At 69.6% G+C, this 181,552-nt stretch carries 148 protein-coding genes, 1 tRNA gene and 3 rRNA genes; 82 read left to right on the forward strand and 70 right to left on the reverse strand.

From position 1 onward, the window contains the following. The 6 genes from QHF89_RS22485 to QHF89_RS22510 form a co-directional block, all read left to right on the forward strand. Positions 1-967: hypothetical protein (locus QHF89_RS22485; protein WP_284720803.1), on the forward strand; the 967-nt coding region annotated here is incomplete at its 5' end. Beyond that, positions 964-1,296 carry a hypothetical protein gene (locus tag QHF89_RS22490; RefSeq protein WP_136968233.1) on the forward strand — a complete coding sequence of 111 codons (333 nt, stop codon included), beginning with the start codon at positions 964-966 and terminating at the stop codon, positions 1,294-1,296. The genes QHF89_RS22485 and QHF89_RS22490, both read left to right, overlap by 4 nt. Further along, positions 1,293-4,331 carry a DUF4132 domain-containing protein gene (locus QHF89_RS22495; RefSeq protein WP_136968232.1) on the forward strand — a complete coding sequence of 1,013 codons (3,039 nt, stop codon included), beginning with the start codon at positions 1,293-1,295 and terminating at the stop codon, positions 4,329-4,331. Before QHF89_RS22490 ends, QHF89_RS22495 begins: the two co-directional genes overlap by 4 nt. A gap of 8 nt (positions 4,332-4,339) precedes the next feature. Next, the gene (locus tag QHF89_RS22500) at positions 4,340-7,369 is read left to right on the forward strand and encodes a PAS domain S-box protein (RefSeq protein WP_136968231.1); all 3,030 of its coding nucleotides are present in this window, start codon (positions 4,340-4,342) and stop codon (positions 7,367-7,369) included. An 87-nt stretch (positions 7,370-7,456) separates the two neighbouring features. Beyond that, entirely contained in the window at positions 7,457-9,430 is a 1,974-nt protein-coding gene (locus QHF89_RS22505) for an ATP-binding protein (protein ID WP_136968230.1), read from the forward strand. Positions 9,431-9,470: 40 nt separating this feature from the next. Further along, positions 9,471-10,445 (forward strand): lysylphosphatidylglycerol synthase domain-containing protein, encoded by a 975-nt coding sequence (locus QHF89_RS22510; RefSeq protein ID WP_136968229.1) that lies wholly within the window; start codon positions 9,471-9,473, stop codon positions 10,443-10,445. 1 nt (position 10,446) lies between these two features. Here the strand turns inward: QHF89_RS22510 and QHF89_RS22515 are convergent, their stop codons facing one another. Genes QHF89_RS22515 through QHF89_RS22530 form a run of 4 tightly spaced genes read right to left on the reverse strand, consistent with a single transcriptional unit; the run spans position 10,447 to position 15,874 of the window. Further along, the gene (locus tag QHF89_RS22515) at positions 10,447-11,835 is read right to left on the reverse strand and encodes a DUF362 domain-containing protein (RefSeq protein WP_136968228.1); all 1,389 of its coding nucleotides are present in this window, start codon (positions 11,833-11,835) and stop codon (positions 10,447-10,449) included. Then, the gene (locus QHF89_RS22520; protein WP_136968227.1) at positions 11,832-14,072 is read right to left on the reverse strand and encodes a glycosyltransferase; all 2,241 of its coding nucleotides are present in this window, start codon (positions 14,070-14,072) and stop codon (positions 11,832-11,834) included. The genes QHF89_RS22515 and QHF89_RS22520 overlap by 4 nt, the downstream gene beginning before the upstream one ends. 47 nt (positions 14,073-14,119) lie before the next feature. Continuing rightward, positions 14,120-15,169 carry an NAD-dependent epimerase/dehydratase family protein gene (locus QHF89_RS22525; protein WP_136968226.1) on the reverse strand — a complete coding sequence of 350 codons (1,050 nt, stop codon included), beginning with the start codon at positions 15,167-15,169 and terminating at the stop codon, positions 14,120-14,122. Between the two features lie 42 nt (positions 15,170-15,211). Further along, positions 15,212-15,874 carry a hypothetical protein gene (locus QHF89_RS22530; protein ID WP_136968225.1) on the reverse strand — a complete coding sequence of 221 codons (663 nt, stop codon included), beginning with the start codon at positions 15,872-15,874 and terminating at the stop codon, positions 15,212-15,214. 257 nt (positions 15,875-16,131) lie between these two features. Here QHF89_RS22530 and QHF89_RS22535 point away from each other — a divergent pair, with 257 nt between their 5' ends. Further along, positions 16,132-16,779, forward strand: coding sequence for a hypothetical protein (locus tag QHF89_RS22535; RefSeq protein ID WP_136968224.1), 648 nt, complete (start codon positions 16,132-16,134; stop codon positions 16,777-16,779). Positions 16,780-16,800: 21 nt separating this feature from the next. Here the strand turns inward: QHF89_RS22535 and QHF89_RS22540 are convergent, their stop codons facing one another. Beyond that, complete coding sequence (locus QHF89_RS22540; protein ID WP_136968223.1) at positions 16,801-17,433, reverse strand: hypothetical protein; 633 nt, start codon at positions 17,431-17,433, stop codon at positions 16,801-16,803. A gap of 119 nt (positions 17,434-17,552) precedes the next feature. Between QHF89_RS22540 and QHF89_RS22545 the strand changes: the two genes are divergently transcribed. From QHF89_RS22545 to QHF89_RS22555, 3 genes are read left to right on the forward strand one after another with little or no spacing between them, the layout of a single operon-like run. After that, positions 17,553-18,194, forward strand: a complete 642-nt coding sequence (locus QHF89_RS22545; protein ID WP_136930186.1) for an O-methyltransferase — start codon at positions 17,553-17,555, stop codon at positions 18,192-18,194. Positions 18,195-18,222: 28 nt separating this feature from the next. Further along, positions 18,223-19,023, forward strand: coding sequence for a type III pantothenate kinase (locus QHF89_RS22550; RefSeq protein ID WP_136968222.1), 801 nt, complete (start codon positions 18,223-18,225; stop codon positions 19,021-19,023). Further along, complete coding sequence (locus QHF89_RS22555; RefSeq protein WP_136930184.1) at positions 19,020-20,003, forward strand: FecCD family ABC transporter permease; 984 nt, start codon at positions 19,020-19,022, stop codon at positions 20,001-20,003. The genes QHF89_RS22550 and QHF89_RS22555 overlap by 4 nt, the downstream gene beginning before the upstream one ends. Here the strand turns inward: QHF89_RS22555 and QHF89_RS22560 are convergent. The 7 genes from QHF89_RS22560 to QHF89_RS22590 form a co-directional block, all read right to left on the reverse strand. Next, positions 20,000-20,677, reverse strand: coding sequence for a glutathione S-transferase family protein (locus tag QHF89_RS22560; RefSeq protein ID WP_136968221.1), 678 nt, complete (start codon positions 20,675-20,677; stop codon positions 20,000-20,002). The genes QHF89_RS22555 and QHF89_RS22560 overlap by 4 nt on opposite strands. A gap of 66 nt (positions 20,678-20,743) precedes the next feature. Continuing rightward, complete coding sequence (locus QHF89_RS22565; protein ID WP_136968220.1) at positions 20,744-21,643, reverse strand: hypothetical protein; 900 nt, start codon at positions 21,641-21,643, stop codon at positions 20,744-20,746. Then, positions 21,643-23,613: a cytochrome C peroxidase gene (locus QHF89_RS22570; protein WP_136968219.1), complete on the reverse strand. Its 1,971-nt coding sequence runs from the start codon at positions 23,611-23,613 to the stop codon at positions 21,643-21,645. The genes QHF89_RS22565 and QHF89_RS22570 overlap by 1 nt, the downstream gene beginning before the upstream one ends. A gap of 143 nt (positions 23,614-23,756) precedes the next feature. Next, positions 23,757-24,155, reverse strand: a complete 399-nt coding sequence (locus QHF89_RS22575) for a (deoxy)nucleoside triphosphate pyrophosphohydrolase (RefSeq protein WP_136930180.1) — start codon at positions 24,153-24,155, stop codon at positions 23,757-23,759. Positions 24,156-24,217: 62 nt separating this feature from the next. Continuing rightward, a complete protein-coding gene (locus QHF89_RS22580; RefSeq protein ID WP_136930179.1) occupies positions 24,218-25,255 on the reverse strand; it encodes a double zinc ribbon and FHA domain-containing protein in 1,038 nt (345 codons plus the stop codon). A 144-nt stretch (positions 25,256-25,399) separates the two neighbouring features. After that, positions 25,400-26,011, reverse strand: a complete 612-nt coding sequence (gene ruvA, locus QHF89_RS22585) for a Holliday junction branch migration protein RuvA (RefSeq protein WP_136968218.1) — start codon at positions 26,009-26,011, stop codon at positions 25,400-25,402. Next, on the reverse strand, positions 26,008-26,553 hold the full coding sequence (locus QHF89_RS22590) for a hypothetical protein (protein ID WP_136968217.1): 546 nt from the start codon (positions 26,551-26,553) through the stop codon (positions 26,008-26,010). The genes ruvA and QHF89_RS22590 overlap by 4 nt, the downstream gene beginning before the upstream one ends. Before the next feature lie 96 nt (positions 26,554-26,649). On the opposite strand from QHF89_RS22590, the gene QHF89_RS22595 reads away from it, so the two are divergent. Together QHF89_RS22595 and QHF89_RS22600 are read left to right on the forward strand one after the other, a co-directional pair. Continuing rightward, entirely contained in the window at positions 26,650-27,129 is a 480-nt protein-coding gene (locus QHF89_RS22595) for a hypothetical protein (RefSeq protein ID WP_284720804.1), read from the forward strand. After that, the gene (locus QHF89_RS22600; protein WP_136968216.1) at positions 27,126-28,442 is read left to right on the forward strand and encodes a LysM peptidoglycan-binding domain-containing protein; all 1,317 of its coding nucleotides are present in this window, start codon (positions 27,126-27,128) and stop codon (positions 28,440-28,442) included. Before QHF89_RS22595 ends, QHF89_RS22600 begins: the two co-directional genes overlap by 4 nt. A gap of 1 nt (position 28,443) precedes the next feature. Here QHF89_RS22600 and QHF89_RS22605 read toward each other — a convergent pair whose 3' ends face one another. Further along, positions 28,444-28,854 carry a hypothetical protein gene (locus tag QHF89_RS22605; protein ID WP_136968215.1) on the reverse strand — a complete coding sequence of 137 codons (411 nt, stop codon included), beginning with the start codon at positions 28,852-28,854 and terminating at the stop codon, positions 28,444-28,446. A 69-nt stretch (positions 28,855-28,923) separates the two neighbouring features. Between QHF89_RS22605 and QHF89_RS22610 the strand changes: the two genes are divergently transcribed. Then, entirely contained in the window at positions 28,924-29,355 is a 432-nt protein-coding gene (locus tag QHF89_RS22610; RefSeq protein ID WP_136968214.1) for a hypothetical protein, read from the forward strand. Positions 29,356-29,361: 6 nt separating this feature from the next. Here QHF89_RS22610 and QHF89_RS22615 read toward each other — a convergent pair whose 3' ends face one another. The 5 genes from QHF89_RS22615 to QHF89_RS22635 form a co-directional block, all read right to left on the reverse strand. Continuing rightward, a complete protein-coding gene (locus tag QHF89_RS22615) occupies positions 29,362-29,766 on the reverse strand; it encodes a hypothetical protein (RefSeq protein WP_136968213.1) in 405 nt (134 codons plus the stop codon). Further along, entirely contained in the window at positions 29,763-30,266 is a 504-nt protein-coding gene (locus tag QHF89_RS22620; RefSeq protein WP_136968212.1) for a hypothetical protein, read from the reverse strand. The genes QHF89_RS22615 and QHF89_RS22620 overlap by 4 nt, the downstream gene beginning before the upstream one ends. Next, on the reverse strand, positions 30,263-31,432 hold the full coding sequence (locus tag QHF89_RS22625; RefSeq protein ID WP_136968211.1) for a radical SAM protein: 1,170 nt from the start codon (positions 31,430-31,432) through the stop codon (positions 30,263-30,265). The genes QHF89_RS22620 and QHF89_RS22625 overlap by 4 nt, the downstream gene beginning before the upstream one ends. Positions 31,433-32,185: 753 nt before the next feature. Continuing rightward, positions 32,186-39,217: an RHS repeat-associated core domain-containing protein gene (locus QHF89_RS22630; RefSeq protein ID WP_284720805.1), complete on the reverse strand. Its 7,032-nt coding sequence runs from the start codon at positions 39,215-39,217 to the stop codon at positions 32,186-32,188. 307 nt (positions 39,218-39,524) lie between these two features. Beyond that, complete coding sequence (locus QHF89_RS22635) at positions 39,525-40,700, reverse strand: urate hydroxylase PuuD (RefSeq protein ID WP_136968209.1); 1,176 nt, start codon at positions 40,698-40,700, stop codon at positions 39,525-39,527. Positions 40,701-40,817: 117 nt separating this feature from the next. Between QHF89_RS22635 and QHF89_RS22640 the strand changes: the two genes are divergently transcribed. Next, positions 40,818-43,325, forward strand: coding sequence for a transglycosylase SLT domain-containing protein (locus QHF89_RS22640; RefSeq protein ID WP_284720806.1), 2,508 nt, complete (start codon positions 40,818-40,820; stop codon positions 43,323-43,325). 39 nt (positions 43,326-43,364) lie between these two features. On the opposite strand, the gene QHF89_RS22645 is transcribed toward QHF89_RS22640, so the two are convergent. Next, positions 43,365-44,108, reverse strand: coding sequence for a hypothetical protein (locus QHF89_RS22645; protein WP_136968207.1), 744 nt, complete (start codon positions 44,106-44,108; stop codon positions 43,365-43,367). A gap of 116 nt (positions 44,109-44,224) precedes the next feature. Here QHF89_RS22645 and QHF89_RS22650 point away from each other — a divergent pair, with 116 nt between their 5' ends. From QHF89_RS22650 to uraH, 7 genes are read left to right on the forward strand one after another with little or no spacing between them, the layout of a single operon-like run. Further along, a complete protein-coding gene (locus tag QHF89_RS22650) occupies positions 44,225-45,532 on the forward strand; it encodes a serine/threonine-protein kinase (protein WP_136968206.1) in 1,308 nt (435 codons plus the stop codon). A gap of 1 nt (position 45,533) precedes the next feature. Further along, on the forward strand, positions 45,534-46,616 hold the full coding sequence (locus tag QHF89_RS22655) for a dipeptidase (protein ID WP_284720807.1): 1,083 nt from the start codon (positions 45,534-45,536) through the stop codon (positions 46,614-46,616). A 23-nt stretch (positions 46,617-46,639) separates the two neighbouring features. Continuing rightward, the gene (locus QHF89_RS22660) at positions 46,640-47,188 is read left to right on the forward strand and encodes a DUF1232 domain-containing protein (RefSeq protein ID WP_136968205.1); all 549 of its coding nucleotides are present in this window, start codon (positions 46,640-46,642) and stop codon (positions 47,186-47,188) included. Then, positions 47,188-48,552 carry an allantoinase AllB gene (allB, locus tag QHF89_RS22665; RefSeq protein ID WP_136968204.1) on the forward strand — a complete coding sequence of 455 codons (1,365 nt, stop codon included), beginning with the start codon at positions 47,188-47,190 and terminating at the stop codon, positions 48,550-48,552. The genes QHF89_RS22660 and allB overlap by 1 nt, the downstream gene beginning before the upstream one ends. 14 nt (positions 48,553-48,566) lie before the next feature. Further along, complete coding sequence (alc, locus tag QHF89_RS22670; protein ID WP_136968203.1) at positions 48,567-49,562, forward strand: allantoicase; 996 nt, start codon at positions 48,567-48,569, stop codon at positions 49,560-49,562. A gap of 10 nt (positions 49,563-49,572) precedes the next feature. Continuing rightward, complete coding sequence (uraD, locus tag QHF89_RS22675) at positions 49,573-50,073, forward strand: 2-oxo-4-hydroxy-4-carboxy-5-ureidoimidazoline decarboxylase (protein ID WP_136968202.1); 501 nt, start codon at positions 49,573-49,575, stop codon at positions 50,071-50,073. Beyond that, complete coding sequence (gene uraH, locus QHF89_RS22680) at positions 50,070-50,420, forward strand: hydroxyisourate hydrolase (protein ID WP_136968201.1); 351 nt, start codon at positions 50,070-50,072, stop codon at positions 50,418-50,420. The genes uraD and uraH overlap by 4 nt, the downstream gene beginning before the upstream one ends. 50 nt (positions 50,421-50,470) lie before the next feature. Here the strand turns inward: uraH and QHF89_RS22685 are convergent, their stop codons facing one another. Together QHF89_RS22685 and QHF89_RS22690 are read right to left on the reverse strand one after the other, a co-directional pair. Next, on the reverse strand, positions 50,471-51,880 hold the full coding sequence (locus QHF89_RS22685) for a DUF6986 family protein (RefSeq protein WP_284720808.1): 1,410 nt from the start codon (positions 51,878-51,880) through the stop codon (positions 50,471-50,473). Between the two features lie 10 nt (positions 51,881-51,890). Beyond that, positions 51,891-54,443 carry a DEAD/DEAH box helicase gene (locus QHF89_RS22690; protein ID WP_136968199.1) on the reverse strand — a complete coding sequence of 851 codons (2,553 nt, stop codon included), beginning with the start codon at positions 54,441-54,443 and terminating at the stop codon, positions 51,891-51,893. Between the two features lie 294 nt (positions 54,444-54,737). Between QHF89_RS22690 and QHF89_RS22695 the strand changes: the two genes are divergently transcribed. The 3 genes from QHF89_RS22695 (at position 54,738) to QHF89_RS22705 (ending at position 58,218) form a co-directional block, all read left to right on the forward strand. Further along, complete coding sequence (locus tag QHF89_RS22695; protein WP_136968198.1) at positions 54,738-55,622, forward strand: hypothetical protein; 885 nt, start codon at positions 54,738-54,740, stop codon at positions 55,620-55,622. A gap of 17 nt (positions 55,623-55,639) precedes the next feature. Next, on the forward strand, positions 55,640-56,599 hold the full coding sequence (locus QHF89_RS22700; RefSeq protein WP_284720810.1) for a PEGA domain-containing protein: 960 nt from the start codon (positions 55,640-55,642) through the stop codon (positions 56,597-56,599). A gap of 80 nt (positions 56,600-56,679) precedes the next feature. Continuing rightward, positions 56,680-58,218 (forward strand): hypothetical protein, encoded by a 1,539-nt coding sequence (locus QHF89_RS22705; RefSeq protein WP_284720811.1) that lies wholly within the window; start codon positions 56,680-56,682, stop codon positions 58,216-58,218. 381 nt (positions 58,219-58,599) lie between these two features. On the opposite strand, the gene QHF89_RS22710 is transcribed toward QHF89_RS22705, so the two are convergent. The 3 genes from QHF89_RS22710 to QHF89_RS22720 form a co-directional block, all read right to left on the reverse strand. Further along, a complete protein-coding gene (locus tag QHF89_RS22710; protein WP_136968196.1) occupies positions 58,600-60,135 on the reverse strand; it encodes a hypothetical protein in 1,536 nt (511 codons plus the stop codon). Between the two features lie 81 nt (positions 60,136-60,216). Further along, the gene (locus QHF89_RS22715; protein ID WP_136968195.1) at positions 60,217-61,224 is read right to left on the reverse strand and encodes a tetratricopeptide repeat protein; all 1,008 of its coding nucleotides are present in this window, start codon (positions 61,222-61,224) and stop codon (positions 60,217-60,219) included. Positions 61,225-61,276: 52 nt separating this feature from the next. Further along, a complete protein-coding gene (locus QHF89_RS22720; RefSeq protein WP_284720812.1) occupies positions 61,277-62,764 on the reverse strand; it encodes a serine/threonine-protein kinase in 1,488 nt (495 codons plus the stop codon). Positions 62,765-63,077: 313 nt separating this feature from the next. Between QHF89_RS22720 and QHF89_RS22725 the strand changes: the two genes are divergently transcribed. The 4 genes from QHF89_RS22725 to QHF89_RS22740 are packed head-to-tail and all read left to right on the forward strand — an operon-like array spanning position 63,078 to position 65,904. Continuing rightward, entirely contained in the window at positions 63,078-63,584 is a 507-nt protein-coding gene (locus QHF89_RS22725) for a hypothetical protein (protein WP_232379614.1), read from the forward strand. Between the two features lie 13 nt (positions 63,585-63,597). Beyond that, entirely contained in the window at positions 63,598-63,900 is a 303-nt protein-coding gene (locus QHF89_RS22730) for an antibiotic biosynthesis monooxygenase (protein WP_284720813.1), read from the forward strand. Between the two features lie 18 nt (positions 63,901-63,918). Continuing rightward, positions 63,919-65,103: an iron-containing alcohol dehydrogenase gene (locus QHF89_RS22735; RefSeq protein WP_136968193.1), complete on the forward strand. Its 1,185-nt coding sequence runs from the start codon at positions 63,919-63,921 to the stop codon at positions 65,101-65,103. Between the two features lie 54 nt (positions 65,104-65,157). Next, positions 65,158-65,904: a hypothetical protein gene (locus tag QHF89_RS22740; protein ID WP_284720814.1), complete on the forward strand. Its 747-nt coding sequence runs from the start codon at positions 65,158-65,160 to the stop codon at positions 65,902-65,904. 6 nt (positions 65,905-65,910) lie between these two features. On the opposite strand, the gene QHF89_RS22745 is transcribed toward QHF89_RS22740, so the two are convergent. The 4 genes from QHF89_RS22745 to QHF89_RS22760 all read right to left on the reverse strand — a co-directional run bounded on the left by QHF89_RS22745 (position 65,911) and on the right by QHF89_RS22760 (position 69,991). After that, positions 65,911-66,957: an arginase family protein gene (locus tag QHF89_RS22745; RefSeq protein ID WP_136968192.1), complete on the reverse strand. Its 1,047-nt coding sequence runs from the start codon at positions 66,955-66,957 to the stop codon at positions 65,911-65,913. Positions 66,958-67,058: 101 nt separating this feature from the next. Next, positions 67,059-67,616, reverse strand: coding sequence for a hypothetical protein (locus tag QHF89_RS22750; RefSeq protein WP_136968191.1), 558 nt, complete (start codon positions 67,614-67,616; stop codon positions 67,059-67,061). 24 nt (positions 67,617-67,640) lie between these two features. Beyond that, positions 67,641-68,384: an SDR family NAD(P)-dependent oxidoreductase gene (locus QHF89_RS22755; protein ID WP_284720815.1), complete on the reverse strand. Its 744-nt coding sequence runs from the start codon at positions 68,382-68,384 to the stop codon at positions 67,641-67,643. Further along, positions 68,381-69,991: a radical SAM protein gene (locus QHF89_RS22760; RefSeq protein ID WP_284720816.1), complete on the reverse strand. Its 1,611-nt coding sequence runs from the start codon at positions 69,989-69,991 to the stop codon at positions 68,381-68,383. Before QHF89_RS22760 ends, QHF89_RS22755 begins: the two co-directional genes overlap by 4 nt. Before the next feature lie 199 nt (positions 69,992-70,190). On the opposite strand from QHF89_RS22760, the gene fabZ reads away from it, so the two are divergent. The 7 genes from fabZ to QHF89_RS22795 are packed head-to-tail and all read left to right on the forward strand — an operon-like array spanning position 70,191 to position 76,790. Next, positions 70,191-70,658, forward strand: coding sequence for a 3-hydroxyacyl-ACP dehydratase FabZ (gene fabZ / locus QHF89_RS22765; protein WP_284720817.1), 468 nt, complete (start codon positions 70,191-70,193; stop codon positions 70,656-70,658). Then, positions 70,655-71,857, forward strand: a complete 1,203-nt coding sequence (locus QHF89_RS22770) for a beta-ketoacyl-[acyl-carrier-protein] synthase family protein (RefSeq protein ID WP_284720818.1) — start codon at positions 70,655-70,657, stop codon at positions 71,855-71,857. The genes fabZ and QHF89_RS22770 overlap by 4 nt, the downstream gene beginning before the upstream one ends. Further along, a complete protein-coding gene (locus QHF89_RS22775; protein ID WP_136968186.1) occupies positions 71,848-72,912 on the forward strand; it encodes a beta-ketoacyl synthase N-terminal-like domain-containing protein in 1,065 nt (354 codons plus the stop codon). Before QHF89_RS22770 ends, QHF89_RS22775 begins: the two co-directional genes overlap by 10 nt. Next, positions 72,912-74,189, forward strand: coding sequence for a beta-ketoacyl-[acyl-carrier-protein] synthase family protein (locus QHF89_RS22780; RefSeq protein ID WP_136968185.1), 1,278 nt, complete (start codon positions 72,912-72,914; stop codon positions 74,187-74,189). The genes QHF89_RS22775 and QHF89_RS22780 overlap by 1 nt, the downstream gene beginning before the upstream one ends. Next, positions 74,186-75,376: a beta-ketoacyl synthase N-terminal-like domain-containing protein gene (locus tag QHF89_RS22785; protein ID WP_136968184.1), complete on the forward strand. Its 1,191-nt coding sequence runs from the start codon at positions 74,186-74,188 to the stop codon at positions 75,374-75,376. Before QHF89_RS22780 ends, QHF89_RS22785 begins: the two co-directional genes overlap by 4 nt. Continuing rightward, complete coding sequence (locus QHF89_RS22790) at positions 75,373-76,128, forward strand: SDR family NAD(P)-dependent oxidoreductase (protein ID WP_136968183.1); 756 nt, start codon at positions 75,373-75,375, stop codon at positions 76,126-76,128. The genes QHF89_RS22785 and QHF89_RS22790 overlap by 4 nt, the downstream gene beginning before the upstream one ends. Beyond that, positions 76,125-76,790, forward strand: a complete 666-nt coding sequence (locus tag QHF89_RS22795; protein WP_284720819.1) for a nitroreductase family protein — start codon at positions 76,125-76,127, stop codon at positions 76,788-76,790. Before QHF89_RS22790 ends, QHF89_RS22795 begins: the two co-directional genes overlap by 4 nt. Before the next feature lie 6 nt (positions 76,791-76,796). On the opposite strand, the gene QHF89_RS22800 is transcribed toward QHF89_RS22795, so the two are convergent. Both QHF89_RS22800 and QHF89_RS22805 read right to left on the reverse strand, forming a co-directional pair. Further along, positions 76,797-77,645 (reverse strand): response regulator, encoded by an 849-nt coding sequence (locus QHF89_RS22800; protein ID WP_284720820.1) that lies wholly within the window; start codon positions 77,643-77,645, stop codon positions 76,797-76,799. A 58-nt stretch (positions 77,646-77,703) separates the two neighbouring features. After that, positions 77,704-78,042, reverse strand: a complete 339-nt coding sequence (locus QHF89_RS22805; RefSeq protein WP_136930141.1) for a hypothetical protein — start codon at positions 78,040-78,042, stop codon at positions 77,704-77,706. A gap of 326 nt (positions 78,043-78,368) precedes the next feature. On the opposite strand from QHF89_RS22805, the gene QHF89_RS22810 reads away from it, so the two are divergent. After that, positions 78,369-80,507 carry a hybrid sensor histidine kinase/response regulator gene (locus QHF89_RS22810; RefSeq protein WP_136968181.1) on the forward strand — a complete coding sequence of 713 codons (2,139 nt, stop codon included), beginning with the start codon at positions 78,369-78,371 and terminating at the stop codon, positions 80,505-80,507. 15 nt (positions 80,508-80,522) lie between these two features. On the opposite strand, the gene QHF89_RS22815 is transcribed toward QHF89_RS22810, so the two are convergent. Genes QHF89_RS22815 through QHF89_RS22840 form a run of 6 tightly spaced genes read right to left on the reverse strand, consistent with a single transcriptional unit; the run spans position 80,523 to position 83,804 of the window. Further along, the gene (locus tag QHF89_RS22815) at positions 80,523-81,440 is read right to left on the reverse strand and encodes an STAS domain-containing protein (protein ID WP_136968180.1); all 918 of its coding nucleotides are present in this window, start codon (positions 81,438-81,440) and stop codon (positions 80,523-80,525) included. A gap of 10 nt (positions 81,441-81,450) precedes the next feature. Continuing rightward, positions 81,451-81,843, reverse strand: a complete 393-nt coding sequence (locus QHF89_RS22820; protein WP_136968179.1) for a hypothetical protein — start codon at positions 81,841-81,843, stop codon at positions 81,451-81,453. Next, the gene (locus QHF89_RS22825) at positions 81,840-82,493 is read right to left on the reverse strand and encodes a V4R domain-containing protein (protein WP_136968178.1); all 654 of its coding nucleotides are present in this window, start codon (positions 82,491-82,493) and stop codon (positions 81,840-81,842) included. Before QHF89_RS22825 ends, QHF89_RS22820 begins: the two co-directional genes overlap by 4 nt. Then, on the reverse strand, positions 82,493-83,011 hold the full coding sequence (locus QHF89_RS22830) for a V4R domain-containing protein (RefSeq protein ID WP_136968177.1): 519 nt from the start codon (positions 83,009-83,011) through the stop codon (positions 82,493-82,495). Before QHF89_RS22830 ends, QHF89_RS22825 begins: the two co-directional genes overlap by 1 nt. Continuing rightward, a complete protein-coding gene (locus QHF89_RS22835; protein WP_284720821.1) occupies positions 83,008-83,214 on the reverse strand; it encodes a hypothetical protein in 207 nt (68 codons plus the stop codon). The genes QHF89_RS22830 and QHF89_RS22835 overlap by 4 nt, the downstream gene beginning before the upstream one ends. 20 nt (positions 83,215-83,234) lie before the next feature. Next, positions 83,235-83,804, reverse strand: a complete 570-nt coding sequence (locus QHF89_RS22840; RefSeq protein WP_136968175.1) for a carboxypeptidase regulatory-like domain-containing protein — start codon at positions 83,802-83,804, stop codon at positions 83,235-83,237. 110 nt (positions 83,805-83,914) lie between these two features. On the opposite strand from QHF89_RS22840, the gene QHF89_RS22845 reads away from it, so the two are divergent. From QHF89_RS22845 to QHF89_RS22870, 6 genes are all read left to right on the forward strand, one after another. Beyond that, positions 83,915-85,279 carry a M20/M25/M40 family metallo-hydrolase gene (locus QHF89_RS22845; RefSeq protein ID WP_136968174.1) on the forward strand — a complete coding sequence of 455 codons (1,365 nt, stop codon included), beginning with the start codon at positions 83,915-83,917 and terminating at the stop codon, positions 85,277-85,279. A 199-nt stretch (positions 85,280-85,478) separates the two neighbouring features. Then, positions 85,479-86,477, forward strand: coding sequence for an aldo/keto reductase (locus tag QHF89_RS22850; RefSeq protein WP_136968173.1), 999 nt, complete (start codon positions 85,479-85,481; stop codon positions 86,475-86,477). Further along, positions 86,474-87,346 (forward strand): hypothetical protein, encoded by an 873-nt coding sequence (locus QHF89_RS22855; protein WP_136968172.1) that lies wholly within the window; start codon positions 86,474-86,476, stop codon positions 87,344-87,346. Before QHF89_RS22850 ends, QHF89_RS22855 begins: the two co-directional genes overlap by 4 nt. Positions 87,347-87,349: 3 nt before the next feature. Next, positions 87,350-87,721 (forward strand): divalent-cation tolerance protein CutA, encoded by a 372-nt coding sequence (gene cutA / locus QHF89_RS22860; protein WP_136968171.1) that lies wholly within the window; start codon positions 87,350-87,352, stop codon positions 87,719-87,721. Continuing rightward, complete coding sequence (locus tag QHF89_RS22865; RefSeq protein WP_136968170.1) at positions 87,687-88,643, forward strand: aldo/keto reductase; 957 nt, start codon at positions 87,687-87,689, stop codon at positions 88,641-88,643. The genes cutA and QHF89_RS22865 overlap by 35 nt, the downstream gene beginning before the upstream one ends. Positions 88,644-88,662: 19 nt before the next feature. Next, positions 88,663-89,067 carry a phosphopantetheine-binding protein gene (locus tag QHF89_RS22870; RefSeq protein WP_136930128.1) on the forward strand — a complete coding sequence of 135 codons (405 nt, stop codon included), beginning with the start codon at positions 88,663-88,665 and terminating at the stop codon, positions 89,065-89,067. 13 nt (positions 89,068-89,080) lie between these two features. Here QHF89_RS22870 and QHF89_RS22875 read toward each other — a convergent pair whose 3' ends face one another. From QHF89_RS22875 to QHF89_RS22905, 7 genes are all read right to left on the reverse strand, one after another. Continuing rightward, positions 89,081-89,824 (reverse strand): SDR family NAD(P)-dependent oxidoreductase, encoded by a 744-nt coding sequence (locus tag QHF89_RS22875; protein WP_136930127.1) that lies wholly within the window; start codon positions 89,822-89,824, stop codon positions 89,081-89,083. Continuing rightward, entirely contained in the window at positions 89,821-91,281 is a 1,461-nt protein-coding gene (locus tag QHF89_RS22880; protein ID WP_284720822.1) for a radical SAM protein, read from the reverse strand. Before QHF89_RS22880 ends, QHF89_RS22875 begins: the two co-directional genes overlap by 4 nt. Further along, on the reverse strand, positions 91,254-91,814 hold the full coding sequence (locus QHF89_RS22885; RefSeq protein WP_136968168.1) for a hypothetical protein: 561 nt from the start codon (positions 91,812-91,814) through the stop codon (positions 91,254-91,256). The genes QHF89_RS22880 and QHF89_RS22885 overlap by 28 nt, the downstream gene beginning before the upstream one ends. Continuing rightward, a complete protein-coding gene (locus tag QHF89_RS22890) occupies positions 91,811-92,524 on the reverse strand; it encodes an SDR family NAD(P)-dependent oxidoreductase (protein WP_284720823.1) in 714 nt (237 codons plus the stop codon). The genes QHF89_RS22885 and QHF89_RS22890 overlap by 4 nt, the downstream gene beginning before the upstream one ends. Then, entirely contained in the window at positions 92,521-93,618 is a 1,098-nt protein-coding gene (locus tag QHF89_RS22895) for a hypothetical protein (protein WP_284720824.1), read from the reverse strand. Before QHF89_RS22895 ends, QHF89_RS22890 begins: the two co-directional genes overlap by 4 nt. A 158-nt stretch (positions 93,619-93,776) precedes the next feature. Continuing rightward, the gene (locus QHF89_RS22900) at positions 93,777-94,688 is read right to left on the reverse strand and encodes a hypothetical protein (RefSeq protein ID WP_284720825.1); all 912 of its coding nucleotides are present in this window, start codon (positions 94,686-94,688) and stop codon (positions 93,777-93,779) included. A gap of 140 nt (positions 94,689-94,828) precedes the next feature. Further along, complete coding sequence (locus tag QHF89_RS22905) at positions 94,829-95,080, reverse strand: MYXO-CTERM sorting domain-containing protein (protein WP_284720826.1); 252 nt, start codon at positions 95,078-95,080, stop codon at positions 94,829-94,831. Between the two features lie 317 nt (positions 95,081-95,397). On the opposite strand from QHF89_RS22905, the gene QHF89_RS22910 reads away from it, so the two are divergent. Both QHF89_RS22910 and QHF89_RS22915 read left to right on the forward strand, forming a co-directional pair. After that, positions 95,398-97,305: a lipoxygenase family protein gene (locus tag QHF89_RS22910; protein ID WP_136968165.1), complete on the forward strand. Its 1,908-nt coding sequence runs from the start codon at positions 95,398-95,400 to the stop codon at positions 97,303-97,305. A gap of 102 nt (positions 97,306-97,407) precedes the next feature. Further along, the gene (locus QHF89_RS22915) at positions 97,408-99,450 is read left to right on the forward strand and encodes a serine hydrolase domain-containing protein (RefSeq protein WP_284720827.1); all 2,043 of its coding nucleotides are present in this window, start codon (positions 97,408-97,410) and stop codon (positions 99,448-99,450) included. A gap of 659 nt (positions 99,451-100,109) precedes the next feature. Here the strand turns inward: QHF89_RS22915 and QHF89_RS22920 are convergent. Beyond that, the gene (locus QHF89_RS22920; protein WP_284720828.1) at positions 100,110-100,439 is read right to left on the reverse strand and encodes a hypothetical protein; all 330 of its coding nucleotides are present in this window, start codon (positions 100,437-100,439) and stop codon (positions 100,110-100,112) included. Positions 100,440-100,548: 109 nt separating this feature from the next. On the opposite strand from QHF89_RS22920, the gene QHF89_RS22925 reads away from it, so the two are divergent. From QHF89_RS22925 to QHF89_RS22940, 4 genes are all read left to right on the forward strand, one after another. Next, the gene (locus tag QHF89_RS22925; RefSeq protein ID WP_284720829.1) at positions 100,549-101,673 is read left to right on the forward strand and encodes a glycosyltransferase; all 1,125 of its coding nucleotides are present in this window, start codon (positions 100,549-100,551) and stop codon (positions 101,671-101,673) included. Positions 101,674-101,721: 48 nt separating this feature from the next. Then, positions 101,722-104,430: an MYXO-CTERM sorting domain-containing protein gene (locus QHF89_RS22930; RefSeq protein WP_284720830.1), complete on the forward strand. Its 2,709-nt coding sequence runs from the start codon at positions 101,722-101,724 to the stop codon at positions 104,428-104,430. 87 nt (positions 104,431-104,517) lie between these two features. Then, the gene (locus QHF89_RS22935; protein ID WP_136930122.1) at positions 104,518-105,141 is read left to right on the forward strand and encodes a LemA family protein; all 624 of its coding nucleotides are present in this window, start codon (positions 104,518-104,520) and stop codon (positions 105,139-105,141) included. Between the two features lie 10 nt (positions 105,142-105,151). Continuing rightward, positions 105,152-105,892 carry a TPM domain-containing protein gene (locus tag QHF89_RS22940; protein WP_211365384.1) on the forward strand — a complete coding sequence of 247 codons (741 nt, stop codon included), beginning with the start codon at positions 105,152-105,154 and terminating at the stop codon, positions 105,890-105,892. An 11-nt stretch (positions 105,893-105,903) separates the two neighbouring features. Here the strand turns inward: QHF89_RS22940 and QHF89_RS22945 are convergent, their stop codons facing one another. Then, positions 105,904-106,752: a metallophosphoesterase gene (locus QHF89_RS22945; protein WP_284720831.1), complete on the reverse strand. Its 849-nt coding sequence runs from the start codon at positions 106,750-106,752 to the stop codon at positions 105,904-105,906. Between the two features lie 128 nt (positions 106,753-106,880). Between QHF89_RS22945 and QHF89_RS22950 the strand changes: the two genes are divergently transcribed. Then, positions 106,881-107,651, forward strand: a complete 771-nt coding sequence (locus QHF89_RS22950; RefSeq protein WP_284720832.1) for a hypothetical protein — start codon at positions 106,881-106,883, stop codon at positions 107,649-107,651. A 3-nt stretch (positions 107,652-107,654) separates the two neighbouring features. On the opposite strand, the gene QHF89_RS22955 is transcribed toward QHF89_RS22950, so the two are convergent. The 4 genes from QHF89_RS22955 to QHF89_RS22970 are packed head-to-tail and all read right to left on the reverse strand — an operon-like array spanning position 107,655 to position 111,885. After that, positions 107,655-108,548: a formylglycine-generating enzyme family protein gene (locus tag QHF89_RS22955; protein ID WP_136968162.1), complete on the reverse strand. Its 894-nt coding sequence runs from the start codon at positions 108,546-108,548 to the stop codon at positions 107,655-107,657. A gap of 50 nt (positions 108,549-108,598) precedes the next feature. Then, on the reverse strand, positions 108,599-110,143 hold the full coding sequence (locus QHF89_RS22960; RefSeq protein WP_136968161.1) for a benzoate-CoA ligase family protein: 1,545 nt from the start codon (positions 110,141-110,143) through the stop codon (positions 108,599-108,601). Between the two features lie 52 nt (positions 110,144-110,195). Then, the gene (locus QHF89_RS22965) at positions 110,196-111,290 is read right to left on the reverse strand and encodes an MBL fold metallo-hydrolase (RefSeq protein WP_284720833.1); all 1,095 of its coding nucleotides are present in this window, start codon (positions 111,288-111,290) and stop codon (positions 110,196-110,198) included. Positions 111,291-111,309: 19 nt separating this feature from the next. Next, entirely contained in the window at positions 111,310-111,885 is a 576-nt protein-coding gene (locus QHF89_RS22970; protein ID WP_136968160.1) for a Uma2 family endonuclease, read from the reverse strand. 164 nt (positions 111,886-112,049) lie between these two features. Here QHF89_RS22970 and QHF89_RS22975 point away from each other — a divergent pair, with 164 nt between their 5' ends. From QHF89_RS22975 to QHF89_RS23010, 8 genes are all read left to right on the forward strand, one after another. Continuing rightward, on the forward strand, positions 112,050-112,535 hold the full coding sequence (locus QHF89_RS22975; RefSeq protein ID WP_136930117.1) for a hypothetical protein: 486 nt from the start codon (positions 112,050-112,052) through the stop codon (positions 112,533-112,535). Positions 112,536-112,599: 64 nt separating this feature from the next. After that, positions 112,600-113,778 (forward strand): hypothetical protein, encoded by a 1,179-nt coding sequence (locus QHF89_RS22980; protein WP_284720834.1) that lies wholly within the window; start codon positions 112,600-112,602, stop codon positions 113,776-113,778. Beyond that, entirely contained in the window at positions 113,775-117,164 is a 3,390-nt protein-coding gene (locus QHF89_RS22985) for a beta propeller repeat protein (protein ID WP_136968159.1), read from the forward strand. The genes QHF89_RS22980 and QHF89_RS22985 overlap by 4 nt, the downstream gene beginning before the upstream one ends. A gap of 207 nt (positions 117,165-117,371) precedes the next feature. Then, positions 117,372-119,138, forward strand: a complete 1,767-nt coding sequence (locus QHF89_RS22990) for a fatty acyl-AMP ligase (RefSeq protein ID WP_136968158.1) — start codon at positions 117,372-117,374, stop codon at positions 119,136-119,138. Then, positions 119,138-120,022, forward strand: a complete 885-nt coding sequence (locus tag QHF89_RS22995; protein ID WP_136968157.1) for a class I SAM-dependent methyltransferase — start codon at positions 119,138-119,140, stop codon at positions 120,020-120,022. Before QHF89_RS22990 ends, QHF89_RS22995 begins: the two co-directional genes overlap by 1 nt. A gap of 4 nt (positions 120,023-120,026) precedes the next feature. Further along, the gene (locus tag QHF89_RS23000; protein WP_136968156.1) at positions 120,027-120,278 is read left to right on the forward strand and encodes an acyl carrier protein; all 252 of its coding nucleotides are present in this window, start codon (positions 120,027-120,029) and stop codon (positions 120,276-120,278) included. 10 nt (positions 120,279-120,288) lie between these two features. After that, positions 120,289-121,530 (forward strand): beta-ketoacyl-[acyl-carrier-protein] synthase family protein, encoded by a 1,242-nt coding sequence (locus QHF89_RS23005; protein WP_136968155.1) that lies wholly within the window; start codon positions 120,289-120,291, stop codon positions 121,528-121,530. A gap of 69 nt (positions 121,531-121,599) precedes the next feature. Continuing rightward, positions 121,600-123,684: a thioredoxin domain-containing protein gene (locus QHF89_RS23010; protein ID WP_136968154.1), complete on the forward strand. Its 2,085-nt coding sequence runs from the start codon at positions 121,600-121,602 to the stop codon at positions 123,682-123,684. Between the two features lie 3 nt (positions 123,685-123,687). On the opposite strand, the gene QHF89_RS23015 is transcribed toward QHF89_RS23010, so the two are convergent. Genes QHF89_RS23015 through QHF89_RS23025 form a run of 3 tightly spaced genes read right to left on the reverse strand, consistent with a single transcriptional unit; the run spans position 123,688 to position 126,499 of the window. Further along, on the reverse strand, positions 123,688-124,338 hold the full coding sequence (locus QHF89_RS23015) for a PEGA domain-containing protein (protein WP_284720835.1): 651 nt from the start codon (positions 124,336-124,338) through the stop codon (positions 123,688-123,690). Between the two features lie 54 nt (positions 124,339-124,392). Beyond that, the gene (locus tag QHF89_RS23020) at positions 124,393-124,704 is read right to left on the reverse strand and encodes a hypothetical protein (RefSeq protein ID WP_136968152.1); all 312 of its coding nucleotides are present in this window, start codon (positions 124,702-124,704) and stop codon (positions 124,393-124,395) included. Next, positions 124,682-126,499 (reverse strand): OmpA family protein, encoded by a 1,818-nt coding sequence (locus QHF89_RS23025; protein WP_136968151.1) that lies wholly within the window; start codon positions 126,497-126,499, stop codon positions 124,682-124,684. Before QHF89_RS23025 ends, QHF89_RS23020 begins: the two co-directional genes overlap by 23 nt. Before the next feature lie 354 nt (positions 126,500-126,853). On the opposite strand from QHF89_RS23025, the gene rpmH reads away from it, so the two are divergent. The 16 genes from rpmH (at position 126,854) to QHF89_RS23105 (ending at position 145,417) form a co-directional block, all read left to right on the forward strand. Continuing rightward, a complete protein-coding gene (rpmH, locus tag QHF89_RS23030) occupies positions 126,854-127,003 on the forward strand; it encodes a 50S ribosomal protein L34 (RefSeq protein WP_136930107.1) in 150 nt (49 codons plus the stop codon). Between the two features lie 4 nt (positions 127,004-127,007). Beyond that, the gene (rnpA, locus tag QHF89_RS23035; protein WP_284720836.1) at positions 127,008-127,445 is read left to right on the forward strand and encodes a ribonuclease P protein component; all 438 of its coding nucleotides are present in this window, start codon (positions 127,008-127,010) and stop codon (positions 127,443-127,445) included. Between the two features lie 176 nt (positions 127,446-127,621). Beyond that, the gene (gene yidD, locus QHF89_RS23040; RefSeq protein ID WP_136930105.1) at positions 127,622-127,984 is read left to right on the forward strand and encodes a membrane protein insertion efficiency factor YidD; all 363 of its coding nucleotides are present in this window, start codon (positions 127,622-127,624) and stop codon (positions 127,982-127,984) included. Between the two features lie 112 nt (positions 127,985-128,096). Next, positions 128,097-129,866 carry a membrane protein insertase YidC gene (gene yidC / locus QHF89_RS23045; RefSeq protein ID WP_136968149.1) on the forward strand — a complete coding sequence of 590 codons (1,770 nt, stop codon included), beginning with the start codon at positions 128,097-128,099 and terminating at the stop codon, positions 129,864-129,866. A gap of 22 nt (positions 129,867-129,888) precedes the next feature. Next, positions 129,889-130,434 (forward strand): Jag family protein, encoded by a 546-nt coding sequence (locus tag QHF89_RS23050; RefSeq protein ID WP_271917597.1) that lies wholly within the window; start codon positions 129,889-129,891, stop codon positions 130,432-130,434. A gap of 183 nt (positions 130,435-130,617) precedes the next feature. After that, positions 130,618-130,974, forward strand: a complete 357-nt coding sequence (gene rplS / locus QHF89_RS23055) for a 50S ribosomal protein L19 (RefSeq protein ID WP_136930103.1) — start codon at positions 130,618-130,620, stop codon at positions 130,972-130,974. A 368-nt stretch (positions 130,975-131,342) separates the two neighbouring features. After that, positions 131,343-132,605, forward strand: a complete 1,263-nt coding sequence (locus QHF89_RS23060) for an FHA domain-containing protein (protein ID WP_136968148.1) — start codon at positions 131,343-131,345, stop codon at positions 132,603-132,605. 256 nt (positions 132,606-132,861) lie between these two features. After that, positions 132,862-135,048, forward strand: coding sequence for an FHA domain-containing protein (locus QHF89_RS23065; RefSeq protein ID WP_136968147.1), 2,187 nt, complete (start codon positions 132,862-132,864; stop codon positions 135,046-135,048). A 51-nt stretch (positions 135,049-135,099) separates the two neighbouring features. Beyond that, positions 135,100-136,467 carry a PP2C family protein-serine/threonine phosphatase gene (locus QHF89_RS23070; protein ID WP_284720837.1) on the forward strand — a complete coding sequence of 456 codons (1,368 nt, stop codon included), beginning with the start codon at positions 135,100-135,102 and terminating at the stop codon, positions 136,465-136,467. A gap of 106 nt (positions 136,468-136,573) precedes the next feature. Then, the gene (locus tag QHF89_RS23075; protein WP_136968146.1) at positions 136,574-139,636 is read left to right on the forward strand and encodes an FHA domain-containing protein; all 3,063 of its coding nucleotides are present in this window, start codon (positions 136,574-136,576) and stop codon (positions 139,634-139,636) included. 4 nt (positions 139,637-139,640) lie between these two features. Continuing rightward, the gene (locus QHF89_RS23080; RefSeq protein WP_284720838.1) at positions 139,641-142,343 is read left to right on the forward strand and encodes a TonB-dependent receptor domain-containing protein; all 2,703 of its coding nucleotides are present in this window, start codon (positions 139,641-139,643) and stop codon (positions 142,341-142,343) included. Between the two features lie 24 nt (positions 142,344-142,367). Continuing rightward, positions 142,368-143,444 carry a hypothetical protein gene (locus tag QHF89_RS23085; RefSeq protein ID WP_136968145.1) on the forward strand — a complete coding sequence of 359 codons (1,077 nt, stop codon included), beginning with the start codon at positions 142,368-142,370 and terminating at the stop codon, positions 143,442-143,444. Between the two features lie 2 nt (positions 143,445-143,446). Continuing rightward, on the forward strand, positions 143,447-143,680 hold the full coding sequence (locus QHF89_RS23090) for a hypothetical protein (protein ID WP_136930097.1): 234 nt from the start codon (positions 143,447-143,449) through the stop codon (positions 143,678-143,680). Between the two features lie 63 nt (positions 143,681-143,743). Then, positions 143,744-144,313: a hypothetical protein gene (locus tag QHF89_RS23095; protein ID WP_136968144.1), complete on the forward strand. Its 570-nt coding sequence runs from the start codon at positions 143,744-143,746 to the stop codon at positions 144,311-144,313. A 10-nt stretch (positions 144,314-144,323) separates the two neighbouring features. Then, positions 144,324-145,010 carry an STAS domain-containing protein gene (locus QHF89_RS23100; RefSeq protein WP_136968143.1) on the forward strand — a complete coding sequence of 229 codons (687 nt, stop codon included), beginning with the start codon at positions 144,324-144,326 and terminating at the stop codon, positions 145,008-145,010. Positions 145,011-145,213: 203 nt separating this feature from the next. Continuing rightward, complete coding sequence (locus QHF89_RS23105) at positions 145,214-145,417, forward strand: KGG domain-containing protein (RefSeq protein ID WP_136968142.1); 204 nt, start codon at positions 145,214-145,216, stop codon at positions 145,415-145,417. Positions 145,418-145,498: 81 nt separating this feature from the next. On the opposite strand, the gene QHF89_RS23110 is transcribed toward QHF89_RS23105, so the two are convergent. The 5 genes from QHF89_RS23110 to QHF89_RS23130 all read right to left on the reverse strand — a co-directional run bounded on the left by QHF89_RS23110 (position 145,499) and on the right by QHF89_RS23130 (position 153,283). Further along, a complete protein-coding gene (locus tag QHF89_RS23110; protein ID WP_136968141.1) occupies positions 145,499-147,742 on the reverse strand; it encodes a c-type cytochrome in 2,244 nt (747 codons plus the stop codon). Then, positions 147,739-149,325: an Ig-like domain-containing protein gene (locus tag QHF89_RS23115; protein WP_136968140.1), complete on the reverse strand. Its 1,587-nt coding sequence runs from the start codon at positions 149,323-149,325 to the stop codon at positions 147,739-147,741. Before QHF89_RS23115 ends, QHF89_RS23110 begins: the two co-directional genes overlap by 4 nt. A 63-nt stretch (positions 149,326-149,388) precedes the next feature. Then, complete coding sequence (locus QHF89_RS23120; protein ID WP_136968139.1) at positions 149,389-150,975, reverse strand: PAS domain-containing protein; 1,587 nt, start codon at positions 150,973-150,975, stop codon at positions 149,389-149,391. A 170-nt stretch (positions 150,976-151,145) separates the two neighbouring features. Continuing rightward, positions 151,146-151,820, reverse strand: coding sequence for a YqiA/YcfP family alpha/beta fold hydrolase (locus QHF89_RS23125; protein WP_136968138.1), 675 nt, complete (start codon positions 151,818-151,820; stop codon positions 151,146-151,148). Further along, positions 151,817-153,283, reverse strand: a complete 1,467-nt coding sequence (locus QHF89_RS23130; RefSeq protein ID WP_284720839.1) for an amidase — start codon at positions 153,281-153,283, stop codon at positions 151,817-151,819. Before QHF89_RS23130 ends, QHF89_RS23125 begins: the two co-directional genes overlap by 4 nt. A gap of 138 nt (positions 153,284-153,421) precedes the next feature. Between QHF89_RS23130 and QHF89_RS23135 the strand changes: the two genes are divergently transcribed. Continuing rightward, positions 153,422-155,035 (forward strand): RecQ family ATP-dependent DNA helicase, encoded by a 1,614-nt coding sequence (locus QHF89_RS23135; RefSeq protein ID WP_284720840.1) that lies wholly within the window; start codon positions 153,422-153,424, stop codon positions 155,033-155,035. 20 nt (positions 155,036-155,055) lie between these two features. Here QHF89_RS23135 and QHF89_RS23140 read toward each other — a convergent pair whose 3' ends face one another. The 3 genes from QHF89_RS23140 to QHF89_RS23150 are packed head-to-tail and all read right to left on the reverse strand — an operon-like array spanning position 155,056 to position 160,653. Further along, on the reverse strand, positions 155,056-158,184 hold the full coding sequence (locus QHF89_RS23140; protein WP_136930088.1) for an efflux RND transporter permease subunit: 3,129 nt from the start codon (positions 158,182-158,184) through the stop codon (positions 155,056-155,058). A gap of 4 nt (positions 158,185-158,188) precedes the next feature. After that, on the reverse strand, positions 158,189-159,337 hold the full coding sequence (locus QHF89_RS23145; RefSeq protein ID WP_136968136.1) for an efflux RND transporter periplasmic adaptor subunit: 1,149 nt from the start codon (positions 159,335-159,337) through the stop codon (positions 158,189-158,191). Continuing rightward, positions 159,334-160,653: a TolC family protein gene (locus QHF89_RS23150; protein WP_284720841.1), complete on the reverse strand. Its 1,320-nt coding sequence runs from the start codon at positions 160,651-160,653 to the stop codon at positions 159,334-159,336. Before QHF89_RS23150 ends, QHF89_RS23145 begins: the two co-directional genes overlap by 4 nt. A 220-nt stretch (positions 160,654-160,873) precedes the next feature. Between QHF89_RS23150 and QHF89_RS23155 the strand changes: the two genes are divergently transcribed. From QHF89_RS23155 to QHF89_RS23170, 4 genes are all read left to right on the forward strand, one after another. Continuing rightward, positions 160,874-161,542: a response regulator transcription factor gene (locus QHF89_RS23155; RefSeq protein ID WP_136968134.1), complete on the forward strand. Its 669-nt coding sequence runs from the start codon at positions 160,874-160,876 to the stop codon at positions 161,540-161,542. Further along, a complete protein-coding gene (locus tag QHF89_RS23160; protein WP_136968133.1) occupies positions 161,539-162,945 on the forward strand; it encodes a sensor histidine kinase in 1,407 nt (468 codons plus the stop codon). Before QHF89_RS23155 ends, QHF89_RS23160 begins: the two co-directional genes overlap by 4 nt. 176 nt (positions 162,946-163,121) lie before the next feature. Then, positions 163,122-165,011, forward strand: a complete 1,890-nt coding sequence (locus QHF89_RS23165) for an acyl-CoA dehydrogenase (RefSeq protein ID WP_136930083.1) — start codon at positions 163,122-163,124, stop codon at positions 165,009-165,011. Between the two features lie 133 nt (positions 165,012-165,144). Then, the gene (locus tag QHF89_RS23170; protein WP_136968132.1) at positions 165,145-166,500 is read left to right on the forward strand and encodes an FHA and sigma-54 interaction domain-containing protein; all 1,356 of its coding nucleotides are present in this window, start codon (positions 165,145-165,147) and stop codon (positions 166,498-166,500) included. A 1-nt stretch (position 166,501) separates the two neighbouring features. Here QHF89_RS23170 and hutI read toward each other — a convergent pair whose 3' ends face one another. Both hutI and nagZ read right to left on the reverse strand, forming a co-directional pair. After that, positions 166,502-167,761, reverse strand: coding sequence for an imidazolonepropionase (gene hutI, locus QHF89_RS23175; protein ID WP_136968131.1), 1,260 nt, complete (start codon positions 167,759-167,761; stop codon positions 166,502-166,504). Continuing rightward, positions 167,758-168,867, reverse strand: a complete 1,110-nt coding sequence (nagZ, locus tag QHF89_RS23180; protein ID WP_136968130.1) for a beta-N-acetylhexosaminidase — start codon at positions 168,865-168,867, stop codon at positions 167,758-167,760. The genes hutI and nagZ overlap by 4 nt, the downstream gene beginning before the upstream one ends. Positions 168,868-168,953: 86 nt before the next feature. Here nagZ and QHF89_RS23185 point away from each other — a divergent pair, with 86 nt between their 5' ends. Continuing rightward, a complete protein-coding gene (locus QHF89_RS23185; protein ID WP_136968129.1) occupies positions 168,954-169,958 on the forward strand; it encodes a CAP domain-containing protein in 1,005 nt (334 codons plus the stop codon). A 5-nt stretch (positions 169,959-169,963) separates the two neighbouring features. Here the strand turns inward: QHF89_RS23185 and QHF89_RS23190 are convergent, their stop codons facing one another. Genes QHF89_RS23190 through QHF89_RS23205 form a run of 4 tightly spaced genes read right to left on the reverse strand, consistent with a single transcriptional unit; the run spans position 169,964 to position 176,243 of the window. Beyond that, positions 169,964-172,435: a S8 family serine peptidase gene (locus QHF89_RS23190; protein WP_136968128.1), complete on the reverse strand. Its 2,472-nt coding sequence runs from the start codon at positions 172,433-172,435 to the stop codon at positions 169,964-169,966. A gap of 21 nt (positions 172,436-172,456) precedes the next feature. Continuing rightward, entirely contained in the window at positions 172,457-173,992 is a 1,536-nt protein-coding gene (locus tag QHF89_RS23195; RefSeq protein WP_136968127.1) for an acyl-CoA carboxylase subunit beta, read from the reverse strand. 18 nt (positions 173,993-174,010) lie between these two features. Further along, the gene (locus tag QHF89_RS23200) at positions 174,011-175,411 is read right to left on the reverse strand and encodes a VWA domain-containing protein (protein WP_136968126.1); all 1,401 of its coding nucleotides are present in this window, start codon (positions 175,409-175,411) and stop codon (positions 174,011-174,013) included. A 10-nt stretch (positions 175,412-175,421) separates the two neighbouring features. Next, a complete protein-coding gene (locus QHF89_RS23205) occupies positions 175,422-176,243 on the reverse strand; it encodes a TlpA disulfide reductase family protein (protein ID WP_170229183.1) in 822 nt (273 codons plus the stop codon). Positions 176,244-176,325: 82 nt separating this feature from the next. Between QHF89_RS23205 and QHF89_RS23210 the strand changes: the two genes are divergently transcribed. From QHF89_RS23210 to tadA, 3 genes are all read left to right on the forward strand, one after another. Beyond that, positions 176,326-176,859: a hypothetical protein gene (locus QHF89_RS23210; protein ID WP_136968125.1), complete on the forward strand. Its 534-nt coding sequence runs from the start codon at positions 176,326-176,328 to the stop codon at positions 176,857-176,859. A 651-nt stretch (positions 176,860-177,510) separates the two neighbouring features. Further along, positions 177,511-177,587: transfer RNA gene (locus QHF89_RS23215), tRNA-Arg, on the forward strand. Between the two features lie 64 nt (positions 177,588-177,651). After that, complete coding sequence (tadA, locus tag QHF89_RS23220; RefSeq protein WP_284720842.1) at positions 177,652-178,188, forward strand: tRNA adenosine(34) deaminase TadA; 537 nt, start codon at positions 177,652-177,654, stop codon at positions 178,186-178,188. Here tadA and QHF89_RS23225 read toward each other — a convergent pair. The 4 genes from QHF89_RS23225 to QHF89_RS23240 form a co-directional block, all read right to left on the reverse strand. Next, the gene (locus tag QHF89_RS23225) at positions 178,185-180,461 is read right to left on the reverse strand and encodes a biosynthetic peptidoglycan transglycosylase (RefSeq protein ID WP_136968124.1); all 2,277 of its coding nucleotides are present in this window, start codon (positions 180,459-180,461) and stop codon (positions 178,185-178,187) included. The genes tadA and QHF89_RS23225 overlap by 4 nt on opposite strands. 330 nt (positions 180,462-180,791) lie before the next feature. Then, a 5S ribosomal RNA gene (gene rrf / locus QHF89_RS23230) occupies positions 180,792-180,908 on the reverse strand. Between the two features lie 275 nt (positions 180,909-181,183). Further along, a 5S ribosomal RNA gene (gene rrf, locus QHF89_RS23235) occupies positions 181,184-181,300 on the reverse strand. A gap of 129 nt (positions 181,301-181,429) precedes the next feature. Beyond that, positions 181,430-181,552, reverse strand: a 23S ribosomal RNA gene (locus QHF89_RS23240); the annotation flags it as partial.

Genomic DNA, 181,552 nt, shown 5'->3' on the forward strand with positions numbered 1-181,552 from the left:
GCCCCGGGATGCGGGGCTCGGCAGGCTCGCGCGGGCCCTCGATCGGCTCGCGGCGCTCTTGCCCGCGCTCGAGGGCCCGGACGCGGGCGCGGCCGAGGCGGACGCGCTGCGGGCGCTCGCCGTGACGCGGAACCTCGGGCGCGCGCTCCGGGCGAACACGGGCGCGCTTCCGCTCGAAGACATCGCGGGCGCGTCGCAACGCGCGTACGTCGAGGTGCCGCCGATCGAGGTGCAGGGGCTCGGGCTCGAAGCGTGGGTCGCGGCGGGCGGCGTTTCGGGGGTGACGGCGTACGTGGCCGTGCTCGGCGAAGATCGTGTCCTCGCGCGGACGCTGCTCACGAAGGGAAAGCCAGCGCAACCCGCGGATCTTCGCACCTGGGCGGAGGGGCTCGCGGCCGGGCCCGCGTTCGCGCAGAGCGGCATCACGATGCGGGATCTCGCGCGGGGTCGGTTCGCGCTCTCCGGCGCGCGGATCGCGCTCTCGCATGGGCGCCTCTCGGGCAGCCGCGCGACGAGCGTGGCGCTGCGGCCGGCGCTGCCGCCGGGCGACGCCCGCCTCGCGCGGCACGTCCTCGCGGGTCCAAAGGACGCGGCGCGGCTCGCGCGGGGCCTCGACTTCGACGCGCTCGGCCGCCCGCCGCGCTCCTCGCCGATCGTGCTCCTGCCCGTGCAGCGATTGTCCCCGAGCGACTTCGATCACGCGACCCAGGAGCTCTCGCTCCGCCTGCGCGTCTCCGCGGGCGTGGAGATCCGGACCTCGCTCTCGTTCCGGGAGGAGCGCGCGCTCCTGTTCGACAACCTCGAGGTGCTGAGCCGCGCCGCGAGGCCGCCGCGTTTCCTCTGCGTCCGCCTCGCCCGCGAAGGAGGCGCGCTCGTGATCGAGCCGATCTCGGCCATGCTCGCCGACGGCTCCACGCTCGATCTCACGCTCGACGTCGTGGATCCCACGCTCGAGGTGACGTTGTGATCGCGGAGCGGCTCGCGCGGCAGGCGCGCGCGGCGATCGAGGAGCTCGCCGCGGCCGGCGCGCTCGAACGCACGGAACATCGGGCCCTCACGTTCCGTCGGCTCGCGGCGGACGCGCAGGCGATCGGGCTCTTCGACCTCGCGACGCGGCTCGAAGCCGTGGCCCTTTCGCTCGACGCGCAAGCGGGGCTCGGGCCGCGGCCGAACGCGGCGCTCGCCGAGGCGCTGCTCGCGTCGTACGACCGGATCGAAGCGCTCTCCACGAGGCTCGCGCGCTCCGGGCTGCTCGCCGCGTTCGGGGCCGACGACGACGACGAGGAGGCGCCGTGATCGATCCTGCGCACGATCCCGATCCGGAGGCCGTGTTCCTCGTGCGCCTGCGCTCCCTCGTCTCGGCCGTGCGTGTCATCGAGGTCCGCGCGGAGGCCTGGCCTGCGCGCCGTGTCGTCGAGCAGCACGAGGGGTACCTCGTCGAGGACGCGCTTCTTTTGCGGAGGGAGCCTCGCCAGGAGGTCCCCTTCCCGCTTCGCCTTCACGGCGAGCGCCCCGAGGACGAGGCCCATCACGAACGCGTGCGCCGCGCGAGCCGGGTGTTCCTCCGCGCCGAGGCGCTCGTGGAGGCGCGCCCTCGCCGCGCGGAGCAGACGTTCCAGGCGCTCGAAGCGCTCTTCGAGGAGATCGGCCCCGACGCCGCGGCCGCGATGTGGCTCGAAGCCGCGCGGGCCTTCCTCGCGCTCGGCGACGAGGAGCACGCGTCCCGCGCGCTCGGCCGCCTCGCCCGGCTCGCGCGGCGCGCGCCCGTCTCCGCGGCGCTCCTCGTCGCTGTCGTGTCCTCGCCCCGCCACGGAACGCTCCTGCCCAGCGAGCTCGTGGACGTCGCGGCCGAGCGCGCAGGGCCCGACGCGGGGTTGTCGCTGCGCCTCGGCGTGTTGCGGCGTCGGCTCGAAGTTGGCCGCGACGTGCCCCCGGGGACGATGGCGGCGCTGACGAACGCGGCGCGGGCCGCAGCGGATCCCGCCGCGGCCGCGACCCGGATCGACGCGGCCCTCCTCGGTTGTTTTGGCCTCCTGGGCACGTGGGCGCCCGCGGGCGAGGCCTCGCTCGTGCGCGCGCGGCTCCAGGCGCTCTGGATGCACGCGTATGCGTCGGGGGACCACGGCCTCCGCGTGCGCAACGACCTCGCCGCCGCGCTCCGCGCCACGCTTGGCGACCTCGACGCGGCGCACCTCGCCGCCGTGCTCGACGTGCTCGTCCCTGCGAGCCCGAGTGACGACACCTCGCTCCTCCTCGACGTCACGCGGGGCCTGCTCGGCGCGCTCGCGCGCGAGAACGATTCGTCCGCCGAGACCACGTGCATGCGAGCCCTGCTTCACCTCGCCGACATCGCCCCGGCGAACCTCTACGTTCACGCGGACGAGATCGGCCGTGCACTCGCAGACGCCTTCAACAAGCCCGCGTCGCGCCCGCTGCTCGCCGCGCTCCTCGCCGATCTCGATGCCGCCGCAGGCCATGTAGATCCTTCCCGCCTGCTCTCCGAAGCGCTCGATCGAGGCGCAGGCGCCCGCCTCGCGCCGGCCGAGGCGGACCCGCCCCCACGCTCGGGCACACGCACGAACCGCGTCCGCGCCCTCGCGCGATGGCTGCCCGCGCCCCTCGTCGCCACGACCCTCGCCGCGCTCGCCGTATCCGCCGAGGAGGCCGCGTCGGCAGCGGTCGCCGCCGCGCCCGCGCTCGCCTTCGTCTGGGCGCTCCGTCTCCTCGGCCTCGCGCAGGACGAGCGCACCGCCCCCGATCTCGCCGAGGACACGCTCTCCCTCGCCGAAGCCCTCACCGAGCGCCTCGACCCTCGCCTCGTCACGCCGAGCGCCGTCGCCGCCGCGGATCCAACCCTCCACCTCGCGCACCCCGATCCCGCCGCGCTCCTCCGCGGCGTCGCCCTCACGCGTGCTTCCCTCGCCGATCGTGACGCCCTCCGCCCCGAGCGCTGGCCCGCGCCCGCGCTCCCTGGCCTCTCCGATCCACGCGACGCGCGGTTCGTCCTCCTCGCGTGGTCGCTCGCGACGCTCGACGCGCGCGAGGCCGGCACCCATCACCTCGCCTTCGCGCGGATCGCCGACGCGACGCCCCTCGTGCGCGCCGGCGCCGGCCGCCTCTCGCCCTCGCCGCTCGCCTTGCGGGGCGTCTCTTCCTCGCTCGCGCGCCTCACCACGACGAACCTGCTCCGCATCCCCACCGCGGACGAGCCCTCCCTCCGCGACGTCGTCCTCCTCTGCGCCCCGCGTGAGCTCGCCGAAGCGTTCGCCCGCGACGTCGGCGTCTCCCCGCGCCTGCTCGCCGAGGCCCCTGCACCCGTGCCGACGAGCCTCGATCCCGCATCGCCCCTCGTCCCTCGTGATCTCTCCCTCCCCGACCTCGATCCCGCGCGCCCGCTCGCCGCCCTCTTCCCGCGACGAACCTCCCGCGCGCCCGCGCCCGTCCCCGCGCGTGATCCCGCGCTGCCGCTCTCGCCCGTGATCGCCGGCCACGTCGTCTCCATCGGGCCCCGCGGCGAGCTCGTCGTCACCCCCGAAGGCGCCTCGTCCCCGCTCCGCCGCGTCCCTTCGGCCGTACGCAAAGACGAACGCTACCGCGCGCTCGTCCGCGGCCGCCGCGCCGAACGCGCTCGCAGGTACGAGGCCACGCGGCTGCTCGAAGACCGCATGATCAGCGCCACGCCCCTCCGGGCAGACGAGCTCGCGTGGCTCCTCGACGATCCGCTCCACGCCTCGCTCCTCGGGCACCTCGTCGTCACCACGCGCCCCCGCGATCCCGGGCCTCCGCGTGATCTCGCGCTCCTCTGGTCCTGGGAGCGCGCGCGGGGCCTCGGCGTCGTCCCGCTCGACTACGACGCGCGCTGGATCGGCTGGACCGACGTCGAGATCGTCCACCCGGCCCGCTTGCCCGACGTGACCCCGTGGCGCGCGCTGCTCGACGATCTCGGCGTCAAACAGGCGCTCCCCCAGCTCTTCCGGGATCTGCGCGGCGTCCCCGACGAAGAGCTCGACAGCACCGAGAGCCACGTCCTCGCGCGTCGCCTCGTTGACGCCGCCGCCCTCCGGCGCGCGCTCGCAGACGAGGGCTTTTGCACCGGGCCGGGGCTCGCCACACGTACGTTCGTGCATTCACCGTCCGACCCAAACGTCTCGGCGTGGTTCGATCCCGGCCGTCCGCCCTGGCCACGCGACGCCGCGTACTCGGGCGCCTTTGGCTTTTGCGATCCGAACGGCGTCGCTCTCCCGTTCTCCTCCGTCCCCAGGCCTCTCGTTTGTGAGGCGCGGGCCAGCATCGACCGCGCCCTTGCGCGTGCCGCGCCGCGCGCGAGATAGTCTCGGTCTTGCGCAGTCGCCTCACCGCCTCGATCCTCGGACGGAGCTCTCCGTCGCGCGCATCGCTCGAAGCCGAGCTCCGCGCCGCCGGCTTCGTGCTGCTCCCGAACGAGGCCCCCGCGGAGATCGACGCGCCGTCCCTCTGCGTCGTCCTCGACCTCGAAGGCGACGATCCCGCCGCCGCCCTCGACGCCTGCCGCGCGGCACGCGCGCGTGAAAGCACCACCGCCCTCGCGGCGGCGACCGAACGTGACGGGGACGCGCACCTCCGCGCGCTCGTGGATGCGGGCGCCGACGAGCTCTTCGTCCTGCCGCACGACGCGCCGCGCCTCGGCCCGCGCCTCGCCGCGATCCGCCGCCGCATCGAGACGACCGAGCGCATCCTCGACGAGAAACGCGACGTCGAGCGAAGGCACGAGCACCTCTACGAGCACGCGCCCATCATCCTGCACTCGATCGACGCCGAAGGCCGCCTCGTCAGCGTCAGCGACGGCTGGCTCGACGCGCTCGGCTACGATCGCGCCGAGGTCCTCGGCCGCCGCTCCGTCGACTTCATGACCGAGGCCTCCCGCGCGCATGCCCTCGCGCGAATCCCCGAGCTCTTCCGGCGCGGCGTCGGCCGCAACAGCCGGTACGAGTTCGTGCGCAAGGACGGGAGCCTCCTCGAGGTCGTGATGACCGTGCTCGTCGAGCGCGACGCCGCGGGCAAGATCCTCCGCACGTTCGCGGTCTCGACCGACCTCAGCGAGATCCGCGAGGCCGAGCGGGCCCTCGCGCAGGCGAACGACGAGCTCCACACCCTGCTCTCCGCGTTCCCCGACAACATCTTCCGCGTGACCGAGGACGGCATCATCCTCCAAGCGCACTTCGGCAGGCTCCAGCGGCGGCGCAGCGTCGAGTCGCTGCCTGCGCTCGTCGGCAAGAACCTCGCCGAGATCCTCCAGCCGCTGCGGACGCCAGAGGTCCTCGACGCCATCACGAAGGTCCGCGGGACGACCGACATCGCCGCGCTCGACTACGAGACGCGGGGGACCGACGGAGCCCCCATGTTTCGAGAGATCCGCATCGCCGCCCTGCCCCACGGCGAGGCGCTGATCCTGAGCCGCGACGTGACGGATCTGCGCCAGTCCGAGGCGCTCCTGCGCGAACACGAGGCGCGCCTCCACGCGCTGCTCGACCACGCCCCCGTGGTCCTGTGGGCGGTCGAGCGCGACGGCACCATCACGTTCGCCGAGGGCAAGGGCCTCGCGCACCTGGGCTTTCAGCCGGGCGAGCTCGTCGGGACCTCCGTCTACAACCTTCCGAGCGACCCTGGAGGTTCGCCGCAGGTGGACGAGCCCCTCGCGGGCCGGACCTACAAGGGCGAGATCCCGGTGGGGGGCGTCTGGTTCGAGCACGCCTCCTGGCCCCTCCGCGACCCCTCGGGCGAGGTCATCGGCGCGATCGGCGTCTCCACCGACATCACCGAGCGGCGCCGCGTCGAGCGCGCGCTGCGCGACAGCGAGCAGCTCGCGCAGGCCGTCTTCGAGAACGCCCCCGTGGGCATCCAGATCTTCGGCCCCGACGGCCTCTCCCTGCGGATGAACGAGGCGCACCGCAGGCAGCTCGGCCTCGCCAGCACGACCTTCGGCGTCGGCAAGTTCAACGCGCTCACCGATCCCCTCCACGTCGAGACCGGCATGGATGTGTGCTTCGCGCGCGCCTACGCGGGCGAGGTCGTCGAGATGCACGGGCAGGACGTGAACCTCGACGTCTACGGCAGCGCCTGGAGCAGCTCGCGCGCGCGCCTCGTCTTCGACACCATCCTCTTCCCCCTGCGCGACGGCGACGAGACGCGCGCCGTCGTCGCCTTCTGCCGCGACGTCACCGAGCGCAGGCACGCCGAGGCGCGCCTGCTCCTCGCCGATCGCCTCGCCTCCCTCGGCACGATGGCCGCCGGCGTGGCCCACGAGATCAACAACCCCCTCTCGTTCGTCCTCGCGAACCTGGAGTTCGTCGCGGGCGCCCTGCGCACGCTCCCTCCCGACGCCGCCACATACGAGGCCGCCACGCAGGCCCTCGACGAGGCCCTCGAAGGCGCGCGCCGCATGCGCGCGATCGTGCGCGACATGGGCACCTTCTCCCGCGCCGACGGCGAGCCCGCCGAATGCGGCCCCATCGACGTGCACGGGGTCCTCGACAAGGCCATCCGCATGACCCACCACGCCCTGCGCCACCGCACGCGCGTCACGCGCGCGTACGGCGACGTGCCCGCGGTCCTCGGCAACGAACCGCGGCTCGGCCAGGTCTTCGTCAACCTGCTCGCCAACGCCGCGCAGGCCATGCCCGATCGCCCCGAGTCGGAGAACGAGATCCGCCTCGTCACCCGATCCCTCGACCGCCGCGTCGTCATCGAGATCGTGGACAACGGCGTCGGCATCCCGCTCGAGCTCGTCTCGCGCATCTTCGATCCGTTCTTCACGACGAAGCCCGTCGGCGAGGGCATGGGCCTCGGCCTCTCGGTTTGTCACAGCATCGTCACCGCCCTCGGCGGCGAGCTCTCCGTCGAGAGCACGACCGGCGCGGGCTCGACGTTCCGCGTGATCCTCCCGGCCGCCGATCCCGCGAAGAACCCGCGCGAAGGCCTCCGCCCCGCGGGGCGCGGCGACAGGCCCCGTGTCCTCTTCGTCGACGACGAGCCCTACGTCTGCGCGGCCGTTCGTCGCGTGCTCGGCCGCGACATGGATCTCGTCTGCGCCTCCGGCTCCGAGGAGGCGCTCGAGCTCGTCCGCGGCGGGGCGCGCTTCGACGTCGTCCTTTGTGATCTCATGATGCCGGGCACGAGCGGCGTCGCGCTCTACACCTCCCTGCTCGCGCTCGATCCCGCGCTCGATCGGCGCGTCGGCTTCTTGACCGGAGGCGCCTGCACGGACGAGGTCCGCTCGTTCGTCGGGGATGTCGCGGATCGTCTCCTCTACAAACCGTTCGAGTCCGAAGCATTTCGCGCGCTCGTCTTCGCGCTCGCCTCGGGGAGCATGCCCCCGAGGCCGGTGGGCTAGCGTCACGACGCGAACGGGCGCCGCCCCGGCGACGCCCCTCGGCCGTAGGCTCCCGCCGAGGCCAGGCATGTTTTATGGACCGGGCCGATGGCGTCTCGTCTCGACCTCGTCCCGGGAGAATGGAGAGGCCCGCAGCACTGGACATCCTCCCCAGCCGGCCTCTTCCTGGCGCTCGGCACGGTCGGCGGCACGGTCGTGCTGCGCGAGAGCCTTGCGCCCTTCCTCGGCGCGACCTCGCCCATGCTCGTGTTCGTCCTGCCGGTGACCATCTGCGCCGCGGCGGGAGGGTTCTGGCTGGGCCTCCTCGCCACGCTCCTCGCGCTCGGCGCGGGCACCTTCTTCTTCCTCGAGCCCGTCCACGCGATCGCGTTGACGACCGCCGCCGACCTCGTCCGGCTCCTCCTCTTCTGCTTCATCGGCGTCGCCATCAGCGCCGTGAGCGGCCGCATGCACCGCGAGGTCGAGCGCAGCCGCGAGGCCGAGCGCATCCTCGCCGAGCGCGCGCAGGCGAGCGCCACGAACGCCGAGCATTTCCGCACCCTGCTCGCCTCCCCCACCCTCGGCGTCGCCTCCTTCCGCGGCGACGCGATCATCGAGGCGAACGACGCCTTCCTCGATCTTCTTGGTTTGAGCTCCCATGAATTCGCCGCGCGCCAAGGCAAGCTCACGTGGCGCGAGCTCACGCCCCGCGAGCACCGCAGCGCCGACGAGCTCGCCGGCCGACAGCTCCGGACGACGGGGTCTTGCGCGCCCTACGAGAAGGAGTTCTTCCGCAAAGACGGCAGCCGTGCCCCGGCCTTGATCGGCGGCGCCGTCCTGCTCGGCCGCGAAGGGCGCGACCTCACCGGCATGTTCTACGTCGTGGATCTCTCGCGCCTCCGCCGCGCCGAGCAGGCCCTGCGCGAGAGCGACGCCCGCCTCCGGCTCGCGCTCGACGCGGCCCGCGCGGGCTCGTGGGCCTGGGACACGGGGACGGACCACCTCGTCTGGTCCGAGCGCAACTTCGAGCTCTACGGCGTCGATCCGAAATACGTCCCGACGATCGAACGATGGATCGAGGCCATCCACCCGGAGGATCGCGAGCGCATCCTGGACGAGTCCGACCGCATCCTCGCGAGCCGCGCCGAGCACTTCCGCCTGGAGCTCCGCGTCGCCGCCCACCCCACGCCCGAGGCCCGCTGGATCGCCATCCTCGGCCAGGTCCACCGCGACGAGCGTGGCCACGTCGTGCGCGCCGCGGGCTTGACGCTCGACATCACCGACCACCGCAACATCGAGGAGGCCGAGCGCAACGCCCGCGCCGAGGCCGAGCGAACGAGCCGCCTCAAGGACGAGTTCGTCGCGACGCTCTCGCACGAGCTGCGCACGCCCCTCACCGCCGTCCTCGGCTGGGCGCAGTTCTTGAAACGCTCGCCCCGCAGCGGCGACAAACTCGATCGAGGCCTCGAGGTCATCGAGCGCAACGCCCGCGCCCTCGCCCAGCTCGTCTCCGATCTCCTCGACGTGAGCCGCATCGTCACCGGCAAGATCCACCTCGACGTCGCGCCCTTTGATCTCGGCGCCGTCGTCGCCTCCGCGGTCGAGACCGTGCGCCCCTCCGCCGAACAGAAGGGCGTCACGCTCGACCTCCACGTCGCGCCGATCGGCGAGCCGCTCCTCGGCGACGGCGCCCGCATCGAGCAGCTCCTCTGGAACCTCCTTTCGAACGCCATCAAGTTCTCGCCCGCGGGCGGCCACGTCGAGGTCACGGTGCGCCCGCAGCGGGGCCGCGCCGTCCTCGTCGTCCGCGACTTCGGCCAGGGCATCGCGCCCGCGTTCTTGCCGCACATCTTCGAGCGCTTCCGCCAGGAGGACGCCTCCTCATCGCGGCGCCACGGCGGGCTCGGCCTCGGCCTCTCCATCGTCAAGCACATCACCGATCTCCACGGCGGCCGTGTGTCTGCCGAGAGCGCGGGCCCGGGGCACGGCGCGACGTTCACCGTCGAGCTGCCGCTCCCCTCCGACAGCCGCGGCACGGCCGCTCGCCACGCCGCGCCCGCGTCCCTGCGACGCGCCGGCTGATCGACCTTCGCCTCGGCCGGGATCTGGTACGTTCGCGCCGATGGCCGAAGCGCCTCCCCGCCCCGAAGGCGAGCCCCCGCGATCCCTCGTGCGCGCGGTCCTGCCGTTCGTCGTCTCGATCGCCCTCGTCGTGTTCGTCCTCGCCCGCCTCGATCTCCGGGCGTTCCGGGAGCACCTCGCGCGTGTCTCGGCGCCTTCGTTCCTCGCGTTCGCCGCGGTCTTCGTGGTCTCGCTTTGCGCCGCCGACAGCCTGGCGACCGTGCTCGTCTATCGCAGATCCGTCGCGCCCATTCGATTTCGTGATTTTTTCATCCTCCGCGGCGCCTCGTACCTGCCCTCCCTCCTGAACCACCACGTCGGCCAGGCGTTCATCACCGTCGCCCTCTCCCGGATCCACGGCGTCCCCCTCGCGCGCGTCGCCGGCGCCACGCTGCTCGTCTATGCGTCCTGGATGGGCTCGATCCTGGGCCTCGCGTGTATCGCCATTCTGCTCGGGGACAAGCCTCTCGTTTGGCTCGCCCTCCCCCTCGGCGCGGGCCTTCTTTACCTCGCCCTCCTCGCGATCCGCCCGGCGAGGCTCGCCTCTCTTCGCCTCCTTGCGCCGCTCTTCGAGGCGGGCGTGCGTGGGCACCTGTGGGCCCTCCTCGCGCGCCTGCCGCACCTCGTCGTGCTTTTCCTCGGCACGTGGATTCCCTTCTGGTTTTTTGGCGTGAAGATCCCCCCGGCGAGCGCGTTTGCCTTCCTTCCCATTCTGATGGTCGCCGTCACCTTGCCCCTCACGCCGCAGGGGTTTGGAACGCGGGACGTCCTCGCCGCCACGTTGCTCGAACCCTTCGCGGCGTTTCCGACGCAGGGCGAGCGCCTCGCGGCCATCGCGGCGTCGACCACCGCGTGGGGCGTGGCCATCACGCTCGTCGAAATCGTCTTCGCGCTCGTGCTCTTCCGCTTCCAGACGCCGATGCCCGCGTCGCCGAATCCCCCCGGCGCACCGGCGGTCATCGAGACCGAGCGCTGAATTACCCGAGGCTCGGCCAGCTCCGCGGCGCCCGGAATTTCCGTTCGAATCGCGGCCCGTCGCGCCGGACGATCCTGCCGGCCAGATCGGCCCGCGACACCATCCCCACCGCCTCCCGGATCATCGAGATCCGCGCCGGATCGAATCCCATTTCCTCCGCGGCCGTCGCGTCCACGATCCCCGGATCGAACCCGCCCACGAGCGTCCCCGCGAAGACCGGCGTCGCCCCGAGCGGCCCTTCGCCCTCGCCCGCCACGATGCCGTCCACGAGCGCGAGGTACCGCCGCACGGGCTGGTCCCGCAAAACGCCGTCGCGATCGACGAAAAAGAGGATCCGGTTCAGGTCCAGGATGGTCCGCCAGAGCGTATCGTTGCCCTCCCAGCTCCCATCGATCACCTTCGACGGCGCTCCGACCCGGGCGAGGCGCGCGACCAGCGAATGGTCACCGGGCAGCGGAAACCGCGAGAACTTGTCCTCGATCCGCTCCGCCAAGCTCCGCGGACGATCGAACTCGTCGCCTCCGACGGACGGGTCCCCGGCCGTGAAATGCGGGAGCCAGTATTTTTCGTTCGTGAATCCGATGACGCTCTTCAAGGCCAGCGTGACGCCGGTCTTTTTGTGCGTCTTCATCTTCGGCAGGTTGAGCACCACGTCCGCGTCGAGCACCGTGCGCGGCAGGCTGTATTCGTGTCTCCCGCCCGTGTGGTGCGGGACCGGCGTCTCGTAATGGCTGCGGTGGAACCGGAGCCGCTCGCCCGGCGGCGCAGAGCGAAGCGCGAACGCGCTCCGATCGCCGAGATCCACCACCCGATACCCGCGCGGATCCCCCGGGAGCCTCGTGCGGACGAGCAGGCCGAGGTTGTACGAGAGGCCCCCGCGCCGCACGTCGTCGAGCGCGAAGTACGGCGCCACCCGGAAATAACGCAGGTCCACGAAATCGACGTCCGCGCCGCCCCGGCGCAGGTGATCGATCACCGCGAAGATCCCGAGCGGCCCCGCGACCTTCTCGATCTCGCAGCCCTCCACGGGCGAATCCACGACCCGCACGTTGCCCCGCGGCCCCGCGGCCCGGAGCGCATAATCGAGGATGGGCCGCAAGAGCGCGCCATGTGTGCTCGAAGCCCATAACTTTTCTCCCGTGATCTTCTCGTGCAGGTTCTTCGACGAGACGAGGTTGGGCTTGACGATCACCCGATCGCCCGGCCGGATCAAATCGCCGAGCGGGTTCCATTCCGGCGTCCCGGCTCGCGCTGCGTCGAGCCCGAGCTCCCGGAAGAGCGCCTCCACCATGGCGTACACCGGGTTCGGCGGATCAAAGGGCGGCACGCCGCCCGCGGCGTACGTCGTCCCCGGGCGGGAGACGATCGCGACCGAGGACCCCTGCGTCATGCGCGATCCCCGCGGCCCACGCTCGGCCGCACCGAGGCGGAGCTCCCCTGGAAATCGATCCCGAGCTTCGACACGGCCGCGACGCGCTTGCCCGTGCGCACCATCGCCACCTCGTCCACGAAATCGACCGTGATCCGCAGATCCTCGCCGAGCACCTCGCGGAACTTCGTGAGCACCTCGTCGAGCACGTCGTCCGAGAAACGCCCGCCCTTCACGACCCGGAACGTGATCGCCCCGAGCGCCTCCTGCACCACCTGGAACTGCTTGATCGCGTGATCGTATTCCTTCAGGTAATGCGCGAAGAACGTCCCCGGTACGAATCTACCGTCCGTGCCCTGGATGATCGATTGCACGCGCCCCTCGATCGCCCCGATCCGCGGCGCGCCCCGGCCGCACGTGCAAGGCGCGAGCGGATCCATGGCTTCCGCGAGGTCCCCGATGCGATAGCGGATGAACGGCATGCACATGTTCGTGAGATCGGTAATGACGACCTCGCCGATCTCCCCGGGCTTCGCGGGCTCGCCGCCCTTCAGGATCTCGACGATGTATCCCTCGGCGACCACGTGGTGCCCCGCGTGCGCCTCGCATTCGTAGGCGATGCCCGAGAACTCGCGGCTGCCGTATTTGTCGAACACCGCGCACCCGAACGCCTGCTCGATCACGCGCCGGCTCGGCAGGGGGAGCGTCTGCGCGCTCGACATCACGGCCCGCGGCCGCACCGAGAGGTTGCCGTGCGCCTGGAGATACCGCGCCAGGAAATCGAGCGCCTCGGCATATCCGTCGAGCAAGACGGGCTCCGCCTCCGCGATCGTGCGGACCATCGCGGCCAGGTTCTTCTCGCTCATCTCGAAGACCGGCACGAACGTCCGCTTCGACAGAATCGCGTCCGCGCGCTCCTTCCGGACCTGGCTCTTCGACATGCCGATCGTCTGGTGCCAGAGCCGCACGCAAGGATCGCCGAATCGATACCCCGTCCACTCCTGGGCCCGGAGCGTCGCCGCCCAGCGCAATTCGAGCTGCACGCGGTCGGCGTAACAGATGAACGGCTCGCCGGTCGAACCACTCGTCGCGATCCGCTGGACCTGCGACTTGTCGTGGTTCTCCGACATGATGTCGAAGTAGAGGTGCTTGCGAATGTCGGCCTTCGTGAGGAGCGGCAATTTGTGCAAGTCCGCCTGCCCCCGCACGTCCTCGGGCCGAAGCCCGCGCTCCTGCATGCGGGCGCGGTAATACGGCACGTTGCGGTAGGCGTGCCGGACGAGGCGCCGGAGCTTCTCGTCCTGGAGCTCACGCGTCTCCGTGATCCCGAGCCATTGCGTCTTGCAGAGCGTCTCGTAGGCATGCTCGACGTCCCGCGTGATCATCCAGTGCGTGCGGTCGAATGCCGCGAGGTACGCCCGCCAGCGCATCTCCTGCACGGGCGTCCGCGGCGGCGTCCGATCCGCCACTGGGTGCCGCCGCAAGAACTGGTGCGCGATGTCCGGCGGCGGGCGGCTCACGCGGTACTCCCACGCCGCCTTCCCGATATCGACGAACGAGAGCACGCTCGCGCGCACGGCCGTCTTTTCGAGGAAGCTCGTCCCCTGCCGCCGCTGCTCGAAGATCGTCTCGATCTCCTTGTACGAATACCCCTTCGCGTGCGCGGCGACCATGATGAACGATTGCCAATAAAAATACGTGCCGCGGTACGTGAGCAGGTCGAGCATCACCTCGCGGGCGCACATGACGAACCCGCTCTTGTTGTCCGAGAGGTCCATCCCGAACACGCCGTTCAAGAGGTGATTGAGCCCGCGGCTCAGGTGGTATCGCTGGTCCTTGCGCCGCCCGACCGCGCTGCGAAACCCCTGCACCACGTCGACGCTGTGGTCGTAGAGCGCGCGCCGCAGCCGCAAGAGATCCTCCGGCTGGTACTGCAAGTCCGCGTCGATCGTCGCGACGAGCTTGCCCCGCGAGGCGCCCACGCCCGTCCGCCACGCCGCCGCGATGCCCCGGTTCTCCGGATGAAAGCAGCCCACGATCCGCCCCGCGGACGCGGCCGAAAGCTCGCGGATCACGCCCGCCGTGCCGTCCTTCGAGCCGTCGTCGACGAGGACGAGCTCCCCGACGAGCCCGCCGACCTCGAAGACACGCAGCACGCGCGCCGCGAGCTCGCGCAGGTTGAGCTCCTCGTTGAGGCAAGGGACGATCACGCTGAGCTCGATCGTCGATTCGGGAGCGGAGAGCGCTTGTTCGGTCATCGGAGAGCGGATCCTCGGCGTTCGGAACGCGAAACGCGCCGCGCAGTCTACTCGACGGCGCTGCCCGGGGAAGCCACGCGGGGGCCTCCCGCATACGCGGGCGCCTTGCCCGCGATCTCTGCGGCAAACCGCGAGATCCCTTCGAGCGCGCGCAAACGCGGCGTCCACCCGAGCTCCCGCACCGCCTTCGACGCGTCGTACACGACGTCGCGCGAGAGGAGCTTCACCACGAAGGGCGTGAGCGGCGGCGTCTCCTTCCGCCCTGAAAGCGAGAAGGCCGCCGCGAGCGCCTTCGCCGCCCCCATCGCCGCCGGATACGGGAGCGAGAGCCGCGGCAGAGGCAGCTCGGTCGCGCGCGCGATCGTCTCGAACACCTCACGCACGCTCGGCGGCCGCGCGTCGACCTCGTCCATCACGTTGAACGCCTCGCCCCCGAGATCCCGCCGCTCGGCCGCGCGCAGCACCACGTCGACCACGTGATCCACCCACACGACGTTCAGTGGCGCGCGCCCGCCGTCGACGAGCAGCATCATCCGCTTTCGCAACGTCGTGATCGCGCGGGGCAGGAAGTTCCGATCGTAAGGCCCGTAGATCACGGGCGGACGCACCGCGATCACGGAGAGCCCGAGCGCGCGCCCTCGCTCGTGCGCGAGCCGCTCGGCGTGTGTCTTCGTGTCCTCGTAGGGCAAACCGCTCGTGCGCGTCGGCCACGCCTCGGTCACGTGCCCGCGATCGGGCCGCCCGTACACCGCCACCGACGACACGTGCACCACGTGCGGCACATGCGCCTCCGCCGCGGCCTCGATCACGGCGCGTGTCCCCCCCACGTTCACGCGCTCCATCTCAGCCGCGTCCGTGGCCTCGCCGACCATGGCCGCCGCGTGCACGACCACGTCCGCGCCTCGCAAGACGTCCGCGAGCGCGCGCCGATCCGCGACGTCTCCGCCCACGACACGCACGCCGATCCGCGACAACGCGCGCGCGTCGAGCCGCTCGGGATCACGCGCGATGCCCGCCACCTCGTGGCCGGCTTCCCGCGCGATCTCGCAGAGCCTCCGGCCCACGCCGCTCGTGATCCCCGTCGCCGCGATCTTCATGGCGCCGAGGGTGGCACGCAGATCCCCGGCGTTCCAGCGCGGCTAGTGCCGCGACGGACGTGTCGCCGGAGCGGGCGCGCTCGACGGCCGGTCCGTGCGCGGGGGTTCGCCCACTTCGGAGAGCCTGCGTGGAGGATCACCGACCTCCGAGGGCCTACGCGGCGGATCACCGACCTCCGAGGGCCTGCGCGGAGGCTCCTGCGAAGCCCGGAGGAGCGAGCCCGTAGGCAACGACGAGATGCGATCACTCCGGTGTGATTCGAGCGCCTGGGGCCTTCGCGGCGCGAGGCTCACGGGCGGAGCTTCGCCGCGCACGCTCTGGCCGCGCAGGTACTCGAGCGCCTCGGCTTCGTCGTGAAACACCTCGGCGCCCGCGCCGTCCTCGCGCAGGTGGCGCTTGACCTGCAGCGCCCCCACCGCGGTCTTCACGATGATCGCCGCGCCACGAAACCCTCGAAAGAGCCGGGGTCGGAAGCGCCGCATCGTATCCTCGAACTGCGGATCGTTGCGCCGCGGCCCCTCGCGGAGATCTACGAGCAGCTTCTTCCGATCACGACCAATCTCGTCGAGCGTGGCGATCACGGCCTCGAGATCCTGCTCCATCATCCAGGTGTCTGGGTAATCGCGCGGCGTCCTGCGCATGATGAGGATGTGCCCCGAGCCATCCGTTTCCACCACGTGATACGGCGTCTCGAGCTCGATCATCGCCCCCCAGCATAAACCGCCTGTTTTCGGGCGGCGAGGATTCCTTCCGTGCTAGGGTCGGCCGCGCGAAAATGGCGCTTCTCTACCCTCCCCGAGGACCCATGCGATCCATCAAAAACGTGCTCGGCGTGGCCCTCGTCGGCGCCGCGACCCTGGCCTCGCTCCTCGTCGCCACGCGCGACGCGCGGGCCTGAGGCGTCGCGCCGGCCGTCGGTCCGACGGGCATTCCCTCCTGCAGCGACGATCTCGACGCGCCCTTGCCCCCGAGCAAGCCGGGCGCGCCCGTGGTGAAGCCTCGCCCGCGGCTCTACCGCGTCGGCGCGACGGTCGGTTACGCTTGGACGAACCTCGTCTTCGCGGGCAAGTACGACGTCGCCATCGATCGGCGCGCGGCCGTCGCCACGTTCGAACGCAGGCTCGGCTCCGCGTGGACGCTCCAGCTCGGCGCGGGCGGCATTCTCTGGGGCAGCCTGCGCGAAGGCTCGCGGCGCTACGACTTCGGCCCCGGCTGGTCCGCCTCCGTCGCCACGTCCTATCGCCTGCTCGACGGCCGTGATCGCTTTCCCTTCCTGATCTTCGGCGCCTCGCTCGCCGTCGCGGGCGCGCAGACACGCGAGGCGCGCCCCGACGCGCCCATGGTCCCGTATTACGCCGGCGACCTCCGCCTCAGCGCGGTTGCCGGCAAGACGTTCTACGACGTGCTCAGCCCGTACGCCCTCGCGCGCGTGTTCGGCGGCCCGATCTTCTGGCAGGTCGACGGCGTGGATCGGCAGGGGACCGATCGGTACAAGTTCCAGCTCGGCCTCGGCCTCGTGGCCTCGCTCCCGATCGGCCTCGACGTGTTCGCGGAGATCGTCCCGCTCGGCGAGCGGAGCGTGACGAGCGGCGCGGGTTTTTCCTTTTAGAACCCGTTCCGCGAGGCCCGCTCAGACGCACATGCACGTGAAGGGATCACAATCCTTGCTCTGGAGACCGCACGTGAAGATGCACGCGAACAGATCACAACCGCCGCCGCCACTGCTGCTGCTGCTGGTGCTGCTCGTGCACGTGCCGCCCATGCAGGTCTGACCGGTCACGCAATCCGCGTCCGAGCAACACTGCGACTGGCAGACGCACGTGGAGCCGTTCTTCACGTACCCCGAGTTGCAGCTCACGTCGCAGAGACCCGTCGCGTTGCAGGTCGCGACGCCGTTCTGCGCCGTGGGGCAGGGCGTGCACGTGGTCGACGTGAAGCACCCCGTCGCGGCCGTGTTACCTGCGCAAACCCCGGCGCAGGCGTGCTCCATCGCCCCGCACATCTGCCCGCCCGAGCTCGTGCTGCTGCTCGACGAGCTGCTGCTCGACGCGCTGCTGCTGCTCGACGCGCTGCTGCTGCTCGATGCGCTGCTGCTGCTCGATGCGCCGCCCGCACCGCCCAGGCCGCCGGAGCTGCCTTCGCCGCCTTCGCCGCCTTCGCCGCCCGCACCCACCCCTGGCCTGGTCGCGGTCGCACAACCGCCGCCGAGCCATGCACCGAAGCCGAGCGCCACCATCAACAAGCCAAGCCGCTTCGTGCTCACGACGTACCTCCGTTTCGCGATGTTCACCCGTTTTTCCCGCAAGTGGAAGCTTCACCGACCACGACGTCGTGGTAGACGAACCCCCCGCGCTCCGAGGCGCGGGCAGCCGTGGAGGACCCATGACGCCCATCATTTCGCCCGAGCTGAACGATTACATCGAAGCCCATACGCGCCCTCGTCCGGCGCTCTTCGACGAGCTTCGCGAGGTCACGTACGCCTCGACGACGTCGCCGCAAATGCAGGTGGGCCGCGTCGAAGGCACGTTCCTGAAGACGCTCTGCGCGCTCGTCGCGGCGCGTCGTGTGCTCGAAATCGGCACGTTCACCGGCTTCTCGGCGCTCTGCATGGCCGAAGCGTTGCCCGAGGACGGCGAGCTGCTCACGCTCGACCGCGACCCCGACGCGACGCGCATCGCCCGATCGTTCTTCGATCGCAGCCCGCACGGAAAGAAGATCCGCATCCTGCTCGGCGACGCCCTCGAGACCCTGCGCGCCCTGCCGGCGGGACCGCCCTTCGACCTCGTCTTCCTCGACGCCGACAAGGAGCGCTACGTCGATTACTACGAGGCCGTCCTTCCGCTCCTCCGCACGGGAGGTCTCCTCGTCGGAGACAACACGCTCTGGAGCGGCCACGTCCTCGCGCCGAAGGACCCCTCCGACCACGGCATCTGCCGCTTCAACGACGTGGTCAACGCCGATCCGCGCGTCGAGAACGTCCTGCTCTCGATCCGCGACGGCATGATGCTCGCGCGAAAACTCTGACCCGCCCGGAAGTGATAAAGGTTCTCCCATGCTGCTCGTCGTCGACGTGGGCAACACGAACATCTCGTTTGGCGTGTTCGAGGGGACGAAGCTCCTCCACCACGTGCGCTCCGAGAGCGCGCGCAGCCGCACGGCAGACGAGTTCGCGGTCCTCGTCCGGCAGATGCTCGCGCTGCGCGGCGTCGATCCCGACCTCATCGATCACGCCATCATCGCGAGCGTCGTCCCGACCCTGACCGACACCATGGTCGAGCTCGTGCGCCGCGCCTTCCGCCGCGAGCCGCTCGTCGTCGGTCCGGGCATCAAGACGGGCATGGCGATCCTCTACGAGAACCCGCGCGAGGTCGGCGCCGATCGCATCGTCAACGCGGTCGCCGCCTACGAGTGGGCGAAGGGCCCCGTCATCGTCGTCGACTTCGGCACGGCCACGACCTTCGACTGCGTCACGCCCAAGGGCGAGTACCTCGGCGGCGTGATCACGCCCGGCGTGCACATCAGCGCCGAGGCGCTCTTCTCCCGCGCCGCGCGCCTCTCCCGCGTGGAGATCACCTTGCCGCCCAAGGTCGTCGGGCGAAACCCGGTGCACAGCATGCAGTCCGGCATCGTGTACGGCTACGCGGGCCTCGTGGACGGCCTCTGCAAACGCCTCGTCGCCGAGCTCGGCTACACCTGCCGCATCGTCGCCACGGGTGGCCTCGCGCGGCTCATCGCGCCGCTCACCGAGTCCATCGAGGAGGTCGACAACGACCTCACGCTCACGGGCCTGCGCCTGCTCTACGAGCGCAACGCGCAAGAGCCGCGCGCGTCCGCGAGGACCGAAGGCGCTTGATCCGACGCCCGATCCTGCTCGCCGCCGCGCTCCTCGTCCTCGTCACCGCCCTCGCGCTCGCCTTCGGCACCGAGCCGATCTCCCTCTCGAACGCCTTCCACGAGCCCGGCCTCGCGCGCACGATCCTGCTCGACGTACGCCTGCCGCGCGTCGCGCTCGCCGCCATGGCCGGCGCGGGGCTCGGCGTCGTCGGCGCCGCGTTCCAGGCGCTCCTCCGCAACCCCCTCGCCGAGCCGTACGTGCTCGGCGTCTCGGGCGGCGCTGCGCTCGGCGCGACGACCGCCATCGCGCTCGGCCTCGGCGCGACCACGCTCCTCGGCGCCGCGCTGATCCCGGCCGCGTCGCTCCTCGGCGGCCTCCTCGCCACGTCGCTCGTCTATGGCGTCGCGCGCGGCATGCGCGGCGGCGCCTCGGGCACGGCGATCCTGCTCGCCGGCGTGATGGTCAACTCCATGGCCGCCGCGCTCATCACGTTCCTGAAGGCCCTCGTCCCGCCCTCCCGCGCGCAGCAGCTCCTGCGCTGGCTCGTCGGCTTCGTCGACCTGCCGCACGCCTCGTCGCTGCTCGCGGCCTTCGTGTACGTGGGCGTCGGATGCGCGGTGCTCCTCTTCGACGCGGGCCGCCTCAACGTCCTCGTGCTCGGCGACGAGACGGCCGGCACGCTCGGCGTCGACGTGCGCGCCCTCGAACGACGCACCTTCCTCGCCTCCTCGTGTGTCGTCGGCGCGATCGTCAGCTTGACGGGCCTCATCGGCTTCGTCGGGCTCGTCGTCCCGCACGCCGTCCGCCGGCTCATCGGGCCCGATCAACGCCGCGTGCTGCCCGTCTCGCTCCTCGCGGGCGCGACGATGCTCGTCGGCTGTGACCTCGTCGCGCGCCTCGCGTTCCGATCGCTCGGCACCGAGCCACCGGTCGGCGCCGTGACGGCGCTGATCGGCGGCCCGGCCTTCCTCGTGCTCCTGCGTCGCTCGGGCGGTTAACCCTGCATCACGCGCGCGAACGCGGGCCGCGCGAGACACCGCGCGACCCACGCGTTCACGTTCGGGAACGGGCTCACGTCGATGCCGAAGCGCCCCAGGAAAGGAATCGCCGGCGCGATGGAGATGTCGACGAACGAGAACGTCTTGCCCACGAGGTACTCCTTGCCTTCGAGCGCCTCGTTCAAGATCGCGAGGTGCGCGGCGAGATCCTTCTTCGCGACCTCGGCGGACTTCGGGCTCCGCTCCTCCTCGGGGAAACGATCCAACGTGTTGCGGAGAAACCGCTGCAGCGCCTCGCCGAACGTCACCGCGCCCCACGCCATCCACTTGAAGGCCTCGGCGCGGTCGGAGTTCGCCGCCGGGAAGAGCCCCTTCTCCGTGCCGAAGCGCTCGCCGAGGTACAGCAGGATCGCGAGCCCTTCGAAGATCGGCCGTCCCTCGGCGATGAGGAGCGGCACCTTGCCGTTCGGGTTGAGCGCGAGGTACTCGGGCTTCCTCTGTTCACCGGCCGCGAGGTCGAGCTTGACCTTCTCGTACGGAACGCCGAGCTCCTCGAGCGCCCAGTGCACCCGCGACGCGCTCGTCATGGGCGCGTAATAAAACTTGAGATCCATCGCGATCGACCTTCCTCCCTGGGCGCGCGCGGCGCCGCCGCGGCCGAGCGTGTCCGACACGGCCGCGCGTGGCAAGGGATCGAGACGATCGAGGACGTCCGCGTAGGTCGAAGGTCGCCCGCGTGGTTACTCCGACTCGATAGGCTCGACGTTGGGCGCGTCCACGAAGTCGTTGCGGAAGCCCGCCGTGACGCCCTCGTCGTCCTCGGCCCAGCCCACGGACGCGCTGAGGAGCGGCTCGCGTTCGCGCTTCGTGCGGCTCGTGCTCACGGTCACCTGGAGCGCGCGCATCGTCGTGTCGGCCGGGACCGCCTGGGACTGCGGATGGAACGACGGCGCAGGCCTTTGCGCGCGCTTCGTCTGGATGCGCCCCGCAGCCATGAGCATCGCGCCGTTCTTCGCGGTCGTGTCGAGCCCGATGCGGAGGTGCCCGCATTGCGTGAACCCGATCTGGCCGCGCGGATCCACGTACCCGATCCGGTCCTGCGACGGGAGCACGACCTGGAGCTCGTCGCCCTTGCGAAACCCGTACACCACGTAGGACTCGGGCCCCTTCGCGAGCACGGTGAGCGGCACGCGTGTCGACGTCGCTTGCCGCACGCTCGACGTTCGCCCGTCGAACCACGCGTCCACGATCTCGAGCTCCGCCTCGCCCGGCTTGCGCTCGACGAGACGCTCGACGCGCAGCGGGAGCACGCCGCCCACGCGGATGCTCGTCGCCGCGGAGCCCGAAGGCGGCACGCCCGGCGGGATCGCGCCCACCGACACGCAACGACCTCCGTCGGCCTGCACGGCCGTGAACGTCGGCGCCCCCTTGAACATGGTCCCGTCGACGCGCACGCCCTCGACACGCTCGCCCGCGGGGATCGTGTCCGGCGCGTCCTTCGGATGCAGCATCTCCGGCACGCGCGCCTCGGACACCGACGAGAAGCTCGGCGTGCCCGCCGCGTGGACCGGCGCGCCCACCACGACCGCGAGCGACGCGGCCGCGAGCGCCATCCACGCGCTCTTTCCGATGCGGCTCATCACAAGCTCCTCATGTAGGCCTCGAGCGCGTCGAGGTCTTCCTTCGCGAGGTGCTTCGTGTGGCCCATCTTGCCGTCGGAATCGACCAGCAGCGAGCGCAAGGTCGCGTAACGGCCGTCGTGGAAGTACGGCGCCGTGCCGCCGACGAACCGCAGCGAGGGCGTGTCGAACGTGGCCGCGACGTCGGCGTCGGCGCGGCTCGAAACGTCGTGCGCCGTGTGATCGGTCCACGCGCCTTCCTCATGGTGGCACGTCCCGCAGCCCGCCTGCGTCGAGTGGAAGATCGCCTTGCCGCGCTGCACGAGCACGTCGTTCGTGCCGTCGCGCATCTCGGCCTGCGGCGGCCGGAGCGCCGTGGCGAACGCGATGAGCGCGTCGATCTCGCGCCGCGCGAGCCCCGCGCCGCCGAGCCGACCAAATGTCTCCGAGAGGTGCGCCTCGACGCTGTCGCCGCGGCCCGTCCACCCGTACGGCGCCGTCTTCGCGAGCCTCCCTGCGAGCATCGGCGTCTGCCGCGGCCCTTCCGGCGTCGCCCACGTGAGCGCGTCGTCGCGCCCATCGGGATGGCAGCTCGCGCAGGCGCGGCCGTCGCTCGAGATGCGCGTGTCACCACTCGCGTGAAAGAGCTTCCGGCCGAGCTCGAGATCCGCCGTCGCCGCCGTCTGCGCCTTGCGCGAGAGCCCTACGCGCACGATCGCGGGCGCGTCCACCGCGGCGACGTCCTTCGCGCCGAGCGGCGCGATCTGGAGCGTGCGATCGAACTGCGACCACACGACGAGCCGCCGGCCCTCCGGATCCACCGCGAGCCCCGTCGGCCCCGCGGCGACCGTGAAGCGACGTCGCTCGGCATGCTGCGGATCGGCCGCCGCCGCGTCGTACTCGATGACCGTGTCGATCCCGAGGCACGAGACGAAGAGCGAGCGTGATCCCGGATCGATCGCCGCGGCCCGCGGCAGCAAGCACGCTGCACGCGGCCGCGTCACGCCCACCATCTGCCGCACGTCCGGCTTCACGCTCACCGACTCGCCGATCGGCTGCTCGGTGTCCTCGTCGACGACCGCGACCGACGCGACCTCCGGCGGGTTCATGCCGCCGCTGCCGTACCCCTGCGAGCGCTCCTCGGCCCGCCCCGGATCCACGAGCACCTGCGGCGCGAAGATGCGACCCGAGAGATCGGTCGACTTCGCGAGCGCGAACCCCTGGCACGCGCGCCGCTCGATCTCCTCGCCGCCGCCGAAGAGGCCGATCCTCGGACGCCGGAACCCGCCCTCCTCGATCCCGCCCACGTCCACCGGCCGCACCCGCTTCGCCGCGAGATCGACCACGCTCATCCGCGAGCCCACGACGTGCGCGACGAACGCCTTCTTCCCGTCGTCCGAGACCACCAGCGAGCGAGGCTCGCGCGGCAGCGGCACCTCGTACGTTCGCCCCATGCTCGCCACGTCGTACGCCGTGAGCGCCGCGCCCCAGCCGCTCGTCACGAGCAACGTCCCATCGTCGGGCGTCGTCGCGAGCGCGACCGGCTCGACCGGCGTGGGCACCGTGCACCGCGACGCGAGCGGCTTCGCCGGATCCGCCTCCGGCTCGAGCACCTCGATCGCCGCCTTGTCCCGCAGCGCCACCACGATGCGTCCATCCGCCGCCACGACGAGCTGCGACGGTGTCCCCCCGAGCTGCGTCGTCCCGAGCTCGTTCCCCGTCGCGACGTCGACCGTGTGGATCGTTCCGTCATCCTCGTCTGCGACGTACGCGATCGTCTTGTTCCCGGCCTTCGCCAGCGCGACCACGCCGCCCTGCCGCGCGCCGGCGAGCGGCTTCGCGCCCACGCCTGGGTGCACGCGCCCGCAGCTCCGTTCGCCGACGTTTGGCGCCTTTGCCTCGGCGCCGCCTCGCCCCGTGCTCCCACACCCCGCCGCGAGACCCGCCGTCGCCGCAGCAACCAGACCGATGACCGCAACGCTCTTTCGCATGGCGCCTTCCTCTACGAGTGGGGCTCCGCCCCACGCCCCCGCGGAAAACGTTCGTAGTCCCGGCCGGATTCCGACGCCCGCGGAGGGATCTATGGACGAGCGGCCCGGTCTTTTGTTTTACGCGTCGCGAAAAAAAGCTGCGCTCAGCCCATGCCGAGCAGCTTGTTCATGCTCGCTTCGTCGGCAGGCGTGAACGGGTGCTGATCGAACTCCGCGCTCGTCACCCACTTGAACGCGTTCACCGCGAGCGGCGCGGGCTCCCCCGAGGTGATCCGACACTCGTAGAGGTAGAGATCCACCACATACCGCTCGTACGGGTGGCTCACGAACGAGATGAGCTGCCCGGGCTCGACCTCGACCCCGAGCCGATGGAAGACCTCACGCTTGAGCGCCGTCGCGTCCGTCTCCGCGTCCTCCACGCGCCCTCCTGGGAATTCCCATAAGAGAGGGAGCAGGGCCGTCGGACGGCGCTGTGTGATGAGGTATCGCCCCTCGGACTCGATGACGGCAGCAACGACGCGGATCGTGCGCGGCGGTTCCATGGCCGACCATTCTCCCCCGCCGGGACGCGCGGCGCCAGAAGCCGCTCGCCCGGAAAACCGTCTCAGGTCTGAATGTTGATCCGGAAGAGCTGCTGGCCCATCAGCAGGACGTCCCCGTCGACGAGGTCCACCTCCGACGAGATCCGGTTGAACGTGCCGTTCGAGCTGCCGAGATCCGTGACGAAGAGCTGGCCACGCTCGTAGCTGATGCGGCAGTGCAGCCCCGAGACGTAACCGTCCTCGGGGAAAAGCACGTCCCCGCGCTCGCGGCCGAGGTGCAGGCCCGTCTCCGGGATCGGGAACGAGTTGCCCGTCGCGTCCCGCCCGATGATCAGCGCGATGCGACCCACGTAGCCCTTCGACGGGCTGCCGAGCCGCTCGACGCCGTCCGCCGTCGCCGGCATCGCCGAGAGCGCCTCGAAGCGGACGATCTCCTGGCCGATGCGGAAGATGTCGCCGATCACCACGGCGATCGGCTCGTCGCGGTACAGCTTGCGGTAGACGCCGTTCAGCGAGCTCTCGTCGCGCACGCTGAGCTTGCCGTTCTTCGACGTGAACGTCGCATGCCGCGGCGAGAGGTAGTTGTCGCCCGCGAAGATCGCCCCGACATCACGGCCGATCGTGAACGTCGCCGACGGGAGCGTGTACGAGCCCGCCTCCGAGCCGTCCGCGCGGAGCGCCGTCAAGACGACCGTCATCGCGCTCGGCGTCGAGGCCACGGGCGGCGCCGCGGGCGAGGCCATCGCCGGCACGCTCCCGGGCTTCGGCAGCTTCGCGCCGCACGACGCGCAGAACCGGTTCGCCTGCGCATTCGTGTGCCCGCAGTCCTTGCACACCACCGGCGCCGTGGACGGCCCGGCCTGCGCTGCGATCGGCGGATGCACGGCCGCGGGCGCCACGGGCGGGAATTGCGCCACGGCGCCCTTCGCCCCCATGTCGTCGGTCACGGCGCCCGGCCGAACGGCGGGGATGCCCTGCGGCGGCGTGCCGCCCGACGCAAACTTCTTCGGAGACGCATCCCTCGGCAGCTCGGAGCCGCAGCCGAGGCAGAACTTGTAGTGGTCCTGGTTCTCCTTGTTGCACTTGGGACAGGTAATCACGCCGCCTCCTCGGGGACTGCCGACACCAGCCCACCCGGTCCGCGCGGAGCATATTCGGGCCGATTTTTTTTGTCGAGGCTTCTGACGCCGCGCCCGAGGCGCCGCGCGCGCGCCGCGCCGACCACGTTCGTCCTGGAGAACGACTTACTTGGAGGAGAGGAGCGCGAGCGCCTCGCGCACGAGATCTCCGAGCGGCTCGGTCTGCACGCGCGCTCCGAGCGCCGTGACCGCACGGTCGGCCTCGGCGGGCCGGAAGCCCATCCGCGTGAGCGCGCCTTGCAAGAGCTCCGCTTTGCCCTCGGGCGCCGCGGGCCTCGGCGCTTCGGCGCCCTTCGCGACGACGGGCGCCGCCGCGAGCTTGCCCTTGAGCTCTAGAATGAGCCGCTCCGCAGTCTTCTTGCCGACCCCGGGCACGGCCACGAGCCGCGACGCCTCGCCGCGCGCGATGGCCGATGCGAGCTCGCCCGCCGGCAACGCGCCGAGGATCGACATCGCGATCTTCGGCCCGATGCTGGACACGCCGATCAGCGAGCGGAACGCCGCGCGGTCGTCCCGCGTCGGAAAGCCGTAGAGCGCGAACGTGTCTTCCCGGACGTGCGTGTGCACATAGAGGGTGACCACGTCGTCACCTTCCCGCGACGCACGACCGAGCGCGCCGAGCGGCACCGTGACCTCGTAGCCGACCCCCCCGACGTCGATGACCACGACGCCCTCGGCCGAGTCCTCGACGATGCGGCCCGTCAGCCTGCCGATCAATCCTTCTTCGCTCCCTGCGCGATCCAGCGACGAACCGTGTCGCGCGACGCCTGCGGGAGCAGGTCACCCGTGAGCGGCATCGTGCCGCCGCACGCCGCGTCGCAGACGACGGCAGCGCACGTGAGCGTCCCATCCATCTTGTGCATGAGGAAGCTCGTCTCGGGGCTGTTCGCGTCGACGATCTTCATCCCCGTCGCCTTCGTGGCGGCGACGCCGACGTTCTGCGCGAAGATCGCGTCGATCTCCGCCGGGGTCGGATCCGTCGGGCCGTTCGCCGGGCCGAGGTAGGGCTGGCCGGGCTGACCGGAGACGGCGCCGTGGCAGGCCGCGCCGCCGATGCCGCAGGAGTTGCGGAAGATCGGGAGCACGTCCTTGGTGAACGCGACCGCGGGGGCCGCCTTGTCGAACGACCCGTAGTCGTAACAAGAGTCGTCCCCATTGGGCCCCTCGTCGGAACAACCCGCCACGCCAAACGCGAGCGCAGCGAGGGAAGCAAGACCAACCATCGTCAAGGATATGAATTTGTTCGAGCGCTTCGACATGGCCCCGACCCTACCAGAATTCCGGGCCGTGACAGCAGGGGATAGGCCGCAGCTCGCTTGGCCCACGCCTGCCTCGGGCACTACCATCGGGGCGGCATGCGGTCCCTCTGCGCCCTCGCCTTCGTCCTCCTTGCATCCGGCTGCGCCGGCGGCGGGCAAGACGCCCTCCGCAAGGAGATCGAGGCGCTGCGCCAGGAGGTGGGCCGCGTACGTGCAGACAACAACATCCTCGCGGCCCGCGTTGAAACGCTCGAGCTGACGAATGCGAAGCTCGCTGCACGTCCGCCGGCGGCGGCTGCGAGCACCCCGAAGAGCGCCGAGGACGATCGCCCTTCGCTCGACGTCGTGCATCTCGCGCCGACCGCGGAAGGCGGGACGGCGGCGTCGCTCGCGCCGATCGCTGGACCCCCAACCGATGACGACCCGGGCGGCGTGCACGAGCCCGACGACACGCCCCGCCCGGTCCTCCGCTCCACGGCCCGGGGCGAGGTGATCACCCAACCTGCGGCTCCTGCGCCTGCGAGCCTCGCGAAGGCCAAGCGCCCCCTCCCGAGCACCCCGAGAACGGCACCATGAAGGACACACGCGCCCTCGCCGCCCCCGCCATCGTCCTCCTCTCCCTCGCGGCCGCGGGCCACGCGGATGCGCAGGACGGCTCCGAAGCCGCCCCCGCGCCAGGGAGCGGCGCGCAGGTCACGATCGTGCAGGCGCCGGCGACGCAGACGCAGACGCAGGTCGTCATGCCGGGGTATCCGCAGCCGGGCTACAACCCCGACGCGCATCTGCCTTCGAGCTCGCGCTCCACGCTCGACACCTCGCGCGCGGCCGACGGCTTTGATCTCCTCCCCGATCCGGCGTCGAGCGAGACCGTGCGGGGCACGTCGAACGGCGGCTTCGTGCTCGAAGGGCAACACGTGCCGGAGATCCACAGCGTGCGCACGGGCGACACGCTCTGGGACATCTCGACCCGCTACTACAAAAACCCCTACGGCTGGCCGCGCCTCTGGGCGCAGAACCCGCAGATCCAGAACCCGCACTGGATCTATCCCGGCGATCAGGTGCGCCTGCGCGACGTCGGCGACCGCGACCTGCCCGGCATGCGCCGCCTCCTCTCGGGCACGCGCAAGGTCGCGCCGCAGACGGTCTTCCTGCGCGACACGGGCTGGCTCGACGACAAGAAGGACGACGTGTGGGGCGAGATCAACGGGAGCCCCGCGGACAAGATGCTGCTCAGCGCGGGCGACGACGTGTACGTGAAGCTCGACGACGACCACGAGGTCGCCGTCGGCCAGCTCCTCACGATCTTCCGCCCGCTCGTGACGGCCGGCGACGCCGCGCAGAAAGGCCAGCTCGTCTCGATCCGCGGCACGCTGCGCGTCGACCGGCTCAACACGCAGACGCGCATGATCCGCGGCCGCATCGTCGAGTCGCTCGACACGGTGGAGCGAGGCGCGAAGATCGGCCCCGTCGACCGAAGTTTTGTCGTCGTCCCGCCCGTGGCGAGCGCCGAAGACATCGAGGCGCGGATCGTGGCGGCGCTCTACCCGCACGCGTTTTACGGGCAGAACCAGGTGGTCTTCCTCGACAAGGGCGAGAAGGAGGGCGTCAAGCAAGGCATGCGCTTCTTCGCGCTCCGCCGCGGTGATCGCTGGCGCCACACGTTGCGCGGCGCTGGCAAATTCGCGACCGTGCGCCCGGTGATCGAGGACGATCGCGCCGCGCAGACCGAGAACTTCGCGCCGCCCGGCGACGAGAGCCTCTTCCCGGACGAGACGTACGCGGAGCTGCGCGTGATCAAGGTCCGTGAGCACACGGCGACGGCGCTCGTGACGGCGTCATCCCACGAGATCGAGCGCGGCGCGTTCGTGACGGCGCGCAAGGGGTACTAGCTCAAGGCGCGCCCGGTCCTCCCAGCCAAACGGGGACGAACCGCGGCGAGACGAAAGCGAGGATGCACGCGGCGGCCGCGAGCACCGCGCCGCCGTGAAGGAGCGCGAGGCCTGCCCGCGTCAGGCCCTTCGGCTGCGTTTGTCCAACGGAGCTCACGGCCGCCAATCCGTTGGCGAGGGGAATCGCGAACGCGAGCCAGAGCAGCGGCGACGTGCTCTCGCCCGGGGACTTCGGCGTGACGAGCGCGGCGACGAGCAGATACGCCGAAAAAAGGTAAATCGTCGGGCTTTTGATGCGCTGCGCCGCGAGGTGCGCGCGGCCCTCGCGTGCGCCGCGGAGGCCTCGGACCACGGCGACGACAACCGTAGCGAACAGCCAGATGACGCTGAGGAGCCAGGCGAGGGGGTGCATCGCATCCGCGCGGAAGATTCCGCCATACCACGAACCAACCGTACGGCCGTCGTGGTAAACAGAGAAACCATGAAGCGTGCGGCTCTTCCGGTCGGTATCGCCCTCGTTGCTGTCTACGCGATTCTGCCGCTCGGCTGCGGCGGCTCACAGCCTCCGGAGCCGCAAGGCCCCGACATCGGCGTCGTCGACGCGACCGTCGTGGTCGAGACGTGTCCCGATTCGAAGACGATGAACGCGAAGGCTGCACACGCGGCGATTCAGAAGCTCGTCGAGAAGTGCAGCACGGTCCCGAACGGCACGGCGCACTTCTCGACCACGCTCATGCCGGGCGGTCGGATCATGCTCGCGTCGCCTTCCGGCAATCCGGCGGACGGCGTCGTGCCCACGTGCGTGCTCTCGAACCAGCTCACGCACCGCGTGTACCTGAAGCAGCCGTGCAAGTTCGACGTCAAGCTCGAAGAGCGCAAGATGCAGCAGCAGGCCTCCGCCGAGGAGCCCTGATCCGCTTCACCGCGGGCAGTACCACGACGGCAGCGGCCACGGGTTCGGCGTCTGCGTCATGAGCGCCCAGCCGAAGTAGACGAAGTCCACGAGCAGCACGAGCCCACCCGCGCGCGCCACCGCCGTCACCGCGCTCGGCCGCGACAGAAAGCGCGCCCGCGCGGCGATCCCATACACGAGCACGCCTGCGACGATCGCGAACACGAGCCCGAGCGCCGTTCGCCCGTACCAGTCCATCCCGAGCCCTGCGGGCCGCGACGCGAAGACGAACCTTCGTTCGAGCGGCAGGTACCAGGGCACTGGCGACTTGCGCGCCGCGCTCACGAGGAACGCGAGCCCGTACGCGAGCCGCGCCGCGAGGAACGCGAGGAAGAGCCGCGCCGAGGGCGAAGGTGGTTTCGTCTCGCTCATCCGAGCCCCCGCACCGACGTGACGAGGATGCCGAGCGTCACGTTCAGCCACACCACGCCACACACGAGAAAGCTCATCACCGCGTAAATACGCACGAGCCAGCGCTCCTCCGAGGGCCGCAACGTGAACGCGAGCGCGCCGAGCCCGAGCGCGACGACGAGCGTGAGCGACGCGTACACCTCTTTGACATCGAACAGCCCGGAATAGAGCGGCGCGTACCGATCGAGGTAGATGCCCCGCACGTGGTAGCGATACGTCGGGTAGAGCATCGCGCCCACGGCGAAGGTGAAGACGTACGCGACGGCGACGACCTTCGCCCAGGTCTTCTCGGTCGAGACACGGATGAATCGATCGCGCAGGTAGTGGCGCATCGTGAGGGCGTGGTGGGTCGAGGCGCCGACGAGGACGATGCTGCCGGCGGCATGCAGGACCATGAGCAAACGCCGCGCGCCGTAGAGGAACACGGCTTCGGCTTCGGGCGGCGCGCAGGGGTCGATCACGGCGAAGCCTCGGTTCGTCGCACGCGGGGGCACTCGGGGTCGGGGCGGAAGTCGTTCGTCGCGTGCCGCGAGACGACCTGGCAGCCGCCGCGACAGACGGAGAACAACGTGCAGGAGGCGCAGGGCTCCGGCGGATTCGCGTGGTACGCGCGGAAGCGCTCGATCTCCTCGTGCGACGAAGGCGAGAAGCTGCACGGCGCGTCGCGCCCCGCGACGTCGATCCCGCCGAGGTGCCTGCCGGCCTCGCACCCAAAGACGCCAAGGGAAGCGAGCATCTCGGCGGCGCGCGGCTCGGCCGCGAGCGCCTCCGACAGGAGCGGCACGAGCGCACAATCGATCCGGACCGAGAGACGCCGCCGATGCACGATCGCCGTGATCGCGGGCCAGAGCGCCTCGCGCTGCGCCGCCCCGAGCCGCGCCTCGAAGTAGCCGATCCCTGCGGCGCGCCCCTGCGGCTTGTACCGCAAGAGCTGAAGCTCCCCGGCGCCGAGATCGGCGACACGCTCGGCCGTGGCTTCGAGCTGCTCGAACGATCGTCGCGTGAGCACGACGTTCACGCCGACGGGGATTTTTTGGCGCGCGAGGATCTCGATCGCACGCTCCGCGATGCGCGCGCCGTCGAACCCGCGGACGGACGCATACGCGCCGCCCACGCCGTCGTGGCTCACGTTGATCTGCGCGAAGGCTCCAAGCTCCTTCGCGCGCTCCTCCCGCAACCCGAACCCGCTCGTCGTCATCACGGGCACGAGCCCGAGCGAACGCGCGAAGGCCGCAAGCTCGCCGAGGTCGTCACGAAGCAGCGGCTCGCCACCGCCAAAAGCGACGGTCGAAGCGCCGCGCTCGCGCACGGCGACGAGCCTCGCGCGAAGGTCCTCCGTGGAAGGCTCCGCGCCATCGGGACGTGCGTCGAGGTAGCAGTCCGCGCACGGCGCGTGGCAACGCGCGTTCACCGCGAGGTGGACTTCGAGCGGGCGTGGCGGCGCGGATGGGTCCGCAGGTTGCCCCGAGGGAACCCCAAGCCGCGCGGCGAGCGCGTGATCGACGGCGAGGAGGGTTCGATCATCGAGACGAACCCACGCGCCGAAGGGCTCGGGGCGGGACCAGGGGGGTTCGGGGGCGCAGCTCGGCTCGTCCGAGCGGAGCCCCCGAGCGTTGACAACAGGCATGTGGGAGGAGCGGTCTAGTGCGGACGGGCGTGGGCGTCACGGGGGCGAGCGGGCGCGGGCCGTGGAACGCCGCCTCCCCCTGGGCCGCCCGCTTCTTCGACCACCTCCTCGCCCTCTGCCCCGACCGCTGACCCTCACGACCTCGCGCCTCCACGCCGCGACCTCGTCCCCCCCGACCGACGAGCCCACCTCGACGCGCTTCGGCTTCGTCCCCTGAAGGCACGACCCCACGTCGAAATCCATCGACCTCGTGTCTCCCGAGGCTCGACACCGTCCCTCGGGACCAACGGCCCTACCTCGGATCCCTACGACCTCGTGTCTCCCGAGACTCGACGTCGTCTCCCGGCCCCTCGGCCTCGTGTCTCCAGAGACTCGGCCTCGTCTCTCCGGCGCTCGACACCGTCCCTCGGACCCACGGCCTCGTACCTCCGGAGGCACGACACCGTCCCTCGGACCCACGGCCGCGCGTCGGAATCCAGCGACCTCGTATCTCCGGAGACGCGGCACCGTCCCTCGAAAAGGACGAGCTCGCGTCGAACGCCAGCGACCTCGTGTCTCCCGAGACTCGACACCGTCCCCTGGGGCCGACGGCACCACGTCGAACGCCTGCTGTACTGGTTATCTGTGGACTGGACGTCCGCGCGGTGGAGGTACGGCACAACCAGCCTTGCCTGGTCGTACAGGAACATGCGCGGAGGGAGGGGGTACGGCGACGGGCGCGCCGTCGCCGTACGTGTGGCGGGGGGTCTGAAGCTACTCTGCTGGGTCGTGTTCGATCCGGGTCATGGGCTGCGAGTAGGTGATATCGAACAGATACTCGCCAAATCCATTCAGCGCCCGGTCGACGAAATCCGACGAGGGGTTGAATCTCTGCGGATTGCCTGTGACGACATTGTAGACATTCCCGCCCACCGGAATGCTCATCCCGATCTCGTTCTCCGTGAGGTCCGGACGGGACCCCGCGCCTATCTGGAACCCGGTCAGGAAGAATCCCGCTTTGGTTGCCACGGTCCCAACGACAGCAGCCCGGGCCGCGAGCAGCGAGCTCTCGAGGACGTATGCGACGTATCCGGTAGTTATGGCGCTCAGGTCAGCCACGGCTGCCACTGCTATCGTTCCATCCAAATCGCTTATATCCTGGCTCGGCTTGACGGCGATGGAAGCGAGCGTGAGCAGATCCCCGGCGATCGCGAAGGACTTGCCGACCAGCGTGGGGAAGAGGCCTTCTGCATCGAATGCGTTCTTGAGCCTCTCGAGTGCGCGCGTGATCCGTGGACTCAGTTTGCTAGAAACGATGGCACTATAACCCAGGCCCGTCGAGATATCGTTCCTGAGCCCATCGTAGGAGACGGGGAGAGTTGCGGCCTCCGCCGAGGACACCGGCACCGGGTCGACCTGGGGCGGCGTATCCCACTTCTCGCCCTTGCTTCGATACACTGTGCTGGGGGGGGTATTGCCGAAGTAGTAAGAACCGCTCCCTCCGCCATCGCCACCACTACCACCAGGGAACGTGGTCCCGAACTCCTCGATCACCACCTCGACGTCGACTGTACCGCCCTTGACGGGAACGCAATCCTCGTCCTTCTTGCCCTCCTCGTCCAGCCCCGATGGATCTACGACGGAAAGCGGACGATTCCACGCATAACTATAGCGGTTCAGGTCCGCGAGCATGAACGGCGCCTGCACAATCGGATCCGGGCTGATGAAACGTCCCACCGAAGGGGCATACATCCGCCCGCGCATGAACGTGAAGCCTCCGTCGAGCCGACCCTCGTGACCGGTGAAGCCGGGCTTCACCAGCGAGTCGGTGCTGAACAACGTCGCATCCGTCCAATCGTCCGGATCACGCGCCTCGCCCCAGGGGCTGTAGCTGCGCTCCTCCACGACGTTCCCATTGGCAGCCATGACCAGGTCGGTCGATCCCAGCGCATCGGCCAGCACGTAGTGGACATCGGCCTGCGTCACGTTGCCATTCGTGCCGTAGAGCCGCGTCAACTCGGCCACGGTGCGGCCTCCTACCTTCACCACGTAGGTATGCTTGGCCATCGCGAACGGCTCGTTGAGCTTGCGCTCGCGCCGGTAGAGCTCGCCGACCAGCACCGTCTCCGTCTGGCTCTGGTCGTCGAAGCGCCGCACCCGATTGCCGTCGGCATCATAATCGAGCTCCAGCTCGTAGTCCGGCAGGCTCATGATCGACTTCACACGGCCGAACGGATCCCAGGTCAGCGCGGTGTTCACGCCGTTCACCGAGCGGGCGATCACCGCGCCATTCTGGTTGTACCAGAACTCCTCGTCACCGGCGCTCGCGAGCCTCTCGTTCTGGTAGGTGTACGTGCCGACCCCCGTGCGATCCTGCAGATTGCCGAACGGGTCGTACGAATAACTCTCGGTCCTGGTGTCCACGCCCTTCTCGGCCAACGCGCCGAGGAGCTGATGCTTCGGATCGTAGCTGAACGTCTCGCTCTGCGCGCGCACGTGGTCGATGCGCTTGTGCAGGTCCATGCCCTTCGTCCATTGCACCTCGAGATCTTGCACCGTGACGGACGTATTTTGCTGCTCGACCACCGAGCGGATCGTCTCGAGCCTGCCGGTCGAAGCATCGAATTGACGCGTCGTCAGGGTGCCGTTGCCGAGCCGCTCCTCGTGTGTTCCGCCGAAGGGATCCGCCGCGAGCTGCTCCCAGAACGTGGTCCCTTCGTTGCCGGTGACCTCCAGCAGGTGCCCGTAGGCATCGTAGGTCCGCTGGACCGCGAACGACGTGCCGGCAAAGGGGTCCGGATAACGCACGTTGAGGGGTCGTCCGAACGAGTCGTAGTCCATTTCGACGGTGAACGAGTCGCCGTTGATGGTCCACTCCGTCGTGTTCAGTCTGCCGAAGGCGTCGTACAGGTAGAGCCTGGAATTCCCGTCGCGCGAGACCGACTCGTGCAGGGCTCCGGGCCGCGTCACGTCATAACTCCAGAGGGTGGTCCCGCCTTCCGAGTCCAGGATCTCGTCGAGCCGGCCCAGCGCGTCGTAGTGATAAAGGAGCTCCTCGCCCTCGGCATTGAGCGAGCGCCTCATCTGACCCAACGGATCGAAGTCGAACGTCTGCAGGCCGGTTTGCGCGTCGGTCAGGGTCAGACGCTGGTTGTAAAGGTCGAGCCCCATGAGCACCGGCGAGCGCAGCGCGGTCGGCTGGCACGGGGCGACCTGGTTCAGGCCCTCGAAATGGCCATACTCGTAGCACATCTCGGTGTAGCTGCCGGGAACGTTCGCGTCCTCGGCCTTGTGGCCATCCGCCGAGCGCACGAGGTTGCCTCGCGTGTCCGTCAGGATCCACGTCTGGTTCTTGTCCGGATCGATCTGCGTCGTCTTGAGGCCGTCATAGATCCAGCGCGTCGAGGTGAGCCCATCGATGCCGCTCGGGTCGATGCGCTCGATCAAGCGGCCCTGCACGTCGTAGTACATCCTCGTCCACACCACCGGCTGGCCCGTCTTGACCGGCACCGACGTCCTCATCAGGCGTCCCCGGTGATCGTATTGGGCATAGCGGAATACCTCGTATTCGTCCTTGAAGCCCTTGGACACGGTCTGGGCGGGGCGGCCGAGCTCGTCGAAGGTCGTCTTCGAGTGGCCGTGTCCGGGCGTGTCCACGATCATGCGCGGAGGCAGGAAGGCCAGGGGCTCGTAGGTGATCGTCGTGCCGGGGCTCATCGGCGTGTTCTGGGCCCAGACCTGCGCGAAGGTCGGGCGGCCGAATCGGTCGTAGTTTTGAATCGTCTTCACGCCGCTCGGATCGGTCGAGGAGAGGCGCGTGCCGAGGCCCGGCTCCCAGGTCATCGAGGAGATGTGACCCAGCGCGTTCGTGCGCGTGATCGGGAAGACGCCGTTCGCGCCATAGGTGACGGCGGTCGTCCGATCATTGCCTTCCGCATCCCAGACGTGGACCGAGTTCACGTTGCCGTAGCTGTCGTAGCCGTACGCCGTGAAGGAGCGATGCTCCGGGAGATCCGGCTCCACCGTGACCAGATCGGTATCGCCGAACGTGTTGTACGTCATCGCGACCGTGCGGGTCTTCGGCTGGGGATCCGCGGGCACGAGCTTGTGCGTCACCTCGCGCTTGCGGAGCAGCCCGAGTTGCCAGCTCGTGAGCCGGTGCTCGTACTCCAGTTCGGTCTCGTAGCGCGCGCCGGAGATCAGGTCCTCGCTGCAGGACTGCGTCGGAAAGCCCTGCGCATCGAGCGCGCCCGTCGCCCACATGTCCATGGTGCTCATGCAGGAATCCGGGTAATCGATATCATACGTCGTCGAGCCAATGCCTTGCCATTGGTCGGTCAGCGGGACCATGTCGCCCAGCCCCACCATGTTCTCCACGGCCTCCGGCGTCAGAGTGTACCACGGCTGCGACGAGCAGCAGTCCCACCAGGCCTCGACGTCATCGAACGTGCGCACGCGCGAGTTCATCTTCACGGGCTGGAAGTAGTACGTCTCCGGGAGAGGGCCTTGCCAGTCCGGATCGCCCTGGAAGTCACCTCCCAGCAGGGTATCGTATGCGTAGTTTTCCAGGACGGCCCGAGCTCCCTCCGGATGATCCGGATCGGTGTTCCGGATCATCGTGACCGCAGCGGTGAGCTTTCCCGCGTTCGGAATGATGACGGAACCCGTGGCGAAATTGTTGGGTTGCTCCGGGTAATGCCGGTAAAGCTCCGAGCGCACGCTGGCATAGTCCTGCGCTGGGGCATCCGGCCCAGTCGCTCCGGCGTCGGTCAGCATCCGGCGGGTGAAGCCGAGGAACTGGTTGCCCGCGCGGTAGCGCTGCGCGTCCTCGTAGAAGTAGTTGGTGCGCTGCGACCCGACGGTCGGCGCGATTCCCAGGGGGCTGAACAGGCTCGACACCAGCGGCCGTGCGTCGAAGGGCCGTGAATCCGTGTCGTTCGTGTAAGAATGCCACTGCCACGAGCATTCGGACTCGCGATAGACGCTCACGTCGGTCATGGGCTTGTACTGCACGGACCATGCCGCCCCGTGGCCGTTCGCGACGCGATACAGGAGGTCGGGCACGTTGCCCTGCCGGATGTGGAAGTCCAGCAGCCACGGGTCGTTGTGCGGGTCGTTATCGCCGTCCGGATTCGTGGTGCGAGCCATCACGTCCAGCAAACCGTCGGCGTTGTAGTCGCCGAGCGAGAGCATCCGCTCGTCGAGCTTCCACGGCAGGGCCGGCAAGGTCGTCTCGGTCCACTGCAGGGAGGCGGACGCGTTCAGCGGATACTCGAACACCAAGGGGCGCGCGTCCGGGTCCTGGGGGGCGTCGTTGCGCATCAGCAGCTCGGAGCGCCCGTCACGGTCCCAATCGACGAGGTGCGCGTTCAGGAACTGCGCGTGAAACGACGTGGCGCCGTACGTGTGGTCCCAGTCGTGGCTCCGGACGAAGTGACCGCCGATGTTGAGCCACACCTCGATGCGGCCCTCCCACTGCGCGCCCCAGTCGTCGAGCATCTCGCCGTCCTGCTGGTTCACGAAGGGGCTGAAGTGGTTTTCCTCGAGCGTGGCGTTGGATTCGAAGCGCACCACGTCCGGGAGCCCGTCACCATTGACGTCACCCACCTTGTCCGCGCCGAGGCCGTTGCCGCGGCACAGAGCGCCGTACTGCTGCAGGCAGGCCCAGTTCGCGCCCTCGGCAGCGTGAAGCCGCTGGTAAAAATCGAACGGCAGATCCGTGTCGACGTCGTGGAAATTATTGCCATTGTTGCCCGGGTTCTTGCGATACAGGATCGCTCGGTAGGTCTCGTCCTGTAGCTCCACGGGGCTGAGCCAGTGGCCCCCGGAGATCACGGGCGGCCACTGGCCGTCCGGATCGTTCTCGACCTGGGTATCATTGCTGTACCCATAGATGTACATCAAGTTGTCCGAGCCATCCCCGTCGAAGTCCATGACGTGGACCTTGTCCAGGACCGAGCAGGGGTAGTTTTCCAGCACGCCGTCGATGTCGTGGTAAATGCGGTTCGAGACGCCGTTGGTCTCGTTTTCGAAATAGTGCCAGTAGCCGCGATACAGGCTCGATCCTTCCAGGACCCCAGGCAACGGCTTGTACGCCTCGGGGCCGAAGTACGCGTCCAGGTTCTCGTTCTCGATGCAGGCCATCAAGTCCGTCAGCCCGTCGCCGTTGAAGTCTCCGGGCACCGCCAGCAAGATCCGGTTTCCGACGGGCGGAACCTTGGTCGGCGAGGGGGATATCAACCCCGTCTCCCGGACCTCTGCGAAGATTTCGGTGTCGTTGTCGTGAATGGTGTCGTCGCAGGTGGACTCCTGCACCAGGATCTGCAGGCCATCGCCGAAGCCCCGAAACATTGGATGCGTCGAGGTGTAGCCTTCGACGCCCATCACGTCGGTGCGAGCATCGCCGTTGTAATCGATGTTCGAGATCCCGATCGCGTCTCCGGGGAGCAGGTAGTCGCGGCACTGGTTGTCGATGTCGCAGATCTCGACCGGACTCTGGGGAATGGGCCGCGGCGTGCGCACGAGGATGTTCGTGTCGATGATCTGCGACTCTTGCGGCGTCGGGCGGACGGCCCAGAAGCTCCATGTCTGGGGCTGATTGCTTCCATCCGCCGCGGGAGCGACAAGCAGGTCGGTCGTGCCATCGTGATTGCCGTCGAGCTGCGTCATCTGAAACACCGCAGCATGGTCTGTCTCGGGGACTCCATGCACGGGGAAGAGATTGCTGTCGAAGGCGAAGTCGCCCTGCGCGTCCTCCAGGGCGATCTCGCCATTGATGGCGCCGCTCTGCCACGTGAAGCTCGTCTCGGGCTTGCAGACCTCCCCGTCGTTCTCGTACACGCACTCCTTTACGCTCTCCAGCAAGAATCTCTTCGTCGTGGAGGCGAGGTTCGTGTACTGAAATTTATACTGCCGCACCATGCGCTCGCCCTCGGCGGCGATGGCCGACGGGGCGAACGTCAGGATACCCGTCAGCCGGCGAGGCTGCCGATATCGCGTGCTGCTGAAGAAACCGTCCATCATCTCGTCGCGCGCCAGACGGTCGTACTGGAACTCGACCCGGCGCGTATCATTCGCGTAGCGGATCTGCGCCAGCCGATGCTCGAGCCGCGAGGCGGTGCCCAGCGCGTCGTTGAAATTGTCTTGGTACGTGTAGTGGTACGTCATCACATTGCCGTGTGCGTCCTCTACCCGGGTCAACTTCCACGCGTAGGGCCGCTTCACGACACCCCCGGCGACGTCCACCTCGAACTTGTAGACGCGGCTCTGATCATCGGTGCCGTAGAATTGCTTCGAGCCGTCGGGCAACTGCACCTCGAAGCCGGGAAGCCCGTCCGGCGAGGTCACCGCGACGACGCGGCGGTGGTCGTCCTGAAAGAGGCGGTAAACGCGGCCGATCTTCAGACCGTTTTCCAGTCCGACGAGGCGCATGCCGTCGATGCAGAGCCAGTCCGCCGCGTAGATGGAATCCCCTGTCGCGTCGTCGCGGTACGTGATGGGATAGACGTCGAAGTCCTCGCTGAGCGTGTGGCCACAACGCTTGATGGCCGAGGTCGCGGCCAGCGAAAAGCCCACGCCCACGTCTCCGCTGCCGCTGCTGCTGTTGTAATTGACGCTCAGCGAAGGCACGAGACCGCCGACGCCGGGTGGGACCTGGATGGGGATGGAGGTGACCGCCGCGCCGATCGAGGTCACGGCCAAACCGCCTCCCGTATTGCCGGCCGGCGCCGTGTCACTGAGCTGGCCCTCGGGGCTGGCGAGAGCCGACCCATAGGGCAATGCCAGGACCAGCAATGATGCAAGCATCCTGCGTATCATCATGAAGCACCCTGTTTCTTCGAGCGCGCGGGCGATACCCACGTCGGCCAGCCCAAGGGCAAGCTTCGGGCCACAGGACGCGCGCGCGGAGACGCCCGTTCAAGAGGCGCGGACGACGGTCGGTGTCATAGGCGCGTGACACTGACACGGCCGCGTAACAGCCGCGCTCCGCCCGCCGTTGCGCTCACGTGACAGCCAGGATGGATACGAGAGCCTCGCGTGTTACGGGACGAGCGATTCCCTCGCGCCCCCCGAAACCGACGCCCCCGCCCCTCCGCCGATACGCCCCCCGCCCCTACTTCCCCTGTCCCTCGATCCACACCTTGAGCTGCGCCCTCTCCTCATCCGTCATCGCCGTCACGTTCCCGAGCGGCATATCCCGGGTCACGCTCGTCCGCTGCACCACCTTCTCCGCCTTCGCGAGCACCTGCTCCGGGGTGTCCAGCATGAACCCCGACGGCGGCGCGACGAACGTCGGATGCGTCGGCTTTTGCGAATGACACGGCACGCAGCGCTTTTGCACGATCGCCATCGCCGTCGCCGTATCCACCGGGCCCACCACCACCGGCGGCGCGGGGCGCAGGAAGCTCAGCCCCATCGCACCTCCGAAGGCCGCCGCCACGGCCACGAGGAGCGATCTCTCTTTCCGATCGTACTTGAAGCTGATGTTCAGGTAATGGCGGATCGACACGCCGCCCGCCATGAGCAGCCACAGGATCAGCCAGGCGCGGTGGTGGTTGTACGCCAGCGCGAAATGGTTGCTGATCATCGCGAACGTGACCGGCAACGTGAAATAATTGTTGTGCTGCGACCGCCGCTTCGCTTCCTCGCCATGCCGCAAGTCGAGCTTCTCGCCGGCATTGAGCTGTTTTCGCATGGCGATGTGGTGGGGCACGATCGATGTCCACACGTTGAGCCCCATGCACGTTCCGAGCATCGCGCCCACGTGGATGTACGCGGCGCGCCCGCTGAAGACGTGTTGATACCCGTACGCCGCCACCGCGACGAACACGGCCATCACGGCCATCACCACGCGATTGTTTTCAATGAAGAAACAAAGCTCGTTGTAGAAAAACCAGCACGCGAGGATCGACGCGATGCTGATGCCAATGGCCGCCGTCGGGCCGATGTCGGCCACGCTCGGGTCGATGAGGTACGTCCGCGCGCCATACCAGTAGATCCCCGCGAGCAAGAGCGCCCCCGTGACGAGCGTCGTCTTCGCAGGCCAGGCGTGCACGAGCAGGCGCTCGGGGTGGGCGTTCGGCCAGTATTGCTCGTGATAGTAGAAGCTGCCGCCGTGGATCTCGTCGAGCGTGCCCCGGATGTTCTCCTTCAGCACCTTGCCCTTCGGCGGCCGTACGGACAGATCGAACCAATTGAAATAAAACGACGTGCCCACCCACGCGATGCCCGCCATCAGGTGGAGCCAGCGAAGCAGAATCGCGATCCAGTCCTGGAATACCGCCATCATCGTCCCGCTCCGCGCATCGGGTCCCCCTATACCCTGCCGACACGCGGGCGTCGACGCGTGCGCTCGGTCGAACAGCTTTCTCCGGCCGATCCGCGCTTTTCGGGCTAAACTCCCGCCGTGGCTCTCCGCTCGTTCCTGTCCCGGCGAGGCGCGGCCTGGGGGCTCGGCCTCACCGCCCTGGTCGCCCTCGGCTGCGCTGCCGTCACCACCGCCCCGCGCCTCGGCGCCGGCCCCACCCCCGCGCCCGCTTCCGCCGCGGCCGCGCCCACCTCCGCGGCCGCCGCCGTCCCCGCGGTCGCCACGTCCGCCGCCGCCGCCGCGTCCACGCCCGAGGAGAGCGTCGCCTTCGACCCGGATGCCGCCGTCCCCCTCCTCGACGACGCGCGCCTCGCCGCCGTCAAGGCCGCCGTCACCCGCGAGGCCTACGTCGAGGCCGTGAAGGAGCTCGACGCCGTCCTCGCCGCCGAGCCACGCCCGTCGAAGGACGACGAGCACGCCTTCCGGTACCAGCTCGGCCGGCTCCGCGCCCTCGCGGGGGATCCACTCGGCGCCGCGCGCGCCTACGGGGAGTCCGCTGCGATCGGAGGGCCCCTCGAAGGGTACGCCCGTTACCAGGCCGCGGACCACGCCCAGCGCGCGGGCGAGCACGCCGAGGCCCTCCGCCACCTCGACAAGGTCCCCGCCGATCTGCCCGTCGCCTCCGAGGTCGGCCTCCTCCGCGCCGACGCGCTGCTCGGCAAGGGCGACCTCGACGCGGCGCTGCCGCACTACCGCGCCTACCTCGGCAAGTCGGGGCACCCGCCGCGCTGGGTCGAGGTCTCGCTCAAGGTCGCCCGCGCCCTCTTGCAAAAGCCCTCCGAGGAGCACGCCGAGGAGGCCATCGGCTTTGCGCGACGGGTCCTCTACGAGGCGCCCTCGGGCGCGGGGAACGGCGAGGCGAAGGCGATCGAGACCGACGCCCTCGGCAGCTTGCCGTTCCCGCGCCGCAAGGCCTTCGAGACCCCGAGCCAGGACGACCTGCTCTCCCAGGCCAAGCGCCAGCTCGACGCCGGCCAGAGCCGCGAGGCGCTGCGCACGACCGACGGCCTCATCGCCGACGCCCGCGCCCAGGCCCCCGGCGACCTCGGCTGCGGCGCCTGGATGGTCCGCGCCGAGGCCCTCGCGCGGCTGAAGAAAAAGCCCGAGGCCGAAGGCGGCTTCGGCACCGCGATCGAGCGTTGCGCCGGCACGCCCCGCCGCGTCGAGGCCCTCTGGCACGGCGGCAAGGCCTCGGCCCGCAACGGCCAGCATGGAGAGGCCATCCGGCGCTACGGCCTGCTCGAACAGGAGTTCCCGACGCACAGGCTCGCCGACGACGCGCGCTTGAAGAGCGCCCACGCCGCGCGCGAGCTCGGTGACGAGGTGCGCTTCACGCAGATGCTCACGAAGATGCCCGACGACTACCCGCAGGGCGACATGACGACCGACGGCCTCTTCGAGCTCGCCCTCGCCCGCATGACGAAGCGCGACTGGGCCGGCGCCGTCGCGCCGCTCGAGCGCGCCCTCGGCCGCGCCCCGCGCGAGCGTGTCTACTACGCGGCCGGCCGCCTACCCTACTACCTCGGCCGCGCGCGGCTCGAGACGGGCGCGCTCGATCAAGGCAAGGAGCTGCTCGCCTCCGTCATCCGCGACTACCCGCTCTCGTTTTACATGTCGCTCGCCTACGCGCGGCTCGCGGACAAGGACCGCGCCGCGGCCGATCGCGCGCTCGACGAGGCGCTCGCGCGCGAAGGCGCGACGGCCCCCTCGCCGCCGCCGAAGAGCGCGGCGTTCGGCAAGACCGAGTTCCTCCGCGCCCTCGCGCTCGCGCGACAAGGCGAGTCGAGGCTCGCCCGCATCGAGCTCGATCGCCTCGGCGTTGGCGCCCGCACCGCGCCGCCCGAGGTGCTCTGGGCCTCCGCGCTCCTCTTCTCGCGCGCCGGCTCGCCGAAGGAGGCGCACCAGATCCTCCGCACCGCGACGAACACGATCCCAACGGGCCGCGCGGAGCTCACGGACTGGACCGACCACTACCCGGCGGGCAACTGGCGCTCGGCGTGGGAGATCGCCTTCCCGCGCCCGTACGCGCCCGTCGTCGCGGCCGAGGCGACCCGCAGCGGCATCCCCGAATCACTCGCCTACGCGATCATGCGCGAGGAGAGCGCCTTTGATCCGCGTGTCGTCTCCAGCGCGGCCGCGGTCGGCCTGATGCAGCTCATCGTGCCCACGGCGCAACGCATGGCGAAGCCGCTCAAGCTGAAGGGCGACGCGGAGTCCTTGAAGCGCCCCGAGATCAACATCGCGCTCGGCTGCCGTTACCTCTCGATCCTCCGCGCGAAGTTCCAGGACAACCCGCTGCTCGCGATCCCCGGGTACAACGCCGGCGGCGGGAAGCCGAAGGACTGGGTCGACGAGCGACCGAACGAGGATTTTGACCTCTGGGTCGAGCAGATCCCCTACGAGGAGACGCGGCTCTACACGAAGCGCGTGATGACGAGCATGAGCGCGTACGATTTCCTCTACGGCAAGGGAAAGTCCGGCGAGACGCTCGCGGCGCCGCTCTGGGCGAGCCCGGCGGCGCGCGGGAAGATGGCGGCCACGCCCTGAAGGGCGGGCTTCGTTGTCAACGAAAACCGGACGCGGGCCTCATTCGCCCTCGGGACGTCGCCATCGCAGGGTGAGCTGATCGTTCTCGCCTTTGAGACCACACGCGCGCATGGCCTCCGCGACGAACCCTGCGCTCTCGGCGCTGAAGACGGGCGACGCGGCGATACGAGGCCACCCCGGAGACGCGTGCAGCGGCGTGGTCGAGCAGAGGAGCTCGGTCACGTTCTGGAGGTCGTGGACGCACTCCTCGGGCTTGATGCCGCTCTGCGGGCCGTCGACGCCGATGGCGGTCGCGAACATGATCTTCATCTGGCTCCACTGCGCGCGCATCTCGTCCGTCATCTCGATGTCAGGCGGGAGCCCAGGCACGGGCTTCTCGATCTCGCGCAGGGGTTCGTCGCCGATGCGCATGTACAGGGAGTAATCGCCGATCACGACGGCCCAGCCCACCTCGAACGAGAACCACGCCAGGGAGGCGCTGCGCACGCTCGGGCTCAGCGCGTCCTTCGGGTTCGACGTCAGGAGCGCCTGCAACGCCGCCGCGTACTTGACCGCCAAGGCCTCGACCGCCCCGCGCTCGGGCTTCTTGCCGAGCCGGGAGTCCGGCGGCTGGAACGTCTCCCAGAGAGGATCCGGCGCATACCCGCGCACGCCGCGCAGGTGGATCACCCGCACGATGCGGCTGTAGTGATACCGGTCGATACGAAACTCCGGATATCCCTGCTCCGTGAATGTCCAGTGGAGCTGATCACAGGCTTCGTAGTGGATGTGTCCGTTGGGCACCGCGTCCGTCCTTTCGGGTCGGGGAACGGAGAGCATACGCGGAGCGCGGGGGAGCAGGATCGGGGGTGTGTCCTGGGAGCGTGCCCCGCGGACAGTTCTGGTAAGGTTCGCCCGGCATGACCACTCCGAGCCCGGCCGAGAAGCTCGTCGGCGCGACCCTCAACCGGCGCTTTCGGCTCGTGCGCCTGCTCGGCGAAGGCGGCATGGGCGCCGTCTACGAAGCCGACAGCGTGCAGGGCGAAGGCAAGCGCGCTGTAAAGCTCCTCCACGAGGAGTTCACCCGCATCCCCGAGGTCCGCGACCGCTTCCTCGCCGAGGTCACCGCCACGAAGAACCTCGTGCACCCGAACGTCGTGCCGATCCTCGAGTCGGCCGTCGCCGAGGACAGCTCGCCCTACCTCGTGATGGAGCTTCTGCGCGGCCAGTCGCTCGGCGACAAGCTCGACGGCGGCGTGATCGTGCCCGTGCCCGAGGCCTACCGCATCACGAGCCAGATCCTCGCCGCCCTCTCCGCCGCCCACGCGCAGCGCGTCGTCCACCGCGACCTCAAGCCGGACAACGTCTTCGTCGCCAAGGATCCGGGCGGCAACGAGGTCGTGAAGATCCTCGATTTCGGCATCGCGAAGGTCATGGATGCCGCGGGCGGCATGGGCAACAAGACCCGCACCGGCGCGCTCATCGGCACGCCCGGGTACATGAGCCCCGAGCAGATCCGGAGCGCGAAGAACGTCGACCCGCGCAGCGATCTCTGGGGCGTCGCGACGATCCTCTACCAGATGCTCACGGGCCAGCTCCCCTTCGAGGCCGACAACGACTTCACGCGCCTGACCGCCGTCATCGTCAGCCCCCCGACCCCGATCACGACCTACGCCCCGCAGCTCGAGCGCTTCACATCCTTCTTCGATCGCGCCCTGGAGAAGGACCCGAACAAGCGCTTCCAGAGCGCGGACGAGATGGCCCAGGTCCTCGCCGCCCTCGTGCGCGTCGAGGCGCCCGAGGTCGTGGTGAACAGCGGCTGGAACCCGCAACACGAGAGCGCCGCGACGCTCGCTTCGGCCGCCACGACCGCCATGCCCGCCGTCAGCGCGATGATGATCCCCACGGGCTCGACCCCGCCGCCCATGGCGCCCGTGTCGGGCTCGTTCGCCGTCGCCGACACCGATCCTGCGGCCTCGCCGCCGCGCCCCGGCGCGCCCGCGCCGGCCGCCGTGCTCTACCCGCCGCACCCCGCGGGCGGCACGCAGATGAGCGCGGAGCGGCACGGCCCGCCCATCCCTCGCATGCCGCCGCAGGTGGCCATCGTGCCCGCGCCGCCTCTGCCGCCGCCGCAGAAGAGCGTCGTGCCCGTGCCGATCGCCGCCGCGATCGCGCTCGGCACGTTGCTGCTCGGCATCCTGATCGGCTACCTCGCCGGAGGCTCGTGACGTGGCTCCGCTCCTGCTCACGGCCCGCTTCGGCGCGCTCCTCGTCAGCGCTGCCTCGCTGGTCGTGAGCCTCGCGAGCCCGCGCGGGGCCGCTGCCGCAGGCGAGGAAACGCCGCGTTTCATGGTCGTCGACCTGCACGCCGACGTCCCCTGGCAGGTCCACGGCAAGGGCCGCTCGCCCAAGCTCGTCGAGGGGCAAGCGCGTATCGAGGCGCTGCGAAAGGGCGGCTACGGCGGCGTCGTCCTGCCGATCTACATCTCCGACAAGATCAAGGGCGGCCCGAAGATCGACGACGCCGAGGCGATCTACCGCGCCGCCGTCTCGATCGTGGAAGCGAGCGCGATCTTCCTGCCCCTCGGCTCGCGCGCCGCCGAGCCCGATCGCATCAGCACGTTCCTCGCGATCGAAGGCGCGGGCGCGTTCGCGGAGGACCTCACCGCGATCGATCGTTTCATCGATCGCGGCGTCCGCCTCGTGAGCCTCGCGCACGCGCGGAACAACAAGCTCGCCTCGGCCGCGACCGGCGGCGGCGCGAAGTTTGGCCTGACGGATCTCGGCAAGGCGTTCGCCGCGCGCATCTACGACAAGGGCGCGCTCGTCGACGTCTCGCACCTCTCCGACGCGGGCTTCCGCGATCTCGTCCCGATCGCCGAGGCGCACGGCGCGCCCATCGTCGCGACGCACTCGAACGCGCGCGCTCTCTGCGACGTCCCGCGCAACCTCACGGACGAGCAGCTCCGCACGATCGGCCGCACGGGCGGCGTCGCGGGGCTGAACTTCCATTCGCCCTTCGTGAAGGCCGACGGCGCGGCCACGCTCGCGGATGTCGTGGCGCAGGCCGAGCACATGATCGCCGTCGCCGGCATCGATCACGTCGCGATCGGCAGCGACTTCGACGGCGACATCAAGCCGGCCGAGGGCATGGACGACGCGTCGCACCTGCCCGCGCTCGCCCGCGAGCTCGGCAAGCGGGGTCGCAAGGACGACGAGATCCTGAAGCTGTTTTCACTGAACGCGCTGCGCGTGCTCGGCTGGCGTCCTTCGAAACCGAAAGAATCGAAGGACGAGCCGAAGGCCTTGTGACCGAGAGTAAGAAAGGACCTTTCATGACCACCGAGCTCGACACCCGTTGCTTGAACACCTTCCCCGAGTGGCTGCGCACGCTCGCCGCCGACGCGGACGACATCGCGAAGCTGCTCGCCTCGACCTCGGCGCCCCTCTCGGCGCGGAGGTACGTGGCGGCGGGGCTCAACTACCTGTTCAAGTCGCTCGATCTCATCCCCGACGGCATCGAGGATCTCGGCTTCCTCGACGACGCGTTCGTCCTGCGTATCGCGGCCGCGCTCGCGCTCGACGAGAACCCGTCCGTGCGCGCCGAGGCCCCCGCGCTCACGCGGCTCGCGGCCGACAAGGCGCTCATCGTGGAGCTGCTCGGCAAGGACTACAATCGCCTCGAACGGTACGTCCGTGACCTGACCCGCGGCGCCGCGCGCGGCCGCACGGTCGACGAGATCGTCGAGGACGACGGGACGCGCACGGCCTTCCTGAACGAGGTGGCGGGCTGGGCGCAGAGCTACCAGGCGCCGAGCTTCTCCCGCGACGAGAAGAACATCGTCAAGCTCCAGTCCTTCCTCTCGGCCAAGCTCCCTGCCTGATGACGAGCCACGATCCCGCCCCGTTCGACCTCGTGCTGAAGGGCCGCCGCGTCGTGCTGCCGGACGGCGTGCGCGAAGCCGCGATCGCGATCGCCGGCGGCCGTATCGCCGCGGTGCTCGATCCCTCGGCCGCGCCCCGAGGCGTGCGCACGATCGACGCGGGCCACGCCGTGATCATGCCCGGCCTCGTCGACACGCACGCGCACGTCAACGAGCCGGGGCGCACCGAGTGGGAGGGCTTCGCGACGGCCACGCGCGCGTGCGCCGCGGGCGGCATCACGACGGTCGTCGACATGCCGCTGAACTCGATCCCCGTGACCACAACGCGCGCGGCGCTGGAGGAGAAGCGCCGCGCGTCGGCGGGGCAAACGTGGGTCGATCACGGCTTCTGGGGCGGCGTCGTGCCCGGCAACGAGCGCGAGCTCGAGCCCCTCGTCGAGGCCGGCGCGCTTGGCTTCAAGGCCTTCCTCGTGCACTCGGGCATCGACGATTTTCCGATGGCCGAGGAGGGCGACCTGCGCCGCGCGATGCCGATCCTCGCGCGCCTCGGCGTGCCCTTGCTCGTGCACGCGGAGCTCGAAGGCGACGCGCCCGCGGCCACGGGTGATCCACGAAGCTACGCGACGTACCTCGCCTCGCGTCCGCCTGCGTGGGAGGAGGCCGCCGTGCACCGGATGGTCGAGCTCTGCCGTACGTACGGCGGCCCCGTACACGTCGTGCACCTCTCGGCCGCGGGGGCGCTCGACGACGTGAACCGCGCGCGCGCCGAGGGCCTGCCGTTCTCGATCGAGACGTGCCCGCACTACCTCCTGCTCGCCGCCGAGGAGGTCCCCGAGGGCCACACCGAGTACAAGTGCGCGCCGCCGATCCGCGAGCGCGACAACCGCGAGCGGCTGTGGAAGGCGCTCGTCTCCGGCGCGATCGACCTCGTCGTCTCGGATCACTCGCCGTGCACGCCGCGGCTCAAGCTGCCGCAGGAAGGCGACTTCCTGCGCGCCTGGGGCGGGATCGCCTCGCTCCAGCTCGGTTTGTCGCTCATCTGGACCGAAGCCAGTAAGCGCGGCGCGACGCTCTCGGATCTCGCGCGGTGGATGTGCGAGGCGCCTGCGCGGCTCGCGGGCCTCTCGCACAAGAAGGGCCGCATCGCGCCCGGGCTCGACGCGGATTTCGTCGTATGGGATCCCGACGCCACGTTCGTCGTCGAGCCTTCGATCCTGCGGCATCGCCACCCGGTGACGCCCTACCTCGGGCGAACCCTGCGCGGCGAGGTGAAGATGACGATCCTTCGGGGTCAAACGGTGTACGAGGGCGGCGTCGTGCGTGACGAGCCCCTCGGCGTCCCGCTCCTGGGGCGTGGTGCGTAAGGAAGAGAGAGACGATGGCTGATTTCGAGACGAAGGTCGATCTCGCGTCGGAGCGCCTCGGCGGCGCGGCGATCTGGGCGACCGACGATTTCTTCGCGCCGAAGGAGAACCTGCTCAAGGCCGGCAAGGCCGTCTTCATCCCGGGCAAGTACACCGAGCAGGGCAAGTGGATGGACGGCTGGGAGTCGCGCCGCAGGCGCTCCGGCAGCGAGGACGCGTGTATCGTGCGCCTCGGCCTCGCAGGGCGGATCGCGGGCTTCGACGTCGACACGAGCCACTTCCTCGGCAACGCCCCGGCGAAGGTGTCCGTCGAGGCGACTTACGTGCCCGGCTACAAGGCGCTCGACGCGTTGCTCGGCGCGGACGTCGCGTGGACCGAGATCCTGCCGCCCTCCGCGGTCAAACCCGGCTCGCAGAACCTCTTTGCCCTCACGGACGGCGGCACGTTCTCGCACGTAAAACTCCGCATCTACCCCGACGGCGGCGTCGCGCGCCTGCGCGTCTACGGCGAGGTGAAGCCCGACTGGGCCTTGCTCCTCTCGGAGCACCGCGTCCTCGATCTCGCGGCCGTCGAGCACGGCGGCGTGGTCATCGGCGCGAGCGACGAGTTCTTCTCGGATCGGCGCAACCTGCTCTTGCCCGGCCCCTCGCGCGACATGGGCGACGGCTGGGAGAGCCGGCGGCGCCGCGGCCCCGGCCACGACTGGGCGATCGTCCGCCTCGGCCGCGCGGGCACGCTCGTGCGCACGGACATCGACACGACGCACTTCAAGGGCAACTACCCCGAGAGCTGCGCGCTCGAAGGATGTTTCCTCCGCGGAGAGGACACGCCCGAGGCGCTCGAAGCCGCCGCGTGGAAGGAGCTTTTGCCGCGCACGAAGCTCGAAGCGCACACGCGCCACGTCTTCTCGCTCCAGGCGAGCGAGCCCGTGAGCCACGTGCGGCTCCGCATCTTCCCCGACGGCGGCGTCGCGCGGCTGCGGCTCTACGGCGCGCCGATCACCGCGTGAGGAGACTGCTGTGGACGACTGCCGCGCCCTGAACGACCTGTCCGACGACGAAGCGCGCGCCGCGCTCACGCGCTGCTGCGGCAGCGCCCGCTGGGTCGATCGCATGCTCCAAGCGCGCCCTTTCCCGAGCCGCGGCGAGCTCTTCGAAGCGGCGTCGCGGCACTGGAACGCGCTCGACGTCGCCGACTGGGACGAGGCCTTCTCGCACCATCCCCGCATCGGCGATCCCGCGGCGGCCTCGAAGTCGACGGCCACGTGGGCCGCGAACGAACAAGCCGGCGCCGCGCGTTCGGCCGACGACGTGCGCGCGGCGATCGCCGAGGGAAACCGCGCCTACGAGGCGAAGTTCGGCCGCATCTACCTCGTCTGCGCCACGGGCAAGACGGGCGAGGAGCTGCTCGCGATCCTGCGCGCGCGGCTCGGCAACGACGCAGCCGAAGAGCTCCGCGTCGCCGTGGGCGAACAAGAAAAGATCACCCGTCTGCGCCTGGAGAAGATCCTCTCGCCATGAGCACGAGCCCCATCACCACACATGTCCTCGACACGAGCCGCGGCAGGCCCGCGGAGGGCGTCCCCGTCGTGCTCGAGCGACTCGAAGACAACGGCGCCTTCGTCGTGCTCGGGCGCGGCAAGACGGACGCGGACGGCCGCCTACGCGACCTCTTGCCGGCCGAGCCACGCCCGAAGCCGGGCACGTACCGCATCACCTTCGACACGAGCGTGTACTACGCGGCGCAAGGCACGACGGGGTTTTACCCGAGCGTGTCGATCACGTTCCTCCTCCGCGCGCCGGAGGAGCACCACCACGTGCCGCTTCTTTTGAACCCGTACGGTTTCTCGACCTACCGCGGGAGCTGACCCAGCACCCCTCCCCCGTGAGGGAGAGGGGTTGGGGGTGAGGGAATCGCTCAGCCCTTCCGCGCCGCGAGGATCTTCACGAACGAGCGCGTCGCGAAGTCGGCCGAGCCGAGGCCGGTCATCTGCTCGGCTTCTGCTTCCGTCAGCGCGCCGCAGGCGATCGCGCGAAGGAAGTAGTTCAGGAGCCCCTGCCCTGTCGCGGCGTCGTCGAACACGTCGCCGAGCAAGGTCGCCTGCGCGGCCTTGTCGAGGAACGCCTTCAAGCGCGCGCCTGCGGCTTCGAGACCCTCCAGGAAAAACGCGTAGACCGCGCCGTAGCGCGCCGGGAGCTGCGCCGGGTGCAGGTCCCAGCCCTGGTAGAAGCCCGTCACGAGCGAGTGCCGGATGTGATCGTGCGCGAGCCGCCAGGCCCGATGCACGACCGCGCGGTTCTCTGCGAGTTCAGCGGCCCCGAGCGCGGCGCCCTCCGCGGCGCGATGCGGCCCGATCGGCATCACGTTCGTCGCACCGTCGGAGAGCATCACGGTCGTGCCTGCGAGCGAGACCTTCATCACGTGTTTCGCGAAATCACACGCAGGATGCGCCATATACTGGTGCGCCGCCGTGATGCTGCATCCGGCCGTGTAGTCGTACGTCCCGAAGTGCGCGCCGGTGCAGCGCCCCTTCGCCAGCGCCATGAGGTGCGGCAACGCGACGCGCCCGTCCGGCAGGAAGATCGACTGCGTCGTCTCCACCATCACCTCGAACAGGAGCGACTTCGGCGGGAGCGCGAGCGCGGCTTCGAGCGCTTCGAGCAACCCGACGAGCGCCTCGACCTGCTCGGGCACCGTGATCTTCGGGAGCGTCACGACGAACCCCTCGGGCAGCCGTCCGCCCATCCGGGTCACGAGCGTCGTCACGAACAGGTCGAGCGTGCGCACGCTGCGCGCGCGGAGCTCCTCGTTCAGCGGCTTGATGCGGATGCCGACGAAGGGCGGCGCCGTCCCGCTCGCCACGGCCTCGGCGACCTGCTCCGCTGCCGCGACCGCGTGCCCGTCTTCCTCGGCGTCCGGGCGGTTGCCGTAACCGTCCTCGAAGTCGATGCGGAAGTCCTCCACGGGCTCACGCGCGAGCTTCTCGAGCACGCGCTGGTAGACGACCTGCGCGAGGATCGCCGACGTGCTCGTCGCCGCGGCGGCGAACGCGGCCGGACCGTCGGGCAAGTCGTTCGCGAACGAGAGGCCGAGCGCGCGAGCGAACGTCACGGGATCGGGCGCGTACGTGCGCATCACGTCGAGCGCGACCTCGCCGGATCGCTGACACGTGCGCGCCTTGAAGAGGTGCGCCCCGCCGTAGACCGTGTGCACCGGCTGCCTGCGCGAGGCCTCGCCGGGGAAGGCCGTACCGAAGTCGCGGTTCGCCTGGGCGAGCCGCGCGAGCGTTGCGTGGGGGAGGTTTTCCGGGGTCAGAGACGTCTTCACGGCGCCCATCCTACGACGAGATCCGCCGCAGGGAGATCACCGGCTTGTTCGCGTCGCGCGACTTGTCGAGATCGATCACGCCTTCGAGCGCCCAGCCGCTGCTCTCGCCTTCCTCGTCGATGAGGACCTGCGAGAACTCCCAGATGAACGGCCACTGGCGGATCTGCGTGTTCTCGGGGCTGCGCGCCTTCGGATCGACGCGGATCTCCGCGAACTCTTCCCAGAACGGCGCGAGCGTCTCGTCGAAGCGCCGCGGCGTCCAGTCCTCGCCGCCGGCCTCCACGAGCTCCGTCGCCTCGACGTAGTCCTTCCGCGCGAGCGCGCGCACCAGCGAGAAGAGCTCGTTCCGGATGAGCGCCACGAACGCGCGCGTGTCCGTGGTGATGTCGAACTGCTCTTCCTTCGGCTCGGGTTTGCCCTCGACGACCGCCATCACGCGGTCGGGGTTCTTCATCCGCTCCCACTCTTCGAGGAGCGAGCTGTCGACCTGCCGCACGATCGCGCCGAGGAAGATCTCCACGTCGTCGAGCTCGTCGGTCTTCTCGCGATCGGGCACCGTCTGCACGAGCGCCTTGTAGACGTCCGAGAGGTACCGGAGGAGCAGGCCCTCGCTCCGCTGCAGCTCGTACTCCTTCACGTAGTCCGAGAAGGACCAGAGGCCCTCGAACATCTCGCGCGCGATCGACTTCGGCCGGATGTTCTCGCGCCCGACCCAGGGGTGCTTCTTCGCGAACTCGTTGAAGCTCTCGTAGATGAAGTCCGCGTTCGGCTTCGGGTACTCCATCTTGTCGAGCTCCGCGACCCGGTCCTCGAACTCCATCCCGGCCGCTTTGAGCTCCAACATCTTCTCGCGCTTCAGCTTGTCGAGCTGCTTCATCAGGAGGAGCTCGGGGTTCTCCAGGATGCTCTCGACCAGCGTGAGCACCTCGAGCGCGTACGTCTCGCTCTCGCGGTCGAGCAGCTCCACCGTCTCCACGAGCCAGAGCCCGAGCGCGTGGTTGATGGTGAAGTCCTCTTGCAGGTCCATGTTCACCCGCACCCGCCGGTTCGTCTCGTCGCGCTCGGCGAGCGGCACGAGCTCGATCACGCCGCCGCGCACGAGCGAGCGGAACATCGAGAGCGCGGTCTTCTTGTGAATCCGGCGCTGCGCCGGGGTCTCGTGCACGTCGCTCAAGAGCGTCTTCATCGCGCGGCAGCCGTCGCCCTCGCGCCCGAGCACGTTGAGCAACATGCCGTGCGAGACGGAGAAGCGCGACACGAGCGGCTCGGGATCCCCCGCGATGAGCCGGTCGAACGTCGAGCGATCCCAGTGCACGTAGCCCTTCTCGGGCGGCTTCTTGCGCACGATACGCTTCTTCTTCACGGGATCGTTGCCGGCCTTCGCTTCGAGCCGGAGGTTCTCGATCGCGTGCTCGGGCGCCTGCGCCACGACGGTGCCTCGATCGTCGAAGCCCTTGCGCCCGGCGCGGCCCGAGATCTGCTGGAAGTCGCGCACGCTGAGGATCGCCGTCTTCTGGCCGTCGTACTTGCAGAGCTTCGTGAACAGCACCGTGCGGATCGGGATGTTCACGCCGACGCCGAGCGTGTCCGTCCCGCAGATCACCTTGAGCAGCCCCTTCTGCGCGAGCTTCTCCACGAGCAGCCGGTACTTCGGCAAGAGCCCCGCGTGGTGCAGCCCGATCCCGTGGCGCACGAAGCGGCTGAACTCCTTGCCGTAAGGGCTGTCGAGCCGCACGCCTTCGAGCGCCTTCGCGATCGCGCGCTTGTCGTCCTTCGACGCGTAGTCGAGGCTCATGAGGTTCTGCGCCTCCTCGGCCGCCGCGCGTTGCGTGAAGTTGACGATGTAGATCGGCGCCCGCCCCTTCTGGACGAGGTCGTGTACGGTCTCGTGCAGCGGCGTCTCGCGGTACTCGAAGTCGAGCGGGACGGGCCGCACGCGCGAGCGCACGAGCGCGGTCTCCTTGCCGTTCAGGTTCGTCAGGATCTTCGCGAACGCGTCCGCGCCGCCGAGCGTCGCGGACATGAGCAGGTACGTCGCCTGCGGCAGCGTCAAGAGCGGGACCTGCCACGCGACGCCGCGCTCGCGGTCCGCGTAGTAATGGAACTCGTCCATGATCACGTAATCGACATCCGCGCGCTCGCCCTCGCGCAGCGCGATGTTCGAGAGGATCTCGGCCGTGCAGCAGATGATCGGCGCGTCGCGGTTCACGGACGCGTCCCCCGTCATCATGCCGACGTTGTCCGGGCCGAAATCCCGGCAGAGCGCGAAGAACTTCTCGCTGACGAGCGCCTTGATCGGGCACGTGTAGAACGAGCGCTTGCCCTGCGACATCGCAAGGAAGTGCATCGCCGTGGCCACGAGCGATTTCCCCGAGCCCGTCGGCGTGTTGAGGATCACATTCTTGCCGCCGACGATCTCGAGCAGGGCCTCTTCCTGGGCCGGGTAGAGTTCGAGCTCCTTCTCGGCGACGTACTCGAGGAACCTGTCGAAGACGAGCGTAGGATCGGCGTCGTCCGGGGCGGGAAGGCGGCTTGCCAGGGGCGTAGGCACGGCGAGCGTCATGCCATAAAAGGGCTCCGGGGGCTTGCGTCCGAGATCGCCTCGACGAAACGGCGAGGGCCTAGCCGTGCTTCACCCCGAAACCTCTTCTCGACGTTGGGGGCTCCGCACGGGCAAGCCGTGCTTTGCCCCCAAACCCCCTTGGCGCGGGGGGGTCGATTGCGCTACCCCCGTCAAGGTGCGCGAGGGCCAGGCGAGCGACGTGAACGAACGATCGGAAGGTGGCGCTGACGCGGCGATCCGGGGCATCATGGTCGAGCGGAGCACTTGGATCGTGAAAGGCCCGGGAGGGAGCGCGTGAGCGCCGACAATCGCGAGGGAGCTGGCCCGTCGAGCGGAGCACCGGCAGCAGACACGGGTACGCCCGCTGCGCCGTCCGCGGCACCGGCGGCCGAAGGCGAGAACGTGATCGCCACGCACGGCGAGCGTGAAGCACGCGCGTACGTCGCGCCGATCGAGGTGCCGAAGCGGCGCCAGCGCCTGAAGACCATGGACATGGCGAAGGTGCGGATCTCGGCCGACATGAAGGTCGAGGTCATGGACGCGCGGCACATGCCGACGACGAAGATGGAGCTGCCCCCCGGCGGTCTTCGTCCGCCGCCGCCGCCCCCACAAGCCGAGGTCGCAGACCCGACGTCATCGTCGAGCCCGTGGACCGCGAGCGGCGGCATCGATCGATCGATGTTGCCCTCCGCGTCGCTCGGCCCTGCGAACCCCGCCCCGGGCTCACGCTCCGCGGCCCCGCAGGCCTCGCAAGACGAGGAAGAAGGCGGGCGCGGCATCGGGATCTGGATCGGCGTGGTGGTCATCGCGGCGCTGCTCGGCGGCGGCGCGGCGTATCTCCTGCGCGGGCGGGTCACGAACGGGGGGAACGGCACGGGCGTCTCGTCGAGCGCGCCGATCGCGGTGACGGTGCCGGCGACGACGCAGATCCCGCTGCCGCCGATGACGGCGGCGCCTGTCGAGACGGCGCCCGCCGAAACCGCCGAGCCTGCGGCGACGGCAGAGCCTGCGCCCACGGACGATCCGATCGATCCGAACGCGGCGCCCACGACGACGGCGCCAACCGGGGTCAAGCCGGTGACGACGGTGCCACGCAAGAGCACGACGACGACGAAGACAGCGCCGACGACGACGGCCGCACCGACGACGACGGCGACGACGCCGCGGCGACTTTTCTAGCTTCGGGAGGGATGAGCATGCGAACCAAGGCACTGCTTTCGACGGTGAGCTTCGCGCTCCTGCTCGCGGGATCCGCGCCTGCATACGCGGACGATGCGGCGCGGGCAGCGGAGCTCTTCGCGACGGGCAACAAGCTCTTCGACGAGGAGAAGTGGGCCGAGGCGGAGGCGTCGTACCAGGCGGCGTGGGATCTGCGAAAGAGCTTCGATCTCGCGGGGAACCTGGGCGACGTGGAGATGACGTTGGGCCAGTTCCGCGATGCGGCGGAGCATCTGTCGTACGCGCTGGAGGAGTTCCCGGCGGGTGGGAAGCCCGAGGTGCGCGAGGCGCTGCAGAAGCGGCTGGACGAGGCGAAGAAGCAAGTCGGCACGGTGACGATCGGCACGAACATCGGCGGCGCGAAGATTTTCGTGGATGGTCGGCTGGTCGGGCAGGCGCCGCTGGCGAAGGCGGTGTTCGTGGATCCGGGCAAGCGGGTGATCGAGGCGAAGCTGCCGGGGCACGATGATGTGCTGAGGACGGTCGATGTGGAGAAGGCGCAGAGCCAGGAGGTGAACCTGGTGTTGGCGCCGAAGATTGGGGGGGCGCCGGGGGGGAAGAGCAAGGTTCTGATCGGCGTGGGCGGTGGGCTTGCGCTGGTGGGGATTGGGGCAGGGATCGGGCTTCTTGTGGCAGCGAGCGGCGCGGACAGCGACGCCAAAGCGCTCGACAGCGCCATGCCGGATGCGGCCTGCGACCCTGCGCACCCGGACCACGCAGCGAACAAGGGCAACTGCGCGACGTTGCTCAGCACCCTGCAACGCAAAGACACGTTCACCAATATCGGCACGGGCGCCCTCATCGCGGGCGGCGTTCTCGCGGTGGGCACGGTGGTCTACGCGTTGTTGCCCACGAAGAAGCAAGCCACGATGGGCTTCACGTTGGTGCCCACGGTGACGCCCACCTTCGCGGGCTTCGCGGCGACGGGCCAGTTCTGAGCGACGCTCGCGGATTTGCTCATCAGCAGCCGCACTTCCACGTCTTGCTTCCATTACTCACGGAAAGGGGAGACATGCCCATGCGCACGCGTCACACCACCATCGCTTCCTTGGGTATCGTCATTGCAGCGGGCTTCTTGCAGATGGCGGGTTGCTCGGCAGATGCCGACGACTGCAGCCGCAACAACATCTGCAAGAACGATGGCCAGCCGTTCGTCGTGGGCCCGCCTCCGGGGTGCACGGATTCGCCGAGCAGCAATCCGGAGGTCATCAAGACCGAATGCGCCTTTTTCGTGAATGGATCGAAGGGCGACGACAACGGCGCTGGCACGGAGGCCGCGCCCTTCAAGACGCTTGCGGTCGCGATAGAGGCGGCGAGGAAGAACAAGGCGCGGGTCTATGCATGCGGTGATTACGCCGAGCGCGTCGACGTGCCGGCCGGCGTCTCTATCTTCGGCGGGTTCGATTGCCAGGACGCCGAGTGGAGATACGACGCGAGCAAGAAGGCGAGAGTCAACCCGCCGGCACCTGCGACCCCGGAAGAGGTGCAAGCATCGCTGAGGGTCACCGGGAACAACACGACCCAGCTCGAGGATCTTCGTATCGAGGCGGCGAATGCGACGTTGCCAGGGGGTTCGGCGATCGCGATGATCGTCGACGGGGCGACCGTGAATTTCGTGGGGACCGCGCTCATCGCCGGGGACGGTGCTGCGGGGGATCAGGGCGCGACGCCGACGGACGACATCGGCCCCGACAATGCGGATGACTCCGCCATCCGTGGCAACAACGGTCAGAACGCTTGCATGGGCGGGCCCGGCGGGAATCCTGGGGGCGAGGCCAAGGCGAATCCCATTTGCGGCGAATCGAGCGGCGGCAAAGGTGGCAATGGCCAGGCTACCTCGGGGGACGCCGGTAGCGACGGCATCCCCGCGCCCAACCCCAATCCGAGCAACAAAGGCATCGGCGGGCCCGGAGACACCGGTGCGGAGGATTGCGAACAGGGCCAGCCCGGCGCCAACGGCGCAAGCGGCAACGAAGGCGCCGGGGCCGTCGAAGACGGCACGCTCGACGCAACCAAGGGGTACATCGGCGTGAGCGGCCAGCCCGGCACGAAGGGCACGCTTGGGCAAGGCGGCGGCGGGGGTGGCGGCTCGAAAGGGAAATCGAACTGCTTCGGCGCCAGCGGCGGTAGCGGTGGCGCCGGGGGCTGCGGCGGCAACGGCGGGCTCGGAGGAACGGCCGGCGGTTCGAGCATCGGAATCCTGAGCCTCGGAGCCAAGCTCTCCTTCCAGATGGTCGACGTTACGACAGGTGCGGGGGGGCGAGGGGGCGACGGCGGCTTTGGCCAGGCCGGCGGCAATGGCGGCAACGGCGGCAACGGCGGCAACGGCGCGAGTCCCCCCGCAACCCCTGCGGGTTGCAATGGCGGCAAGGGTGGCAATGGTGGCAAGGGCGGAACCGGCGGCGGCGGCAAGGGCGGCCATTCCATCGGCATCGCCCACAAAAGCGGCACCGTCTCGGAGATGGGCGTCACCATCATGAACGGAAACCCCGGCGACGGCGGCACCGGCGGCGGTGCCACGGGTGGCATCGTCGCCATGACGCACGCGTTCCCCTGACGCAGACGCGCGTAGCCAGCCGCTCAACGCATCAAAAATCCTACGACCTCTCCCGCCTATCCGGTCGCTCCAGCGTTCCTGGTAACGTCGGTATCGGCGCCTATCCCACCAAGACCCGGTATCCCCGCAGTGCTCATAGCGCGCTCGGATTGTGTATTGCAATCCGCCTTTGATAGAGGTGCAGGAGGTCCGTCGATCGGCGTCGCCCACATCGGCAAAGCGCCCGAGACGCGGGGCGATACGATGCTCACCCCGGGTATGCCTGGGAATGGCGGGCTCGGTGGCAACAATTCACCTGCAAATGCTGAAGGAAAACCGCACGATAGGAGAGATAGTGGCGGCCTGATCATGACGAGGTGCGTCCTGAACATGAGCATCGGTTCACGGAAACGCGTGCAACATAGCGCCGATGCCGCCCGTGGCGCCGCCGCCGGTGCCGCCGTCGCCGGGGTTTCCGTTCATGATGGTGACGCCCATCTCCGAGACGGCGCCGCCCTTGTGCGCGATGCCGATCGAATGACCGCCTTTGCCGCCACCGCCGGTTCCGCCAACGCCGCCGTTGCCGCCCTTGCCGCCGTTGCAACCCGCGGGCGTTGAGAGACCACTCGCGCCCGTCCCGCCGTTGCCGCCGTTGCCGCCAGCCCCGCCGGACTGGCCAAAGCCGCCGTCGCCGCCTCGACCACCCGCGCCTGTCGTAACGTCGACCATCTGGAAGGAGAGCTTGGCTCCGAGGCTCAAGATTCCGATGCTCGAACCGCCCGCCGTTCCACCGAGCCCGCCGTTTCCACCGCAGCCACCGGCCCCCCCGCTGCCGCCGCTGGCCCCGAAGCAGTTCATTTTCCCTTTCGAGCCGCCGCCGCCGCCGCCGCCTTGCCCAACCGTGCCCTTCGTGCCGGGCTGGCCGCTCGCGCCGATGTACCCCTTGATCGCGTCGAGCGTGCCGTCGTCCACGGCCCCGGGGCCGTCGTTACCGCTTGCGCCGTTGGCGCCGGGTTGACCGACATCGCAACCCGGCCCCATGTCTCCGAACCCGCCGATGCCCTTGTTGCTCGGATTGGGGTTGGGCGCGGGGATGCCGTCGCTACCGGCGTCCCCCGAAGCCTCCTGGCCATTGCCACCCTTCCCACCGGAGGACTCGCTGCAGATGGAATTGGCCTTCGCCGCGCCTCCCGTGTTTCCGGAAGCTCCTCCCATACAAGCATCCTGGCCGTCGTTGCCACGGATGGCGGCATCGTCCGGATTGGAGGGCCCAATGTCGTCCGTCGGCGTCGCGCCCTGATTCCCCGCAGCACCGTTCCCGGCGATGAGCGCGGTCCCCACGAAATTCACGCTCGCGCCGTCGACGATCACGGCGATCGCCGACCCCCCTGGCAACGTCGCATTCGCCGCCTCGATACGAAGGTCCTCGATCTGGGTGATGTTGCTCCCGGTAACCCTCAGCGATGCTTGCACCTCCTCCGGGGCCGCAGGCGCCGGCGGGTTGATTCTCGCCTTCTTGCTCGCGTCGTATCTCCACTCGGCGTCCTGGCAATCGAACCCGCCGAAGATGGAGACGCCGGCCGGCACGTCGACGCGCTCGGCGTAATCACCGCACGCATAGACCCGAGCCTTGTTCTTCCGTGCCGCCTCGATCGCGACCGCGAGCGTCTTGAAGGGTGCGGCCTCCGTGCCAGCGCCGTTGTCGTCGCCCTTCGATCCAGCCACGAAAAAAGCGCATTCGGTCTTGATGACCTCCGAATTGCTGCTCGGCGAATCCGTGCACCCCGGAGGCGGCCCCACGACGAACGGGTTCCCCTCCTCCGAGCAGACGTTGATAACGCTACAGTCGTCTGCATCTGCCGAGCAACCCGCCATCTGCAAGAAGCCCGCTGCAATGACGATACCCAGGGAAGCGATGGTGGTGTGACGCGTGCGCATGGGCATGTCTCCCCTTTCCGTAAATATTGAAAGCAAGACGTAGAGGTGCGCGGCTGCGGATGAGCCATCCGCGAGCGTCGCTCAGAACTGACCCGTCGCCGCGAAGCCCGCGAAGGTGGGCGTCACCGTGGGCACCAGCGTGAAGCCCATCGTGGCTTGCTTCTTCGTGGGCAACAACGCGTAGACCACCGTGCCCACCGCGAGAACGCCTCCCGCGACGAGGGCGCCCGTGCCGACGTTCGTGAACGTGTCCTTGCGTTGCACGGTGCTGAGCAACGTCGCGCAGTTGGCCTTGTTCGCGGCGTGGTCCGGGTGCGTCGGGTCGCACGCCATGTCCGGCATCGCGTCGTCGAGCGCATCCGCTTCCTCACCCGCACCACCTGCAGCAACGAGAAGCCCAACCCCCGTCCCAATCCCCGCCAAAGCAAGCCCCGCCCCCACCCCAATCGCCACCCAACTCTTCCCCGCCCCCTCCTCCTTCCCCGCCCCCACCTGCTCCCCCTTCACCTCGTCCACGAGCGCCGGCACCCATGCCGTTGTCACCCCTGGCTTCCCCTCCACCACCACCTTCCCCACCCACGCCTTTTTCCCTGGCGCCGTCACCTCGATCCTCTGCTCCCCCGGATCCACCGGCACGGCTACGCCCCACGCCGTGGCCTCCACCGACTTCCCGTTCCGCCGCACCAAAAGCCCTGCGACCCTCGCCTCGGGCGGCACTTCCACCACCAGCTTCGCGAGCTTCGGCTCGAGGTCTCCTGCTCGTTGCGACGCGACCTCCATCCGCCGCTCGTCCTTGTCCACGCGCGCTGCCGACTCCGCCTCGCGGAACGTCTCCCACGCGCGCGCGGTCTCCCCGTTCTTCTCGTAGCAATCCCCGAGTTGCAGCAGCCTGCCCGGCCGTGGATGTAGCTTCTGGCTCGCCGCGAACTTCGGACATGCCTCCGCAGCACGCCCCGCCTTCAGGAGTTCTCGCCCCTCCTCGAACAACGCATCCGCCGCCGCGCGATCCTCCGCCGGCCCGGCGTCCGCGCGCCCTCCGCACAAGCAAACGAGAACAACGATCCCCAGCGCAGACACCTTCACGCGCATGCAACGAACCTCGGCGGAGTACCTTACCAAGGCAAACTCCATCCGTCAGCCATCAAGGAGCGTACAGATCCTCGTCCTTCGGCGGCCGAGGACGCCCCGCCTTCGTACTCGTCCCCGCGGCCTTGCTCGTCGCAGATGGTTTGACCACCGACGATGCGCGCACCGAAGACGCACTCGTCGCCGCCGACGCCGAAGCCACGCTCGGCACCATCGCGCTCGTCGTCGCTGCCGCGTGCGAGTTCCCCTCCGCGGACGTCACGCTCCCCATCGGCGCGACGATCACCGGCTCCACCCCACGTACCTCGCCCGACGGCGCCGCCACCTTCGTCGAAGCCTCACTCCGCCCCGAAGCCGACTCCTGCCCTGTCGTCTCGCTCGTCCTACCAACACCCGCGCCGGAAAACACCACCACCCCGATCCCCAGCACCCCACCCACGATCGCCAGCACCACCCCGATCACCACGAGCCGCATCGGACTCGCGCCCTTCGTGCGTGACGACGACCCCGCCCCCGGCGCGACCACCACCGCGAGTTTCTCCGTCGCCGCCGTCCCCGACGTCGCCGACGTCATCGCGCGTGCCGCCGTGTGCTCTGCAAACGTCGATGGCGCGTCCGCCATCGATCCCATCCGCCCACCTCTCCCCCGAACCACCCGCGCCACCCGCTCCACGTACACCCGCGCATGCGCCGGCGCGTACGGCGCGAGCGCTGCCGAAAGCTCCGCCACATCGCGAAACCTCTCCTCCCGATTCCGCGCGAGACACCGCAGGATCACCGCCTCGAACCCCGGCGGCGCATCGAGCCGATACTGCCCGAGCGGCGTCGGTTGCCCTGCCAGCACGAGCCCGCACACGGCCTGGATCGTCTCCGCGTGGAACGGCGTCTTCCCGCAGACGAGCTGGTACAGGATGATCCCGAGCGCCCACACGTCGCTCCGTGCGTCCACGCTCTTCGGCGTGTTCATCTGCTCCGGCGACATGTAGAGCGGCGAGCCGAGCATCTGCGACTCGTGCGTCAGCGCCACGTCCGACGAAGCGAGCTTCGAGATCCCGAAGTCCAGCACCTTCACGCACGGCGCGCCGCTCACGTCTTGCGTCAGGAACAGGTTCGCCGGCTTGAGATCCCGGTGCACGATCCCCGCCGCGTGCGCCTCGCCGACGGCCTCGCACGCTTGCAGAACGTACTCGACGGCCTCCTCGAACGGCAGTTGCCTGCGCGCCTTCAGCGTCGCGGCGAGGTCTTGCCCGTCGAGGTACTCCATCACGATGTACGGCGCATCGTTGTCGTCGGCCCCGACGTCGAGCACACGCGCGACGTGGTTGCTCTTCAGGAGCACGGCGGCGCGCGCCTCGCGGAGGAACCGTTCGCGTTGCTCCGGGCTCACGACGCGCCCCGTGAGGAGCGACTTCACCGCGACGAGCTGCCCGAGATCCACGTGCCGCGCGGCCACCACGACGCCCATCGCGCCCGAGCCGAGCACACGCTCCACGCGATACTTCCGCGCCAGGAGATCGCCGGGCTTGACGGGCATCTGGCTCATGGAGCGCCATCTCAACCGACCGGAGCGACAAGTCAAGACACGACAGCGCCGGCATTCGAGGCCCCGCCTTCGACGCTCGATTCCCCCGCGCTCGTTCGCGCGCGTATTGCCATTTCCGTTGACATCCGAGCGACGTTCCAGCCCGACCGGACCCGCCCCGAAAGACTGTTTGTCCCGCCCGGTTTGTCCCCGAACCCCCCACCCTCCCCTCTGCGGCCTGGACGTCACCGCACATCTTGCGTGCCCCCCCTCACACACACGCCCCTTCGCTTCCTCATGGACTTTGCTCCCGTGTTGTCCGAAAATCGCAGCCGTGAGCAATCCACAAAGACCCCCGGATCGTGGCCCTCGCCGGAGCGATCCGGGCGTCGATGATCCGCGCACGGGCCCGGACAGCCAGCCGCCTACGTCGACGTCGTTCTCGGGTGTGATCGCGCGGGGCTTCGATGCGGTGCCCATCTCGGTGCGGGGGGACAGGGTCTCGCCGCCGAGCGTCCCGTCGAGCCGCCTCCCGCCTTCGTCGGGCACCATGCCCACCACCAGCGGGCCTTCGAGCACCCCGGCGTCGGGCCAACCGAGCTCGGGCGTCCGGCGCACGAAGGGCGGCATCTACCAGGCCGTGCGGCTCCTCGACCAGAAGCACGGCTCGTTCTTCATCTCGCGGCTCATCCTCGTCACCGGCGTCAACCTCCGCAGCTTCGATTCTTCGAGCGTGGACGAGCCCGTCGTCGCCGAGAAGCTCATCAAGGCCCTCCGCCCCTTGCTCTCTCCCGCCGAGCTCGACGGCCTCATGCCCTTGCTCGTCGCGCCGCAACGCTGAAGGGAGCACGCCCGTGTACGTCGTCTGCGTCAAGGTCTCCGTGCTCCCCGATCACGTCGACGCCTTCGCCGAAGCGACGCTCGACAACGCCCGTGGCACGCGCGCCGAACCTGGCAACGTTCGCTTCGACGTCCTCCGGGGCGCGGACGATCCCACGCGGTTTTTCCTGTACGAGGTCTACCAGACCGAGGCCGATTTCAAGGCGCACCAGCAGACGGCGCATTACCTCCGCTGGAAAGAGCGCGTCGCGCCGATGATGGCCGTCCCCCGCGTCGGCGAGAAATACGCGTCCTTGTTCCCCGAGCCCTGGGCCTGACGCCCGCCGCGTGATCCCGTGAAGTTCGCGTTCCGCACGGCGCCCGAGATCCACTTCGGCGCGGGCACCCTCGGCGAAGCGCCGGCGGCTGTCGCCCGCCTCGGCAAGCGTTGCCTCCTCGTCTCCGGCAAACACTCGCTCGAACGCTCCGGCAAGCTCGCGGCGATCGAGGAGGGGCTCCGCGCGCGGGGCGTCGCGATGGCGCGGTTTTGCGTCGACGGCGAGCCGGACCTCGCGGTCGCGGACGAGGGCGCCCGCGTCGCCCGCGAGGGGGGACACGACGTCGTCCTCGCGATCGGCGGCGGAAGCGTGATCGACGCCGCGAAAGCGGCGGCGGCGCTCGCGACGAACGAGGGCTCGGCGCTCGATTACGTCGAGGCCGTGGGCGCCGGCCGCACGATCGAGAAGGCGCCATTGCCACTCGTCGCCGTCCCCACGACGGCGGGCAGCGGCTCCGAGGTCACGAAAAACAGCGTCCTCCGCGTCCCCGACCTCCGCGTCAAGCGCAGCATTCGCAGCGACCTCATGGTCCCGCGTGTCGCCCTCGTGGACCCTTCTCTCATCGCCACCGCACCGAAGAACGTCGCGGCCTCCTCCGGGCTCGACGCGCTCACGCACCTCGTCGAGGCCTATCTCTCCAAGGGCGCGCAGCCGATGACCGACGTCCTCGTCGTCCCTGGCATCACGCTCGCCTACCGCGCGCTCGTCGCGCTCGCCGAGGATCGCGCCACGGACGAGTCGCACGAGGCCATGGCGCTCGCAGCGCTCTGGGGCGGCATTGCGCTCGCCAATGCGGGCCTCGGCGCCGTGCATGGCCTCGTCGCGCCGCTCGGCGGCCTCTGCGGCGTCCCGCACGGCGCCGGCTGTGGTTGCCTCTTGCCCGCCACCTTCGCCACGAACGTCGCGGCCTTGCGCGCCCGCGCGCCCGGGCACCCGGCGCTCGCCCGCGCGCACGAGGTCGCCGACCTCCTTTTGCCCCCGGACGCGCCCGATCGCAGCCCCGAGCGCGCCGCCGACGCGTTTCAAGGTTTACGCGACAAACTCGGCGTCCCGTCGCTCCGATCGTATGGGGTCGGCGAGACCGACCTCGCCTCCATCATCGCGGGCTCGCGGGCGGGCAGCATGCGTTCGAATCCGATCGAGCTCACGGACGCTGAGCTCGAAGAAATCCTCGCTCGCTCGCTCGGCCCGGCGGCGGCCTGAGCGCTTCGCTCATCCCACTTCACGACGGCCCCGGGTCTTTGCTAGGGTTCGGCCATGCGACATTCGATGGCCCTGATTCTGCTCGTCCTCGCCGGTTGTGGGTCGAGCACTCCTCCGGCCGAGGAGCCGAAGACCGAGACCCAGGCGGAAGCTGCCACGGACACGAAGACCGAAGCTGCCGACGCGCCCAAGGCCGAAGAAGAACCGAAGGGGATCCCCGAGGCCTGCGCGGGCGACGACAAGGCCGCGTGTGTCATGCCGAAGGGCTTCGTCAAGCGCCTTTGCAACGGCGTCTACCCGGAGCTCGCGCTCTTTCTCTTCCAGAAGGGCTCGCCCTGGCGCCGCGCCTATGTCTCCGCGAAGGAGGTCGCGCCGTTCAACGGGCTCGGCGGCCCGAGCGCCGAGGAGAAACTCACGCTCGACGAGGAGCTGCTCGTGCTCAGCCAGATGAAGGCGAACACGGGCGGCATGCAGGTGAGCGGCGCGACGGGCAGCGTCGATGTGCTCCGCTGGGATGGCACGTGCGCGACCTTGTCCACCGAGGAGGTCCGCTTCCAGGCTCCGTCGAAGCCCAAGCACGCCGTCATTCCGTGGCGCATCCTCGAGGACGCGACCCAGGAGGCGCTGAAGCAAAACGAGGCGCTCGGGAAGGTGGCCATCGAGCGCAAGAAGGAATGCAAGGGCGCGACGATGGGCGCGGTCTCCGCGAAATGCGAGAAGGCCGATAAGGCGCTGAACGATCTCGTCGTGGACGCCGTGCGGACCGGGACGACCGTGCCCAAGCCCGCCAAGGTCCCTTGATTCGATTCAGCGCAGCTTCGCCTTGCCCTGGCTCGCGAGCGTGAGCCCGATCAGCTTGTAAAGCAGCCGCGCCCCCACGTTCGCATCCCACTCGTCGCCGTCCGGCCCCGGGGCGACCTCGTTGAGGTCGAATCCCACGATCGTGCGTCCGGACCGCGCCACCTCGCCGATCACGTACACCGCCTCGTGGAAATCGAGCCCGCCGGGCACGGGCGTCCCCGTGTGCGGGCAAAACCGCGGATCGAGCCCGTCGACGTCGAACGAGACCCACACCTCGCGGGGCAGGGTCTCCACGATCTCCCGCGTGACCGCGGCGAACGTCTCGCCCGCCATCTTGCGCCGCGCGAGGTCGCGATCAAAAAACACCCGCGCGCGCTCGCCTTGCGACGCGACGAACGCCATTTCCTCCTCGCACACGTCGCGGATCCCGACCTGAACGAGCTTCGCGACGCCCGGCGCGCGCGTGAGCACGTTGTGCATGATCGAAGCGTGCGAGAAGGAAAAACCTTCGTAGGCGTCGCGCGTGTCCGAATGCGCGTCGAAGTGCAGGACGCCGAGCCCCGGGCGCCGCCGCGCGAGCACCTCGATCGCGCCGAGCGGCACCGCGTGGTCCCCGCCCACGACGCCCACGATCTTTCCCTTCGCGACGAGCCGCTCCGTCTCCGCCTCGACCCGCGCATTGAGCTTCGCGCCGAGCTCGTTCACCCGCGCGAGCGCCGCGCGGAGCTCGTCCGTCTCGATGACGCCGCCCACCTCGATGATCTTCTGCGCGAGCGCCCGCCCTTCATCGTTCCAGCGGACGATCTCTTCGGCCTCGTCCTGCATGAAAATGCCGGGCGCATAAGGTTTTTCCACGTCGAGATCGTAGAGGTCCACCTGCCGGCTCGCCGCGAGGATCGCCGCGGGGCCGCCGGACGTGCCACCGCCGTACGAGGTCGTCACTTCCCAGGGGACGGGCACGAGCACGACGGCCGCCTCGTCCTCCGTGAAAGGCAATCCATAAATGCCGGAGTCCGCGGCCGCGGGCGCGTTGGGATCAAACGAAACGGTCATGACGGCAGCCTCTAGCACGATCGACCGTTTAACGCTTGGGGCTACGCTCGGACGAGCCGAGCTACGCCCCAAACCCCCGCTCGGGGAGGCGCCCCGATGCTCTATCCGCCTCCCGCGGCGCTCTCGTCCTCGGGCCGCCGGAGCCGCTCGACGATCGCGGCATTGAGGTCCTGCAAGGTCCACTCCTTCGGCATCCAGTAACTCGGGATCCAGTACACCCTGTCGTGTGTTTGCACGGCGATCGATTTCGGCCACTCCGGCGGCTGAAGCCCGACCGAAACGATGTCGCGGATCGGCACCGTGATCACCCGCATCGACATCGGGCGTCCGTAGGGGAGCGACAAGGATTTCCCGCCGAGGACGAGCTCGAAGGGTTCGATTTGCGAGAAGCGCACGATGCCGAGCAGGCCCATCATGCTCAGGCCCGTGGAGAGCACGCCGAGCACCGCGTAAAACACGTCCGCCCCGTCCGCCTCGAAGTGCAAAATGCCGTTCAGGACGAGGCCCCGGTCGTTGACGCTCGAACGATGAAAGAAAAACGCGGCGCAGAGGGCGAACAGGAGGAAGCTGGGGACGAGCTGCCAGTAGGGCTTGCGGAGCGGGATCTGGATCTTCGGCTCGCTTCGCTTCTTCCGCTTCGTTTTCTCGGGTTCTTCCACGCGACGTGCTCCCTTTGCGTCCCCTTACACCGCTCCGTCCACCAGAATGGTCGCACCATTCACGTACGACGACCGATCCGACACCAGAAACGCCGCCATCTCGGCGACCTCCTGGAACGTGCCGAGCCGCCCGAGCGCGGTATGCCGCAGGTACTCGTCGAGCCGACCTTTTGGCAAATTCACGCTGACCCCGCCCTCCAGGACGCCGGGCGCGAGGTTGTTCACGGTAATCCCGTACCGCCCGATCTCCTTGGCGAGCGACTCCGTGAACCCCTTGATGGCCGCCTTCGCCGTGCTGTAATGCACCGGCGCCTGCATCATCTTCACCCCGGCGAGCGAGCCGATGTTGAGGATCCGCCCGCGCCGGAGCTTGACCATGCCCCGCAGGACGGCCTGCGTGGCGAGGAACGTGCCTTTCACGTTCGTATCCATCACGCGGTCCCAGTCGTCCTCATCCATCAAGGCGAGCGGCACCACGTCGGAGACGCCCGCGTTGTTCACGAGGATGTCCACGGTCCCCACCGCGCCCTCCATCTCCTTCACGGCCGCGGCGAGCCCCTGTTTGTCGAGGACGCTCGTTCGAAACGAAAACCCCCGCACCCCGTGCGCCTCGATCTCGGCGAGCGTCTCCTTCGCCTCGACCTCCGATTTCGTCCAGTTGAACCCGACGTGCGCCCCTTCGCGGGCGAGCGTCACGGCGATCGCCCGCCCGAGGCCCTTGGAGCCGCCCGTCACCAGGGCGACGTGCCCTTCACAAAGCTTCGTCATGAACTCACGATCGAAAGACGCGTCGTCCCGTTTTCCTTGACCCAGGGCTTCTTGCCCCAGGACGGCGTCTGCGTCCCCGGCCCCTTCGCCGCGCCGCGGTGGAACATGTTGAAGCCACACGCCGGCATGATCCGCCCGTCCGTCTGCGGATAATGGTGGCAGCATTTTCGCAGCCGTTCGAGATCGAAATCATGCCGGTCCATGTAATGGTGCAGGAAGATCGATTTCGCCTGCTGCTCACCGATGAGCAAGCTCTCTTTTTGCGTCATCGGCCGATCCGGGAACATCACCTTCAGCGTGCGCTTGAGCGCCGCGAGGATCTCCGGCCCGCGCTCGATCTCGTCCTGCCGCGCGTAGACGTCGTAGAGCACGTCCTGGAGCGTCTGCTCCATCTCCGGCGTCGCGGGGAGCGTCGCGCTCGAACGAAGGAGCGAGCCGTGCTTCGTGAAATCGACGAAGCGCGAGAACGGCAGGAACGTCCCGTCTTCGAGGCGGAGCAGGTACGTGAGCGACACGCATTGCGGATGCGAGCAGGGCAGCGGAAAAAAATCCTCCACCTTGAGCTTGCCGCCCGTCTGCTCGTCCACGCGCCGCACGACGCCCGGGATCGTGAGCCGATCCAGCGGATCGTGGCCGAAGAGGCCGCCGCCGTGGCCCGTGTACGCGGCGGGCTGGAAGTTCAGCGAGAGGAAATGGTCCTCCGAGAGGAACAGCTCGACGACCTTACCGATCTGATCGTCGTTCACCCCGCGCGTCGCCACGAAGATGATCTGCGTCGGGATCTGGAGCTCGCGCAGCACCGCGAGCGCCGCCTCCTTCTCCTTCACGAGGTCACGCCCGCGGATCTTCTCGTGGGTATCGGCGGTAAAACCGTCGAGCTGTAGGCCCACGTAAGCGCCGCTCTCCTTGAGCGCCTTCGCGAAGGCCCGGTCCTTGCCGAGCCGGATGCCGTTCGTGATGACCACGACGCGGCCGATCTCCGGGCGGCTCGCGATGCGCACGAGCTCGAGGATCTGCGGGTGGCTCGTGGGTTCGCCGCCGGAGAGCGCCACCGACTCGCACTGCCCCTCGTTCACCACGAGGGTGTCGATCATGCGCGCAAACGTGTCGAGATCGATGTGGTTCGAGTACTGGTTGTCGACGATGCAGATCGGACACTCGAGGTTGCAGTGGTCGGTGACCTCGATGATCGGCAAGCAGGTGTGCTGCTCGTGATCATTGCAGGTCCCACAATCCGTGGGACAGCCGTGCTCGACCTTCGTGGCGAACTTGAGCGGCTCGGTGCCCGCGCGCGCGAACGCATACGCTCGCACGTAATATTTCGCGTCCTCCGAGACGAGCGCCTCCGAAGGGCCACACGCCGCGCAGTTTTTCTTGAAATACACGCGGCCTTCGCGGATCACGACCTTCGCGGGCAGCAGCGTCAGGCAACTCGGGCAGGTGGACGTCGTCTCCTTGAACTCGATCTCGCCCTCGAACCCCTCAGGCACCTCGCCCCGGGCGAGGAAGCCGTCGACATAGGCATTTGCAGTGCCAGGAAGAATTTCTTCCGAAGGCCCACACGTGGGGCAAAGCAAGAGCCGCACGGGGCTGTCGCCGCGAAGCACCACGCGTCCCTCGTGCGTCTCGCGGCACGTCGGACACGCCGCCCGCTCGTGGTGGAAAAACGTATGCGGACGGTCCTGTCGGGTCGGAGTGATACAGCTAACGCAATCCATGGCGCTCCCCTCGTGAGCACGCATCTTACCTCCTTTGGGACCTCGGCCGTCAATTCGAGCCGGAGGAGCTCTGCTAGTCTCGCGGCACGTGCGTTACCTGCTCCTCGATCGGATCACGCGGCTCGAACCGCCGCGCCTCGCGACGGGTGTCAAGTGTGTGTCGCTCTCCGACGACACCTTCGCGGACCATTTCCCAGGGCACCCCATGATGCCCGGCGCGCTCGTGATCGAGGCGCTCGCGCAGCTCGGCGGCGTGCTGCTCGAAGCGACCCGGCGCGCCGAGGGGCACGAGGACGTACACGCGCTGCTCACGATGATCGATCACGCCCGCTTCCGGCGCATCGTCCGGCCCGGGGACAAACTCGAGCTCGAAGCGGAGACGATCCTCGCGCGCGAAGAAGGCGGGCAGGTGAAAGGCAAAGCGCGGGTCGACGGCGAGGTCGTGGCGACGGCCGAGCTCGGCTTCGCGTTCACGCGCGTGACGAACCCGAAGGTCCTCGCGCGGCGGCGCGAGGTGCTCGACATATGGCTGACCGGAGCCGCGGAGGAGCCTTGAAGCGGCGTGTCTTCGTGCGAGGTCGAGGCGCGATCACGCCGCTCGGCGAGACGTGGCCCGCGTCGAGGGACGCGCTCGCCGAGGGCCGATCGGCCGTCGCGCCCGTCCAGCATTTCGACGTCGAAGGATATCCGTCGCAGGTCGCGGCGACGGTCCCCTTCCCCCTCGACGAAGCCGAAGATCGCCGCCTCGCGCTCGCCCGGCGCGCCGCGGACGAGGCGTGGGCCGAGGCCCGGGTGAACGCCGCGCCCTCGCGGATCGGCGTGTTCGTCGGCGCCGAGAGCGGCCGGGCCACGTACGGGACGATCTTCGCGCTCTCGCGCGCGGCGGGCGGCGGCGCGCGCTTCGATCACGCGCGCTTCGGCGAGGACGCGCGGGCCCTCGCGACGGCCGTGCACGCAGCCGCGGTCTCGCCTGCCGCGGTCGCGTCGGCGCTCGCGGCGCGCATCGGCGCCGAGGGCCCCGTCGAGACGATCTCGCTCGCCTGCGCATCGGGCGCGGCCGCGATCGTCTCGGCCACGCAAGCCATCCGGCTCGGGCTCTGCGACGTCGCGCTCGCGGGCGGCGTGGGCGCGGACGTCGATCCGTTCATGCTCGTAGGATTCGGTCTTCTCGGCGCGCTCAGCGCGCGCGGCGTGTCGTGCCCGTTCGATCTGCGGCGCGACGGGTTCGTCGTGGGCGAAGGCGCGGCGTTCGTGGTGCTCGCGGCGGAGCAGGGCGACGCGCGCGCCGAGGTCGCGGGGGCCGCGCGGACGCTCGACGCGTTTCACCTGACGGCGCCCGATCAAGCGGGCGACGGGGCCGAGCGGGCGATGCGCGGCGCGCTCGACGACGCGGGCCGCGTGGAGATCGGATACGTCCAGGCGCACGGGACGAGCACGCAGCTCAACGATGCCGTGGAGGCCGCGGCGATCCGGCGGACGCTCGGCGACGCGCTCGCGAACGTGCACGTCGGCGCGGTGAAAGGCGCGGTCGGGCACTGGGTGGCGGGCGCGGGGGCGATCGGCTTCTTGTGCGCGCTCGAAGCCGTCGAGGGAGGGATCTGCTTGCCGACGGCGGGCCTCACGGAGCCCGATCCGGCGTGCGTCTTGCCCCATGTCGTGGGCGCGGCGAAGCGAAAACCCGTGGAAGCAGCGCTCGTCAACGCCTTCGCGTTCGGCGGCGCCAACACGAGCCTCGTGGTGAGCCGATGCGCCTAGACGGAAAGGGCCTCCCCGTGATCGCGGTCTCGACGCTGACCGCAGCGGGCCTCGCGGGCCGCGGGCTCGCCCAGCGCGTGCTCGAAAAGAGCCTCCCGCGCCCGTCCGAGCTCGCCCCGCCCGCGCCGTCGCGGCCCGAGGACATCCGGCAAAAGAAGCTGATGTCGCGGGCCGCGTGGTTCTCGGCGCTCGTGATGCGCGGCGCGCTCGAAGAGGCGCGGTGGGACGAGGCGCGCGCGGAGATCGGCGCGTTCTTCGGCGTCGGCGCCTCGGGCGCGGAGATGGACGAGGTCGCGCGGCTCGTCGCGGCGAGCATGGAGGATGGCCAGTTCTCGCTCGCGCGTTGCGGCCGCGAGGGGCTCGACGCGTGCAACCCCCTCTTCGCGTTCCAGATCATGAACAACTTCACGCTCTGCCACGGGGCGATCCTCGAAGGCCTCGCCGGCCCGAACGCCGCGTTTTTCTCGCGCGGCACGGGCACGGTGACGGCACTCGAAGAGGCGTGCGCCGCGATCACGTCGGGCGCGTGCGAGCGCGCGCTCGTCGGCGGCGCGGACACGGCCCTGCACCCGGTCACGATGGCCGAGCTCGAACGGGAAGGGTTCTTGCGGCAAGGGCTCACGCCGGCCGAAGGCGCCGCGGCGCTCGCGATCACGGCCGCAGCCGAAGCGCCGCTCGGCTACGTGGAAGCGGTGCGCGTGTTTCCCGTCGAGCGCCCGCGCGGCACGCTCGTGCCCCGCACAGGCGTCCTGCGCGACGCGGCCGTGCCTGCCGCGCTCGACGCGCTCGAAGATCAGCCGTGCGACGTGGTCGTGCTCGCGCCCTGGGGCGCGCCTGCGCGCGAGGCGCTCCTGGATCTGCCCCAGGTGCTCGAAGCGGAGTTCTCCGTGGACACCTCGCTCACCCTCGGCGAATCCCTGGCCGCGACGCCCGCGCTCGCCTGGGCGGTCACGCTCGACCTGCTCGCGCACCTCGACAAACCACGCGCGCTCGTGCTCTCCGCGGGCCCGGACGGGGATCTCGGGGTGGTCGTGCTCGCGAAAGGGGGCGTGTGATGGGCCGGCGGCGCGCGGTGATCACGGGCGTCGGCGCCGTCAGCGCGTTCGGCGTCGGCTACGACGCGCTCGCGAACGGCCTCGCCGCGGGCCGAAGCGCGATCGGCCCGATCCGAAATTTCGATGCGCGCACCTTCCCCACGCGTGTCGCGGGCGAGGTGCCGATCGAAAAGACGAGCGCCTCGCTCCTCGAAAAACACCGCGGCGTCCTGCTCCACATCGGCGAGGCCGCGGCGTGGGAGCACTCGGGCCTCCTGCGGGATCGCAAAGTGTGTTTTGGCCTCATCGCCGCGGCCGAGGCGTGGCGCCACGCGCGATGCGGGACGGCCGAGCGCAGGGCCGCGCTCTCCATCGGGCTCGGGCTCGAACAGGCGTTCCTGGAGGACTTCGCGGATCAGCTCGACGGCGACGAGATCCGCATCGGCGCGGGGGATCTCGCGGGCCCGGAGGGCGTCCGGTTCCGCTCGCGTGTCGACCTCACGGCCGAGAAGATCCGCGGCGTGCTCGGCCTGTCGGGCCGCGTCGCCGTGCACGTCTCGGCTTGCGCGGCGGGCGGCACGGCCGTCGCACACGCGGCCTCGCTGATCGAGCGGGGCGCGGCCGACGTCGTCCTTTGCGGCGCGGCCGACTCGATGGTCAACCCGCTCGGCATCGGTGGCATGTCGCGCCTCGGCGCCCCCTCGCCGCGCGCCGAGCCCTCGGCGTGCAGGCCCTTCGATCGGCGGCGCGACGGGCTCGTCGTGGGCGAGGGCGCGGCGATGTTCGTGGTCGAGGAGGAGGGGCGGGCGCGGGCGCGCGGCGCGGATCTCCTCGCGGTCCTCGCCGGCTCGGCGACCACGCAGGATGCCTACCGCGCGACGGCGCCCCGCCCCGACGGATCACGCGCGCACGCGGCCATGGAACGAGCTGTTCGTCGTGCCAACCTCGCGCCTTCGGACATCGGGTACGTCAATGCCCACGGCACGGGGACACCGCTCAACGACATGGCCGAGGCGAAGGCGATCCGCGCGCTCTTCGGCGACGTGCCCACGTCGAGCATCAAGGGCGCCGTCGGCCACCTGATGGCCGCCGCCGGAGCGATCGAGCTCGCCGCGTGCTTGCTCGCCTTCATGCGGGACCTGCTCCCCGGGACGGCGCATTTCGAGGAGCCGGATCCGGAGTGCCCGATCCACGTGATCGGCCCCCAGCCTCTCAAGAAGCGCGTCGATCACGTGCTCTCGAACTCCTTCGGGTTTGGCGGGCAAAACGTGAGCGTGGTCCTCGGGAGACCTCGATGACGCACGCGGGCCGGATGGCCGTGACGGGGTGTTCCCTGCGCACCCCGCTCGGCGACGACGCCCGGGCCGTGCTCCGGAGGCTGCTCGCGGGCGAGCGCGCGGCGGCCCCGAACGCCCATTTCGACGCGAGCACCTACACCTGCCGCCTCGCCGCCACGATCCCCGGCGCGCCGCGGCCGACGAAGCACCGCAAATTCGTCAAACGGATGGGGCTCTTCGGCATGGAGGTCGGGGCCGAGGCCCTCGCCCGCGCGGGCACGCCGGCGAAAGGCGCGCGGCTCGGGCTTTTTTGCGGCTATGGTGGCCTGCGCGCGCACTGGGACGATCTGATGCCCGTGCTCGAACGACAAACGGGCGACGCGCGCGCGACGGGCGCATGGGCGCAGGGGTTTTCCTTGCTGCACCCGTTCTGGATGCTCTTTCACCTGTCGAACAACGCGCACGCGCTCCTGTCGATCGACGTCGGCGGCAAGGGCGACGGCACGACCACGGCGGGCTCGAACGCGGGGGCGCAGGCGCTCCGGGCGGCCAGCATCGCCCTCGCCGTCGGCAGCGTCGATGCGGCGCTCGTCTTCGCGTACGACACGCTCGTCGAGCCGGAGACGCTCCTCTCGCTCGGCATGTCCGGCGCCGCGACGAGCGCCGCGACCGCGGAGGCGGTCGTCGCCCCGTACGACGAGGGCGCGGCGGGGTTCGTGCCCGGCGAAGCGGCCGCGGCCGTCGTGCTGGAGCGGCCCGACGACGCGGGGGATCGAGCGCTCTCGTTCGTCTCGGCTGCGGCGACGGCCGACGGCGCCGAAGGCTTTCCCAGCCCGCGCGCGCTCGCCTCCCTCGCGGCCGATCTCTCCGCGGGCGACACGATCGTCGATGGCGCTGCGCTCGCCTCGCCCGAGCGCGACACAGCCGAACGCGCCGCGCTCGCCGACGTGCTCGGCCCGTCCGCGACGCTGCTCGCCTTGACGGCTTCCACGGGCCAGCTCGGCGGCGCGACGGCGGTCGTGCAGGCGATCCTGCTCGCCGAGGCGCTCCGCGCGGGCGCGCTGCCGCCCATTGCGGGCCTCGATCATCCTTCGGCGGGCCCGCTCCGCCCGCTCGCCCGCGCCGAGGAGACACGCGCCCGCTCGGCTCTGGCCCTCTCGGCCGGCATGCCGGGGCTCGCCGGCGCCCTGCGCGTGGAGGTTCCATGAGCGAGCCCAAGGAGCGCTCCCGCGTCGCGCTCGTCACGGGCGCCTCGCGCGGGATCGGGCGCGCCGTCGCGGAGGCGCTCGGGCGGCGCGGATATGCCGTCGCCGTCGATTATCGCCACGACGAGGACGCGGCCCGGCAGACGGTGGCCGCCGTCGAGGCGCTCGGGGCGCGGGCCGTCGCGCTCCGCGCCGATGTCTCGCGCCCCGCGGAGGTCGTGTCGCTCTTCGAACAAGCGGAGGCCTCGCTCGGGCCGCTCGACGCGCTCGTCTGCAATGCCGGCGTGACACGCGACGGCCTCCTCGGCGCGAGCACGGACGACGATTACGATCACGTCTTCGACACGAACGCCGCGGGTGTCGTCGCCTGCTGCCGCGAGGCCGCGCGGCGCTTCATCTCGCGGCGGCGCGGCGTGATCGTCAACGTCTCCAGCGTGGCGGCGCAACGCCCGGGCCGCGGGCAGTCACTTTATGCCGCGTCGAAGGGCGCCGTCGAGTCGTTCACCCGCGCGCTCGCGGTCGAGCTCGCGCCGCGCGGCGTGCGCGTGAACGCGGTGGCGCCGGGCCTCGTCGAGACCGACATGACGGCCGAGCTCCGGGCCCTCGCGCCCGACGAGCTCGCGAAACGCATCCTGCTCAAGCGTGTTGGCCGGCCTGAGGAGATCGCGGCGGTGGTCGCCTTCCTCGTCTCGGACGAGGCGAGCTACGTGACGGGACAGATATGGAACGTGGACGGCGGATTCAAGCTGGAATGAGCGGCCCGGGCGGGGTGCAGGGCCCGGGGATGCTGGCGTGGCTCGAAACGCGGCGGTCGCGCCGCGAATTCGCGGACGAACCCGTCCCGAAGGAGGTGCTCGCCCGGCTCGTGCAAGCTGCGATCACGGCGCCCTCGAACACGAACCGGCAGCCCTGGCGCTTCACGGTCGTCACGGCCGCAGACAAACGCAAGCAAATCGCCGCGGCCGTGCGGGCGCGGGCCGACGAGATCAAGGCCATCATCCACCGCGGGCACCACGCCGAAGATTTCGCCAATTACGGCGATTTTTTCCACGAGCCGCTGGAGAGCGCCGCGACGATCGTGGTGCCTCAATGGCGTGACTATCCCGACCTCATCGCCGACCTCATCACCTCGGGCGGCGGGGATCCGGCGCAGTACCACACGGCCCGCAGCATGCAGGCCGAGCTCTGCTCGACGAGCGCCGCCGTGATGGCGATGCTGCTCCAGGCGCACGCCGAGGGCCTCGGCGCTTGCTGGATGGCCGGCCCGATGATCGCGAAGCCCGAGATCGAAGCGCTGCTCGGCATCAAGGAGCCGTTCCGGATGGTCGGCGCCGTGGCGATCGGCTACCCCCTGGGCGACGCGCCGCCGCCCGGGCGAAAGCCCATCGATCGTGTCGTGCAATGGGTGGAGGACTGACGCGTTTCAATCCTCGGCGCGCTCGCGCGTCGCCTCGACCACCATCAGCGCGACCCGCTCGACGCGGCCCTCCACGCACACCGGATAACAACTCGCGAGCGCGCGGCGGTCCGCCTGCCAGCCGACCTCCACGTTCAAGAGCGGCTCGCCCGTGGCGAAGACCTGCCGAATGCGCTCGGCGAGCAGGACCGTGTCCGCTCCCTCGGGGAGGATCTCGGCCAGCGGGAGGCCGAGGGGGGCCTCCGCGGGCGCGCCGCTCCTCGCCGCGGCGAAGGGGACATTGATGCGCTCGCAGCGCAGGTCCGCGTCGACGACGGCGATGCCGATCGGCGATCGCCCGACCACCACGTCGAGCACCGACGCGCTCCTCGTGGCCTCGGTCTGCGCGCGCCGCTCGCGGGCGACGAGCTCGACACGCTCCCGCTCGAATTGCATGGCCTCGCGCATGCGATTGACCTCGCCGCGGCGCCAGAGGTCGGCCAGCGCCGAGACCTTCGCGCGAAGCACGTCGGGGCTGAACGGCTTGGGCAGGTAATCCAACGCGCCGTGCGCATATCCTTTGGCTTGATAGCTGTCGTCGCGGTGGATCGCCGAGATGAAGATGATGGGCACTTCTTTCGTGCGCTCGCGCCTGCGGATCAGCGCGGCGACCTCGAATCCGTCCATGTCCGGCATCTGGACGTCGAGCACGATGGCCGCGAACTCCTCGCGGAGCAGGTGCGTCAGCGCCTCCTTGCCCGAGCTCGCCCGCACGAGGTTCATCCCGAGCGGTTCGAGCACGACCTCCAGCGCGAGCAGGTTCGAGGGATGGTCATCGACGAGCAGGATGCTGGGGACGAGGGAGCGCGGTGTCATGGGGTCTCGGTTCCTTGCTCATGAACAACCTTTCGGCACGTGCGTTCGAGCAGGCCTGTCATGGAGCATTGTTGCCACGGAAGCTTTCGAGGGCGGCTTGCTCGAGGAGCACGAGCACGATCTTGTCGTCGGCCCCCGCGACGCACGGAACGAAGCCGATGGGCCTTTCCATGGTGCGGAGTGCCCGAGCGACCCGCGCGGGCCGGTCGTCCCCGCGCGCGGCGGCCATATCGACGAGCACCTTGGCGGCGCGCTCCGTCGACTCGACGGCGCATTCGATGTCCCCCGCGTCCAGCCCCTCCTCCCTGCACAACACCAGCACCACCGGATCGGGGACACGTGTGGAGCGAAAGGCGTGCGCGAGCGGACCTGTCAGCGACGTCTCGAGGACGCGCATGAGGAAACTCGTGAGAGACCCGTCACCTACGGGAAGCACCTTCATTCCAGGAGTGACGATAAGCCACGGACGCACGGCCAGCCATGCGGACCCAGCCCCAGTGATGGGTCGGGATTCTCCCGTGGCGCTTCGGATTCTGGAGGATCCCACCTCCCTCGACGCCACATCGTCTCGGACGAAACCCAACATCTGCGGATTGGCATACCATGCCCAACAACAGCCGAGGTCGATCGAAGATTCTTTCGAATCCGTAACGGTTCCAATTCACAAATGTTTTACACTCGGGGCCGCGACGACGTCCCACCCTGTGTGCCGTCCCTGACCTCATGAGCCAGGACATCTGCCCGCCGTCCACACCACCCCCCGTCCCCTGCGTGCTCCTCGTCGACGACCACCCGGCGAACCTGCTCGCCCTGGAAGTCGTGCTGGAGCCCCTCGGGCTGCATTTGATGCGCGCGAGCTCGGGCCGAGACGCGCTCCGGCAGCTCTTGAGCAACGAGTTCGCGGTCATCGTGCTCGACGTCCAGATGCCGGACATGGACGGGTTCGAGACCGCCGACCTGGTCCGCAGGCTCGAACGCACGCGGGACATCCCGATCATCTTCGTCTCCGCGATCCACCGCGACGACGCCTACCAAGCCAAGGGGTATGCGCACGGCGCGGTCGACTACCTGCCCAAACCCTTCAACCCGGACGTGCTGCGGGCGAAGGTCGCCGCGTTCGCCGAGCTCTGGCGCCGCGCCGAGAACCTCCGCGTCCGCGAGGCCGAGCTCTTCGAACGGGAGCGGGCCGACCTCGTCGCCCGCGAAAAGCGCGCCCAGGCCGAGGCCGCGAGCAGCGCCGCCGTGCTCGACGCCGTCGTCGCGGGCGCGCCCATCGGCATCGCCATCTTCGACGCGCACCTGCGCTGCGAGCGCATCAACGCGGCGCTCGCAGCGATGCACGGCGTGCCCGCCGACGCGCACGTCGGGCGCACGCTGGCCGAGACGCTCCCCGAAGGCCCCGAGACGGCCACCACCATCGAGCGCCTGGAGCGGGTCTTCGACACGGGCGAGCCCCTGCTCAACCTCGAGGTCGCCCGGCCCCTCCCCGGACGGTCGAGCCATCAATACTCGCTCACGAGTTACTTTCCCGTGCGCGTGGAGGGACGCGTCGCGCGCGTGGCCATGACGGTCGTCGACGTGACGGCCCTCCGCGCCGCCGAGGCGCGCGCCGCCGCCAAGCGCCAGAACCTACACCGGCTGATGAGCGTGGCCGCGGCCCTCTCGGAGGCGCACACGAGCCTGCAGGTGGCCGAGGTGGCGGTGAGCCAGGGTCGCGCGCTCCTCGGCGCCGAACGGGCCGCCCTGGGCGTGCTCTCGGAGGGGGAGACGGCCACGCTTTTGCAAACGGTCGGCTACGATGAGGCGCAGATCGAGCGCTGGGCGAGCGTCCCGCTCTCCCACCCGATCCCGATGACGGACGCGATCCGGGAGCGACGCCCGCTCTACTTCGAGTCCGCCGCCGCGGTGGCCGAGCGATACCCCGAGATCGCGCCTTTGCGTTCTCCCGGCGACGAGGCCCTGGCGGCCGTCCCCCTGCTCTTCGAGGAGCGCGGGCTCGGCTCCCTGGTCCTCGCCTTCGACGAACGCCGCGGGTTCAGCGAGGCGGACCGGGCGTTGCTCACGACGCTCGCGCGCCTGTGCGCGCAGGCCATGGAGCGCGCGCGCCTCTACGACGCCGAGGCCAGCGCGCGCGCCGAGGCGGAGACCGCGAACCGCGCAAAAGACGAGTTTCTCGCCCTCCTGAGCCACGAGCTGCGCAGCCCCCTCAATGCCTCGCTCGGCTGGACGACGATGCTCCGCGACAACATCCTCCCCGCCGAGAAGCGGGAGCGCGCGCTCGCCACGGTCGAGCGAAACATCCGCGCGCAGGTCGCGCTCATCGAGGACTTGCTCGACGTCTCGCGTATCGTCGCGGGCAAACTCCACCTGAACAGCATCCAGACGCTCGAGCTCGCGGGCGTCGTCGAAGCGGCGATCGAAGCCGTCCGCCCGGCGGCGGAGGCCAAGACGATTCGCGTCGAGGGCCAGATCGAGACCCAGGAGCGCGTCCAGGGGGACCCGGTCCGGCTGCTCCAGATCGTGACGAACCTGCTCGGCAACGCGATCAAGTTCACGCCGAAGGGCGGCTGGGTGCGCGTGCATCTGCGCCGCGTGGACGGGTCGATCGAGCTCTCCGTCACGGATGACGGTCAAGGCATCCCGCCGGCATTCCTTCCGCACGTGTTCGACAAGTTCAAGCAGGCCGACAGCGGAATGACCCGCGCGCACGGCGGCCTCGGCCTCGGCCTCGCCATCGTCAAGCACCTGGTCGAGCTGCACCACGGGACCATCACTGCGCACAGCGAGGGGACCGGCAAGGGCGCCGTCTTCGTCATGCGTGTTCCCCTCCCGTCGTCGCCCACGTCGTCGCGGCTGCGCTGAGCCCGGCGGCGGGGTTTATCCCGCGCTGCGCTGGCGGCGCATTCCGGTGCTGCGGCCGAGCCGCGCGAAGCAATGGCGCAGGCCGTATTTCACGCTCCGCAGCAGGCGGAGGTGCTCGAACCGCACGTCGAGGTGGAGCAAAGAAACGGCGACGGCCGGGCGAATGCCGGTCAGGATGCACTCGGCGCCCACGAGCTCCACGGCGCGCACGAGATCCAGCAAATGACGCGCGCTGTTCGTGTCCATCGTATCGACGCCTGTCCAGTCGATGATCACGAAACGCGAGCCCCTCGCGACGACCGCGTCGAGCAGCCGCGACGTGATCTCCGCGCCGCGCCGATCGTCCACCGCGCCGATCACGGGGAGCGCGAGCACGTCCTCCCATACCTCGATGATGGGCGTCGAGAGCGCGTCAATCCCGGCCTCCAGCCGATCGATGAGCGCGCGTTTTTCGTCGTCGCTCGCCACGATCGCCTCGTCGAGCTCGCGCAGGATGTCCTTGTGCTCGGTCACGTCGCGGGTCACGGTCACCGCCGCGCGCACCACGCCGTCTGCGCCGAAGAGCGGGCGCGACGACTGCGAGATCCACGTGCCGGGGCCCTCTTCGCCGGTCGCGCCGAGCAGGCTCTCCAGGTTCTCGACCACCTCGCCGCCGAGCGCCCGCCGCGTCGGATCCCGCTCCGGGGGCGCCGGCGACACGCCATCCGAGACGAATACACGCCGCGCCCCGGGCTCGCCCGCGATGGCCCGCATATGCGCGTTGTACATGCGGCGCCGACCCGACGTATCCTCGACGATCACGCCCACGGGCATCTCGTCGATCACGGCCCGGAGCAGGTCGAGCTCCTCGGCGAGGAGCTGCCGGGCCTGCATCTCCTCGGCGAGCCGCGCCTCGAGCGCCGCGATTCGCGACTGCATGTCCACGACGTCCACGTTGGCCCTTCTACCCCGCTTGTGGCGTGTTTGCCAGGCAGGAGCCGTGATTCAGCATGCCGTCGAGGACCTCGGCGATCTCGCGCGCGGTTTGCGCTTGCCACGTGAGGTCCGTTGCAAGGCGAGGCATCAGAATCGCGCGGCCCGCGCGCGGCGCGACCGTGAGCTGAAATGCGCCCGGCGCCTCGATCACGTAGAACGCGGGCCGCTCGCGGAGCTCCCCGCGCGACGCGATCCAATCGCGAAACGCCGGAGGAAATGGCTCCTTCGTCACGAGCTCGAACTGATCCCGCCGGATGCAGCCGTAACGCCGCGTGAGCCGCACGCGGCCGACGTCGACCACGTCGAGGACCTCTCCGTACGAAGCGACGCTCCGCCGGTCTTGCCCGGCGTCCGCTGTCATCCCTGCATTCGCTCCACGACGAACTCGCAGTGCGAATCACCCTTCGCGGCGCAAAGACGCTCGCGGGAGCGGAAGGATCGCGGGTCGCTGAACACCTCGCGATAAAGCTCCTCGGTGAGCGCGGGCCTGCGCGTGATGTCGCCCTGGTAGACGAGGTTCATGAGCCCCGCCATCCCGCCGTTCGCCAGGAAGCAACGTGGCCCGTCGGCCCGCGGATACGATTCGAGGTACCCGGACGACTCATAACTATCGCGCAGCTCGACGACGAGCCGCTCGTCGGGCAGGAGCTCGGCCACACGAAAACGGCCCCAGCCGAACGCGTTCACCACCGCCATCATGCCGCGGACCCAATCCTCGCGGCTCTCGATCATCGGCTGGACGAGCGCGTCCCACTCGACCGACGACATGATCCCGCCGAACGTGTGGAACGCGCAGACATGCGCGGCTTCCGTGAGGAGCGCGACCGCGTCCTCCGTGAGCTCGGGGTTTTCCCGGACGAGCGCGCCGAGGACGCCGAACGAGATCCGGTTGTAGAAATCCGCGTAATGGTTCGTCAGGTACAGACCAAACGCCGGGATGAGGCCCTCCTCGTTGCCGGCGAGGCCCATTCCCGTGACGGTCTCGACGATGACGCGCTCGTCAATGGCCATCACCACACCTCCACGCGAAAGGAGCACCGCTCGTCCCCCGCGGCGACGCACTCGACCTCCCGGCTCGTGACCCGCTCGGGCGCGAGGCGGTAGGCGACCGCGACCGCGCCGGCGAGGAACCCCGCGGCGAAGAAGCACCCCGGCGCGGGCCGCTTGCCCCAGCGCGACACCCAGCCGACCGCGTAATGTGAATGGTCGAGCGTCGCCTGCCCGCCGCCCTCGCCGAGCTGGCCGACGTCGACCCGGCCAAACCCTTGCGCCGCGAACGTGTCCGCCGCGCGCTGCAAGACGCGCGCGGCCGAGCCGCTCTGCGCCTCGCCTTCGCGCCCTTGCAGCATCGAGCGCGAGGCCTCCATCCCCGCCGCCACGAGCAACCTCGGGGCCCGCTCCTGCAGGGCGTCCTCGATCGTGCGCTGGAGGAAGACGTTGTAATGGTGACAATGGAACACAAGACGGCGTCCGCCGAGCGTGGTGATGCCGCGCTCGAGGTCCGCCTGCGGAGCGAGGTGAAAGCTCATCGTTTTGCCTTCCTTTCGTGTTCCAGGATCTCTCGCGCGCAGACCCACGCACGCGCGACGAGCTCCGGGTCGTCCGGGATCGACTCGGCGTTGCGCGACAATGCGCGCCCGACGAGCAAGTTGAGCCGCGCCAGCTCCACCACGGCGCTCCCGCGGGCGCGCCCGCGAACGAAATCCACGACCTGCACGAGCTCCTTGCCCACGCCCATGTCTCCGTTGCCGGCTAGAGCCGGCGCCAATCCTCGCCGTGGAAATCGGGGAACGTGACCGAGCATTGGCCCGGGTCGATCCCCGTGATGCGCGCCCGGCCCTCGGCGTCGAGCATCCCCTCGCGCGTCGCGCCGTCCGGCAGCTCGACGCGGTATCGCTTGAACGGCACGGGCTTCGGCGGATCGTCGTCGTCCACGAGCTCGATGCCGAACCAGGTTTTTTCCTCCCGTGCTGCGACCTTCTCGCCCTTCGGCTCCTCCTTGCGCCCGCCCGCCGCGAGGACGAACTGCATCTCCATCTTGAACGCGCGAAGCTCGCCCGCCTCGAGCGCCTGCCGGACGCGCGCGCGCTGCGCGGTGAACGATGCGCCTTCCCGCGCGCCGAGCGGCCCCGCGAGGAAGGCCGTGATGTCGGCGACGAGGGCGTGCGCGCGGGGTTCGTCCGGGAACCAGCCGTCGACGAACCAGGCGGCGAGCCCCCGGGCGACGGACGACGCGCCCTCGGGCACGGCGCCGCCGCCGAGGCGCGGCACGATCCATACGACGTCCGAGAGCGTGCTGATGCGCCATTTCTTGCCGTGCATGATCTCGCGCCTCGTACCGTTCGAGGATACGCGCTCTTGCAAGCGCTCGGCAAGACGGCCGTCGGAAAGCCCTACCCTCGCGCCGCGTGGTTGATAGGATGCGCACCGCCATGACGTCCGCTTCCGCGCAGGATCCCTCCCCGCAAACGCCCGATCGTGAGCTTGGCGAGCACGCTTTCCGACTCTGCCAGACGCTCCTCCGCATCGACACCACGAACCCGCCGGGCCGCGAGCGCGCCGCGGCGGAGGTCGTCGCCGGCGAGCTCGCCGCCGCGGGGCTCGAACCGATCACCCTCGAGAGCGCGCCCGAGCGCGCGAACGTCGTCGCGCGCCTGCGCGGCACGGGCGAGTTGCCTCCGCTCCTGCTCACGGCGCACCTCGACGTCGTCGAGGCCGAGGCCTCGGCGTGGAAACACCCGCCGTTCTCGGGCGCCGTCGCGGACGGCTGCCTCTGGGGGCGCGGCGCGATCGACATGAAGAACATGGCCGCGATGTCGGTCGCGATCCTCACGCGCCTCGCCCGCGAGAAGATGCGCTTGCGCCGCGACGTCATCTTCGCGGCCGTCGCGGACGAGGAAGCGGGATGCGACTACGGCTCGCGCTTCCTCGTCGAGAACCACCCCGACCTCGTGCGCGCCGAATACGCGATCGGCGAGAGCGGCGGCTACACGCTGCACCTCGGCAAGGCCACGTTTTACCCGATCCAGGTCGCGGAGAAGGGCCTCTGCTGGGTGCGCGCGCGTGTCCGCGGCGAGCCCGGGCACGGCTCGATGCCGCGCGAGGATTCGGCCGTCATCAAGCTCGCGGACGCCATCGCGCGGCTCGGCGAGAAGCCGCTGCCCGTGCACGTCACGCCCTACGTCCGTGATTTCGTGGACGGCCTCGCGGCCAAGCAACCCGCGCCGCTGCGCGCCCTCCTGCGCCGGCTCCTCCACCCTGCGATCGCGCCGCACGTCCTGCGCGCCTTGCCCGATCGTATGATCGCGCGGAGCTTCGGCGCGATGCTCTCGAACACGGCGTCGCCGACGATCCTGCGCGCGGGCACGAAGGTGAACGTCATCCCCGGCTTCGCCGAGGCCGAGATCGACGGGCGCACGCTGCCCGGACAGACCGAGGCCGATTTCCTGCGTGAGCTCGGCGCGGTGCTCGGGCCGGAGGTCTCGCTGGAGATCGTGAAGAGCGCGCCGCCCACCACGACCGATCCTGTCGATTCCCCGCTCTTCGGCACGATCCGCGCGGCGATCCTCGACCGCGAGCCCGAGGCCACCGTCGTGCCGTACATGATCCCGGGCTTCACGGACGCGAAGTATTTCACGCAGCTCGGCGCGAAATGGTACGGGTTTTCCCCCGTGAAGATGCCGAAGGGCCTGCGCTTCGCCGACCTCTTCCACGGCCACGACGAGCGCATCCCGGTCGACGGGTTGAAATGGGGGACCGAGGTCCTCTTCGACGTCGTGCGCAGGTTTTCCCAGTAAAACGCTCTCCCATCCCCTTTGCATCGACCGCATCGCGGTCGATGCACCCTCGGTCCAGGGCTGTGCCCTGGTTCGGGTCCAGGGGCGAAGAGCCCCTGGTCGGGCCCGGGGTGAAACCCCGGCGAGGGGCCTCGACCGTCGAGAAGGCCTTCCCGCGGCGGTCGTTCCGGTCCATCCTTTTCGTGGAGCGAGGGCAACCATGGCGGACGAGCTTTCGAGGCGGGGCGTGCTCAAGTTCGTGGCCGCGGCGGCGGCGGCGGCGGGCTGCAAAACCACGAGCAGCGGGACCACGGCGGGCGCGGGTGAGACGAGCGCGACACCGCCGGCCTCTGCGGCGCTGCCGGCGCCTGGGGCGTCGGCGCCTTCGGCCACGCGGACGCTCGGACGCACGGGCGCGCCCGTCGAGCCCGTGTCGCTCGGCGGCGAAGGGATCTTGCGGACGTGGAACCGCGAACGTGAGGCCGTCCCGATGATCCTCGAAGCCCTGCGGCTCGGGGTCCGGTATTGCGACACTGCGCCGGCCTACGCGGGCTCGCTCGATTATTATGGCGAGGCGTTCCGGCAGGCGCCGCCCGGCGCGCGGGATCAGGTCTTTCTCGCCTCGAAGACCCACGAGCGGGGCCGCGACGCGAGCTTGCGCCTGCTCGACGAGAGCCTCAAGCGGCTCGGGACCAGCCGCCTCGACCTCTGGCAGCTCCACGACCTGCGCACGCGGGAGGATCTCGACGAGATCTTCAGCAAGGGCGGCGCGATCCAGGCCGTCGAGGCGGCTCGCAAGGACGGCCGGATCCGGTTCGTCGGGATCACCGGACATCACGATCCGGCCATCCTCGTCGAGGCCATGCAGCGGTACGATTTCGACACCGTGCTTTGTGCGGTGAACCCAGCCGATCCGGCGCGGCTCCCGTTCCTGACGACCGTCGTGCCCGAGGCGCGGCGGCGCGGCATGGGCGTGATTGGCATGAAGGTCATGGCCGCGGGGCGGATCCTCGCGGACGGCGCGGCGACGCCCGAGGAGCTCATCGGGTATGGCGCCCATTTCGCGGACACGGTCATCGTGGGCATGAAGAGCCCGGCCGAGGTGCGCCAGAACCTCGGCATTGGCCGGGCGCTCACGCCGCAGACGAAAGAGACGCTCGCGTCGCTCGAGCGGAGGCTCGCGCCACGGGCCGACGAATATTCCTATTTCAAGGCATGAGCATGAGGCCCCGCTTCTTCCGCCTCGCGCCCCTCGTCGCCCTCGGCGTGCTCGGGGGTTGCCAGGTCGTGCTCGGCATCGCGTCGGATTTGCGCCTCGCGACCTGCGAGGAGGGCGAGGTCTACGATACGACGCCCGCCGATTGCCAGCGTGAGGTCTGCAAGGACGGCGAGCTCGTGAACGAGCTGGATCCGGACGACGTCCTCTCCGACGTGAACGAATGCACGGAGGACGCCTGCGAGGGCACGACGCCCCGAAACACGCCGCGCCCCGCGGATTCACCGTGCGGGCTCGATGGGCTCCTCCGGTGCGACGGCGCGGGCAAATGCCTGGGCTGCATGGACGACATGGCGTGCCAGAGCGGCCCGGCCCACCCGTGCGCGCCGATCACGTGCCAGCAAGGGATCTGCGTGACGAACGCCTCGCCCCCCGGCACCCCCTTGCCCGATCCGACCCCGGGCGATTGCATGGCGCCCGCCTGCGGCGCGAATGGCGTGGCCGTCACGGTGTTCGCGGCCGACCCGCCCGCGCCCCCGTCCCCGTGTTTCGCGACCGCGTGCATGGAGGGCGTGCCTCAGAGCGCGCCTCGGAATGCCGGGACCGCCTGTCCCGCCGGCGTCTGCGACGGGAATGGCGCTTGCGTGGGTTGCCTGGAGACCGCCCATTGCGGCGGCGGGACGATGGTCTGCGTGGGCACGACCTGCGTCAACCATTGCACGGACGGGCAACAGAACCACGGCGAGACGAACCTGGATTGCGGCGACGGCTGCGCCGGCTGCGGGGTCGGCTCGCCTTGCGTGGTCCCGACCGACTGCGCCACGAACTACTGCATCGAAGGCATTTGCTGGGATCCGGGCTCCGGGGGCTGAGCCATGCGATCCGGCCACATCCTCGTCCACATCACGACACGCTCGGCCGAGGAGGCCGAGGCGCTCGGCGCGACCGCCGTCGCGCAGAGGCTCGCCGCCTCGGCCCAGGTCGAGCCGATCACGACCAGCCATTACCGCTGGAGAGGCGCGATCCACGCGCACCCCGAGCACCGCGTGACGCTCTTCTCGCGCGCAGCGCTCTGGGACGCGATCGTCGCCTTCGTCCGGGCGAACCATTCCTACGAACTCCCGCAGATCGTGGCGACGCCGATCGCCCTGGGCCTGCCGGAGTTCCTCGCCTGGATCGACGAACACACGAGCACGCGGGAGCACGAAGGCAATGAAGTACAAGAAGCTCGGGACGACATCGATTGACGTGAGCGCCGTCGTCTTCGGCGGCTGGCAGGCGGGCAAGGCGTCATGGGTCGGCATCGACGACGCCGCGCAGATCGCCGCGCACCGGGCGGCCCTCGACGCGGGCGTGACGACGTTCGACACGGCCGAGGAATACGGGGCCGGGCACAGCGAGCGTATCCTCGCGAAGGCACTCGCAGGCGAGCGCGAGCGGATCGTGATTTTGACGAAGGTGTCCTGGAACCACCTGCGCCGCGCCAAGGTGATCGAGGCGTGCGAGCGATCGCTCCGAAACCTCGGGACGGACCGGATCGACCTCTACCAGATCCACTGGCCGGCCGGGAGCTTCGGCAGCGAGGTGGTGCCGATCGAGGAGACGATGGGCGCGCTCCTGGATTTGAAGGCGCAGGGGAAGATCCGCGCGATCGGCGTATCCAACTTCGATCGATCGCAGCTCGAAGCCGCGCGCCGCGTGGGCCCGGTCGACAGCCTGCAACCTTGTTATTCGCTGTTCTTCCGGAAGGCCGTGGAGGACACGCTCTCGTATTGCGAGACGAACGGGATCACCGTGCTCGCGTATTCGCCGCTCGCCCAAGGGCTGCTCACGGGCAAGTTCGGGCGCGGGCACGTCTTCGCCGAGGGCGACAACCGCGTGGACAACCGGCTCTTCAAGGGCGAGACGTTCGAGAAGGCGCTCGTGGCCCTCGACGCGCTCGGGCCGATCGCCGCGAGGAACGGCGTCACGCTGGCCCACCTCGCGCTCGGTTGGCTCGTCGCGCAAGGAGGCGTGTGCGCGATCGTGGGCGCGAGGAACGAGGCGCAGGCGAAGGAGAATGCGCGCGCCGGCGACGTCTCGCTCGTCTCTTCGGACCTCGCGGAGATCGACCGGATCGGGCGGGTCGTCTCGGATTCCCTGCCGCCCGGATTGATGTGGGACTGGTGATCTTGTAGGATCACGCGTGATGTCCGAAGCCAACGACCCCGAGATCGCCGCGCAAGTCCGCCTCATCGTCGCCGAGGCGCTCGCCCTCGATCCGGCCGCGGTGAAGAACGAGTCGCTCCTCATGGCCGACCTCGGCGCCGAGTCGCTCGATTACCTCGATATCGTGTTCAAGATCGAGCGGACGTTCGGCATCCAGATCACGCGGGGCGAGATGCAAAAGGCCGCGCGCGGCGACATGAGCGACGAGGAGTTCGCGCCGGGCGGCGTCGTCAGCGACAAGGGCCTCGAACGGCTGCGCGAGCTGATGCCGGAGGCGAAGGATCGTATCGAGCCGGGGCTTCGGGCCGTGCAGATCCTGGGGCTCTTCTCGGTGCAGACGTTCGTGAACATGGTGGAAGCGAAGAAGCGGGGCGTGGTGGTGTGACGAACGGGGCGGCTCAGAGCCCCCCGTCGATCACGACCTGCCCGCCCGTCATGAACGAGTTCTCGTCCGACACCAGCCACGCCGCAAGATCCGCGACCTCCTCCACCGTCCCGAGCCTCCCCAGCGCCGCCTGCGCCACGTAACTCTCGACGCGGTGCTTCGGCAGCCGCGCGGACAATCCCGTTTCGAGCAGGCCCGGGACCAGGCAATTCACCGCGATTCCATACCGGCCGATCTCCTTCGCGAGCGCCAGCGAGAACCCGACGAGCGCCGCCTTCGAGGCCGCGTAATGGACCGGCGCGTCGAGCACGCGGTCCGCGCCGAACGAGCCCACGTTCAGGATGTGGCCCTTTTTCGCGCGGATCATCGATTTCAGCGCCGCGCGCGAGAACAGGTACGGCCCCTTCACGTTCGTGTCCATCGCCGCGTCCCACTCCGCCTCTTCGAGGAGCGCGATCGGGAGGACCTGCGTCAGCGCCGCATTGTTCACGAGCACGTCGATGCCGCCGTACGCCGTCTCCACCGCCTTCACCGCCGCCGCCACGTGCGCCGCGTCCGAGACCGAGCCCTTGAGCACGAGCGGCGAAGCGCCCGCGGCTTCGAGCAGCGCCCGTGTCTCCTCGGCCGCATCCTCCCGCGTGTGGTACGTGAACGCCACGCGCGCCCCCTCCCGCGCGAAGGCCAATGCAATCGCGCGGCCGAGGTTCCGCGAGCCGCCCGTCACCAGGCAACGTTTCCCCGCGAGCCGCCCGCTCATCGTGTCCTCCCCCGGCCGAGCTGCACGAGCGGCGCCGCGGGACGCGGCGAGAATCGCGCGTCGCGCTCGCGGTAGAGGACGTTGTAGGCGCAGGAGGGGACGTTCGAGCCGTCGGGGCCGGGCATGCCGACGCAGCAGCGGCGAATGCGGTCCGTGTCGAACGTCTCCTCGTCCATGTGGGTGTGCACGTAAATGGCCTTCGTGTGCATCTCGGCGATACGCATGCGGATGGCCTCGTCGGTGCCGGGCGCGAACATGCGCTCGACGAGGTCCTTCAAGGCGGAGAGGACCGCGTCGGTCTCCTCGCAGTCGATGTCGCCCGCCCACAGGCGATTGAGCACGTCCACGAGGATATGCTCCATCTCGGGGCCCGGCACGATGTAAAGCTCCTGCGAGAGCAGGCTCCGGAGATCCTCGCGGTCCATGAAGCGGGTGAACGGCAGCCAGCGGCCGTCCTTCAAGCGGAGCAGATACGCGATCTGGTAGCAGAGCGGGTGCGCGAGCGGCGAAGGGACGAAATCACGGACCGCGAGCCGGCCGCCCGATTGGCGCTCGATGTCGGAGAGCGCGTCGAACGCCGTGTAGCGGGCGCTGCGCTCGAAGCTCGCGCCGCTCTGGCCCGTGAACGTCATGGGGTGGAACTCGACGGAGCGGATGAAATCCTTCGCGAGCGCGAGGTCGATGAACGCCGCGACCTCGTGGTCGTTCACGCCGCGCGCGAGCACGGGCAGGAGCGTCGTGGCCACGCCGTGTTTCTCCAGCAGATCGAGGATCCGGAGCTTGGCGTTCAGGTGGTGGCCGCCGAGCATCTTCTTGTTGGCCTCGGCCTCGAAGGAGTCGAACGAGAGAATCACGCGGGCGTCGATACGGGCGAGGCGTTCGAGCAACGCCTCGTCACGGAGGAAACGCAGGCCGTGCGTGGAGACGGTGACGCGCCGGACGCCGGCCGAGACACACATCTCGACGAGGCGCTCGAAATCAGGGTGCTGCGTAGGCTCGCCGCCCGTGATGTTGATGATACGCCGATCCGGGGCGACGTGGTCGAGGTGGCGCAGAATGGCCGCGAGCTCGCCCTCGGACATGTGGTAGGCGCCCTCGTTTTTGTTGTGCGTGTAGCAGATCGGGCAATCGAGGTCGCATTTCGAGGTGATCGGCACGACCGGGAGGTGATTGCGTTGCTCGTGCTGCTCGCAAGGGCCGCAATCGTAGGGGCAACCCGCGGAGACGGGGCGTGGCGCGGCAGGGGGCGCGAGGACGGAGGTGTGGCCGACGGTGTCCTCGTACCAGTCCGCGGAGCTCGACACGAGCACCTCTTCCGGCCCGTGCAGCTCGCAGCGCTTGCGCAGGACGATCTTGCCGGAGACGCGCACGGTCTCGGCCGGAACGGCGCGCTTGCACGCCCCGCAGAGGCCCGTCGTGGCGCCGAGGATCACGCCTTCGTTTGCTGCGTCTGCCATTGCCGCTTCAGCCATTTCCGGACCACGAAATCGGTCGTGAAGATGAGAAAAAACCCGAAGATGAGGTTCGTCACCCACGTGGCCCAGAGGGCCGGGGTGATCCGCGCGACGGGCGGGAAGGGCCGGTGCGCGAGGTTCACGTTGAGGGTAGGCGGCGTCGTGTAATACGCGAACACGACCATCGACGCGAGGAAGGCAAACGAGGCCCACGGCGCCCAGCGCGGCAGGCCCGAGTGGCGAACCTCGCGCGCGCCGACGACGAGCGGCGCGACGTGCACGAGGACCGAGGTCCAGGACGTCGTGTGGGTCTCGCAGAGGTCGATGAGGTATCCCCAGAGGCCGGCGCCGATATGGAAGGAAAACCCGAAGAGGACAAGCGCGGGCTTGCGGAGGAGCACGCCGACGGCGAGGACGGCGGTCGCCACGTGGCAGGCGTAGAGCATCTCGGGCAGGAGCCCGTAGGGCATTTTCGCGACGACCGCGTGCAGGACGAGGACGACGAGGAGCAGGAGCCCGACCCAGCGCGGCGTCACAGGCCCCCCGTGATGGGCAGGATGGAGCCCGTCATCCATCGATTGTGGAGCGCGAGGCGCGTGATGGCGCGCGCGGCCTCCCCGGGCGTGCCGACACGCTGGAGCGCGCTGTACCGCTTGTAATCGGCGAGCCGCGCCGGATCGAGGCCCTCGGAGATGCCGCCGCCGAGCGCGCCGAGCAGGACGAGGTTCACCCGGACGTCCTTCGGGCCAAGCTCCTTGGCGAGCGCCTGTGTCATGCCGAGCCGCGCGGACTGCGTGGCGGCGAAATGCACCGCCGTCGGGATTTTTGCGATGCCGTCGAGCGCCGCCGTGAGGACCACGTCCCCGGGCCGGCCCGCGAGCCGCGCGGCGAACGATTGCATCGCGACGTACACGGAGCGGACGTTGACCGCGTGCATCTCGTCCCAGAGCGCGTCCGTGACATCCGCGAGCGCGCCCGTGCCGGAGACGACAGCGGCATGCACGAGCAGATCGGGGGCAGCGTCCTCAGCGGCGAGGGTGTCGAAGAGCGCGCGGATTGACGCGGGTTCGGCGAGGTTCGTCTGGAAAGCGCGCGCGCCCGTCTCGGCGGCGAGGGTTTCCGAAAGGGCGGCGCCGCGCTGGTACGTGAACGCGACCCGGGCGCCCGCGGCCGCGAGCGCACGCACGACCTCGCGGCCCACGTAGCCGCTGCCCCCGAGCACGAGCGCAAGGCGGGCGTCGGTCACGAGACGCCCCCAAGCCCCAGCTCGAACCGGAGCGTTTGATCGTCGCGCACGTGCCAGATCTTTTGATCGATGTAGTAATGGTGGAAGAAGAGGCCCCAGTAAAGCACGAGGAAAAGCTCGGGGAGCGCGGCCTCGCGTGAGACGGGCGCGAGACTCGGCAGGACGCCACGCGCCGCATTGAGCGCGAGGTAACCGAGCGAGACGAGGACGAACGCGGCATACGCCACGAGCGGGCGGCGCCCGAAAGACGCCACGAGCGTGCGTGCGTCGCTGCCCTCGAAACGGCGCCTGGAGACGGCCGCGATGATGCCGAGGTAATTCACGCCGTGCACGGTTCCCCCGACGACCGTGGACGCCATGAACGCCTGCTCCGGATCCGCGGGGCGCGGGACGAGCGGTTCGAACGAGCCGACGACGAAAAGCGCGAAGAGCTGGAGGCCAAGCGTGGGGCCGAGCAGATACAGGAGCGGGCGTTCGTCCTCGCCGCGGAAGCGGGTTCGACGGTAAACGCCATACCCGACCGTCGCGACGAGGAGCAGGCCGAGGAGGACGAGGCCGAGCGTCGCGAGGAGGCGCGGCGGCTCCGCTGGCAATCCGAGGAAGACACGATTTTGCGGGTGACCGAAGGAAAAAAGGCCAAAGGCGAGCCAGAGGGCGCCGTGCAAGAAGAGGCGATCGGTCTTGCGCGCGGGGAGCGCGGTGCGCGCGTGGTGCTGGTAGATGGCGAGGACACCATACGATTGCCGGACGTTATGGTGAAAGCTCCAGAGCGCCGCGGCGAGGAGGAAGAGATCGATCGGGGCGCGCAGGCCCGTGGCGCGGGTGACGGACCACGCGGCGAGGCCGGGCAGGAGCCACGCGAGGCTCAGGGCGAGCAGACGGCCGCGGCGCGCGCGGAAGTCCGGGTCGAGGTAGGTGCGGGCCCAGGTCGCCACGAGGTGCGGGCCGTCGACGAGGACGAGGAAGGCCACGAAGAGCGGCACCACCGCCCCCGGGACGGCGAGCGCGAAGGCCCCAACGAGCGCGGCGAGGAGCGCGCTGCCGAAGAAAAACACGAGGTCGAAGCGGCGCCCCCCGATCCATCCGGCCTTCACGAGGGCATCCTAGCAGTTCCGCTCACGTCCACGTGAGTCCGGTTCACGTCCACGTGCGTCCGGCGCACGTCCGCGTCAGCCCGGCGCACGTTCACGTGAGCCCGGCGCACGCCGGCGCGAGCTCGCTTCACGCCGGCGCGTGGTCGGTTCGGGCTCGATCAGGGCACGCAGATCACCGCCTTTGCCCAGCAGGTGCTGCAACTGTCATCGGGGCAGGGGTTGACGTCGGTGTACTGGCACGTCCCGCCGTTGCAGTCCGCGTTCGAGGCGCAGTCGTCGACCGGGTAACAGCCCTGCGGGAACCCACCCTCCTCATAGACGCAATCGACGACGGCCAGCCAGCGGCACCCCTGGGCGCTGCTGCATTGGCTCGCGTCCAGGGTCGCGCACGCCGAGGTCGGCGTGCACGACTCGACGCTGGAGACCCACACGCCGTTCTGGCAGGTGATGTGGGCCGGGCAGCCGCTCGCGTCGAGGTACACACACTGGGTCGACGTGCAGCATTCGTCGCAGGGCGTGCCATCGACCGGCAGCGTGTCCGGGCACTCCCGCTTGCATTGGGAGTTGGATTCGGTGACGAGCCACTCCCCATCCGCGCACCTCACCTTGGTGGTGCGCCCGATGCAGACCGTATCGTGGTACGTGCACTCGAAGTACTTGCCCCCGCACATGCCGCCGGCCACGGGCGGCAGATCAGGGCATTCCACCGGGTCGATGCAGGACGTGTCCCCACAACCGCACATGTCGGGATCGTTCACCAAGATCTTCCACTCCCCACCCCAGCACACCTTCCCGGTGCCATAACCGCATTCGTCGAAGCCGCACCTCTCGTTCTCGATCAGACAGGGGCCGCTCGGCAGCGGGTAGCCGTCCTCCGGACAGCTCTGCGGGCATTGCGCGGGGTCCTCGCACCCGCCGGCGCCCCCGCCGCCCTGGCTCGTCGCCCCCGCGCCGCCCTGCCCCGCGCCGCCCGTACCCCCGCCGCCCGAATCCACCGTGCTCTTGCAAGCCGGGGCGAGGGCCGCGAGGAGCAAGGCCGCAAGCAATCCGAAGCGGTTCGTCTGGTTCATGATCCAAGCTCCTTTTCGAGGCACAGCCCGGCACAGCCGGGACGCACGCCGTACACCCGCTGCAACATCGGGGCCTACACGGATAAGGAGGGAGGCCGAGGACACGAAGGATGCCCGCGTCCTGGCCAAGGGACGGAGGTTCAGGAGCGGCGGGACGCGTTGCGGCGGAGCCTGCGGCCGTAGGCGAGCGCGCCGAGGCCGAGGATCCACGCGCTCGTGGCGCCGTACTTCGCGGTGCCGGGAGACATGACGGCACAGCCGCCGTCATCCGCCGGCGTTTCAGCCGTGCCGCCCGTCGAGCTCGTGGAGCCGCCGTTGCCGCCGTTGCCGCCGGGGCTCGATGCGGCGCAGCGCGGCACGCCCGCACATTCACCGATGGGACGAAGGCGCACGCGCAGGTCCGGAGTTTCGCCTCATCAAATAGGACGCCAGGCCCAATGGCTCCGGATATCCGCTGGAGAATGTCGTGATGATGCTTCCCTCGGGCGCCGGTTCCTCCTCGGGGGCGTAACACGCTTCCCGCGCGGTGGACAACCGTGTCCCGCTGAACCGACACGAGGGGGCATAGGGGTGTACGTGACGACGAGCGCGAGCGCGTCGATGTACATGCCCTGCCCGTGACGAGCCTGTAGCTTCGGGCGCGCGCTTCGGCGATGATGGCGCGGGGGGGACCGCCGCGCATTTCGCGCGCACACCCCGAGGAGCCGTCATGTCCACGGAACCGAGCTCTCCGGCGTCCAGCGCTTCATACCAGTACAACTATACCTACGTGCCGCCGCTGGCGATGGCCGACAGCGTGCCGAAGAGCCAAGAGCCTGCCCTCGTTTGGTGGATCAAAGTCGCCTGGGAGGTGCTGCTCATCGCGAAGAACCGCCTCGCCTGGAAGGTCGAGCAGGGCCGAAGCGAGCAGCCGAACGGCGCGCAGCTCCCCACGACGGAGGCAGAGCGCGCGTCGATCCTCGATCTCGGTCACCTCGGCCTGGGACAGGTGAATCTCTCGCGCATCCCGAGTGATCACTCCATCATCGACAAGCTCAGCCCGAACGCGGGGGGGCTGGAAGCCGCCACGCTAGACGCGGCCGAGGCCATCGTGTTCTGCAAGCGCCTCGCCAGCAAGGCCATCGAGCAGGAGCTCAAGGATCCGCTGGAGCTCTTGAGGCTCGTGCTGGATTCGCTGATGGCCAAGCCCGAAGGCAGGCCCCAATCGCTGCAGGCGTATCAGGACCTCTTCGTCACGCTGCCCTTGCCCTGGGCTGCCCAGAGCTTCCAAGAGGACGCGACGTTCGCGTGGATGCAGGTGGCAGGGTTCAATCCCCTGGTCCTCCAGAAGGTCACGGATCCCCGGCGCACGCTCGGCATTTCCGACGCCGAGCTCGCGGCCTCGCTGGGCGATGGGGATGGGGTGGAGGCGGCGCTCGCGGAGGGGCGACTTTACATCGCGGACTATGCGCGGCTCGCGCGCGTGGTCAACGGCAATTTCCCCGATGGGCCCAAGTACTGCTTCGCGCCCCGGGCGCTCTTCGGTCTGCCCCGGGGCAAGGGGCGGCGCAGGCTCGTGCCGCTTGGTATCCGCTGGGGCCAGGACGACGCGCTCTTCCCCCTCTTCACGCCCGCCGACGGCGAGGCCTGGCTGCAGGCCAAGACGGCCGTGGAGGTGGCGGCTTTTAATGATCACGAGATGGTCGCCCACCTGGGGCACACGCACCTCCTGGTGGAGCCCTTCGTCGTCGCCACCCACCGGAACCTCCCCAACGACCACCCGGTGAGCCTGCTCTTGCGCCCGCATTTCGAGGGCACGCTGTTCATCAACAACGCGGCGCAGTCCACGCTCATCGCGCCGGGCTATCAGGTGGACAAGCTGCTGGGCGGCACCATCCAGGCAAGCCGCGCGGTGGCCGTGGCCTCGCTGATCGCGGACCCGGACTTCGATTTCAACAAAGGTATGCTCCCGCAGGACCTCGCCCGCCGCGACGTGAACGATCCCGCGCTGGAGTATCCCTACCGGGACGACGCGCTGATGGTGTGGGGCGCCATCGAGAAGTGGGTACGCAGCTACGTGGGCGTGCATTATAAATCAGACGCGGAGGTGCAGGCGGACGCGGCCCTGCAGGCGTGGAGCGCGGAGCTGGTGGCCCAGGACGGGGGTCGGGTGAAAGGGTTTGGCGAGGGTGGGGTCGCCGGCAAGCTGACCACGGTCGCGTACCTGGTCGAGGCGCTGACGATGCTGGTGTTCACGGCCAGCGCGCAGCACGCGGCCGTGAACTTCGCGCAGGGAGGGCTGATGACCTTCACCCCGCTCGCCCCGGGCGCTGGCTACCGGGCCGCCCTGGTGTCACGCGAGGACGCGGCGCGAAACCCCTTGCTGGATCAGTTCCCGCCGCTGGACATGGGTGCCACGCAGCTCGATTTCCTCACGCTCCTCGGCTCGGTCCATTACACGAAGCTCGGGGATTACAGGCCGCTGCACTTCCACGACCTGCGCGTCTTGCCACACCTTCTCGCGTTCCAGGAGGAGCTGAAGAAGATCAGCGCGGTGATCGAGGACCGCAATGCGAGCCGGCTGGGGCCCTATCCGTACCTGGACCCCCCGCTGATCCCGCAGAGCATCAATATCTGAGCGGCCGCGTCCCGGCGCGCCGCCCCGCCACACCACGATCGCCCCGAGCAGCAGCATTCCGCCCTCTGCAATCTCGGAACGTCGGTGCTACGCTCGGCGCCCGTGCGCTCCCTCCTTGTCACAGTCCTCCTCGCTGCCATCGGCTGTACCTCGCCGGACCTTTCGCCGAAGGCTCCCGTGGCGAAGCAACCCGCGCCGGTCGCGGCGCAACCGGCCGCGGCGCAACCGGCCTCGGTGCAACCGGCCGCAGCGCAAAGGCTCTCCGCGGATACGCCGAGCAAGACGGCCGCCGGCCATACCTTCATCGCGCCAGCGGGCTGGTCGCTGCGCGAGAATGGCAATGCGGTGATCCTCGAAGCCCCCGAGGGCGGCTCGTGGATTGCGCTGGTCGACACCCAGGCGAAGGACGCGGAGGCCGCGCTCGCCGAGGCGTGGGCCGCGTATCGGCCGGACGCGAAATGGCCGCTCAGGTCGACCACGCCCACGCAGAACAAACATGGCTGGAAGGACCAGCGGACGTACACGTACCAGACCTCGCCGAACGAGCTTCGTTCGGTCACCGCGCGGACGATGCGGCATGGCGATCAGTGGACCGTGCGGATCTACGACGTGGCGAATGCGGTCGCCGGGAAACGCGAGGCTGAGCTCGCGCTTTTGCTCGACCAGTTCTTGCCGAAAGGCTACGTGCGCGAAACCTTCGCGGGGCGCAAAGCGCATAAGCTCGATGCAGCGCGCGTCGCCGAGCTCGAGGCCTTCATCACCCGGGCCCAGCAGACGCTCTCCGTCCCCGGCATTTCGATCGGCGTGGTGCAAGACGGGGAGGTCGTGTTCGCCGGCGGGTTTGGCGTCCGCGAGCTCGGCAAGCCGGCCAGGGTCGACGCGGACACGACGTACCTCATCGCGTCGAACACCAAGTCGCTCACCACGCTGATGCTCGGGAAGCTGGTCGACGAGGGCAAGCTGAGCTGGGAGACCCCGGTCACCACGCTCTTGCCGGCGTTCAAGCTCGGCGACCCCGACGCCACGAGCAAGGTCCAGGTCAAGCACCTCTTGTGCGCATGTACGGGGCTGCCGCGCCACGATCTCGAGTGGTTGCTCGGCCCCGCGGGCGCGACGCCGGCGCTCGCGCTCACGATTCTCGGCAGGATGCAGCCGACGAGCAAGTTTGGCGAGATGTACCAGTATTCGAACCCCATTGCCGCGGCGGCGGGGCTGGTCGGTGGCCACGTGGCCTTTCCCAAGCTCGAGCTCGGCGCCGCCTACGATCAGGTGATGGCGACGCGCGTCTTCGGGCCGCTCGGAATGACGCGGACGACGCTCGACTTCAAGGTCGCGATGCGTGACAACTACGCGCGGCCGTACGCGTTCGACGTCGACGGCAAGATCGCGCAGGTCGCAATGGCGCTGAACGACCCGATCCGCGCGGTGCGTCCGGCCGGTGGTGCGTGGAGCACCGTCCGGGACCTCCTCAAATACGTGCAAATGGAGCTCGCCAAGGGCGCGCTGCCCGGCGGCAAGCGCTACGTCTCCGAGGCGGTCCTGGCCGCGCGGCAAGCTCCGCAGGTCAAGACCGGCAAGGACTCGTGGTACGGCATGGGGCTCGACGTCGATACCTCCTCGGGAACGCCGATGGTGTTCCATGGCGGCCGGATGCGCGGCTACCGCAGCAACATGGTATGGCTGCCGGAGCACGGAGTCGGGGCGGTGATCCTCACCAACGCAGATTCCGGCAATGTGCTGATGGACGCATTCCCGCGCAAGCTGCTCGAGGTGCTGTTTGATGGCAGGCCCGAGGCAGACGACGCGGTCGTGGTCTCCGCGAAGGCGTCGCAGGAATGGATCGCAGCCTCGCGCAAGCTCCTGACCCTCCCGCCGGATCAGGGCGAGGTCGAGAAGCTCGCGTCGCGTTACCGCAGCGATGTGCTCGGCGAGATCCGGGTGACCAAGACGGGCGACGGCGCGACATTCGATTTCGGCACGTGGAAGGCGCCGATTGCATCGCGCAAGAACCCCGACGGGACGATCACGTTCATCGCGATGGCGCCGAGCTGGTCGCCCGAGTTCGTCGCCTCCGCGCAGGCGGGGCGTAGAACCCTGAAGATTCGCGATGCGCAGCACGAGTACGTGTTCACAGAGAGCGACTGACGCGAGCTTTCCCGACCCCCTTTGCAGAGGCGACGACGCCTGTCCGCAGAGGGTCACGATCCCCTCGCCGAGGGCTCGGACCCTGCCGGGGGTGGGCTGCAACATGCCTGGAGAGAGCTCGGACCCGGTCCGCGGAGGGTTGCAACCCCCTCACAGAGGCGACGACGCCTGTCCGCAGAGGATCACGACCCTCCTCGCAGAGGCGAGGACCCCTGTCCGCAGAGGGTCGCAACCCTCCTCGCAGAGGCTCGGACCCTGTCCGCAGAGGGTCGCAACCCTCCTCGCAGAGGCGAGGACCCCTGTCCGCAGAGGGTCGCAACCCTCCTCGCAGAGGCGAGGACCCCTGTCCGCAGAGGGTCACGACCCCCTTGCCGAGGACTCGGACCCTGTCGGGGGTGGGCTGCAACATGCCTGGAGAGAGCTCGGACCCGACCTGGGGAGGGGTGTGACCCCCTTGCCGAAGGCTCGGACCCTGCTGGGAGAGGATTGCGACAGGCTGGCCGAGGGCTCGGCCCCCTGTCAGGGGAGGGGTGCGACGTCCTTGTCGAGGGGATGACCCCGGTCGGCAGAGGGTGACGCCCCCCTTCCTCCCGGGTCGTCTTCATCGGCGGAAACGCTTTCGCGCGTGCCGCAGCATGCTGCGCACGGCGAAGCCGCCCTCACCGACGGCGGGACCTGCGGCTGTAGACCAGCACGCCGAGGCCGAGGATCCACGCGCCCGTGGCGCCGTAGGTCACGGCGCCGGGGGCCACGACGGAGCAGCTCCCCTCGTCCGTGTTCGGTTGCTCCGTGGAGCCGCCCGTCGAGCTCGCAGCGCCGCCGTTGCCACCGTTGCCACCGTTGCCGCCGTTGCCGCCGTTGCCGCCGTTGCCACCCGTGCCGCCGGCGCCGCCGGTGCCGGACGAGGTCGCGGGCGGGATGTCCGCGCGGGCCGGCAGGGAGAGGGCAAGAGGCGCGAGGATACCCAGGACAAACAAGAATTTACGCATGCGACGAGGAGAGCAGAAACGAACGCGGACGACAAGATCCCGCATGCTGGGCTCCCCTCCCTCCGCGCTTGACAAGCCCCCCGCCCCACGGGCTTTCATGGCCCCCGCCATGCCGAAGAAGCCCGGGAGCCTGCTCACGCTGTCGATGATCGTGAAGGACGAGGCGGCGACGATCGCGCGGACGCTGGCGAGCGCAAAACCCTTCGTGGATCGCTGGGTCGTCCTCGACACGGGCTCGACGGACGGCACCCAGGAGGTGGTTCGTCGCGTTATGGAAGGGGTGCCCGGGGAGCTCTTCGAGGAGCCGTTCGTCGATTTCGCGACGACACGGAATCGCGCGCTCGATCTGGCGGGCGAGGCGACGACGTTCGTGCTCTGGCTCGACGCGGACGACGAGATCGAGAATGGCAAGGCGCTGCGCGTGTTCCTCGAACGGGAGCGGGCGGCCGAGGGGCCCGAGCGCGAGGCGTACTACGTGCGGGTGGCGCTCGGGATCCAGTTCGATTCGCCGCGGATCGTGCGCAGCTCCGCAGGCTGGCGGTTCCGCGGCGTGGTGCACGAGGTGCTGATGCACGACGATCGGCCGCCGCCGAGCCTGCGGGTGCCCGACGTGCGGATCCGGCACGACCGCGGCGAGGTGTCGGCGGAGCGGAGCAAGAAGCGCTGGGAGCGCGACGTGGGGCTGCTCGAACGGTCGCTCGCCGAGGATCCGACGAACGCGCGCGCGGCGTTTTACCTCGCCGAGACGCTGCTCTGGCTCGGCCGATTCCAGGAGGCCGAGGCCGCATTCTCGCGTCGGATCGCGATGGGGGGATGGGCGGAGGAGATCTTCGAGTCGAAGATGGGAATCGCGCGGTGCGGGGTGGGGCAAAACTTGCCCTGGCCGCGGGTGCTCTCGCGCTGGCTCGACGCGCACCTCGCGGCGCCGCACCGGGCCGAGCCGCTCTACGCGATCGCGCTGCACCACGATACGCGCAAGGAGCACGCGCTCACGTACCTCTACGCGCGGCGCGGCGACGAGCTGCCGCTGCCGGTCGAGGACAGGCTCTTCGTGGACGAGGAGGTGTACACGTGGAAGATGGCCGATCTCGTGGCCTCGTCCGCCTACTTCCTCGGGGCGTTCGACGTGGGCGAGGCGGCCGCGCGGAAGGCCGCGAAGGCGCGGCCGAACGACACGCGGCTCCAGCAGAACCTCGCGTTCTACGTGGATCGGCGGCGCAAGCCTTCGCGGTAGCGGACGGGGGCGGCGTCATGCGAGCATGGCCAGCCTCGGAGCTTGGCCATGACGAAACGCGCTTTCCCCCGCATCAAGACCCCTGCTCTCCTCGCTTTCGCGCTCGCCGCCGCGCCCGCCCTCGCGTGGGCGTGGGAGCCGATGATCGTGCAATACGATCCGCTGATCCGCATGCCGGGGACGCAGCCGCGGGCGGAGATGGCGATCGAGCCGCCCTCGCAGTGCCTCGGCTGTCACGCGGGGTATGCGCCGGCGATCGAGCCGGGGTTCGGGTGGAAAGGGTCGATGATGGGGCAGGCGGCGCGGGACCCGTTTTTCTGGGCCGCGCTGACGGTCGCCGCGCAGGACTCGATATGGGCGCTCGGCAACCCGAACGGGACCGATATCTGCCTGCGTTGCCACATGCCGAAGGGGTGGCTGGAGCTACGGAGTGATCCGACGAACGGCCAGGCGATGGGCGACGCCGATTTCGACGGCGTGCAATGCGATTTCTGCCACCGCATGGTGGACCCGTTCTTCGAGGACACGTTCCAGGGGACGCGCGAGGGGAGCGACTGGGCGGGGTACTGGGACGAGACGAACATGAGCGGGTCGATGTCGTCGGTCGGGGCGGAGAAGGCGCGCGAGGCGGACATCGTGCAGTCGCAGTCGCACACGCTCTTCAATGGGACTCCGATGTTCGGCGCGGATCATCGGCCCGTGCGCGCGACGTACCTGGAGAACGGGGCGGGGCAATATTACGTGAGCGACAAGCCGGAGCGGCGCGGCTCGTTCGCGGACGCGCAGGCGTTCCACCCGATGCAGTACAGCCGCTATCACAAGAGCAAGTATTACTGCGGGACGTGCCACGACGTGTCGAACCCGGTGCTCGCCAACATGGGGGCGAAGGGCACGATGCCGAACGACGGGACGACGGTGCTGCCGACGGAGACCCAGCCGCCGGCCGAGTATTCGCATGTCGAGCGGACGTGGTCGGAGTTCATGCTGAGCGATTACGGGCTGCCCGGCGGCGCGCCGGGCGTGGGGCCGTATGCGCCGGGCGTGTTCGAGACGGGGCAGCCGGGCAATACGATCGCGTCGTGCCAGGATTGCCACATGCCGGACGGCGTGGGCGCGGGGGCGTCGATCGTCGGGTCCGTGATTCGACCGACGGACAGCGTGGAGCATCCTTCGAGCGGGCAGCCTTTGCACGATCTCACGGGCGGCAATGCGCTCGTGCCGTGGCTGCTCGCGAGCACGGTGCCGTCGTCGACGAACTACGACGCGACGAACGCGGCGCTGCTCGGGCAAGGCGCGGCGGCGCTGACGCTCTCGCTCGACGAGGGGACGAGGCTCGACGCAGGGGCGCTGCTCGCAGGGTCGAACCGCGCGAAATGGACGCTCGGCCGCGCGGCGACGATTCTCTCGCTGGCCTACGACCCGCTGAGCGGCGCGACGTCGTTCCGGGTCCGGAACAACACGGGGCACAAGCTCATCACGGGGTATCCCGAGGGCCGGCGCATGTTCCTCAACGTGCGGGTGTTCGACGGGGATACGATGCTCCACGAGGTGAACCCGTACGACGACGGCGTGGGCACGCTCCGCGGGCTCGATCCCGCGCACGCGCCGTCGAGCCCGCCGCTCGGAGCGAACGAGACCCACGACGAGGGGCTCGTCTACGAGGTGAAGATGGCGAGTTCGTTGACGGGACAGACGAAATCGTTCCATTTCCTCCTCGGGACGGAGCGGTCGAAGGACAACCGCATCCCGCCGAAGGGATTCCGGATCGCCGAGGCCGACAAGCGCCTGTCCGAGCCGGTCTGGGAGGGGTCGGTCGCGCCCGGGCTATTCTCGGCGGAGGAGTACACGGGCGGTTATGACGACGTGAGCTTGACGTTGCCGGCGGGCGGGAGCCGCGTGGAGGTGCGGCTCTATTACCAGACGACGAGCCGCGAATACGTGGAGTTCTTGCGGGACGAGATCCTCGGGACGGGGACGTCGCTCGCGAGCCCGACGCCCTCGGGGGAGCCCACGGCGTACATCGCGCAGACGGACCCGTTCTTCGGGCAGCTCCGGGCCTGGGGCGATACGATCTGGCAGCTCTGGGAGCACAACAAGGACGTGCCGGGCGCGGCGCCGATCGAGATGACGCGGGCCGAGATCGTGGTGAAGGACATCTGTCAGGACGTCGGCGCGAGCGACGGAATGGCCTGCGCCGACGGCGACGCCTGCACGACGGGCGAGGCGTGCGCGGGGGGCGCGTGCGCGGGGGGAAGGGCCACGAGCTGCGACGACGGGAACCTTTGCACGGACGATGCATGTGATCCGCAGCTCGGCTGCAAGCACACGGCGAATACGGTCGGGTGCAACGACAACAATGCGTGCACGCTCGACGACGGCTGCGCGTTTGGGGTCTGCACGGGCCGGCTGAGGGTCTGCGTGGACGGCGATCCGTGCACGGCCGATTCGTGTGATCCGCAAGCGGGCTGCCAGTACGTGCCGATCCCCGATTGCGGGAGCGGCGGGGCGGGCGGCAGCGGCGGCGCCGGTGGAAGCGGTGGCGCGGGCGGCGCGGGTGGCAGCGGTGGCGCAGGCGGAGGCGGCGGCGCGGGCGGGAGTGGAGGCGCGGGTGGCAGCGGCGGCGCGCCGACGACGCCGCCGGACGAGGGCGGCTGCGATTGCCGGGCCGCCGGGCGCGAGGCGGGCGCGGCGGGCGGGCTCGGGGTCCTCGCTGGAATGGCGTTGATGGGGATGCGGCGCCGCAGGCGGAGGGGCTGACCGGGCCCTTCGTTCGACGAGGGCGCCCAGCACGCTCCGTGCATCCCCCCGTGTGGCGCGGCATTCGCCGTGTGCACGGGGGTATCGATGAAGCAGGCGCTCCTCGTCCTCGCAGGCGTCCTCATCCTGGTGCTCGTGGTCGCGGGCGCAGGAATCAGCACGTACAATCGGCTCGTTTCGCTCGATCAGGCGGTCGAGCAGCAATGGGCGCAGGTCGAGAACGTCTACCAGCGGCGCCTCGATCTCGTACCGAACCTCGTCGAGACCGTCCGCGGCGCGGCGAATTTCGAGCGGGATACGTTCGTCCAGGTGGCCGATGCGCGGACCCGCGCCGCGGCCGTGACGGGCGGCGGCATGCAAGCGGGCGGCGGGGCCGCGAACGCGACCGAGAATCCTGCCGCGATGGAGCAATTCCAGGCCGCGCAGGATCAACTCTCGTCGGCGCTGGGTCGCCTGTTCGTGGTCGTCGAGCGATATCCCGAGCTGTCGGCGACGCAGAACTTCCGGGATCTCCAGGCGCAGCTCGAGGGGACCGAGAATCGAATCGCCGTCGAGCGCATGCGGTACAACGAGGTGGCGCGGGAGTTCAACACGACGCGCAGCCGCTTCCCGACGACGCTCATCGCCGACATGTTCGGGGATCGCTTCGACACGAAGACGTATTTCCGGGCCACGGGCGGCGCCGAGCGGCCGCCGGCCGTGCAGTTCTGACCGGACAGCCATGATTCGCGCCGTCACGTTCCTCGTCCTCGCCGCGTGGCTTTCGTTCGTCGGGCTCGCGCGGGGGCAAGCCGCGCCGATTCCCCCGGCGCCGACCGAGCACGTCACGGATACCGTGGGGCTGCTGTCGCCCGAGACGAGGCATCGGCTCGACGAGCGCCTCGCGCAATACGAGCGGCAGACGGGGCACCAGGTCGTGGTGTGGATCGGCGATTCGATCGGGGGTGCGGCGCTCGACGATTGGGCGGTGCGGACGTTCGAGGCATGGGGGGTCGGGCGGAAGGGGCTCGATGACGGGCTCGTGATGTTCGTCCTGGCCAAGGACCGGAAGATCGACATCGAAGTGGGGTATGGGCTGGAGGATCGCGTGCCGGACGCGATCGCCTCACGGATCATCCGGGAGGTGATGGCGCCGCGGCTTCAGGCAGGAGATCCGAACGGCGCCGTCGACGCGGGCGTGTCGGCGTTGCTGCAAGCGATCGAGGGCCGCGCGTTCGCGCCCGAGCCCGGGCCGGGGCACACGACGCAGCCGGAGGCGAAGCGGGGGCACGAGCTTGTCTGGATTGGCGTGGCCGTGGTGGCGTTTTTGGTGTTGTTCGCGGTGAATCCGTCGCTCGCGCTCACCATTTTGTGGTTCCTCATGCGCGGAGGTCGCGGAGGAGGAGGCGGCGGTGGGGATGGCGGCGGGTTCTCCGGCGGCGGAGGTCGCTCGGGGGGCGGCGGGGCGCGCGGAGGCTGGTAAAAGAGGGCGAATCAGACGAGGTCGAAGATTCCAATGTCGGGAGGCGCGAAGGCGCGGAGGGGGATCTCGACGCCGCCGAGGCCACGGGAGACGAAGAGGGTGGTGCCTTCGACCTGATGCACGCCGTGCGGGAAACGGCGCGCGAGGCGGCCGCCGGGGACGATGAGGGGAATGCCGCCGGGGAGCGCGACCTGGCCGCCGTGGGTATGGCCGCAGAGATAAAGCAGGGCGCCGCGGCCGCGGGCATGGCGGAAGCCGCCGGGCGCATGGCAAACGGTGACGACGAGCGGCGCGCCCTCGACCGCGGCAAAGGCGCGTTCGCCGTCCGGGTTGCCGGTCCAGGGGTCGTCGAGGCCGACGACGGCGAGGTCGTCGAGGCGGGCGGCCGCATTGACGAGGACGGCGGCGCCGGCGCGGGCGAGGGCGTCTTCGAGGAGGGAATGGTTCGTCCAGAGGTCGTGATTGCCGAGGACGGCGACCTTGAGGCGCGCGGGGACGGCGCGGACGCGGGCTTCGAGCTCGCGGGCGCGGGCGGGGGTGGCGTCGAGGAAGACGTAATCACCGCCGAGGACGAGGACGTCGGGGCGCGCGTCGCAAAGGAGGCGAAAGGCCTCGTCGAGGGTGCGCGGGGAGGTGGTGGGGCCGAGGTGGAGGTCGGAGGCGAATGCGATACGCAAGGGGGAAGGTCGCGGCGCGGGGAGCGGGATGCGCCGGTGGACGACACGCACGGCGGAGGCGACGGGCAAACGGCCCCAGGCGCGCGCAGGCCAATCGCCATGAAAGAGGACACGGAGCGTCGATTCCACGACCCCACGCGCAGCAGAGTAATGGAGGCCGCGGCCGGCAGGGGCGATGTGCATGCAGCGAGGAGACCACGCGTCGCTGGAGGTCGAGGGGAGAGAGGGTGGCGGTTCGGTGGAGTTTTGAGGGATTGACGCCGATTGTATTGCATGCGCTTCATGGGTGCATGAACCGACGATTTTCTTGGATGGCAGGGCTCGTGATTGCGATGGCCGCGTGCCTCGCGGCATGCGGAGACGGCGGCGGGAGCGGGAACGGCGGCGCGGGCGGAGATGGGAACGGCGGCGCAGGCGGGAGCGGCGGCGCGGGTGGAGATGGGAACGGCGGCGCGGGCGGGGCCGGCGGCGGAGGCGGGATGGCGGGGCCCGCGTGCACGGCGGAGCAGGACAAGGTCGTGCTCGGATCGTGGCCTTGGCTCGGGTTCGAGGATCCGACGCCGGATCTGACGAACGGAGCGCAGGCGACGGTGGCGGCGGTGGATGCGCTCGGAATGGAGCTCGCCTTCGATGCGGGAGGGATGCCCGCGCGGTTCGCCTGGGAGGGCGCGAATCTCGGGGAGGTGTTCGCCGCGGGGGATGTGGTGACGGCGAAGCGGGACAATCAATCCTATCTGGTGAGCGGCGCGAAAGGGCAAGCCGTGGCGATGCGGTACGCGAACGCGGAGATCCCGGCGATGTTGCCGGCGATCCCGGGCGGCGGGCCGCAGCTCTCGATCGTGGTCGAATGCGTGAATCAGCAGAAGAAAGATTGTCCGGAGACGGAGGTCCGGACGTTGTATTCGGTGAATGCCTTGGCCGGGATGGACGAGGAGCAGATCCCGAGCGGCGGGACGGCACAGGTGGGGGACTGGAAGATCCACCACGTGAAGACGACATTCGTCGAGCTCTACACGGGGATGGAGTGCACGTCGGAGAAGTTCTTCGACGGGATGGTGCAGGCGCTCGAGGTGAAGCCCTGAAGGTCAGGGAAGGTCGATCGCGAAGCGCACGGCGGCCGGTTCGTCGCCGTGGCGGCCCTCGCGGACGCCGGCGTGGAGGCGGACGGCCTCGATTTCGTCCTGAAACCCGCCATGGCAGCCGCGCGTGTTGTCGGGAATGGCGCGTGGATGCCAGGCGATCGCGTCGTCAGGCGCGCCGGCATAACCCTCGTGCCAGGCATCGGCGACGAATTCGAGGCCGGTCTGGAGCAGGTCGATGCCAAAGGCATTGGGGCGGGGCGAGGCGTCACGGGTCGGATCGAGCGCGAGCGAGATGGATGCCGGGGGATCCCGAAGCCAGGCGCGGGCGCCTCCCTCGCGCGCGATCCATTCCCATTCGGCCTCGGAGAGGAGGCGGAAGCCGAGCACGCCGCGGAGCTCGGCCGCGAGGCGCGGCGTGAAGGGGACGGGCGTGTCGGAAGGGACGTATCCCTCGTCGTCGCCGGGGTACATGTCGGCGAGGCGCGCATGGGCGAGGCGATCGGTGACGGGCAGGAGCGCGCAAAGGAAGGGACGGACGTGGACGCGGCGCGGCGGCTGCGTCGACCAGCGCACGAGGTCGCGCGCCTCGTCGGCGCGGCCGAGGGGAGCATACAGGGCGGTGATCTCGCCCATCTCGGTGTCGGACAACCCCATCACGAACGTGCCGCCGGGAATGGCGACGAATCGCAATTCCGTGGGCCGGTGCAGGACCGTGGGCAAGCCGGCGGCGCCCACGAGCGTATCGCCGGGCGCAAAGGCCCGGCCGAGGCCCTCGGCCATCGCGGCGGCGAGGGCGAGGCGTGCGCTGGGCGCAAGCGCGGCGAGCGCGCCCTGCGTGGCGAGCGGCGCGAAGAGGGGACCGAGGGGACGGCCGTAGGCGGAGGAGGCGAGCGTCATCGGAGCACGGGTGCGTGTAACACACCCAGGTAGCGAAGGAAACGGCGCGGTCAGGCGCGGCGGAGCTTGCCGCGGTCGATCTTGCCGAGGTGGGTGCGAGGCAAGGCGTCGACGAGGAAGACCTCGCGCGGGGCCTTGTAGGGCTCGAGTTTTTCCCTGACGAACGTTTTGAGCTCCTCGTCGAGGCCGGGCCGGTTTTCCCGCGGGAGGACATAGGCGTGGGGCTTCGTGAGCCCATGGTCGTCGGCGACGCCGACGACGGCGCACTCCGCGACGGCCGGGTGGCGGAGCAGGCAGTTCTCCACCTCGGCGGGGGCGAGCCATTTGCCGCCGACCTTGAGCATGTCGTCGCCGCGGCCGCAGTACGTGAAGTATCCGTCCGCGTCCTTGCGGAGCATGTCGCCGGAGACGTACCACTCGCCGCGGAAGACACGTTTCGTCTTTTCCATCTCGTGCCAGTAGCCAATCGCGCGGGAATTTCCGCGCACCCAGAGCCAGCCGACCTCGCCGTCCGGCACTTCACGGCCGTCGTCGTCGGCGACCTTGACCTCGAAGCCGGGGACGACCTTGCCGAGGGTGCCCGGACGAACGTCGCCGGGGCGGTTCGTGAGGAAGATGTGCCACATCTCGGCGGTGCCGAGGCCGTCGCAGAGCTCGACGCCAAAGGCCTTTTTCCAGCGGTCGTAGAGCTCGACGGGCAGGGCCTCGCCCGCGGAGGTCGCGACGCGCAGGCAGGAGAGGTCCTGCGCGGCGGCGTCGGGGTGCGAGACCATGTGATTTATCATGGTGGGGACATTGATGAGGATCGTCGGGCGGTGCTTCGTGATCTGCTGGAAGAGGGCCTCGGCCGTACAGCGCTCGGGGAAGAGAATGCAGCTCCCGCCGACGGAGAACGGAAAGAGGAGGTTGCAGCCGGTGGCATAACCGAAATAAAGCTTGGGGACGGAGAGGGTGCGGTCGTCGGGGCCGTACCCGAGGACGCGTTTGCCGAAGAGCTCGGTGGTGTTGACGAACGAGGCGTGGGTCTGGACGGCCGCCTTGGGCCTGCCGGTGGTGCCGCCGGAGAAGATCCATATCGCGGCGTCGTCACGGTGGCTCGGGAAGAGGTCGATCGTCTCCGGCACGCCCGCGGCGAGGGCCTCGAAGGAGGCATGCGGGGCCGCGTCTTCCGCGCCGACGACGAGGATGCGGCGGAGGTGCCGCGCGCCCTTCGAGGCCTCGACGAACGCGGCGAGGTGCTCGGCATGGACGACCGCGACGGGGGCGCGGGTGTATTCGTAGAAATAAGCGATCTCGTCGGGCCTGAGGTGGCAATTCACCATGACGACGACGCCGCCGAGGGCGAGCGTGCCGAAGAAGGCGCCGGCAAACTCGGGAATGTCGGGGAGGGCGACGATGACGCGCTCCTCGGGACGCACGCCGAGACCCCGGAGGACGTGGCCGAAGCGCGCCGCGAGGCGATCGACGTCGGCGTACGTGAGGCGCCGATCCCCCGCGAGGAGGGCGACCCGATCGCCGTGGCCCTCACGCAGGCGGGCGCGGAGGAACCAGTCGGCCATGTTGAGGTCTTCGGGGATCTCGAAGGGTCGCTCCATGGGCGGGATGGTGCGACGAGGGGGCGCGGGCAAGCAAGCGGTTTCGCGAGGTCTAACGCACCTCGCGCCACCACGCGTCGAGGCGCGCGAGCGAGCGGCGGATGTCGTCCGGATCGAGGACGTCCCGGACTTCGCCGATCCGCGGCGCGACGAGGGGGAGGTCGAATTTGCCGTCCCGCGCGCCCTCTTCGAGGACGACAATGGGCTCGTCCCACGTATGCAGCGCGAGATCGAACGTGCTCCAGTGGACGGGCAAGAAGGGGCCGCCGCCGAGCGCGCGATGCGCCTCCATGGCCTGCCAGGGCCCGAGGTGGATGTCGCCCCAGGCAGGATGGAAAGCGCCGACTTCGAGGAGGATGAGGTCGAAGGGGCCGAACCGCTTGCGAATGAGCGGGAGCGTGGGCTCGGGGCCGGTGTCGCCGGAGAAAAAGACGCGGTGGCGAGGGCCGCGGAAGACGTAGCTGGCCCAGAGGGTGGTATTGCGATCGAAGGGGCCGCGGCCGGAGAAGTGTTGCGCGGGGGTCGCGGCGATGGCGACGTCGGTGCCGGGAATCGGGGCCTCTTCCCACCAGTCGAGCTCGGTGATGCGGTCGTGTGGAACGCCAAACCCTTCGAGGCGAGCGCCGACGCCGAGCGCCGTGAAGAAACGGGCCTGGCTGGTGGTCGCGAGGAGGCGGACAGCGGCGGCGTCGAGGTGATCGTAATGGTCGTGGCTGACCAGGATGGCGTCGAGCGGCGGGAGGGACGCAATGGCGACAGGCGGCTCGTGGAAGCGCTTGGGGCCAGCGAGGCGCGTGGGAGAGGCGCGGTCGGCCCAGACAGGATCGGTGAGGATGCGCGCGCCGTCGATTTCGAGGAGGACCGTCGAATGGCCGAGCCAAGCCGTGCGGAGGCCGGTCCGCGGCGGGTCGCGCCAGCCGTCGAGTGGCGAGATCATGGGCAAAGCCGCGGGCGGCCTGCGGGAGACGCGCGGGGCGAAGAATTCACGCAGGACGCCGAACTCGACGCGCGGCGAGCTCAGGACGGCCGGATTGACGAAGCGGCCTTCGATGAAATGGGGGGCTCGCTCCATACGCGCCCGGCGGGCGTAGGCGCGCTCGTGGGAGAGGGCGGCGGTCGTTTCGCGCTCCAAGGAAGCTCGGGACATGAAAGGGGTCCTCGTTGGGTTAGGGTCCGCGGAACCAGAGAGGCGAAAGGGGGATCTCCACGGCGTCGAAAGGTTCGGCGCGGAGGAACTCGTCATCGGCGAACACCGCGATGTCGGAGAAATGGCCGTTGATGAGCTTCTTGATCTCGACCGTACGCGCGGGCGGATCGACCACCCATAGATAGGCGACGCCGACCTTCGCATAGTAGGGGAACTTGATCCGGCGGTCGTACGTTCGATTGGATGGCGAGAGGACTTCGCAGACCCAGTCAGGCACGACCGTGATGGGACCGTCGTCCGGCACCTCCGGCATACGCTCGCGGCGCCACCCGGCGATGTCCGGCGCCACCTCGGGGCTGCCCGGCAGTTCGATTCCTGGCTCGTCGAGGATCCACCAGCCGCCGGGACCGCCGATGCCGTCGCCGAACGGATCACCGATGCGGCGGCCGAGGATCGAGGAGGCGATGGCGTGTCCGCCGCGCGGGCGGGGCTGGGTGTACAGGACGCCCTCGATGACCTCGCCCTTGACGCCGGGCGGGAGCGCCTCGAGGTCAGCGTACGTGGCGGGCGTCCTCTCGCGGGCGGCGCTGCTCATGAAGCGGATCTTGCGTGAAGGACGGGAAGAGCGCCAGCGGGCTCGGGCGTCGGGCGGAGCCGGCTTCCGGTACCGTTCCCACGACGCACGTCCCGAGCGGTGGCGCCCGAAGCCGTCGAGGTTGGTATTGCCGCGCGCGGAGCACACCCTTAGACAAACTTCCCATGCGGGACGGGCACGCCATCATCACCGTCGAGGCGACGAGGGACCACGTGGTCGCCGTGTTCAACCGGGTCCTCATCGTCGTGTTCGAACGCGAGACGACGCTCTCGGCCATCGCGGCCTGCCGGCGGGCGTTCGATTTGCTGGAGCGAAAGTATCCGGACGGGATCGCCGTCCTGACGGTCGTGGCGGAGAACGCGCCGCTGCCGTCGCAGGAGGCGCGGGACGCGCTCGCCGCCCTCGCCACGGGCGCCGCGGGCAAACGGCTCCGGCGTTCGGCCGTGTGCTTCGAAGGCGGGGGGTTCCGCAGCGCGCTCGTGCGCGGCGTGGCGACGGGGTTGCAGCTGATGGCAAAGCTGCCGTTCCCGCACCGGGTGTTCCATTCGGTCGACGTGGCCGCCGCGTGGCTCGCGCCCGACATCGGCGCCCATCCCATCCGGAGCGCCGTGGACACGGCGCGGCAGAAGGTGCAGGTGCGCGCGTCGTGACGGGGCACGAGCGCACGATCCTCCCCCACCCACGTCACGAAAGCGCGCTAGAGTGCGCCCCGCCGTGACCCCGACGATCCGATCCCTCCTCCCCCTCCTCGCTTCCACCCTCGCGTTCGCCGCGGCCTGCACGCCCGAGCCGGCGCCGAAGGAGCCGCTCGGCCAGATCCCGAGCGCGACCACGACGGCCAAGCCCGAGTGGATCCCCTTCGCGATCCGCGCAGGAAAACCCGTCGAGGGCGATCCGCGCGAAAAACACCTCGCCGATCTCCGGCAGCTCACGTTCGGCGGCGAGAACGCCGAGGCGTACTGGTCGCCCGACGGCAAGAAGCTGATCCTGCAGTCGACGCGCGACGGCGCGGCCTGTGATCAGGAGTTCGTGCTCAATCTGGAGTCGGGCGAGACGACGCGCGTGTCGAGCGGCAAGGGCCGGACGACGTGCGGGTACTTCTTCTACCCGAAGGGCGACAAGATCCTCTACAGCACGACCGAGGCCGCGAGCGCCGCGTGCCCGCCGAAGCCCGATCGCTCGCTCGGCTACGTCTGGCCGCTCGATCCGTACGACATCTACGTCGCGAACCCCGACGGCTCCGATCTGAAGCTCTTGCTCGGCGGCCCAGGCTACGACGCCGAAGCGACGATGGCGTTCGACGGGTCGCGGATCGTGTTCACGTCGAGCCGCGACAACGATCTCGAGCTCTACACGATGAAGCCGGACGGCACCGACGTCCGAAGGATCACGAACACGCCCGGCTACGACGGCGGCGCGTTTTTCTCGCCGGACTCGACGAAGCTCGTCTGGCGCGCGAGCCGGCCCGAAGGCAAGGAGCTCGACGACTTCCGCGCGCTCCTTGCGAAGGGGCTCGTGCGGCCGACGAGGCTCGAGATCTACGTCGGCGGCCTCGAAGGACAGAACGCGCGCCCCATCACGAAGAACGGTCGCGCGAACTTCGGGCCGTACTTCCTGCCGGACTCGCGCCGCGTGATCTTCTCGTCGAACATGGACTCGCCGCCGGAGCTGCGCGGCGCGCCGAACTTCGAGCTCTACGTGGTCGACTCGGAGGGGCCCGTGACGACGACGGGCGCGCCCGCGAGCGAGCGGATCACGTTCTATGACGGGTTCGACGGCTTCCCGATGTTCTCGCCCGACGGCAAGTACCTCGTCTTCGCCTCGAACCGCTTCGGCTCGACGCCCGGCGAGACGAACGTGTTCGTGGCCCGCTGGGTCGACGCCGAGAAATGACCGTCCGCTCGCGCGCCTTCACGTTCCTCGGCGGAAGCCTCCTCGCCGCGGGATGCGGAGCCGGCGAGCCCCCGCCCGCTGCACGCCCCAACCCCCCACCACCCGCGGTCGAAGCACCGCCGCCGCCGTTCGTCTCGCCCGCGCGCTGGTCGTTCCATCCGCCGATGCCGTCGTCGGCTTCGGCGACGCTCGCGCTCGAGGACGGCGGCTGCCTGCTCGCGACGGCCGAAGGGCACCGCTTCCGCGCCGCGCGCGCCACAAAAGACGGCGCGGCAACGACGTGCCGCGGGCGCGCCGTCGCGGCGCCAGACGTGGCCCCGGAGGCGATCGTGGGGATCACGCCGCAAGGAAAGAGCTCGTGGCTCTTCGTGGGGCAGAGCGGGCGCCTCTACGAAGCCGAAGGCCCGCTGGCGCCGCTGCGACGCACGATCCCCGCGCCCGCGCAGTTCGTGCACGTCGCGAGCGGCGGCCGCGTGGTGCTCGGGACGACGGCGAGCGGAGAGCTTTACCATCTCGACGAGGGGCCGACGTGGAAGCGCGTGGCGATCGCAGAGCGCGTGTTCGACGTCGCCGTGTCGGACGAGGGTCGCGCGCTCGCGCTCGCGCTGCCCGAGGCGCTGCTCACGAGCGACGATGGGAAGACGTGGACGCGGGCGAACGGCGCCGCGCAGATCGGCGCGCGTCGCGTCGGGCGCACCGCGGAGGGACACCTCGCCGCGCAGGGGATGACCGGCACGCTCGTGTGGGATCCGCAGGGGAGCGCGCCGTTCGCAAAGCGTGACGAGGACGTCGACACGGGGCCGGGTTCGATCGCGCTCGAGACCTCGTACGCGCCCTCGGCGAGCTCGATGCTCGAAGGGCGCGCGGTGCTCGACGGAGATCGTTACTTCGAGGTCGTGCTGCCCGAGGAGGGCGAGGACCACGCGCTGCTGACGGGCCCCCTCGACGGGCCCCTCGCCGCGAAGCGCCTGCCCGGCACCGGCAGATGCACGAGCTTGAAGCTCGGCGCACGCGGGCGACACGTCGCGCTCGGTTGCATGAAGCAAAACGACGACGACGGCGGGATCGTCGAGGTGCGGATGAGCAGCGATGACGGCGCGCGCTTCAGCGAGCCGCTCGTGCTCCTCACGGGCGAAACGTTCACCACCGTCACGGTGTCGAGCGGGGGGAGCGCGCTCGTCACGGGCGCGTGCAAGGCCCACGGCGCGGCCTTGGCCGGATCGGGCGGATGCACGGGGGCTGCCCCGCTCCTCGTGCGTCGCGAGGGCGAAAGGCTCGTGGCCACGGTCGCGGAGACACCTTCGCTCTCGGGCGCGCCGGTCTCGCCCGCGTTCTCCGTCGACGGCCGCTCGGCGTATTTCCTCGCGCGCCGAGGCAAGGACGAGAGGCTCGCGCTCTACGTGTCACACGACGGCGGCGAGACGTTCAGCGAGCGCGCGCTCGACGTGTCCCGCGCGCATCGCGACGACGGACCTGCGTTGGAGGAGGGCGACGAGGGCCCCGCAGAGGAGTCCGACTCGGACCTCGATCCACGTGATCAGTCCGCGCTCCGGCCGGGCGACGATGGCACCGTGGGGATCACGCTGCTCACGCCGCGCGGGCTCGTGTACGTCACGACGGACGAGGATGGGCGCTTGCTCGGCGTGGCGCGTCCGCCCGTGGATCCGGGGCTCGTCGGCGGCGCCGGCCGGCATGCGGTCGCGTTCTCGGTCTTCCCCGAGAGGCCGCTCGGCGAGCAGCCCGCAGGCGCTTGGGAGTCGCTCGACGGGGGCGCGACGTGGACCGAGATCCCCGTGACGCGGAGCCTCGCGCGCGAGATCTCCGCGGGGCCGTTGACGCTCGTGTGCAGCGGCGCCGGTTGCCTCGTCGGCGACACGATGAGCCGCGTCGGCTGGAACGGGCAAGCCGAGCCCTTCACCGCGCCGCCCGCGGGCCCGCCCGAGCCGCGCCGCGTCCCTTCGCCGCGCATGCCGATCGTCTGCGAGCTCGATCCACGCGTGGACTGGGCCCGCATCGAGGACGTGGATCCGATCCACCTGCTCGGGCTCCCCGGCGTCGATCAGCTCGCGCGGGGTCGCTCGTCCTGGTCCGTGCTCTCGTTCGATGCTCTCACGGGCGCCGTGCGCGTGACGGCCGCGCTCGGCCCCGAGCGAGGCGAGGGCGAGGCACGCGTGACCACGCGTTCGCTCCTCGGACCCGCGCCCCAGGGCGCGGAGGTCGCGATGGAGGTCTCGCACCAGATGGAGGGGTACGCCGTCGCTCGCGTGCGGCTGCCGCCGCAGAAATCAGCGGAGGGCCCGCGCGCGGCGGGGCCCATGCGGGACGTCGAGCTCGTCTGGGAGAACTACATGGATGGCACGACGGCGAAGGTGCGCCTCCCCGACGCAGGCACGTTCACGAGCGGCGACGTCAAGGCCGACGGCACGCGCTGGCTGCTCGATACGGCGCTCATCTCCGTCTCGCCGGGCGCGATCTTTTTCCGGCCCCACGCCCCCAAGTCGCGGCAGGACCTCATGTACCTGCTCGATCCGAAGAGCAAACCGAGAACACTCCCCTACCCCGCCTGGTCCACGTTCTTGCCGAAGGGCGTCGTGGATTTCCGCATGGATGCCGTGCTCGCCGACGGCAAGCCCCTCGCCGTCGCCACCTTCTCGGACGATGACAACGGCCCGATCACCGTCCTCCTCGCGCGGCAGGGCGAGGCGGGCGCCTGGTCCACGCACGCGATGTCGCTCGCGCCCGGCACGACGGCCGACGGCGAGCGGCTCGCGCGGAGCGACTGGAGCTACATCGGCGGGACGACGCTCGGCGACCTCGTGGTCTACAGCGAGCCGCGCGCGGGCTTCGCCGCGGCCTCGTTCCACCCCTTCCGCGGCGACGGCACCTTCGGCCCGGCCGTCGCCGTCCCGACGCCGTTCGACTTGCCTGACGCGCCGCGCGCCTGCCGACCCGACGAGCGCCGCGCGACGCCCCGCTTCGCCGCGCACGCCTTCCTCGGCCGCGAGCCCATGTACCCCGGTCGCCGCCACGCCGTCCTCGTCCGCGAGTCCCTCGAACGCAGGTCCGCGGCGAAGCCCCTCCCGCTCACCGAGCCCATGACCCTGCTCACGGCCGGCGTCGTCCTCCACGGGACGAAAGAAGCGCCTTGTGTCGCGGCGTGGGAGGCGGTGGGCCTCGGCCGCGTCCCGGTGGTCGCCGCGCTCGGGGGCAACCTCGCGCAGAGCTGGGTCTTCCGCCCTGCGCCCCCGAAGCCGCCAACGGGCAAACACGCGCCGTCGACGCCGCTCGCGATCGAGCACCGCCCCATGACCTGCCGCTTCGATCCCGGCGCCACGGTGCCCGAGAGCATCGACAGCCAGCCCGGCACCTACGTCTGGGCGCCCTGAATCGGTGCGAAGGCATACGCGAACAGCTTTTCTCTGACGCAGCGCACCTGTCGAAAATCAGACACACCCACCCCGAAAGTCTGCTGGATTCAGTTGCAATATCCAGCATTTATCGTTTCTGGTTGATTTGGTCCGGGATTCGCTTATGCCTGCGTCTCGGCTTTCCGTCGCTTCCAGACCAGGCAGCCAGGACGTACCTCCCGGGCCATGCGCACGTTCATCGATGTCCTTCGCGACAACACGATTCATGGTGACCGTGCGGTCACTTTCGTGCGCACGAACGGCCAGGAGCGCCGCGTCGTGTATCCGGAGCTCTGGGCCGAAGCGAGCCGCCGCGCCCGCGCGCTGCAGGCCCTCGGCCTGTCGAAAGGCGATCGCGTCGCGCTGATCCTCCCGGAGCCCGACGAGTTCGTCCTGTCTTTCATCGGAGCGCTCACGGCAGGCCTCGTCGCCGTGCCGATGTATCCGCCCGCGACGCTCGCCAAGCTCGAAGCCTACGGCGACACCGTGCGTCACGTCCTCGCGGCGTCCGGCGCGCGTGTGGTCGTCACGAACGACGCGCTGCGCCCGCTCATCCAGGAGCACCTGCTCGGCTCGCAGAGCGCGGACACGCGCCTCGTGCTCGAACGCGAGCTCGGGGCGATCGATCCAGGCTCCGCGCACACCACGCTGCCCGACGTGCGCGGCGAGGATCTCGCGTTCCTCCAGTTCACCTCGGGTTCGACCTCGCGGCCGAAGGGCGTGATGGTCACGCACGAGAACCTGAGCGTGAACAGCCACGCGATCATGTTCGACGGGCTGCGCTCGACGCCCGAAGATCGCGGCGTCTCGTGGCTGCCGCTCTACCACGACATGGGCCTCATCGGCTTCGTGGTCGCGCCCGTCTACGCGCTCGTGCAGGTGATGTTCCTGCCGACGATGTCGTTCATCCGCAGGCCCTCGCTCTGGCTCGACTCGATTCACCGCTTCCGCGGCACGATCACGTTCGCGCCGAACTTCGCGTTCGCGCTGGCGACACGCGCCGTGACGGAGACCCAGGCCGGCGGCTGGGATCTCTCGTGCATGCGCGCGCTCGGCTGCGGCGCCGAGCCGATCCAGGCCGACGTGCTGCGCGCCTTCCTCGATCGGTTCGCGAAAAACGGGCTGTCGCCCGAGAGCATCCTGCCCTGCTACGGCATGGCCGAGGCGACGCTCGCCGTGACGTTCCACGACCTCGGCAAGCCCCTCACGACGGATCGGATCGACCTCGCCACGATGAAGAACGGAAAGGCCACGCCGACGCAGGACGACGCGCCGTCGATGGAGCTCGTCTCGTGCGGACGCGCCTTCCCCGGGCACGAGATCCGGATCGTGGGCCCCGACGGCGCGCCGCTCGGCGAGCGCCAGGTGGGCGAGATCTGGCTGCGCGGGCCGAGCGTGACCGCGGGGTATTTCGGGGATCCCGAGGCGACGGCCGAGTCGTTCGGCGACGGTTATCTGCACACGGGTGACCTCGGGTATCGCGCCGACGGAAATGTCTACATCTGCGGCCGTTCGAAGGATCTCATCATCCTGAACGGGAAAAACCACTATCCGCAGGACATCGAGCGCGTGGCCTCCACGGTCGACGGCATCCGCGACGGGCAATGCGTGGCCTTTGCGCGGCGCAGCACGAGCGGCGCGGAGGAGGCGGTGCTCGTGGCGGAGTCGCGGCGCCTGGGCGAGGCGAAACGCGCGCTCGTCGAGGCGGTCACGCACGCGGTGCGGGCCGAGCTCGGCGTGCAGCTCGCCGAGGTCGTGCTGATCAAGCGCGGCACGCTGCCGAAGACGTCGAGCGGCAAGGTGCGCCGCCGCGAGACGAAGATGCGCCTTGAAAACGGGCAGCTCGATCTCGTGGGGGAGCCGAGCGACGACGCGAGCGCCCCCTTCGATTCTTCCGCCGTTCCTTCACCCCGCGCGCCGGCCCGGGAGACCGAAACCCGAGGAGCTCTCTGATGGGATCCAGCCAAGCGGACGTCGAAGTCAGCTACGACGTCTCCAACGAGTTCTTCCGCCTTTGGCTCGACGAGCGCATGAACTACACGTGCGCGGTCTTCGAGTCGCCCGATCAATCACTCGAGGCCGCGCAGCTCAACAAGCTGCGGATCCTCAGCGAATACGCGAAAGCCGGCCCGGGCACATCCGTGCTCGACATCGGCTGTGGCTGGGGCGCGTGTGTCGAATACCTCGCGACCACGCGCAAGGTCGACCGGGCGGTAGGCATCACGCTCTCCCGCGCGATGGCCGCGGAGGTCAATCAGCGGAACATCCCGGGCGTGGAGTGTATCGCGTCCGATTTCATGCAATGGGAGACGGCCGAGCAATTCGACGGCCTCGTCTCGATCTGCATGATCGACCATCTCTGCTCGCTCGACGAGGCGCGGCAGGGCAAGGCCGTCGACATCTACCGGCGGTATTTCGAGAAATGCTGGCGCCTCACGAAGCCGGGCTCGTCGTTCGGCTTCCAGGCGATTTTGCGCAATCGAACGCCGAAGATGCGGCCCTGGGGCGGGCTCGCCGCCGATACGCGGAAGGACCTCGAAGATTTCTCGTTCTCGTCGAAGGAGATCTTCCCGAACGGCCTGAACCCGCGGCTCGACGAGCTGATCCAGGCCATCAATCCCTGGTGGGAGGTCAAGACGCTCCACACGCGGCGCGAGCATTACCAGCGCACGACGGCGGAGTGGCTCCGGCGCCTCCGCCTGAACGAGACGACGATCCGGGCGAAGTGGGGCGACAAGGTCTTCGAGGATTACGACCGGTACCTCTCCACCTGCGTCCGCGCATTCGACATCCACTACAGCTCCCTCGTCCAGATGGAACTCCAGAGGATTGGCTGAGACAATGAACCAGAAGCACAATCTGCTCGAGATGTTCAAGACCGTGGCCGCGCGCGTCGACAAGCGCCCCTTCCCGAACGTGACGCCTGCGTCCAAGATCAGCGAGCTCGGCATCGACTCGCTCTCCGTGATGCAGATCGTCGGGGAGCTCGAGACCGAGCTTGGGATCGTGATCCCGGACGAGGACCTCGTCGAGCTCACCACGGTCGGAGATCTCTGCAAGAAGGTGGAGGAGCGGCTCGCCGCCGGCGGCTGATCCCACCCCCATGCCCCGCCGCGTCGTCGTGACCGGAATGGGCGTCGTGAGCCCCGTGGGCACAGACGTCCCGACCTTCTGGGAGAGCCTGCTCGCCGGGCGCTCGGGCGTCTCGTACATCCGCGAGTTCCCCACCGACAAACTCCGCAGCGACATCGCCGCGAGCGTGAGCGATTTCGACGTTTCGCGGTACATGTCCCCGAAGGAGGCCGAGGTCTACGGCCGCGTGACGCATTTCAGCCTCGGCGCGGCCGTCGAGGCCGTGATCATGGCCGGGCTCGACAAGGAGTCCGGCGCCGCGCGATCACGCATCGGCTGCCTGATGTCGACCGGCATGGGCTCGGTCGACATCTTCGAGCAGCAGATCGCCCGGAGCAACGAGCGCGGCCCGCGCGCGGTGTCGCCGTATTTCGTGCCGGGCGTCATGCCGAACGGAGCGGCCGCGCTCATTTCGATGCGTTATGGCTTCATGGGCCCGTCCTACAGCCTGGCGAGCGCCTGCGCGACGGGCACGCATTCCATCGCGACGAGCGCGCTCCTCATCGAGGCAGGCGAGGCCGACGTGATGATCGCCGGCGGCGCGGAGGCGGCGACGCGGATGAACACCGTGGCGGGCTTCGGCAATGCGCGCGCGCTCGCGAAGGCGTTCGAGGGAGATCCGACCCGCGCGAGCCGGCCGTTCGACAAGCGGCGCCAGGGGTTCGTCATGGGCGAAGGCGCGGGCGTGCTCGTGCTCGAAGAGGAAGAACACGCGAAGCGGCGCGGGGCGAAGGCGCTCGCGGTCGTGGGCGGCTTCGGGATGACGACGGACGCCGAGCACCTCACGCGCCCGCACCCCGAGGGCCTCGGCCTCGCGCTCGCGCTGGAGCGCGCGCTCCAGCGGGCCGGCATCGGACCCGAGGTAATCGATTACATCAACCCGCACGCGACCTCGACGCCGCAAGGCGACATGGCCGAGATCCTCGCGTTCCGCCGCGTGTTCGGCGAGCGGCTCGCGCAGATCCCGATCTCGGCGACGAAGTCGATGATCGGCCACCTGCTCGGCGGCGCGGGCGCGGCCGAGACGATCGCGGTCGTGTGTTCGCTGCGGGATCAAGTGCTGCACCCGTCGATCAACGTCGACGAGCTCGATCCGGAGCTCGGCGCGCTCGACGTCGTGCGGGATCGAAGGGCCGCGCCCGTCGGCTGGGCGGCGAAATGCTCGGCGGGCTTCGGCGGGCACAACTGCGCGCTCGTGCTCGGCAAGGTCTGAAAACCAGGCCTCGGGGAGAGCCGGGAATTCACCTTCCCGCCGGGTGCGCGATGCCCTAGGTGCTCGTGCATGAGCGCCCACGAAAACAGGCTCGCGAAGGAGAAGTCGCCGTACCTCCTGCAGCACGCGCGAAACCCGGTCGACTGGTACCCGTGGGGCGCGGAGGCGCTCGAACGCGCGAAGCGGGAGGACAAACCCCTCCTGCTCTCGATCGGCTACGCCGCCTGTCACTGGTGCCACGTGATGGAGCGCGAGTCGTTCGAGAACGACGCGATCGCAGCGCGCATGAACGAGCTCTTCGTGAACGTGAAGGTCGATCGCGAGGAGCGGCCGGATCTCGATCAGGTCTACCAGCTCGTCGTGCAGCTCATGGGCCGGAGCGGCGGCTGGCCGCTCACCGTGTTCCTGACGCCGGATCAAAAGCCGTTCTTCGCGGGAACGTACTTCCCGCCGGCGGACAAGTACGGCGTGCCCGGCTTCCCGGCGATCCTCGAAGCGGTCGCGGACGCGTACAAGCGGCGCCGCGGCGAGGTGCTCGCGCAGGCCGGCGAGATCACGCAGGAGATCACGCGCGTGGGCGCGCTGCCCGAGGGCGAGGGTGAGATCGGGCAAGACCTCTTGCGCAAGGCGTGCCGGCGTCTGCTCGCGCGCTTCGACAGCCACAACGGCGGCTTCGGCGCGCGGCCCAAGTTCCCGAACACGATGTCGCTCGACGTGCTCTTGCTGCGCGGCACGCTGGAGGGCGACGCGGTCTCGAAGGAGAGCGTGGAGCTCGCGCTCGACAAGATGCAGAAGGGCGGGATCTGGGACCACCTGCGCGGCGGCTTCCACCGCTACTCGACGGACGCGCGCTGGCTCGTGCCGCACTTCGAGAAGATGCTCTACGACAACGCGCTGCTCTTGCGCCTCTACGTCGACGGCTACCGCGCGCTCGGAAACCCGCGTTTCGCCGAGACGGCGCGCGCGCTCGTCGCCTACCTCTTCGCCGAGATGCGCGACGCGTCGGGCGCGTTTTACGCGACGCAGGACGCGGACTCCGAGGGCCAAGAAGGAAAGTTTTTCGTGTGGAAGCTCGGCGATCTGCGCGCGGCCGTGGGTGACGATCACGAGGCGTACGAGGTCGCGCGGGTCCACTTCGGCATCACGGACGAAGGCAACTTCGAGGAGACGGGCGCGACCGTGCTCTCGGAGGTGCGCTCGATCGAACGGACGGCGGCGATCGTGGATCTCGCGCCGGGCGCGGCGACGAGCGCGCTCGAACGGGCGAGGACGAAGATGCTCGCGGCGCGGGAGAAGCGGCCGCGGCCGACACGCGACGACAAGATCCTCGCGAGCTGGAACGCGCTGCTCATCGGCGCGCTCGCCGAGGCCGGCCGTGCGCTCGACGAGCCTTCATGGATCGGCGCGGCCGAGGTCGCGTTCGCGGCGATCGAAGAGCGGCTCGTGCGGGACGGGCGCGTGCGCCGGTACTACATGCCGGGCGAGAACGAGGCGCCGGAGGAGAGGCGCGGCTTCCTCGACGATCAAGCGTACGTCGGCAGCGCGGCGCTCGATCTCTACGAAGCCACGGGCAACCCGCGGTACGTGGCGTTGGCCCGCGCGATCGCCGACGCGATGATCGAGCATCACGAGGATCCGCGCGAAGGTGGCTTCTTCTTCGCGCCCGATGACGGGGACGCGCTCATCGCCCGCACGAAGGACGTCTTTGATCAGGCCGTGCCTTCGGGCGCATCCATGGCCGCGGAGCTTTGCCTGCGGCTCGGCGAGATCACGGACGAACGGTTCGCCGCGCACGGGCGGCGGCAGATCGAGCCGATCGGCCCGACGGCGATCGACAACCCGCTCGGCCTCGGCAAGGCCGTCGCCGTGCTCGATCGGCTCGTGCGCGGGACGGTGGACGTGGTGCTCGTGGGCGATCCGTCGGGCGAGCGGGCACAGGCGTTCGCGAAAGCGGTGTTTCGCCGCTTCTTGCCGCACAGGAACGTGGTGTGGGTGGATCCGCGCCGGCCGGAGACGGCCGAGGCCGTCAAGGTGCTCGCCGAGGGCAAGGGCGCGCGGGGCGACGACACCGTGGCGTACGTTTGTCGGAATCGAACCTGCTCGGCGCCCGTGTCGGACGTGGCGGCGCTCGAAGCGCTGCTCGACAGGGGATGACGATCAGCGCCGCGGCTGCGGCGGGGCGGGCGCCTTGGCGGGGATGGTGCGCTCCGCCTCGGTCTGCATCGCGACCTTGAACGCCGTGGATTGTCCGGGGACCAGGTTCACGGTGATCACCTTGTCGGGCGCGCCCTTGCGCTGGATCGTGATCTCGTGTTTGCCCGGGGGGAGCGACACGTTCGTGTGCGGCGCGGGGCCGAGCTTGCGCTTGCCGTCGACGATCACCTGATCACAGGCAGGATCGCAGACAAGCGAGAGAAACCCGTCGGCCTTGATCATCTTCGCAGCGACGCGCGCCGCGATGTCCGGCGGAGGCTCGGCGGGCGGCGCCGCTTGTTGCGAGAGTTTGACGTTGAGGAGCGCCGTCTCGCCCGGCTTCACGACGACCTCGACCTTCTTCTCCTCGTACCCCTTGCGGCGCAGCGTGAGCTTGTGCGTCCCCGGCGGGAGCTCTGCGCGCACGATCGGGGAAGGACCGAGCGAGCGGCCGTTGACGAAGATGCCCTCGCAGCCCGGATTGCAAGCGACGGTGACGAAGCCGTTGGCTCGCGAGGCGTCGGGCTTCGGGGCCGGCTCGGGGCGCGTCGCCTCGGCAGCGAGCGCGACGCCGGGGACGACGAGGGCGAGCACCAGGGCGGGGGCGTACTTCATCGAGATCATTGTGCCTCGTTCGACGGCCCGCGTGGAGTCGCGATGCAGCGGATTTCACTCGCCGCGGGGTCGATTCCGACACAACCCGACGTCACACGTCCCGGCCCCTCGTTCGAGCTTGCAGGTACACTTTTCCACGGGCGCGGGCGCCCCGGACTGCGCGCAGCCCCGGGCGAAATCGGGGGCACGCTCGGCGGAGGGCGAGCACACGGTCACCTCGCTCCCGGAGTTGTCATCGAAGTCCGTGAGGAACGTACAGGTGCACGCGTAGGGCGAGCCGCGCTCCTTCTCGCACCCTGCGCCGAGGACGGCGGCGAGCGCGAGGAGGAGCGCGGCGAGGCCGCTATTGACCGGGGGGCGTGACATCCGCCGCCTTGTCGCGGATGTGGAACTCGACGCGACGGTTCGTCTGCCGTCCGTTGGCCGTGTTGTTGTCGGCGATGGGCCTACGCGGGCCGAAGCCGGCGGCGCTCAGGCGATCCGCGGCGATGCCGCCCTTCTTGATGAGGTACTCCATCACGGCGTTCGCGCGATCGGACGAGAGCTTCTCGTTGAGATCATCCGAGCCGCGGTTGTCCGTGTGGCCCTCGATCGCGAGGTGCTGGATCTCGGGGTTCACCTTGAGCAGGCGCACGACCTCGTCGAGGATCGGGTAGCTCTGCTGCAAGATCGTCGACTTGCCCGTGAGGAACTCGACCTTCTTGAGGATCTGGATCTCGTTCGAGCCGGTGACCCTGCGGATGAAGGTCGGGCAGCCGTTCTTCTCCGCGTCGGGGTTCGCGTCGCCGGGCTCCTTCGGGCAAGCGTCCTTCGCGTCGCTGATGCCGTCCTTGTCGGGATCGTCCTCGGGGCAGCCGTCCTGATCGTCGACCTTGTCGAAATCCTCGGGCGTGTCGGGGCACTTGTCGACGTTGTCGGGGATGCCGTCGCCGTCGCGATCCGGCGGCTGCGGGCAGCCGTCGTCCGTGTTCGGCGGCTTGTGATCCTCGGGATCCGTCGGGCACAAATCGACGTCGTCCGGCAAGCCGTCCTTGTCCGTGTCCGCGCCGTGCTCGGCGTAGCGTCCCGTCTTGAAGCGCTTTCCAGGCGACGGCGGGTTCGTGTCCTTGATCGGGAACGCGTACCCGACGGTCGCGACGGCGCGGAAATCCGGCGCGTATCCAGGCGTGATGCGCGTGCCGCCGCCCACGCCGAGCCACGCGCGCTTCTTCTGATCGAAGGCGTAACGGCCCTCGATCATCCACTCGATCGGCGTGTTGTCGACGTCGAAGAACGTCGCGTCGGTGATGCCCGTCGAGCCGAAGATCTGCGCGCCGAGACGGAGCGCGCCGCCGCGCAGCGGCAGGAAGCCGCCGATGCCCCAGCGCCACTCGGAGCCGGATTTGAAGTCGTTCACGCCGCCCGAAGGCCGGAACTGGAGGCCCGTGTTGAAGACGAAGAAGAAGCTCTTGAGGTCGTACTCGGCCGCGACCTGGAAACCGCCGCTCGCGCTCGAGTCGCCGCCGAACGAGTCGTTGTCGCCCGTCGGGAGCCAGACCGCGCCTTCGAGGCCGAGCTTGAAGCTACGCGCGGGGTTCCGCCAAAGGAGCACGCGACCGTCGAGGCGCAGATCCATGGGCGCCACGGTCCGCATGCTGACGGCGTTCGATCCCGAGACCTGCGCGAGGTACGTCGTGCCGCCGTCCTGGAAGAGGATGATCGGGAAGTTCGCCTGGAACGAGAAGCGCTCGAGGACCTCGACGCCGACGTCGAGGTAGCTGATGAGCTGCGGGCCGACGGGCGCGCTGCTGCGCTGGCTGAAGATGCCGGCCTTCCGCGGATCGTCTTGGTGGTTCTCGATGCGGAACGGGTTCAGCGCGAAGCCCATGCCGAGCTGGCCGAAGAACCGCGTCTGCGGGTTGAACTGCGGGCGCCAGAGCCCGATCGCGTCTTCGGGCGCGCCGCCGATGAAGAGGCGATCGAGGTACATCGTCGACTGCTGCGCGTCGGCCTCGGCGGGCGCGAGGAGGCACGCCGCGGCCGCGAGAGCGGCCGAGCAAGCGGAGGCAACGCGGCGCAGGAGGGACGGGCGACGGGGCGTGGCCGCGCGCGCGTCGGAGGTGCCTTCCGCCGCGGGATCACCTGCGGGCGGTCGGGCTCGGGGATGGTCGACTTGGGCCATGTCTTCGGCGTCTCCTCGGCGCGCACTGCGCGCGGAAGCGAGAGGCCCGGGTGCGCTTGCCGCGCGAAGATCACCGGGCCCCCCCGTGCAAGCGGAGGCTACACCAGGCGTGCGGGCACATGGAATGTCTTGCGGTGTAGGGAGGAGCCTCAAGCACGAGCCCGTCTTCCCTTGCCCGGGGGTTCGGGGGCGTAGCTCGGCTCGCAGGAGCGAAGCCCCCGAGCGTTGACAGGGGCCGTCGATCAGGTCAGACAGACGACGCGCGATCCAGGCCGTTTCGCGGTCTTGACCAGCAGGCGGACCTGTGCTTTCTTTGCGCGCCCCGAAAAACGAAGGGTTCTGAAGGGTCCTACGATGAAGCGCACGTTCCAGCCCCACAACACCCGCCGCGCGCGTACCCATGGCTTCCGGGCGCGCATGGCCACGAGCGGTGGCCGCAAGGTCATCAACAACCGCCGGCGTAAGGGCCGCGCGCGCCTCGCCACGACGATCTACAAGAAGTGAAGTCGTGGGCGACCCACGCCCTCGACAGACGTTCACGCGAGCCCAGCGGTTACGGCGCCGCCCTGATTTCCTGCGCGTTCAGGAGGGTGGCGCTCGGGTCACGACGCGTCACCTCCTGATCCTGATCGCACCCCGCCCCGACGACAGCACCACACGCCTCGGCGTGGTGGCGTCGCGAAAGGTGGGTTGCGCTGTGCAACGCAACCGGGCCAAGCGCCTGCTCCGTGATGTCTTTCGCCGGAACGTGGCGTCGTTTCCGCGCGGCGTCGACGTCGTGGTGATCGTGCGTCCGGGCGTGGACGAGCTCGCCTGCGGGGAGCTCGAAGCGGAGATTCAGGCCGTGCTGCCGCTCGTGCGCAAACGAGCGAGCGGCAAGCCGAACCCGGGCGCGCAGGTCGACCCGAGAAACCGCTCCGGCGACGGGCGCAAAGGCGGCCCTTGACCTTGCAAGCAGGAACGCGGGCCCCCAAGCTTCGCCTCGCGATCTCGTGATGGGAGCCGCGGCCGACGCGTTCAGCCTCGCCACACCTCGCGCCCTCCGGCGTCGCTCGCCGCGCCCTGCATCGACCGTCGATGGTGGCTCCGCCCGGGTACGCCGGGCTCCGCCCCCAAACCCCCATGCTGGCCAAGCTCCTCCTCCTGCTGATCCGCGTCTACCAGCTGACGCTCTCGAAGGTGCTGCTCGCGCTCTTCGGTCCTGTCTGTCGGTTCGAACCCTCTTGCTCGCGGTACGCCGCCGCGTGCATCGCGGGTCATGGAGCGCTGCGCGGGAGCTTGCTTTCAGTGAAGCGCCTGTGTAAGTGCCACCCGTTCCATCCGGGCGGCTACGATCCTCCGCCGCCTCCACGGATCGGCCGCTCGCGTACGGAAGAGCCCGCGCGGCACGGCCCGGATCAAAGGGTTGGAAATACGAACCTTTCTTCCCACGACGAGGCTCGACTTTCGCCGTGGAGCAGTGGCGCGGTCCATGAGGCTGGTTAGTTTCCCCTCGCATGCTCGCCAAGCGAGCGAGCCCTTCCGGGGGGATCACGCGGTCACGGGGCGGGGCAAGGACCAGTAGGGTTTTACGGCAAGGAGATTGCCGAAGGATTTCATGGAACGCGGCAAAATCGTTCAGTGGGTGCTCATCGGCATCGCTGCCATCCTGTTCTGGCAGTTCGGCGGCAACCTGTTCGGCAAGGGCAACGAAGACGTCCAGCCGAACACGTTCTACGACGCCGATCGGCTGCCGGACGACAAGAGGCAGCCCGAGCAGATTTGCACGATCAACGGTCCGCGCTTCGAGGCGGAGCTGTCTTCGCGCGGCGGCTCGCTGCGCCACCTTCGGCTCACCGATGAAGGCAAGTACTCGAAGGCCGGCAAGCCGATCGATCTCGTCACGACCTCGCAGGAGTGGCGCCAGCCGCTGCGAACGGACGTGCGTTTGCCCGGGGTCGCGAAGCAGCAGACGCCCTACGACAACCTCGACTGGACGCTCGCGGCGCAGGACGGCAAGTCGTGCACGTTCGTCTACGAGGACGCGACCTCGAAGCTCACGAAGGTCGTGCGCGAGACGGGCAAACCCTTCGAACTCGAAATGACGCTCGAGGTGAAGAACCTCTCCGCCGAGCCGCTCAAGCACAGGCTCACGGTGGAGCAGACCTCGTGGCGCACGACCGAGGAGACCAAGGGCAGCCTCGGCCGCATCTCGGAGCAGATGACGGACGTGCTCGCGGCGACGACGGAGAAGGTCGAGCGCTTGCACGCCGACGCGTTCGAGCCGAAGGACTTCAAGGACAAGGAGTTCACGAACGAGCTCTGGCGCCGCAGCCCCGGCGCCGCGAAGTGGGTCGCCGTCAGCAGCGTCTACTTCACGAAGGCCGCGATCCCGGTCGAAGGTCCCGCAGCGTTCGCCGAGACGCAGATCGAAGAGGACTGGAACCGCGCCAAGTACAACGCGGCGGATCGCGAGAAGGACAAGGACACGCACGGCCACGTCTACCGCGCGCGCCTCGCGTACCCCGAGGTCGAGCTCGCGCCGCAGGCGACGCAGACGTACAAGGTCCTGAGCTTCACGGGCCCGAAGGAGCGCGAGGTGCTCGCGGCTGCCGGCCCGGGCATCACTGAGGTGATCGATCTCGGCACGTTCTCACCGATCGCGAAGGTCCTCGTCGGCTACCTGAAGATCCTCCACAAGGCCGTGGGGAGCTGGGGATGGGCGATCGCGCTGCTCACGATCACCGTGCGCACGCTGCTCTTCCCGCTCAGCATCTCGCAGATCAAGAGCAGCGCGGCGATGCGCCGGCTCAAGCCGGAGATGGACGAGCTCAACACTCGTTACAAGGACGACCCCGCGCAGCGCGGCCTCGCGCTCCAGGAGCTCTGGCGCAAACACGGCGTGACGAACCCGGTGCTCGGCTGCATCCCGATGCTGCTCCAGATGCCCGTGTGGTTCGCGCTCTACCAGGCCCTGCAGACGGCGGTCGAACTCTATCACGTGCCCTTTTTGTCGGCCCGGATCATCCCGGATCTCTCGGACAAGGGCGAATACTTCGTCATCCCCGCGATCCTCGGCGCGTCGAGCTTCTTCCAGCAGAAGCTCATGCCGCCGCAGAGCGACCCGATGCAGCAGAAGATGATGCAGTACATGCTGCCGGGCATCTTCGTGGTGATGATGCTCTACCTGCCCGCAGGCCTCGGCGTGTACATGCTGACCAACACGTGGCTCGGCATCGCCCAGCAGGTTGCGGTCGAGCGCTACCTGAGCCGCAAGACGCAGGGCTCCGCCGGCATCGAGGTGCGCGAGAAGCCAGCGAAATCTTCGGGCGACGAAACCAAGTCGGCGCCTGCTCTTGGAAAGGGAAAGGCACGTGTCCGTGGATAATGGAGCTCCCGGGAAGACCAGCGTGAACGCCGAAGGCACCCGGCACGACGACGACGAGCGCGACGAGCGCGCCGCCGAGGCGAAAGCCCCGTTCGAGGAGGATGGTCGCGCCGATCAAGCGCTCGACTTCGTCATCGATACGCTCGCCGCGATGGGCATGGACTGCACCGTGGACCTGCTCGAGAACGAGCCGGAAGATCCGCCCGAGGAGATCCGGCTGGAGATCGAGGGCAGGGACGCCGGCCGCATCATCGGCAAGAAGGGCCAGACGCTCGCCGCGCTGCAGTTCCTCGCCAACCGCGTGATCAACCGGCCCGGCAAGCAGCGCCGCCACGTGATCATCGACGCCGAGGGCTACCGCGCGCGCCGCGAGGAGACGCTCACCTCGATGGCCCGTCGCCTCGGCAAGCAGGCTGTCGAGGAGGGCAAGATCATCACGTTCGAGCCGATGAACCCGCAGGATCGCCGCGTCGTGCACCTCGCGCTCGCGAAGTTTCCCGGCGTCGTCACGAAGAGCGACGGCGAAGGCGACGCGCGCCGCGTGCAGATCATCCCCGTTCGCCGTTGACCGTCCGAAGAGATCGTGCGGGGCGGTGAGTTCGTCGCCCCCGCGATCCACCGTATCCCCACGATCCATGATCGGTTGACAGCGTGGGGACGGTATGCATAATGCCGCTCCCTCGTCGTCTCCGGCAGGCGTGGAGCCGTTTGCCCCAACAGCCGGGACCATCCCCAGTCGAAGGACCGCGACATGCTCACCTCGAACGTACTTGCGAAGATCGAAACCCCGCAGCTCCGCGAGGGGCTCCCGGAGTTCCGGGTCGGCGACACCGTCCGGGTCCACTACCGCATCGTCGAGGGCGAGAAGGAGCGTATCCAGGTCTTCCAGGGCGTCGTGCTGAAGCAACATCGGGCCGGTGCGCGCAGCACCTTCACGGTCCGCAAGGTGAGCTTCAACGTGGGTGTGGAGCGTATCTTCCCGACGCACAGCCCCCGCATCGACAAGATCGAGGTGGTCTCGCGCGGCGTCGTTCGTCGCTCGCGCTTGTTCTACCTCCGCTCGCTGGCCGGCAAGGCCGCCCGCGTGCGCGACGCCAAGGACGGCTGATCCGGAAGGCCCCATCTCGGGGCCTCCCGCCTCCGCTCTCTCCCGCTCTCGTCGAACGCATTGCGAAGGGTGTCCCCGGGCTGATTCAGCCCAGGACACCCTTTCGCATTTCTTCCGCGCACGCACCTCGGTCCCGTGCCATGCCGCGCCGGTACCGTGCTTCTTTCCGCGCGCCTGCGGCACGCCGTCGTCGCGCCGCGTTCCCGCACGAGAGCCCGTCGACGTGCTGCGCTGCGTCGTGCTCCGAGGTGCCTCGTCCACCTCGCCGAGGGTAAAGAGTACTTCTTCTTGATCCTCGGTCCGGCCCACACGGTATGCTGCCGCCGAGGCGGACGAGGTCTTTGGTCCGTCAACACGAGAAGGACACTATGAACTGCCCGCGTTGCGGCGCGCCTGCCACACCCGCCGACAAGTTCTGCGCGATCTGCGCCTCTCCGCTCGGGCCTCCGGGGCCCGGCGCCTTCGGTCCTCCTCCGCCCCCTCCCGCCTTCGGGCAACCGCCGGGCTTCGGGCCTCCGCCGGGGCCGCCGGGCTTTGGGCCGCCTCCCGAGCCGCCGGGCTTCGGACCGCCCCCGCCGGCTCCCCCCGGCTTCGGAGGCGGCTTCGGGCCGCCCCCCGCGCCCACGGCAAACCCCGCTGCGTTCGGGCCTCCGCCGCCTCCTGCGTTTGGCGCACCTCCCGGGCCGGGAGGCTTCGGACCGCCTCCGCCGCCCCCCGCGTTCGGACCGCCTCAGGCGACGCCGGGGGGTGGGTTCGGGCCGCCGCCTGCGCCGCCTGGATTCGGGCCGCCCCCCGAGCCGCCTTCCCCGCCGGCCGGTTTTGGACCGCCGCCCGCGCCGCCCGGATTCGGGCCGCCTCCCGAGCCGCCGGCCGGTTTTGGGCCGCCGCCTGCGCCGCCCGGATTCGGACCGCCGCCTGCGCCGCCTGGATTCGGGCCGCCTCCCGAGCCGCCGCCCACGGGTTATGGGCCGCCTCCGGCCCCGGGTGGATTCGGACCGCCGCCTGCGCCGCCAGGCTTTGGGCCGCCGCCTGCACCGCCAGGCTTCGGGCCGCCGCCTGCGCCGCCAGGCTTCGGGCCGCCTCCGCCAGAGCCCGCCGGTGGGTATCCCCCGCCGCCTGGACCCCGGGCGTTCGCACCGCCGCCGATGCCGGACAAACACGAGGGGTACGCACCGCCGCCGAAGCCCGAAGGTGGCTTCGAGCCGGCGCGGGCACCTGGGCGCGGAAACGCCGCGACGGGGATCCCTGGGAATCCTCCGCCGATGCCCGGTCGGCAAGGAGCCGCGCCGAGCCCCGACGGCCGCCGCGCGCTCGCAGGCTTCCTGGTGAGCTACCAGGAGGATCCGCTCGGTAAGTTCTGGCCGCTCTGGCAGGGCAAGAACGCGGTCGGCCGCGCGGACACGGGTCAGAAGGTCGACGTGGAGATCGCGCACGGCACGACGTCCACGCATCACGCGACGATCGACTGTGAAGGTGGGAGGTTCATCCTGAGTGATCTCGGCTCGACGAACGGCACCTTCCACAACGAAGAAGCCATCGGCTTCAAGGGCAGGCGCGAGCTGCGTGACGGCGACAAGATCCGTTTCGGCGGCTTCAGCGTCATCACCATCATCGTGACGGCTCGGACCTAGGGGTCGCGCGGAGAAGCCCCGTGCGGAACGCCCTTTTCACCCTATCCAGCTCCTCGACGAGATGACGCCCCCGCGCGCTCGCGTCGCCCGAGGCAGCCGTCCCCCGCGCTCATCGCGCAGGGCGGACGTGCTTCCCTGCCTCGACGCGCGAGAGCACGCGGCGGCCACGCTCGCGGACCACGCGCGCGCGCGAAGGTGCTCGTCACCCCGCGCCTGCGCCGGCCCGCCGAGGACCCCCCATGTTGGAGGCTCAAGCATGAACCCGTTGCCCCACGGAGCCGCCCGCGCCGTCCCTCGATCGGCGCGCAAAGCTCCCCTGTTCGCGCTCCCCGCGCTCGCGGCGCTCGCGGCGATCCTCTTCGCCGCCGCGCCCTCCTTCGCTGCTCCGGAGGCCAAGATCCTCCGCATCGATCCGCGCACGAGCACGGTCGACGGCTCGCCCGTGCTCACGACCGTGATCGACCTCGTCCAGAACAAGCGCATGTCGGACGCGACGCGGCCGTGCGCGGCGCTGAACGGCGACGCGTTCTACGACTGCGTGGCGAACGCGGTCGAGCAGCCGAACGCGCTCTACTCGTCGTTCGACTTCCCGGAGAAGAACGCGGTGCTCACCGTCGTCGTCGACGGCTCCGACACCGTGGCCCGGTTCGAGTCGAAGGCGCGCTGGGGTGAGAGCACGAGCCAGCCCGGCGTGGGCACCGCGTGGCTCATCCTCATCGACGCTGCGTCTTCGATGGGCACGCGCTTCGACGAGGCGAAGTCCGTCGCCACCGCGTTCGTCAACGCGATGGGCCCGAACGACATCGTCGACGTGATGTTCTTCAACGACAAGAGCGTCGTCGAAGACTCGAAGTGGGTGAACAACAAGCAGACGGCGCTCCAGACGATCTCGAGCGTCAAGAACACGTTCCCCACGCAAGGCCGCACGCGCCCGCTCTTCAACATCATCAAGACCGCGGCCACCGACGGCTTCAAGGAGCTCGGCAACGTCGGCACGAACGTCGTCGTGCCCATGCACCAAGCCATGGTCGTGCTCTCGAACGGCGCGGCCGGCGCCGATCCGAGCTCGAACTCCGCGGCCTCGAACCTGCTCAAGGACTACCTCACGAAGGGCCGCTTCCCGGAGAACAACGAAGTCCTCCCGAAGACGCCGGTGCCGGTCATCTCGGTCTGGTTCCCGAGCAAGCTCGTCGAGGAGTTCGCCGCGAACTCGCGCGAGTTCATGGAAGGGCTATCGAACCCCGAGATCGGCGGCTTCTACAGCATCCTGCGCGACAGGCAGGAGTCGCGCGCGGTCAACATCGTCAACGCGGTCCGCTCGCGCTTCAACAAGATGCACATCGTCAAGTGGCGCGTCTCGTGTGTCGCGCTGAGCTTGACGCAGACCTTCCGCCTCGCGTTCCTCAACACCGATCCGCTGATCGCCGGCGACGCGACGTTCCAGAACGTGCCCGTCGGCATCGACCCCTCGCAGTGGCCGCTCGACATCGATCGCGAGGCCACCGAGCGCGCCGCGCAGCAGGATCCGGTGCACCCGGGCGGGACCGTGAAGGTCTTCGGTAACTTCTGCTGGGGCGGCAACACGCAGCGGGCCGAGCTCTACATGGTCCCGAAAAACCAGCCCGCGCCCGCCTCGCTCCAGGGCGGCAGCATCGACGACGCGAAGAAGGCGCAGCGCACGCTCATCGAGCAAGGCATGCGCGGCAAGGCCACGACGGCCGGCGAGAGCATGGTCGAGTTCGAAGCTCCGAACACGGACAAGTTCCTCGCCGGCAAGGGCGATCAGATGACCGCGCGCCTGGTCGTCTACGACAACCAGGCCAAGCGCACGAGCGCCATCACCGCCGACAAGATCATCACGGTGAAGGCGAAAGAGGCGCCGCTGCCCTACCTGCTCATCGGCGCCATCACCTTCGGCGGCGTCGTCCTCGTCCTGCTCGTCGTTTCGATCTTCCGCAGCGGCGGCAACAAGCGTCGCACCGGCAACGCCCCCACGACGGCTCCGCGCCCCGGGGGTGGTTCGCCTCCCATGGCGGGCGGCTATGCGCCTGCCGTGCCCATGGGCGGCGGCATGCCCGGCATGGGCGGCCCGGACTTCGGCGGCGGATACGGTCCTCCTCCGATGGGCGGCGGCCCCGTGGGCGGCGCCGCGAACCGCGCGGTGCTCTCCGGCTCGCTCGGCATCTTCACGTTCAACCCAGGCACGGAGATGCGCGTCGGCCGCGACGCCGCGACGTGTCAGATCGTGGTGAACGAGCCGCGCGTCTCCGGCAGCCACGCCGTCGTCAAGTTCGAGAACGGCCAGCTCTTCGTGCGTGACGAGAACTCGAACAACGGTACGAGCATCAACGGAAACCGCATCCCGCCGCTCGTGTGGACGCCCGTCTCGCCCGGCGCGATGCTCCGCTTCGGCCCCATCGAGTTCAACGTCCGTTTCGAGTAGTCTACACTCGAACGATCGTCGTCCCGGCCTCCACCCCCCGGCCCTTCCGCGATGAGCCAACCCCAGGCCCTCGGCACCCGCGTCCGGATCGAGTTCGCCCAGGCCAGCGATCCTGGCCGCGATCCGAACAAGCAGGTCAACGAGGACTCGTGCGGGTACGCCGAGACGCGCTTCGGCCACCTCGTCGTCCTCTGCGACGGCATGGGCGGGCATTACGGAGGCCGGGAGGCGAGCCGCACCGCGATCGCCACGATCTTCGAGGTCATCGATCAAGCACCGCCCGGCGCCACGGCTGCGAACGCGCTCAAGGCTGCGATCGAGGAGGCCGGGCGTCGCGTGTACCAGCTCGGCGGGCCGCCCGAGAACCGCGGGCGGCCCGGCTCGACGGTCGTCACCATGCTTGTCGGTGATCGTGGCCTCGACGTCGCGCACGTCGGCGACAGCCGCGCCTACTGCATCCGCGCGGGCCAGATCTACCCGCTCACGCGCGATCACTCGATGGTGCAGGGCATGATCGACGCCGGCATGCTCACGGAGGCCGAGGCCATCGGGCATCCCGACGCGAACAAGATCACGCGCGCCCTCGGCATGCGCCCCGAGGTCGAGGTCGAGGTTCGCCCCGAGCCGATGGAGATGTTCCCGGGCGACATCCTCCTCCAGTCGAGCGACGGCCTCACCGACCTCGTCCTCGGCGTCGACATCCTCGGCGCCGTGCGCCAGGCCCTCGCGTCGGGCGCGCTCCCGCACGCTTGCAACCAGCTCGTCCACCTCGCGAACGATCGCGGCGGCCACGACAACATCACCGTGCAGATGGTGCGCATCGCGGAGCTCGCGCCGCGCGCGTCGCACACCATCCCGCAGGCGCCCGCGAACGCGCCGGATCCTGCGAGCCCGCGGCCCGCGCCCCCGCAGGAGACGCGGCCGATGACCGCGGTCGATACGGCGAAGGTCGCGACGGGGACGAAGCTCGGCCTGCCCCCGCCCGTGCCGGTCCCCACGTTGCTCTCGCCTGCCGCCTCCTCTGCCGCGCCGACCGCGCCGGATCAAAGCGGCCTGCCCATGCCGCCGCCTTCGCCCTCGTCGCCGGGCTTTGCCCCGGTGCAGCCGACGGCCGTGGATCGCCCTGTCGCGCCCTCGCCCACGATGCCCGAGCAGCCGCGCCTCGCGACGTTCGCGGCCCAGCTCCCCTTGCCGCCGCCCTCGGGGCGTTATGCGCCTCCCCAGGCCACCCAGGTTTCGGGCCAGGGCCCCTCGAAGACGCACCCGCCGGAGGCCCCTTCGCCCGTCCCGTCTGCGCCGATTTCCGTGGCGACCCGCGGGCGTCCTTCCCAGGCGGGCATCGTCTACGTGATCATCGGCATGTCGGCCGTGATCGCCGTGCTGCTCCTCCTGCTCATCTGGGCGCTTTTCCTGCGCTGAACACGGCTGGCGAACGCCGCCCCGGCGCGCCTATCCTGCTTCCGTCACGCGAGGCGCGGCCGTCCCCGTTGCTCTCCGCGGACGTTCGTGGTGAAAGGTAGCCCGCATGGTCCCCGGCTTCGGCAAGCAGACCCTCACGATCGGCAGCGCTCCCACGTGCGACGTCGTCCTCGCGGATCCGAGCGTCGCGCCCGAACACGCGCGCCTCGTCCATCAGGGCGGCGGCAGGCTCGTGTTCATCGGCGGCGGCGCGGCGCCCTCGTTCGCGAACAACCGTCAGCTCGCCCCGGGTGAAGAAGTCCCCTTCGACTTCCGCACCCAGTTCGTCGTCGGCCGCGCGCCCGTCCCGCTCAGCCACCCCGCGATCATCCTCTCGATCATGGCCACGGGCAGCACGCCTGCGCCTGCGGGACAGCTCGTGATCGGCCGGGATCCGGCGCGCGCCTCGCTCGTCCTTCAACACCCGAGCGTGTCGAGCCAACACGCGACGGTGATGCTCGATCGCATGCTCGTCGTCGACAACGGCTCGACGAGCGGCACGTACGTCGGCACCACGAAGATTCAGGCTGCGCAGCCCACGCCGATCGATCCGAGCGGCGTCGTCGCGTTTGGCCCCGTGCCCGTCCCTGTCGAGCTCCTCGCGCGCCTCGCGCAGGCCTCGCGTGGCGGCGTCGCGCCCGTCGCGAGCGGCGCGTATGCGCAGCAGCCGGCGGCGCCCATGCCGCAGACGAACGTCTCGATGCCGCAGCAGGGGTATCCGCCTGCGCAAGCGCAGGGCTACCCGCCTGCGCAGCCGCAGGGATATCCGCCCGTCTCGGGTGCTGCGCCGGCTGCGGGCGCGCCGGGCAAGAAGAACAAGACCGTCCTTGGCCAGCTCGATTTCGCGGGGCCGAGCGGCGGCGGGCAGAAGAGCATCGGCCGCACGGCGGACAACGACATCGTCATTCAGCAGCCGCAGGTCTCGAGCCGCCACGCGCTCGTGCACCAGATCAACGGGCAGCTCTTCGTCGAGGATCGCGGCAGCGCGAACGGCACGTACGTCCGCGGCCAGCGCATCCCGCCGGGCCAGAAGATCGGCATCCAGAGCGGCGAGAAGTTCTTCATCGGCCCGATGCCGCTCCAGATCGAGCTCGGATCTTCGGGCGCGGTCCAGGTCGTCCAGGAGGAGTACTCGGCCGATCGCTGGGCGGGCAAACCTCTCTACGAGATCGAGGCGTGGAGCCTCGTCCTCGAGGTCCCCGATCGCGACAACCCGGCCGAGATGAAGCGCCTGCTCGACGACGTCTCGTTCAAGGCGCTGCCGGGCGACATGATCGCGCTCATGGGCCCGTCGGGCGCGGGCAAGACCACGCTCTTGCTCACGTTGAACGGCTACCTCCCGCCGACGTCGGGCGTCGTCCGCATCAACGGCGAGGACCTCTACAACATCTACGACAACCTGCGCGGCTCGATCGGCTACGTCCCGCAGGACGACCTCGTGCATCCCGAGCTCACGGTCTTCGAGGCCGTGAAGTACAGCGCGAAGTTCCGCCTCCCGCCCGACTACTCCGAGGAGGAGATCGACGCGCGCGTCGAGCAGACGATCAAGGACCTCGGCCTCGAGGGCGTGAAGAACCTCCAGATCGGCAAGCCCGAGAAGAAGATCCTCTCCGGTGGTCAGCGCAAGCGCGTCAACATCGCGCTCGAGCTCGTCACCGACCCCGTCATCCTCTTCCTCGACGAACCCACCTCCGGCCTCGCCGCCGACGACACCACCGCGCTGATCACGCTCTTGCACGACCTCACGAAGGCCACGGGCAAGACGATCATCATGACGATCCATCAGCCGGCGAAGGACGAGTACGAGAAGTTCACGCACACGCTGACCATGGGCTACGGCGGCGTGCCGATGTTCTTCGGCCCCACGCAGGGCGAGTCGTACCGCTTCTTCGGCACGTGGAAGGAGCGCGCCGGCCAGCGCAACGACATCGACAACCCGCGCGACATGTTCGAGATGATCGCCTCGCGCGAGAAGGCGCTCTACGACGCGATGCGCGCGCGCGATCCGAACGTGCCGCGCGGGACCGCGAGGAAAAACGCCGCGCTCGAGTGGCGCCGCGAGTACTTCAGCGATCAGAACCCCACCTACCGGAAGATGTACACGGGCCGGCGCGAGATAGGCGCCGGCCAGGGACAACGCGCGCTCCCCGAACGACGCGCGACCACGAAGGGCCAGCTCGGCCTCCTCGTCTCGCGTTACTTCAAGACGAAGATGCGAGACACCGCCGGCATCGTCATCATGCTCGCGCAGGCGCCGATCATCGGCATCTTGCTCGCGATGGTGTTCGGCTGGCAGGAGAAGGCCGTCCCGGCGTGGTGCCTCGGCGCGCTCCAGGAGCTCGGCAAGAAGTTCGGCGGCAACACGAACACCGGCGACATCTTGAAGGGCATGACGGCCACCGCCGACAACACCGGCGCCATCTTCTTCCTCGTCGTCGCCGCCGTCTGGTTCGGCACCTCCAACGCCGCGCGTGAGATCGTCAGCGAGCGGGCCATCTACATGCGCGAGCGCATGGTCACGCTGGGCCTGCTCAACTACGTCCTCTCGAAGTACATCCTGCTCGCCTTCTTCTGCATCGTGCAGTGCACGATCCTGCTCGCGATCGTGTTCTTCACGCTCGGCTTCCACGGCGGACCGACGGCGTTTTTGCTGCAGCTCGCCTCGCTCGTGGCCACCTCACTCGCGGCCGTCGCGCTCGGGCTCCTCCTCTCGACCGTCGTCACCTCTTCGGAGGCGGCCATGGCCTTGACGCCCATCGCGCTCATCCCCCAAGTCGTCCTCGGGGGCCTCATGGTCCCGATGACGACGGTGCCCCACTTGAAGCCCCTCATGATGATCATGCCGGCCCGCTGGGGCTTCGAGGGCTCCATCGTCCACGAGCGCCTCGCGCTGAAGGAGGATCCCTCGTGGGTCATCGACCTCGGTCGCACCGAGAGCGCGCCTGCCGACTTCATCGAGGCCGGCAAGTTCAAGTGCTCGATCGCGCAGATGGCCTCCGACAACCTCGCCGGCGGCTGGGGCTTCACGAACTACGAGAGCACGTGGCTGCCCTTCGCGGTGCTCGGGGGCTTCACGATCTCCCTCGTCGTCGTCCTTTGCGTCATCTTGAAGCGCCGCGATCCGGTATGACCACGTGAACGTGCTTCCTTACCAGAAGAGCGCCCTCGCCCTCGTCCTCGCGGGGTTCGTCGCCGGGACCTCCTCCTCCCCTGCCCTCGCGCAGACCGCCCCGCCCGGCGACGCGCCTGCCGCGAGCGCGCCCGCCGCGCCCACGGGGGCCGCGATGCCCCGGCCGCTCAACTACCAGCCGCCGGTGTATCCGCCCGAGGCCGAGAAGGCCGGGCTCGAAGCCACCGTCACCCTCCAGCTCGACATCGACAAGACCGGCAAGGTCAAGAACGTCGTCGTCATCGAGCCGGCAGGTCACGGCTTCGACGAGTCGGCCGTCGAGGCCGCGAAGAAGCTCGAGTTCGAGCCTGCACGCAAGGCCGACGGCACGCCCGCGGCCGCACGCATCCTCTACCGCTACTCGTTCGCGCTGAAGAAGGCCGAGCCTCCGCCCGACGCCGGCGCCGGGGACAAACCCTCCGCTGCGCAGACCCGCGAAGCGCTCCGCGGCGTCGTGCTCGCGAGCGGCGGCGACGTCCCGCTCGCCGGTGCCACGGTCCTGCTCAGCGGCCCTTCTGGGCAGAGCGAGGCCACGGTCGACGGCGACGGCAACTTCCGCTTCGACGCGCTCGGACCGGGCAAGTACCGCGTGATCATCACGGCGCCCGGCTACGACGCGCTCGACGTCACCGAGGAGATCGCCGCGGGCGAGGCCATCGAGGTCAAGTACCGCCTCGTCGCCGCGAGTGACGGCCTCGAGGTCGTCGTGCGTGGCGCGCGCGCGCCGCGCGAGGTCACGAAGCGGACGATCGAACAGCGCGAGATGCTCCGTATCCCGGGCACGAACGGCGATGCCCTCCGCGCGCTCCAGAACCTGCCCGGCGTCGCGCGACCGCCTGCCATCGCGGGCATCCTCCTCGTGCGCGGCTCGGCCCCGCAGGACACGCAGACGTTCCTCGACGGCACGCAGATCCCGCTCATCTACCACTTCGGTGGTTTGTCCTCGGTCGTCCCGACCGAGATGATCGAGCGCATCGACTTCTTTCCGGGCAACTTCAGCGCCCAGTATGGCCGCGTCATGGGCGGCATCGTCGACGTCGCGGTCCGCGCGCCCAAGAACGACGGCAAGTACCACGGCATGGCGCAGGCCGACCTCGTCGACGCGCGCTTCATCGCCGAGGGCCCCGTGCCTGGCACGAAGAACAAGGTCCGCTTCATCGCGGGCGCGCGGCGCAGCTACCTCGACGCCACGCTCGGCCTCGCCCTCGACGCGGCCGGCGCGGGGATCACGCAGCTCCCCGTCTACTGGGATTATCAGCTCGGCCTCGAGGCGAACCCCACGCCGAGCTCGAGCGTGCGCCTCACCTTCTTCGGCGCGGACGACTCCATCGCGCTCGTCGCCGATCAGCCTCCGCCCGGCGAGCCTGCGATCAGCGGCAACGCCGGGTTTCACACGGGCTTTCACCGCATCCAGCTCCGCTACGACAACGACATCGACGACAAAAACCGCTTCTCCGCGGTCGCCTCGGTCGGCATCGACCAGCTCGATTTTGCCGTCGGCCCCTTCTTCTTCAACCTCGCGAACTACAGCATCAGCGGGCGCGCCGAGTACACGCGTCGCATCGGCAAAGGCATCACGCTGAACGCCGGCCTCGACGTGTTTTCGAACTACGCCGACGCGAAGTACCGCGGCCCGGCGCCTCCACGCGCGGGCGAGCCCTCCGGCGGCCCCTTCTCCACGCGCCCGCTCATCGAGTCCGAGTTCAGCGGCTGGATCGCCAACCCGGCCGGCTACGTCGAGCTCGAGATCGCGCCTACGGGCCGTGCCAAGCTCGTCCCGGGCATCCGCATCGACGGCTACAACCGCGTGGACGGCGTCGACGTCTCCCCGCGCGTCAATGGCCGCATCGACCTCACCTCCAAGTTCCCGCGCTCGACGCTCAAGGGCGGCGTGGGCGCGTACAGCCAACCGCCGCAGCCGCAGGAGACGATCCCTCCATTCGGCAGCAGCGGCCTGCGCTCGAACCGGGCGATCCATTATGCGATCGGCGCCGAGCAGGAGTTCACGCGCAACATCGAGCTCAGCGCCGAGGGTTTTTACAAGCAGCTCGATCGCCTCGTCTCGCAGCAGCCCTCGGACGTCGGGGGCGGCACCGAACGCGGCAACCTCGGCAAGGGCCGCATTTTCGGCGCTGAATTCCTGCTCAAATACAAGGCCGACGCGAACTTCTTCGGCTGGGTCGCCTACACCCTCTCGCGCAGCCTCCGCACGCCGCTCCCCGGCGCCGAGGAGCAGCCTGTCTCCTTTGACCAGACGCACATCCTCACGGCGCTCGGCAGTTATCGCCTCGGCGGCGGCTGGGAGTTCGGTGCGCGGTTCCGCCTCGTCTCGGGCAACCTCACGACGCCGAACGTCTGCAACTTCGAGCAAGCGGGCTGCATCCCAAATCGCGCGAACGCCATTTACAACGCCGCCGTCGGCACCTACGTGGCGATCCCGTACAGCGGCCCCTTCAGCGAGCGGTTCCCCATGTTCCACCAGCTCGACATCCGCGTCGATCGGCGATTCCGCTTCAAGAGCTGGCAGCTCTCGATCTACCTCGACGTCCAGAACGTCTACAACAGCCAGAACGTCGAGGGGATCGATTACAACTTCAACTACACCGCGCGGCAATACGTGACGGGTGTACCGATCCTGCCAAGCTTCGGTATTCGTGGTGATTTCTAGGCCGATTCGCGAGGAGGGAATGGGATGAAGTACACGCGCTCCTTCCGACGTCACGTGCTCGGGGCGCTCGCGGCCGCGACGCTCGCCGCCCCGATCGCCTCGACGGGCGGCTGCTCGCCTGGCTGGGTGTCGTCGAACCTCGTCAATGGCTTGCGGGTCTTCGCGGTCACGGCGGACAAACCTTACGCGCAACCGGGCGAAGAGGTCCGCTTCGAGATGTCGTTCTACGACGGCTACCCCGACCCCGAGGGCGACGGCCCGCGCCCCGTCCAGATCCTCTGGATCGGCGGCTGCTACAACCCGCCGGGCGACCTCTATTATGGCTGCTTCCCGCAGCTCTTGAAGACGTTCCAGAGCCTCGGCGAGAGCGGCGGCAACCTCCCGCCCGGCCTCATCGGCTTCGGCCCGACGTTCACGACCACCATTCCCGAGGACATCCTCGCCCAGCGCCCGGCGCCCGACGGCGGCTCGAAATACGGCCTGCAATTCGTGTTTTTCTTCGCCTGCGCCGGCGAGATCAAGCCGATCGAGCTCGACCCTTCGGGCAAGGCGGGCTTCTTCCCGTTCGGCTGCTTCGACGCCGAGGGCAATCGCCTCGCCGCCGACAGCTTCGTCCCCGGGTTCTCGCAGATTTACACATTCGAGGACGGCCGGACGAACCAGAACCCGCCCGTCGCCGGCATGACGCTCGACGGCGAGCCCATCTCCGAGGATTTCAGCGAGGCGCCGACCATCAAGGCTTGCCCCTCCACGGTCGACGAGCGCCGGGCCGTCGGTTGCTTCGCGGGCGACCCCTACGAGAATTGCCCCGAGCACGAGATCGACCTCATCGTCGAGCCCACGATCGCCGAGATCGATCCGGGCGAAATGGTCGGCGGCGAGCAGATTTACGAGGCGGTCTGGGTCGACTGGCTGGTTGAAGCGGGCGATCTCACGGGCGGCGGCATCTCGCTCATCAGCGGCGTCACCGAGGGCTACAAGGACGAGCACAGCACGAAATGGATCCCGCCGGACGAGCCCGGCCTTTATCAGATTTGGGGCGTCGTTCGCGACACGCGTGGTGGCTCGACCTACGTGCAGCGCTATATCCGAGTGGAGTGATCATGACCCAGGAACCGACGATCGCCTCCTCCGAATCGAAGGCCCGGACCTGCGCCTGCGGCCACGGCCGCGAGCACCACCTGGTCAGCCCCGAGGGGGTTTACACCCTGTCCGGATATCTCCGCCTCTTCTTCGGCATCTCTGCGCGGCCTACCAAAGTGAAATACCGCTGTCGCCGTTGCAATGAGGTATTCTCCGTGACGACGGATCCAGCCATCCTCGATCAACATTACTGATTCCCGTCCGAACGGCGCATTTTTCCTTGACGCCGGATCCTATGCGGCGAGAGGATCGTGCGTATGCAACGGTTTTCGCGTTATGCGCCGCTGGAGCTCAAGGCCCACCCCGATCCCGGGACGGAGGACCGCTCCGGACCGACGCTGACGTTGGGGAGCCTGTTTACCATGCTCGTGACCGTCGGCGGGGAGGACGTCCCGCCGGAATACGTCGCGGCGTGCCGCGACATCGACCCTGCGGCCTGGTATCTCGGCCAGGACCTCGAGACGATCCTCAACAAGCTCGAAGACCGGGATCCTGCGCTCCCGGAGCTCATCGGCCGGAGCATCTATTTCATGTTCCGCACCCAGCTCCACGGCCTCGGGATCAAGACCACGACCGATTTCATGGTCCAGCTCCCGATCATGTGGACCTTCGCCACCCGGGGCGAGAGCGGCACGTGGCGCGCCACGATGATGGGCGCGCGGCACGCGATCGTCGAGTCGCATCAGCCCTTCAATTGCCACTTCGAGGCCGGCGGGCTGCGCGGGTTCATCGAGGCGCTCGACGGATACGACGTGGAGATCATCCATTCGACGTGCATTCGAAAGGGGGCCCCTTTCTGCACGTTCGACACGCGATGGCAGGAATGAGCGCCATCCGATGAGCGAAAAGGCAGCGCCCGAACGAGAAAAGTCGACGCTCGCCGCGCGGCTCCTCGACGAGGAGATGGAGCTGCTCCGCTGGATTGGCGCGCGGATGAGCCGCGTCCTGCTCGGTCGATACGAGGAGCTGCCCTTCATCGAGCGCACGGACGAGCTCGGAATCGTGGCGAACATGGTGGCCCGCGTGGCGCGGGAGCTGCGCCGGGGCCGGGAGCGGGACGAGGCGCGGCGCAAGGAGCTCGAAGCGCGCGTGAAGGAGCTGGAGGAGGCGCGCGCGGAGCAGGAGCGGCTGCTCGCGGCGGTGCGTGAGCTCTCCGCGCCTGTCCTCGAGGTGTATCGCGGCGTCTTGCTCGTTCCGATGGCCGGGGCGCTCGACGCCTCGATGCTCGCGCAGGCCGAGGGACGCGTGCTCGCGCAGGTCTCCGCGGCGGGCGCGCGCACGGTGATTCTCGACATCACGGGGGCCACGGCGATTGATCCCGTCGTGGCCGAGGGCCTCGTGCGCATCGCGCGGGCGCTCTCCTTGCTCGGGGCGCGCGTCGTGCTTTGCGGCGTCTCGGCGGCGGCGGCCCGTACGGCCGTGGAGCAGGGGCTCGATTTCGCGCCGGCGATCCTGCGCGCCGACCTCGGCAGCGCGCTCGAAATGGCCATTGGGGCCGAGCTCCGCCGGACGCGCAGGATCTAGCGCAAACGGTCCCGGACTTCCCCGGACAAACCAACCGACCGACCCGGGACGAGGGCTCGAATCGACAGGGCGGCCGCTCGACGTCCCAGGGAACGCACCCCAGAGAACGCGTGTGGAAGGTGGCGTGGGGGAAAACGACGGGCGGACGGGCCGCTCGCGTGGACGCCTCGCCGAACGACCTTCAACTCGAAAGGGAATGCGTCATGGCACAGCAAGAGCAGAAAAAGGGCCAAATGACGGTCGAGGAGGCGGGGCGCAAGGGCGGCGAGACCGTCCGTGACGAGCGCGGCTCCGAGTTCTACTCCGAGATCGGCCACAAGGGCGGCCAGCGCGTGCGCGAGCTCATCGAGGAAGGCAAGCAGTCCGAAGAGGGAGGCAGCAGCGGCGGCAGCTCGAACAAGCGGTGAATTCGGTCGCGCTGACACGGCCAGGCGAACCGCGGCCGCGGCGAGGGCGCGAAACGTGCCCGGCCGCGGCCCTTTTTCATTTCAGGGCTCGTCGTCGTCCAGGGTAAGCAGATATCGCTCGACGTCGTCGAGATCGGCGTCGCTGAGGTGGCTCGTCTTGCCGTGCTGATCCGCGGCATTCCGATCGCGGAGCACGGCGCGCAGCGTGGGGGCGGAGCCGTCGTGCAAATAGGGCGCGCTCTTCCAGAGCCCGCGCAGCGTGGGCGTGTCGAGCCCTGGGAGGGGGCCGCCGAGCCTCGACCCGGAGCCGGGACCGAGCGTCCCGACGTCGTGGAGCACGTAGTTCTTGTCGGCCGCGAGCGCGCTGTCCGTGAAGCGCGGCGGCGCGTGGCACGTCGAGCACCCGGCCTCGGCCGAAAAGAAGATGTCCTTGCCCTTCTGGCGTGAAGAAAGCGCGGCGGGGTCGTTCGAGCGGTATGGGCTCTTGCCGAACGCGCCGAGTGAGGCGACGTAGGTGGCGAGCGCGTCGAGCTCCGGGGACAAACCGTCCTTCGGGGCGCCGAGCGTCTGGTCGATCATCCCGGAATGGAAGATGTCGTCCGGCAGAAATCCCGTCCCGCCCATGGGGCCGCGGATGTCGTGCTCGAAGTCTTGCACCTCGTCGAAATTGGCGCTCCAGTGCAGGGGCCCGTGCGCCGTGCCGGCCCGCCCGGCGAGCGGGATCGTATTGCGCAGGCCCTCGCCTCGCTGGGTGAAATCCCATACGAGGTTATCCCCTTCCCCGTCGAGGTGGCACGTGGCGCAGGACATGTAGCTCGTGCGGCTCATGCGGGGATCGCGGCTGCTGTAGAAGATCTGTTTGCCCCGTAAAACGTCGTCGGACAGCGGCTCGCTGAGCCCCGTGGCGAGCGTGCCGAGCGGGACGGGCGGGCTCGACAGATCGCTCACGTCGTAGACGCGCACCTCGCGCGAGAGCGACGCGTGCACCCATAACCTCTTGCCGTCCTCGCTCAGGGCGAGCCCGTCGGGAGCGTGGCCGACGTCGTCAATCGAGCCGGCGACGTCGAAGCTCACGGCGTCGCGCACCTCGACCCGCTCGGCGCCCTGGATCGCCACGTAGATCACGTCGCCCTCGGGGGAAAAGACGGCCGCCGACGCGAAATCGAGATCGTCGAACGCATACCGCCCGGCTTTGCGCTCGAACGGTGTCTCCGTGGGCCCGCCGAGCTCGATCTCCGTGAGGATCGCGCGCGCTGTCGTCTCGAAGCTCAGTGGTTTGCCCGTCCTGTACATTCCCGTCACGGTGTTCGCGCGGAGCGAGGGGACGAGGGCGCGGCCGCCGTCGGGCGAGGGGACGACCTGGTTCAAAAAGCTCGGCACGCCGCTGTTGTTCGTGTCGCTGTCGAGCCCTGTGTCGGGCGGAAGCAGGAGCGGCTCGCCCGCCGCGAGCGCCGCGGGGTTCGTCGCGTCGATCACGGCCACGTTCGCGCCCTCGGCCAGCGCGCGCCAGCGCGTGACGAGCACCGTCCCGTCCGCGATGGCCGCGACGCCGCGTACGTCCGGAAAAACGGAAATCCTCGAAAGGACCTGGTTCCCCTCGGCACGGACGGCGGCGAGCTCGCCCGTGCCGGAGAGCGTCACGAAAAACACGCCCTCGCTCCGCGGATCGGCGACGACGCCGAAGGGCGCGCTGCCCGGGCCGAAGTCGATCTTCCCGCTCGTCGCTTGTTGGTCGAGGTCGTAGAAGACGACCGTGCCATCGTCCTGACAAGCCGCCGCGAGGGTCGCGCCTGAGATTGCGAGTGTGCGCGGCGCGGCGCAGCTCACCAGCGGCATCGGGGGGACGGGCGGCAGCTCCCGTTCGAGCCGCGCGACGTGACCGTGATCGGTGTTCGCGACCCAGAGGGCGCTGTGCTTGGCGTCGAGGACGATCGTGCTCGACGCATTCGGCCGGATCGCCATGGGCTTTTGCACCACGGCCACGCCGCGCGTGACGACGAGCTTTTGCCCCTCGGAGATCGCGGTCGCGCCGACGAGCCGGCGGCCGGGCGTCGTATACACGTGACAAACCTTCGTAAACAGGACGGCCGGGGGAACGGCCGTCCCGTCACCGAGGTTCCAGGCGACCTGGGCGTTCGGCCCGCCCTTCACGATGAGCGAAAAACAAGTGTTCTCGCCGATGTAGGCGACCGCGGGGCCCTCGATCGCGCTCAGGGCGAACGGCTCGGGCGTCGGGGGTTTTTCCGAGGTCCCGTCGCCACAAGACGCGAGGGCTGCCCCTGCGAGGAAAATCGCGAGGGGAATCCCGGCACGCGCGTATCTCATTCCTCCTCCTCCTCCGAGTAGGGCGGCGGCGGTGGCGGGAGGGCGCAAGGGCCGGTCTTGAACGTCGAGCGGAATTCAGTCTGCGTGGGATTGCCGTTGAAATCGACGACCCCGCCGGCGGGGACGACGACCTCGTATTCGGTGTCGGGCTCGAGCGGCGAGGCGGGCCAGAAATTCACGATGCCCTCCTGCCCCGAATACTGGCCCTGGATGGGCTCGGTCGTGCCGACCTTGCGGACGAGGAACGAGCCCTCCCATAACGATCCGATATCGACGAACTCGCCGAACGTGAGGCCGATCCGGGTCGTGAGCGGCTGCGCCGTGGCGCCGTCGCGCGGGTTCACCATGGTCACCTCGGGCCCGCGCGTGTCAGGGGCTTCGAGGAACGGCGCGACGGCGCTGCCCTGGTCCTCCTCGGCCTTGTCGTCGACGCTGAGGACCACGACGTTGCCGATCGGAATGATCGTATCGAGGTCGCCCGTGAGGTTGAAGCGGCGGAGGAGCGAGGGGTTCGTCGGATCGGAGACGTCGACGGCCTCGGCGAAATGGCTCTCGCCGATGAACGCCACGTTCTCCTTGAGGAAGACGTATCCGCCGTTCCCGTCGGGCGCGTGGTAATCGCCGAGGTACCTGGGCGCCTCGGGGTTCGCGATGTCGTAAATGATGACGCCGCCGCCCATGGATTTGCGGGCATACCAGGTCTTGTCACCGTTCAAATGGGCGTGATAGGCCTCCTGCCGGACGCCCGCGCCGTCCTGGATCTCGAACGTACCGCCCGGGATGGGCGTGGGCCGCGCCGGGTCGCCGATGTCGAGCAGCACCGTACGCGAGCCCTCGGCGGCCATGACCGCGAGCAGGTTGCCCACGGCGAAGATCGCGCCGGCGCGCAGCGGCGGATCGATTTTGAACTTCGTGATGGGGACGGGTTTGGCTGGGTCACTCGCGTCCACGACGAAGATGCCATTGTCGGCTGCAGCGACGTAGACGTACGGGGCTTGCCAGAAGACCGAGAGGACGACACGCGCGTACGCGTCGGGCCAGAAGACGCCCTTGAACGAGAGATCACTCGTGACCACGGGCGCGGCGGGGTTCGCGAGATCCCAGAACTGAATGCCGTTCACGCCATTGACGACGGCCTTCCAGCCGTTCATCCGGGCAAACCCCGCGGCGTGGGTCTCGCGCATGAGCGGCGAGAAGCTCGTGCCGACTTGCGCGGGCGTGCAGGGGTCGTCGAACCGATACGTGGAGAGGCCGCCGCCGCCCCACTCGGGCGCCCACGGCATGACGAGGTAACCGTCGAGCATGGTGACGGTGTTGTGGTGATCCGTGTCGTCCTCGGGGCCGCCGTCGAGGAACGCGCAATTGACCCCGAGGACGTCCGTCGAATACGTCTTCGCCGGGCCGCCCGGCCCTTGCCAGGCGAGAGGGCTCGCCGGGCTCGCCGGGAACGGCATCGTGGCAGGCGCCGCGCAAACGAGCCCCTCGTTCTCTATCGGCTCGACCCCGCCGCACCCGGCGAGCGCCATCCCGCCGAGCACGGGCAAGACACGGCGGGACCATTCGATGACATCGTATTTTTGCATCCCTCTGCCTCCGAAGCTCCCCCGGGGAGAACATCGGAAGGGTCAGAAGGCGTCAATCGTGTATCAGCGCCGACGGGCCAGGGCCGCGCTGCGGGCCACCTCGCGCGAGAAGATCGCCGAGCGCAAGGTGCGTTTCGTGACGAAGCCGGAGAGGTCGATGCCGAGCTCGACGATGGTCTGCGCGACGGCGGGGCGGATGCCGCTGATGGCTGCGTCGGCGCCGAGCAGGCGGATGGCGCGCACGATGCTCATCAGGTGATCGGCCGTGTGCATCTCGATCGTCTCGAGGCCCGTGAGGTCGAGGACGACGTTCGCGACCTGCCGCTCGACGATGGCCGCGAGCAGGCGGTGCATGATCTCCTCGGCGCGGGTCTGGGTCATCGCGCCGACGATGGGCACCGCGAGCACGCCCTCGGCCACTTCGAGCAGCGGGGCGGAGAGCGTCAGGATCTCCTGGTGCTGGGTCTCGATGATGCCGAGCTTCTGATCGAGCTCCTCGACGAGCGCGGCCTTGGCCTCGGCCTGCCGGAAGGCCTCGACGGCGCGACGCTCGACCTCGGTGGCCGCCTCTTCGAGCTTGCGGTGGGTCTCCAGGCGCGTGGTGATGTCGACGGAGCAGCCGAGCACGTGCACCTCGCCGCTCGGCCGGACGAGGGGGCGCTTCGTCGTCTGGTACCAGCGCAGCTCCCCCGTGTGCCAAAGGATCTCCTCCTCGACCGTGCGCTCCTCCAGCGTGGCGAAGACCTGCTGGTCGATGCTCAAAAAGCCATCGGCCCGTGCGTGTTCGTTCAGGGCGCGCTCGTGCTGGCCGACGATCTCCTCGGCCGTCTTGCCGAAGATGTCGGCGAAGGCCTTGTTCGCGAGCAGGAAGGTGCCGCAGTCGTCCTTCACGAAGATCAGGTTCGGATCGCAGTCGATGACCTGGCGGATGAAGTCTTGTTGCTCGCGCAGATCACGCTCGGCGCGGAGCTGCTCGGTGACGTCTTGCCCCACGCAGAGGACGAGCCGCTCGCCCTCGCCCTCCCCCTCGACGGGGACGAGGTGGAAAAACATCGAGCGCGTGCCGAGCGCGGTGGGTACGTCGCTCGTGATGATCTCCTCGGTGCCCGTGGCGAGGACACGCGCCTCGACCTCGCGCACGAAGTCGGCGTCGGCCGGATCGATCAAGAGCGCGCGCGTGCCGCTCTCGCGCTCCTCCGTGGCAGCGGCGCCGAGCAAGCGGGCGCGCGTGTCATTGGAGAACACGCTCCGGCCCTCGGCGTCGATGAGCGAGACCGTCACGGGCAACCGATCGAGGACGCGGCGCAGGAGCGTCGCGGGGAGCCGCTCGTCCCTCGATCGAGGCGCAGGCTCGCGTACGGGTACGGGGCGCGCGTGCACGAGCGCGGCGCGCGTGTCGCCATCGGGCACGGGCACGATCGTCACGGTGTGCTCCGCAGAGCGGGTCTCGAGCGTGACCTCGGCGCGCGTGGTTTCACCCGAGAGGACCTTCGCGAGAGCGGCGGCGAGGGAGGTCTCGGTGAGCGGAGAATCAACGAACGTCGTGGTCCAAGCCGTGTTGGCCTTCTGGACCCGAAGGGCTCGGTCGACGATGGCGATCGGCTCGGGGAAGACGCTGAGCGCCGCATCCGAAAGGCGACCGTCGTTCATGGCTCCATGGCGCGAACGTGCATCACGTCGACGAGCTCGCCGCGTGCCTCGCTGACCGCACGCGTTGGTTGGATGAAGGTCCCCGCGACACAGCGTACGCCGCGCGCGGTGATGATCGCCCTCGCGGGCAAGGAAGGTCAAGCATGATGGATGATTGAAGAAGCGGCAACTCAGGAGCGAGCGACCGAGCCGAGGAATGCCGCGAGGAAGGACTCCGATGCGGAGAGGATCCAAGGGAGCGACGCGACGAGCTCATGGCCGTCGTCGAGCTCGTGGAGCGTGACGTGGCGGCGTCCTTCCGCGAAGTCGCGTGAGCGATCGATCGAGACGACGTCGTCACGCGTGCCGTGAAGAACGAGCGTCGGGACACGCACATCGGGGAGCGCGCCGTCGTTGCCATCCACGGCTTCGAGGTCCTGGAAAAACCCGTAGTCGATGCGCGCCTTTTCGCCCGTCGTGAGATCGTCGACCTCCAGGAAGCCGGTCTCGGCCCAGCGCGCCATGCCCTCTTCGCCGAGGCGCGCGCGCCAGCGTCGCGAGAGGTCGAAGGCGGGCGCGAGGAGCACGAGGGCCGCGACGCGCGCGTCGATTTCGGCCACGCGGCTCGCGACGAGGCCGCCGAGGCTCGACCCGAAGAGGACGGCGCGATCCCGATCGCCGCCGATCCGCCGACGAACCTCCGTGCTCATCGCGGAGACGCGCAGGTGCTCGAACGAGGGCAAACGCAGATCGAGGCGGTCGATGTCGACGCCGCGGCGGCCGTAGTGCTCGGCGACGGCGACGCCCTTCTTGGAGCGGGGACCGGACGCGAAGCCGTGCAGGTAGAGGAAACGCGGATTCGTCACGGCGCGATCGTAGCGCGGCGCGGCGGCCGCGTCTTTCGGCGCGCCTTCGTCCAGCCGCCGAGGTCTTCTTCGAGGGCGCGCGCGACGGCGATGGTGAGGGCGTCTTCGTTGCGCCTTGCTGCGACCTGCACGCCGAGGGGCAAACCGAGGTCGTCAAAGCCCGCCGGCACCTGCGTGACGGGGAACGCGAGCACGTTGAAGAGGGCCGTGCAGACGAAGTCGAGGGGCGTGAGCAGCGGCTCCCAGTGGCGCGGCGCCGAGCGCGTGTACGTCGGATGCAGGAGGATGCCACGCGGGCCCAGCTCGGCTTCGAGCTCCTCGCGCAGCCGTTTGCCCGCGGAGGACCAGGTGGCGATCGGCGCGGGCACGCTCTTCAGGAGCGCCTCGACGCCGGCGACGATCAGCGCCTGCACCGTGTGCGGGGCCGAGGGAAAGGGCGCGCGGAGGAGCTCGCGCGCGATGCGGATCGGGCGACCGTTGCCGAGCACCTCGCCGTACGTCAGCGCGCCGGCCTCTTCCTCCATCATCGCGGTCCAGATGAAGAGCGCCTTCGAAAGGCCCCGCGTGCGGAGCTCGGCGATCCGCGCGCCGCGGGCTTCGAGCGCTGCTGCCGCGCGTCGCACGGCTTGCCGCTTGCTCGGGCGGATGCGCGCCGCGCCCGTCGTTTCGAGCGGGTACACGGTGACGCCGCGCAGATCGATCGCGCCCGGATCCCCTACGAGTTCTCGCTCGGCCATGAGGCCGAGCAGCGGCCAGAGGTCCTCGGCGCGGCGGGTCATGGGGCCCGTGCAGAGGAACGTGTCGAGCGCGCCGGGCACGTCGGGCCAGTAGCCCTGGTTCGAGACGAGGCCGCCCGTGGGCTTGTGGCCGAACACGCCGCACATCGCGGCGGGGATGCGGATCGAGCCGGCGATGTCGGAGCCGATGCCGAACGGCGACGCGCCGGCCGCGAGGATCGCGGCCTCGCCGCCGCTCGATCCGCCGGGGATACGCGCGAGGTCCCAGGGGTTGTTCGTGCGGCCGTAGATGCGGTTGTCGGTCTCGAGCCAGAGGCCGCCCTCGGGCATGTTCGTCACGCCGAGGACGATGGCACCGGCCTCGCGCACGCGGCGCACGACGCGGGCATCCTCGGCGGCGCGCAGGTGCTTGCGCGCGAAGACGCCCGCGGTGTGCGGCATGCCCTCGACGGCGATGCCCTCTTTCACCGTGCAAGGAACACCAAAGAGCGGCGGCAACGGCTCGCCCAGGGTCCGCGTGGCGAGTTTGTCCGCGGCGTCTCTCGCCTCGCGCCGCGCGTGCTCGAACCGATCGGCGACGACTGCGTTGAGGGCAGGGTTTTCCGCTTCGATGCGCGCGATGTAGAGGTCGACGAGATCGACGGGCGAGAGGGCACCGTCGCGCACGAGGGACGCGAGCTTCTGGGCGGAGGCGGAGAGCAGCTCGTCGGAACCGGCGAACGACATCGCGCGGAGTGTAGAGCAGATGGCGGCCGCCAGGGTCCGCCATGGCGGCGCCACCCCGCGGCGAACGGTTCTCCCGACGAACCCGGCGCAAACCACGGGAGTCCCGCGCGGCACGGCGCTCGCTTGGGGATGGCGCTCGTGAACGCCAAACCATCCCTGCCCGATCTCGATGCCCTGTGCGCGGCCCACTTCGGCTTCGCGGAGCTCCGACCCTTCCAGCGCGAGGCGATCGACGCGCTCCTCGCCCATGGCGAAGGCGGCCGTGTGCTGCTCGTCGCGCCGACCGGAGGCGGCAAATCGCTCTGTTACCAGCTCCCCGCGCTCGCGCTCCCCGGCACGGCGCTCGTTGTCTCGCCGCTCGTCGCGCTCATGGAGGACCAGGTCCGCGGCCTCGCAGCGCGCGGGATCCCGGCGACGTTTTTCGCCTCGACCCTCTCGGCCGAAGAAAACGGACGCCGCCTCGCCGCGCTGCGCCGGGGCGCCTTCAAGCTCGTGTACGCGGCGCCCGAGCGGCTCGGGCATGCGGGGCTTGGCGCGGCGCTCGCCGCGGCGGGCACGTCGCTCGTGGCGATCGACGAGGCGCATTGCATCGTGCAGTGGGGCCACGACTTTCGGCCCGATTACCTGCGCATCGGCGAGACCCTCGCCGCGCGCGGACCGACGCGCATGATCGCGTGCACGGCCACAGCGACGCGGGCCGCGCGCGGGGAGATCATGCGGCGGCTCGGCTGGGATCCGCGGAAGGTCGTCACCGTGCTGCGGGGGTTTTTCCGACCGAACCTCACGCTCCGCGTGGTGCGGGCGCGGGCGCCGCGCGAGGTGCTCGCGGAGGTGCGGCGCGCGCTCGCCGAGGCGCTCGCCGGGCCGGGCGCGGGCATCGTGTACACGGCGACGCGCAAGTCGGCCGAGGCCCTCGCCGCGGCGCTGCGCGAGGACGGATGGGACGCGCCCGTCTACCACGGAGGGACGGCCGCGCCGGAGCGCGCGCGGATCTCCGCGGAGTTCGCGGCCCGCGAGACGCGCGTGCTCGTCGCGACGAACGCGTTCGGCATGGGCGTGGATCGTCCCGACGTACGGATCGTCGTGCACGCGGAGACCCCCGGCTCGCTAGAGGCCTACTACCAGGAGGTCGGTCGCGCGGGGCGCGACGGGCTCGACGCACGCGGGCTGCTCCTCGTGACGCCGAAGGATCTCGCGCTCCGGCGCCGGCTCTGTCGCCTCGGCCCCGACGGCGCGCCCGCGACCCGCGCGGAGGCGGCACGCGCGCTCGGGCGCCTCGCGGAGCTCGTGCGGTACATCGACGGCAAGACGTGCCGCCATCGGATCCTGCTCCGGCATTTCGGCGACGATCCACGCGTCATCGACGGTGGTTGCGGGCGCTGCGACGTCTGCGTCGAGGCGGCGCCTCCCGACACCGTGCGGGATCCGCCGCGCTTCGAGGACACACCTGAGGCGCCGCCGAAGGCGCCCAAGGACGGACCCGCGCCTTCGAAGCCACGGCCCATCGCCGCGCCCGCGGGCGTGCCTGCGGAGCTCCTCGAAGCGCTGCGCCGCTACCGGCGGGCGCGCGCGCTTTCGCTCGGCGTCCCCGCGTATGTGGTCGCGCCAAACCGCGCCCTCGTGGAGATGGCGATGCTGCGGCCCGCCTCGGCCGAGGAGCTCCTCGGCGTCCGCGGCATGGGAAAAGGGCGCGTCGCCGCGCATGGCCATGGTTTTTTGCGCGTGATCGGCGGGGAGGCCGTCGAGGCGTGAGGGCGCGCGTATGGTGTCGGTCATTCGGCGTCGCCGGAGGCCTGCGCGGTCGCCGCGCGCATGGCGAAGGCGCGGCGCGCCCGGTCGGAGAGCTCAACAGCGAGCCGGTACATCACGGGCAGGACCACCAGCGAGAGGAGCGCGGCCGACACGGTACCGCCCACGATGACGACCGCGATCGGCCGCTGCGTCTCCGCGCCCATCGCCTTCGACACGGCCGCCGGCAAGAGCCCCAGCGCCGCGAGCGCCGCCGTCATCAAGACCGCCCGCAGGCGCTCCTTCGCGCCCTCCATCACCGCCTCGTCGAGGCCGAGCCCCTGCGCCCTGCGCTCGACGATCGCCGAGAGCACGAGCACGCCGTTCAGCGAGGCCTGCCCCACGAGCGCGATGAACCCGACGGCCGCCGCGATCGAGACCGGCATGTCGAAGGCCCACAACGCGACGGCCCCGCCCACGAGCGCAAACGGCACGTTGAGGAGCACGAGGATCGCGAGCGGCATCGACCGGAACGCGTTGAACAAGAGCCCCAGCGTGACCAGGAGCGCCAGGGGCAGGACGAGCGCGAGCCTGCGCATCGCGCGCTCCTTCGACTCGAACTCCCCGCCCCACTCGACGCTCATGCCGCTGTCGAGCGGCACCTTCGCCTCCACCGCCTTGCGCGCGTCGTCCACGAACGTCCCGAGATCACGCCCGCGCACGTTCATGCGCACGCCGATGTACCGCTGCCCGTTCTCGCGGTTGATCGAGGCGCGCCCGTAATCGACGCCGATCTCGCCGAGCGACGAGAGGGGCACGAGCGCGCCCGAGGACGTCGGCACGCGCAGGTTCTCGATCTGCTCCAGCGAGTCCCGCGAGGATTCCGGGAAGCGGAGCACCACGTCGAAGGATCGATCGCCCTCCCACAGCTTGCCGACCGCGCGCCCGCCGAGCGCCGTCGACACGAAGCCCTGCACCTCCTCCATCGACAAACCGTATCGCCCGAGCGCCTCGCGGCTCGGCCGGATGCGGACCTGGGGTACCTCGCCGCTCTTCACGATGCCGAGATCGGCGATGCCCGGCACGTCGGCGAGCGCGCGTTTCGCGTTCTCCGCGGCCTCCTGGAGCTTGGGCATGTCGTCGCCGTAGATCTTGAGCGCCACCTGCCCGAACTGCCCCGAGATGTTCTCGTTCACGTTGTCGCGGATGGGCTGGGAGAAGTTCACCTCGAGCCCGGGGATGACCGAGAGCGACGTCTGCATCTTGGCGATGAGGGCTCCGAGCGTGGGCGCATCCGGCCCCCACTCCGTCGCGGGCTTGAGCTTCACGAACATCTCGAGGTTGTTCGACATTGTCGGATCGGTGCCGTCCTCGGGGCGGCCGAGCTGGCTGACGCGCGCCTCGACCTCGGGAAACGCGTCGACGATCCGGGCGATGATCGGCGCGAGCCTGCGCCCCTCGCTGAGCGAAACGTTGGAGGGCAACGTAAACGTCAGGTAAAGCGCGCCTTCGTTGAGTTCGGGCAAGAACTCGCTGCCGCGTCGGGCGAGCAGGACCCCGCTCGCGCCGAGCGAGGCCGTCGCGAGGAGCAGGACCGCGAGCGGGCGCCGCAAGGATGCGCGCAGCGCGGGCACGTAGAGCCGCGACGCCAAGCGCAGCACGGGCGACTCGCGGTGCGGCCTCGGCTTCCGGTAGGCGAACGTCGCCAGCACGGGCACGAGCGTGATCGAGAAGAGCAGGCTGCCCACGAGCGCCGCGACCACCGTGTGCGCGAGTGGCGCGAAGATCCGGCCCTCGACGCGCTGCAAGAGGAAGATCGGCAGGTACGCGGCGATGATGATCAGGAGCGAGAACACGGTCGGACGAACCACGTCTCCGACAGCCCGCTCGATGCGCTCCCGCGCGCCCGTGGGCGGCTCGGAGGGCCCGTGGTGCGACATGCGGTGCACGATCGACTCCACGATCACGACCGCGCCGTCGACGATGATCCCGAAGTCCACCGCGCCCATCGAGATGAGGTTCGCGCTCATGCCCCGCGCCTTCAGGTAGATGAAGGCCGAAAGCAGCGACATCGGGATCACGGACGCCACGATCAGCGCCGCGCGCAAGTCGAGCAGCACCACGAAGAGCACGAGCACGACGAGCACGGCGCCCTCGGCGAGGTTCCGCGCGACGGTCTCCAGGGTCTTCGAGACGAGCTCCGTGCGGTCGTAGAAGGTCCAGATCTTCACGCCGCGCGGCAGGACCTTGCCGTTCAGCTCGTCGATCTTGGCCCGCACCGCGGAGAGCACCTCGCTCGGGTTCTCGCCGCGCCGCATGAGGATGATGCCCTCGACCACGTCCGGATCGTCCGCGCGCCCCACGATGCCCTGCCGCGGGGTCCACCCCTCCTGCACGCTGGCGAGGTCCGAGAGGTAGATCGGCGTGCCGCCGCGGGTCGTCACCGCGATCCGGCCGATGTCCGCCGCGCCGGTGAACAAGCCTTCGCTGCGGATGACCAGCGCCTCGGCGCCCCGCTCGACGATGCCGCCCGACGCGTTCTCCGACGAGTCCTCGAGCGCGCGCACGAGCTCGCTCATCCCGACACCCTTGGCCGCCATGGCCCCGGGATCCGGGTGGACCTGGATCTCACGCACGAGGCCGCCGTAGCTCACGACGTCGGCCACGCCCTGCACGCGAAGCAGACGCGGGCGCACGACCCAGTCCTGCAGCGTGCGCAGTTCGAGCGGGTCGCGCTTCTCCGACGAGAGCGTGTACCGGTAGATCTCGCCGATCGGCGTGGAGAGCGAGCCGAGCTCGGGCCGCACGCCCTCGGGCAGCTCGGCGTTGCGGAGTCGCTCCGTCGTCTGCGCGCGCGCGAAGATGGGATCGACGCCGTCGCCGAACGTAAGGGTCACGAACGACAAACCGAAGAGGTTGATCGCGCGGACCCGCACGAGCCCCGGCGTGCCGTTGACGGCGCGCTCGATGGGGACCGAGATCTGGCGCTCCATCTCCTCCGCGGGTTGCCCGGCGTAGAGCGTAATGACGTTGACCTGGGTGTCGGTCGGATCGGGGAACGCCTCGATGGTGACGCCCGTGAACGCCCAGGTCCCGAACACAGCCACGATCAAGGTGACGAGCAGGACGGCGCCGCGGTGGCGGAGCGCCGCGGCCACGATGTTCTCGAACACGGCTTCACCCCTCGACGTCGAGCGCGTTGAGCAAGAGAAGCGCGCCGCTGCTCACCACACGCTCGCCGGCACGCACGCCGGAGAGCACCTCCGCGCGCTCCTTCGATTGGCGGCCCACCTCCACGCGGCGCCGCTGGTACGTGCCGGCGGTGGTCTCGACGAACACGACCGATCGCGCCCCGTCGCTCACGATGGCCGAGGCCGGGACCCCGACGACGGTCGCCTCGCCGGGCGGCATGAAGAGCACGCTCACGAAGGCGTTTGGCCGGAGCAACTTCCGATCGTTCTTCACGCGCACGCGCACGGGCACGGTTTGCCGTTCCGGATCGACCACGTCCGACACGGACTCGATCGTGCCGGAGACCCCGGCCGACGCGCCGTCCGGGAAGCGGATCTCGGCCGTACGCCCGGCCGTGAGCGCGGGGGCATCTCGCTGCGCGACGTCGGCGAGGATCAGGACGTCCCCGAGATCGGCCACCGTGGCGATGGGTTTGTCCCCGTCCGGCCCAACCTGCTTGCCGGGCGTCGCGTCGAGCTGCACCACGGTGCCGGCCCGGTTCGCGAGCACCCAGTACGACGTGGCGCCGGCGGTCTTGATCGAGAGGCTGCGGATCTTCTCCGCCGCCGCCTGCGCCGCAAGCCTTGCCTCGTCGAGCTCGCTCTGCGCCACTGTGAGCTCGTTCTGCGACGCAGCGCGCGCCTCGACGAGCTTCTCGATCCGCTCGACGACGGCCTTGCGCGTCTTGATCGCGAGCTCGGCGGCGCGCCGCTCGTGCTGGAGCGTCGGCAGATCCGCGGTGCGCACTTCGATCAGCCGATCCCCCTCGGCCACGCGATCGCCGAGCCGCACATGGACGGTGACCACGCGCCCGGCGAGCGGCGCGAAGCTCGGCGCCGTCAGGCTCTCCACCGTGGAGACACGCGCCGTCACCGGCGGCAGCGGCAAGGGCTCCCCCGCGGTGGCCTCGGTGGTCGCAAACTTCATCGGGCCCGGCGCGGACGGGTCGAGCGCCACGACATCGTCAGCGGCCGCGAACGGCGGTCGCGCCTTGTCCTGCGGGCTCCTCTGGCACGCGGCGCCTGCCCCGCAGAGCAGCACGAGCGCGAGAGCGGAGAGGGTTCGTCGTCGGGGGCTTTCGTGCGTTCGGTTCATCGGGGGTCCTCGTTCGTCCTTCCAAGCTCGGCGGCGATCTCGAGCGCCGCGTCGAAGGCTTCGGCGAAGCTCTCGGCCTCGGCCACGACGAGCTCGCTTACCGTGCGCCGGGCCTGAATCACGTCCGTGAGCGGCAAGAGGCGGCCCTCCGCCGCGCGCGCGAGCTCCTTCAGCGTCCCCTCCGCGCGCGGCAGGATCTCCTCCGACAACGAGCGCTGGCGCTTCTTCTGCGCGGCGAGCCGCTGCTCGAGCACGGGCAGCCGCGAGCGGCTCGTCTCCAGTGTCTTCTGCCGCTCGGCCGAGGCGCGTGTGCGCTTCGCCTCCGCGGCTGCGAGCTCGGCCTGTCCGTGATCGAAGATCGGGAGCGGGATGCTCACGCTCAAGTTCAGGCTGTTCACATGGTTGCCCGAGATGACGAACTGATCCCGCAGGTAGCCGAAGCGCACCGTGGGATCGGGGATCGCCTGCGCCTTCGCCCATCGCGCCTCCGCGGACGCGGCCTCGCCGTACGCCGCGAGCGCGCGCACGTCGGGCCTGTCCTCGATGCGCCCAGCGACGCCCACGCGCTCGATCCAGCGCGCGAGGAACGTTCGTGCCGCGCCCGCGTCCGCGAAGGGCTCGCAGGGCGCGCCGAGCGTCGCCGTGCAGTCGGCGAGCGCCGTGCTCACCTCGCTCTCGGCCGATCGGACGTTCTGCTCCAGGCGGCTCGCCTCGATCTTGAGCCGCTCGACTTCGAGCCCCGACGCGAAGTCGGCCGCGTGGCGCGCCTCGCCGAGCTCGGCCTGCTTGCGTCCCTCGTCCGCCATGCGCCGAAGGCCTTCGAGCCGCATCGTCGTGGCCGCGAGGACGCCGAGCGTCCGCGCGAGCGAGAGCGCCCGCGCGCGCACGTCCGCGGAGAGCCCGGCCCGCGCCGCGCGTTCGAGCGCGTACGCTCGATCCTGCAGCGGACCGCGCTTGCCGAGCGGGAACGTGTAAGCGAGCGAGACGCCGTAGTTCGGCACCTGCGTCATCGGCGACGAGAGTCCCGGCGGGTTCGTCGGTCCGATCGGGATCGTCCCCCAGCTCGCTTCGAGCGTGGGGTTCGGCAAGGTATGGGACTTCTTCACCTCGGCCGCGGCCAGATCCACTTCGAGCGAAGCAGTCTCCACGCCTCGCGCACGAGCGCGCACGAGCGCCTCCAGCGCGCCGAGATCGAGCTCGGCGCTCGGGCGGAGTGCGGCGTCGTGCGGCGCGCTCGCGGCGCCCGCAGCGGAGGCGAACGACAAGCTCGCGGCGAGGGCGAGCGCCGCGCAGGGCCAGGGTTTCCGGTGGGCCATGCTCATCGGGGTACCGTCTAAGGCCCTGCGCACAGGCGAGCATGAACGGCGGATGAAGATTCCTTCAGCCTCCTCGTGCGCTTGCGACGGAAGATGAAGCGTGCATGAAGAAGTCTTCATCTGCGCTTCCACGCCGCCGCTGGAAAAACGCACGTTCGAGGGGGACCACGGGCCGCGCGCGAACGGCGCTCGGTCGGCGTCACGCTAAGCTCGAACCCTGATGAAAATCCTCGTCGTGGAGGACAACAAGAAGCTCGCGAGTTTCTTGTCGCGGGCGCTCAGCGAGGAAGGCTACGCCGTCGACGTGGTCGCCGACGGTGCCACAGCGATCCAGCAGATCCAGGCGCTCTCCTACGATCTCGTAATCCTCGACTGGATGCTCCCCGAGATGGACGGGCTCTCGGTGTGCCGCACCGTAAGGCAGAGGGGCTGCCAGGTGCCGATCCTCATGCTCACGGCGCGCGCCGAGGTCCCCGAGCGTATCGCCGGCCTCGACGCCGGCGCCGACGACTACCTCGCCAAACCCTTCGATCTCGGCGAGCTGCTCGCGCGGGTCCGCGCGCGTGGGCGTCGCGCGTCCTTCGTCGACACCGTCCTCCGTGTGGGCCCGCTCGTCGTCGATCGCGCCGATCGCCGCGCCACGGTGGACGGGCGCCGCATCGATCTCACGCCGCGCGAGTTCGCGCTCGTCGCTTACCTCGCGCGCGAGGCGGGCCGCGTCGTTCCGCGCACGGAGCTGCTCGCGAAGGTGTGGGAGACGAGCTTCGATCCCGGCTCGAACGTGGTCGAGGTGCACGTGAAGAACATCCGCGAAAAATTCGGCCCGAGCGCCGCCCTCATCGAGACGGTGCGCGGGATCGGCTACCGCCTCTCCCCGAGCGGACCATGAAGCTCAAGAACCGCTTGAGCCTCGCCGTCACGGTCGTCAGCGCCGCGACGCTGCTCACCTCGTTCCTCACGGTCTACGTCCTCGTGCGCCGTGACGAGACGCGCGATCTAGACCTCGCCCTCGCAGCGCAGGCGCACGCGCTCGCACAGATCGCGGACGCGAGAAACCCGGGTCGGCCCGCGGTGCTCGACGGGGTCGCCGAAGTGCCCGAGAGCCTGCGCCCGACCCAGCGTTACATCGCTGTCTACGACGAGCGCGGCGCGCTCCTCTCGGCGACGATGAACTTCGCCAGCGAGGTGCCGAGCTTCGAAAGCCTCGGGGCTTCGACTGCGTTGCCCACGGAGGGTGTGCCGGTCGATCTCGATGTGAACGGTAAGGCCCTCCGCGGCGTCACCGTGCCCGTCGGAAACGGGGGCGCCGCACTGCTCTACGCTGCCTCGCGCCGGACCGTCGACGACGACGCTAGCTTTCTGCACCGCACTCTCGGCGTGCTGTTCCTCTCGGCGACCGTCGCGACCGCGCTCTTCTCCCGCTGGCTCGGTGGCCGCCTCGCGGGCGACGTCCACGCGATCGCGCGCGTGGCGCGCGAGGTCGAGCGCGGCAACCTCGAGGCGCGTGTCGGCGGCGGCGCCCACGGCAGCGCCGAGACGCGCGCGCTCGCGGCGGATCTCGACCACATGATCGAGCACCTCGGCGCGCTCGTCGCCGCGCAACGCCTCTTCGTCTCGCACGCGGCCCACGAGCTCCGCTCGCCGCTCTCCACGCTGCGTGGCGAGCTCCAGCTCGCGCTGCGCAGGCCCCGCGACGCCGCCGGCTACCAGCGCACGATCGAGGAAGCGCTCGTCGACGTCGAGGCCCTCTCGCACCTCTCCGAGGACCTCCTCACGCTCGCGCGCGTGCAGGCGCCGCGCTCGCAGGGCACCGACGTCATGGCTGTCGGAGACATCGTCGCCGACGCGCTCCGCCTGGCGCGCGGCCCGGCCGAGGCGCGGCGCGTCTCGCTCGAACAGGCGCCGGAGAACACGAACGACGCGCCCCTGCTCGTCCACGGGGATCGGGGCGAGATCATCCGCGCGCTCCGGAACCTCGTCGACAACGCGGTCGCGCATGGCCCCGCGCAGTCGCCGGTCCTCACCACGATCACGCGCCGCGACGCCTCTGTCGAGATCGCCGTGATCGACCGCGGCCCCGGCGTCGCGAAGGAGGACGAGCCCCACATCTTCGAGCCGTTTTACCGGGGCACGAGGGATCGCGGCGACGACCGCCCCGGCGCTGGGCTCGGCCTCGCCATCGCGCGTGGCATCGCGCGAAGCCTCGGCGGCGACGTGTGGCTCGACGTCGCCCACCAGAGCGGCGCGCGGTTTGTCTTGTCGCTTCCCGCGATCACCGACGCCGACGCTTGAGCGGACGAGCCCGATCGCAGCCAAACGTATGTCGGGACGATCGCAAAGCGGCCCTTTCCCGAAATCTTTTCGCAACAGGATGTTTCGTGCGCGAAGAAGATTGACGCAGCGCATCGCCATGCTACCCGGACACGAGCCGATCGACCGTTCGCTGCGCGCATCTGCCGAACTCGTCGATGAAAACGCGCGCTACCGAGGAGGCCCCCGTGTCGAACCCGCAAGCAAGCCAGAATCGCTATCGAGCCGACCTCCGCGAGATGAAGTTTTTGCTCTTCGAGCAGTTCCGCCTTGGCGACATCCTCGGACGCGCGCCGTTCGAGGCCTGGGGGGTCGACGAGACCTCGATGGTGCTGGACGAGACGTACAAGTTCGCCTGCGAGGTGCTCGGGCCGCTGAACGCGACGGGTGACCGGTCCGGGTGTCGCCTCGAAGGCGGGCGCGTCTACGCGCCCGAGGGCTTCAAGGAGGCGTGGGACAAGCTCTACGAGGCGGGCTGGAAGAACGTCTCGGTGAACCCCGACTGGGGCGGGCAAGGCGCGCCGCACGCGGTCTTCGCGCTCGTCGAGGAGATCCTCTCGGGCGCGAACACGGCGTTCAACATGTACCCCGGCCTCGCGCACGGCGCGGCCGAGGTGATCCAGCTCTTCGGGACGGCGCGGCAGAAATCGCTGTTCCTGCCGCGCCTCTACGGCGGCGCCTGGGGCGGGACGATGTGCCTCACGGAGCCGCACGCGGGCTCGGACGTGGGCTCGTCGCGCACGACGGCGAAGAAACTCGACGACGGCCGCTACCAGATCCGCGGGACGAAGATCTTCATCTCCGGCGGCGATCACGACATGGCCGAGAACATCGTGCACCTCGTGCTCGCGCGCGTGGAAGGCGCTCCGCCCGGCACGAAGGGCCTGTCGCTCTTCATCGTGCCCCGCCTCCGCGTGAAGGACGACGGCACGATCGAGGGATCGAACGACGTCGCCGTCGGGAGCATCGAGCACAAGATGGGCATCAACGGCTCGGCGACGTGCGTGCTCAACTTCGGCGAGAACGACGGGTGTATCGGCGAGCTCGTGGGCGAGATCGAGAACCACGGCATGGCGCAGATGTTCAAGATGATGAACGGCGCGCGCATCGCCGTCGGCGTGCAGGGCGTGGCCGTCGCGTCGAGCGCCTTCCTGAACGCGCTCGATTACGCGCGCGACCGCAAGCAAGGCCCGTCGATCGACCACTGGAAGGATCCGACGGCGCCGCGCGTGGCGATCGTCGAGCACGCAGACGTGCGGCGGATGCTGCTCGAGATGAAGGCGAAGGTGGAGGGCATCCGCGCGCTCATCGTGAAGCTCGCGCTGCACCAGGACCTCGTGCACGTCCACCAGGGCTCGGACGACCAGAAGGCCCAGTACCACCAGGGCCAGGTCGATCTGCTCGTGCCGCTCGTGAAGGCGTACGGCTCGGATCAGGCCTTCCGCGTCTGCGAGATGGCGATCCAGACGTACGGCGGCGCCGGGTACATCAAGGACTACCCGGTCGAGCAGTACTGCCGCGACGCAAAAATCTTCTCGATCTACGAGGGGACGAACCACATCCAGGCGATGGATCTCGTGGGCCGCAAGCTCGCCCAGCGCGGCGGGCAGAACCTGCAGGAGTTCCTCGGCGACGTGGCCGCGTTCGTGCAGAAGCACCAGGGGCACCCGACGGTCGGGCCTTACCTCGCGGAGCTCGGCGCCGCGCAGGAGGCGCTCGCGGGCACGGCGATGCGGATGCTCACGTGGTTCCAGACGGGTCGCATGGCGATGGTGCCGCTCGCCGCGAACCGCTTCCTCGAAATGATGAGCGTCGTCGCGGTGGGTTGGCTCTTGCTCGAAGGCGCCGTGCTCGCCGCGGAGAAGGCCGCCGCGCTGCCGAACGACGAGTCGTCCGCGCGCGATCGCGCCTTCTACGAGGGCAAGCGCCACGCGGCCGCTTACTACGCACGCCACGTCCTGCCCGAGGTGCGCTCCCACGCCGAGATCCTCGGCCGCGAGGATCGCTCGCCGCTCGACATCCCCACGGACGCGTTCGCCTCGCTCTGATCGTCCTTCCCGCGTTCGGGGGCAACGCTCGCACGAGCCGAGCTACGCCCCCGAAACCCCCGTCGACCTCCGGGGGCACCTCGCGTCTCCACCCTATAAAACCCCTCTGCGCAGCCGTATGCTTTCGGCTGTCATGAAGCCGTTGGTTCACGAGACGATCGAGGAGCAGGGCGAGTCGCTCGTGCCCGCGGGCGAGCCGATCCCCGGCCTCGTCGGGATCTTCTCGTGCAAGGCCCCGCAGTTCGTGCCGCTCAGCCTCGCACGCGGGCCCATCGAGCTCGGCCGGACCACGCATGGCGCCCTGCTCGACGACGACCGCCTTTCCCGGCTCCACGTTCGCGTCGAGCACGAAATCGGGCGGTTTGTCGTAACGGACCTCGCGAGCCGCAACGGCACCTACGTGGACGGCGCGCGCGTGCAGGACAGGGCGACGTTCGACGCGCCCCGCGTGCTCCGCATCGGCCGGACGATCTTGATCTTCGTCGCCGACGTCCGCCCTTACCAGCAGGGGACGGTGACGACACGCGGGGACATGATCGTGGGGCCGCGCCTCGCCGACGCGCTCGCGCGGGTGGCCCGGTCGGCCACGCTGGGCAGCATGCTGCTCGTCACGGGCGAGAGCGGATCGGGCAAGGAGCTCGCGGCGCGTCATTTCCACGCGTCCTCGCCCCGCGCGACGGGCCCGTTCGTCGCGGTCAACTGCGCGACCATCCCCGTGGGCGTCGCCGAACGGCTGCTCTTCGGCGCGCGCAAAGGCGCATACTCGGGCGCGACGAACGACGCCGAGGGGTTCGCGCAAGCCGCGCACGGCGGCACGCTCTTCCTCGACGAGATCGCGGAGCTCGAGAGCGGCGTGCAGCCGAAGCTCCTGCGCCTGCTCGAAGTGGGCGAGATCCTGCCGCTCGGCGCGAGTCGACCCGTGAAGGTCGACATCCACGTGGTCGGCGCGACGCTGAAGAACCTGCGCGCCGAGGCCGCGAAGGGCCGCTTCCGCGAGGACCTCTACTACCGCATCGGCAACCCCGAGGTGCGCCTGCCGCCGCTGCGGGAGCGGCTCGAAGAGATGCCGTGGCTGATCCGCGCGACGCTCCAGAAATCGGGCGCGACGCTCGAACCCCATCCGCTGCTCGTCGAGGCCTGCGCCCTCCGCGCATGGCCCGGCAACGTCCGCGAGCTCTCGCACGAGCTCCGGCAGGCCGCGGAGAACGCGCTCGCCGCGGGCCGTACGGTCGTCGAGGCCGGGGATCTCGACCCTTCCGCCGGTCTCGTGCTCGTCGACGACAACGAGTCGGGCCCGCAGAACGCGTCGAAGCCAAGCGACCAGCGGATCGCGGAGGTCTTGCGCCGCGAGCGCGGGAACGTGTCGGCGGCCGCGCGCGCGCTCGGGATGCATCGGACGCAGCTCCGGCGCTGGCTCGCGCGGCGAGGCGGTTATCCGCAGGCGGTCATGCCCGACGAAGGCGGGCACGTGACCATCGACACGGAGTGAATCAGCCGAGCGAAAACGGCGTTTGCGCGGCGATCGGCGCGCCGTCGCGGAGGACGGTGAGGGCCCGCGAGACGCCCCAGGGTTGAACGAGCGCGTTCTCGTGCGGGAGATCCCAGGCGACGAGGTCGGCGCGTGCGTCTGGACGAACCACGCCCACCACGTCCGCGAGCCCGAGCGACGCCGCGGCTTCGCGGGTCGCGCCGAGGATCACCTCGGGCACGGTGAGGCCGTACAGACGCGCCGCGAGGGCGAGCGCGAGCGGCAGGCTCTCGGTGGGCGCCGTGCCGGGGTTCGCGTCGCTCGCCACGACGAGCCGGACGCCCGCGGCGCGGAGGAGCGCGATCGGAGGCGGATCTTGCCGCAGCGTGAAGCTTGCGACGGGGAGGAGCACGGCGCGCACGCCGGCCGCGGCGAGGGCCCGCGCGCCCTCGAGGCTCACCTGTTCGAGGTGATCGGCGGACGCGGCGCCGAGCTCGGCCGCGAGCTCCGCGCCCCCGACGTCGGCGAACTGGCCCGCGTGCACGCGCACGCCGAGCCCGAGCGCTCGCGCGCGAGAGAGAACGGGGCGCGCTTCGTCGACCGAAAACGCGGCTCGATCCACGTACACATCGATGAACTGCGCGAGGCGCCGCGCCGCGATGGCCGGCAAGGTGCGCTCGCGGACGGCCTCGATGTACGCGCCGCGATCGGCGCGCGCCTCGGGCGGGATCGCGTGGAGCGCGAGGAAGGTGGGCACGACGCGCGGGAGATCCTGCCGCGCGGCGGCGCGTTCGAGGGCCTCCAGTTGCTTCGTCTCGCCGGCCTCGTCGAGGCCGTAGCCGCTCTTCGCCTCGACGGTGGTAACACCGAGCGAGGCCATGCGCCGGAGCCTCGCGGAGAGCGTCCAGTCGATCTCGTCCGGGCTCGCGGCCCGCACGGCGCGCATGCTCGACACGATCCCGCCGCCCGCCGCGGCGATCGCCTCGTACCCCGCGCCCGCGAGCCGGAGGGCATACTCCCCGTCCCGCGAGCCGACCCACGGGGCATGCGTGTGCGCATCGACGAGGCCCGGCGTCACGAGCGGCGCAGGTTCGCCGGACACGACCGGGAGCGCATTGCGACGCGCAAGCACGTCCTCGCGCGGGCCGACGTCCACGATCACGCCGCCCTCGACGGCGATGGCTCCGTCTTCGATCACGCCGAGCGGATCGGCTTCGGTGGCCCGCGCGGGATCACACGTCACGAGCCGACGCGCAAAAAGGACGAACGAGCGCGCGTTCACGCGACGCCCGCCTCGGCTGCGCGCCGCGTGATCTCCTCGTACAGCGCGACCGCCTCGGGTCGCCCCACGCGCGAGGCGAGCTCTTCCGCCTCGGGCGCGGGTTTCGGCGGCATTCGCAAGCGTGCTTCGATGCCGCGCCCTGCGGCCTCCAGGCAACGCTCGCGGAACGCGGGATCACGCTCCGCCTCGGCAACGAGCGCCGCGAGCGCGCGCTCTTGCCACTCCAGGTTCGAGCAGATGAGCAACACGTCGCAGCCCGCGCGCACCGCCGCGACGGCCGACGCCTCGACCTGGTATTGCGCGGCCACCGCCGCCATCTCCAGATCGTCCGAAAAAAGCACGCCCCGGAAGCCGACGTCGCGGCGAAGCAAATCCGTGCACACGGCGCGCGAGAGCGTCGCCGGAACGCTCGCGTCGATCGAGGTGACCACGATGTGCGCCGTCATCATCGTGCCGAGCCCCGCGCGCGCGGCGGCGCGGAACGGCACGAGCTCGATCGCGTCGAGACGCTCCTTGCCGTGATGAACGATCGGCAAGCCGACGTGGCTGTCGACCGAGGTATCGCCGTGTCCGGGGAAATGCTTGCCGCACGAGAGCACGCCGGCGTCCTCCAGGCCGAGGCCAAAGGCCACCGCGAGCTCGGCGACCTCGGCCGGGCCACGCCCGAACGCGCGATCCCCGATGATCGGATTGTCCGGATTCGAATCGACGTCGAGCACGGGCGCGAAGTCCAAATTGAACCCGATCGCCGCAAGCTCCTCGCCGATGAGCCTCCCTGCGCGGCGCGCGAGCGACGCATCGCCTACGGCGCCGAGCAAGCGCATGGGCGGGAGCTTCGGGAACGGGCTCGGCATCCGCGCGACGCGCCCGCCCTCCTGATCGACGCCGATGAACGGCGGGACGTACGGCTCGGCGGCCTTGCGAATCGCGCAGCAGAGCGCGTGGGTCGTCACGACATCCGGGACGTTGCGCCGGAACAGGATGGCGCCGCCGCGCAAGCCCGCGCCGAGGGCCTCGGCATAGGAATCGGGCAAGGTCGTGCCGGGAAATCCGCCGACGATGAGCTGTCCACAGAGCTGCGGGAGGGTGAGGTCGGAGGGTCGCATCGGGGGCCTCGACGCGAGGGTTAGCCGAGCGAGGCGCCCGCCGCTACCACGCGGCGCGCGATTGCTTATGCTGGGGCGCGAGGCGCGTGGCGATCCGAGACGAACGAACGGGCAGAGGGGCGGAAGGCCGCCGATCGGCGTTCGTGCTCGTGGCCCTCGCCGCAGGCTGCGGGAGCCCCCCGGCGCTCGACGCGAACGGAGCCGCCGGCGAGCGCTCGATCGGGATCCGAAGCGCGATCGCCGGCCGGCCCATGAGCCGCGGAGACGCCGAGCGCTACATGCTCGACCTCATCAACCGTGATCGCGCGGCGCAGGGCCTCTCGGCGCTCCCCTGGGACGAGACCGCGGCGCGCGCGGCGCGACGCCAGGCCGAGGACATGGCGGCGCGCGGGTTCACGGCGCACTGGGGCTCGGACGGGTCGGTGCCGGAGCAGCGCTACACCGAGGCCGGCGGCGAGGACGTCGCCTTCGAGAACGTCGGCTGTTTCGTGGACGCGAGCGCCTCGCCGCTCGCGCTCGACGCGCCTTACATGGCGGAGGGGCTCGATCGGTTCCAGCGCGCCTTCATGGACGAAGAACCCCCGCACGACGGCCACCGCCGCAACATCCTGTCGCGGTGGCACACGGCGGTGGGCGTGGGCGTGGCGCAGGTCGAAGGCAGCCGCATCCCCTGCGTGGCGCAGGAGTTCGTCGATGATTGGGGCACGTACGAACATCTGCCCCCGAAGATCTCGGTCGGCGACTTCGTCGACATCCGCGGCGAGCTCCGCGCGCCGGCCGAGCTCGCCATCGTGGGCATTTCGCGGATCGACGCGCCGGGCCCGCGCGCCCCGCAGGACCTCAACCAGACGAGTGACTACCTCGTCCCCGAGGCGTACGAGGCCTACCTGCCGCGACGCCTCAAGACGCCGTTCCCGCGCCCCCGCGGCGTGCTCTCGCTCCTCGGGAGCACGTTCTCGCTCGGGACCTACCTCGACGACGAGGGCAAACCCGGGCTCTACGAGATCAGCATCTGGGCGAGGTTCCCAGGCGTGAACGAGGAGCGCCTCGTCTCGCTGCGTACGATCGACGTCGGGTCGCGCGCGCCCTGATCCGCTCAGCCCGCAGCCTTCCGCGAACGCCTACGCCACAGCCCGATCCCCGCCAGCGCCACGCCGATCGACGGCCCGAGCGGGCTCTTGCTCGACGTGCGCGCCTCCTCGGACCAGGCGCAGCCGCCCGAGGTCGCGTCGAGCGTACCGTTGGACCGCCAAACATCCTCGCCAATCGCGAGCTCCCGCGGCGACTCGATCGACCGACCCGCATACCGCACGTCGACGATCAGCTTCGAACCTGCCCTGCCGCGCTCGCCCGCGACGGCGAACCGGAAGAGCCCGTGCCGCACCTTCGTGATCGGCTGCACGATGACCCCGCCCGTCACCGAGAGCTCGAGCTCGGTGCCCGCGATGCCGCTCGCGATCTCGCCGTCCTCGCGCCGAAGCTCCACCGTCCCCCACACGGGCCACGTCTCATCGGGCCGCGCGTACGCGCTCGACAGCACCCACCAGCTCTTCTCGACGCTCGGCGGGCCCGACGACGCCTGCTCCTCCTCGAACGCGCGCCGCGCCCCTTCGAGGTCGAGCGCGCCCACGCCGAGCTGCGTCTCGTGCCGCACGGTCCCCTGCGGCCATCGCGCGCCGGCCTGGAGCAGCTCCGTCACGCGCGCCTGCGTCAGCGTGGACTGCCCGTTGCGCTGCCGATCCAGCTCGAACAGGAGCGCGACCGCGCCCGCCACGTGCGGCGCCGACATCGACGTCCCCGCCGTGACCGCGTGCGTCTCGTCGACGACGTAACAAGGCTCCCCCTTGGGACAACCGGATCCATCGAAGAGGCTATTCACGACCGTGCGCGGATCGGCGTCGCGGCTCATCGCGGCTGCAATGAACCCGCCCGGCGCGCTGATCTCGGGCTTCGCCACGCCGAACGGCGTCGGCCCGGCCGCGCTGAAATAACAGACGTCGTCGGGCTGCCAGTCGATCCCGTTCGCCGGCACGAGCTGGATCGGCTCGGTCGTGAGCGGATCCCAGCCGATCCGGTTCAACGTGCAGCCCACGGCGAGCAGGTTCGGGTGGCTCGCGGGAATCGAAATCGTCCCTTGCTGCACGGCCTTTTCGAACGCGAGCTTCGCCCCGCCCAACGGCGCCACGTCCCCTTGCCCCGTCACCCAGAGCTGCGCGTCGCCGTGGCCCGAGAGCCGGATCGTGAACGCGCCCTTGTCCCACGCGCCGAAAAACGCCACGACCGCGCTGTTCGTATCGGCCGACATCGACGTATTGCCGTTCACGAGGCGGTTGATCACGGCCGCCGACGTCTTGCCTTCGCCCTCATACCCGAGTTCGTCGCCCGGCTCGACGAGCCGGATCCAGCTCTCGCCACCGGGCGCATCGAGCCCGACGCTCACCTCGTCGCCGGGCCGGAACGTGATCCACACGTAGCCCTTTCCGTCCTCCGATTTCGGCGTCGCGATGGGCACACGCACCTCGGCGCCCTCCGTCACGCGCACCTCCGTGTGGATGCCGAACGGCCCGCGATCGCCGCGCCCGTAGAGAGCCCCGCTGTTGCCTGCGGCGGTCACGATCGCGCGGCCGGGTTTGTCATCGCCGATGAGCGCGGCGAGGCCCTTCTCGAGCGGGCTCGTGCCGTCGTGCGGCCCGAAATCCGCGCCGACGCTGAGGTTCACGACCGTCGGCAAGCCGAGCTCCTCGCCGACCTCGAAGATGAACCGCGCGGCGTTGAGAACATCCGTCTCCTTGAAACCTGTCTCCGACGGAGGGCTCGCGATGACGAGCGTCGCCTCGGGCGCGATTCCCACGTATTTCGGCGTGCCTCCGTTCATGAGCCCGCCGTTGCCCGCCGCGATGCTCGTCACGTGCGTCCCGTGGCCCTCGGCGTCGCGCGGAAGATCGAGCTTGGATTGCCCGCTCATCATCGCGTCGAGATCCGCGCCCGAGAACACGGCGCACAGGCCTTGCGGCGTCGAGCCGTCGCAGCCGAACCGCTCCTCGATCTGCGGGTGCAGCCCCGCTGGCTTCCTCCCCCACTGAAGCATCCACACGACGCGGGTCTTGCCCGTCGCCGTGCGGAAGTCCGGGTGCGCGACGTCGAGCCCCGTATCGATGATCCCGACGACCACGTTTTTGCCCGTACCCATGCTCGTCGCTGCGCGGAACACACCGACGCGCGTCCACGTCCCCGACACGTCGAGCAGCGGCAGGAGTGGCGGCGAGATGGTGAGCGCGAGATCCGGGTGCGCGGCGGCGAACGTGTCGACCTCCTCGGGCGCGAGCCGGATCGCGCCCACGCCCGGCGCGACCTCCAAGACCCCGAGCGAACGCGCGTCCTTGCCCGGCGGAAGCATCACGCTCAAGGCCACACGGCCAGAGTCGTCCGCGAGCGGGTGGACCTTCGTCGGCGAATGCAGGAGCCGCACGAGGGATCGCGCGGGCGCGCCGTCGGCGCGGGCGAACGTGGCGGAGAGGAGGATCAGCGGCAGGGCCGCGGAAAACGCGAGGAGCGGGCGGGCACGCACGGGCCCATCTTACCGCATGGCTCAGACGGGCGGCACGATGTGCTTCTTGCGCGGCCGCTCCTCGACTTTCCCGGCGTACCGGGAGAATCGACGCGCGATCTCGTCGCGCAGCGCCGTCGTCGGCACGATTCCGTCGATCACCATCTCGCTCGCGAGCTTCACGAGATCCACGTCCTCCCGGTACTCGTCGCGCAGGCGCTTCACCATCGCGTCGCGCTCGGGCCCTTCGGGGACGGCCTGGATCTTGTTGTAATACACCGCGTTCACCGCGGCGCTCGGGCCCATCACGGCGATCGAGGCGCGCGGCAACGCGATACACGCGTCGGGCTCGAACGCCGGCCCGCACATCGCGTAGAGGCCCGCGCCGTAGGCCTTGCGCACGATGACCGAGAGCTTCGGCACCGTCGCTTCGCTCACGGCGGCGATCATCTTCGCGCCTGCGCGGATGATGCCCTGCTTCTCGACGACCGTGCCGATCATGAAGCCCGGCACGTCGGCGAGGTAGAGCAGCGGCACGTTGAACGCGTCGCAGAGCCAGATGAACCGCGCCGCCTTGTCGGCCGAGTCGACGAAGAGCACGCCGCCCTTGTGCTTCGGCTGGTTCGCGACGATGCCCACGACGCGCCCGTCGATGCGCGCGAAGCCCGTCAGGATCTCCTTCGCCCAGAGCTTCTTGATCTCGACGAAGCTGCCCTCGTCGATGACGGCGTCGATCACCACCATCATGTCGAACGGCTTGTTCTCGTCGACGGGGATCAGCTCTTCGAGCGGCTTCTGCCCCGGCTTCGGCGGCTTCGCCTCGATCTGCGCCGGCGTCTCCGTGCAGTTCTGCGGCATCATCGCGAGGTAGCGCTTCGCCCAGGCGATCGCCTCTTCCTCGCTCTTCACGAGCACGTCGCCGCAGCCCGACTCCGAGCAGTGCATGCGCGCGCCGCCGAGTTCTTCGAGCGTCACCTTCTCCCCGATGACCATCTCGGCCATGCGCGGCGACCCGAGGTACATGCTCGCGTTCTTGTCGACCATCACCACGACGTCGCAGAACGCGGGGATGTACGCGCCGCCCGCGGCCGAGGGCCCGAACAGCAAGCAGATCTGCGGGATCTGCCCGCTCATCTGCACCTCGTTGTAGAAGATGCGCCCCGCGCCGCGACGGCCGGGGAACATCTCGATCTGGTCGGTGATGCGCGCGCCCGCGGAGTCGACGAGGTAAAATAGCGGGCAACGCTGGCGCGCGGCCGTCTCCTGGATACGCAGGATCTTCTCCACCGTGCGGCGGCCCCACGACCCGGCCTTCACCGTCGAGTCGTTCGCCATCACGGCGACCTGGCGACCGCCGATCGTCCCCGTCCCGATGATCACGCCGTCGGCGGGCAGCTCGGGATCAACGGCGTTCGCCAGCGCGGCGTCCTCCACGAAGCTGTTCGCGTCGAAGAGCAGCTCGATCCGCTTGCGCGCGAAGAGCTTCCCCTGCTCGAGGTTTTTCTCGTGGTACTTGGGCGCCCCCCCGCGCTCCACGCGCGCGGAGAGGTCACGGAGCTTTTGATCGTCGAGCGACATGTCCCGCGCGGCATAGCGCTACTTTCGCCGCGCCAAAAGCTCCCTCGCCGCGCCCTCGAGTTCACCGGCGGTCCGGGCCACGAGGACACGGCTCGCTGCGGCTGCATACCGCGGCATCGCGCTGTCTCCGGTGCCCCAGGTCGCAGGTGGCTCGGGGCAGATCCAGAGCACCGATCCCGCGCGCCGGACGAGCCGCTCCACGACCGAAACCTCCTCCGGAAGGAAATTCGTACGCCCGTCCCCCAGGATCACGACGGTCGTGCGCCGATCCACGCCGCGCCCGAGCCGCTCCTCGAACGCGACGAGCGCGCGGCCGTAGTTGGAGTTGCGCGTCCGATCGACCACGCGCCCGCTCTCGATGGCCGCGAGCGCCGCTTCGGGTGACTTCCGCCGGAAGAGATCGGTCGTCTCGCCGACGTCGCTCACGAACACGAACGAGCGTGTCTCCATGAAGAGCTCCTGCGAGGCCGCGACGAGCTCCAGCATGAAGCGCGACGCGAGCCGCACCGAGTCCGACACGTCGCAGAGCAGCACGAGCCGCGGCTTGTCCCGACGTCGCACGCGCCGCGCCGGCCGGAACGGGATCCCTCCCGTGCGCAAGCTGCGGCGGAGCGTGCGATGCGGATCGATCCGACCTCGCCGGCTGCGTTTCTTCCGCACCCGCTCGGCGCCCCGCAGCCGCTCGGCGAGCCGCCGCAACGCCCGCCGCACCTCGGCCATCTCCTCCGGCGAGAGCGATGAAAACGGCCGATCGACGGCCCGCGCGGCCTGCTCGTCCGCCTCGCCGAGCTTGCGCGCGAGCGACAGCTCCACGTGCGCCCGCACGCGCCGCTTCATCGCGTCGAGCTCCTCGCGCAGCGCCGCCGCGAGCGCGGCGCCCCGCTCCTCGCCGAGCGCCTCGCGCAGCGCGTCTCGCATCCGCGTGAGCGCGCTCCCGAGCGCCGGGATCCCGAGCCTCTTGTTGACCTCCTGCGTGAAAAACCCGGTCTGCAGCGCGCTCGTCATCGGCGCGAGCGCGCGCGCGATCCCCGACGACGCAAGAAGCTGATCGAGCTCCAGCGCCTCCCCGGTGAACGCCAGCATCCCCGCCGCGTCCCCCGACGCGCGTTGCGCCGCCGCCGTGAGAAGCTCCCGCAACGCGGCGAGCTCCGCCTCGGAGAAACCTCGCACCCGGAGCCGACTCCAGAGGTCCCCGAGGTGCGCGCGCTCCTCCGAGAAAAACCTGTCGAAACACGCCCGGAACAGCGTGAGCTCGTCCTTCTTCGTCGCGAGCACCGCGCCGAGCCCGTCGCGCAGCGTCTGCCGATCGGAAAAACCCACGAGCGCGGCCACGCGCGCCGCGTCGATGGCCTGCGCCGTCGAGACCGGCAGGCCCTCGCGCCGCAGCACCCACAAAAGCTCGTCGAGGACGCGTAACACGCTCGTTCGCTCAGCCCGATGGCGAGGGCTCGGCGAGCAGGCTCGCGACGACCTTCTCGAGCGTCGCGCTCTGGCCGGGCCCGAATCCCACGAAGACCTCGCGGATGATCCCCTTCTTGTCGACCACGAACATCGTCGGCAGCGAGCGAATCCCGTACAGAGCGGCCGTCTTGTCGTCGGGATCCGAGGCCACGGGGTAACTCATCTTGAGCTCCGTCGCTGCCTTCTCCGCGACCCCCGAAGGCTCACCCGTGAGCCCCACGATGGAGAGGCCTTTGTCGCCGTACGCCGCGTGAAGCCGCGACAGATCCTTGGAGATCGCGCGACACGGCATGCACCACGAGGCCCAAAAATCGACCACGACCACGCGTCCGCGCAGCTTGCCGATGTTGTCCGGTACGCTCCCTGCCACCTTGTCGAGCGGCTTCCACGTCGGCGCGAATGTCCCGATCTTGTCGAGCCGCAGGACCTCGTCCGCGCCGGGATGCGCGATCGGAACCACCAGGTGCTCGCGCTCGGCTGCGCCGCGCCGGACCTGCAGCTTGAGCATCGCGCCGGGTCCCACGATCGCCACGCGCGCGATGAGCTGCTCCGGTTTGTCGAGCGCGACGCCGTCCGCCGAAAGGATCACGTCTCCATCGACGATCCCGCCCGAGCGCGCGGGCGAGCTCGTCACCACGTGCTTCGCGACCACCCCTTTGCCCGCAGGCCCCTGCGCAAGCTCGATCCCGATCCACGCGCGCCGCGCGGCTTGATGCTCGGCCGATGCCTGCTCCGCCGGGGCCATCGTCATCGCCGTGACGACCCCGATCCCGAGCAGCCCGCGGAGCACGGCAGCCTTCGCCCGAGACCGTCCTCGGCGGGATTTCGCCCGGGAATCAGCGCTTTGCATCGTTCGAGTGTAGCATGCGGCCATGCGCTGCTCCTGCCGAGCGCTCGCTCTCTCCGCCACGCTCACGGCCGCTTGCACGCCTTCCGCCGACACGAATAGCTCCTCCGCCGCCGATCCTTCGGCATGGTCGACCGAAGGCGCCGCGCCGCGCCCGACCTCCTCCGCCCCGACCGTCCCCACGGCGCCGCACCGCTGGGAGCTCGCCGATCGGCTGAACTCGCTCCGCAAGGCCACGCCCCGGGCGCGCTCGCAACACCTGGCGGGCGAACACGACGCCGAGGTCCTCGCCAACGACGAGGCCGCCGCCTACCCGGCGCTCGGCCCGCAGCGACCGCTCGCCGCCGGCGCGGTCCTCGTCGAGGCGCTCTACACGGCGGGCAGCTCGGACGTCGCCCTCTACTTCGCGATGGCCAAACGGGCCTCGGCCCAGGGTGGGGAATGGGAGTACCTCGTCGTACGTGCCGACGGCCAGGTCGAGCAACGCGGACGGCTCGCGTTGTGTGAGCGTTGCCACACCGAGGCCCCCGACGACCACGTCTTCGGTCGGGCGCGCTGAGCCGCGAGGTACGCAAACGTTGCGGCCTTCGTCGGGGACCACGACACCGATGCCTGGATCCGCGGGAACGGCGTCCCCCGTTCCAGCACGAAACCCGCGAAGAAACGCCCGCATTCCTTGGAGAGCGCGTGCCGGACGGGGGAACCCGGATCCGATGGCACGGCTGCTGCTCTAGTCGAGGTCGCTGCATCGTCGGTCTCCGGCGGTGTTCGCTTACCTTCCTCTGCAGGACTGCTTTTCCTCGAGAGCCCCGGCTTCGGCCGCTGCTTTCGCTTATCCCCCGGGTGTTGGGCTACGTCCGGCGGATCGCTTGGCTTACGACACTTGGCTTGCTGACGCTTGGCTTGATCGTCTGACTTCTTGGCTTTGCCTCTCTCCCTCGACATCGCTTGAACGGCCTTGAACGAGCGTACAAAGCGCGCGGCGGCTCCCCTGGACCGCCGCGCGTTGCTTTTTGTGCGTCCACGTCCGGGAGATGGCTCAAAAATCTCCGCGCAAAATGCCCCGAAAAACAGGGGCCGTCGAAAGGCCGGACGATTTCTTCTTGACAGAACCGCCCGGGCCGCTTAAACGCCCCACCTCGTTGTCGCGCAGCAATACGCGACGCACCCGCGGGGGAACTCGTGTATCCCGTGGTACAACTTGACGATTGCGCCCATAGCTCAGCTGGATAGAGCATCGGCCTACGAAGCCGGGGGTCGGAAGTTCGAATCTTCCTGGGCGCGCCAAACCCCTCTCCCATCCCATCCTTTCGAGCGCTTCGAGCAGCTCGCATGACGGATGGGCCTTTTGATGACGAGTTCGGAGAATCCCACAGCGCTCGCGGACGCCGCGACCGCCGACGAGCAAACCCTCGCACGCGACGCGGCATTCATGCGCGCGGCCATCGAGGAGGCCGTGGCGGCTGCCAACTCCGGTGACGTGCCCGTCGGCGCGGTGCTGGTGGACGCGGCGGGCACGATCGTGGGCCGCGGGCGCAACCGGCGCGAGCTGCTCCAGGACCCGACGGCGCACGCGGAGGTCGAGGCCCTCCGGGACACAGCAAGGCAGCGCGGCGCCTGGCGGCTCGCCGGGCTCACGGTGTACGTGACGCTCGAGCCCTGCCCCATGTGCGCCGGCGCCCTCGTCAACGCGCGCGTCTCGCGCCTCGTCTACGGCTGCACCGACCCCAAGGCCGGCGCCGTCGACACGCTCTTCACGATCGGCCGCGACCAGCGCCTGAACCACCGCTACGAGGTCCAAGGCGGCGTCCTCGCGGACGAATGCGCCGGGCTCCTGCGCGCCTTCTTCGCCCCGCGCCGCAAAGAAAAGGCCGACCCCGGCCGCTAGTCCTCGGGCGGCTCCGGCGCCTCGCCGTTGCCCTCGCTCGCCGGCGACCCCTCGCTCCCCGAGGGCTCTTGCGAACGCGCGGCGCGCTCCGGCGCGGGCTGTCCGCGGACCACGGTCTCGCGCAGCCCCTCTTCGAGCTCCTCGTCGCTGATCCACTTCCGGCGATGCGCGACGTCCATGAGCTTGCGCAGGTAGTTCATCCAGCCTGGGCTCACGGCGCCGCCGATCGCGAAATGCTGCTGCTTCGGGTTCGGCAGGATCGACGAGATGTAGAGCGCCTGCCCGAGCGAGAGCTCGGAGGCCGACGTGTTGAAGTAGTACCGCGCGGCCGGGCCGATCCCGTAGATCATCGGGCCGAACTCGACGACGTTGAGGTAGAGCTCGAGGAGCTGCTCCTTCGTGAGCTCCTGCTCGAGGTAGGTCGTGAGCACGGCCTCCTGAAGCTTGCGCGAGAGGTTTTTCACGCGGTCGAGGTAGAGGTTCTTCGAGAGCTGCATGCTGAGCGTGCTCGCGCCGCGCACGAAACGGCCTTTGCGCAGGTTCTCCCGGATGGAGTTGCGGATGGCCTCGTTGTCGAAGCCGCTGTGCCGCCGGAAGCCGCTGTCCTCCGTGGTCAGTACGGCCGTCTCCATGAAACGCGAGATCACGCTGTACGGCACCCAGCCCGGCGTGCCGGGCCCGCTCTCGATCTCGACGCGCTCGCCGGCCGGGCCGAGCACCGAGCGGCGGAACGGCTTGCGCCACCGCGCCGCGTCGACCTCGGGCGGCACCTCGGTGATCCGACACGTGTTCGAAAGATCCCACGCGACGTCGAAATCACGATCGAGCTTCGCCGTGTCGAAGCGCGTATGTCCTTTGATCGCCAACGATCCGGCCATCCGCATGCCCGCGATCCGCGGCACGAGCCCCCGCGGCGCGGCGTCCATGATCGACTGGCACGCCGTGAGCGGCACGTCGAACTCGGCGCGGACACGGTGCCCCTCACCCATGCGATCGTAACGGCCGTGCGCGAGCAGGCGCACGGCGCCGAGATCAACCTCGCCCTCGTCGACGCGGATCGACGAGCCGTCGAGCGCGGTCTCGCCGCGAAGCCGGAACGCGAGCTCGAGGCCCGCGATCGGCTCGTCGGAGAGCGCGTCGCTGCGAAGCGAGAGGTTTTGCACGCGGCCGTCCCCGTCCACGCGGAGCTGCTTGCCATCCGCGGAGAGGACGAGGTGCGAGCGCGTCGTCAAGGAGGTCTTGGCCACGTCGAAGAGGCCGAAATCCCCGTCGCGGATCCCCAGCGTCGACAGGTACAGGGGCCCGCCCTTCACATCGGCGACGATCTCGCCCTCCGCCTCGCCAAACGGAACGCTCAGCGAAAACGTGAGCGCTTGCTCTTCTTTTTCAGCGTGCGCGCGCGGCGAAAGCTCGACGAGCATGCGGCCCGCATCGCGGCGAACCACGAGGGATCCCGGGCCGAGGTTCAGCGCGTCGCGCCCACGACGAACCTGCGCATGAAGGCTGTCGAGCTCGACCTTCGCCCCCTGTTCGAGGACGGCGTCGAGCAAGGTCGCGCCGCGGACGAGCTGCGCCCGCACGGCGGCGCCTCGCGGCGAGGCTTTCCCGTGCTTGGCTGCCGGCTCGCGCGCCTCGCGGGACGGAGATTCGTTCGGCGGCGCGGGCGCGCCCTCGACGGGCTTTGCTTCCTCGGGCGGTGCCGGCAGGGTGAGGGTCGCGTCGAGCGAACGCGCCGAGAGAGCGGCGACGCGGTACCCACCTTCCTGCTGCTTGATCAGCGTGAGATGGCCGCCTTGCACGGCAACGGCGACGGGCCCGACGGTGATCGTCGCCTCGGCCGCCGAGAGCCCGACCTTGCCCTCCTGGCGGGCGAAGTTCACGTCGCTTGCGCGAACGGACTCGGTGGGTACGTCCCGGCGGTCCTGCCAGGTGATACGCAGCCCCTCGAATTCGGCGTCTGTCTTGCCTGCGCTCGAGCTCTCCCCGCCGCCCGTGGAGGACCTCCCGAGGTACCGTTTCTGCCACTGCTCGGCCTCGCGGAGCACGACGTCACGCGGCCCCACGGCGGAGACGTCGCCTCCTTGCAGGGCGATCTTCTTGCCGCTCCAACCGAGCGCGACGTCGATCGTCTCGAACCGCACGTGCGCGCTGGGGACTTCCGGCAACGAGACCTGCACGCCGCGCAGCTTCACGCCGTGCAGCGAGGGACGCACTTCGTCGATCTCGACCGCGGCGCCATAACGTTCCGCGGCCCGCGCGGCCTCGTGGCGCACGATGGGACCGAAGGAAACGACGGCCGCCAGTGTTGCGACCGCGCCTCCTGCCAGTGCCAGCTTGACGCGCCGTGAAGCCACGAAACCCTTGCCTAGGGTAGCAACGCCTGTCCGCAGGAAAATAAATCAGCGAGCCGAGCTGCAGAGCAACGAAGCGATCTAAACCACATTCGGCAGCCAGGTGGACGGACGGTCGAGGGACAGGAAGCGGCCCAAGCGGCGACGGCCGCGGGCCTGGGGGCACGAGGCCCGGAGGCCTGGCGCGTGCGCGGACGTGAGATGATGGAAAAAGAAAAGCCTGCAAGCTTTCACTTGCAGGCTTTAGAAAAGACCCGGCGGCGTCCTACTCTCCCACTGAGTCACCCCAGCAGTACCATCGGCTCCAAGGAGCTTAACTTCCGAGTTCGGGAAGGGATCGGGTGTGGCCTCCTCGATATCACCACCGGAAACTATGTGTCTTCACGAAGGCCCCGTTGTGGTGAGGTTGTCTTCGTGGTCGCGACTTCTTTGCAACTTCAAACCGCGGGTCCGCAGGACATGAAGCGCTCGAAATCACATTCGAACATGCGCGCGAACGCTGCACTCGTTGATGGACCGGCAGCGGTCCAAGCAACAAATGGCACGGTATTGCGGGCACGAAGCCCGGTGCGCGGTTCGCCCGTGAACGCGAGGTTACGGAAAAGAAAAGCCTGCAAGTTTTCACTTGCAGGCTTTAGAAAAAGACCCGGCGGCGTCCTACTCTCCCACTGAGTCACCCCAGCAGTACCATCGGCTCCAAGGAGCTTAACTTCCGAGTTCGGGATGGGATCGGGTGTGGCCTCCTCGATATCACCACCGGAAAATTTGGGTGTCCACGAAGGCCCCGTGGCGGTGGGGTTTTCTTCATGGTCGCGTCCTATCGCAGCTTCGAGCTGCGCGGATTCGGTCACCCGAACTCCGCGCGCGAGCTTCAATGTTGCCTTAGAGGTATGGTCAAGCCGCACGACCGATTAGTACCGGTTAGCTCCGCGAATTACTCCGCTTCCACACCCGGCCTATCAACCTCGTGGTCTACGAGGGGTCTTTAGGAGCCTTGCGGCTCGGGACACCTA

The sequence above is a fragment of the Polyangium sorediatum genome (assembly GCF_029946465.1).
GTDB classification, from domain to species: domain Bacteria; phylum Myxococcota_A; class Polyangia; order Polyangiales; family Polyangiaceae; genus Polyangium; species Polyangium fumosum.

Excerpts from the sequence above, each read along its gene's own strand:
- QHF89_RS23145 (WP_136968136.1), bottom strand. The coding sequence starts at position 159,337 with ATGAACCGAACGCACGAAAGCCCCCGACGACGAACCCTCTCCGCTCTC.
- QHF89_RS23105 (WP_136968142.1), top strand. The coding sequence starts at position 145,214 with ATGGCACAGCAAGAGCAGAAAAAGGGCCAAATGACGGTCGAGGAGGCG.
- QHF89_RS22845 (WP_136968174.1), top strand. The coding sequence starts at position 83,915 with ATGACGTCCGCTTCCGCGCAGGATCCCTCCCCGCAAACGCCCGATCGT.
- yidD (WP_136930105.1), top strand. The coding sequence starts at position 127,622 with ATGCTGGCCAAGCTCCTCCTCCTGCTGATCCGCGTCTACCAGCTGACG.
- QHF89_RS22715 (WP_136968195.1), bottom strand. The coding sequence starts at position 61,224 with ATGCGCGTGAAGGTGTCTGCGCTGGGGATCGTTGTTCTCGTTTGCTTG.
- QHF89_RS22570 (WP_136968219.1), bottom strand. The coding sequence starts at position 23,613 with ATGCGAAAGAGCGTTGCGGTCATCGGTCTGGTTGCTGCGGCGACGGCG.
- QHF89_RS22975 (WP_136930117.1), top strand. The coding sequence starts at position 112,050 with ATGCGGGACGGGCACGCCATCATCACCGTCGAGGCGACGAGGGACCAC.
- QHF89_RS22875 (WP_136930127.1), bottom strand. The coding sequence starts at position 89,824 with ATGAGCGGGCGGCTCGCGGGGAAACGTTGCCTGGTGACGGGCGGCTCG.
- QHF89_RS22755 (WP_284720815.1), bottom strand. The coding sequence starts at position 68,384 with ATGACGAAGCTTTGTGAAGGGCACGTCGCCCTGGTGACGGGCGGCTCC.
- QHF89_RS23120 (WP_136968139.1), bottom strand. The coding sequence starts at position 150,975 with ATGAACGACGGTCGCCTTTCGGATGCGGCGCTCAGCGTCTTCCCCGAG.
- QHF89_RS22510 (WP_136968229.1), top strand. The coding sequence starts at position 9,471 with ATGGCCGAAGCGCCTCCCCGCCCCGAAGGCGAGCCCCCGCGATCCCTC.
- QHF89_RS23070 (WP_284720837.1), top strand. The coding sequence starts at position 135,100 with ATGAGCCAACCCCAGGCCCTCGGCACCCGCGTCCGGATCGAGTTCGCC.
- QHF89_RS22705 (WP_284720811.1), top strand. The coding sequence starts at position 56,680 with ATGCGCACGCGTCACACCACCATCGCTTCCTTGGGTATCGTCATTGCA.
- QHF89_RS22840 (WP_136968175.1), bottom strand. The coding sequence starts at position 83,804 with ATGCACGGCAAGAAATGGCGCATCAGCACGCTCTCGGACGTCGTATGG.
- QHF89_RS22800 (WP_284720820.1), bottom strand. The coding sequence starts at position 77,645 with ATGACACCGCGCTCCCTCGTCCCCAGCATCCTGCTCGTCGATGACCAT.
- QHF89_RS23000 (WP_136968156.1), top strand. The coding sequence starts at position 120,027 with ATGAACCAGAAGCACAATCTGCTCGAGATGTTCAAGACCGTGGCCGCG.
- QHF89_RS22700 (WP_284720810.1), top strand. The coding sequence starts at position 55,640 with ATGCGAACCAAGGCACTGCTTTCGACGGTGAGCTTCGCGCTCCTGCTC.
- QHF89_RS22690 (WP_136968199.1), bottom strand. The coding sequence starts at position 54,443 with ATGACGCTCGCCGTGCCTACGCCCCTGGCAAGCCGCCTTCCCGCCCCG.
- QHF89_RS23170 (WP_136968132.1), top strand. The coding sequence starts at position 165,145 with ATGAAGCCGTTGGTTCACGAGACGATCGAGGAGCAGGGCGAGTCGCTC.
- QHF89_RS22635 (WP_136968209.1), bottom strand. The coding sequence starts at position 40,700 with ATGATGGCGGTATTCCAGGACTGGATCGCGATTCTGCTTCGCTGGCTC.
- QHF89_RS22790 (WP_136968183.1), top strand. The coding sequence starts at position 75,373 with ATGAGCGAGCCCAAGGAGCGCTCCCGCGTCGCGCTCGTCACGGGCGCC.
- QHF89_RS22745 (WP_136968192.1), bottom strand. The coding sequence starts at position 66,957 with ATGACCGTTTCGTTTGATCCCAACGCGCCCGCGGCCGCGGACTCCGGC.
- QHF89_RS22930 (WP_284720830.1), top strand. The coding sequence starts at position 101,722 with ATGACGAAACGCGCTTTCCCCCGCATCAAGACCCCTGCTCTCCTCGCT.
- QHF89_RS22945 (WP_284720831.1), bottom strand. The coding sequence starts at position 106,752 with ATGCACATCGCCCCTGCCGGCCGCGGCCTCCATTACTCTGCTGCGCGT.
- QHF89_RS22990 (WP_136968158.1), top strand. The coding sequence starts at position 117,372 with ATGCGCACGTTCATCGATGTCCTTCGCGACAACACGATTCATGGTGAC.
- QHF89_RS22810 (WP_136968181.1), top strand. The coding sequence starts at position 78,369 with ATGAGCCAGGACATCTGCCCGCCGTCCACACCACCCCCCGTCCCCTGC.
- QHF89_RS22870 (WP_136930128.1), top strand. The coding sequence starts at position 88,663 with ATGTCCGAAGCCAACGACCCCGAGATCGCCGCGCAAGTCCGCCTCATC.
- QHF89_RS23020 (WP_136968152.1), bottom strand. The coding sequence starts at position 124,704 with ATGTCACGCCCCCCGGTCAATAGCGGCCTCGCCGCGCTCCTCCTCGCG.
- QHF89_RS23100 (WP_136968143.1), top strand. The coding sequence starts at position 144,324 with ATGAGCGAAAAGGCAGCGCCCGAACGAGAAAAGTCGACGCTCGCCGCG.
- QHF89_RS22935 (WP_136930122.1), top strand. The coding sequence starts at position 104,518 with ATGAAGCAGGCGCTCCTCGTCCTCGCAGGCGTCCTCATCCTGGTGCTC.
- QHF89_RS23160 (WP_136968133.1), top strand. The coding sequence starts at position 161,539 with ATGAAGCTCAAGAACCGCTTGAGCCTCGCCGTCACGGTCGTCAGCGCC.
- QHF89_RS22965 (WP_284720833.1), bottom strand. The coding sequence starts at position 111,290 with ATGTCCCGAGCTTCCTTGGAGCGCGAAACGACCGCCGCCCTCTCCCAC.
- QHF89_RS23095 (WP_136968144.1), top strand. The coding sequence starts at position 143,744 with ATGCAACGGTTTTCGCGTTATGCGCCGCTGGAGCTCAAGGCCCACCCC.
- QHF89_RS23005 (WP_136968155.1), top strand. The coding sequence starts at position 120,289 with ATGCCCCGCCGCGTCGTCGTGACCGGAATGGGCGTCGTGAGCCCCGTG.
- QHF89_RS22600 (WP_136968216.1), top strand. The coding sequence starts at position 27,126 with ATGAAGGACACACGCGCCCTCGCCGCCCCCGCCATCGTCCTCCTCTCC.
- QHF89_RS22590 (WP_136968217.1), bottom strand. The coding sequence starts at position 26,553 with ATGTCGAAGCGCTCGAACAAATTCATATCCTTGACGATGGTTGGTCTT.
- QHF89_RS22940 (WP_211365384.1), top strand. The coding sequence starts at position 105,152 with ATGATTCGCGCCGTCACGTTCCTCGTCCTCGCCGCGTGGCTTTCGTTC.
- uraH (WP_136968201.1), top strand. The coding sequence starts at position 50,070 with ATGAGCACGAGCCCCATCACCACACATGTCCTCGACACGAGCCGCGGC.
- QHF89_RS22545 (WP_136930186.1), top strand. The coding sequence starts at position 17,553 with ATGACGCCCATCATTTCGCCCGAGCTGAACGATTACATCGAAGCCCAT.
- QHF89_RS23165 (WP_136930083.1), top strand. The coding sequence starts at position 163,122 with ATGAAAACGCGCGCTACCGAGGAGGCCCCCGTGTCGAACCCGCAAGCA.
- QHF89_RS22970 (WP_136968160.1), bottom strand. The coding sequence starts at position 111,885 with ATGAGCAGCGCCGCCCGCGAGAGGACGCCCGCCACGTACGCTGACCTC.
- QHF89_RS22720 (WP_284720812.1), bottom strand. The coding sequence starts at position 62,764 with ATGAGCCAGATGCCCGTCAAGCCCGGCGATCTCCTGGCGCGGAAGTAT.
- QHF89_RS22505 (WP_136968230.1), top strand. The coding sequence starts at position 7,457 with ATGGCGTCTCGTCTCGACCTCGTCCCGGGAGAATGGAGAGGCCCGCAG.
- QHF89_RS22660 (WP_136968205.1), top strand. The coding sequence starts at position 46,640 with ATGACCACCGAGCTCGACACCCGTTGCTTGAACACCTTCCCCGAGTGG.
- QHF89_RS22625 (WP_136968211.1), bottom strand. The coding sequence starts at position 31,432 with ATGCCTGTTGTCAACGCTCGGGGGCTCCGCTCGGACGAGCCGAGCTGC.
- QHF89_RS23150 (WP_284720841.1), bottom strand. The coding sequence starts at position 160,653 with ATGGCCCACCGGAAACCCTGGCCCTGCGCGGCGCTCGCCCTCGCCGCG.
- yidC (WP_136968149.1), top strand. The coding sequence starts at position 128,097 with ATGGAACGCGGCAAAATCGTTCAGTGGGTGCTCATCGGCATCGCTGCC.
- QHF89_RS22830 (WP_136968177.1), bottom strand. The coding sequence starts at position 83,011 with ATGAGCTTTCACCTCGCTCCGCAGGCGGACCTCGAGCGCGGCATCACC.
- QHF89_RS22710 (WP_136968196.1), bottom strand. The coding sequence starts at position 60,135 with ATGCGCACGCGTCACACCACCATCGCTTCCCTGGGTATCGTCATTGCA.
- QHF89_RS22955 (WP_136968162.1), bottom strand. The coding sequence starts at position 108,548 with ATGACGCTCGCCTCCTCCGCCTACGGCCGTCCCCTCGGTCCCCTCTTC.
- alc (WP_136968203.1), top strand. The coding sequence starts at position 48,567 with ATGGCTGATTTCGAGACGAAGGTCGATCTCGCGTCGGAGCGCCTCGGC.
- QHF89_RS22740 (WP_284720814.1), top strand. The coding sequence starts at position 65,158 with ATGCGACATTCGATGGCCCTGATTCTGCTCGTCCTCGCCGGTTGTGGG.
- QHF89_RS22775 (WP_136968186.1), top strand. The coding sequence starts at position 71,848 with ATGCGCCTAGACGGAAAGGGCCTCCCCGTGATCGCGGTCTCGACGCTG.
- QHF89_RS22925 (WP_284720829.1), top strand. The coding sequence starts at position 100,549 with ATGCCGAAGAAGCCCGGGAGCCTGCTCACGCTGTCGATGATCGTGAAG.
- QHF89_RS22865 (WP_136968170.1), top strand. The coding sequence starts at position 87,687 with ATGAAGTACAAGAAGCTCGGGACGACATCGATTGACGTGAGCGCCGTC.
- QHF89_RS23085 (WP_136968145.1), top strand. The coding sequence starts at position 142,368 with ATGAAGTACACGCGCTCCTTCCGACGTCACGTGCTCGGGGCGCTCGCG.
- QHF89_RS22825 (WP_136968178.1), bottom strand. The coding sequence starts at position 82,493 with ATGGCCATTGACGAGCGCGTCATCGTCGAGACCGTCACGGGAATGGGC.
- QHF89_RS22630 (WP_284720805.1), bottom strand. The coding sequence starts at position 39,217 with ATGCTTGCATCATTGCTGGTCCTGGCATTGCCCTATGGGTCGGCTCTC.
- QHF89_RS22650 (WP_136968206.1), top strand. The coding sequence starts at position 44,225 with ATGACCACTCCGAGCCCGGCCGAGAAGCTCGTCGGCGCGACCCTCAAC.
- QHF89_RS22615 (WP_136968213.1), bottom strand. The coding sequence starts at position 29,766 with ATGAGCGAGACGAAACCACCTTCGCCCTCGGCGCGGCTCTTCCTCGCG.
- tadA (WP_284720842.1), top strand. The coding sequence starts at position 177,652 with ATGACGAGTTCGGAGAATCCCACAGCGCTCGCGGACGCCGCGACCGCC.
- QHF89_RS22785 (WP_136968184.1), top strand. The coding sequence starts at position 74,186 with ATGACGCACGCGGGCCGGATGGCCGTGACGGGGTGTTCCCTGCGCACC.
- QHF89_RS22920 (WP_284720828.1), bottom strand. The coding sequence starts at position 100,439 with ATGCGTAAATTCTTGTTTGTCCTGGGTATCCTCGCGCCTCTTGCCCTC.
- QHF89_RS23065 (WP_136968147.1), top strand. The coding sequence starts at position 132,862 with ATGAACCCGTTGCCCCACGGAGCCGCCCGCGCCGTCCCTCGATCGGCG.
- QHF89_RS22605 (WP_136968215.1), bottom strand. The coding sequence starts at position 28,854 with ATGCACCCCCTCGCCTGGCTCCTCAGCGTCATCTGGCTGTTCGCTACG.
- rplS (WP_136930103.1), top strand. The coding sequence starts at position 130,618 with ATGCTCACCTCGAACGTACTTGCGAAGATCGAAACCCCGCAGCTCCGC.
- QHF89_RS23060 (WP_136968148.1), top strand. The coding sequence starts at position 131,343 with ATGAACTGCCCGCGTTGCGGCGCGCCTGCCACACCCGCCGACAAGTTC.
- QHF89_RS22525 (WP_136968226.1), bottom strand. The coding sequence starts at position 15,169 with ATGAAGATCGCGGCGACGGGGATCACGAGCGGCGTGGGCCGGAGGCTC.
- cutA (WP_136968171.1), top strand. The coding sequence starts at position 87,350 with ATGCGATCCGGCCACATCCTCGTCCACATCACGACACGCTCGGCCGAG.
- QHF89_RS23110 (WP_136968141.1), bottom strand. The coding sequence starts at position 147,742 with ATGAGATACGCGCGTGCCGGGATTCCCCTCGCGATTTTCCTCGCAGGG.
- nagZ (WP_136968130.1), bottom strand. The coding sequence starts at position 168,867 with ATGCGACCCTCCGACCTCACCCTCCCGCAGCTCTGTGGACAGCTCATC.
- QHF89_RS22850 (WP_136968173.1), top strand. The coding sequence starts at position 85,479 with ATGGCGGACGAGCTTTCGAGGCGGGGCGTGCTCAAGTTCGTGGCCGCG.
- QHF89_RS23210 (WP_136968125.1), top strand. The coding sequence starts at position 176,326 with ATGCGCTGCTCCTGCCGAGCGCTCGCTCTCTCCGCCACGCTCACGGCC.
- QHF89_RS23155 (WP_136968134.1), top strand. The coding sequence starts at position 160,874 with ATGAAAATCCTCGTCGTGGAGGACAACAAGAAGCTCGCGAGTTTCTTG.
- QHF89_RS23010 (WP_136968154.1), top strand. The coding sequence starts at position 121,600 with ATGAGCGCCCACGAAAACAGGCTCGCGAAGGAGAAGTCGCCGTACCTC.
- QHF89_RS22805 (WP_136930141.1), bottom strand. The coding sequence starts at position 78,042 with ATGCGCGTCCTCGAGACGTCGCTGACAGGTCCGCTCGCGCACGCCTTT.
- QHF89_RS22880 (WP_284720822.1), bottom strand. The coding sequence starts at position 91,281 with ATGGCAGACGCAGCAAACGAAGGCGTGATCCTCGGCGCCACGACGGGC.
- QHF89_RS22595 (WP_284720804.1), top strand. The coding sequence starts at position 26,650 with ATGCGGTCCCTCTGCGCCCTCGCCTTCGTCCTCCTTGCATCCGGCTGC.
- QHF89_RS22900 (WP_284720825.1), bottom strand. The coding sequence starts at position 94,688 with ATGAACCAGACGAACCGCTTCGGATTGCTTGCGGCCTTGCTCCTCGCG.
- QHF89_RS23115 (WP_136968140.1), bottom strand. The coding sequence starts at position 149,325 with ATGCAAAAATACGATGTCATCGAATGGTCCCGCCGTGTCTTGCCCGTG.
- QHF89_RS22530 (WP_136968225.1), bottom strand. The coding sequence starts at position 15,874 with ATGATCGAGCTCGAGACGCCGTATCACGTGGTGGAAACGGATGGCTCG.
- QHF89_RS22520 (WP_136968227.1), bottom strand. The coding sequence starts at position 14,072 with ATGACCGAACAAGCGCTCTCCGCTCCCGAATCGACGATCGAGCTCAGC.
- QHF89_RS23025 (WP_136968151.1), bottom strand. The coding sequence starts at position 126,499 with ATGGCCCAAGTCGACCATCCCCGAGCCCGACCGCCCGCAGGTGATCCC.
- QHF89_RS23090 (WP_136930097.1), top strand. The coding sequence starts at position 143,447 with ATGACCCAGGAACCGACGATCGCCTCCTCCGAATCGAAGGCCCGGACC.
- QHF89_RS23130 (WP_284720839.1), bottom strand. The coding sequence starts at position 153,283 with ATGTCGTTCGCCGGTTCCGACGAGCTGCTCTCCGCCTCCGCCCAGAAG.
- QHF89_RS22610 (WP_136968214.1), top strand. The coding sequence starts at position 28,924 with ATGAAGCGTGCGGCTCTTCCGGTCGGTATCGCCCTCGTTGCTGTCTAC.
- QHF89_RS22910 (WP_136968165.1), top strand. The coding sequence starts at position 95,398 with ATGTCCACGGAACCGAGCTCTCCGGCGTCCAGCGCTTCATACCAGTAC.
- QHF89_RS22960 (WP_136968161.1), bottom strand. The coding sequence starts at position 110,143 with ATGGAGCGACCCTTCGAGATCCCCGAAGACCTCAACATGGCCGACTGG.
- QHF89_RS22985 (WP_136968159.1), top strand. The coding sequence starts at position 113,775 with ATGACCGTCCGCTCGCGCGCCTTCACGTTCCTCGGCGGAAGCCTCCTC.
- QHF89_RS22780 (WP_136968185.1), top strand. The coding sequence starts at position 72,912 with ATGGGCCGGCGGCGCGCGGTGATCACGGGCGTCGGCGCCGTCAGCGCG.
- rpmH (WP_136930107.1), top strand. The coding sequence starts at position 126,854 with ATGAAGCGCACGTTCCAGCCCCACAACACCCGCCGCGCGCGTACCCAT.
- QHF89_RS22550 (WP_136968222.1), top strand. The coding sequence starts at position 18,223 with ATGCTGCTCGTCGTCGACGTGGGCAACACGAACATCTCGTTTGGCGTG.
- QHF89_RS23195 (WP_136968127.1), bottom strand. The coding sequence starts at position 173,992 with ATGTCGCTCGACGATCAAAAGCTCCGTGACCTCTCCGCGCGCGTGGAG.
- QHF89_RS22565 (WP_136968220.1), bottom strand. The coding sequence starts at position 21,643 with ATGAGCCGCATCGGAAAGAGCGCGTGGATGGCGCTCGCGGCCGCGTCG.
- QHF89_RS22575 (WP_136930180.1), bottom strand. The coding sequence starts at position 24,155 with ATGGAACCGCCGCGCACGATCCGCGTCGTTGCTGCCGTCATCGAGTCC.
- QHF89_RS22820 (WP_136968179.1), bottom strand. The coding sequence starts at position 81,843 with ATGACAGCGGACGCCGGGCAAGACCGGCGGAGCGTCGCTTCGTACGGA.
- QHF89_RS23015 (WP_284720835.1), bottom strand. The coding sequence starts at position 124,338 with ATGAAGTACGCCCCCGCCCTGGTGCTCGCCCTCGTCGTCCCCGGCGTC.
- QHF89_RS22515 (WP_136968228.1), bottom strand. The coding sequence starts at position 11,835 with ATGACGCAGGGGTCCTCGGTCGCGATCGTCTCCCGCCCGGGGACGACG.
- QHF89_RS22950 (WP_284720832.1), top strand. The coding sequence starts at position 106,881 with ATGGCAGGGCTCGTGATTGCGATGGCCGCGTGCCTCGCGGCATGCGGA.
- QHF89_RS22855 (WP_136968172.1), top strand. The coding sequence starts at position 86,474 with ATGAGCATGAGGCCCCGCTTCTTCCGCCTCGCGCCCCTCGTCGCCCTC.
- QHF89_RS23075 (WP_136968146.1), top strand. The coding sequence starts at position 136,574 with ATGGTCCCCGGCTTCGGCAAGCAGACCCTCACGATCGGCAGCGCTCCC.
- QHF89_RS22795 (WP_284720819.1), top strand. The coding sequence starts at position 76,125 with ATGAGCGGCCCGGGCGGGGTGCAGGGCCCGGGGATGCTGGCGTGGCTC.
- QHF89_RS22995 (WP_136968157.1), top strand. The coding sequence starts at position 119,138 with ATGGGATCCAGCCAAGCGGACGTCGAAGTCAGCTACGACGTCTCCAAC.
- allB (WP_136968204.1), top strand. The coding sequence starts at position 47,188 with ATGACGAGCCACGATCCCGCCCCGTTCGACCTCGTGCTGAAGGGCCGC.